The following is a 230,686-nucleotide window of genomic DNA, read 5'->3' as shown; positions in this document are numbered from 1 at the left end:
GTCTGTAAATGTAAATTTTCTGAAGGCTGCAACTCAACAGTAGGAGTTCAGTTGAACAGGATTAAGTTGATTGAATAAACAAACCAATATGGAACAGATTCGCTGAGAAGTAAAGATTTCTGTTCCCATCCGGCTAATTATCCGGCAGTCAAACCAAATCTGCGTGAATCAGCAAACGCCAACCCCGTTATTTGCTGATTCACGCCATGGTTTGTTAATACGGCCACTTCCATTCAAGAATTTCAGGCTTGTCGATCCCGTGTTCAAAAGCGTAGTTGCGGCAGTCGATTTGAGCATTTAAGAATCGCTCTTTGGCATGAGCACCCGCCACTTTGAGCGTGGGCACTCGATCGATGACATCGATCGCAATGCTGTACCGATCAATTTGGTTACAAATTGCCAGTTCCATCGGCGTGTTAATGTTGCCTTTTTCCTTATAGCCCCGCACATGCAGATTGTTATGGTTGGTACGGCGGTATGCCAAGCGATGGATCAACCAGGGATAGCCATGAAAGTTAAAGATGATCGGCTTATCAATCGTAAACAAGCTGTCAAAGTCGCGATCGCTCAGCCCGTGGGAATGCTCGGTATCAGGCTGCAACTTCAGCAAATCAACCACATTGATGAACCGAATTTTCAAACTGGGAAACTCTTGGCGTAGCAACGCGTTCGCCGCCAAAGCTTCTAAGGTTGGAATGTCTCCACAGCCCACCAACACAACATCCGGTTCTTCACCCTGGTCATTGCTTGCCCAATCCCAAATGCCAAGCCCTTTAGTGCAATGCTTTACGGCGGCATCCATATCCATAAATTGTGTATGCAATTGCTTATCACACACAATCACATTGACGTAGTTCGTACTTTGCAAGCAGTGGTCTGCAACCGACAGCAATGAATTGGCATCAGGAGGCATGTAGATCCGCACGACCTCTGGACTTTTATTGACGACCACATCTATAAAACCGGGGTCTTGGTGAGTGAAACCATTATGGTCTTGCCGCCAAACAGTAGACGTGATCAGAATGTTGAGCGAAGAAATCTCTTCACGCCAGTCGATGCGCCTGCAAATTTCCAGCCACTTAGCATGCTGGTTGACCATTGAGTCGATGATGTGGGCAAACGACTCATACGTGGCGAAAAAGCCATGCCGTCCAGTGAGCAAGTAGGCTTCTAGCCAGCCTTCCAGGGTATGCTCACTCAACATTTCCATCACGCGACCATCTGGAGATAGTTCGCCGCCATCCGAATCCTCTGGCAAAAACTCAGCGATCCAAAACTTTTTGCTAACTTCGTAAATTGCGTCCAGTTTATTCGAGCTATTTTCATCGGGACCAAACACACGGAAGCTGGTCATGTTTTTCTGCATGATATCCCGCAGAAAGTTACCCAACGGCTTGGTGTTCATCGCCTCAGTTTGACCGGCCTGCTCTACCTGCACTCCATACTGACGGAAATCAGGCATTTTTAACTCTTTTCTCAGCAAACCGCCATTCGCATAGGGCGTGGAACCCAGACGTTTGGTGCCAGTGGGTGCTAACTCTTTCAGCTCACGCTTGAGTGAGCCACGGTCATCAAACAGTTCCTCTGGCTTGTAGCTCCGCATCCACTGGTCTAAAAGGCTTAAGTGTTCAGCATTGGTTTGCATTCCACCCATGGGTACTTGGTGCGATCGCCAAAACCCTTCAACCTTATGCCCATCCACATCCTTAGGACCTGTCCAACCCTTCGGAGTCCGCATGACGATCATCGGCCACCGGGGGCGGGTTGCCTGACCGCTACTCCGAGCCTCTTGCTGAATGCTATGGATTTCTGCGATGCAATGATCCAACGTTGCTGCCATTGCCTGATGCATCGTGTCGGGGTCAGACCCTTCCACGAAATAAGGCGTGTAGCCATACCCTTCAAACAAAGACTTTAGCTCTTCATGGCTGATGCGAGACAAAATGGTTGGGTTGTTGATTTTGTAGCCATTGAGGTGGAGAACGGGCAGCACTGCACCATCCCGAATGGGGTTAATGAATTTGTTGGCGTGCCAAGAAGTAGCCAGCGGTCCGGTTTCCGACTCACCATCTCCTGGCATCGTCACAACAATCAGGTCTGGATTGTCGAAGGCCGCACCATACGCATGAGAAAGGCTGTAGCCTAATTCGCCGCCCTCATGAATGGAACCTGGAGTTTCAGGAGTGCAATGACTACCAACACCACCCGGAAAAGAAAACTGTTTGAAGAAGCGCTGCATCCCTGCTTCGTCTTCACTGCAATTTGGGAAATAGTGAGAGTAACTACCTTCTAAATAGCAAGGACCTAGAAAACCAGGCGCACCATGCCCCGCACCCACCATAAAGAGCATGTCTTGGTCAAATTTTTTGATGATGCGGTTGAGATGAGTGTAGAGGAAACTGATCCCAGGACTCGAGCCCCAATGCCCTAATAGGCGATGCTTAATATGATCAGCGTCTAGAGATTTTCTTAATAATGGGTTGTCTCGCAGGTAAATCATGCCGACCGCTAAATAGTTAGCAGCACACCAGTAGGCATGGGTTTTGGAAAGCTCGCCCGGGCTGAGTGGCATTCCTTGGACCGTAGATCGTGCCGCTCCAAAAGCGCTGATGGAGGTTTCGATTGGGGTTTTGTGGGGAGTTGCTACCATAATTCTTCTGTGTTGTCTCTCAATAGTTGATTTGAATTACTCAAAATCGCGTCTCAAATACAGCCGAAGTACCTTTTGACGAACAAAGAGAGGGTGGTACGCTGTCGCCAGATTGCTCACAAATCTACCGACCGTCACCAAGTTCTATCAGTGCAACTGATAGTAACAGTCTGCTGATCTAAGGCGATGTAACCTAGGGAACTAGAAAAACGCTCATCCAAATTCTTTAGGATGAAATAACATTTCCGTAGATTCGTAAAGCAATCTTAACAACTTGCAGCCCATCGGAGCGGTGTTCGCAAGTCACCTTGCCCTGCTGAACTTCAATCCGCCGGCAGCACAATACTATTTCGGTGGCAAAATCGCGATCGCCCAAGGGAGCAAACCGTTGCGCTGTGACAAAAATGTTGACCTGCTCACCCACGGAGCTAGCTCCGAGCACCACAGGCGAATCAGGGTCAGAATATCGCAAGCCCCTTGCCAACAGATCGGTGAGAACCGCCTCGGTCAAATCTTGGTCAGCCAAAATAAGCGGCAACGAAGAATCGAACTCACACACCAACCGAGACGAAACCGTTTGCTTTGATCTGAGTAAATGCCGACTGAGCGATGTTAGTAACGTATCAGTTTCTAAAGACTGTAAATGCAGTTCAACTTTGCCTGCCTCTAGTTTTTGCAGCATCATGGCATCGTTGATTAGATCGCACAGCGCATCCACTTCACTTTGAACTGATACAAGAGAGTTTTGCCAATCGGCATCAGTGTGAAGGGTGTCTGAAAGCTGTTGCACATGAACCGATAGGGTATCCAGCGATCGCCCCGCCCGCCGCTCCAAAGATGCAATCACCTGTTTTTGGGCATCAAAGAAGCCCTGCAATTCGGCATTTTCAGACTGTAGCCGCTGCAAGGTGGACGATTCTATTAAAGAAGTTGCGCACTGATGGGACATATAGCCCGAAAGTCCATGGTAAACAGACAGTATTCAGAGGCATGACTCTTATATCACGACTCTTATATTAAGTAATGTAACAAATTTTCAAGCTTTTTCCCAGTGGCCCTTCTGCTCTCAACCTAAATCCCTCTCCCCAGCTTAGAAGAAGGACTTTGAAAGTGCCTTACCTATTCCCTTTCTGCATCTAAATTCGCTTGAGCATTTCGGCGCAGCATGTAGGGTTTAATGCGGCGCAGGGCAGAAGCGGGGAAGCGGCGATCGCACTCTTCATCTGAAATCGTAGCCAGTTCAGTTAGCAGGGGAGCCACATTGGCGGGATAAGGATGAAATTCGGCAACATCGGTCGGTTTGGCGAAGCGCTCATTCCAAGGGCACACGTCCTGGCAAATATCACAGCCAGCGACCCATTCCTGCATATGGGAGGCGATCGCGGATGGCAACCGTTCCGCTCGGTTTTCAATGGTGTGATAGGCGATGCAGCGGTTGGCATCCACCACAGCCGGTTGAGGAATTGCACCTGTTGGGCAGGCATCCATGCAGCGGGTACAGGTACCGCAGTGAGCCGTATGAGGGCGATCGACGGTCAACTTTAAATTGGTCAACACTTCCCCCAAAAAGACCCAAGATCCATATTCCCGTGTGATCAAATTGCCATTTTTAGCAATCCAACCCATCCCTGCCTGTTGCGCCCAGGCTTTCTCTTGCACAGGTCCCGTATCGGCGTAGTAGCGCGCCTGTATCCCTTCCCCTTGAGCTTGCAGCCACAGGGACAATGCCTTGAGCTTTTTGTGCAGCACCCGGTGATAATCTCGCCCCCAGCCATAGCGAGAAATCTTGCCATACTCTTTGCCGGCAGGTCGGGGAATAGGAGCATAGTAGTTGAGCGCCACACAAATCACAGACTGAACTGCTGGCATGATCTGCTGAATATCCTCACGTTTAGGGTTCGTCATCCATTGCATGTCAGCGTGGTAACCCTGCGCTAGCCAAGACTGCAAAGCAGAAACGGCAGGATCCAAAGGATTTTTGACAGCAGCAATGCCCACTTTATGAAAGCCCAATTCCAGCGCTTTCTGCTTAATTTGTACGGTGAAGTCAGTTGTCATAGCTCAGGAACAGGGGACAGGCTGGATTATCGCTTTTTAGATAAATGGGCGATCGCAATAGATCTATCTATGGGTATGTAACTTCAGTTCCATGCCTCTCTACTCTAATGAATACGAGACTATCTTCTACTCATTTTTTAGGGCACCACTGATGGGAACTGCTTTTCCACAAACCTGTTCTGAGGTCGCTACAGAACCTACCCAGATTGCAATCGAGGGCATTGATGAACCGACCATTTTGCAATACTTTGAGAGGCTCAATGCAGGTAATTTTGAGGCGACGAGTCAACTCTTTGCGCTAGAGGGAATGTTACAGCCTCCGTTTGAGGCGATGGTGATTGGGCAAACCGAGATCGCAGCTTATTTACAAAAGGAAGCCAAGGGCTTTATTCTCTTGCCTCAGCAGGGGCAGCAAGTTTTGGAAAGTGAAAACTTGGAAAATGACGACACTGAATTTTTGGTATTGGGCAAGGTACAAACTTCTTTGTTTACAGTGAATGTATCCTGGACGTTTGTTCTTAACCCAAATAAGCAAATTGTTCTGGCAAAAGTGAATCTTTTAGCGTCTCTGCAAGAGCTGATGCACCTGCGTCAATAAACCCCTACATCACTAAACATTCAGCGATCGCGATTTAAGCTTAAGCTAGCATCAGTTGCTTCCTGCATACTTCACTGAATGAAACTAACGACCCGTGGGCATTACAGCGTTAAGGCACTGCTAGATTTGAGTCTCCAGCCGAAGTTTGGGCCTACTTCTGTGAACGCGATCGCTCAACGTCAAGATCTTCCTGCTCCCTATTTAGAAAAGTTGCTGATTGAAATGCGTCGGGCTGGCTTGGTGCGATCGGTGCGTGGCTCGCAGGGTGGCTATCAACTGGCTCGTCCTCCAGCGCAAATTTCACTAGGGCAAATTTTGGAAGCGGTTGGTGAAAGTGTTGATCCCTTACCTCGCCATCATCCCAATGATGCCCATGCTGAAGATTGGGTTACCTTCACCCTTTGGAACCGCCTGCACCACAAGCTTAAAGAAGCGCTTTACAGCATTTCCCTAGAAGATCTTTACTACGATGCGCGCAGTTGGCAGGCGGCTCAAGGACAGGCTTCTAGCTTTGTTGTGTAATCTCTAGTTCTTGGCTTCTTGCCCAATCACCAGACCATTGATAGATGTCGCCTCAGCTTTAGGATAACTACACTTAACAGTGATTTTTAGGCTGCTTTGGGCTTTGCCACTGGCAATATAAGGCACTCCAGCATCAGCGCTTAAATTCACGCCAAACTCTAAAGTGACTTCATCAATATTGGCAACACCACAGTTCTTGAATGCATTCATGCAGTAGTAAGCATAGGTGCGAATCGTGTTTTGCATTAGCTGCATGGATTGTGCCGGATCAATCCGAGGAGGGCTGAAGGTCGGCAATCCTTTTTGTCCGGTGCGTCGTTGTTCTAGCTCTGCCTCAGGAGAAATAGTTGGGCTATTGGTGTTGTCTTGGGCTTCGATGTACAGCATCATGCCATCATCAAGTTGAACGGGAACAAGCTGAGTCACGTCAGTTTCCTTTAGTTTGAATTGTAGATGCGATTTGAGTGTTCCCTGAAGATGAAAAGGGTGATCAGGGGCAAAACCCCTTATGGGTAAGGCATAGTGGCATACCACGCAGAATTAGTATTGATTTTGGCAGCACTCTTGGATTATGGAATCGGCGACCCCTGGGGGTTGTGGCACCCGGTTCAGGGGATGGGTTGGCTGATTTCTCTCTATACGCAACAGGCGTTCAGGATGTTCAAATCACCGATCGCATTACGCCTTACTGGCATTGGGCTGGGGGTGGGATTGGTGCTGGGGATAGGTTTGGCAGGATGGCTAATGGTTACTGTGGCAAAATCAGTTCACCCTGTAGTGGGTTTGGCAACGGAGCTTATTTTACTGGCAAGCTGTTTTGCGGGACGCAGTTTGAGAGATGCGGCGGAAGAAGTAATCCAATCTTTGCAAGCAGGAGATTTAGCGCGATCACGATCGCGCTTAAGTCGGTATGTGGGACGAGATACCGAGAACATATCTGTGCCCGAAGTGCTTCGCGCTGTGTTAGAAACCGTGACCGAAAATGCAACGGATGGGGTGATGGCTCCACTGTTTTATGCGATCGTCGGTGCAATGATTCCAGCGATCGGTAGCGTTCCCCTGGCATTAAGCTACAAAGCCGCCAGCACTCTTGATTCCATGGTGGGCTATCGTGAAACCCCTTATACTCACCTGGGTTGGTTTAGCGCCAAACTGGATGATGTCTTAACTTGGCTTCCGTGCCGTTTGGTGGTGTTGACAATTTCAATCCTATCCGGCAGGCCCCGCCGCATCTGGCAGATTTGTTGGCGCGATGCCCCCAAAGATCTTAGCCCCAATTCTGGCTGGAGTGAGGCCGCCTACGCAGCTGCATTAGGCGTACAAGTCGGTGGAACAAACTGGTATGGCGGTGTTGCCAAACAAAAGCCATTGCTGGGAGATGCAAACGAGGCGATCGCCCTGAACCACATTTTTGCCGCGCTTCGTCTGACCCGCCAGTGTTTTGTGATTTGGTTGGTGATCGCCGTTTCAGCTTTGTGGTTAGGAGCACAGTTGGACTAATCCATGACCCAAACTGCAACAGCAAAGAGGTTTCAAAAACGCCATTAACAAGCAAGTAATGACATGTTGTTGATTACAACACGATAGGTTCAATTTTAGCCAAAGCAATTGCAACTTGAGTCCGAATGGTTGGATTGGGATCTTGACTGAGTTGCATGAGTATCTCCTTTGCCTCGGCAGCTTTCGCGCCATGATACCTAGCGACCGTCTCGCCAAACTCAAACACGATCGCGGCTCGAATAATGTCATCTGGATGATTCAAATGACGCTGAAATGCAGCGATTGCGTTTTCTGAATCCGCATGATCCAATTGAGAAATCTCTGCCAAAACAGACTGATGCTCAGGAGAGTTCGGCTTCATGGTTTCTGCATCCACAGGGACATTCGATTCCCCTAGATTGAGATCGAATAGATCGGTCGAATTGGGTCGTGTCTCTGGGTTTACTACTTCATTAACGGAGAGCGAAACGGCTAGAGGTAGCTCAAGTGCTGCCGGAGGAGTCGGCAGGGTCAGCAGTTCACTGGGAGATTGATTTGACGACGGGTGAAATAATCTGTCCAAATCTGAGTCTAATTGAATAGCAGCAGTAGATGCAGATTGCCCAAGCGATCGCCTTGATGACCTAAAGCGACTATCAGAAGACCGGGTTAAACTGTCTGTCCGTCGTTTCTGACGAACCCTGTAGGCCGCCGCAATTGCTTCAACAACTGCGTAGATCATCAAGCTAAGCCAGATCGCGTTCATAGTTCCTTCCTCTGATAAAGTCTATTTGTCTTAATTTCACACCATTGAACGACCTTCTACATCTGACTTCTTGAAGAGATTTGCAGTCTAGAACCTGGCGTGATCATCTCGGCTATTTCTCTTGTCCTCCTTGAAAGACCGGAGTCACGCATCCATTGCTTAAAGCCAAGATTTGATGACATAAGCGGCGGGCGATCGCGATTCACATTGTTGAAGGCGACTCAGTCCTTTACACTGCAAAAGAGCCAATTTCACGAGTTAGCTTGACCATGATCATGACGGAACACGACTCCACACAAGAATCAGCAACCACCAGAGCAAAAGTTCTGAGTGAAGCGTTGCCATACATTCAGCAGTTTGCCGGAAAAACCATTGTGGTGAAGTATGGCGGCGCAGCAATGAAAGACAGCACCCTTAAGGATCAGGTGATTCGAGATGTGGTGTTTATGTCGTGTGTGGGGCTGCGTCCGGTTTTGGTGCATGGCGGAGGTCCCGAAATCAATATCTGGCTAGACAAATTGGGGATTGAGGCACAGTTCAAAAATGGGCTGCGCGTGACAGATGCCGCCACGATGGATGTAGTGGAGATGGTGTTGGTGGGTCGGGTAAATAAGGAGATTGTGTCGTTGATTAATACGGCAGGAGGTTCAGCGGTGGGACTGTGTGGCAAAGATGCTCACTTGATCACTGCACGCCCAGCAAATGCCGAAGGCATAGGCTTTGTGGGCGAAGTAACCAGTGTAGATACCAGCATTTTAGAAGTGATGGTGACTGCGGGTCATATTCCCGTAGTGTCCAGCGTGGCAGCAGACGAGACGGGACAAGCGTATAACATCAATGCAGATACAGTGGCAGGTGAAATTGCGGCTGCCTTGGGTGCCGAGAAACTGATTTTGCTGACGGATACGGCTGGAATTTTACGGGACTATAAAGACCCGTCTACGCTGATTCCTCGATTGGATATTCAAGAAGCGCGAAATCTGATTGATCAAGGGGTTGTATCGGGTGGAATGATTCCTAAAGTCACCTGCTGCGTGCGATCGCTAGCTCAAGGAGTCCGCGCTGCCCACATTTTGGATGGTCGCCTGCCCCATTCCCTTCTGCTGGAAATCTTCACTGATGCGGGGATTGGCTCCATGATTGCGGCAGCGGGTGTGAAATAACGGGCTAAGCGCGATAGTTTTAGATCTTGAACACCTCCATGCTGCAGTCTACGAATGGAAAATTCCCACCGCATCTCCAATCTTTTGCAATCCTGCTTCATCTAGTTTTTGCAGCAACCCTTCCAGCACTCGTCGCACCATCCAGGGTCCTTCATAAATCCAGCCGGTGTAAACCTGCACCAAGCTGGCTCCGGCGGTGATTTTTTCCCAGGCATCCTCAGCGGTGAAAATGCCACCCACACCGATGATGGGCAGTTGTCCCTGGGTTTCTTTATAAATGAAGCGAATGACCTCCGTTGATCGCTGCTTTACAGGTGCGCCGCTAATGCCCCCTGCTTCTTGCGCCACGGGATTTCCAGTTGAAAGCTTCTGAGTCTTCAAATCGCGCTGAATGGTGGTGTTGGTGGCAATGATGCCTGCTAGCTGGTGTTGCTGGGCAAGCGCAATCACATCCGCGATCGCTTCCCACTCTAAATCCGGCGCAATCTTAACCAGTAACGGCTTGTGCGCTGTATTTTCCTGCTGAAGCGCCTGCAAAATCGGCTCTAGTTGGGCTTTGTCTTGCAGCGATCGCAATCCCGGTGTATTCGGCGAGCTCACATTCACCACAAAGTAATCGCCCAAGTTTTTCAGCAGCCGAAAACTGCCCACATAATCCGCCGCGGCTTCTTCCAGGGGTGTGATTTTGGATTTACCCAGGTTGATGCCGATTGGAGAAAGGGAAAAGTGCGGAGTGCGGAATGTGGAGGGCGGAGTGAAATTTTCTGCGTCCTGTTCCCTGTTTCCTATGCCCTTTAGCTTTAACCGTTTCGCCAACACCGCCGCTCCCTGATTGTTAAATCCCATACGGTTTAGCACTGCCTGATCCAGCGGCAAGCGGAATAGGCGCGGCTTGGGATTACCCATTTGGGCATGAAAGGTGACGGTGCCCAATTCAGCAAAGCCAAAGCCAAAGCGTGACCACAATCCAGCGGCAATGCCATCTTTATCAAATCCGGCGGCTAGCCCCATAGGATTTGCAAACGTTAAGCCCCATAGCTGCTGATGCAACCGCGGCTCGGATAGGCTGAGCGATCGCTCCATTTGATCCAAAAGCCAGGACGATTGGCTTGCTAAACCATCATCCATCCACCCCAACACAGTTAAGCTTTGCTGATGCAGCCATTCCGGATCTGTTTTCAGACCTGAGAAAAGAAAAGGGCGAAGCAGCGTTTGGTATAAATCCATGAACCTCTCAGCAATCATTCACACAGGAGTTTAACAATGATTTCCTCTTATTAGCGTGACATCGCAAAGATATACGGCACTTAGATTAGGATGGTAACAAGAATGTCATCAACGCCTTGGGATAAGGGTACAGTCTTTATTGGTAGCACTTCATTGAACGCTGGCATCCTAAAGATGATTGAGTGATAGTTCAGCTTGAATGCTCTACGAAACCTGGGGAGTTGTCAAAAAACTCCGTATTGGGTGTGTCTTGCTATATTGCGCCCGTTGTCTCATAGGAACTTCTAATTGAAATGGTTCAGCCCAAGGAGCCACAGTCTTACGATAAGCAATTGGTTGCTTTAGGGAGAATTCTGCAAACATTGCGGGAAGAAGAGAATTCTGATGTTTTAATTGATACCGTTCTGAATTATCTTAAAACTGAATTTGACTACAGCCTGGTGTGGGTGGGGCTGTATGATCGCCTGGAGCATCGGCTGTTTGGCAAGGGCGGTATTATACCCGCTGGTGATCAGTCATTCTTAAAGCAGCGATTTAGTCTGCAACCGGGCGATATTTTAGAGCAAGTGGTGATTCAGCAGCGGGCACTGGCAGTGCCCGATTTGCGCGAAGAAGTCCGAAGCGGAGATTGGCGAAAAGCAGCCAAAAAGTCTGGGATTCAGGGTACTGTGATTTTTCCCATCCGCTACCGCGATTTGTGTTATGGCGTGGCGCTACTGGGTTCTACTGAATGGGGCATGTCTCCACGAGCAGATGAAAAGGCGCGTTTGTCTATGCTGCTGGGTGAACTAGCCGCTGCACTATTCAAAATCGAAACGGAGTGGCAACGCCAACAAGCCAAACGTCCTGACGTGCCGCTGTTGCAATTGTTAACCCAAATGCGATCGCTTTCGGGGCTAGGACCGCGTCTCGAAGCGGTTGTGGAAGAAACCCACGCCTTCATCCAGCCTGCCCGAACCAACATTTATTGGTATGAACGCGAACGACGCTACTTTTGGCGCAGATTGGGCAATCGTCAGCGGACTGTGGGGTTTAAGGAAGCCAACCAACTGACCTCTGGCATCACCGTGCAGGAGATTAATGGCTTTTATCAAGCGCTGATGGGCGATCAGATCGTTGCGATTGGCGAGGCGCACAGTTCCCTTAAAGCCGATGCTACAAGCCGTTTGATGCAGCAAATTAAGGCGCGATCGCTGCTTGCCGCACCCATCTTGTATCAAAATGAACTCTTAGGCTTTTTAGCCGTGGAAGGCACCGAACCCCGCATCTGGACGGACGGCGATAAAAGTTTTGTTCGGGGAGCAGCCCAAATGATTGCCCTTACGGCTCCGCTGGATGAAATGGAAAGCGCGATCGCTCAAATTCAGCTAGATCGTGAACTGACCGCTGGAATTGCCCGTTCCATTTATAGCGAAGAGGACTGGAAAAACACCCTAAAACATGCCGCTGATACTTTGTGCAAGCGGCTGAAAGTGGAACGTTTTTTAGTGCTGCTCTATGAAAAAGATCTCAAAGAGTTTGAAGTATCCTATCAAAACCATCCGAGTAATCGCCGCCCCCTCGCGCCGCTGCTAGAAGCCCTTAGCGACACTGATTTGAAAATGGTGCAAAAAAGCACTGAGGCAATCAGCATCGAAAATTTGGACACCGATATAAAGTTGGTGACCTGGCGCGATCGCTTACTCGAAGCTGGCGTGCGATCGCTCGTTTTGTGTAATACCTCTATCGGGCAACCCTTGGAAGGGCTGATTGTGATTGGGCACGAGTCGCCTCGGGGCTGGAATCGAGTTGAGCGAGAGCTGGTGCAAGTCGTCAGTCAACAAATCGGATTTATCCTGCATCAATGGCAACTACAACGCCAAACCGAGCAATTGCAAACCCTGAGCCAGTCGATGCAATGGGGATTGACGGCAATGCAGGAAGTCCATGATCCCAAATTATTAGAGCAATCCGCGCTACAACAAGTGGCAAAAGTGATGCAGGTGCCCTTAGCGCTGCTAATCGGGTGGATTCCGGGTCAAACTGATGCCAAACTGATCAGTTTGCCGCCGCCCAGCGATCGCTTTGCTGCCAATCTTGACACTACTATCCCCATCCACACAGACTTTTTGGTTCAATGGGCGCTAGAGCAGGACGGCGTGTTGTCTCTCAGTGTGGCAGATTTACCAGTCAACAGTCGGCAATGGCTGTATGGTACAGGCATTGGTCAGATCCTGGCGATCGCCCTACGGACTTCACCCGAACATCAACCCACTGGAATTTTGATCGTTGTCGATGAAGCCGAACGGCGTTGGGCAGAGCGCCATCTATCTACCTTTAGCATTTTCGCCAATCAACTCGCCTGGACAAGACGCTACCTCAGTTTGACGAAACAACTCACCACCCAACGGCTAGAATTAGAGCGCCTCAATTGGTATAAACATCGCCGCCTAGAGGATGTGCAGCGCTCGGTGCAGCTTGGGTTAAGACGGTTAGATGAACTGGGTACGCCTAAGGAGCCACTATTTGCCACACGACAGCAACAGATCTTGCGGCAGTTAAAGGATGCGATTGCGCCCGTGAACGAGACCATCGCAGCCGAGCAGTGGCACTTTCAAACCCAAAACGCCAGCATTACCCTGATTACATTACTAAAACGAACCTTAGAGCGGGTTGATGGGTTGATCAAAGAGCGTCAGCTTTGGTCACAGGTTCACGACGAAACCAACATCAACATCGGTGGAGATGTTCTCAAAATCGAACTGATTGTCTATGAGGTGCTGTTAGATGCGTGCCAGCGATCAAGCACTGGCGGTCGCATCGATCTGTGGTGTCGCCAAATTGATGCCCGCTGGTTTGAGCTATCCATCACCGACAGTGGGCCGGTCGAATCCCATTTGTTTACAGAATTAGAAACAGGCCGCACAGACTGGCTAGCCCCCTCCATTTTGGATCATCCGCCCGGTTTACATCTGCTAATTTGCCAAGCCCTGATGAAGCAAGTTGGCGGCGAATTTAACTTTTATAAGCTAGAAGACGGTCGCAATACCAGTCGATTAATCCTCCCGATCGCAGGCACTGCCAACCCAAAATCGAAATCTCGCGGTAAACCTTAAAAGGGGGGAGTTGAGCGCTGGCCAATTAGAAATAGGGAAAGAAAGGGAAGAATGCAGCCGTTACAAACACGCCGACAATTTTTGCAAATAGGCTCACTAACAATTGCCTCTGGGGCGATCGCGATCGGTAGCCATCAATCATTGACTCAGGGAACCGATGAATCCAGTTTGGTGACCCATCAACTACTGGCACTCACTCCCGCCTGTGGCACAGGCGGCCCCACCCCTTCCCGCACCGCCGGACCATTTTACACACCTAACTCGCCCAAACGCAGTTCTCTAATTGAACCTGGCATCAATGGCACCAAGCTCATCCTTACAGGAAAGGTGCTCAATAGAACCTGTCAGCCCATGGCCCGTGCCCTAGTCGATGTTTGGCAAGCCGATCAGGCTGGCAATTACGACAACTCAGGCTATAAACTGCGTGGGCACCAGTTCACCGACTCTCAAGGACGCTATAGGTTGGAAACGATTGTGCCAGGGCTTTATCCCGGTCGCGTGCGCCACATTCATGTGGCTGTCCAGGTCGCCAACCAACCGCTTCTAACCACCCAACTCTTTTTTCCCGGTGAAGCAGGCAATGCATCTGATGGTTTGTTTAACCCAGTGTTACTTTTGCGGATGAACTCCACGCGGACTAAAAATCAAGCAGTTTTCAACTTTGTGTTGGCGTAACGTTGTCTGGCGTAAACAATGGCTTTAAACAAGCGTAATCACCGTCACCTCTGGAGGACACCAAAACCGCCCTGGCCAATAGGTGCCCAGCCCCCGGTTCACATACAGTTGATTCTGCCCCACGCTGTGTAATCCCTGTGCCCATTCCCAATGCTTCATAGTATGGGCGCATTCTTTGAGCAACGGTACATATCGTTTCGCTTTCGGCGGTAGGTTGCGGTAAAACTGTGAAATGTGATGTGCCATGTTGCCGACTCCAGGGACAAATACTTGCCCTCCGTGGGTATGTCCTGAAAGCTGAAGATCGATCCGCCATTTTTGCAAGATCTCGGCAGTATCAGGATTATGAGATAACACAATCCGAGGAGTCTCTGAGTCAAGTTGTTCCAAAACAGGTGCAGGACGGAAGTCGGATGACCAAAAATCTGCCAATCCCACGATCGCCAATTCTTTGCCCACTGGATAGGCGATTTGGTTCCACAACACTTGGATATTCTGGCTCTCAAGTGCGCTGGCAACTTCTTGGCGAGAATGTCGATAACGAATATCGTGATTTCCTAAAACTGCATAGACTCCCGATTGGCTTTTCAAAGCAGTGAGACGCTGTGCAAGGTTGTGAATCGGCGCAGGATCATCGGTGACAAAATCTCCAGTCATCACGACCAGATCAGGCTGAGCTTGATTACTGGCAGAGATCGCCTCGTCTAGCAACCTTGGCGATAATCGAATTCCATCAAAGTGAAAATCTGAAAGTTGCACCAGGCGCAGTCCTTTGAGATGCGCTGGCAAATCGGCGATCGACACCCGCAGATGTTCAACCGTTAAAGCTCCTGTCAACAATTTGTGCATCATCCTCACCCGATTAAGCGACTCTAGCCTAACAGAGGAGAAAGAGGGTCTCTAGTTCAAAAGGCGACACTTAGACAGGAAATTAGGGTCGGGTGTCAGGTGCCAAGTGTTGTGCTAGCAATCACGCCTGACACCTGCCTTTAAGCATTATTGAGAAGCGCCCGCCACGCTGGGAAGTTGCGGTGAGCATTCTGCATTGCGGAATCCATAGTCAAAATCAGCCAAAGCAGTGGTGCTGGGCGCACTGGATGCCGCAAAAATTGGGTAGAGTGTGCCGGTGCCCTTATCTCTTGATGCTAGAACATCGGCTTGATCAACCCAGTAGAGACCGTTATCTTGATAGCGCAATTCGCGGCTAATAGCGGTGCCGTTGGAAAACTCCAGCTTGCCGTTATTTCCAGAGTTAGTGACTACACACACCCGGCTTTTTACTTTAGAAGGATAGACGTAATAAACGCGATCGCCTGTTGTCCACGCACCAATAAACTTTGAGATCGTCGGGTTCGCCTTCGCGATCGTTGCCTGAAAGGCTTGCCGTTGAGTGCGATCAGTAGCAGCAAGTTGTATTCCTTTACCATAGGCACCCGACTTCAAATTACGTTTGAATTGCGTTAATTCTTGATTGTTAGGATAGCCAACAACGGGTGAAGTCGCTGAATTGGGATCAAGGGCCTGTACGGTGTTAGGCGGCAATTTTTCCATAGTTGCAGGTTCTAAATCCAAAAAACGCAGAGACTCTGACACCACCACCGCTTCTTTTGCAGACAAATCCTGACAGTTTGCCAAGTCAGATCCCAATCCATCAATCGTATAATTTGCACCCACAACTCGATAGAATGGACCTCGGCTCATCCACTGCCCAATCAGCAGTGGTGCGGTTGCACCCGGCTTTTGCACTTCGATCGCGCCCTTGCCCATCGCAGGATTTTGCACCTTAAAGCTGCCCGCAGTGCCATCTGGAATGCCGCCAATCCCATCGGTGGCTCCTTCCACGGCAAAGCATTTGGAGCCAGCGCGATAGACCAGCAAATAGCCCCGACCAAAGCGAGGGTTAGAACGTCCCGCTATGGAAGTCAGCTTCATCCCCGAGGGGAGATTAATTGGCATTGCGACCCGCATTCCCAGCGATCGCAATTCCTGAATTTGCGCTTGCGGCACCTGTAGGTAGATTGGTTGTCTACCCTGCGCCATAAGTTGGAGACTGCGGCGCACCGTCATGCTGGAAGACTTCTCAGATCTGGGTGCGGCTGGAGTTGCTTGTATCAACGCGGGAAAAACGCCAATACTCACTGCCGCCACCCATATGCTCAAAAGCTGATGATTCATCTTCGTGCCCTCAATGCTCTAGCGTATAGTGTGAATTTTTTACCTTCACATACTCATCTAAAGTGCTCATTGAAATTATGCAAAGCGGATCAACTAATTGCTCGACCCTAGCTAGATATAGAGCAGATTACACCAATAGCTCAACCAACATCGCCTAGTCAAAACTGACCATATGCCTGAGTTTAAGAAAGCACTACACTAAAGCGATCGCAATTCTGCAACCTTCTCCAGGGTGTAGTAGCGCTCGACAATCTAGCCTAGAGCAGGACGTTAAAGTGCGGCGGCTGTAGCATTGCTAGCATACATTCCACGACCAATACTTTTCCACTTCCCTTTATTTTTACCCGTAGAAAGAACATTGGTCAATGAGATTTTAGCTCGTTGGTAATCTTGATTAGAAAGATCTCCATATAGCTTAGCGATCACATCACTTAATCCAATCGGCTTACTGGATTCCTCTAAAATTTGGGAAACCGCATCTGTAAACGATTGCTCTTGAAACTCTGCTTTGACAAAATGCTTTAAGTCAGGAGATTTTGCTAACAGACTCGCTTTACTAGTAGATTTTTTCGTCGCACCAGTTGATTTTGCTTTCGATCCTCGTGACTTCTGTGCTGTAGATTGAGCCACCGATTTTGGTTTTGAATTGGCTGCTTTCGGGCGATCGCTCTTTGAATCAGTGATTGCTGGCAACTCATCCTCATCCTCTGCATCTTCTACATCGGCGCTTGTCGTGTTGATGTCAAAGAGAGCAGCACTTCCATTGGAGCTAGATAAGGGCATCTCAACCGATGAGTTAGTCAAGCTATCGTCGGAGGATGTGCTGTCAGTGGGCGAAGTGGAAATCAACCCAAGTGTCACTGCCTCAACCAGAATGGCCTCAATACCTTGAAGTTGAGTCGTCTTCTGCTCCGCTTGTGCATTTATCCACTGAAGTTCATGGGTTAAATGCTCTTTCACTTTTTGAAGCGAAGCAATAAAAGCGATCGCCTCTTTTTTATCTAATGTCTGCAAGTAGGAAGTTGGAGAAGTTGTCACTGCTAATTCTTTAAGCCATGAGTTTTCATCGATTTTACGCTTTCCTCGTCAATGCGCGAATCTATTAGTGATTTTGTTACGCTTCTCAACATAAATGGTTGATAAGACGTGCAGCGATATGGATTTATGCTGTATTTCATCCAAAAGTAGACATCATTATGAATTCAAGCAGCATTCTACTATGACAAGAGCATAGCTAGCTCATCCAGTTTGCACCTCATCCTTTTAGGTAGAAGATTAATTGGATAACTCCCTCCGTGGGGGCACGTAGAGTGGGAGTTCCAACCGTACTATCAAAGGAATGCTTTAATTCCAATCCAATCTTTTTTGGGAAGAAGCGACTACCAACAATATCAATAGAGTTTATGCATGTGAATGCACATCTACAGGCTTAAAACTCTGGAAGTGCTTCGTTTCGTACTTTACGAAAAGCAGTCTGTAGCTCAGACATTCAACTGCATCAGTCTGATTCAATCTGACACGACCGATTATATAGGGAGAGGCACATGTTTTTTCACAAGAAGGATGTTATTCATAGCGTCAACATCAAGGAGGCACACCCCCGTTTTGCTCAGCTTTTGCTAGAGCAATTTGGTGGCGCAACTGGGGAGCTTACAGCCGCACTGCAATACTGGGTGCAGTCTTTTCATGTTGAAAATGCTGGCATTAAAGACATGCTTCAAGATATTGCGATCGAAGAATTCGGTCACTTAGAAATGGTGGGCAAAATGATTGAAGGTCACACCAAAAACGTCGATCAAACCGATGCTTATAAAAGCAGTCTGTTTGCTGTTCGCGGCATGGGACCTCACTTTCTCGATAGCCAAGGCAGTGCTTGGACGGCTACCTACATCAATGAAGGGGGCGATGTTGTTCGTGACTTGAGAGCAAATATTGCTGCTGAAGCTGGAGCACGCCAAACCTACGAAGCATTGATCAAGCTAGCTCCTGATGAAGGTACTAAAGAAGCCTTGGTGCATTTGCTGACTCGTGAGATTTCTCACACGAAGATGTTTATGGAAGCTCTCAATTCCTTAGGTAAATTGGACGAGCCATTCTTTGGTAACGTCCAGCCTGACGAAACTGTGGACATCTACTATAATTTGTCTTCTAACGGTGGTAAGGATGAGCGCGGTCCTTGGAACTCAGAACCGAACTTCCGTTATATTGCTGATCCTGTATCACAGCAGTAGTTTTGACTAAATGTCCAAGTTAAACCCTGGGCGATCGCCTTGTATCAGCGATCTCCCAGAGTTTTAATGATTGATTAGTCGTCCATAACACGACAACTAGTGGTGAGCTGAGCATACATTTTCTTAAGCAGCATGACATGAGACTCAAAGCCTTACATGACGCGGGTGACGTAAATATTTCAACAAAAAGCAGTTGTATTGACTCTATCCTATCAATCTCACTACAAAAACTGGCTATTCTCTAAGTTGGCTATTCCAAGTGTCGAAATCTAAATTTGGGATTGCTGGATCACTTTAACTCAATAGCTGTAATGACGTTTAGTATGATAAATTGGTTAGTACTTAATAAGTTGGTAAAAACGTTCAACCTTCTACTAGTCTGTTCTGCGGGTGTAGTTTAGTGGTAAAACCTTAGCCTTCCAAGCTAATGATGGGGATTCGATTCCCCCCACCCGCTTTAAACTTCAAATGTCATTTGTCGCTGTTGACAGATTTTATCTAGAGATACTCCATCTTCTGATTGGATTCACGTTACTGTATATTTCCTCAAGCCTTGTACATCGTGTATAGCGTGAGGCGTTTAATGCGTCAGATACTATGACTGAGTGATTCACTACCGCTAATTGCAGTTCATTTCAGCAGCAATTTGAAGTATGTCAAAATATTCAGTAAGCTGCTGTTCCACGGTTCGTAGACATACGAATTTTATGAATTATCACCCATAGAAGGCTCAAAGATAGTTCGTTGTAGCGCGATCGCCCTAGTCAATAAGTGTCAGCTACAAATCAGTTGAGCCGCGATCGCGTTAGTTTTCTCCACCAAAGTTTCCAGTTCTAAGGTGACCAAACGACCTTGATCGACAACTTTTTTACCATTGATAAAACTGTAATCGACTGAATTTGCTTGACAAAAAATTAGTGCCGCCACTGGATCATGCTGCGCTCCGGCAAACTGAGGGCGATCAAGATTGATCGAGATGAAATCCGCCGCCATGCCAACCGCTAGTGATCCTATATCATCTCGCCCCAATACCTTTGCGCCACCCAAGGTTGCCACTTCCAAAATGTCGCGTGCTGTCATCGCTGCCGCATTCGATTCTCGCACCCGTGCCAGCAAAAACGCCATCCGAGCCTCTTGCAACATATTTCCCCCATCGTTGGAAGCAGAGCCATCCACACCCAAACTTACAGGCACTCCTGCATTCAACATTTGGCGAATTGGGGCAATACCGCTGGCAAGGCGGGTGTTGCTACAGGGGCAATGGCTGATGCCTGTTCCTGTTTTGCCAAACTTTTGAATCGAGTTATCATCCAACTTGACGCAATGAGCATGCCACACGTCATCTCCTAGCCAACCGACCGACTCGGCATAGTCGCCGGGAATCATGCCAAAGGTTGCCACGCTGTAGTCGATATCGGATTGATTTTCTGCCAGGTGAGTGTGGAGCCGCACACCGGGATAGGAACGCGCTAATGTAGCCGACTCGCGCATTAAATCTGGAGTGACAGAAAAAGGAGAGCAGGGAGCTAGTGCCATGCGCAGCATAGAATAGCGGGAGTTATCGTGATAGTGCTCAATTAACCGTTGAGAATCTTTGAGGATATCGACTTCATTCTCCACCACAGAATCGGGAGGCAGTCCTCCTTTGCTTTCTCCCACGCTCATGCTGCCGCGAGTGGGATGAAACCGTAGACCGATCGCTTGAATCGCCCGAATTTCATCATCCAGGGTACAGCCGTTGGGGTAGATATAGAGATGATCGCTAGCCGTGGTGCAGCCCGATAACATCAGTTCTGCTGCTGCCATTTGGGCGCTGATATAAATGGCTTCTGGCGTCAAGTTTGCCCAGATAGGATAGAGACTTTGCAACCAGTGAAACAACGTGCAGTCTTGGGCAGCAGGAATCACACGGGTGAGCGTTTGATAAAAATGATGATGGGTGTTGACTAATCCTGGCAACACGATATGTCGCCCTTGCAAATCCAACACATCGTCTGCGGTTGAAGGAAGTTCTTGCGTAGTGCCAACTTGGGCGATCGCGTTGTCTTGCACAAACAAAGCACCATTGCGAATCTCGCGTCGCTGAGCATCCAGAGTTACCAAGGTGTGGATGTTTTTGACCAACAGAGTAGACATAATTCATGCAAATCAAATCAAGCTATCTTACTCTTCAGATAGTTGATCGATGGAATCAAACACTACTAACTACTAAAATTGGGAGTTTTTGGGCGTACAACTTGGTGTTAGATTACCGCGATCGCGCAATAGCACTGAGGGCAGACTTAAGGTGGCTAAAATGATTACCACTCCAGCTAGCAGCCAAACTAGAAATCGGTTGGGTTGATAATTTCCCCGCTCAATCTGCCAAAAAACTTGGTTATACCGCCAGACCGCTAGGGCAATCACTCCAATGCCTATCACCACCAAGCTCACTCCCAACGCTTCGGGGTTAAAGAAAGGGTAGGCAAGGGCTTGTTGAGCCATTGTTGTCTGAAGCTGATTCAAAAATAGATTAAACCGGGCGATCGCAAATCCAAACCCAATTAATGCCAGCGATGTTCTGAGCCACGCCAGAAACGTGCGCTCATTTGCCTGATGCTCTCGCTGTCGATCCACCTTAGATCCCTTAGTCATCAGCAGTCCTTACTTTATTAGAAGAGAATTGTGAAGAAAACCAATGGCATTCGCTTCTAAGCTACTTAATTTTACAGATTCAGCCCCTGCCCAAGCTGTAGGCATTCGGTATCGTTTCAGTCAGTGACGTAGAATTGAAGCCTGATAAGGTGATAGAAAAGATCGGCATGGTGCTTGGAGGAATGGCGTGAACAATCTGAAGGCGATTGTGATTGGGGCAGGCATGGGCGGCTTAGGATCAGCGATCGCCCTACAGCAAGCAGGCTATGAGGTCGAAGTGTATGACCGAGTCAGTGAATTGCGCCCGGTTGGAGCCGGAATTTCCCTCTGGTCGAATGGAGTAAAAGTATTGAACCGCTTGGGCTTGGGCAAAGAAGTCGCCCAGATTGGCGGACAGATGGATGTGATGCAATATCGTCGCCATACGGGTGAACTAATTAGCAACATTGACCTAGCACCGTTAGTGGCAGAAGTAGGGCAGCGTCCTTATCCAGTGGCCCGTGCCGATTTGCAAGCCCTGTTGATAAACGCTTATTCGGGCGAGATCAAACTAGGACATACGTTTATTGGGCTAGAGCAAGATGACCACAGCGTTACCGCCCTATTTGAAAACGGTCATACCGCAACAGGTGGCGTGTTAGTCGCCGCCGATGGAGTGCGTTCTGTTGCCCGAAAATATGTGTTGGGTGAAGCGGTAGATCCTCAATATGGCGGCTATGTTAACTGGAATGGCTTGGTGCCCATGAGTGACGATTTGGCACCCAAAACGACATGGGCAATTTATGTAGGTGAATTTAAACGCGCTTCGCTGATGCCAGTAGCCGGCGATCGCTTCTATTTTTTCTTTGATATGCCAATGCCCAAAGAAGCAGCATTGGAAGCAGGTGACATTCGCACTGATTTGACCCAGTTTTTTGCTGGCTGGGCAGATCCAGTACAAACGCTGATTCAACGGATCGACCCAGCTAAGACCAACCGAGTACTCATTCACGATGTTGGACCGTTAAATAGTCTGGTGCGCGGTCGAGTGGCGCTGCTGGGGGATTCCGCCCATGCAACCTGCCCCGATTTAGGACAGGGTGGCTGTCAGGCGCTGGAAGACGGCTTTGTGCTGACCCATTACCTGACTACAACCACTATCAGCGTCGCGGATGCCCTTCAGCGCTATGAAGCAGAACGCAAAGAACGCACGGGAGCAATTGTCACTAAGGCACGTAGTCGGGCGGAACAAATCCACGGGAAAGACCCGATCGCCACTCAACAATGGTATGACCAACTGCAACACGAAAAACCTTCAGATGTAACCGATGCGATCGCCAAAATTATTCTACGTGGACCAATGAAATAGAATGGCTGGAAAACTCACCACTCACGTTTTAGATACTGCCCAAGGAAAACCTGCTGCAAACATGGCGATCGAGCTTTGGTCAATCGACTCTGCATCCGATCAAAAAATGCTGTTAAAAGCGATCGCCACCAACAGCGATGGACGCACAGACTCTCCTTTATTAATAGATGAGGAATTCAAAATAGGAGTCTATGAACTCATTTTTATAGTTGGCAACTACTTCGCAAACCAACCCGTTGAAACAACTCTGCCGCCATTCTTAAATCGCGTACTAATTCAATTTGGCATTGCCAATGTGGATGCTCACTACCATGTGCCGCTCCTGGTTTCACCTTGGGCATACAGCACCTATCGAGGCAGTTAAGTAAGTGACTATTTACACTGGCGGATGTCAATGTGAACGAATTCGATATCAGCTTTTGGCTGAGCCACTCACACTTTACGTTTGTCACTGCACCGAATGTCAGAAGCAGTCATCTAGCGCGTTTGGCATGTCTATGACAATACCGCGTGAAGCGCTAATTATTACCCAAGGACAGCCTCAAGAGTGGCGACGAAAAGGAGACAGCGATCGCGAAGTGGTTTGCTTCTTTTGTGGTAACTGTGGCACTCGATTGTTTCATCAACCAGAGCGTAATCCTCAGATCACTAACTTGAAACCTGGAACATTAGATGACACAAGCTGGCTGCAACCCGTTGGGCATACTTGGACTCGCAGCGCCCAGCCCTGGTTCACCATTCCCAAAGGCACCTTACAGGAAGAGGGACAGCCCGCAGACTTCACTGAATTTTTCCAACGGTTCACTCCAAAAATCGAATAACCTGAACGGTTGACTGCGGCAAATTTTGATACTGTGCCGCTTTGGTTTCAATTTTATGCAGTTGGTTTAACGCTAGGCTACAAGGCATTCCATATTTTGCCTGCACCCGATCGCTGGCGATTTTCAGCGCTGTTTGCGATCGCTGCACAAAATCCTCCAGCGTGTATTCCGTATTGGGCACAAAGTACTCTTTGACAATCAGCGAGGGCGAATAGCAAATATCTTGAGATCCATCAGACCATTGAATTTGAAAGCGGATTTCTGGCATAGGAGTGGAGATTAAGGATTAGCGTTCGCGTAGCAGCTCCGCAGAAGTTATAAAAACAAGCGATCGCGTAGGATTTGCATAGTTCAAAACACCCTACCGTAGCTATAGCCACCGAGCAAAGTCCAGGGTAAATTGATCGAGCGAAATCAAGCGAATGCGGGAATCATTTGCAGCTTGTTCGCGCTCGCGAGAGGTGTTGTAGCCCCAATTTGCCAAGAAAAGTTGAACAGTGTCGAGTTCCGGCTTTTTGGCAATACTTTGCAGTGTTTTAAAGCGATCTTCAACGAACCAAAAGGTAGCATCGTTACCAAACACCTGCATCAATTCAAGCAGAATTTCACTTTTAGGGCGTTTGACTTCTTTGCCAAACAGTTGCAGATCGGTTAAATCGATTCCTTGTTGCTCTAGGAGCTGTTGAATAAAGCGTCCTTCTTTAGTGCTGATAATGGCAACCTGGGTATCACTGTCTAGCGTTGCTTTCAGGCGATCGCACACACCCGGATAAAACCGATGTTCTGCTAGCCAGCTATTCACATCAGACGCAATCCATTGATCCCGCGTGCCATCCACTTCCGCGATCAGCATTGCCGGATCTAACTGTTCGGTGATGACAAGTCGCTGAGCGATCGCAACCCAGTCGTGTAGTACTGCCGCTTCTGACACCCCTTGAAGCAATGCATGAAGCAGCAACGGCATTTCCCACCCTGTTTCTACGACAGGGCGCAACCGATAAAAAGACGCAGCTAACCCATCTGGCGGTACCAAACTTGTAGGCTGCCAGAGGTTGCAATAGGCTTGCCATGCCGTTTTAAAGTACTCCCTTAACCCGTCGCACAATACACCATCAAAATCAAGCGCTAAAACGGTTGGTGTCGCAATCATCAGTCCATGCTTATTTCAGGAATCCTGTCGCCTCACGATAGCGCAATAATCCTCTGACAGATGAGTATTCTCAGACACATGTTGCCAATTGTTGGGCGATCGCCCACAAATCATCACCGTTCACCCGCTGGATAGCTCCGCTATTACTCTGTTACTGGAACTGTAACAACTCTCCTATTTGGCTTTTGGTCGAGGCATACTGGCAGCAACCTGATACAGATCAATCGATGCAGATAGCCCAATCGCCGATGTTTCGTGATGCTCGACTTTATCAAATTCTGTTTTTGTCCCTATTTTTACTGTTGGGCATTGGCACTCGCGATTGGACCTTGCACCCGGAAATAGTAGCAACCGCGATCGCAACCTGTTTGATGACTCAATGGGCTTGGTCGATTTTCTCCGCTCCGCCAACATCTTCCCCCGCTCCACCCCTCCACTTCTCTCTCCCGTCTGCCTTAATCACCGCGTTGGGACTCAGCATGTTGCTACGAACCGAACACATCGGCACCATGATTCTGGCTGCTGTGATTGCCATCTCTAGTAAGTTTTTGCTGAAGGTGAATGGAAAACATGTGTTTAACCCTACTAATATCGGCATTGTGGCAGCAGTGCTGCTGACCCACGATGCCTGGATTTCACCGGGTCAATGGGGCGAATCAAGCTGGTATGCCCTGCTATTTTTGGGAACAGGCGGGGTAGTTGTGCAGCGGGTGGGACGTTGGGACACCACCGGAGCATTTTTGGGAAGCTATGCCTTGCTCGAACTGGGGCGCAATCTCTGGCTAGGCTGGACGGGAGATGTATTGCTGCACCGCCTCACCAGCGGTTCCTTGCTCGTGTTTTCCCTGTTTATGATCACTGATCCGCGCACGATACCCAATGCTCGTGTGGCTCGGCTAGTTTGGGCAAGCGCGATCGCCCTGCTTGCCTTCATTCTTCGCAACGTCTATTTCCTGCCCACCGCCGTTTTCTGGTCACTCTTTGCCCTCGCCCCGCTCAGCGCTGTGTTGGATCTCATTTGGGCATCTCCACGGTTTTCCTGGCAGGCAGAGGAACCAGAGAACTTAGAAGATGCGAGGGCAATAGAGAAAGAAGGGGAACTAAAGAATGCAGAAACGACGAAAAATTATCTCCTAACCCCTAATTTCTAACTCAAACTATTTCTTACCAAAACGCTGCTTGAACAGAATCTTCCTTGCGGAATGCTACGCGAACAAAACTCCCTTTAACCTTTTCACCATTCGCCTTTCTTATGAAACTCCTCCGAACTCTCCTCTTGTCTTGCTTATTCACTATTTCTAGTCTGTTTCTTGCCACCAAGGCCTGGGCGTTTTGCGGGTTTTATGTGGCAAAGGCAGATGCCAAGCTCTATAACCAGGCATCCCAGGTGGCGATCGCCCGCAGCGGCAACAAAACCGTGCTGACGATGGCCAATGATTATCAGGGTGAGGTTAAAGATTTTGCGATCGTCGTGCCTGTGCCCGTAGTGCTGAAAAAAGAGCAGGTAGAAGTGGGCAAACCTAGCGTTATGGCACATTTGGATGCCTTCAGTGCGCCACGACTGGTCGAGTACTTCGACCCCGATCCCTGTCAGCCTGAGCCTATGTATGAGCAGATGCCCCCCACAGCAGCGGTTCCCTCTAGTCAAATGGCACAAAAAACGCGGGGAAATGCTGCCGATCTAGGAGTGACAATTGAAGAAAAATTTACCGTAGGCGAATACGACATTTTGATTCTTAGCGCTAAGGAATCAGGCGGATTGGAAACCTGGCTAACCCAAAACGGCTACCGCATTCCCAAGGGTGCCAAAGAATTACTCAAGCCGTATATTCGCCAAAAGCTGAAGTTTTTTGTGGCAAAGGTGAACTTAAACGAGTTTGAAAAAGCAGGATACCAAAATCTGCGCCCAATCAAAATGGCGTTTGAGTCGCCTCGGTTTATGCTGCCGCTGCGGTTGGGTATGGTGAACGCCCAGCAAGCTCAAGATTTGCTTGTTTATATTCTGTCGCCTAAAGGTCAGGCAGAAGTCACCAATTACCGCACGGTCAAGGTGCCTTCCAACACTGAAATTCCGACGTTTGTCAAAAGCGAGTTCAGCGATTTCTACAAATCCATGTTCCAAACGTCCTACGATCGCGAAGGTCGCAATGTTGCCTTTTTGGAATACGCCTGGGATATGTCAAATTGTGATCCTTGCTCAGCAGAACCGTTGTCTCGCGAGCAATTGCGCGATGTCGGAGCCTTCTGGATAGATGACCCACAAACAGAACCCAGCCGACCTGGCTTTTTTGCGCCTCGTCGCCCTTCTCCCTTCCCCTCATCGAATGTATTCATCACCCGTCTGCATGTGCGTTACACCCGCGACAAGTTTCCTGAAGATTTGATGTTTCAAGCTACCGACAACCGTGAACAGTTTCAGGGACGATACGTGTTGCGTCATGCCTTTTTAGGCAAAGCTGAATGCGCCGCTGGTCGGGAATATGGGCGATCGCTGCCCCGCCGCTTTGACCAAGAAGCCCAAACCCTCGCCCGACTCACGGGCTGGGATATTCAAAAAATTCGTCAAAAGTTACCCAAGGTTCAGGCTCAAGCTCCATCATCTTGGTTTGAGTGGTTTTTGATAAAGCTAGGGATGAAAGGGTAAAGACGTTGGTGGACAGAGTGCTTGGTGCTATTGGCAGTATCTTGTTGGAGCGGCATCAGCGTTTACTGAAGACTCTGAGCGACTATCTCGTTAGATAAATAGATGCAAGCGATCGCGCTTTGCGAAAGAATAAGAACGCTTGGCTAGAGGAATTTGCTAGAACTAGGAGCTAAAGTAATTAGTCCATCATCCACTGTCTCTTTACTCCTCTTGCTGCGCCATTTCCCCTCTGGCTCACTTATCCTAGAAAGATAGGCATTAAGGTAACCGTATGCAGTCAGGTTGGCGGATTGGATCATTGTTTGGCATTCCCTTCTACATTGATCTGTCCTGGTTCGTTATTTTGTTTTTGATTGCGCTGCCCACTGCATCCAATTGGCAGTTAAGGTATCCGGAGTGGAGCGTTTCCACGGTTTACCTGTCAGCGTTCGCGATGGCACTCTTATTTTTTGGCTCGGTGCTGCTGCATGAACTGGGTCACAGTTTAGTGGCGTTATCGCAAGGAATTAAGGTCACTTCAATCAAGCTGTTTTTGTTTGGTGGGGTTGCCTCAATCGAGCGAGAATCAAAAACTCCTGGCAAAGCCTTTCAGGTGGCGATCGCGGGTCCTGCGGTTAGCTTAGTCCTAGCGCTCTTATTAGCACTTTTTGCAAATGTTTCTCCTGGTGTCAATACTCCAATCAACGTAATTGCCCAATATTTGGCAACAACAAATCTGATCTTGGCACTTTTTAACCTGCTGCCTGGTTTACCGCTCGATGGTGGACAAGTAGTGAAAGCAGCCGTTTGGAAAGCGACGGGAAGCCGATTTAAGGGGGTGCGCTGGGCGGCAAGAGCTGGCTCTGTTTTAGGCTGGAGCGCGATCGCCTTAGGTGGTTTTTCGCTGCTATCAGGTGCTAGCAATGGCTTATGGTTTATGCTACTTGGCTGGTTCGGCATTCAAAATGCAGGCGGCTATGATCGCATGACGGAAATGCAGGAAACATTGCTTTCCCTTAAAGCTAGCGATGCCATGACTCGTGAGTTTCGGGTGGTTGATGCCAACATGACTCTGCGTGAGTTCGCCGATAAGTACCTGCTATTGGCTGCTCAGCCCGAAGTGTACTTCGCGTCTTCCGATGGGCGCTATCGGGGATTAGTTGCATCGGATGATCTGCAATCGGTAGAACGCAGCCGTTGGGAAAGAGAGACCCTGGCTCCAATCATTCACCCACTGGACACGATTGCCACTGTTGAGGAAGCTACGCCTTTAGCAACAGTGATTCAACAGTTGGAAACAGATGCTTCGCGGCGGATGACGGTTTTGTCTCCAGCGGGCGCGGTTTCTGGAGTCATTGATCGCGGTGATATTGTCCGAGCTTTGACACAGAAGCTAAAAATGCCGATTACCGATAGCCTGATCAAGCAAATTAAAGAAGATGGCACCTATCCACCTGGCTTTCAAATTGCAGCCCTAGCCCAGTCAGCGATAGAAGCAGCGGAAAAATAGAGAGGGTTTCAGGGTTGCGAGTTCGGGATTGGAAGCTCGGACAGGACGTTCCATTCTGCTTCGGAAAGGGGTTGATGGTGAAAATCAACATCAAAACAAGCCTTGGCAGATTCCGTCAGGGCAGAAATGATTTGCTCCACAGATATTTTTTTTAGCAAGGAGTCAGGGAAGATTGGCTCGATAGGGTCTGACTGGAAAACTTGCTGAAATAGGGTGACATCAGGGTTTAATCGAATAGAGCCATGCTGTAAGATGATACCGCCGCGTCGCAGTTGGGCGCTGCCAATCAGTTTGAAGCCATTGGGCATCGTTAAATCGGCTGCGGTTGCAGTACCAAAGCAGTTGGAATTGTGAATATAACCGCGTCCTGCTGTGCCATATTGCAACTCCACACCAAGCGATCGCCACCCCTGAATCAAAAACTCACAAATCTGCCGATAGCTTTCCATGCGATTGCCACTCAATCCAGACGTGATTACGGCATAGGTTAAATCACCCTGATGAAGTACTGCCCGTCCTCCAGTGGGGCGTTGCACAATATCCAGCGATCGCCCCTGCCACGTCAGATTATTCCAATGATCGGGATAGTTCCGCTGATGATAACCCAGGGAAATTGCCGCAGGTTCCCAGGTATAAAACCGCAAGGTTGGTGGATGATGCCCCTGAATGTGCCGTTCAAACAGCCAAGCATCCAATGTCATATGAACCACGCCTGATGCTTGAAAAGGTGGAATTAACCGCCAAAGGGGCATAAAGTTTTAGCGTTTAAGGCTCGAACTCTGAACGATTACTGATTGCCTAAATTCCAAACTCTGCAACTAGGGGTTCGTCAATTTCATCGGCGATCGTGGCAACAATGGTAATGGCACGGGATAGTTCGCTGGGAGAAAGATCCGCGATCGACCGATTAGTGACCACCACAACCTCATTATTCACAATGCCAAATCGTGCTTCCAAGGTGTCAGACCAATTTTTCTCTAGAAGATGACGCATTAACTTTGGCTCATCCTTGGCAGGTAGTTTTAGCACTCCTGCCCACACCGTTAGCGTGTCTTCTTCCAATAACCCCGTAAGTTGGACAAAGACCTCCACGGTGCCGTATTTGAATTTCCAAACGTGCTCTTCTTCACTACGGTTGACCATCGCTGTTTGATCACTATCCAGACTATCAATTACCGTCTCAATCACTTCTACCAAGTTGCTGGAGGCATTGGTCTCAACTTGGCTTGTTGACTCATCATTGGGAATTGTTTGAACCATAGGGATTTCTGGGAGATTAAGTGAAATGTCTGGAAGCTTGAGTCTTTAGCTTACGATCTTTTCTTCCGCTAAAGACTCAATGGGTCTACATTATTGTCGATCGCCTAGGTCGCCAGCAGGTCTTCTACTTCCTCAAAATTTTAGCGTTTAACTCAAACTGCTTCAGGAGGTTTATGTAATAGCAGCCTCAGCAATTTTGTTAGCCTGTTGCTCGGTTGCGATCGGTTTATGAGCGATCAAATACTTACTCATAAAGTGAACTTCCTCAGTCACAGTAGTAAAGCCAGCATCTTGTAGACGGCTAACCAAATCATCACTAGCGTAATGACGATAGTAAGGCTCGTGAAACATAGCAGCAAAGCTATCCATAACTGGAGCCATTTCTGGCGAATCACTCAGTTGAATTGAGTCGCAAATGACAAACACTCCGCCCGGTTTTGTCACCCGAAAGCACTCATTAATTACTTGCTGGCGCACGGCTGGTGGTAGCTCATGAAACAAAAACACGCAGGTTGTCCCATGAAAATAGTTATCGAGATAGGGTAACTCTTCAGCATTTGCCTGGATCAGTTGAGGCAATTCGCCAGACTGTTGAGAAAGGTGTTGATTTGCTTTTCTCAGGTAAGCAGAAGAAAGATCAACGCCGTGCAAAGACGCTTTAGGCAACATGCTGCGAATGAATTTCAAGGTACGCCCCGTGCCCGATGCCACATCCAACACTCGCACCTGTCGGGGATCGAGGTTGCTAAAAGTCTGTAGACCTTGCTTCAGCGGTGCTAGCACACGGCGACGCATCGCATCGGCTGCGCCATTAAACAAAATATCTACCTGTACGTCGTACAGATTTGCAGACCACTCACTCAAGTAGCCATCGGTTTGGTGATGAAAGTTCTGCGTGTAATAGCTAGGGTAAATGCTGGTATCAACATCTTGAGAAAATTCTTGATAGCGCTTCTGGTTTGCCCGCTCCCAAGTAGCAGGCATGTCGAACCACAATAAGGGATAGTGGCGAAAAAAATCTTGCCAATCATTTTCCAACAACAAACTTGCTGGGTAGATTCCTTTTTCGGCATCTTGCCAGTCCGTTTCGTTAATCTTGGTCAACCGCTTTTGAATTTTCAACAAAAGCTCTACAGGAATAGGAGAGGCACGCTGTTCTGGAGGGTGTGCAACAAGATTGAGGAACTGGGTGCTTAAAGCTTTATGGGCAAGACCAAAGTAGCTTTTTCCTTGGTGAAAGGCTTGGTATGCCAGCTTTGTTAAGGGTTCAGACATAGCTGCAAAGAGAACTGAGAAGTACTGTAAATAAGTGTAACGAATTCTCTTTAAACAGGTATCGCTCTTTAGATGAATGCCAAAAATGGCTGTTGAGTCTCAAGGATCAGTACGGAATCTAGAAGTGTGCGATAAAAACCAAGCAGCAGGAGCGATCGCTCCTGCTGCTTGGCAAACCATTGAGGATGATTTAGCAATCGTAGTAAAGCATAAACTCATAGGGATGAGGACGAATGCTCATGGGAATCACTTCGCGATCGAGTTTATAGCTAATCCAGTTTTCAATGAAGTCTTCAGTAAACACGCCACCAGCAAGCAAGAACTCGTGATCTCGCTCCAAATTCTTCAGCGCATCCATCAAAGAAGCTGGAGTGGACGGAATTTTTGACAGTTCTTCAGGGCTAAGCTCATAGATATCGACATCCAAGGGGCTGCCCGGATCAATTTGGTTCTTAATCCCATCCAAGCCCGCACAAACCATTGCCGCAAATGCCAAGTAAGGATTGCAAGAGGCATCAGGACAGCGGAATTCTAACCGTTTTGCCTTAGGACTATCGCCTGTTAAGGGAATCCGAATGGAGGCAGAGCGATTGCCCTGAGAATATGCCAGGTTTACTGGAGCTTCAAAACCGGGCACTAAGCGCTTGTAGGAGTTAGTAGTTGGGTTGGTAAACGCCAGGATTGAAGGCGCATGTTTGAGCAAGCCGCCAATGTACCACAGGGCAGTTTGGCTCAGTTGAGCATAGCCATCGCCGAAGAAAGTGGGTTGCCCATCTTTCCAAATCGATTGGTGGCAGTGCATCCCCGTGCCGTTATCGCCAAATACCGGTTTTGGCATAAAGGTGACTGATTTGCCATACTTCTTGCCCACATTCTTGATGCAATATTTGTAGGTCATCAGAAAATCGGCTGCCTGCACCAACGGCGCAAACCGAAAGCCCAATTCACACTGACCCGCTGTTGCCACTTCATGGTGGTGCTTTTCGATCGGCACCCCACAATCCTTCATGGTCAGCAACATTTCGGTTCGCATGTCTTGCAGCGTGTCTGTGGGAGAGACTGGGAAATAGCCTTCCTTGTTGCGAACCTTATAGCCCAAGTTGCCGCCTGGTTCTTTCCGCCCAGAGTTCCAAGCTGCCTCAACGCTATCAACCTTGTAGTAACCCTCATTTTGTGTTTGATCGAACTGAACGTTATCAAACACAAAGAATTCGGCTTCAGGCCCGAAGTAGACTGTATCGCCTAATCCGGCTGCCTTGACTGCCTCAACGGCTTTGTTTGCAATGGAGCGAGGGTCACGGCTGTAGGGTTGCCCGGTTCTCGGCTCCACAATGCTGCAAATCATACTCAAGGTTGGCTCTTCCATAAACGGATCGATCCAAGCCGTGTTTGGATCAGGCACCATCGCCATATCTGAGTCGTTGATGGCTTTCCAGCCCCGGATGCTCGATCCGTCAAAGGCAACACCAGCTGTAAAGCTATCTGCATCGATCATGTCTTGGTACAGCGTTAAGTGCTGCCAAATTCCTGGTGTATCAATAAACTTCAGATCAATCATCTGAATGTTGTCACGCTTGATCCATTCCAGGATTTCCTGCGGGGTTGTCATGAAATACTCCTTAATTCGTGCGGGCTGTTTCCAAATGCTGGGAAACAGAAAAAGCAGTCAGAATTCCAGCGGCGTAGTTAATGTTACGAAGGGCTGGTCTAATGAGGCTACAGCATCACGATGCTTGAATGATCCTAAAGAGTGACCTGCTCGAATTTTGTATCAAAAACTACAAAGTGAATTCGTTAAAACAGGCGTGAGCCTTGATTGAGAAAGGAGTAATTTTAGAGAGCATAAATAGCTGCGATCGCGCCCTTTCTCAATATCTCTTTACACGCCAAAACAGGCTAGATATAGGGGTTGTAGGGTTGCCAGGTCATGATAAACTGGCTGTACTGAGTTGAGTCGATCGCGATCTGTAGAGCGCTCACGAACACTCGGTTAGAGATAACCAAAAGCATTTATTTTTGAACTATTGATAATTCCTGGGGGAACGGTTCAATGCGCGACGCAGTTACAAGCCTCATTAAAAACTATGACAATACCGGTCGATACTTAGACCGGGATGCCATGGATCGGTTGAAGTCCTATTTTGATACGGGAATGCTGCGCGTAAAAGCCGCCGCCGTGATTAACGCGAATGCAGCGGAAATCGTTAAACAGGCAGGATTACGCTTGTTTGAAGAATTGCCCGAGTTGATTCGTCCCGGTGGTAATGCTTACACCACTCGTCGGTATGCGGCTTGTCTCAGAGATATGGATTATTACCTGCGCTATGCCAGCTATGCATTGGTGGCAGGTGATACTGATGTATTAGACGAGCGGGTGCTAGAAGGTTTGCGGGAAACCTATAATTCCTTGGCGGTGCCTATTGGCTCTACCGTCTACGGCATCCAAATAATGAAGGAAATTGTGAAAGAGCAAGTGGCAATGGCTGGAATTCCGGTTGGTAGCCTACTAGATCAACCCTTTGATTACATGACTCGCGAATTGAGCGAGACAAACATCTAGTCCGGAAATTTTCTAAAGTGGGGTATGGGTGTAGAGCGGTTTATCCCGCGATCGCCCATGCCCTATTCATGTTTAAGATAAATAACCTGAACGATGCCCCATTCTTATCACATCATCGTTGAAAACAATCCCGCCATCATCTACGGTACACGGGGCGGTGCCCCTCATAAGCTTTTACCCAACCTAAAGAAATTTTTGGATACCTTTTGGAAAGAGCGAGATACCTTTGGTGAGTATATTGACACGCCAGAATGTCTGGTTGCCCAAATCACCATCCGCTTTGGTTATGCCACTTGCGAAGATGACTTTTCTAACATTCGCGTCGGCATTCACTACAAGGCCACAGCAGACTATCTATATCAGGTTGGGCTGGATCGTACCGTGACTGTATGGGTTGCGAGCGAGGCCTACCACGATCGCCCAGAATTGGGTTTGGCAGGGTGCATCCTGTGGTCAGACACACAGTGTCAGCTATCGGAACCAATTGATCAGTCTAGGTAAACGCGGTTTGGCTTCAAATTCAAGACTTCTAGTAAGATCGCTAGCCAACTTTACCCTTGCGATCAAAATCTCAGGCGACGAGCGGTCAACAGTCGGTAGCCAACGGTAAGAGCCGTAAACGCTACTACAAAATTCCATAAGCTCGTGGGCCTGAGGGACACACCGCTGCTGAGAAACACCGACACAATTCCCATGACGAGAAAAATCCAGCCAAAACTTTTGGTCTGCCTTGGAAAAACCACTAAACAGATGATCCCAATCATCAAAGACAAAATCGAGCCGACGGCTGGAAGACTTCCCCAGAAAAAAGGTGAGAAGTAGGTCGAAAAAATCACGTTTTGACCCAAAAAGTAGGTGCCTGCCAGTAGAAATAGAATGCCAAATAGCTTTTGCATGGTGATTGATAATCTGGGTTGTGGTTAGTGTTCCCAGATCTGACTAGCCCCTACTGATTGGATGAAATCTCAGTTAAATTTTTAGGGGTTGTTTGGTAGAGATAAGGCTAACTGGTAAATTTGGCGACGGGGTAGGGCGGTTTGCTGAGCAAGTTGACGGCTGGCTTCGGAGCGAGAATGCCCCTGGCTGAGTAATGCTTGTAGTTCGATTTTGAGGGCATCATCTGAAAGTATTAACGGGTTGAGTTCCGCGCCTGCAAGCACGAGGGTAAATTCGCCTATCGGGTCACGATCGCGGTAGTGGTCAATGGCTTCAGCAATCGTGCCACGCCAAAACTCTTCGTGCAGCTTAGTGAGTTCTCGTGCCAAAACGATCGCGCGATCGTCGCCCAACATCAGCAAATCTTGCAGGGTTTGCCGTAACCGATGGGGCGCTTCATAAAAAACCAGGGTGCGCGACTCAGATTTGAGCCGTTCTAAATGGGTGCGACGGTCTTTGGGCTTGGCGGGAAGAAAGCCTTCAAACACAAAGCGATCGCTGGGTAATCCCGAAGCGATTAAGGCTGCCACGACTGCACTGCACCCCGGAATTGGCACGACAGTTAGCCCTACTTCTACACAGGCTTTGACCAACTCATAGCCCGGATCGGAAATTCCCGGCATTCCGGCATCGCTGACCAAGGCGATCGCCTGCCCTTGTTGCAGCCGCTCTACCAGTTCCACGGTGCGAGTGATGAGGTTGTGCTCGTGATAGCTGACTTGGGGTGTGGTGATTTGGAAGTGGTGCAGCAATTTCCCTGTGTGGCGCGTGTCTTCGGCGGCGATCGCATCCACGCCTTGCAAAATTCGTACTGCCCGAAAGGTCATGTCTTCCAGATTGCCGATCGGCGTTCCAACGATGTATAGCGTTCTTGGCTGACAGCCTTTCTCAGTTGAAGTCACAATTTCATCAAAATCATTCAGGTTTCATAGTCCAAGACTTATATCTAGCGTAAAGCTAAAAATCCTCATCTGATGGGAATACTTCTTTAATTAGTATCAGAATTCGCAGTAAGTCTAGTTCTCTCTCATGCACGGATTGTTTATTGGCTTAACCACGCTCGATCTGATTTATTTGGCTGAGAATCCACCTGTCAGGAATCAGAAATTGGTTGCCTCTGATTACACTGCTGCGGCTGGCGGTCCGGCGACGAATGCGGCGGTGGCGTTTGGCGCTTTGGGTGGACAGGCGAGTCTGTTGAGTGTGGTGGGCTGTCATCCAATGACGCAGTTAATTGGGGCAGATTTGCAGCAGTGTGGTGTGTCACTGCGGGATCTCGATCCGGCGTGGGCTGAGTTGCCGCCTATGTCTTCTATTATCGTGACTGAGGCAACGGGCGATCGCGCCGTCATTTCAATCAACGCCGCCAAACTTCAGGCAACACCTGCTCAACTTCCAGCCGATATTTTGCAAGGTGTGGATGTTGTGCTGCTGGATGGACATCAAATGGCGGTAGGGTTCGCGATCGCTGAACAAGCTAAGGCGCTCAATATTCCCGTTGTACTAGACGGAGGCAGTTGGAAACCGGGTTTAGAGGCGGTGCTGCCATTCGTAAATTATGCCATTTGTTCCGCCAATTTTCATCCGCCTAACTGCGACACTCAAGCGGACATAGTGGCATATCTGACCCACTTGAGCATTGCCCAGATTGCCATCACTCACGGAGAGCAACCGATTTGGTATACCAATTCTCGTAGGGATAGTTTCACGAATCGCGCTCAGACAGGCTACCTTCCTGTCCCCAAAATTAAGCCGGTCGATACCCTCGGTGCTGGGGATATTTTTCATGGTGCGTTTTGCCATTTCATCTTACAAACCAACTTTGTAGAAGCCTTAGCCAGATCAGCAGAGATAGCAGCGCGATCATGCTTGCATTTTGGCACTCGCCAGTGGCTGAAGGAAGAATAAGAGACAAGTGGCGAAATACGAGACAAGGTGAATGATTTCACCAGACATTTCTGCACCTCCTCGTCTCGCACTCGCACCTTCGACCTCGTGATGATAGGGTAATTGCAGCAAACACGGAGCAGGCGCGATGATAGACGGGAATTTGCAGGAGCTGCTGGCGATCGCCCGTGCCGTTGGCTGGGGTGCAGGGGATGTGTTGCTGGCAACTCAACAATCAGACCTTAAGGTTCAGGATTTGGCGGATGGTCCCGTCACCATTGCAGATGGTGCTGCGAATGACTACATCTTGAGCAATCTCCACGCCAGTTTGGGCACTGAGGATTTTGGGTATCTAACAGAGGAGACTTATAAGCTTCAGCCTGCGAGCGATCGCTTGGAAAAAGCTTTTGTTTGGATCATTGACCCGCTAGATGGCACTAAGGAATACATTCAAAAAACGGGAGAATTCGCGGTTCACATTGCGCTGGTGCACGATCATCGCCCGGTGCTGGCTGTGGTTGCTTGCCCCGCAGCAGGTCGGCTCTACTTTGCAGCTTTCGGCAGCGGCACGTTTGTAGAACACAAAGATGGCACGATCGCCCCGGTGCGAGTTTCTCAACGTAGCCAATTCGACCAGTTGATTGTGGTGACAAGCCGCAGCCACCGCAGCGATCGCTTTAACCAATTGATGCAACAGTTTCCTTGCCAAACGCAGAAATCTGTGGGCAGTTTGGGCGGCAAAATCGCCGCGATTGTTGACCAGCAGGCCGATGTGTATCTTTCCCTCTCTGGTTCTTCTGCCCCCAAAGATTGGGATCTTGCTGCTCCAGAACTGATTTTGACTGAAGCAGGCGGTAAATTTACCCACTTTGACGGCACGCCCCTACTCTATAACCGTGAAGATGTAACTCAGTGGGGCGGCTTGCTTGCCAGCAACGGAAACCGTCATGACACTCTTTGCGCTGAAGCAACTCGCATTTTGACTGCGATCAATGGGGCGTGAGTAGCAGCGAGGAAACCATTGCCAACCAACTGACTGCGTAAACATCTCAGTTTGAAAGGTTTGTCGCCGGATACCTGAGAAAAGATTAGAATTTGTAGCACAGTAGAACCAGTGCGCTGGGAGCATTTCGAGCATAATGCGGCATTACTTTATTTATCCATCCGTAGGGTTAAATGCAAATGACCCTGACTGAATGGGTTGCGCAGATCAAAAGTGTGGCAGACATGATTGTGTATGTTTGGCTAGGCGCGATCGCGATCACCTGCCTGTTTGGCAAAAAAATACATCAGTGGGGCTTTAGCCTGCACACATTGCCTAGTTTGTGGAGTCCACCGATAGAGAAATCTATCAACCAGCCTTATCGCTACCTGATCGAAAATGCTGAATCCTTTCTTGTTTTAGGCGGTCTGCTTTTGCTGCGGGGAACTCGTGATTGGGTCATCGTCACCCTGGGCGCACTTTTGATCGATTGCTTCAATGGTTTACTTTTTTCCAAAAGCGCAAAATATTTCGGGGCAAATAGTATTCTGTTCAGCTATTTAGGATTTTTGCTGCTGCGTGGCTACTTTGAAGGCGGCATCATTGCAATTTTGATGACTATTCTAGTGGGCTTTATCTGTAGCAAAATGCTTTGGGGCATGGTGCCTCTAGCAAATTCTCCCGGATGGAGGGGGCATCTCCTCAGCTTTTTGGGCGGCGCACTAATGGCATGGGGTTTGGATGCGATCGCACCCTTCTTGCCCGTTAGCCAGGTTTGGTAAAAATTCTAATTGCAATACCTGATCGCAGGGCAACCTTTTTTATAGGTTTTTAGCGTCATAGCAGTCAGACTGTTATCACAGCACCCCATTCAAATACAACAGAACTGCTGTAATACTCTCAAATGACTTTGACCAGAAACTAACTATCATTTTGATGGTTTGATTCTCCCCTCGGTTCTGCGGACGATGGCTATAAGTGCGGTGGCCTTGAAGCGCTTTAGCATATGTTTTGATATGCAAAATTGTTTTGTGGTTATTTTTGTCAGGAACGAACACCGAAATTACCTTGAAACTGAATAAATTCCACGATCGCGGATAGTCCAGCCAATGTTTTAAGGTTCGTAAAAACAAACGGCTTTTCACCGCGCATTTTCTTAGTATCTTGCTCCATCACATCCAAATCTGCTCCAACGTAGGGCGCTAAGTCGATTTTGTTAATTACTAACAAGTCAGATTTAGTAATGCCGGGTCCGCCTTTGCGCGGAATTTTGTCACCCCCTGCTACATCAATCACATAGAGAGTTAGGTCTACTAGCTCTGGGCTAAAGGTCGCGGCTAAGTTGTCGCCCCCACTCTCCACAAAGACGAGATCTAAGTCTAGAAAGCGTTGTTCCAGATCTTCGATCGCGGCAAGGTTCATAGATGCATCTTCTCGAATTGCCGTGTGCGGACAGCCTCCTGTTTCCACGCCTAAAATGCGATCGCGGCTCAACGCTTGACTTCGTACTAAGTATTGGGCATCTTCTTGGGTATAAATATCATTGGTCACCACTGCAAGATTATAGCGATCGCGTAGTGCCTTACACAGCGCATCCACTAACGCTGTTTTGCCTGATCCTACTGGACCTGCAACGCCAACCCGAAAGGCACTCATATATTTTTAACCAATTAAATTGCAAAAGAATTCTAGTGCTAATCAGTGAATAAAGCAGTAACAATCCGGAAGTGAGCGTGGGAATACCAAACTTCGCTTCATTTTTCACACATTTTTAAAGAGTTTTGCTCAATCTGGTCTTAGCTCTTAAAACTAATAAACCCTTGGAGCTTCTATTAGGACACTTTTATGAACCAGTTCTGGACAGTAGCATTAATCAGCACCGTGTTCACGTCGCTGTTTCAAGTAGCAGCTAATGCGGCAACGTTCTCTTTTTCTAATCCTCTTAGCGGTTCACAGCAGGTACCGCCAAACGCGAGTCCGGCTACGGGTTTCGCAACATCTATTCTGAATGGCGAACCAACTAGTTGGACTTTTAACTACGATCTGTCATTCTCTGGTCTTTCAGGACCTCTGGCATTAGCCCATATTCACTTGGCTCCGGCTGGTCAGGCAGGTCCCGTTGTGCATGACTTGGATGCTCCACCACTGGGCAGCACCAGTGGGAAGATTGTTGGGGACTGGACATCTACTGAGGTTGTAGCTGCTGGCATTGATCCGGTTGCTGTGTTCAACCGCTTTTTGGATGGACAATATTATTTCAACGTTCATTCAAATACGCCTGGAACAAACTTTCGAGCGGCAGGGGAAATCCGGGGACAGATTGAAGATCCAGTCGATGCCTCTGCTGTGCCTGAACCATCCACAATGTTAGGGCTTTTAGCCACTGGCGCAGTCGGATCGATGTTGAAAAGAAGACGGGAAAAACAACAGAAACTAACTAGTGATACCACACGCTTGTCGGCATAAGCCCTAGCAACAGATCCATCACAAGCTGTTAAAGAGCCTGATTGCCCCTGCTAAATAGCAGGGGTCATCTTTATGTGGGCTGTGAACCTGTCTAGCTGCGATCGCAGCATTGCAAAGCCTTTTTGATTACAGATTTAGAGCGTGTATAGACAAAGCAAGGTACTGCAAGCCAATACTACTCAATCATGACCAAAATTATCCAACGGTTTTTTCTGATCTCAATCGTCTTGGCTGTGTTTTTTATCGGAGCAATTGGGGTGGCAATCGCTCAAGCCACGCCTCAACTATCCTCCGTCACCACAACTCCAAGGGTAGGCAGGATGAATCAAAATCAGATGACTCCTTCAGAAATCTCTGCCAACCCGATCGCGGCTCAAGCTCAAAGTGCAAGTTCCTCAAAAATCAACATTAATCCAGAGACAGGGGTTCCCAATGGAGCCATTCTGCTCACAGTTTTTCTGAAGCACGACCAATCTAAAACTCTTGACCAAATTTTGTCAGAACTAAAGCAGTCTGATTATTTGAAAGCGTTCCCACCTGAGGGCGTGGATGTCGTCTCATGGTATGTCGTCATGGGAATTGGGCAGGTTGTGACTTTGGCAGTGCCGCCAGAGCAATTACGGGCAGTAAATGTGGCATTAGAGCGAACAGCATGGAGCGCGTTTCGGACTGAAATTTATGCCACCTACGATTTTGCCCAAATCGCCAAAAAGTCTCGACAGGCGCTAGCAGGTGGCGATCGGTAGCAGGAGGGTAACGACCGTGCCGTGCCCCAACTGGCTTTGAATGTGCATCTTGCCGCCTTGAAGTTGACAAACATGCTGGGCGATCGCCAGCCCCAACCCCATCCCACCTCTAGGGCGGGCGTTGTCACTCCGGTAGAATCGCTCCGTCAAGCGTTGCAGTGCGCTGGCTTCAATGCCTTTTCCCTGATCTTGGATTTGCAGCGGCACATACTGCTGCTCCTCCGTTTCCACAGTTGGCAGCACTTTGAGGCAAACGACTTCGCTTTCTGGCGCATACTTAATCGCGTTGTCGAGTAAATTCAACACAACCTGCCCGGTTAATTCTGGGTCAACCCATACGGTGGTCTGAGGCGAAGTTGCACAGAGTTCCAGCTTCAACCCGGCTTGGGTTGCGGAAGGTTGCATCCGAAACAGGCATTCTTGGGCAATCGCCACCGCTGAAACAGCTTGGGGGTGAATCTGAAGCTGTCCCGCATCTGCTTTTGCCAGCAGCAATAATTGCCCTACGAGACGAGTCAGGTAATCTATTTCACCGCAGGCACGTTGTAAGTAAAGTTGCGCTTTCTCTCCAGTCACGACCCCATCAAGAATTGCCTCTAGCTCAACTCGCAGCACTGCTAGGGGAGTCCGTAAATCATGGGAGACATTGGCAACCAGCTCTCGCCGCGCCGTTTCCTGTGCTTGCAGGGCAGACAAAGTTTCCATTAATTTGGCTGCCATCTGATCTAGCAGATGACTCAGTTGCGCTAATTCATCTTGTCCTTTAAGGGCAGACCGAGCCTGATAATCGCCAGCTTCCAGCCGTTGAGCTTGGCGTTGTAGCGCTCGCAGCGGTTGAGTCAAGGTGCGAGATAAAACTAGACCTGTGGCGGCGGCGACGGTCGCCGCCGCGATCGCCGTGCCCATCACCAATCCCTGTACCTCCTCAGCAAACCGTTTAGGACGACGCAACGGCATGGTGAGATACACGGCACCCACAATCTGATCAGAATGACGGAGCGGCACGGTGCTGTAAAGCCACCAGCTATTCTTAGGATCAGTGGCAATCCATAAGCGTCCAGCTTGCGGTTCTCCTGCCAGGGTTTTGAGAATAAAATTTTTGGGAAGTTCAATGGCATGACCGCGATTCACCCCCTGACTGGTTAACCGAGTCGTGGCTGCCGTGTTAAAAATCGTCACCTGCGATCGCGCCTGTTGGCTCATCAGGTCTGTCAGTTGGCGAATTGTGGCTGCGCTGTCCCAATGGGCAGGAACCTGGGTTGCCAACGCATCAGCTTGTCGTCGCAACGTCACCTCAGCTTCTTTGACAAAAAACTGCTCCAAAGCTTTACCTAAGATGAATGAGAACCCAACCAAGCTGCCTAAGGTAACAAGCAACAGCGTTAGCGTCAGTCGGCTGGAGACACTTCTTAGTCTCATCCTTCAGTTCCTCGAAAACGATAGCCCACGCCCCACACAGTTTGAATGTACTCTGGGCAAGAGGCATCTAACTCAAGCTTTTCTCGCAGTTTGCGAACATACACGTCAACGACGCGGGTGTCACCTGCAAAGTCAAGTCCCCAAACATGTTCTAGCAGTTGTTCGCGAGTGTAAGCCCGTCCTGGACGATCAACGAGTTGGGCTAGCAGATCAAATTCTTTGCCGCGCAAGTCCAGCAATTCACCATTGAGATAGGCATGACGTTGGTTCGGATCGATCGCAACTCCCTGAGTCTGGCGCACGTCTCGGTAGCCCGGACTGTATGCCCGTCGGATGAGGGCTTTGACCCGCGCGATCAACTCTTTGGCACTGAAGGGTTTGGTCAAGTAATCATCTGCCCCAATTATTAACCCCTGCACGCGATCGCTCTCCTCTGCCCGCGCTGTCAATATTAAAATGGGTACAAAATACCCCAGTGTCCGGACTTCTTGACAGACTTGAAAGCCGCTAATGTCCGGCAATACCAGATCGAGCACCACTAGATCAGGACGAAAGCATTGCACCTGAGCGACACCCTCTGCCCCGTTGCTAGCGGTTAAACACGCCAGACCTTCTCGCTCAATATAAAGCTGCACCGTCTCACGCAGGCTGAGATCGTCTTCGACCACTAAAATAGTTTTCACAGTAGTCATTGATTGTGATCATAAAGGGGTTGAGTCGATGCAGACAGGCACAATCAGAAAACGTTCGGGGACAGCATAAAAGGGCAAACACAATGGCTCCTCAAACTTCTCTTACTTAAGGGTTGAATAGGGTGTTCCTTTGCCACGAGTGCCATGAATCGCCGGAAAGCCTTCTGGATCAGGGTCTGCTCCCTTTTTCAGGGCTGGCAATCGGGTCTGCATCGCTGTGATTTCCACCTGTTGGGATGCAATCATTTCCTCGGCAAGCTGACGCACTAATGGATCGATCCCATAAAGTAGAACTAACCGTGCCATTTCTACTGCTCCTGTGTGATGGGGAATCATCATTGCCAGGAAATCAACATCGGGATTTCCTGACATGTCAGGTTGATGCATATCCGTCATCATTCGTGTCATGCTGGCTTTCATTGCTTTGGCAAACGGTGTGGACGTTTCATTCGATCGCTCGGTCATTTGAGGTGTGTGCCTTGAATGAGAGGGTTCTGACTGTTCTGCCAACACACTTGAAGGACATCTCAGCACCAAGAGAACTGTGATGACTATCAGTAGAATGATTTGCTGGATCATGGCTGACCTCTTGATCGTAAGACTCGCATTAGGCAGTTTGGCTAGGTGTATTAGGGCGGACATAAACTAAGTTGATACTTTTCTTGTTACGCAATTTGCCAGATGGTAGTTCTAAGTTGCCGAGGGGAATTTGGGCGATGAACTCCGGCTTGAATGGATTAGAAACGTCAAATGCCGTGCAAACAGTTTGTCCGGCAGAGGGTGTTCCTGGAAGTTCATCTTGTTCGTGGGCGATGTAAAGCCGAGTATTTTCTGGGTTCGTCCATAGACCATGTGCCTCTCGCCCATAACTGAAAAAGCTACCAATGACTCGACGCTGACCAGGAGGAACAGAGCGATCGATCACTGCAATTTGACTTGCCGCAATGTTTCCAGGTCCACCATCGTCAATGCGAGCAAAGCTGGCGTAAGCGACTTTGCCACGCGCATTTTTAACAAACTCGATATGGTTGGGGCGGGTGCGATCGCCTAACAGAATGTGATCCAGAAGTTGATAGGCATCGCGAGTGCTGCGGACGGAGAGTCCATCTGCCAATTTATGGGAAAACCAAATTTCTTTACCATCAGGCGTTGTTTTTTGGAATGGCGTGAAGCCAAATGGATCTTGAGCTTTGATGTCTAACTGGGTTTTGAGCTTGGGTTGGCTAAAACCGTTGAGATCGGGGTTGACATCAAACACATGAATGAGTGCAGCCTTCTGCGAAGTGACGAACGCAGTCAGCCCATCTCTAGAAAACCACACTTGGGCACATCCATTGACGTTGTTGACGTATTGCCGCACAGCACCAACGGTCATTCCTTGTGTGAGTGTATTGAGGGCAGATTGAACCCCAAGGATAGCAATCCGATTTTCTCCCCGAATCGCGACCCACAGTTCTTTACCATTGCGCGTAAAGGTTGGCTCGTGCGGTTCGCGTCCAATTAAAATGCCACTAGAAACCTGTTCTGGGTTCACATTCTGTGCTTGCCCTGCTTGTGGATTGGATACTCCGCCGATTACCCGTCTTTTCTCGATGTCAATCAAATAAACATTACTAGTGCCGCGACCTGTCACCGCTAGCAAGCGCGAGTCGGGCGATGGTGCTGAGCCGTGAATATGAATAGCACCGTGGTAGAGCGGTTTTACCACCATACTGGCATGGGTCGGCATAACACCGCCAGTGACAAATCGGAACGGGGGGCGTGGATCTTCATCGAAACTGGTCAGGTTAATCGTGGTCTCAACTCGATTATTGAGTGGATCAATCACTGACAGGGTGTTGGAATCTTCATTGCAGATGACAACACAATCTTTGAGGTTAGATTTATTTTTCTCTAAAGTTTGGGCATGACCGCTGGATTGGGTAACCGTGAGAGCAGTGGCTGCAGTGGCTGCTGTAAGAAATTCTCGGCGTGATAGGCTCATCTCGAATTCCTGTGAAACTTTTCATTGCGATGATGATTGAAATTGTAAACAGGCTGGACGCTAAAACAGATAGATGTGAATTCTAGTCTTCACAGACTGCTGAAAGATGAGTGATTGGGCGATCGCAGAACCTGTTGCCACTCCAAGTACCACCCTTCCCACCGCTAAACTCATCAACAGACCAAAAGGGATAACTCATATATCAATCTAGATGTCCATTGAAGCTCCATAAACGAGCATCTCTTCAACATCCATCACAGATATTAAAAATCTATGAATCTGCCAAGTCAAAAACAAAAACTTCATCAGATCAGCTTTTCAATCACCTAAGAATTCTAGTTTCTGATTCATAAATTTTTAATGACTTTCGACAAAGGTAAGAGGCAATCCCTTCTAGAAGGTAAGCTTCATGATGACGACAACTACAGAGAAACCAAAACGTCAAAACTCAGCTTTTAAACATTTAATGCTTCTGCACTGGGTTATGGCAGCTTTCGTTTTATCGCTTTATATTACGGGTGTTTTTGTTGCTCGGCCCCTCCAAGCTCATTTCCTGGTGCAGCTAATTCCTTTCCTGCACCAATCCTTTGGGATACTGTTTCTGATGCTGCTCATTGCCAGAATCTTTCTCCTACTGAGGGTTGTTAGCAGCAAGTATTTGCGGCGTTTGCCCAAAATTACTCCTGCCTGGCTGCAAACCACTATTCTGCACAGCAGCTTATATTTCTTTATGTTGGTGGCTCCGGTAAGTGGTTTCCTACTCCGCAACTTTGTTGGTGTAAACACTACTTTTTTTGGCATTCACATACCACCCGTCTTTGCTCTCAATCAGAACTGGATTGAGTTAACTAGAAGCTCACACTTCTGGTCATCTTACATTTTTCTGGCATTTATCCTGCTCCATGTTCTGACTCACTGGAGACTTATTTGGAAGCATGCAAAAAAGGTTTTTTCTAGTTTTCAAAGGCTTCTTCAAGGATTGCCTTTCATCCATCTTTAAACTATTTTGCTCAAGCTTGTTTTCGTTCTCGAAGCTATCTCAGTTCATATTTGATTTTGAGCCACAACAGAAACTACATGGTTCACTAACCCAATGCGGTTAATGTTTCTTAATTTTCTTGCTGCTGTTAAACCCGATATCCGATGACGGACGTTGCGGTTACCCTATGCCTTGAGTTGGGCAAAGCCCTGGAAAAATTTAGACAGTTGCCCCTAGGTGCCTGATATGATGTGCCTGCGCTTATTCCACTTGGCAATACATCTGTCTGACGCGCCATGCAACCGCTAATTTCGGAGGTGGCGATAGACAAGGATAATCTTCTGAAATCTCTTGAAAGAAGCTGACCGCTCATTCTTTTTATTCTTCAACGTTTCAGCAAAAAAGCATCCCTCTTCAAGAAGAGCTTGAAACAGTGTCGGGTTTAAGCGAAATAGCTCAAAATGATAGATAGATATAAAAATTAGACTAAGCTTCGCTATTTTCATTAATGACACCAAGCTCCCCCAAAAAACCATCGCTTTCCACTCTTCCACTTGCGTCTTCTTTGCCTCCACTAACCAATCGGTTACAAGCCTCCCCTGAAACAGTTGTACTATTATTAGCGTTATTAATTGGAAGTGGTACTGGAATTGCTGTAGTCAGTTTTCACTATTTAATTGGGCAGATTCACTCTCTAATGTTGGAAGACTTCATGGGAGCAGTGTCTGGCTGGGGGACATGGACTTTGGCGTTAGTTCCTGTTTTAGGTGGATTGGTGGTTGGGTTGCTGCGTTGGCAATGGCAAGATTTTGGTCCGACACTGTCTTCCTTGATTTCATCTCCTCAAAGCGCTGCAAATGCTTCTGCGGCAAAGGGCATTATTAAGGCGATCGCTGCTTCGGTGTCCTTAGGAACGGGAGCTTCTCTGGGACCAGAAGGTCCTAGTGTGGAAATTGGTAGCAATGTGGGAGTTTTCCTCGGAAAAGTTTTACAAGTTTCTCAAGAGCGTCAGCGCCTACTACTCGGTGCAGGAGCCGCCGCTGGATTGGCCGCTGGATTCAATGCCCCAATCGCAGGAGTCTTTTTTGCACTAGAAGTCGTGCTTGGCACAACCTTTGCCACCTCAGCCGTGAGTGTAGTGCTACTTTCCGCTGTGGTTGCTGCCTTAATCTCGCAGATTGGTTTAGGAGGGCAACCCGCTTTTACATTACCCAGCTATGAAGTTCGCAGTCCTCTAGAACTTCCACTTTATTTGGGATTAGGGCTACTCGCCAGTCTGGTTTCCATCGCCTATACCCAAGCAATCCAGCTTTGCCAGCGGTTTTTCCAGGGAAAGATTAATGGGTTCGGCAGTATGGAGCAGATTCCGGTTGGGTTGCGTCCGGTGATTGGGGGTGTCTGCATTGGTGCTGTGTCTCTGATCTTTCCCCAAGTTTTGGGCATTGGCTATGAAACGATTGAAGCCATGCTGCGGGATGTTCAGTTTTCCTTACCGTTGCTGATGTCCCTGCTAATTGCCAAGTTAGTGATGACAGCGCTCAGCTTGGGCAGTGGGTTTGTCGGTGGATTGTTTGCGCCTGCAATGTTTTTGGGGGCTTCTTTAGGAGCCGCCTATGGTAAAACTCTAGCGTTGTTTCCCCTGATTATTTCAGCAAATATTGCGGCTCCTCCTGCCTATGCAATGGTGGGCATGGCAGCCGTTTTAGCGGCGAGTGTGCGGGCACCCCTGACTGCAATTTTGTTGTTGTTTGAACTGACTCGCGACTATCGGATCATTTTGCCGTTGATGGCAGCCGTGGGCTTGAGCGTTTGGTTAGTTGAATGGCTTAAACCGATTACCAGCAGGCTGCCAACGATTCAACCAGCAGAATTAGAAAAAGAGTCAGACCAACGGCTAGAAATCATGCAGCATTTGCAGGTGGGGCAAGCGATGCATCAAGATTATTTTCTGCTTTCTAGCGGGTTATCAATTTTGGATGGGGGATTAGCCCTAGTGCAACACCAAACGCACTGTGCGCTGATTGTGGATGAGCAGGAGCAATTAGTTGGAATTGTGACGCTTCAAGATATTAATCGGGCGATCGCTCAGTGGGAACCGGGAAACACAGAGAATCATCAGCAAGAATTCTTTTCTCTTCGGGTTGAGACGCTATGGACTATCTGTACGAAAGAAATTTTGTGCGCTTATGAAGATGAACCGATCGCAGACGCTCAATCGCGAATGGCAACACGGGGATTGAGGCAGTTGCCAGTGGTGAATCGAGACGCTCCGCGCCAAATCGTTGGCTTGCTGGAACAGGATAAGATTCGCTTAGCTTACAGTCTTGCGATTACCCAAAATACATTGAACCCTCACCTGACAAAAGCGGTATCACCAGCAGATGCTCAGATTGCTGCCCCATCTGAAGCCATTCCTTTAACTGCTTTAAAGCAGTCGGCTTAATTTTATTAGCTTTAGCGATTTCGGCTAGTCCAGATGCCAGTGAACATCATTGACATGCCGCCTACAAAAATCGCGATCGCAAGTCCCGCAGGAAGAACTATTGTCCAATCAACTGATTCCATAATAATGATGACCTACTCAATAACTATTTAGCCTAAGGTCAAAAAAACTTTTCTGCCTAAACTTTCCTCAAAGCTAACGCAAACTCTCTGCTAACCCAAAAAAAGCAGATTGATAGCGTTGGAATATACCCGCAAAAATTCCAACTTGATTCGTTGCTTCAGTTAGTGCCTTTAATCCAGGGTTATTTCATTCTAGACAGTAGGTGAGCATAGGGTCCAGAGTATGGAAGTCCATTCTCCCCCCTTTGATCGTGATGAGTACGCTTGCAATCGTAGAAGTATTTTCTCACCTACCCGACCCCCGCCGAGGCGCGGGCAGCCGTCATCAGTATGCCGTCTGTTTAGCCTTGTTTACCTTAGCGATCAGTGCAGGCTGTGGCGGATTTATCGCGATGGGAGATTGGTTAGAGGAATACCGTGAATCCCTGATTCTCCTGTTTGGGTCACCGAAACATGGACTACCATCCTATAGTACGATCCGTCGGGTGCTATTAACGCTGGACTATCAATCCTACGGAGCTTGTATCTCAGAGTTCTTCACAATAGAACCGAAAGCGGGAGAAACGATCGCTCTTGATGGTAAGGTCTTACGGGGTTCTTACCAGATTGAGACGAACGCGAGTACGACAGAATCTCATCCTGCGATTCAATTAGTCACGGCATACGTCGTGGAACGAGGACTGATCCTACCTCCCCAGCCCGTGGATTGCAAAAGTAATGAAATTAAAGCGATTCCGCCGATCTTAGAGCAACTGGCAAAACGCGGAGTGGTGTTTGCTTTCGACGCTTTGAACACTCAAAAAAAATATCTGCGCAAATCATCGACTCTGAAAACGACTATCTCGGCGCATTGAAAGGAAACCACGGCAATTTTTACGCTGCAATTACGGCACAATTTCAGTCCGAATCCCATATTAATTGCGTTGAAACGGGGCATGGTCGAGTCGAACGCCGAAGCGTCAGCTTGTGGAAGACCTGGGATGGGTTGCCCGGAGCAGAAGAATGGTCAGGATTACGAAGCATTATTCGAGTCAAGAGCTATCGGCACATCCTCAAGGGGCAATATATCTTGATTAAAAAGCCTGAAATCCGTTATTACATCAGTTCGTTAGACGAAACAGTCGAACAGTTTGGGCGACGGATACGGGATTACTGGCACGTTGAGAATAAAGTCCATCATGTGCGAGATGTGACTCAAGGCGAAGATGGTTCTAGAATCCGAGTCAGCGCACTACCTGTCCTATTTGCCACTGCCCGGAATCTAGCCCTCAACCTCTATCGGGATGCCGGAGAAACTAATATGGCACAGGCAAGGCGGAAAGCAGGTTATGGGCTGAAGTTGTTGAAGAAGCTATTTAGAATGAAATAACCCTGGCCTTTAATCTTCTGGCTCAGATTGGTCAATTTGTTTCAATTGGATGTGTTTGCGCCCCAATGAAATTTCAAATTCATCTCCTGGGTTGAGCTCCATTTGTTTGGTGTAAGCGGCACCAATTAACAGGTTTCCGTTAGACTGCACGCTAATTCGATAGCTAGCACTTCTGCCACCCCGACCGTTTGAACCCATCTTTCCATCTAGCTCAATCCCTTCCGCATCAATTAAAGCATTGAGGAATTTCATCATGTTGACGCGTTCTACACCATTTTTTGTGATGGTGTAATACCCGCATTCTCTCGCTTTTTCTTCTTTGGTAAAGGTTTCTAGCTCCCTAACCTTTTTGAGTAGGGGTTCACCCGTTAGAGGCTCAATTTTCTTCTTCTTAATCATTAAAATACTGCAAAATAGTCTTAATTATTAGGCAAATGTGACAGCAACAGTCGCTCAAAACGTTTGCTTTTAATTTAATTGCATTGGCTCCGAGTAACTTGCGTCATCATACTATATTGATACCATGTTTTTTGCTTATGGAAACCGTACTGATTTTTCAGATCTATAGTCTAGAAATACAATTCATTTGTTGAAATAGACTCTCACTGCTGAAGCGAAAACAACTTAAAAGATATTTCAGCAATGTCTGGTACTCAAAACTATTAAAGTCATACTACAGGATGAATTTAGCAGATTGGCGAAAGGCTAGGAATCGTAGAGGTGTACCCTATTGAGAACACCTATAAAGTATTAAAGATTGATACAGAGATTTCCCTCCTGCTAGTTTTATTGGTGAATCATTCGGTTTAACAATGATCTCCTTTTTCTCTAAAGTTAAGATGAAAGGTGTTTGTAAGGGATAGATGAAGTATCTGAGCAAAAAATCTTTTTCTCAATCCTTGTAAAGCGTTTGGTTCTATTTTCTAAATAATTTATGTTGCCTCTTACTGCTTTCAACTCCTTTCGTCAATTGTTGAAACCAAAGCGGCTAGCAATTTTTGAAGCGGTTCTAATTGGTTTAGTTGCAGCATCGGCGGCAGTGTTGCTGAAGCAAGGCGTTCACTGGTTTGGAAGCTGGCGAGTGCGGGAATCTTTGCTGCTCCCGGCTTGGTTGCTATTGCCAATGGTTGGGTTATTAGGTGGCATGTTATCTGGCTTGTTGATCGAGCGCTTAGCCCCAGAAGCCGCTGGAAGTGGCATTCCTCAAGTTAAAGCAGCCCTTGCTTATGTGCCCATCGCTTTAAATTTGCGGGTGGCGATCGTGAAACTGCTCAGCACTCTGTTGGCGCTAAGCTCTGGCTTGGTACTGGGTCGGCAGGGTCCAACGGTACAAATTGGGGCGGCATTGGCAGCACAATTAAGCCGATGGGCACCACGATCGCCCGATCATCAACGTCAACTTATTGCGGCGGGAGCAGCAGCGGGTTTGGCGGCGGGCTTTGATGCGCCAATTGCGGGTGTGCTGTTTGTCATCGAAGAGTTGTTGCATGATGTTTCCAGCCTGACTTTGGGAACGGCAATTTTGGCTTCATTTACCGGGGGCGTAGTCTCTAGAGTTTTGTCAGGACCTAGCCTTAACCTGGTGAGTCAGTCCGCCCTAAATCAAACCAGTTTTTCGCCTCAAGAAATTCCATTTTTTCTGTTGCTGGGCGTGCTAACTGGAGTCTTCGCAGCCGCATTTAATCGCAGCATTTTGGAAAGCTTGAAATTTAGCCGCCGCTACCTACGGTTTAGTTTGCCCTGGAAGATTGGATTGGCAGGACTGATCTCTGGTTGCGCGATCGCGCTATTGCCGCCTGCTTTTCGCGATACTACAACGCTGCAAGGTTTTTTAACCATGGGCACCGCGGATTGGCGCATTACTGCCAGCGCTTTTGTCGTGCAGTTTGTTTTATCGGTGTTGGCGTGCAGTGCCGAAACCCCCGGAGGATTGTTTATTCCCAGTTTGGTGCTAGGGGCAGCTTTGGGGCAGTTAGTCGGCTTAGGTGCCGGAACAGTGTTAGGAGGTGAACCCATCATTTATGCCTTGACAGGCATGGGAGGTTTTTTTGGAGCAGTTGCAAAGGTGCCTATCACGGCGATCGTGATTGTGTTTGAAACCACCTTGAACTACAACCTGATCTTGCCGCTGATGATTTGCTCAGTCACCGCTTACTTAGTCGCTGAATGGCTGGCTCCGGGTTCCCTCTATACCCATTTATTAGAGCTAAAAGGAATTCATTTGGCTTCAGATGCCATCAGTGATGGACTTTGGGCAACCTTAACGGCGGCGGCGGTCATGCAAAAAAAAGTAGAAACGCTGCCTAGCCAAATGACGCTAGTAGAAGTAGTTGAAGCATTCGCCAAATCTCACCATCGTGGGTTTCCGGTAGTGACTCAAGGACGACTGGTGGGCATTGTGACGCAAACAGATCTCGATAAAATCACTCAGCTAACCTTACCGGACCAGGCGGTTCTCAAAGACATTATGACCCCGCAGCCCATTACGGTAAACCCGGAGGATGCTCTCAGCCAGGTTCTCTATCTCCTGTCAACCTACAAGCTTTCTCGGTTGCCCGTGGTTTCTCATCGGAAACTCGTGGGCATCATTACCCGGAGTGACATTTTGCAGGTGGAGTCGGAAAAATTACGCGGTGGCTCGGAACGAGTGGGTCCTCAGCCAGAGCCGTCTTATGTGGTGTATCAAACCCAAGCGCCCGCTTTAGGGGAAGGACGTTTGCTGGTGCCGCTGAGCAATCCTCAAACGATGAATGGACTCATGAAGCTGGCATTGGTGATTGCCCGCGATCGCAACTATGAAATTGAGTGCTTGCAAGTGATCGCCGTGCCGCGTCATAGTTCTCCATCGGAAGCAGCCGTGAATACAACCCTAAGCCGTCGCATTCTAAAACGGGCCACTCACCAAGGAAATGCCTGGGGTATTCCAGTGCATACTCAGATTCGAGCCGCTCACAGCACCGCTGAAGCCGTTCTAGAAACCGTCAAGGAGCGTCATATTGATCTGTTGCTGATGGGCTGGAAAGGGAGTACCTCAACGCCGGGACGCATTTTTGGCGACACCGTTGATACTGCAATTCGTCAAGCAGGCTGCGATGTAGTGCTAGTAAAAATGGGAGACGCGTTAATTGGCTCTCAGTTACACTTGAATGAATCTTTGCAATCCCCTGAATCAGAAGAAGCATCGGTTCAGATGTTACTGCGATTAACGCGGCTAAAACGATGGCTAGTTCCCATTGGGGGTGGACCTAACGCAGAATATGCCGTAACTCTGCTACCCGCTTTAGTCTCATTGAGCCACGAGCCAGAAATTCGGCTATGCCATGTTTCTTCTCCCAACGACCAGAGCTACGATATCAGTCCGCTTGAAAAAAGCGCATCCTTCCTCCAGCAGCAAGTTCAGGCATCGGTAGCGATTACATCCGTTTGCGCTGATTCAGTGGCAGAAGCGGTGGTAGACATGGCGCAAAATAATCAGTGCGATGTGATTGTTTTAGGAGCTAGTCGAGAAGGGTTATTACAACAAGCCATTCAGGGCAATATTCCAGAAACGATCGCCCGAAATTGTGATTGCACTGTGATCTTAGTTAGGAAGGCAACTGCGTAAACTGATGACGAGACGCAAAATCTAGCGATCGCCCCATCTGCTTCCACTCTTCAAAACTGAGTCCTTCTGCTTCATAAACCTCTCGCAACACTTGACGTAGCGACTGACAGGCAAAAAACTGATTGATCACCTGAACTGCTGTAGTCAAGGCAATTCGATGATTGTGATACACCGTCGGATTAACCAATTTTTCTCCCAGAGGAGAGCGACAGCACAACCGTAAGCCACTCTCGGTCGCAGTTACCTCAATCATCCATCCTCGATAAAATTCTACTAATCCATTCACGATATGCACTGTGTAATTGGGGTAAACTGCGCTAGTTGAAGAGCGCTAACCCCTCTTTTGATTCTTGGAACGGGATTCTTTGTAGCGCCTCACTCCAACTATAAAAAATAATTCTCAATTCCTCCTTACGCTTTAACGCAAACCTTTGCGCCATTTGTCTGATTCTGTTTCAATCACAAGGTCGTGAATAGGGTAGCCGCATTGACCAGTGTTAGCAGTACGCCTGTTTGTTCTTGACCACTGGTCGCTAGATCGCTGTGACACAGATAAATCCGTTCTTCCGTCCGCGATTGCAAATCGAGCAGAATGCGGCGCAGGCGTTGCTCATTGGCATCCATTGCATGAGCGGCAGTCCACAAGCCACCTGACCAATTTTGCAAAAATAACGGAGACGCAAATAAAGCATCTACACCGCTAAGCCAGCGAGGGGAGGCAGCATCAAACCAGAATTGCCAGCGATGAACGCGGCGGCTAGAGCGGTACTGAAATACCGTAGCTAAAGTAACGGCATTACTTGCGGCTCCTATGGGGCGCACTGGATAGGGATTAGCCGTGACTGTGCTGTTGCGTAAAAGCTGAATGAATTGGCTGATAGTGACGGTCGGTGGGGCAGTTTGGCGAGTCGCTCCCTGATCTACCGCGGCATTGCTACGGCGCACCCTGTCAGCTACTTCCCAATAATGCTGTGCCGTTTCTATTAGTTGACGAAGGGCAGACAATTGATCGAATGCGAGAGAACTGCCGCCTAAGAGAAAATGCTGGATGGCGCGATCAAGCAATGAAACGACATTCGGAATCAGGCGTTGTTCTAACTGAGATTGCTGAGTTTCGATCCACTGAATCACGGCCTGATAAGCCTCTGAGGTTTGATAGCCTAACCGATCCCACCGCGGAAAGGTAGTAGCTGGCAATAACCGAGGGCGCTCCGGATGAGGAGCAAAGCAATAATCGGCAAGTAAGCCAGCGCGCACGGGGTCAATGGCGAGAGTAGGGTAGGTAGGATTTGAAGACGTAGCTGAGCGACTGTCAAGGATCTGTCCTCGATTGCCTAGAACAACGAGCATTTCAGCGATCGCATCCCGATCTACTAAGCGACCCAAACCGGGATAGACGAGAGTTAGCAATGTCAACAACGCGCGCACGATGGCAAAGCTGATCAGGGGGCGCTGATCGTTGAGCGATTCAACCGGAATTTGATGTTTGGTCAAAATGTCGATCAGGGCATACCGGGCGATCGCATCCAAACCGGGGCTAATCACCGCAATGTTTCTTGGTTCCACTTGACCTGATTGCACAGCGGCAATAATCGTCTCGGCGGTTTGACGCAACAATTCAGACCGCGAAACGGTTTGAATTGCCTGAATTGACTCCGGCAGTGCCAAGAACCTTAACGGATTGATGGCAAACTCTACCAACGTTTCGCCGAGATCATCGGATAAGCTGGGGGTCGGGCGATCGCTCAATTCCACAATTTCGCACTGATTGGCAAGTGCTGCTAAATAGGTAGGATCGGCTCCTAAACCTAAGCGCACTGCTCCATCTGGATTAAACGTAAATGCCGCAGAGGCTCCAGCGTTGAGCAGGTGTTCAAACAGGTGTCTTGCAATTGCCGGATACTCATCCACATCATCCGCCAAAATTAGCGAATACCGTTGAATCAAGTGCGATCGATAGGTGGCATGTTCCAATAAATACTGCCAATACAGCCCTGCCGTAATCCCGTAAGTTAGCAGACCTCGTTCCAGACACCACTGCTGCCATTGCTGCAACATCATTCCAACAGTTTCAAACGGAATTGGCAGTTCGCCATCTTGTTTTGCCAATCCTTGTTGCAATCGAAGCGGAATGTCCTCAACGGGAATGCCAGCCAGCCCTGCAAGTTGCAGCAGATCCAAAATTTTTCTAACTAATCGCGCCTCATTTATGGCTGCTTGCGATCCAATCACTCGATCAATTTCCGGTTGCCAAAGTCGAGCGGCAAGCTCTTGCTCATTTTCAGGATTGAGCCGTAGGGGAAACTGCGCCTTTAAGTCAAGCTGTTGAATCAGCAAAGGCCAAAACAGCGTCACTTCGTCTTGAAAAAACCCAAGCGGGGTTGTGGAATTAAAAGAATATTGACTTTGAGTTGCGGCAACCAGGCGATCGACCAAATCAATTCGATTATCGCCAATTGCTGCAAAGACCAAAATTCCCGGCAGTCCGGTAGACGGCAACAAGTCAGATGCTGGCTCCAATGTATGCGGAGCCGCTAGCGTGTAGGAAGCAGGCACAGCCGCATTAGGTTGAGCAACTGCAACCCATTGGTAAAACTGGCGGATTAAGTGGCTCGTTTTCCCGCTTCGTGTTGCTCCCGTAATCCAGATTCGTTCCTGCTTAACCAATTGCCTTCAAATGATTTTGTTAGAATCTCTCTTACCTTAACTTTAATGGCTGGTCTAAAAATAATATCTAAACGGTGAACCTGTTCCCATCATGAGATCATCTTTTCTAACATCGATCAGTCAGTACTTACAAGGTGCTAACCAATGGCTTTTAAAAACACCAGAAAGAGCACTTGAGCAGGCATATGAAGCCACTCTAATGATCAAGGCAATTGAAGATCAGCATTTTGATGGTGAAAAAATTTCTAAAAAATCTACTAAGCATAGTGAAAATGTGCTTATTTATTTTCAATCTGAACTGAATAAATATTTGAAGTTTGCGGAGGTTCGCTTAACAGAATTTAGAGCTAGCCGAGTCATTGTAGATTCTACAAATTCCACGCTTTATAATCGCCGCAGTTCATACATTGAAACTCAAGAGCAAGCAGCGACCGTATTAGAAAAACTAGCGTTTATTGATCAGATTCTTGATCGCTACAAACCTTCATCAACCAATTTGGTTCCGCTTGCTCAAGGGAACAACACCAATCTATCGGTTCGCAGTGGAAATGTTATTGATCAAAACACTGGCAATCTCGTATATAATCGCGCGACTGATGAAGACGACGATGGCAGCATTCTAGATAAAACAGGTGTGCTACCTCGCTCAATTTTAGGCACATTAAATCGAATTAAGCGAGATTTAGACCCAAACTCTGAGGAACAGGTTGTTCAAACTTTTCGTTTTTCTAAGGCAAAGACTCTTATATCAATTCGGCTAATTTTACTGTTGATCATTGTGCCGCTGCTCACTCAACAAATTTCTAAAGCTTTCATTGTTGGTCCGCTGGTGGATAGAGTTTGGCAAACAGAAAAAGCGGGCATTTTTCTCAATAGCGATTTGGAATCGGAAGCAATGAGAGAATTTAACAGCTTTAGAGAACGATTAGAGTTCAATCGCTTTCTAGGCACTGCTCAAACTGAAAGGCTTCAAGAGAACACTAATACTGACACGCTTTTGAAAGAAAAAGCTGAAGAAATTGCAGAGGTTTATTCCAAGCTGAGTGCTCGCGCGGTCAAGAATGTGTTTTCAGATTTGCTCTCTGCTGTTGCCTTTGCGATCGTGCTGGCCACCAGTCGTAGAGGGCTAGAAACGCTTAAATCTTTTATCGATGAAACAGTATATGGATTAAGCGATAGTGCCAAAGCCTTTATCATTATCTTGTTTACTGACATGTTTGTTGGCTTTCACTCTCCCCATGGCTGGGAAGTTCTGTTAGAAGGACTCGCTAAGCATTTTGGATTGCCTCCCAATCAGGATTTTAACTTTCTATTTATCGCCACATTCCCCGTTATTTTAGACACTGTTTTCAAATATTGGATTTTCCGCTATCTCAATCGCATTTCTCCTTCTGCCGTGGCTACTTATAAAAACATGAATGAGTAGTAATAAATCTCAGCCAATAAGGCAGCGATCGCGCTAAGTACCTGCACACCGCCCACGCCCATTGCAACCACAGAAACCCCTTCAAAGGGTATTAGGGAGCAATAGCGATCGGTTCCGGTAGACCAAATCAGCACGTTGCATGGCTAGGCTCGGTTCCACTTAGAGCATCTGCGATCGCAAATGTCGCGGCATAAAAAATTATCACAGCCAATTTACAAAGGTTGGCTGTTTCAGTTGAGAGGTTATCCGCAGCGATTGAGCACCTGATTATTGCAGCAAGACAATATGACGACCACTATCCAGTTTCAGCCAGCTTTCATCCTTAAGTTTACCAAGTAGACGAGTTACGGTGACTCGCGTAGTGCCAATCGCGCTGGCCAAATGCTGATGGGTTAATCGCACACTTAAGCGGGTTCCTTCAGAACAAGGAGAACCAATTTCCATCTGCAACAGTAGCAAAAGCTGACGCAGCCTATCTTCAACTCGACGGCACCCCGCCATTGCTAGCATGGCTTCTGCCTGACGCAGTCGGCGATTGAGATGCAAGAAAATTTCGTTCGTTAAGTCAGGTGACTGCTGCACCTCAGCCATTGTCATGCACATCAAATCTACATCTGACATGGCGATCGCCTGATAGGGATAAATGAGTGATAAGGGTAAACCAAACGGCATCGACGAACATGCTAGCCCAAGCAAGGCTTCATCTCCATTTGGATAAAGCGTACTCAACTGAACCACACCGCGACAGACAACCCAAATATCTTGAGGATTCATTGGAATCGTTTGTCCGGCACAAAATGCTTGCAAGTGCCTCCCTTGATAAACTTCTTCCAAAAATTGACGCAAATCACGCTGAGGAGCTTTGGAAGTAGAGAGTTGAAGCATATACAACATCCTATTCTTGTAGCGATGTCGCCTAGATTACAACTCTTAGATCAAGAGAAGTTAATTGGCAGGTTGGCTTTTGGTTAAGTTTTGCTTATGTAGATTTAACTATGGATGCGACCATCGGGCAGGATTGCTCCAGTTAAAACGGCTCCAGTCAGTTTAACCATCACGCGATCGCCCGCAGTCACCTTAGCGCCCCTCAAATCTGCGCCAGTTAAATCTGCTCCACTCAGATCTGCCCCAATGAGATTGGCATCTTTCAGATTTGCCTGTCTCAAGTTTGCTTGCAATAAATTTGCCCGAAATAAATTCGCTTGCTGCAAATTTGCTCCACTTAAATTAATGCCGTGCAGAAACGCATCACTTAAATTGGCATTGCTCAAATTGGCATTGCTTAAATTCCGCTGAGATAAATCTCGTTCTGTGAGATCGGCTCCACTAAAATTGGTGCCGCTCATATCCGGATGCGGCGATCGCCAAACCGGAGCTTCATACACAGGAGTGCGGGGTGGTTTGGGCTTGGGTGGATCAGGAGGTTTAGTTGCAGAGGTCGATGAAGTCGATGTTGAAGACACCTGAGAGGAAGCTGCTTGATAATACGCCTGATAGCGAGTGGGGTCAGACTGATTAAAAGTTGAAGACGAACGAGGTTGTGGCTCTGGCGGCTTTGAGCTTTGGGTAGATTGAGAATTTGCAGTTTGCTCAGAGGATGCGGTGTAACGGGGTGTCTCTTTGGCGTGAGAGGCAGACTCTTGATAGTGCTGATGAGGGCGAGGATAGGGCTGATAATAATGCCGTCGCGACTGAGAACGAGGCTCTGATTGTGAACGAGTGCCTTTGGTTGGTTGATGGGCTGTTGCGTTAGAACTCGCCTGTGAGTTTGCACGATCGCGTAGGCGATCGCGCGCATGGTTGAGTTCCTTCATTTTTTCCTCAGCCTTTTCGACCAAGCGAGGATTACCGGTTGGAACGCGATCAGGATGCCAAATTAAAACCAGATCTTTATATGCCCGGTTCACTTCTTCTAGAGAAGCACCCGACTTCAGCCCTAAAATCCCGTAGCACCGCTCCAAATCGCTTATTGACATCAAAATACCATCATTTCCTAAATGGGGTTTTGGATATAAGGAATAGACCTGCTACTGAATCAAGCTAGATCGAATCTCAATTCTATCTCTAAGGTTCAGCATCCTAAATCGAATATGACGTTAATTCATTCTACAGGCTTAAAGAAAACAGGGGCAGGCTTGAAGAAAACAGGGGCGAGAGGAGATTTAAGTTTCACATTTCAATCCCAGCTTTCGCCCCCCATGCCTTTTTCCTAGGCTGCTGTTCGCGCTAACAGCACCGGGCAATTGGCATATACCCGCACATAGTCTGAGAGGGAGGTGCCCAACAGGCGATCTAGGTCGGGCAAGCCTTTCGCGATCGAAGGGCGGCGATCGGGTGAGCCTAACATTAACAAGTCGGTGTGGGTATCTTCCGCAATGCTGCAAATCAGTTCGCCAGGTCTACCTACCGCCGAGATGCATTGATACGCAACGCCCATTTTTTTGGCTTCCGCGATCGCCGAAGCGAGTACAGCGTCTTTTTCCGCTTCAGCGCCCGTTTTCTGCTCTGTCTTTGCACTCATGTTGGCATCCACATGCACCAACGTCAGCTGACTACCTTTTATATCGCGCAGCAAAAACAGCGCCAGCTTCAAGCAACTCTTGGATGCTTCAGATTTGTCTACCGCCACCATGACGCGCTTGATTTTCTTGACATAAATATCATCCTTGACTAGCAACATCGGGCGAGACGATAGCTGAAACACATACTGACTGACCGAGTTTTCTAAAATAGACATGATGCGCTTGAGTCCGCGAGATCCCATGATGATCAGATCTGCGTCAATTTCTTCTGCCACTTTGCACACCACATCTTTCGGGTCGCCCTGACGCAGCATGGCATTGACATGATTGGGGTCAAGCTTTAGCGTTTGGATTGCATTTGCTAAAACCTTACCGCCTTCTTCCCACCGTTCGGTCATTGCTTCTGTCGTGGTTTGAGCAGGAACAACATGCAGAACAGTCACTCTCGCTCGCTGAATTGAAGGGATATCCATCAGAGCTTTCAACATTTCTTCAGAATGCCCAGTGCCGGAATTTGCTAGTAGAATTTTTTCTATCATTATTTTGCCTTGCGTCTCAAAACTTTAAGTGTGCTGGAGGTGATTTATATCGCTACAGAAGATAGGTATTCGTTGGTAATCAGATCCGTTGGCAACAAAATCTATTTCTATTAATAGCTTTATCCCTAGCCGCTCTCAATCAACTGTATTTTGAATCCACAATTTTTCACAAATCTGTACTAACCTACATAGCTGCAAGACTCGGTAATTGCTTAAATAGCATTAAAACCAAATTAGCGATTCTAATGATTACCAATCCATCAGATGCTCGTCGGCTTCCACCCACAGGGGAGCTTCAAAGCGATTTGCAAGCGACTACTCCAAACTGGTTTGACTATCCAGTCATCGCTCACCCTCACCATACAGACTATGGTGGGAATGTCTGGCATGGCGCTTATATTTCCTGGATGGAGGAAGCCCGAATTGAATGCCTGCGATCGATTGGGGTTGAATTTGCTGATTTAGTCGCGTTGGGCTGCGATTTGCCAGTTGTGGAGCTTGCCTTGCGCTATCATCAGCCTGTTCGAATGGGTATGGCGGCGATTGTTAAAACTCGCATGGTAGAAATGTCTGGGGTGCGGATTAATTGGGATTATCAGATTGAATCGACCGATGGGCAAACGTTGTTTGTGTCGGCCAGTGTCACCTTGGTCGCGGTTGATCGCGAAAAAGGCAAGATTTTGCGCCAATTGCCACCCATCGTCAAAAGCGCCCTGGTTAGGCTGTCAGAAAGCTAAGGTGATTCTCCAATCGGCCTGATTTTGGTTAGTCAAGGCTGTAAAAATAGACAGAATTTCTGTTCAATTGGATACAGTGAAAGAATGCTAGAAAGTCATGATAAAAACTTTCTTTAGAAACTTATGCCGTTCAACATCAACTTCCTGGAGACGCTTAACTATCACGATCGCACTCAGTTTCGCTAAAAAACAGCATGTTTAATGCCACTGAACTATTAATCGAAGACTTTGTTAAAAAGCTAAAGGAAGGCTACCGCCGCACTTATGGCGGATTAAAGTCAGACTATGAAGACATCATCGGCTGGGTTGGCTCCATGGCGATGGAAAATATCGCCAATAGTGATGCGCTTTACCACAATGTTGAGCATTCTATTCTCGTCGCCTTGGTTGGGCAAGAAATTCTGCGCGGCAAACACATTCGTGAAGGCGGCGTGTCTTGTGACGATTGGCTGCATTTTGCGATCGCACTGGTTTGTCATGATATTGGTTACGTCAAAGGCGTTTGCCGACAGGATCGAAATGGTTTTTATGCAACCGGCAAAGATGGCGGCATAATTCCCCTTTCCATCGGTTCCTCCGATGCAGCCTTAACGCCTTACCACGTGGATCGGGCAAAGCTCTTTATTGATGAACGCTTTGGCGGGCATAAACTGATTGATGCTGAAGTGATTAAGCACAATATTGAACTGACGCGCTTCCCCGTGCCTAACGCAGAGGATCACCAAGAAACCACGAACTTTCCGGGTTTGATTCGGGCATCTGATTTGATTGGGCAACTCAGCGACCCCCGCTACCTCAGAAAAATTGGGGCCTTGTTTTATGAGTTTGAGGAAACTGGGGTGAACAAAGCGTTGGGCTATCGCCATCCTGGAGATTTGCGCCGAAACTATCCCAAATTTTACTGGCATGGAGTGTACCCCTATATTCAAGATGCGTTACAGTACCTCTCTTTGACTCAGCAGGGTAAGCAGATCGTTGCCAATCTTTACTCCAATGTGTTTGTTGTAGAGCATGAGGATTTGGAACACTTGTAAATCTGGCTCCGTTGGAAATTTAGTCAGTATGCTAACCTAGTGTGCTACTTTGAATGGACAAAATCTGGGCTTCTCTTCTATGAACTGGTGGCGACGGCTAAAAACCAATACCCTGGCACGACTGGGGGCATTGGTGCTGATCACTTTTTATCTTGCGGTCATTGCTGCTGAATTTGTCGCGCCTTACAATCCCTACGCTTCTCAGCTCGATGGGGCTTTGTTGCCACCCACTCAAATTTATTGGAATGAGCCAGGCTTGATGGGTCCTCATGTTTATCCAACCATTCAAGGACCGATAGATTTGCAAACGGGCGATCGCAAGCTGCTTGTCGATCGCAGCAAACCCTCTCCTATTCGCTTCTTTGTTCAAGGAGAACCCTACCGCCTATTTCAAATTAAGCTTCCCCTGCCAACCCAATTTTCCCTCACCAATCCCAAGTTTGATGAAGTGGAAGTGTTTCCAGGCATTCCCGGCACTCTGCATTTGTTTGGCACTGAAGGCGGCAAGTGGAATCTGCTGGGAACCGATGAGCAAGCTCGTGACCAATTCAGCCGATTAGTATATGGAGGACGGATCAGCCTCAGCATTGGGCTGGTTGGAATTGCAATTTCTTTTCCGTTAGGAATGCTAGTGGGCGGCATTTCTGGATACTTTGGCGGTTGGACAGATGTCATTTTGATGCGCCTAGTAGAAGTGCTGATGACGATTCCCAGCATCTATTTATTGATTGCACTAGCCGCCGTGTTGCCTACGGGTCTCAGCAGCGCTCAGCGATTTCTGCTGATTATTTTGATTACTTCCTTCATCCGCTGGGCAGGATTAGCGCGGGTGATTCGCGGGGAGGTGCTGTCGCTTAAAGAGCGAGAATTTGTCCAGGCGGCACGGGCAATGGGAGGGCGATCGCTCTACATCATTCTGCGTCACATTTTGCCCCAAACTGCCACCTACATCATCATTGCGGCGACCCTTTCCATTCCAGATTTCATTGTTGCAGAATCGGTACTTAGCCTGATCGGTTTAGGCATTCAGCAGCCAGATCCATCCTGGGGAAATATGCTTTCACTTGCCACGAATGCGTCTGTCTTAGTATTACAACCCTGGCTCATTTGGTCTCCTGCCCTACTGATTATCTTGACCGTACTGGCATTTAATCTGCTGGGTGATGGATTACGTGATGCCCTAGATCCGCGCAGTCTGGAACGCTAAGCAATGCCCAATGAAGGTGAAACCTGCCTTCTCGATTGAGAAGGCAGGTTGAAAATCAAAAGCCCTTCTCATACACGAGAAGGGCTTTTATGTGTTTTATTCTCCCAAAATGGAAAACTTAGCGTTTTGCTAATCGTTTTTCTTTCGACAATTTCCGTAACCGAATCGATTCTGGAGTAATTTCCAACAGTTCATCAGGACCAATGTACTCCAAAGCACGCTCCAGACTCATATCCATCGGGGCTTGTAGTTGCACCAGTTCTTCTCCACCCGATGCCCGGTGGTTGGTCAACTGTTTTGTCTTACAGATATTGATTTCCAGGTCTTGAGAACGATTATTCTCACCCACAATCATGCCTTTATATACCTTAACTCCAGGCGCAATAAAGAATGTTCCCCGATCTTCCGCGTTTTTCATGGCGTAGAACGTGGCAACCCCCTCGTCAAACGAAATCAAGACTCCATTACGACGAGACTCAATATCTGCACCCAAGGGGCGATAGTCCAAAAAGCTGTGGTTCATGATGCCATCACCACGAGTAAGCCGCATAAACTCTCCCCGGAAACCAATCAGTCCACGGGCAGGCACTACAAACTCTAGTTGGGTGCGTCCGTTGCCCCCAACTTGCATATCTTGCATTTCAGCTTTGCGTTGCCCCAAACGTTCGATGCAGCTTCCTGATGCACTATCGGGCACGTCAAGCACTAAGGTTTCAAACGGTTCGCAAGGGCGACCGCCGACTTCCCGAAAAATAACCTGTGGCTGAGAAACCTGGAACTCATAGCCTTCTCGGCGCATGGTTTCAATCAAAATACCAAGGTGAAGTTCACCCCGGCCAGAAACCAAGAGTTTGTCAGGAGAATCCGTTTCCTCAACTCGTAGAGCAACGTTAGTTTCAAGTTCGCGCATCAGGCGATCGCGCACTTGTCGGGATGTGACAAACTGACCCTCTTGACCTGCAAAGGGTGAGTCATTCACAGAGAACGACATTTGTAGCGTTGGTTCATCTACCTTGATCAGCGGCAAAGCTTGGGGTTCATTTGGGCAGGTAACAGTTTCACCAATGTTGGCATCGGCAAACCCAGCGATCGCCACAATATTGCCAGCAGACGCTTCTTCAATGTCAATCCGCTTTAAGCCATCAAATCCCATCAGCTTGCTGATTTTTGATTTGACGATCGCGCCTGTTTCAGTAACCAGCGCTGCCTGTTGCCCCATCCGAATGACACCATTGTGAATCTTGCCAATGATAATTCGACCCACATATTCGGAGTAGTCAATGGTCGTAACCTGAAGCTGAAGCGGAGCAGAAGGATCACCCACTGGAGGGGGAACATGCCGCAGGAATGCCTCAAATAGAGGCTTCATGTCAACGGGTTCATCTTCTAAATGATCGATCGCAAAACCCGATATTCCCGATGCAAACAAGTATGGGAATTCGCACTGGGCATCATCCGCACCCAATTCTAAAAATAGATCTAGTACCTTATCCACAGCTCCATGAGGATCAGCCTGGGGACGATCAATCTTATTGATTAGCACAATCGGGCGCAAACCCTTCTCCAACGCTTTCTTCAGCACAAAACGGGTTTGAGGCATTGGACCTTCGTTGGCATCCACAATCAGGATGCAACCATCCACCATGCCCAGCACCCGCTCTACTTCACCGCCAAAATCCGCGTGTCCAGGAGTATCAACAATGTTGACCAGAGTATCTTTGTAGCGAACCGCCGTATTTTTCGACAAGATGGTAATGCCGCGCTCACGCTCCAAATCATTGGAATCCATAACGCAAATTGGCACCTCCTCTCCTTCTCGGAATGTGCCCGACTGTCTCAGCAAGGCATCAACAAGGGTAGTTTTGCCATGGTCAACGTGAGCAATGATGGCAACATTACGAATTGGCAGAGTCATAAAACCGTTCCGCTAAAAAAGAAATTCTGTGGGTGAGTGGCTTCTTAAGAAATTTTCTAATAAATCCAGAGCAAATCCTGGTAAAGAAGCCTTAATAAGTCTATCTCAATTATTTGTCACCGTGGCGCAATCGACGGAATTTGCTAGCATCTGGCGAGAGGCAACAGCACCTCAAAAGTTGTACCGTCGGTTGAGTTGGATGCAAGATTAAGATGTCCACCGTGTTTCTCTACGATAATTTGACGGCTGATTGCTAAGCCGAGTCCTGTTCCTTTGCCAATGGGCTTGGTTGTAAAAAAGGTTTCAAAAATGCGAGATTGCAGTTCAGCCGGAATGCCAGGACCGTTGTCATGAATGGCGATCGCAACCCATTGTGTTGTGGAACTACCTGAAATTTCTCGCTTTAAAAGGCTTGTTGAGATTTCAATGCAAGGCTTCCAGTTAGATTCAGATGACGAATCAATCTGTTCAGATAAAGCATCTACAGCATTTCCAATTAAGTTTGTAAAAACCTGACTGAGTTGTCCTGCATAGCAATTAATTAAGGGCAAATCTCCATAGTTTTTGACGACCTCAACAAAATTTCTAATACGGCTACCTAAAATTAGTAAGGTGTTATCTAAACACTCATGAATATCTCCTGGGCGCTGAACAGCTTCATCCACATGAGAAAAGTTTCTTAGGGCAGAAATAATTTTTTTAAGACGCTCTGAACCCATTTTAATACTGGAAACAATTTGAGGAAGGTCTTGAATCAGAAAATCAAACTCAAGCTCCTCTTTTAATTCTGCAATTTCGGGAATCAACTGCGGATACTTTTTTTCATAAGCTGAAAGAATCTGCAAAATGTCATTGATATAATTTTGCAAATATCCAATGTTTCCCCATATAAAGTTCACAGGATTTAGCAGTTCATGGGCAATTCCTGCCACCATCTCTCCCAAACTTGCCATCTTTTCAGTTTGAATCAACTTAGCTTCAGTTTGCTCATTTAATAACTTGATAGTTAGTTCATGAACTTGAGAATGTGCCAATAAAAGATGATGAACCTCTAATAGAAAATATGACTCAGCAGCAGCTTGAACCACAATGGGTTCATATAGTAGCTCAGGTGATCTTAGCAATGCCTGGTGAATCGCCTCAGCAATTTGCATATGTCCGGGTAGAACTAGCACATCATGTTGAGCAGATTCATATAACATTTTGATTGAGCGTTTCAAAAATAATTCAGGACCGTAAGGTCGGCTCATCAACTCTAAAAAACGCCGCCGAGAAAGCATCCCGAAAAACGCACCACTATTTATCAAAATCACACCGGGAAGAATCGATTTTTCCTTGAAAGTCGTTGAAATATCAATTCCCAGCTGCTCGATTTCAACTGAACAATCATGGAGATGAAGATCTTTAATTTGGGACTGCATATCCAAACTAGTTTCAATCGAATGATCCGAGCTTTTTTGAATTTCAAGGACGTTCATGACAAGATAAAAACCGCTAATTATAAGGTTGATAATTTAATAACAGCCCGGTGCAACACGATGTCTATTGTTCAAATACTTTTGCAAATTGATAATCCTTTCTTAACCACAGAATAATCAATCTAATTGGTTAGTTTGCTCGATCACCTAATTATTAAACGTAACATCTCTACGCAAGTCAAAACAACGGTATAGTTTAATTCCAACAAAATTTGTTAATAAAAGCAAAATAGGGTGCATCTATCAAGATAAACAATGAAGATTGCATGAGTAACCGAGCAATTAACAGCTTTGAATGTTGGGTTCGTTTGGTGATGAGGATTGGCCTTTAATTTTTGCAAAGACCGAACGATTTACGGGAAGTAAAGCATTTAGCCTTCGCTTATGGGAGAAGTGACAATATCTGCAAGACCTTCTCCTTCAGAGGAAAGGCTTTTGGACGTAGATAAATTGGCTGCATATCGCGTTTTCTCGATAAACGCGATGGTTTAGTATGAATCCTGAATTTCATTAAAGATTTGGGCACTTTATCGGAGTGGATGCAGAATTTGCTATTGTGGTTAACTGAAGGGTAATGCTGGTGTAGCTCAGTTGGTAGAGCAGCGGTTTTGTAAACCGCCGGTCGCAAGTTCGAGTCTTGTCACCAGCTTTTTGAAAGTACTGCTATTTCTAATATCACTGCGATAAGATCAGCGGCTGAGTGTTCACTTTGTCTGGTCAAAGTCCTTTTTAATGTTTTTGTTTCTTTCTAAGCTATTACCGCTGTTTTTGTATCCTCTGGGTCTGGCTTGCCTACTGCTGTTGCTAGCGTTAGGGCTGATGTTTTGGCGACGATCGCGTTTAGCGATGATTCCCGTTGGGTTAGCGCTGGTTATTTTATTAGTGAGCAGTAATGGTTGGGTGAGTATCGTATTGCTCAAATCTCTAGAATTTCAACACCTACCCAAAGGCGAGTTACCCCAAGCAGACGCGATCGTGGTGTTGGGTGGAGCCACTAAACCAGCTTTTTCTCCCCGTCCGTGGGTGGAGGTGAGTGAAGAGGGCGATCGCGTGTTGTATGGTGCCAAACTCTACCGTGAAGGCAAAGCGCCTCGTCTTATTCTCAGTGGCGGGCGGGTAGACTGGCAGGGCAACAACGACGCTCCGGAGTCGGCAGATATGGTGGAGCTAATGAAAACAATGGGAGTTCCCGACTCAGCAATGATTCAGGAGCCGACTTCACGCACGACTCGTGAAAATGCAGTGAATGTGAAGAAAATTATGGGCGAAAACGGCATCCGCCGCATATTGCTCGTTACTTCAGCAATTCATATGCCGCGATCTCTCCGCATTTTTCAAAAACTGGGAATTGATGCGATTCCTGCACCGACTGATTTTTTAGTTAGCGATAGCGATTTAGAAGCTTTGCAAGCCAGTCCTCAATCGTTGGCGCTGAGCTTACTTCCTGAATCTGAGCAGCTCCGCAACATTACCCGTGCCCTCAAAGAATATGTTGGCATGTTGATCTACTGGTTGCGCGGCTGGATCTAGCTCAGCCATTCATTTGTAGCTCCTGGAGGAAGAATTATGAAGTTTTTCAAACTACTTAATGAGCAGTCGCTCATTTAAATGTAAACAAACATGAACAAAAATGTCTGTTTTTTTATCAAATTGTGTCAGTTAAGTCCCCAAACCCGCACGAGGTAAGCTTTTCTGATACAAAGATTCATGTGCAACGTAAAACGTAAGGTCTAATTTTTAGCTGTCATTGATTCTCGTTTTTTTGCTTAATGTCCCGCTTTTCATTTCGTCGGCTGGCAGATGCAAAATCGAAGACCCTTAGATGCTCAGCATTGACCTTTAGTAACGACTGCTTGCAATCGCATGATTTAAGGAGCCTAACCGCATGTTCACTCACGTCAAGCCCATCATTAGACATGTCGAACCCGAAACCTTAGGCGGACGCAGTCTGGTGAAGGTGGTTTATGTCGTGCTAGAGCCTCAATATCAAAGCGCTCTTTCTGCTGCTGTTCGATCAATTAACCAGAATCATCCCAGTATTGCCGTCGAAATTAGCGGTTATCTGATCGAAGAACTTCGTGATCAGACTAATTTTGAGGACTTCAAGAGGGATGTTTCTCAAGCCAATATTTTTATCGCTTCGTTGATTTTTCTAGAAGATTTGGCAGATAAGGTAGTGGAAGCGGTGGAACCTCACCGCGATCGCCTAGATGTATCGGTGGTCTTCCCCTCTATGCCCCAGGTCATGCGCCTCAACAAAATGGGCAGCTTCTCATTGGCGCAAATTGGACAGTCCAAGAGCGCGATCGCCAGTTTCATGAAAAAGCGCAAAGAGAAATCTGGCGCAGGCTTTCAAGATGCCATGCTGAAGCTGCTCCGCACCTTGCCCCAAGTATTGAAATATCTGCCAATGGATAAAGCGCAGGATGCCCGCAACTTTATGCTGAGCTTTCAATATTGGCTGGGTGGTTCTCAAGAAAACCTGGAGAACTTCCTGTTGATGCTGGCAGATAAGTATGTATTCAAGGGAGAAGTGGGCATAAACGGTAGCGCCGCTCCTATTTTTCAATACCAGGACCCGGTAACATACCCTGATCTTGGCATCTGGCATCCCCTCGCGCCCACCATGTATGAGGACGTGAAGGAGTATCTCAACTGGTTTTCCTCCCGCCGCGACTTGCCAGAGGAAATGCGCGATCCGCTCGTGCCAACGGTTGGGCTAGTTTTACAACGGACTCATTTGGTCACAGGCGACGATGCTCATTACGTGTCGATGGTGTCTGAACTGGAGGCAATGGGCGCACGGGTAATCCCTGTGTTTGCTGGCGGGCTAGACTTTTCTAAGCCTGTGGAAGCTTTTTTCTATGATTCAATTCACAAAACTACGCCGCTCGTGGATGTGGTGGTGTCCCTTACAGGCTTTGCCTTAGTGGGTGGTCCGGCACGGCAAGATCATCCCAAGGCGATCGAAGCGTTGACTCGACTGAATCGTCCCTATATGGTGGCGCTGCCGTTGGTCTTTCAAACGACGGAAGAATGGCAAGATAGCGAACTAGGGCTACACCCAATTCAGGTTGCGTTGCAGATTGCCTTGCCAGAACTGGATGGCGCTATTGAGCCAATTATTCTGTCTGGACGGGATGGCAATACTGGTAAAGCGATCGCCCTGCAAGATCGAGTGGAAGCGATCGCCCAACGCGCCATGAAATGGGCAAATCTGCGCCGCAAGCCTAAGCTGCATAAGCGCGTTGCTATTACTGTCTTCAGCTTTCCTCCAGATAAAGGAAATGTGGGCACAGCCGCTTATTTAGACGTGTTCGGCTCTATTTATAAAGTACTGGAATCGTTACACAACAACGGTTATGACGTACAGGAACTACCCGACTCGGCAGAAAAGCTGATGTTGGAGGTATTGCACAATGCTCAGGCTCAGTTCAACAGCCCCGAACTCAACATCGCCTATAAAATGTCGGTGCCAGAATATGAAGCTCTGACCCCCTATCACGAACGGTTGATTCCTTCTTGGGGTCCTGCTCCTGGCAACCTGAACACCGACGGACAAAACTTGCTGATCTACGGCAAATCCTTTGGCAATGTCTTTATTGGCGTACAGCCTACGTTTGGCTATGAAGGCGATCCCATGCGCCTGCTGTTCTCCCGTTCCGCCAGCCCTCATCATGGCTTTGCTGCCTATTACACCTATCTGGAGAAAATCTGGAAAGCCGATGCGGTGCTGCATTTTGGCACCCACGGTTCACTGGAGTTCATGCCCGGAAAACAGATCGGCATGTCCGATGAGTGCTTCCCTGATAGCCTGATTGGCACCATCCCCAACCTTTACTATTACGCGGCAAATAATCCATCAGAAGCTACGATCGCCAAGCGTCGTAGTTATGCCGAAACCATCAGCTATCTGACTCCTCCCGCTGAAAATGCTGGCTTATACAAAGGGCTAAAGGAACTGAGCGACCTGATTGCCTCTTACCAAACCCTAAAAGACACGGGGCGGGGTGAATCGATCACCAACACCATCATGGATCAGTGCCGAGTGGTGAACTTGGATAAGGATGTTGCACTACCCGATAAAGACGCGCGAGATTTAACCAGTGAAGAGCGCGATATGGTTGTTGGCAAGGTTTACATCAAGCTGATGGAGATTGAATCACGCTTATTGCCCTGCGGTCTCCATGTAATTGGCAAACCCCCAACAGCGGAAGAAGCGATCGCCACTTTGGTTAACATTGCTAGCCTTGATCGCGAAGAAGACAACATCCTCAGCCTCCAGCGGATTATCGCCATTAGCATCGGGCGAGAAATGGAGGAGATTTATGCTAATAGCGATCGCGGAGTTCTCAACGATGTAGAACTGCTGAACGCCATCAACATGGCGGTTCGTGCCGCTGTCGCTGCCATGGTTCACGCCCAAATTGACGAAGAAGGGCGTGTCTCCAAACTCTCGATGTTTAGCAATCTCTTTAACAACAAAAAAGCACCCTGGATTGAAGCGCTTCATCAAGCCGGCTACACTGCCGTTGATTCCGAACCGCTCAAGCCGCTGTTTGAGTATCTCCAATTCTGCCTCAAGCAAGTGGTTGCCGATAATGAACTGGGCGCTCTGCTAGTCGGATTAGATGGACAGTACATCATTCCCGGTCCTGGCGGTGATCCAATCCGCAATCCTGATGTACTACCCACGGGCAAAAACATCCATGCTCTTGATCCCCAATCAATTCCCACTGCTGCTGCGGTTAAATCGGCAAAAGTGGTGGTTGATCGCCTGCTCGATCGCCAGCGGCAAGAAAACGACGGTAACTATCCCGAAACGATCGCCTGTGTTCTTTGGGGCACCGACAACATCAAAACTTACGGCGAATCTCTTGCCCAAATCCTCTGGATGGTCGGAGTCAAGCCCATGCCCGACTCTCTCGGACGAATCAATAAACTAGAATTATTGTCCTTAGAAGAATTGGGTCGCCCCCGGATCGATGTCGTCGTCAACTGCTCCGGTGTCTTCCGTGACTTATTCATCAACCAAATGGCACTCCTCGATCGCGCTGTCAAAATGGCAGCCGAAGCCGATGAACCACTTGAAATGAACTTCGTCCGTAAACACGCTATGAAGCAAGCAGAAGAGATGGGCATCAACCTGCGCCAAGCAGCAACCCGTGTTTTCTCCAATGCTTCCGGTTCCTACTCCAGCAACATCAACTTGGCAGTGGAAAACGGCACCTGGGAAAATGAACAAGAACTCCAAAACATGTACCTAGCGCGGAAAGGATTTGCTTTCTCATCCGATAATCCCGGCATGATGGATCAAAGCGAAGACCTGTTCAAAGCAGCCCTTAAAACTGCGGATGTCACCTTCCAAAACCTGGACTCGTCGGAAATTTCCCTCACCGATGTTTCCCATTACTACGATTCGGACCCCACCAAAATCGTTGCGGGTCTGCGGGATGACGGCAAAAAGCCCACTGCTTACATGGCAGACACTACTACTGCCAATGCCCAAATCCGCACCCTATCGGAAACCGTGCGCTTGGATTCTCGCACCAAACTGCTAAATCCTAAGTGGTATGAAGGGATGCTTTCCCACGGCTATGAAGGCGTGAGAGAACTCTCAAAACGCTTGGTCAATACGATGGGCTGGTCTGCAACCGCCGATGCTGTGGATAATTGGGTCTACGAAGACACGAACACTACATTCTTTAAAGACGAAGAAATGAGCAAGCGGTTAATGGATCTCAACCCCAACTCGTTTCGCAAAATGGTGACGACCTTATTAGAAGCCAATGGGCGCGGCTACTGGGAAACCAGCGAGGAAAACCTCGATAAACTCCGCGAACTTTATCAACAAGTCGAAGATCGGATTGAAGGAATTGAGTAGTCTCTAAAATCTGTGGGGTGGGCACATGCTCACCCAATTCTGCTTGGTTTAAGTTTCTAACGCGCATTGCGGAAATCGTCCATGCTGATTAGCTTCAACAATGGCATTACGGCACTCAAGTAAACTAGCGCCTGTCCTCAGTGCTAGCTCTTTAAGATTAATTACAGGATAGGCAGATGGCGGCGCGCTTAAATAGAGCTCATAAGCAACATCCAGCACTTTGGAGTTAAGCATCAACGGTCTAACGGTGGCTTCCAAAAGATTGAGCATGGGGGTTCGCACATAACCTACCTCATTATTTTTGATCTCATCCAGTGGAATGGCTTCCATCTTAGGTCGGAGTTTATCGGCAATTACAAGGTGCGGCTCTAACAAACGGTATACGCAATTGGATAGAGCAGTCAGCCCATAAATGCCGATGTTTCGCATTACTATGATTCTGACCCCACCAAAATCGTTGCGGGTCTGCGGGATGATGGCAAAAAGCCCACTGCTTACATGGCAGACACTACCACTGCCAATGCCCAAATCCGCACCCTATCGGAAACCGTGCGCTTAGACTCGCGGACAAAATTACTCAATCCTAAGTGGTACGAAGGGATGCTTTCCCACGGCTATGAAGGCGTGAGAGAACTCTCAAAGCGCTTGGTCAATACGATGGGCTGGTCTGCAACCGCCGATGCTGTGGATAATTGGGTCTACGAAGACATCAACACTACATTCTTTAAATATGAACAAAGGTGCAGAAGCCAATTAAAAGGCGGTTTGAGAATAGAGTTAACATTGGCACTTATACGGAGCCTGTTTGGGCATCCCAATGGCACAATAACAGCAGCAAGTTTTCCAAAGGCAAAAGATTCTTTGTAGAAGACTGTTTTACAGATCTCTGCCGCAATCTCTAGAAGCTGTAGTTTTGCAGTGCAAACGGAGATTGACTTGTGTTTTATTTCACGTTCAGTTGTTGGCTGGTTCGCATGATTTATGGTAGCCCTTGAGCCTACTATTCAAAAGCCGCCACGGTGGCAGCGTACTCGGTATTCACCGCTAGTGCGCCAAATCGATGTTGCCGTATCGTCGGCACAGCTCGTGTTTTATCTATGGTGGGATCGAGCTGTTTCTAGAAAATCCAATCGCTATCGCAACCGTCGTGCCCAATGGTTGGTTGGTACGCTGTTAGATTTGGGACCTACTTTTATTAAGCTTGGACAGGCATTATCTACTCGTGCTGATCTGCTGCCACCAGAGTATGTAGAAGCGCTAACCCGGCTACAAGATAAGGTGCCAGAGTTTAGCGCTGATGACGCGATCGCCACTATAGAGGCAGAGTTAGGCGCTTCTATTTATTCTCTTTATCGGCAGTTTGACTCGATTCCAATTGCGGCTGCTAGTTTAGGGCAGGTACACAAAGCCCGATTGCATACTGGCGAAGAGGTGGTTGTCAAAGTCCAGCGTCCAGGGTTAGAGCGACTATTTAACTTAGATCTTAAAGTGTTACGGCGACTGGTGCGGTTTTGCGATCGTGCCTTACCGTGGAGTCGGCAGTACCAGTTAGAAGGTATCTACCAAGAATTTGCTGAAATTTTATATAAAGAAATCGATTACATCCAAGAGGCAATCAACGCTGATCGCTTCCGGTTCAACTTTCGGCATCATCCCCGCATTCGGGTGCCCAAGATTTATCCTAAATATACAACCCGCAAAGTTTTGACGATGGACTATGTGCCGGGAATCAAAATTAGCGATCGCCAAAGCTTGGAAGCCTGCGGAATTAATTTAAAAGAAATTAATCAATTAGGTATTTGCAGCTACCTGAAGCAATTGTTACAAGATGGCTTCTTTCAGGCAGATCCCCATCCTGGCAATATGGCAGTCAGCCAAGATGGATGCTTAATTTTTTATGATTTCGGCATGATGGCAGAAGTTCAGCCGATTAATAAAGATCAGATGGTCAAAACGTTCTTTGCCGTACTGCGAAAAGATACCGACCAGGTAATCGATACGTTAATAGATATGGGACTAATCGAGCCTGTTGCCGATATGGTTCCCATTCGTCGAGTGACGCAGTTTTTGTTAGAGCAATTTACCGAAAAGCCCGTAGAGCTGCAAGCCTTTACTCAAATGCGGACTGAACTCTACGCATTGTATGAACAGCAGCCTTTCCGCCTACCGCCTAAAATGACCTTTATTTTGAAGGCGCTCACCACTTTGGATGGTGTTGCTCGTACCCTTGACCCCGAATATAGCTTAATGATGGCGGCGAAGCCATTTGTGAAAAGCCTTGCGACCAGCAAGCAGGGAAACAGCGGCGTTGGTGAGCTAGTCCGCCAAGCCCAAAAATTCGTTATGTTCAAATTGCGTCAACCTAATTCCGCTGATCTGTTGCGGCAACAGGTGAAAGAACAACGAGAACAAGAGGAATTTCAGCGGCAAGTGCGCGTTCTAGAAAGCGATCGCGCCACGAAACGTCTGAATCTTTCGATCCATTGTCTTATCTATACTTGCATCACCGGATTTGCCCTACTATCGGCAACGATGCTGCTGGTAAATGGTTATATTAATTGGGCGATCGCAGCATTGGCGTTAGCTAGTGTTGGAGGAGTGATTTTACTCCGCGCCCTCGTTAATTTAATGGCTCAAGACCAAGTTGACCGAGTGATTGGAAGATAAATTAAAGCTCCACAACTTTGAAGCTAAGCTGCAAATTGGAACTCTTTCAGTTGACCTGTTTACCCCGATCCTTGTACCCAACTTCTGTTTATGTTCAAAGTTGTCACGCCTGGTTTTTCCCAAGAGTTTGAGCGATGGACAGAGGCACTCAATGCCGCTAAATCGCTCATGCCAAACTGCAAGTGGTCGGAAACCGTCAAAATCCATCTCTGCGATGAACTAGTCTGGATGTATAGCCGGGAATACAAATATCCTCAATACATTGGCGCTGGCAACTACAACTTGCTAGCCAAACTATTTATTCAAGAAACGTTGGAAGATACCGCCAAAATGACAAATAGTGACCAATCAAATGACGAAGAAAACCTGCTCCCTGATTAATTCAGTAAAGGGTTTCATTAAATAGGAATCTATTCCGATTCGGCTTCTTTCTTATCGACAATCACCACAAAGGTCGCTTCAGGGGACTGCTGTTTGAAGAACAAAAGGTGTCCATCTGCATCAGAGCGGCTGCGATAGCGAGCAACAATCACCAATTGCTTGTTGGGCATTAGTTGAGCGATCGCCCAGCGATTGAGACGCTGTTTGTAAGATTTTGCATCAAGGTCAGGCGCAAGGCTGTTGATCTCGGCGTTGGATGTCATAAAGTTGCGTCTTTTGTAAAGAATATAGGCGTTAGCGAGTCTGTTGACGGAAGTATGCGATCGCCACACATTCACAATTCAGCAAAGAAAAGCTAAATTAGCTAGCTGTCAAGATTTATCCGTTAAGTCTCAACACTTGAATCAAGTAGGACTTTATCAGCAAGGAAAACAAACGAATAAGAAGGGTTTTTCTGACGAGAAGAAAGGGATTTCCATACCGGCCTTATCCCTATCAAAGCACTGTTCACTGCTTTTTCATTGTAAAGTTTTTGTAAGCAGCCTCCATCAATTAAGGTTAAATTCTGTTAGTGCTGGGAGAAAATTTCGGTTTTCGTGCATGGAACGACTCAATTTGATCAGTGCAAACCGCTTTAATGGGCTGAGCGCAAACCATTGAGTTAGTGTCAGTTTTGCTCCAACTTCGTTTGCTTTCTCTTGAACACTGACAGGGATTTGATCTGCATTCAACCAGGGCGGATCTACATCAATTGGCAACTCAGAGGCGGTAGTACCCGTTCGCTGTTCTACCAGCCGCTGTAAAAATTCTCGATAGTTCTGAATTTCCGCTTCAGTTTCACAGGGCAAGGCAACCATTTGAGCGCGATCGCTGGGCTCAAACTGATTCCAATGCTGCAACTTTAGCTTGACCCCACAGGCATCAAGCTTGAATCGAACCTGCATCGGAATGCAGCGCAAGGATTCAACAAAGTCAGATTCAAAGGCAAAAAATTGGCTCATTATTGCATCCCCTTTAGTCATCTTGATATTGGCGTTTAAGTTTGACCTGGTTGTCTCTCCTGTGGGTGAAGATCGTGTTGAATGATCTCTCTGACCTGTTTTGCCGTTGCAGGAGCCAAAAGTACGCCATTTCGGTAGTGCCCACTGGCAAGGATGACGTTGCTATAGCCCGTTAGCAGTTCGACGATAGGAGCGGAACGACCTTCAGGACGGGGGCGCAAACCCGACCACTGTTGAATAATCTGCGCGTTTTTTAGAGCGGGAACCAGAGCGATCGCCTGGTTCATCATCGCCTCTAACCTATCTGCATTGGGCTGTACTGTAAAATGTTGGGTCTCTACACCACCAAACTCCACCGTTGCGCCAATCCAGTATTCACCGTTGCCTAATGGCACCAAGTTCAGATCGTTTCCGGTGATCACCGGCTGTCGATCAGGCAATCCCAAAGGGTGCTCTAAGGCAACCTGCAAGGCTTGACCAAGCACAGGACGAATATCTACAGGCTGTTGCAGGCTAGCAGTGAGGCCAGCTGAGCCTAAACCAGCGGCAACAATCAGCCAGTCTAGATCGATAGAGTCGGTGGCCGTGTGCAGGCGGGAGAGTTTTTCACTGTTTGCTGGAATAACAGGAGATTCAAACTCCACAAGCGTGTTGAAATGAAAAGTGACTCTGTTTTGTTCGGCGGCGGCAACCAGCGCTAAGGTGAGATCGGTTGGATTAACCTGGCGATCGCCAGGGGAGTAAACAGCACTCATCACCTGCTCTAAATTGAGATGGGGATAGTTTGCTGCAAGATAAGCGCGATCGCAGATTTCTAACTGCAATCCTTGAGAGCGGCGAATTTCTGCCAGCGATCGCCAGCGTTCTAGATCTTCTCCAGCAAAACAAAGCCGCAAAATTCCCTGACGATTGTAAGGGATCTTGCGGTTTGTCATCGCTTCTAGCTGAGGAATCCACTGGTCGTAGGTTTCAACGCCCAGCAGTCGTCTTTGAAAATTGCTACCCTTTGGCTTTTGGCTGATGGCTGCCATTAAGACCCCAAGCGCAGCACCCGTAGAAGCTTGGGCAGGCGCTTGGCGATCAAACACCCTAATTTCCAAGAGAGGGATTTGGCTCAGTTCGTAGGCGATCGCGGCACCTACAATTCCACATCCAATAATGACAACTTTCACATCAAGCTAGCTACTCAGCCTCTGGCTCAGATTCAGCGCCCTGTGGGGTTAATTCCAGCACTGTATCTTCTGGCTCAACATCCGATTCTGTAGGCGCTAGCAACTCCTTCAAAAAGCTGGTTTTAGGCTCTTCAGCAATTGGCTCAGGCGGTTTTGGCTTAAGACGAGCCGCTTCGGGCACCATTGCCAAAAAAGAATCAAAGTCTTTTACGGCTGCACCATATTCACGCTGGGCAACAGCGACTTTGGAGGTTTGCGCGGCTAAATCAAGCGCAGTTAAGTCATTAAACACTTCCTTTGCAAGTTTACGGGCACCGGGTTGAGCATCGGGCAATAGGACGCGCGAAACATTCTGCATTTTGACCCGCAGCTCACCCAAAGGACCGTGAATAAAGTTTCGGGTAAACGTCCAATCTTGCTGTTGCACGAGCGCACCTAACTCAGGCAAGCGATCGCGCATTGCCTGCAACTCCGTCGCGTATCCCTGAATTTGCTCTAACTGCTCAGGCGCATAAGTCAGAGGCTTTTTAACTTTGGCAGCCTCAACCTGACCCACTGCAATCACCAACACCATTAACAAAGCCAGAGCGGCTGACATAATCGAGCGAATCTTCACCATGACTTGTTAACCCAACCTCGCCGAATGAAATACATGCCTACTTCTATTTATAGAATCGAGCAAGCCATATAAATGATAAGTGACCGCCCAGAGACTCTACGTCAAGAAGTGTATATCAAAACCGCTTCTCCTGGCCTAGCTCCCTTCCGCTAGACTTATGTTAGACTCCACGGGTCTTTGGGTTATTGCTGAGGTTAGATATGGTGAAGGTCATTGGTCGTAGGTTGTTGGGTAATCAATCGGTCTATGACATTGGGGTCGAACAAAACCATAATTTTGTGCTGGCAAACGGATTGGTGGCATCCAATTGCTTTAATAAATCCCACTCCACAGCCTATGGCTATGTCACCTATCAAACCGCTTACCTGAAGGCAAATTACCCAGTTGAGTATATGGCGGCGCTGTTGACGGCAAACAGTGGCGATCAAGATAAGGCACAGAAGTATATCGCGACGTGTTTTGCCATGGGCATCCAAGTGCAGCCGCCAGATGTCAACCGCTCTGGAGTTGATTTTACGCCGACTGGTGATGCCATTTTGTTTGGTTTAGGAGGCGTACGCAATGTGGGTTTGGGGGCGATAGAAAGCTTGTTAGCTTCGCGAGAAGCAGAGGGACCATTTAAATCGTTGCCAGATTTGTGCGATCGCGTGGACTCTCGTGCCGTTAACCGGAGAGCGTTAGAAGCGCTAATTCATTGCGGTGCCCTAGATCAACTCGATCCTGACCAAAACCGCAACCAGCTTGTCCATGACTTGGAACTGATTTTGGATTGGGCGCAGGCACGATCTCGCGATCGCGCCAGTGGACAAGGCAACCTGTTTGATATGCTGGGCAGCACACAAGCCACCGTGAATGCATTTGAATCAGCTCCCAAAGCAAGCCCTGTCTCAGACTTTGCTCAACAAGAACGGTTGCGGTTGGAAAAGGAGATTATCGGCTTCTACATTTCAGATCATCCGCTTAAGCCACTGCAAGCTTCTGCCCGGATGCTGGCACCCATTAACCTGAGCGATTTGCAAGACTACGCTGAAGGTTCCTCGGTGAGCGCGATCGTCATGTTAACTAGCCTTAAACCTGTGACTACTAAAAAGGGCGATCGCATGGCGATTCTCACGATTGAAGACCTGACCGGGAACGCCGAGTCTGTTGTTTTTCCCAAATCTTATGAGCGCATTAGCGAGAAGCTGATTGTGGATGCACGGCTGATGGTGTGGGGCAAAATCGATCGGCGGGATGATCAGGCACAATTTATCGTAGAAGATGTGGAACCCATTGAATCGGTACGCATGGTGATGGTCGAGTTAGAGCCTAAAGTTGCCAGTGATATTGAACAACAGCATCGCCTCCGCACTGTGTTGTTGCAGCATCGAGGTGAGGACGATCGCGCGAAGGTTCCTGTTGTGGCGATCGTCAGTGCCCAAGATAAACGCCATTTTGTCCGATTTGGTCCTCAGTTTCGCGTCCATGATCATCAAGCCGCCGTCAACGCTCTACTCAAAGCGGGGTTTCAAGCTCACGTTTCCTCTCTTACGACTCCTGCTTAAACATGGCTTGGGGAGCATCGATGGGCTGTCTGCTTTACCGATTTCTGGTCAGTTTATCCAGTTGCTTTCCTCTACTTAATTCCTCTGTCAAGGTAATATTTACTATCGAAAACAATAAATTTGAAAGATTACGTGGATTTTCTTTCTTTAGGATTGGCTACACCAAACCGTAAGATAGGGGAGGCGTGACTGAACTGCACCATTGTGAAAGCACTTTCTCTTCTTGGCTCTACAGGTTCCATCGGCACTCAAACTCTGGATATTGCGGCGCAGTATCCTGACCAATTTCGGATTGTAGGATTAGCGGCAGGGCGCAATGTGGACCTGTTAGCACAGCAGGTGCGGCAGTTTCGCCCGCTGATTGTTGCCGTATCCGATGCAGATAGGTTGCCTGACCTTAAAGCCGCGATCGCCGATCTTTCACCGCAGCCTATCTTGCTGGCAGGGCAGGAAGGGGTGATTGAAGTAGCGCGGTGTGCGGAAGCGGATGTAGTGGTGACAGGCATTGTTGGCTGTGCTGGATTGCTACCGACGATCGCCGCCATCAAAGCTGGAAAAGATATTGCTCTTGCCAATAAAGAAACCTTGATTGCAGGCGCTCCAGTGGTGCTGCCCTTGGTTAAGCAACATGGGGTGAAACTGCTGCCTGCCGACTCTGAGCATTCTGCGATTTTTCAATGTCTGCAAGGAGTTCCCGCAGGTGGTTTGCGTCGGATTTTGTTGACGGCATCCGGCGGTTCTTTTCGCGACTTGCCTGTGGAAAAGCTAGCACAGGTGACCGTTGCTGATGCGCTTAAACATCCCAATTGGACAATGGGGCGCAAAATCACCATTGACTCTGCAACACTTATGAACAAAGGGCTGGAAGTGATCGAAGCCCACTATCTCTTTGGCGTGGACTATGACCATATCGCGATTGTCATTCATCCCCAAAGCATTATTCACTCGCTGATTGAACTGGAAGACACCTCCGTGCTGGCACAACTAGGCTGGGCAGACATGCGGTTGCCACTGCTGTATGCCCTTTCCTATCCCGATCGCATTGCCACAAACTGGGAACCGCTCGACCTTGTGAAACTTGGTAATCTAACTTTCCGCGAACCCGATCACGAAAAATATCCCTGTATGCAACTTGCCTATGCCGCAGGGCGGGCGGGGGGCTGCATGCCAGCCGTATTAAACGCCGCCAATGAACAAGCCGTCGCTCTATTTCTAGAAGAAAAAATCCGCTTTTTAGATATTCCCCGATTGATTGAGCAAACTTGCGATCGCTATCAAACTCAAAATCGCTCCGATCCAGCCTTAGAAGACATCCTTGCTGCCGATGATTGGGCACGGCAAGATACTCTGACTGCTAGTCAGCCCCTAATTGCCGCTCATTGAGGCTAGGTGAAACATTTGCGCTGACCTTGGAATATTCACAAAGATCGGCTTCACCTAGCCCTCTCCCAATAAAACAGGAAATTATAACTATCCAAATCAACTTCCCAAAACTAGCTGAATAGAGATGGCATAGGGGTTGGGAGGGATGGCAAATTAGTTGCACACGTGAGGTACTTAAGCTTGAACTAGCACGGGTGCTTGATTGTGAAGCAATAGCCGAGATTCCTGTGGTTCAACACAATACACTTCGCAGGAATTGTTAGGACTTTCAATCAGCTTGACCTTATATAGCTGTGCGCCAATTTGCCTGATGGGGTCCTGTAGCAAATCGCGGATATGAATGGCGATATTTTCTGCGGTTGGTACCACGTTTGCAAAGTAGGCAACATCCTTGTTTAAAAAAGTGTGGTCAAAAGGTTCTACGACGCAAGTGTTGATCGCCGCTTGAAAATCAACCAAATCAGCAATCATGCCAGTGCGTGGATCGATGTCTCCTTTAATCGTCACTTCTAAATGGTAATTGTGTCCATGTCCGTTTGGACGAGCGCACTTACCATAGATTTCAGAGTTCTCTTCAAAACTAAGATCAGGACGAGCAAGGCGGTGAGCAGCGCTGAAATGAGTGCTAAGAGTCAGATAGGCTTGCATATCGTCTCCATAATAATCTGCCCAAAGTTCGGGATGTTCAAATAGCTGAATGCGGACGAGCGGAAGATGAGGGGCAAGCCGTTGCCAAATAACCCGCGCTATATTTTCGGTCGTTGGCAGCGTTTGCTGAAACTCTTCCCAAGCATCATTCAAATAAGAAAAATCGAGTTGGCTGGTAATCTCACGTTTGATGATGTGTTTTACGTCTGAGAGATTTAGCACCATGCCATATTCATCTAAGTCGCCCAGCATGGAGACGAACAAAACGTAGTTGTGACCATGACCAGGAAAACCTGTGCAAGCACCGAAGCGGCTCAGGTTCTCTGCCTCGCTAACCTCTGGCAACCAATAGCGATGGCTGGCAGAAAATTGGGCGCGACGATTAATAGTACATTTCATAAATTCCGTGCCGGAGTAGCCTGGGAAACCTTGAACCGAGATGCAAAATTTTGTAAAGCATCCTATTTTCAGGATAACTAACATTCGCGGCGATCGCCGGACATTCTTAGTATTAGAATATGATGAACAAGTGTTAAGAGACTTTTCCATTAAATTTTTTTGAATGCTTTTCTCAATGCTCCTCCCAGCGTTACCCATGGCTCAATCTGAACTGATTACAGGAATGCAATATCATCGTCGCTTCTCTCAGAAATGGCTGGTTTATCTATTCAGTAGTTTAGTGGCGCTCTCGATATGGCTAAGCCCTGTTGGGCTGTTTGCCAGTTCTTCCGTTGCATATGCATTTGATAATCCTGACTTATTGCCAAAAACTGATACTGCTGTGATTGATCTGGCAAAGTTCTTGAGCAGTGACCAGGAAGCAGCTTTGGCAGAAGATCTAGCGCAATTTCAACAAACGACCGGATGGAAACTGAAAGTTTTGACCCAGTTTGATCGCACCCCTGGAACAGCCGTGAAAGGATATTGGGGGCTAGACGATCATAGCGTCTTGCTGGTTGCCGATCCGAGAGGTGGAAACATCTTGAACTTTAGCGTTGGTGACGATTTTTATCCACTAATGCCACGCGTCTTTTGGATCGAGCTGCAAACTCGCTTTGGTAACCAGTTCTACGTTCGGGAGAATGGTGAAGATCAGGCAATTCTAGGGGCGATCGGTTCGATCAAAACTTGCCTTTTACAAGGCGGCTGTCAGGTCGTTCCAGGTTTACCTCAAGAGCAGTGGATTCTAACACTCATTACCTCAATCCTGGGCGGAGTCATTTGTGGTTTTGCAGCGCACCCCCGCAAGGAAGGGCAAGTTTTTTCTTGGCAATGGGCACTGATTTTTTCGCCGCTTTGGGGTATTTTGTTTATTGCTTTTGGCATTGGTCCAGTAGTGACTCGCACATCCGATTGGTTGCCCCTATTCCGAAATGTGGCGGGCTTTTTGATCGGAGCGCTGGTCGCCTATTTAACCCCAATGTTGAATCGTTCTTCCCCATCTGAAACATAATCGCCTATCCTATTCCTAGTCTCTTTGGCATTTTGCCAACTGACGAATTAGTCTGAAGGCAAAGACATGGAATGGCATGTGACGGACGCGCAAAGCTTAGCACTGATTGATCGTGAAATTGGAGGACATACGTTTTCTCCGGCGGAGTATGAAATTGTTCGGCGAGTCATTTACGCTACGGCAGATTTTGATTACCAATCGCTGATTCGATTTTCAGATGCAGCACTACAGTCTGGGGCCGCAGCACTGGCGGCTCGAACCACCATTGTGGTTGATGTGCCGATGGTGCAGGTAGCGATCGCGTCTACTATTCAACACACCTTTGCTAATCCTGTTTATTGCAGCATGGATGCCTTAACGCGTCCACAAAAGGAGAAAACTCGCGCTGCGTGGGGCATTGAAACCTTGGCACGTCGGTATCCTGAGGGTGTATTTGTCATAGGTCAATCTCAGACCGCGCTGACCGCGATCGCAGAACTCATTGAAACTGAAGACATTCGACCCGCGCTTGTGATTGGCACTCCGGCTGGTTTTGTGGGGGCAGATGTGGCGAAAGAACGACTAGCAGACTCTCTCGTGCCATACATCACCATCAATGGGCGGAAGGGCAGTTCAGTGGTAGCGGCGGCTATTGTGAATGGCTTAGTCGATTTAGCATGGCAAGCTTATGGACAGGAACAGCTAGGCGCTAGCTAATGGATTACTATCAATCATCGCGGGTAGGGCGACGCGGCGATCGCCGTTTTCGAGGCGACGATGCTGGCTGATAATCTGAATCTGTATCTTCTAAGCCGCGCCTTCGGGTATCTGGTGCCTCATCTGGCTGGCTTCGTGTCATTGCTCCGCCCTTAGAACCAGTGCCTTTTGGAGTTCGCTTACGGCGCGTAGGCTGAGCTTCTACTGGATCTACCGCCTCTACCGTCTCAGGATATTGAGTACTGAGCCTACGGCTGACATCAATAAAAGCATCGTGTTGCAAATAGGGATAGTCACTTACCCAAAGATTATGATCAGGGATGTAAATATCGGTCGTTTGGGCAATGCGTCCCAAATCCCCCCGATTCGACAGCACCAGCATTTCTGCAACATCGCCAAGGTCTATCGCTCGGTGATAGCGCTTGAGCGGAACACGCAATTGAGCTGTAAAGCCTGTTTCATCTCCCACTTCTAAATTCAAACAGCGCTCTCGATTCTCAACAATCACTAATTCGCCGCGATTATTGACGTTTTCTTCTGTGCCAATCAGTTCTTCTGTTAGAAATATATCTGTTACTCTGCCTTGCCAAAAGCCAGCATAGCCATATCGGCGATATTCCAAATTGCGTAAGCTTGCCCACAAAATCGGTCCCCAAATCCAGTACAGCCCAATAGTTAAGCCAACGAATAATAAAATACCGTTGCTTTCCTGTAGAATCAGCACCCGAATCAGCACAATCGCGAAAATGCCAACTACTGAGATTAGAACCCGTCGCAACACATCGCGTAGTTTGCCCCAAAAGTGAGCGTATTGCCCCCCTGTGGCGATCATTGGAATTAGGCTTTCAAAAGTTTTGCGGGTTAGGGGAACTAACATAGAACGGGTCAAACTACTCGAATCACTGCTACGAGCCTAACACTTGTCGGTTCATCTGTAAGAGATGGAATTTAGTGCGGACAAATTTCAACGGATTGAGAGAACGTGTTTATAACATCTTCCTGCAAATTTTAGGACGATAGGTATGCAGAGGGGTGTTTAGAGTAAATTTACGCAAAATTCATACCTTGCTGCCGAGCGCATTTGGGTAAAACATTAGAGACTATGCGGATGGAGTTAGGACAAATATGCCGCAAAATTAGGATACATCTGAGAGGAACGTGATTCGGAAAAGCTAAACAACTAGGGGGCAACTATGTTGGCTTAGTTTTTTCAGTTAGAAGAGCGTACTGACAGGTAGACAGCCTGACCCTGGGGGCTTTTAAGGGTCAGGCGATTTTTTTGCAATATTTTGCTACTCTCTTGCGAAGGGCCTTTTTGGCGCGTCCTATACGGACCAAGCAATAGCTCAGAGAATTTTTTCTAAGCCATAGACTAACGATTTCAACTGCATCACTTTGCGGATGGCAAGCAGAACACCCGGCATGTAACAAGCGCGATCGCTCGTATCATGCCGCAACGTATAAATTTGACCCAGTGCCCCAAAAATCACCTCTTGATGGGCAATGAGTCCAGGTAAACGCACGCTGTGAATCCGAATACCGTCTTCTGTGAGGCTACCCCGTGCTCCGGGTAGTTTTTCCGTTTCTTCTACGCTGGGTGGATTGAAGGGCTTGCCTATTTCTCCTAATAGTTCAGCTGTTTGGAGCGCAGTTCCACTTGGAGCATCCGCTTTTTGGTTATGGTGTAGCTCAATAATTTCCACATGGTCAAAATGCTGAGAGGCTTGGATCGCCGCCTGTTGCAGCAAGACCATACCAATGGAGAAATTAGGAATCAGCAGACAGCCCATGCTTGCCTTATCAGCAAATTCAGTTAGGTTGGCAATTTGAACGGGGCTGAGTCCGGTGGTGCCCACAACTGGACGAACTCCATAGGCGATCGCAATCCGAATATTTTCATACACCGAGTCGGGATGGGTAAAATCGACCATCACAGCGGGCTGCTTTTCTTGAGAGACAAATGCCAGCATGGGCTGAAAGTCATTGGTAATTGGAACTTCCAACGTGCCACAGCCTGCAAGTTCCCCAGCATCTTGCCCAAGATATTCAAGACTGCGATCAACAGCTCCCATCAAAGTCAAATCTGTCGATTGAGCGATCGCTTTCACAACCTCACGACCCATTTTGCCCGCTGCACCATTAACCAACACTGGGATCGGGTCTGCCATAGCTAACTTACCTAGAAATTGATGACCTTGGTATTCTAAAGCTGGCGAGAGGGTAGGAGCTAGAGGGTTTTGAATTTTGAGATCAGGTCTCCGTACTCCGCATTCTTTCTATGCAAGCGGTAGCAATATCTCGAATTCGGTGCCGATAAAATGAGTTGGAGCTTCCGTTGGAGAGTGATTTATGTGTGAATTATCTGGGGGGAACTGTAAGTTATCCAGGTGGGAATTGCTTGAGTTATGGGTGCAGGGACCGCCCAACGTTGCACCTCGCGATCGCACCCACAATTTACCGCCGTGCTTGGCTGTGACAATTTGGTAGCTCACGGCAAGGCTGGTTTCTTTTTCTGCCCGCTTTTTGATAGAGAACGATTCTAAAATTTCTTGTTGCGCTTCAGACGACAAGCCCGGTCCATTATCGGCGATGCAGATTAACACCCATCGGGCAGGAGGGCGATCGCCCATCGCTAAGGAGCAAACCTGCGTTGTAATTTCAATAGTGGGTTTGGTCGAAGCAGCAGGGTTTTGGGACGTATGGCGCGAGGGAAACTCTTGATCTAGTTCCTGGCTCACTGCTTGGTTCAATAAGGTATCTAAACAGCGGCTTAAAATATTCATGAAAACTTGCTGCAAATGTCCAGGAAAACACAGGACGGGCGGAAGTTGTCCATACTGACGAATGACTTGAATTTCACTGGTTAAGCGGCTTTTGAGCAGCAATAAAATACCGTCGATCGCCTCGTGTAAATCAACAGGCTTGGGATAGACTTCATCAATATGGCAAAAATTTTGCAGGCTGGATGCGAGTTTAGAGAGGCGCTCTGCTCCCGTTTTAACGCTTGCGATCGCTTTCGGTAAATCTTGGCGTAAATAATCAATGTCTAGATCTGTTTTGAGTCGATCAATGTCTGTCGGGAGCCCAGGTAAATGCTGTTCGTAAGCGTCTAGCAGGGTTAGTAGATCATTGCTATAGCTGGCAATATGGCTGAGATTACCCCAAATAAAGCTAACGGGGTCCAAAATTTCGTGGGCTACCCCATCCACAAGCCGCCCTAAACTTGCCATTTTGTTGTTTTGAATCATTTGCGCCTGAATGCGCTCGTACCGCACTTGAGTTTCAATGCCGCGAATTTGCCAGTGGGCGATATTTAGTTCGTGGATATCTAATAAATAATATGTCTGATCATCTTGAACAATAATCGGTTCAGCCAATAATTCAGGCGATCGCCGCAAAGCCTGTTGAGCCGCTACCAAAATCGGCGTAGTTCCCGACAGTAACAACAGATCACATCGAGCATAGCTATGAAGCACTTGAAGCGGCTCTGTCAAAAAAATATCGAGTCCATGGGGTCGAATCAAATATTCTAATAATCGCTGACGCGACACCATTCCGGCATAGTTGCCTTGATTCACCAAAATAGCTCCCGGTAGGAACGGATGCTGCTCAAAAACTTGGGCAAGTTGCCATCCTGGACACCCTATCTCAATTTCAAATCGATGCAAAGGCAAGTCTTGTAAGGTTGACTCTAGATGCAGAGCTTGAGAATTCCCTTCGGATAGGGTTGGAATCAGCGATTGACAGGATTGACGTGACACAGGCAGATGTCCTGAATATAAAATCGCTTAAAGCAGGTAGTTTGATCAGACTGCCCAAATTGTTCAGTTCTTTAACGAACTCTTTCTAATTAGAGAAAATTACCTCAAAATGACTGTTTCGCACCCTAAACCCCAATGGGCACGAGTTCTTGCAGAGCTGCAACCAACTCTGTGGTTACGGTATAGCGTTCGTCTGGCGCAGGATTAGTGAGTTTCCGCAAAATTGGAATCAGTTCAGTATTAATTCCTGGTACATACTCTGGATAAAATCGATAGCCTTGCTCGCGCTGGGTATAGAAGGCATTGGGAGGTTTTCCAGTAAGCAAATAAACTAAGGTTGGGGCAAGAGCATACAAATCGGATGTGGCAAAGGCTTGTCCTTGCTGTTGTTCTGGAGCAGAATATCCAGCAAAGTCTGGCTGAATTGCCATCTTCAAGCTTCTACAGGGATAAAGACCGACCAAGGCAATTTCTGAATTGGCTGACGCGCGGCGCAGAAAATTTTCGGGGCGAATATCCTGATGAATCAGTGCAGGAGTTTGCTGATGTAAATACTCTAAAGCATGACAAGCCTGGAGCACCCACGAGATCGCCTGCTGCAAAGAAACTGGACCCGTTGTGGCAATTACTTCCTGTAATGACTGCCCATATAACGGTTGCATCACCAGATAAGGTTGCCCCCCCGCAACAAAAACATCAATAAAACGGGGCAACATTGGATGATTAACCTTAAGAAGTTGCTCCGCTTCTTGTTCAAACAACTCTAAGGCTTCCGTATGGCTAGCCCATTCAGGGTTTAATGTCCGAAGCATTAACGCTTGTCCGTCATGCCAGACTAACTGGGTAAGGCCTAAACGATCATGCTCCAAAACCTTCACAATGTGATAGGAACCAATCGTGCCCAAGGTATTCAGCGGTTTGCCACAATCGAGACAAAATAGGCGCTTCGTGCCGACATAGCGCTGGCAGCAATCCGAAAGAATTAGTTTGCTGCCAGAGTTAGATATCTTATGGCTTGCCTCATCAACATCTACTATTGTTTGGACGTGAACGCTGCGCTGCTCGGAAATTTGAGTCGTGGATTTGCCACTATCAGTTTGAGGCTGGCTGGTAGTTGAGGTTAGCTCAGGGCTAGGAGTAGCAGCTTGCAGACTAGAAGCAGCAGTTTGGTTAAATCGCACACGCTGACCAACTGTTTTCTCACCTAATTCAGAGTGAACCGTATCAACGCCTTTTACGCCAAGATGGACTTGTACATTGGGACCCGATCTTGCCAGTCGAATAATTACGCCATCTTCAACGGAAACTTTAGTAATGCGCCGTCCTTCAAGGTAAGTGCCATTTGCACCTAAGTTGACAATTTCCCACCCCGTCTCCATTTGACGGATTTCGACATGATGACGAGAAACGACGGCGCTATATAAGATGACATGGTTATCGGTAGAGCGCCCAATCCGAACAATAGGTTCGTGTTCAAAGGTCCAGCTTTGAACGGGAATGGACTGCATGGGATGCAACAAAGTCAGAGTAATCACGCTGGCAGGTAGAGCCGAAAATGTACTGCAAACTGCGCTTCTAATACCAAAGAACTAATCTTATCCTACGGTGCTTTGGCAACCGCAAAAAGAAGGACTTTGATCAAAGACTACAGGGCGAACCAAGATAAATTTCAAACAGTATATGGACTTCTAGATTTAACTTAACGATTTTCAGCAGTCTTGCAAGCAGATTCAAAACAGTCTCCGTCATCTAACGTAACTCAAATTTGCGAGGAATCTACGAAAGTTGGAAGAGAAATGTCACTTTATCTCCTTTGCCCAGCCCAATGCGATCGCCGGGTCGCAATCGATGCCGATTACCCATTGCTAAAGGTAAATTGTTGATGTAAGTCCCATTAGAGCTACCCACATCTTCAATGTAATAACTATCTCCTTCCAAACGAATATCTGCATGAATGCGCGAAACGACCTCAGAATTGGGAAAGCCAGACACGTCGACATCGGGCGGAATGCGATCGTTGGGCTTGCCAATATGAATAACTGCAAGTCCCTGGGGTAGCTCAGCAGTTGTATTCGTTTGAACGTGCAGGAGCTTTGCCGTCTGTTTTTGCAGTTGGGTACTCGTTTCACTTGGCACTGCAATAGGATTATCATCAGCCGGAGCAGCCTGCTCAACTGAGTTAAATGGCTCAATTGATCTCAATGGCTCAACTGATGAAACTGCAGCAGGCGGTGGTGTAGCTGAGAGATCGGGCCGAGGTTCAATCTTCTCCGCTAGAACGCTGGGCACAAATATTAATGGTTGTTGTGCTGGCGGATCAGGAAAACTGAGCTCCGGAACACTCGCTGGAGTCTCAGCGATCGCTGGCGCAACGTCAGGCAAAGATACGTTGTCTGCTTCAACAGGCGTTGAAGTGAATCCAGCGGCACGTAGATTAAACCCACACTGACCACAAAAGCTCGCATCTGACTGGATGTTTGCACCACAATTTGGGCAGGCAGAGGTCGCCGGTAGTGGTGTATAGCAGGCTTCGCACTGCACTGCACCATCAGGATTGGGATGATTGCAATTTGGACAAACAATCATAGAAATTTCCTAGTTCTCAGCACCATCATATTCGCGATCGCCGTGATTGGGTACATAGACAGAAGCAAGGGCAGTTTTGAGTTTTGACCGCTAGTCAACCGCTACTTATCACTGGTCAAGCTCTGCTCCAGCGGCTTGATCGAGCAACCACCAGAGTTCTCCTTGGGGCTGAATTAACCGAGCAGGATAGAGAGTGTCGTCGTCGGGGGCGAAGATATGGTCTAAGGCAGGGCGTTTGCTGGCTCCGGCAACGAGGAAGAGAGCAGTGTAAGCATGGTTAATCAGGGTAGCGGTGAAGGTGATGCGGGGTTGTCCGTCTTTGTTGCCGACGGTGATTAGGCGATCGCGCACCTGTAAGGCATCGGTATGGGGAAACAGGGATGCGGTGTGTCCATCATCGCCAATGCCTAAAAGGATGATATCAAAAGCTGGAAATGTTCCGGCTGAAAGTTTGAAAAAGGCTTGCAGTTCTGCTTCATGTTGAGCGGCAGCATCGGCTGGATCGGTAGCGCCCGTAGGAATGGGGTGAATGTTGGCGGGTGGCAGCGGCACTTTATCTAGCCATGCGCGCCGTGCCATGCCTTCGTTGCTGTCGGGATGGTCGGCGGGAACATACCGTTCATCGCCCCAAAACACATGAATTTTTTCCCAGGGTAAATCCTGCTCTGCCAGCTTTTCATATAAGGGTTTGGGGGTGCCGCCGCCTGCAAGGGCAATGGTGGCGATTCCCCGCTGGGCGATCGCGGCTTGCATTTTTGTTAGAACGACTTCCAGCGATCGCTCAATCAACGCACTTTTATCTGGCAAAACTTCCACAATCTTCTGCATCGTTTCCACTTCCATCACAATGTCCCCAAATCATAAGGGTTAAGAGTTAAGCAGGGATAATTGAGTCGAAAAGGTTTAAGGTTTTTGTAAGTGAGGCGGTGGTGGTGCCGGATCATTTGGATTGTTTTTTGTATTGCTTATGGGCGCTTAGCCGCCCACAGTGACTGTGTAAGACAAACTGAATGGCTGAAAGTTAGCCCCTGGTTTTGCCGTCCCAGTCAATTTCAATTCATACATTCCCGCTTTTGGAAACGTGATAGTTGCTGCTGGAACGCCTTTATACCGTTCCACGTCTAGCTTGTTCAATTTTGGTTTCATTAGCGGAGGGGTCTTTGCCTTATGAGGAACAGAATAAACGGCTAGTTGGCAATTGCACTGAGCCAGCGGGATCACTCGTCCACCGCGACGGGTCAAAGCAAACCAGGCAATCGAAGGTTTCCCTACAGTGGGATTGTGGCTTGGTTCAATGTGGAAGGTTGCTGCGACATCGCCCACTGCTGAAGTTTCTACCTTGTGCGCCAAAACAGGCGCAACTTGCAGCAGAGGAGAGAGCAATATCCCAAGAACCCTACTTCGATTTAAGAACAGGCGCATAAAATCGCTCCAATGATAACAGTGACCAAATCCAGCGTTGGCGAACTAGCAGAACGAATAGAGTCATGCTTGCCAGCAACAGCGCTGATGTAACCTGATTTTTAGATATCTCCAAGGTTCCGAAGTAATGAGACCCAATCCAAAGGGTATGACCCACCCCTAAAATCAGCGCTGGAATGTTGAGGAGATGAATCCATCGCCAGTAGCGTCCTAATGCCCTCGCTAGGCGATCGCAGCTTGTGATGGCAGCAGGAGTCATCAAAGCCAGCGCGATCATCCCTGCCCACAATGCAGCTTGTTGTTCTGGCAGCATGAACGCGATCGCATCTAAGTTCCAGTTCAGATTATGCTGAATCACATGTAGGCTATGGGCGACAGCAAGCGCAAACGCGCCCACACCCAAAGCCCGACGATATCTGAGCGGGGTAGCCCAGAGCCGACTAATCGGACGGGCAACCAGTGCCACCATTAAAAGACTCAAGGCTCCATGACTGGTATAGTCTTCCATCTCCCCAGTGCGGAGCAGGATGAGTAGTCCGATCGAGATCGTCACCCAACCGCCCATGCGAAACAGTTGACTACGACGATCTGCACTCAGCAAGGACGCTGATACGCCGATTCCTAACATCGAGGGCAGCGTTCCAAGTCCAAACGCCAGCATCGTGATCATTCCATTCCATAAGCTGCCAGTTTCGGCTGCCTTAATTTGGGCAGTGTATAGAAAACCGCAGGGAATGAGTCCCCACGTTAGCCCTAACAACAGCGGAGCCCACCAACCGGAGTGAAGAGAATTCATCATTCCAGCGCTGAGGGTTTGATGTAATTTCCCTTGAAAGGGGTGCAGCAGGGGAATTTTAGGTAGTAGGTTGGGTTGAACCTGAACCAATCCCATCCAAATCAGCAAAATGCCTGTGAAAATTGCGAGTCCGCGCCGCAAGTCGCTTTCAATTCCGGCAAGTTGTCCGCCTGCAATCAGCACTGACCCCAAGGCTCCAATTCCCGCTCCGATCGCCGCATAGCTAAGGATTCGACCCACGTTGAGGAGTCCATGGAAGTAGAGCGATTGTTGCCAGGTTGGAGCAGAAGAATCTTTTTGCGATAACGAGAATGCGATCGTCAAGGGACCGCACATGCCAACACAGTGACCGAAACTGCCGAGAAATCCCAAAAGCACTATCAACAGCAGATCCACTTCATCTCCTACTTTAGAACTTGACTGCTTTAACCATCAGAAAAAGCTTCAAGAGCATTTCAACATAGGTGGGATGAAGAGAGTTGTCAAAAGACAGTCGGTCAAACTAGCAATCCTCACTTTAATTCCCCTGTCCTGATGAAAGACATCTGAAGACTGTCAATCGCTAGATATTAATGAAAAGAATGAGAGTTCCAGCAAGGGCAATCTGACAAAACTAGTTTGATACACCTTACCCGTTTAACAGGGCTTCTACAAATTCGTAGCTGGAGAAGGGTCGCAGATCTTCGATACCTTCGCCAGCACCGATGAAGCGAATGGGTAAGCCGAGTTGCTGGACGATCGCCAGGGCAATGCCGCCTTTGGCGGTGCCGTCTAGTTTTGTCAACACTACACCGCTCAGCTTTGCTGCTTCTGAAAATACTTCTGCCTGACGCAGACCGTTTTGTCCGAGGGTGGCATCTAGCACGAGCAGAGATTCTACAGTTGCATCGGGGGCTTTTTTGTCAATAATCCGGCGCACCTTGCTGAGTTCATCCATCAGATTCTTTTTGTTTTGCAGCCGTCCAGCCGTGTCGATTAGGAGTAAATCGCTGCCTCGTGATTGGGCGGCGGTGATGGCATCGAAGACGACTGCTGCCGGATCGGTGTTTTTGCCAGGATTGGCGATTACCTCTACACCGCTGCGAGCCCCCCAGACTTTGACTTGCTCAACGGCAGCGGCACGAAAAGTATCAGCGGCACCAATTAAGCACTTGTAGCCCGATTTTTGGGCAATATGTGCCAGTTTGCCGATGGTTGTGGTTTTGCCAGCCCCGTTCACCCCCGTCATCAGCCAGATGTTGAGGGTGTCTGGCTTGGGTGCAAAGGCGGCGCTAACGGTGTTACCTAAAGGGCGATCGAGCATGTCGCGCAGAATTTCTTTCAGGTAAGTAATGGCAGCATCAGGCGGTAGTACTTCTGCTTTTAAGCGCTGTTGCAGCGCAGCAATAATGGCATCGGTGGCTGCTACTCCTACATCGGCTTGCAGTAATGCTGACTCGATTTCAATGACAGCATCCTGAGTCAGGGGACCTTGCCCCACGATCGCCCGTAGTTGGTTAATCAGCCCTCGTCGGGTTTTGTCTAGCCCTTGGCGCAGTTTATTCAGCCAGGTGATTTCTTCAATCGAAATGTCATCGGGACTGCGACCTTGAGAGGCGAGGATTTCGGCTGACCAGATGAAGCCTTCGTCGAGTGTGAGGTCGGTTGAGGGCGTAAGGGTAGAGGAGATAGGGGAGGGAGTAGAGGGAATGGGGAGCGTAGGGGGGACAGACTCACTGGGAATTGCAGTTTCCCGAAGCTTTTCGAGTCGGGCTTGGCGATCGGCTTCGGCGGCTGCCCAAAAAGGTAGGGAGGGAGCGGGATCTGGTGCCGTTTCTACCAGAGTTGGAGCACTGACGGGAGCGGCTACTTCGCCAACAGGTTCTAACTCAGTAATTAGTGTAGATTCGACGGGTTCAGACTCAGCGATCGGTGAAGATTCAACAGGCTCATCGGCTAGTTGCGGAGGGAGATCGCTGTCCGGTTGAACTATTTCAGGTGAATCTTCCTTAATATCAGCAGGCTCAGCGATCGCGGGAGCCGTTTCCGCTTGAGCCGCTTCTTGCTGACGTTTGCGAATATTTTCGTAGGCGATTTTTGCCCACTTCAATTGATCTTCAGCAGGGGCAACGGTTTCAGGCTCAGACTCGGACTGAGAGGGTTGTTCCGCCGGAGCAGCGGGTTTGGGTTCCTGATTGTCGTGGCGGCGGCGAAACCAATCAAACGTCATTGCCCTTCCTTTAAACTGATTGCAACCGAAAATATGAATCGAACTCTGGCTGTTTTGTTCTAACTATTTTGTGGAGACTTGCTGTCTACTCGGACGCGATCGACGACGCGCCGCAGAACACCATTAATAAATCGATGCCCATCTTCACTGCTGTAGCGTTTTGCTAGTTCTACAGCTTCATTAATGGCAATTCGCTGAGGAACTGCCAAGTACAGAATTTCAGCAACGGCAATCTTGAGGATATCGCGATCAATGGTTGCCAGCCTGCCCAATTGCCAATCTACTAGAGCATCGGTCAGCAGTTGATCAATTTCCTGGCGATTTGATTTAATCGTTTGGATGATTTCTAATGCATAAGTGCGAACATCATGCTGATTAGCAAGCTGCACCATTTCGGGAAGCTCGATCGCAGCGCCTAGGCGGTTAATTGCAGTTTGAGTCAGCGTTATGGCTTCAGTCACCATGGCGTGGGCGCTAGCAACATCTGTCGCACGGGTTTCACTATTTAGCAGGCGTGTATTGCTTTGCTGCAACTCTGCTGAAGCGGTTTCTAAAGCATCTTGTACTTCAGATGTTAAGGTGCGCACGGCTGCCACCACCACATTTTGCAAAGGCTGTGCCTCTAAATTTTCTTGACTAGCAGGCAACTGACTAATACTCAGCAGGGCTAGTTCCCGCGCAATTCTACGAGCTTGCATGATGGCATACCAAAAAAAAGACTGGCTTCAGTTGTGAATACCAGCCCAGTCATCTTAACAAGGTTTAGCAGATGTTTGATCGGGTTAATCATCCTCAAGGGCGATCGCTTGCCGATTCGGTTCCATCAAGGAATTCACAAGACGACTGCTAGAGGGGGGCAATGAATTAGGCGCTGCCATTTCTGGACTAACAATTCCACCAGAAATAATCACCTTGAACGCATCTTCAATCGGTAGAGATAGATTAATTACGTCGGATTCGGGCACGATCGCATACCAGCCCGTGGCGGGGTTTGGAGTCGTAGGAATAAAAACACTCAACATCGACCGGGGAAAATGAGATTGCACTTCGCCGCTGATTACACCTGTGACAAAGCCCAATGCCCAAATGCCAGGGCGGGGATACTCCACCAACACCACCCGACGAAATCGATTGCCAGAATCTTTCAAAATAGTTTCGAGCAATTGCTTAAGCGTTTTGTAAACTGCTCCCGCCAAAGGAATTGCCTGCAACATCCGCTCTCCCATGTCGAGCAGCCAACGTCCGGCGATGTTGCGTGCCATCAAGCCAATCAACAAAATGGAGGACAAGGGCACGGCAAACCCTAGCAGCAGATTTAAGACACTAACTAGTGAGGGATTCAGTCCATCAAATGGATTAATCTGGCTGGGAATGCGCGTTAGAAACCCAATCACCCAGCTTGCGATCGCGAAGGTCAACCAAATCGTAGTTGCCAGAGGAATGATGACCAGCAAACCGGCAATCAGATCGTTCTTCAAATCCTGTTTTAAGCGTTGAAGGGTAGGGAGCCGACTCTCTTTCATGAATGCAAGAACCCGGTGTGTAATCGTTTGTTTTGCTTAGGAAGTCAGAGGGAACGAAGTACGGATTATGAAATAGTCAGTGTTTCCGCCAACAGCTGCTAGCGTTCCAGCACTTAGCTTAATGTTTAAAGCGCAGAGCCTTAAATTGAATGCTACTTAACTTTACAGTTTAAGACTTGTAAATGAAACAAGTAAACAAATGTTTCGCGATCTCAGTTTTCAGAATAGCAACACCAAACGCCGCACAAGTGAATCCATTGCCACTCATCCAGCTATTTTAGTGGACTGGTAATAATGTTGAGTCGAGCGCGCTTTGATACGGGTCGCTTTCACAGTTTGAGCGATCGCCTCATTTTCCAGACTTAACTTAATTCACCACTTCAAAACTATCGACTTCCAGCACTGGACCAATCATGGCGATCGTCAGTACATCCTCACGGATTTGACCTGATACTTTGACCTTTAATCCAGCTTTTTGCAAGTCAGCCGGCGCTTTGTGCAATTCGTAAGTTTCCTTACTGCTGACCAATGCCCAAGTGCCCATACCAAAGCCTTTACGCTCAATCGTTCCTTCAACTTGAATACTCATGCGATCCGTCCTTCTGGTTTAATAACAAGCCGTGCCAACGCGAAACAAAGAACAGCATTCACTCCCAAGAACAATCGCGCCGGAATGCCACCTCCTATCCACATCAGCGAAGGTGCAGTCACCGCTGCGATCGCCAGAAACACCGCCATGCCAATCGCGCTACCAATCGCAAACCCCTTCCAGGTGCGGTGCCCCAAAAGCAGCAACACTAAACCCAGCGGAATTAAAATACTGGCAAAGAATGGATTAAGTACGCCATTGGCTTGAACCGCGCTACCCAATTCTGACAGCGAACTACCCATCAGGCGAAACGGCCACTGGGGCGCATCGAACAGATAGACACCGCGTAAAAAGAAGATACCTGTGCTACCCATGACCAAGCCGGACGACAGCGACCATGTCCAAACAAAGGGAAAGTAGATTTTGAGCATCCACGCTAGCAGATAGGAACCCAGCACCATCGCCAGTTTAGGACCTAAAGCAATTACGCCGCCATCGATCCAGAAGCGAGGATTGAGGTAGCCATTATCTCGTAGCCAGCGGAAGAAATCTTGGAAGGAAATCTTGCCTTGAGCTGCCAGCTTGACGGCTGCCGCTGCATCCAGCTTGCCTGCGCCAAAGTGGTTCATGTTGTCGTCTTGAACGGACAACGCCGACTGTTTTAGAACTTCTTCGATTTCATCGGGATTGGTTACGCCAGCGGCTTTAATCAACGCCACAACGCCCGACACATGGGGAGCCGCCATGCTCGTTCCCTGGAAGGCTTCAAATACGGATTCTCCAGTTTGTGGATTGAGCGTGTTTTGCAAAATGCCGCCCGTTTTATCTTCGCCATTGATCAAACCACCTGGAGCCGAAACATCAATCCCAGCACCATAGTTGGAATATGGGGTTTTGCTACCTGCCGAATCTAAGGCGGAAACGCCAATGACATGAGGGTAACGGGCGGGATATTCGGCGGCATTGCGTCCGGCATTACCAGCGGCAGCGACAATCACCACCCCTTTGCTATGGGCATAGTCGATCGCCTCTTTCATCAACTGGCTTTCACCGCCACCACCCAAGCTCATATTGATCACATCGGCTTTTTGATCCGCTGCAAAGCGAATTGCCTCCGCAATATCGGCAACTGTGCCGCCGCCCTCTGCACTTAAAACCTTAAGCGGCATCAGATTGGCTTCATAGGCAATGCCAGCAACACCAAACTTGTTGTTGGTCGCCTGGGCGATGGTGCCTGCGACATGAGTACCATGCCCGTTGTCGTCCCTGACATTGGTGCGATCGTTAACGAAGTCATAGCCGCCAACAAAATTGGTGTCTAATAAATCGGGTACTTGACTCACACCCGTATCAATCACGGCAACTGTAATGCCCTTGCCTTTGGTCTGATCCCAAGCAGGCTCTACATTGATGCTGCGTAGGTTCCACTGTTTGCCATACTCTGGGTCATTGGGCACCGCATAGGTACGGTAAATATAGTCTGGCTCAATAAATTCTGTATATTTGCGAAGATCTGAGTTTCTGAGCGTATCGAGTAGTTTTTTGTCTCCGGGCATGGTGAAGATATGGTCTGCCAAAGAAAACTCGCTGTTGTATCGAGGAGAAGCGCTGTAGGTTTTGGCGATCGCATCAATTTGGCTCTCAATTTGCGCCGCTCCTACGTCTTCCCGAAAGTCCAAGATAATGGATTCATAGTTCCCCTCAACGGCTAAACCTGGAAAGGTGGTTAGCGCCCAACCTAATCCCACTAGAAACAAAACTACCAGCAGCAACTTCTTCATGCCATCCGCCCAGTCAAGACTGGTTACTACCTTAGCTCACCTCTATCAAAAGTGGCAGAGCAAAACAAAAGTGGCAGAGCAAAAGTAGCAGATCGTTACAGCAGGAGCGAAGGGCGAGGAGCATTTTATGAGACTGTAGAAATCAGAGAATCAACCATTTGGCTGTTAATACAGCAGTTCATTCATAAAGTATCTTTAAATCTCTGGCATTCTGCACTCCCCACTCTACTGCGTCCCTATCTCCTACTCCCTATCCCCTAACTCCTTTATGGAACGTGGTCTTTTTTGGTTATCGTTATTAGCAGTGTTTTTTGGGCTGGCTTGGGCTGGTCGAAAGGAATATCAGAAGGTAGAGGCGTATCGGCTGTGGGCAGAGCAGTTTGAACGGGCAAAGTATGACCTTTATGCGGTGATTGGGCAGCAGGGCGATGAATTAACCTGGGGCACGCCAACGTCTCAAGGCATTGTGGACACGAAAACGTTTTCCCTAAAGCAGGTACAGTCGATTCAACTGTTGGTAGATGGGAAAACCGCCGATTGGGAAAATCCGCCGCCAAAAGGACGCGCTGAATTAGAGTTTTCTTATATCAACAGTGCAGATTTTATCCGTATTCCCTTTACTGAGCCGCCTCTTGCAGCTCAGTGGGGTCAGTTTTTGCAGAAAAGACTGGAAAGTTATTGACCCGATAAGCGACAGATGGCGACAAATTTTGGTTGCTGTTCGCTTGCTCTGATTTTTCTATAAGAGTGTTTTTCCTCATCTCCATCTCGACGATTTGTTTCTCGGCGATCGCAAGATTACGTCTAAAAACAGCGAGTTGTTCTACCAGAAGTGGCTGGGCAAAATTTGCTTGAAGATCTTCTAATAAAACAATGGTTTGCCGTAGATTCATGGCGTAGCGCGCTGCACTGTCGATCTCCACATCAATGTTTTTTATTAAAGTTTCTGTAGATTCTTGAGGAGTAAACATCTCGATTTTCAGGTTCGCCACAACTAATCCCAATGGTGCTCAGTGTTTGAGGCGAATAGCAACTGACATTTTATTAATTTGCAGAAAAAATATACAGCAATACTTTCAGATGAAGTTTAAGTAAGCAGATTGGAGCTTTCTAGACATCTTCCTAAAGGATTACATCTGTCAATTGCCAACGGCTTGCCCAACGTTTTGTGAGGGTACGTGACATCGTGGCTCATTGCCGCTACATTGGGGCGAATTCGCCTATCTCTATGCTATGAGCCGTCGGTCATCGAGTTCCGTGCCAAATCGTCCGCCTAATCGCCCAAAGGTTGGAGCGAGCCGTCGCCAATCTACACTGCCAGTACGCCCCTTGGTGCGATCGCCTGTTCCATCAAGTTCGCTACCAACACAACAGCGATCGCTTGTGCCAAAAAGAAGTTCGCGGCGATTCAGGTTGGGCGGTAAAGGAGCGCGGATAATAGGTGCGATCGCTCTCATGATGCTGCTTTCCAGTGGTATTGCGGGTAGCGGCTGGTTAGCGCTGCAACTGATTGTGAACCCGCAATCGTTGGGCTGGGTGAGCCGATGGGTTCCTGGATGGTTGCCATCAAAAGGGACGGAACAACCCTCCAAATCAATCCATGCAATTCGAGCAGAACTCCGTACCCAGGGAAAAACCGTTGGAGAACTGCTGGAACTGGGTAAGAATGTCAGTGCGAATGACAGAACGACTGTATTCGATCTGCTGCTGCCTGTGTTGGAGCAGCGCCCTAATTGTCAGACTGATTGCGACCAAATTGTAGAATTGCGGCTTTATCAGACAGTAGCGGAGACGGGAAGCGCAACCAATGAACCGCTATATTCTTTGGTTGATCAGATCGCGATTGCAGGACCCGAAGAATCCTTTGCGATCGCGCCCTTGGTGAATGCCAAATCAGATAATCAAGGTTCCAGTCGAGCGTTGCCTTTGACCAGCGTGACGCGATATGAATTGTCATCCTCCCAAGGGGTTTGGCTCAATCTCAGCGGTAAACGAGATCGGGGTAATGAAACCCTTGCTTATGGGCAAATCATTCACTACAACCCCGGCCGTTTTCACCTCAGCAAAAAGTTGCAGTGGACAAGTCCCACGGGGGAGGAGCCAATCTGGAAACAGGTCACTGGTGGCAGTACCCCAGAACTGATCATCAATCACACCATCGGCATGGAGCCACAGTTTGAGATTTATCAAATCAAGCCACTCAACTTTTTACCTAGCCCTATTCAGCTAGAATCGATCTCGCTCGCTGAGTCAGCCTTACCCCAGTCCACTTATCGCTCTGCACTACTGCTGGCACGAGCAGGGCTGTGGTCAACCAGTCTCAAATGGCTGGAATCGCTTAAAGGAAAATTGCCCACCAAAGATTGGTCTAGCGTGGCGCAAGCCCAGTTCGATCTGGTTCGCTGGCACGCTCAGGTTACTCAAGTTCAGGCAGAGAGTTCTTGGGCAAGCCCCAGTCAGCAGGTGTTGGCAAATTTGATCGATGGGCGCTGGGAGCGAGCGTTGCAGGTGTTTCAATCGTCTGTTATTGCCAGTCATGAAACGGCAGAGGTGCTAAAAGCAGATGTAGGCAGATTAGAAAATCGGATCAAAGCCTTTGAACAAACCGGATCGAACAAACTTGAGGTGAACGCATGGGGTGCGTTATTGGTAGCAGCGCAAAAAGGACAACCTGCCGCGATCGCCTGGTTAAAAAAGCTGCCAAAAATAACCACTGCTGAAGTTGCTCAAATCACCGCTTTAACAAAACGCCTTGATCCTGCGTTTACAGATAATCTGCTCGACAGCAATGCCAGTCGAATTATCGGCACCGTTCAACCCCTCGCCCAGTTCAACCCATCAGATTGGTCACTTCCCCCAAACAAGGAGCCACTGCAAGCCGATCAGCAAACCTGGTATCAAATGACTGTCACTGCCTTTCACACGGGCGATCGCTGGCAGTCGAATGCATTTTCAAACTTGCCAACTGGAGCAACCGCGCTATGGAATCGGTTAGGGTTGGATGCCGCTCCGACGGTGCAAATTGTGGAATGGCAATCCCAAGGTGAAGCCCAAACTCTGTTGGCAACCATTAAAGCAGTCCGATTACAAGGAGATCGCTTGCAACTACTCGTCTCTGGCAACACTGCATTAGTTGCAGGGAACACGCCTTCTCATACGCTCGCCATCACAGAATCAGCCCTACAGTGGCTCAGCCCCGATGTAGTTTCCTTGGGCGACTGGATGCAGCAGCAACCAAAATGGACGGCAAAAGCAATTTCGGCATTGACACAAGAATTGCAGCAGACGATCGCCATCTCAGCCTGGAACGATATAGAACCACTTGCAAGCAATTGGACTATCCAGCTTGCCAATCTGACGGGCGGTACTCAACCCGATGTCATCTTGACGCTCCAACCCGATGACTTAAACACACTCAGTTTATCCCCAGGGCGATCGCCCAAATCGGGATGGACCCAGCCCAAAACCTTGATCTTCTCTAGCTCTGGCAAACTGCTGTATAGCGAACTTTCTGTAGAAAAAGGACAGCATTATCGAGCGATCGCGGATTTAGGCAACTCCTTACCAACTCTGATCGTTGATTCCCCAAAACAGTACAAACTGTTGCACTGGTCAACTAAACATCAACAATTTGAATAAGCACGGGGCAATGGGTAGGAGAGGCTTTCACTCGCCCTATCTCCTGTGGAGATACGCGATCGCCATTTCTACTTATCGGATGCCAAAGAGGTTTCCTAGCCGCACTTTTAGAGAAACGTAAGCTGGCAGTTGGTAATGTTCCACTAAAAGCCATGCCACCATCAAAAAGTGAATGGAAAACGAAAGCGCTATCCAAACTGCGGGAAACCAATACCACCCACTGCCTTCAAGGGGTGGAAATGTGTGAGAAGACAACCAAACGAGAGTCGGCGGCAAGATGCTAATCACAGCGCCCACGAACCAGACAGTGATCGTCAAATCTACATCTGCCTTGTTCATCGCTTGCCATTTGGTGCCTATCCAGCGCCAAGTGGCAGGTTGAGAGCTATCTTCAACTCGAACAGTTTGTTCGGATAGATTTGCCGTAAAAATGTGGCGACAAAAGTGACAAGAGTAGGCATCCATCAGCACGATCGCTTCAAGATCTTCATGGCGACAAACCGGACAAATGTAGCTGCCGTTCATTTCTAAGATACGGCGTTCGGCATTCATACTTAGAGGCGCTTTCAAGTCTTTAGAGGGGCTATCAGATTGCATTGTGATGATGCCTCGTGGGTGTCGTTGCAGTAAATTCACTCAACGCTGTGCTGCACACCCCTACAACCTACCCTAAGGACTTACGGATCTCAACTCCATTCTGCTGTAACACCACCACCGGATCAGCACTGCCTGCCGATACAATTTTCTTCACTAGCACCCTACCATTCTCTAAATACTCTCCCACAGCCACATAGCGACTAGAGCCAGCACTAGGCTCTTTGACTATCACAGTCCATTTTCCACCCACTTGCACAACACCGTTTACCGCGATCGCATCAGCAACCGAAGTTGGTGAAGGAGGTGCAACCGGAATTCTAATAGGTGGCAAATTTCCTGGTGGCAATGGTGCAAGATTAGGCAAATTGGGATAAGAACCTACAGCGATCGGAGGCAAGGAGAGAGATGGTACACTTGCCTTTGAGGGCACTGCCTGCGTTGGCAACTTGCTTACGCTACGAGGCAAAGGCGACACTGCCACCCTAGATGGAATGGAACGGGAAGAGATGACAATGGGCAGGTCTGAACCAGGCACAACTGCAAAAGGGTCCCGGCGACCCGTCACAATGCTAGGAATTCGAGTTGCTGCATTGGTGGGCTGCAACAATCCCGGCACAGGGCGCGCGATCGGTTTGGCTGACGAGTTGGTCAGCGGCGTTGAAAAATTTTGTGCTGTTGGTGGCGTTTGAATCGCTCCAGATTGAGCTTGTTTTTCGCCCGACTCACCAGAGCACCCGATTGATAAAGTGACAATACCCAGAATGCCAAGCCACAATTGCCGTTTCATCGCTGGCAACCCCCCTTCGTTCAGTTCAAACTAGACCAAGGATAGCCGCGTTTCTTGATTGTGGCGCACTAATGTTTTGAGTAAGGAGTTGGGAGTGTGGAGTTAGGGGACAGAAGAAACTCAGAATTCGGAACTCAAAGCCTCGCACTCCAAGCTGATTACTTCTCACCCCACACCCCGCATTCAGTCTATCGATGATAGTTTCGGAAGGAGATATACCCGTCCTTCTCATCGTAAATGTGGCAGTGGTCAGTAATTTCTTTCATCAACTGCCAAGAGAAACGGCTTTCATGCAGATAGCCACCCCAGTTTTGCTTGAGGCTCTCGTGTGCCATTCGCAAGTTGTAGGAGGGAATGGCCGTAGACAAATGGTGCGGAATATGGACGTTAATGTGATGACAGAGAAACTCAATCCAGGCGGGATATTCACAATGAACGGTGCCAGCCAATTGAGCTTGGACGGCGTTCCATTCAGTTGGCTCTTGGAAAGCAATATCTGGAGTCGTGTGGTGAACTAAAGTGAAGGTACTCATCCAAAAATGGTAGACCAACCAGGGAAGTAACCAGAATTTGACGAAGCCCCAAAGTCCTGTTGTTGCGATTAACAAAGGAAAGGCGATCGCAGCAAACCCGATCACAACCAGCATAGAAAAGGTCGCTTTTTGGCGATCCTTGGGTTCAAATTGGGAGCGATCGAAGTGTAAGCCAGCCCAGTGAACAATAGACGCTAGCCACCACATCCGACCCCGCATGACCTGATAGCCTCGCAGCCAGATAGAAGGATAGTTGTCGTAATCTTCGGGTCGGGCAGGTTGCCACGCATTGTCCACGTCCATTTTGTTGGTATGGGCATGGTGTTTGTTGTGCAAAATACGCCAGCAGTGGAAGGGATAAATCAACGGCAAGAACATAATGTGCCCAAGCAAATCGTTGAGCCATTGGCGCTTAGCAAAGGAGCGATGTCCGCAATCGTGACCCAGCACAAAAAAGCCAGTCAGCGCAGTTCCAGTAAAAATCCAGGCGATCGGTAGGAGAAACCAGGGTGCGATCGCAATGCTGGCATAGCCCAAAGCCACCATACCAACGTTGATGAAAACAGACATCCAGGCTTTTTGCCTATTTTTTTGAAAACAAGCCTTGGGTAAGGTCTTCAAAATATCTTTCAAGCGCAAATCAGGTTGAGCTTGAACAGTCTCCGGGGAAATTTGGCTAATGGGTGAAGCAATCATAGATAGATACTTTCTCCTCACGAGTGAAACCTGGACAAAGAAGAGATGAAATGGGGCTTGCAATACAAAGAACAGCGCATTAACAGAACCCAAAAAAGCGTGATGTTCCCATTTGGACAAAAAAAACTAGCTACGAAATCATAGCCAGCAGCAGTACATGGATCGACTTTGAGGTGCGTCAATAAAACGAGCAATGGACATCTTAAAACCGCGATCGCCCACACTCATAAACACACCCTTGAGAAAGAATAGCCAACACAAGGTTTTGCTTAAAAAAGCGCAACAAAACTTTAATAGGTATAGCACAATCCAGGGGATCGCAATTCAATCGGCAAATTTAGGGGTCAGGGTAAATGTCGGGGATCAAGAGACGATGCCACATATCGGACGATATAAGAAAGTTAAAACCAAAGCTTGAAATCTGCCCTTCATCACTCTTCGTTTGGCTTTCCTACTTTTTCTCCGATCGCCAGCCGTGTTCCATTGGCAAAATCTGCACCTGACTGGGGGCGCTTGCCAGAAAGCTGGATTTCTTTTAGTAGAATCTGTCCGTTACCAGTTTGGACAATCGCGCCCAACCCTTTCGCGATCGCCGCAATGGTTCCGGGTTCACTGTTAGCGTTGAGCGCATCAAAATGCCCTTTCAATCCGATTTGAACATCAGAGGGCAATTCATTCAAGTAGGCAGGATCTAGGGGGATCGTGGCCATCACCTTCAGCGTTTCGCCCCGAAAGATCGTACTGCAACTTGGAAAAAAACCGCGCACCTGGTTATGGAGGGCGATCGCAGATTTTGACCAGTCCAGTTCATAGTCTTCCTTTTTGATCAGTGGTGCATAAGTCGCTTGGGCATGATCTTGAGGGATGGGCTGGGCAGTACCCTGGTTGAGTTGCAACAGGGTTTCAACCAGCAGATCGGCAGACATGAGCGATAGTTGGGCGGCGAGATCCTGTGCATTTGTTAAGGGAGCGATCGCAATTCGACCCATAGTTAGCATCGCACCCGTATCCATTCCAGCATCCATCAGCATAGTAGTAATGCCTGTTTCTGCTTCTCCGTGGTAAATGCTCCATTGAATCGGCGCAGCCCCGCGATATTTTGGCAAAATCGAGCCATGGGCATTGACACAGCCCAAGCGCGGCATATCCAGAATGGCTTGAGACAAAATTTGTCCGTAGGCAACTACCACAAACACATCCGCTTCTGCCAACCGCAGCTTTTCTAGCGTTTCAAGCTCCTTCTTGACGCTGCGAGGCTGCCAAACTGGCAAGATAGCCTGTACCAATGTTTTTACAGGCGACGGTATTAGCTGATTTCCACGCCCTCGCCGTTTATCCGGCTGCGTCACCACAGCAACCACATTAAAATCGGGATGCGCCAACAAGCGTTCCAAACTGGGTACTGCAAATTCTGGCGTTCCGAAGAAAACGATTTTCATGAGGTTAGCAATGTCAAATAAAATAGTTGAATAAGGGGAAAAAGAAATCTAGCAGTGAATTCCAAAAAAAAGAGTTCGACTTACGCCGAACCCCTTGCTACTCTCTCATACTCGTAAAAAATCTTTGACCGTTACAGATCGCCACCCTGTGCAGCTAACAAGAAGATAACGATTGGTCCAGAAATCATAATTGCAGCGATCATCGCTAATTGAACGATCGCTTCCCAATTAACGCCGCCTAAAATGTCAGTAACAAAACCCATGATTCCTCCCAAGCTGAGCCACTACCGACTCATCAAGCTATCGTATAAGTTGCTGTAACAGTTATTTATCTTATTCTGGCGACTGGGGCATCCCTCAGAAAGTTAATAAAACTATAAAAAGGCGGACCATGGCGACTTGGCAATGTGTAAAACAATGTGGTGCTTGCTGCAACCTCGATCCAGGCGATCGCCCAGAACTGGAGGATTACTTAACAACTGAGGAATTGAGTTTGTACTTAAGCCTGGTGGGAGAAGATGGCTGGTGCATCAATTTTGATCAAGAAAATCGGGAATGCCGTGTTTATAGCGATCGCCCCCGCTTTTGCCGGGTAGAAACAGCCGTGTTCCAGGAGTTATATGGAATCGAGCCTGAAGAATTGAATGATTTTGCGATCGACTGCTGTCGCCAGCAAATTGAGGGCGTGTATGGCGATCGCAGCCTGGAAATGCTGCGCTTTGATCGAGCTATCGGACTTTAATCGGCTTGCTTCAGGTTTCAGCAGCAAAAGCTTCGGGGCCAACGCCCCAGTTTACCCAGCAGATGGCTTCACGGGCAGAGGTTATGCCGGGCGGCCTATGAATTTCTGCGTTGGATTCAGTTAGTAGCCATTTTGCTTTCCACGGGTTTAATAAGGATGCAATATTAACAAGGCAAATAAATCCCAAAAACGCACACTTTCAGATTGGGATGATTGCCTCACCCGTTGCACTTTTGGAGAGAGTTCACCATACTGGATAGTGAAAAGAAAATGAAAGCAATTCTGATTGAATCCTGTGCAAAGTAATCTGCCAATTTCAAACGTGCCAGCGCCAGAGGTGAAAGTGCTAGAACTTAAGCTAGACCCGCAGGATGTAGCGCTATCTGAGATTGGAATTGTTGTGAAAGCAGAGCAGTTAAGCGCGATCGCCCCTTCAGCCGCAAGCTCCTCAGAAAAGCCTCCCGTATCTTCCTGGAAAGTTTTCACCTCCACGTTCGTCACTATCTTTCTGGCAGAACTGGGTGATAAAACCCAAATGTCTACTCTGCTAATGAGTGCTGAGTTTCACAAGCCCTGGGTGATATTCGCAGGAGCCGGAACTGCGCTCGTTGCAACAACGCTGATTGGGGTTTGGGTAGGTCAATGGCTCTCTACTCGTCTTTCGCCTCGCACATTGGATGTTGCGGCCGGTATTCTGCTGGCACTGATCTCAGCATGGTTGGTGTGGGATGTGGTGCAACTGTAAGAAGGGATGATTATGGACTGGCATCTTTTAGGATTGACGTTTATTACGGTGTTTATCTCGGAACTGGGCGATAAAAGCCAACTGGCAGCGATCGCGCTCAGCAGTGGTTCTAAATCTCCCCGTCCGGTATTTTTTGGTGCGGCGGCGGCACTGCTGCTAGCAAGTTTTTTGGGCGTAATCATTGGGGAAGGCACGTCCCACTTTTTGCCTGCTCGATTGGTGAAAATTATAGCGGCAGCAGGATTTGCAATTTTGGCCGTGCGGATGCTGATCCCTGCCAGGATAGTTCAGGATGAGGCTTCTCCCGAAGATAACTCTACTCCTACTCCTCTTAAATCCTAGTCTCTAGCCCGACCCTCTGCGATCGCTACTAATTTTCAAGGCTGACCATAAAGCTCCTAGAGACTTTGGTCGTTAGTCCTCAACAGATCTTTCACATTATAAGGATATCCAAAATAGGCTTTAAAGTCCGACCAACTCTGACTGAAAGGAACTTTGATATCCTTGCAGAGATAGATTGGAATATTACTCTTAATCCCAATTACTTGGGCATGAGTCACAGTATCGACTTGTTCAACCTGGTTAAACAGTTGCTTGAGGTAACCGCGATCGCCCCCCACGCTGATGACCTGTTCACCCGAATAATTCTGATACCCCCAAAAATAAAAGGCGTGGGCACCACTGATTCCTTTGGGTAGACCATAGCGAGGGCCATACAAATAGATCGCTCCTGCATCAGTGTATTTCCAAGAAAGGATCGCAGTTTGAGCTTGTTGGTTGGTGGGTAACTGACGGTAAACCTTGCTGACATGGGCTACAGTATCTTCCCACCCCAACATCGCTCTAAATTGCCAGGGTGCTTGAGTGGCTAACGCTGCATCAGCGCGTTCGGGCAGAAAGTAATCCTTTGAATAGAAACTTGAGAAGCGGAGTAAGGTCTCCATCGGCAGCACCGGGAGCGTCATGGGAATCAGTACTGCTACTGCACTCACCAATAACGCTCCTGAAATCGCTACTTTGAATAACCGCTGACCGCTGACCCACTGTTCAACCACGATCGCTCCCCCGGCAAACAGCATGGGGTAGAGCGGTCCTACGTAATAGGACTTGCCTTGCAATAGTAGAAATAGCCCATAGGTAATGACAAAGATCCACCCAAACAGGCGATAGGGTTTGCCATCTTTAGCCTTTAAATAAAAGAAAAGCCCAGCCACCCAGATCGGTGCAGCTAACGGATGCATCATTAGGGTGGATTGCACCAATAAGGCAATGATCGACTCAAGAAATGGCTTTTTGCTATAGAGATTAGCTGCTTGTTGTTGTTCTAGAAAAGGCAAGCCATGCTGAGCCTGCCAGATCAGCGTCGGCATTACTAGGAGGATGGCGAACATTCCCCCCAACCAGATCCATTTTTTTGGGACCACTTGGCGCTGCGTCAGCACTAGTCCCACCATCACACTAAATGCAAAGAATACCGTGGAAAACTTATTAAGCAGTCCAATGCCGATCACCACGCCAATGAGTAGCCATAATTTGGGTCTGTGATATTTCAGTGACAACAGAATCAAATAGGCACATAGAGTCCAGATCAATGCCTCAAAGGTATTCACGGTCAGAATGGTATGGATCACCAAAAAGTAAGGTGATATCACTACTAATAGCGCCGCTAGGTATTGGGCAAATCGCCCCCCGCCCAACTCACGAGCCATCAACCCGGTTAGAATGACCAGTAAAGCTCCGGCGATCGCTGGAAAGAACCGAATTGAAAACAAAGAATCGCCCGTCAGCGATCGGCTAAGGTGTGCCACGACCGCAACCAAAGGGGGAAACTCCGTATAACCCCAATCTAGATGCTCACCAGCAGCCATGTAATACAGCTCGTCGCCGTCGTAGCCGTATTGACCATTGGTCAGAAAATGCAGCATTAATTTAACGAACGCCAAAAACCAGAGGATGTTGTACTGTATTGGCTTTTGCATAGGTTAAATCTTAGGCTGAGTGATGGTAGCGGAAAATTTTAGGGCGTTGGTCAGGCATTAAATCGAGTTGTCCTTTGTGTTGCTAACCAACCACCTATGAGAAGTTCTAAATTTCTACAGGCTGACGAGGAGTGGCGGTTTGAGAGGCTTGCTGGGTGCGGCGATCGCCCAGATAGGCAAAAAACTCTTTACCTTCTCGCAAACGACGAACTAGCATTTGGCGATCACTCAGCATTTCTCGCACAATTGGAAAAATCGCTTTGGGGCGGAAGTAGAAACGCCGATACATTTGCTCGACGGATTCTTCTATTTGCTCACTAGACAAAGTGGGATAGTGCAATGTGGAGGTTTGGATACCCGAGTTGGCAACTAGAGCATGGTCAGCAAACCAGCCGTTTGCTTTCGCCTCTTGATAGAGTTGGGTGCCGGGATAGGGCGCAGCGATCGAAACCTGAATGGTATGAGGACTAATTTCGCAGGCAAAACGAATGGTTTCTTCAACAGTTTCGCGAGTTTCGATTGGCAGCCCAATGATGAAGGTGCCATGCACGGTGATTCCCAGATCATGGCAATGTTTCATAAATTGCCGCGCTGCTTCTAGCCGAACGCCTTTATTAATGTTGTTAAGAATTTCTTGGTTGCCCGACTCGAAACCGACCAACAATAGGCGCAAGCCGTTATCTCGCAGTTGCTTGAGAGTGTCGTAGTCCAGGTTGGCGCGGGCATTACAACTCCAAGTGATGTTTAGCCGCTTCATGTGTTCGCTGATAGCGATCGCCCGTGGCTTGTCGATGGTGAAGGTGTCGTCATCAAACATATATTCCTGGACTCGATCGCCAAATAGCGCTTTTGCCTCTTCCATCTCGCGCCCCACCACATCTGGGCTTTTGGTGCGATATTGATGTCCACCAATAGTTTGAGGCCACAGGCAAAAACTACACTTTGCCGGACAACCCCGCCCCGTGTAGAACGAGACATAGGGGTGGCGCAAATAGCCAATGAAATACTTGGTGATGTCCAAATCACGGGCATAGACGGGCAACACACTTGGCATCGCATCCCAATCGTGAATCAATTCTCGATCTTCGGTGTGGTGCAGAGTGCCGTACTTGTCGCGGTAACTCAATCCTCGAATTTGATCCCAGGGGATGCCTGCTGCGAGATCTTTACAGGTGTAGTCAAACTCGTGACGACAGACGAAATCAATCACCGGGTGTTCGCGCAGGGTTGGCTCTGGCAGCACTGCCACGTGGGCACCAATTAAGCCGATTTGGGTTTCAGGGTTTTGCGCTTTAATTGCTTCTGCACATTTGACGTCGTTGGCAAGGGATGGCGTACTGGTGTGCATAATCACCAGTTCGTAGTCTTTGGCGATCGCCAATACATCGGCGATCGTCTGTCCATGGGGCGGCGCATCCACCAGTTTGCTCCCCGGCACCATTGCCGCAGGCTGTGCAAGCCAAGTGGGATACCAAAAAGAGGTAATCTCTCGCTTTGCTTGGTATCGCGCTCCCGCACCCCCATCAAAGCCATCAAAAGATGGAGGTCCCAAAAATAATGTTTTTTTCATCAATAACTCCTCACAATAGTGATGCCAAAACCAGACAAGAATTTTCTCTGTCCCCTATTCCCGCTCTTCCTTATCACTCTGAAACGCTGACTTCCGGACGATTCGCGGGTTGTTTTTGAGGGAGCAAACTGAGAACACGGAGGGCGATCACAGATAGTTTAGGCAGCAAGTTGGGTGGCAGTAGGCGATCGTCAAAGCTGCTCATGCGCTTCTCGTTTTCTTGCAAACAAACCGAGAACACTCGTGCCAGCGTTAAATGATCGGCAAATGTACCTGACCCAGTTGCCGTAAAACCGGCTTCTGTGCCATCACCCGCACTGCCAGACGCCTTGGCTAGATGCAATAGCGCACGACCATAGTGAACCACAGCATGGACACCTCGTAACGGTGCAAACCCCCTGCCCTGATGCACTTGCAGATAGCTGACCCAATTCACAAAAAAGACGATGTGACGAGCTTCCTCATAACAAAATCGGATCAAAAATGGTGAACAGCGCTTCGGGAAAGTAGTGAGTCTGCCGCGCCGAGTCCACCATGCCAAAAGCGAAGTAGGAATCTAAACATTTTTTCTCATTACAAAACTATGCAACTGAGTGTATCGCTCTAGCCAGCAATTGTCTTCACCTGCTCAGTCAGATTCGGAGTCAGTGCAACCAGTTTGCCGCTGCGAGTTAACCGAAACTGACGATCGCGCCATTCCACCGTGTTACCAATAAAGCTATAGCCCCACAGCATAAAACTGATCACATCCCGCAGGGGCACCAGCCAAAATAGCTTTTGGGCAACCGGGTCACCTAAGCATCGAATACCCACAAACCAAGCCATTGCTAGACGCATTGTCCAAGTAATGCCTAAAACACTCCAACCTAAGGCTGAGCCACCTGTGGCTAGCAAAAATAATAGACTGGTTACCGTTCCATGGGTGAAGATCAAACCTGCATACCCCCACGGACGCGAAGCGCGAATTCCGACTAGCCAACGGGTCTGGCGATGAATGGATTCTGCGATCGTGCTGAGTGGCATCACATGTTCAATCAAATATTCAGAAAGCACGACTTTGTAGCCTGCCTGAGTTGGCAAAAAGCCTAGCTGAAAATCATCTGCTAAATAGTCGGCGATCGCGGCAAAACCACCAATTTCTTCCAGCACCGATCGCCGAATGACAATCGTTTGCCCCATGGCGAATTTGATCCCTTCCAGCGCTGTACTCACCAATACTCCGGGCAAAAACTCTGTTGGTGTACTCAGCGCTTCCAAGGTTGTGACCCATCCTTGCGTAATAGACCGATATAAACACGTCACCACACCCACAGCCGGATCGCTCAGCGGTTGAATCACGCGGCGCAAGTAATTTGACTGCACATGCACATCGCTATCGGCTAAGAGCAAGAGATCATATCTAGCTTTAGTCACGGCATGAGAGAGATTGCTGACTTTGCGATTCGCTCCCAATGTATGAAGACTTGTCGTAACTTGAATATCTAAATTAGGAAAGTCTTTAATGAGCTGCCTCACAACGTCCATGCTGGGATCTTGAGGATCTTGCACACCAAAAATAATTTGATAATCTGGATAGTCTTGCTGGCAGAAAGACGCTAAGTTACCGTAGGTTTTGCTGTCAACACCGCAAATTGGGCGCAAGATGCTAACGGGGGGATGAAAATCCTGATCATAAGCAGGTGAATGAGCAAAAAATCTGCTGGCGGCGTAAATGGCATACCCGTAATAGGCGATCGCGGATACGCTCAACAAAAACAGCGAACCTAAGACAACGTATCTAAAAACTTCCTGACTTGTTGCACCTACCATCAATAGAATCAAACGTTGTGAATGGGTCATCTTGCGCCTTAAAGTCTTTTTTACAGCAATAAAGAAGAGAGCGAATTATCAAGAACTGTTTACTCTTGACTTTATTTATTTTGATGCTGAAAAATAAAGAGATCATTGCACGTTTTCTCACAATGCTGGAATTCTTCTAAAGATGGATCTATAACTTTAAGTTATCATCGCGTGACTTGAAATCCATTTTTGCAGAATTGGGTTGACCACCTCTGGCGATTCATCCTGAGGGCAATGACCCACGCCCTCTAAAGCAATGAACTGCTCAACACAGGCATACTTAGCAAATTCTTGCCCTAGGGCGATCGGTTCCCACGGGTCAGCACTTCCCCACAAAATCAGAGCCGGACAGGGCAAAACTTCGAGTAAATCTTCAGGCAACGGTCCTTGAGAGTAGCCCGTAAATGCAAGAAACACGTCTGCTGCACCGGATTCTTTTGCCGGAGCCATAAGGATTTCAATCAGTTCGTCGGTCACAGCCTCTGGGTGAGCATAAGCCTGTGACAGAATCTTGCGGACGGTTTTAGGTTGAGCAACTTGCCGGAAAAATGCCCGTCCGATCGCTCGATTCTTTAACACTTTTTGCAAAATCGGTGTGCCGATGCGCTTAAACCAGGGCTGCGTAGCACGGCGGCGATCGTGCAACAATCGCAAAGAGCAATTTAGCAATGCAACGGCACGTACCAGATCGGAATGATCAACTGCCGCCTGCATTGCCGCAATACAACCAATCGAATTGCCAATTAGAAAAGCAGGTTCGCCCACCACTTCACGGCAAAAATCGGCAATCTGCTCTCCCCAAGTTTCAAAGGTATATTCCACCTGTTCGCCAAATTGGAACACTCCAGGAGTCGGTTTATCAGATCCACCAAAGCCAATTAAATCGAGAGCAAACACCCGTCCTGTAGTTGCCAACTCTGGAATATTTTTGCGCCAGTGCCCCAGGGAAGCGCCGAAGCCGTGAATCAGAACAATCGCGGGACCACTTTTGCCTTGGGTTTGGTAGCGGATAGAGAACCCTTTCCAATGCCATAAATCATATTGAGCAGTGGCAGGTTCCGCAGATGAGGCAGTTAGAGACGTATCAATATTCTTCATTCAGTTCTTATAACAGTTGAAACCTAACTACTGCACCATTTTGCAAGTGCGTTCTTCTCTTCTGAACGTTAAGTAGCTATCAATATTTCTTTAAAGTGGTAAACTCTCCTCACCCAGATTGTAACAATCTTGTAAAAAAAGATGTAGCCTAGTTGGCTTTTTTTTCTGGCTTTTGATGGTTCTTTAGATTTATGTCTACGGATAGTTTTTAGATCGGCTTCAATCATTAGATTATCTAATACAAGGAAGTAGGACAAATTCGTGCTTTGTAGGGCTTTTTGAGGGAGTAACAGCACGTTGGTGAGATTATTCCAATATCGGTTCCTCTGGATCAAGGTACACAGCGAGTAAGTTTTGTCTCTATTCAAATCAAAATCGATCAACCGTTTGAAGGGATGAGGTAGAAGCATGGTGAGTCTCAATATCAAGCCAAGTGTCTCAGTTTCCGCTCCAAAAGCAGCTAGACCTGTTGACTATCCTCGTCCACCGATTCCTGGCCGTCAGGCAATTGCATTGATTTCTGATCACGGCGACCCAGCAGCGGATATTGGCAAAGAAGCAGCAGGTGGGCAGAACGTTTACGTCCGCCAAGTTGGAGAAGCATTGGCAAAGCTTGGCTGGCAGGTCGACATGTTTACCCGCAAAGTTAGGGCAGACGACCCAACAATCGTGCAACATTCGCCCCATTGCCGCACTATTCGGCTCGTTGCAGGTCCTCAAGATTTCATTTCCCGTGATGAACTTTTTAGATACATGCCGGAGTTTGTGAGTGCGTTTCAAGCATTTCAAGCGAAAGAAGGCACTAATTATCCTTTGATTCACACAAATTACTGGATGTCTGCCTGGGTTGGATTGCAGCTTAAGCAACAAACCAATATTCAACTGGTGCATACTTACCATTCACTGGGTGCGGTGAAATATCAAGCCGTTCCAATGCGTCCTGAGATCGCAAATACGCGCTTGAGCATTGAACAAGAGATATTAGAAAATGCGAGCTGCATTGTGGCAACCAGTCCCCAAGAAGAAGAAACCTTGCGATCACTTGTATCCCAAGCAGGTTGTGTAGAGGTAATCCCCTGTGGCACTGACATTGAAAACTTTCACTTCATTCCTAAAGCGGAAGCTCGTAACCAGCTTGGATTAGGGCAAGATGAGGCGATCGTGCTTTACGTCGGGCGTTTTGATCCTCGCAAAGGGATCGATACCTTAGTAAAAGCCTGTGCAAGACTAAAAGAAGGGATAAACTGCCGAGTATTAGGCGTTGATGGTTCTTGCCTCGTTCCTACTCCTTATGCATTAAACCCAACCAAGCTAAAGTTGGTTATTGTCGGAGGTAGTGACCCTGATCAAAGCGATGGACAGGAGCGGCTGCGGATTGAAGCGAAAGTGCGGGACCTAGGATTGGCAGACCAGACGCAATTTGTCGGTCGTGTTGGACATGATTTACTGCCGCTCTACTATACGGCTGCGGATGTGTGCGTGATTCCTAGCCACTATGAACCTTTTGGACTGGTGGCGATAGAAGCAATGGCGTGCGGCACTCCGGTGGTTGCTTCAAATGTGGGCGGTTTAAAATTTACCGTTGTTCCAGAAGAAACGGGTTTGCTGGTGCCACCTAAAGATGTCGATGCATTTGCCAACGCGATCGATCGCGTCTTGAGCCAGGAGATTTGGGCGAAAAAACTACGGCGGCAGGCATCTATTCGAGTGCAGCAAAACTTTAGCTGGTCAGGAGTCGCAGCTCATCTCAGCAATTTATATCGCCATCTCTTGGCTCAGTCGATTTCTCATAAAGGGCTATGGCAACCAACAAGTCAGCGCCTTGCGGCTCCGATGGTTCCGATGACAAAAGCCTCCTAGGACATGATTGTGCGGAAGAGTTATTCTTTCAGAAAGATACTGGATTTCACATTTCTAGTCTTTCCATAATGCAATGCCGCCTAACAGCCCAGCAACATTGGGCACTACTTTGATTAAGGGTGGCAGTTCAATGGTAATAAATTTAGTGTTTCCGCCTCCTAGGTAAAGAGTGTCGAAGTTAAATAAATGCTGTAGGTTCGCGATCGCTTTTTGAAGGCGCTCATTCCATTGCTTTTTACCTGATTGTTCTAGCGCGGCTCGCCCCAATTGTTGCTCGTAGGTTTCTCCTTTACGAAACGGATGGTGTCCTAATTCCAAGTTAGGCACTAGCAAACCATTGATGAACAGCGCAGACCCAAATCCTGTTCCTAAAGTCACTACGAGTTCTACGCCAATCCCTGCGATCGCGCCCAAACCTTGCATATCTGCATCATTAATCACACGAGTCGGTTTCCCGAGGGTCTCAACAAGTGCAGCGGCAAGATCAAAATTAATCCATTCAGGTGTGAGATTTGCGGCGGTTTCAGTAATGCCATTCCGCACTACGCCCGGAAAACCCACTGAAACGCGATCGAATTCTTTGGTTGCTGCCAACTCTTTCACCATGTTAATGACTGCGCTAGGGGATGGACTTTGGGGCGTATCTCTGCGATCTCGCTCGGTTAGCGCCATACCCTTTTCATCCAGTACCATCACTTTGATGCCACTTCCACCAATATCCACTGAGAGTGTTTGCTTACCCATTCGGTTCAGTCGATTTTCAAGAGTTTATGTAGTTCATGTTTCATCATGCTGTTTTTTCAACAGCACTATCACAAACCATCCCATGTATATTGAGAGACCCCCTGAGGTCTTTGTAAATTCTTTAGAGAGTGTTTCTAATCAACCCACCCCAGATCTTGATCAGACAAGTGACCAGGAGAATCACCTGCTGGGAATACTGGATGTGCCAAAGACTTTTGCTGCCGCTGAAAGAGATCTTTTTGACTTAACGTAGATGTCAAAGTGCTCTTTTTTGCTTCTGCCAGAACGATAGGCGATGGTTCCGGCAGGGAGATTTTTTGGGGAGGAGCCAGGGTCGGAGCCTGTTTCGCAGTCAGATCCTGTTTCAATTGAGAATTGACCTCTACTAATTGCAAAATGGTTTGTTTTGCTTCGCTCAGTTCAATTTCTAGAGGCTGACTGCGCTTTTCAGCTTTTTCTAAGGCTATTTGTAGCTTTTTAGAGGCTGTTACATGATTTTCAAGCTCGGCTTTGAGATCTGTAACTTGTTGGTTTAAATCAACTGTTTGCTTAGTTGCTGTTTCTAGTTCGGTCTTTAAACTGGCGATTTCTAAAGCGATCGCGGAGGTTGCCTCTTCTGGAGTGGCTATATCTGTCGTATCCGTGGAATCTGTAGAAGACTGAGGACTTGCAGAAGCCCGTGAGCCGGTGGCTGTGCTTCTGCGTTTTGCGGCAGGCTTGGATTGAGCGGTGCTGGCGGAGTCAGCTACCGGATCAGTTAAGGCTAGATCGGTTAAGGCTGCGTCTGACTCTGTTTCAACAGGCTTTTGCGCTTCTTCACGTAACATATCTGACAGTCGTTTTCTAACCATTAATTCCTCCAGTCGCGCTGAATTTCATCGGCTACACGGCGATAATCGGCTTCGGCTTCTTTGGCGTTTTTTCCCCGCCATTGCATGATCGCTACTCCATCCAAGGCTGCCCGCTCATGGGCTTTATAAGCTCGAATAAAGGCGTTACAGGCAGGAATCCCCAACTCCATAAGAGTATTTTGCGCTTCTAGTGCCTCTCCTAAGCAGCGGGGATCGACCTTGGTAAGCAAAACGCGATGAGCAACGCCCGCTGGAGTAACAGTTGTCCTCACGGTTTCAATTAACGCTGCTAGATCCATAGGCGCTGGTGGAGTAGGCAACACCACATAATCGGCAGCCGGAACGACGGCAAGCAAAGCATCTGAGCCTAAAGCGGGGGGAGTATCCACTACAATCACCTGATATTGGTGTAGCGATCGCAAATTTGCCAGTAGCGTTGGATCGGTTTCCTTGGTGATATCAAACTTGGAAGGCTTACTGCTGCGCTCAACCCACCAGGTCGCGGATCCCTGGGGATCGGCATCCACTAACAGGGTTGAGTAGGTTTCCGCCAAGGTGGCTGCTAAATTCACAGCCGTGGTGGTTTTGCCCACTCCACCTTTGCCGTTGAGTACCACTAATACCCGATTCCGTTGTTCTGACTTGTCCCCTGGGTTAGCAGGGTCGGATGTAATCTGAGAAGACACTTGCACTGACACGATCGCTCGCAATATCGCTGACCTAACGGGAAGACTATAGCGCGTTCTGCTCGATAAACTTGCCTGCCCCTACAAATATTTGTTTCGAGTATGGGTTTAGCCTTCGGAGCATCCCTCTTAGTTTAATCATAGGGTCGTTGCCCGAACGCTACCCCCCGTAATCCAATATTCGATTTTATATAATCTGCGCTCCTTAACCAGTTAAGAAACCAGTGCCTTCCTGGGTGGGGTTTCTGACTCTGATTGAGCGGGCAGAGCTAGATCTAGCTCATCGGCTGCGGCACCCACTATGTCACGATATAGATCGATGTATTGAACCGCCGATTGATCCCAGCTAAAGTTTTGCATCATGCCCCGCTGCTGTAATTCGCGCCACTCTTTCTTGTATTGGAAACCTTCCCAGGCTCTGACCAGACAGGTGTATAGGTCTAACGGCTCGTAGCGATCAAAACAGTAGCCTGTGCCAACGTGATTCATCGGCTCATGATGCTGCACAGTATCCACTAACCCACCCGTTCGGCGCACCACAGGAACGCAGCCATAGCGCATTGCCAGCATTTGGCTAATTCCGCAGGGTTCAAAGCGGGAGGGCATGAGGAAGGTATCGCAACCTGCATAAATCCGACGCGCCAAAATGTCGTTATGCAAAAGATAAACTGACATCCGACCCGGATACCGGGAGGCTAGTTGCCACATCTGCGTTTCGTAATAGCGATCGCCCGTTCCCAGTAAAATCATTTGGGCATCGCTATACGCCATAAAGCGATCCAAAATTTGGATGACCAAATCCAAACCTTTTTGTTCGACCAACCGGGTGATCATGCCCATCAAAAACACGCCAGAATTTATCTCTAATCCGACTTCTTCTTGCAGGGCAACTTTATTGGCGACGCGATCGTCTAAGGTTTCTGGAGTAAAGGTATGAGTCAGGCTCTTATCAGTCGCCGGATTGTAAGATCCCACATCAATCCCATTGACAATGCCAGACAGTTTACCGCTGACGTAAGACATGAGGCCCTCTAGCTGTTCCCCGTAGGCAGGCGTTTGAATTTGCTTAGCGTAGGTCGGAGAAACCGTAGTCACGCGATCGGCAAACTGCACGGCGGCAGCCATCGTGTTGTGTCCTTGCATATACCAGGGACACCAAGTTATTTGCTCCAAATACCAGCGCCAAGGACCCTGGTATGCCAGATTGTGGACGGTAAACACGGTAGAGATGTCAGGGGTTTCATGCATCCAAACCGGGATCATACCCGTGTGCCAATCGTTGCAGTGAAGGATTTGGGGTCGCCAAGTGTAGTTCCAGGCGAACTCAGCCGCCCCATTGGCAAACAACATAAACCGCCAGGCTTCATCCTCACCGCCATAGATGCGCCGAGGTGCGAAAGCAGGATGCCCAAACAAATACATTGGCACATCCGAATTAGGCATTTTGGTTTCAAAAATTTGGAAATCTTGAAACATGGCTTTGCCTTCCCAAATTGGCTCTTTGGGAACTTTTAGCTTTTCGGCGATAGACCCGTAATAAGGCATAAAAATCCGCACATCATGCCCCATTTTTCTCAAAACTTTGGGCAATGCACCAACGACATCCCCCATACCACCCACTTTGGCAAGTGGAGCAGCTTCGGCAGCAACAAACAGGATTCTCATGCTGGTTTCTATCCCCTAAACGGTCTACCCTTGCCTAATTGACGACCCAATCAGAATTTTCTGAAGTTCGCACTGTGATCATAAACCAGTGGGGGACGCTCCTGACTGGAAATGTAAACCATGCTGCGTATGATTTTCTAGCCGCGATCGAGGGTCGAAATAATCTCATCCAAAATCGCTTGGGCACCTTGCTGACGCAACTGTTGCGCAAGTTGAATGCCGATCTGGTCTGCATCGATCGCCGCGCCCGTGACCGTATCTTGCACCAACCGTTGACCATCTAGGCTGGCAACAATGCCCGTCAAGGTAAGCGAATCACCATCTAGAATAGTATTCACGCCAATGGGAACCTGGCATCCGCCTTCGAGTTCGCGCAAAAATGACCGTTCTGCATAACAGCGATAAGCAGTAGGCAAATGCTCCAATGCTTTCAGCACCGTCAGCACGTCCTCATCTCCAACGCGGCACTCAATCCCTAAGGCACCTTGACCTACGGCATGAAGTGAGATGTCTGCGGGAATTGCCTGATGAATGCGATCGCCCATGCCCAAACGCTTTAATCCAGCCACCGCCAGAATTAGCCCATCATATTCACCCGCATCTAGCTTTGCTAGGCGCGTATTCAAGTTCCCCCGCACATCCTTAAAAGCGAGGTGCGGAAAATGATGGCGCAATTGTGCCAACCGTCGTAATGAGGATGTGCCAATTACCGCTCCTTCTGGCAATGTGTCAAGCTGAAGCCCTTGGTGCTTTGCGTGAACCACGAGGGCATCGGCAGGATTTTCTCGCTCGGTGACACAGCCCAGCATCAACCCATCGGGCAGGTTAGTTGGCAAATCTTTGAGGGAATGAACTGCAAAATCAATATCACCAGTGATCATGCCAACTTCTAATTCCTTGGTGAAAAGCCCCTTATCACCAATTTTCGCCAGCGCCACATCCAAGATTTTGTCACCTTGAGTACTCATCGTATGAACTTCAAAGGTGATATCAGGAAACGCGGCTTGCAAGCAATCTTTCACCCAATAAGTTTGCACTAATGCAAGTTGGCTTTTACGCGAACCAATGCGAATAGTGCGGGTAAAGCTGGAAACCATGGGTGCTGCGGCTGTAGACATAGCGCAAATTTAAGTGTTCTTTAATAAAGTGACATTTTTCCACCTTACCGCAGTGTGCATACCAATTGATGGGCTTTTCAACAGGGTTAGACATTACAGATAGTTAAGCGATATAAAAGTCCTAGCGATCGCAAATCACATTTCTCTATCTTATGTCTGCACAAATTAAGCCTATACGAAAGGGCGATCGCTGCTTTCGATATCTACTGCGATCGCCCTCTTTCCCTTTTAAGCGCTAACAGCAGCCAATTCCACCGCTTTAGTCGGTTGCTTTGACAGATTGAGATAAAGCTGACTGAGCTGATTAGCAACCCCATCCCAGCTAAACTTCTCCTCTACATGAAGACGCGCTTGTTGCCCTAATTGGAATTGCCATTCGGGATTGGTAAGAATGCGATCAATTGCTGCTGCAAATGCCTCATCATCTTTAGGCGGAGCCAACAGCCCAGTTTCCTCCGATCGCACTGTAAACTGCAATCCACCCACATCACTTGCCACAACTGGGATGCGGCAAGCCATTGCCTCAATCGCTACTAAACCAAATGGCTCATAGTGACTAGGTACCACACTCACATCTGCTGCACCGTAGTAGATTGGCAAGATAGAGGGACTGAGGCGACCTGGAAATTCTGTAAATTCAGCGAGTCCTAATTCAGCAACAATGCTTTCAATGCGTTCCCGCTCCCGTCCATCACTCTCACCAGGACGGCTGCCACCCCCAATAATTAACCGCAGTTTGCCACTGTCGCGCAGACTGGAGCGACCCATGGCTCGAACTAGAGTCTCAATCCCTTTACGAGGATCAAACCGCCCGACATACAGCACTACTTTTTCATCGGCAGCAATGCCTAAAGTCTTTCGTGCATCCTGGCGTGAAATGGAACCAAAGTGGCTGATGTCAGTTCCGCAGGGAATAATGTCAATCATGCCCTTGCTAGACACGAGCGATCGCATGTGTTCTTTTTCTTGAGGACTGGTTGCCACAACTCTCTCGGCTGTTTCCAGAAGTGTTTTTTCCACGTCTAATCGCGTGGTTGCAATAATAGGAACCGTCGGCACCGATTGATATTTGACCGCACCCAGCGAATGATAAGTATGAACCTGTGGAACACCCAAAACCTTCTTCAGTTGCATTCCGACCCAAGAAGACAGCCAATAGTTCGTGTGCAGAACGCGATATTGCAATCCAGACTGATGCTGAAATTTCAGAAAACCCTGCACAAATGTTGGTAAATATTCAAACAATTCATCGCGTGGAATAAAGGTTTGAGGACCCGCTGTAATGCGAATAGTTCGACACCGCTCATTATGTTGAACAATAGGAGCCTGGTTAGGGTCGGAGCTTCGCGTAAACATATCAACTTGCCAACCTTGCCGCGATAAAGCCTCTCCAACCTGACGTACATACACATTTTGTCCGCCTGCTTCTTCCTTGCCGATCTCAGCCGAAGGGTCTCCGTGAACTGAAATTAGAGCAATGCACTTTTGGTTTTGGAAAAACATAGTTCTACTAATTAGAGCAACACTGAATGGATTTGAAAGTACCCGTATTTTCTACAAAAGGTAGTGATTCTTCTCACACTTACCAACATTTTCTGGAGTATGTAGAAATTCAACCCTGCCTTGTCTACCGTTGATACAACCTAGTTGTATACATAATGTATTCGACTATAAAGCTCTACCTTTAGACCGCTCATCATCCTGGAGAAATAAACTGAGAAATATCAAAGCCATATCAAAAGCGGCTTGTTAGAAAAATAAAAATACCCGTATTCTATGCAAGAGAATAAATTCAAACCGACTTACTAGGGCGAGAATTGTAGACAAAAGAATAGCCATGAGATGAAAAGAGAATGGAGCAAAATACTCCGAATCTCAAACAACTGAATTAAATAATTAAAAGAGAGCCGCATTTAACTGATTCAAATCAATGTCAAGTGGTTAGATTTCTTCAGGCTAAATCAGCATTACTAGAAGAGATGTATAAACAACATCTTCAACAAATGGTAGATTGGGTGAGGCTCTAAGAGAAGTTAAACTACGATGCCAAAACTTTAACACAACTTATCAAAAAGACAGGATGTTTCAAACTGAGCAGCTGCTACTTCCTATCAGACAGATGTATCTTTTGGTTCTTCAATTAAGAAAATCAAGAATTTTCAACCAAGAGGAAAAGCCTTTCAGGACAAGGCGATCGCCCATTCTATTTCCATTTTCTTGCACGGGTTTTCCCGGAGAAAAATTTTAGCGACGTAAATAAAACAACGTCCCCATAAAATTAAATCATAAGAAAAATATATTGATTTTCTCTGCCTGACCAGTTTCTACTTATACTCAAACTGCATCAAATTTGATCAGCAAAAGTAATCAAATTTGATGCAGTTAAACGAACAAACGAGCTAAACAGTTAACCAATCACCGCTCTGGGTCGAATAACCTCATCGAACATATCGACATCTGTTGCGGTCGTTTGTGCTAGTTAATACAGGCGACTCAAAACGTAGTCTGCCAGCTTTACTAAGACTTGGCGAGAGGCAGAAGGGGGCAATTCTTCTAAGCAGGCGATCGCACTTTTGGAGTGTTGTTTAGCAAGCGCGCGCGATCGCTCAATGCCTTGACTGCTTCTCACAAAGGCGATCGCCTGCTCCAGGTCTCCTGGTTGAGCAAACTCCCGTTCAATCAACACCTCCAAAGACGGCTTTTCCTCTAACGCATACAGCACTGGAGCCGTTAAATTACCATCCTTTAGGTCTGAGCCAGCTGGTTTACCTAACTCTTCGGTAGAACCAGTGAAATCTAGAATGTCGTCCACAATTTGAAAAGCTAACCCAATGTGCCGACCATAGCCATACAGCGCTTCGGTCAAACTAGGGGAAACATCACTCAGTACTGCTGCTGCCTTTGAACTGTTGGCAAGTAAGCTAGCTGTTTTGTAATAGCTTTTCTCTAAGTAAGCTTCGATCGAAAGATTTGTAGAAAAGCGATTTAAGCCCTGCTGAATTTCGCCTTCTGCCAAATCCATAATCACTTGAGAGAGCAGCTTTACAACTTCCAAGTTGTCTAGATTTGCCAGATACCAGGAAGATTGAGCAAACAAGAAGTCTCCAGCCAGCACCGCAATCCGGTTGCCAAAACTGCTGTGGACGGTGGGCACTCCACGACGCAGATCTGATTCGTCAACCACATCATCATGAACCAAACTGGCGGTATGAATCATTTCAGTAATTTCCGCCAGCCGTCGATGGCGGGGAGTTAGCTCGTGTCCTGGTATGGTTGCTTTTGACACTAATAGAACGATCGCAGGTCTAACGCGCTTTCCCCTTGCTCCAAAGAGGTGTTCTGCGGCAGCATATAAAATTGGGTGGCGGGCACCAATTAGGTTCTTTAGATTTTCCGTGAGTAAATCAAGGTCATCTTCAACGGGAGAAAAAAGAGAAGTAGCTGGAGTCATGAACGTGCGACTCTGAGGATTAAGTTACGAAACTTTAAGTATTCTGTCCTCATTTTACTCACAACAGACTCTTATTTACGCAGTCCCCTTCCGAAAGATTCAAAACTGATCACCTATGACTGAGTAATCAGGCATCACCCAGTAGTAAAGGGTAGCGATTTCATCAGCCTCGATTGGGATTTGAATCACTTGATCTGGAGTCCAGTTGCCCATGTCAAAATCGTGGGACACAATGCGAGTGCCCGGCTTAAGCTGCTGGAATAGTTGGGGTTTGAGTTTGAGGTTGAGATGGGTCAGTAGATAAAGAATAACAATGGTTGCGGGGCTAAAGTCACTTTCATATAGGTTTTGGTGATGAAAGGTAACACGATCGCTCACTCCAGCGGCGATCGCGTTGGCAGTTGCCGCCTGAATGCGATTGGGGTCTACATCAATGCCGACTCCGTGTGCCCCAAACCGCTGAGCCGCCGTGATTAAAATGCGTCCGTCTCCGCAGCCCAAATCATACACCACATCTTGGGAAGTCACTTGGAGTAGCTCCAGCATTCCCTCTATCACTGCTGGCGGTGTTGGAATGAACCCAATATCTGGTTTGTGTTGCGTCATGCGGACCTAGAAAAAAGCCGAAATATTTTCCGCAGCACAGTTGATTTCATCCGGACTATTTCAAAAAAACTAGATAAATGAAACAACCTTTGCACTGAGTTAAACGCTGCTATGAAGCCTGAGTCGATTTCCCCCATTTTCTCAGCAACCGCGATCGCGTTGGGAGTCACCGCTGTTTTTAGCCAACCCAGCCAAGCCGCCGATTATGAGGCCAATTATGATTATGGCTCCTCCTGGTCTTACAGCTACGACGACACGTCCTATAGCGATCGCCGTCTGCAACTTCCCGACCTCGATCGCGCCTATCGCAGCAATGCCCCCACCTATCACTACGCTTACTATTCGATTGCCCAACCAAAATATCTCCTGTAGAGTGCGAGGTGCTGAGTGCGAGGTGCTGAGAAAGTATATCAACTCGAAATATTCTTTGCGAAAACGCTACGCAAACAAAACTTAAAACTCCCCATTCTCAAATCAAAACTTTTAACTCGGCACTCCGAAAATTTTAACTCCGCACTCCAAACTGTAACCCCTGACGCCTAATGATGAGGAATGCCACCGAAAGCAGAACTCCAAACCCATCTGACGGTCGATGAGCTAAAAACCCGCTACCGCCAAGCAGATGACATTTCGGAAGTACGTCGATGGCAACTGTTGCACTTAGTTGCTCAAGATTGGACCATAAAACAGGCGGCCCAAGCCGTGGATCTCAACTATGACTATGCCAAGGAAATCATTCGGCGATATAACCACGCCGGACCTGATGCGATAAAAAATCGCCAGCAACAACGCCACTCTTCCGCGCGATCGCTATTGACCGATGACCAACAGCAAGAACTTCAGAAACTTTTGCGGGAGCCTGCTCCGGATGGTGGCGACTGGTCGGGACCCAAGGTTGCTCAGTGGATTGCCGAAAAAACCGGGCGATCGCATGTATGGCCCCAGCGCGGTTGGGATTACCTCAAGCGATTAAGCAAGGAGTGAAAGAAAAAAGAAAAGGAAGAGAGCCGATTAGCAGACTGTCTAAATTAAGCTTGACTGTGACACAAGAACCAGTAGTGTAGACGGTATATTTTTAGCAAACCTGTCTTCCAAGCCCCAGGAAATGACTAATTCACCCAATCCAGGAAATGACCCTACACCGTCATCTCCACCACCGTCTCACTTTCGTCGCTTTCGCCGCTTTGCTCTGCCTGTTGGAATTGGGCTTGCAGCAGGTCTGGGCGGTGCCGCTTGGTGGGGCTGGCGGTTTCTACATGAAGAACTTTCTTTCATAGTTGCCAAAAATTTGAGCGAAACTTTAAATCGCCCGGTGAAGGTGGGCGAGTTGGAGGGAATTAACCTCAACGGCCTCCAATTTGGTGCTTCCGCAGTTCCGGCAACAGCGACTGACCGCGACAGTGCCGAAATGCAGTCGATCGACGTTAAGTTCAACCTGTGGCAATCGCTGTGGAGCCGCAAGCTAGAACTGGATGTGACGTTGGAGCAGCCCAAGGTTTTTTTGGATCAGGAAAAGGAAGGTTGGGTCACTACTAGACTGGCAGAAGAGCAAGAAGAGGGCTTGATTGCACTAGGCACTATTCGATTGCAGGATGCAAATATCGAGTTATTGCCATTGAAGCCGGTCCGGAACAAGCGCGTTCCTGTCTTTCTGGAGGGGGTAAACGGCAAGGCAGTTATCTTAGATAAAAACAAGCGGTTTGTGTATGAGCTAGCTGGGCGATCGCAAACGGGCGGCAACGTGGCGATCGCGGGTGAAACCGTGTTGCCCTCCCAAAATACCAAGCTCAACATCCGTGCCAAGAATTTTGCGGTGGCAGAAGTTGATCGCTTAATTGGGCTACCGTTCAATTTATATACAGGTCGCGGGGGGGGAAACTTCACCGTCGAGCTTCGCTCCAACACCACTAAAACGCCCATTAACGGGGTAGCCGAGTTTGAAGCAGTCACCATGGCAGTTCCGGGTGTTCCCCGTCCTTTTACCAATGCCAAGGGCAGATTACAGTTTCGCGGCACCCAAATTCGTTTGGATGGGGTCGAAGGGCGTTACGGCAAGGCAACTGGAATTGCCAGTGGAACGCTGGATTTGGACAAAGGTTTTGACGTAGCGGTGAAAGTACCACCCACGAGCCTATCCAATTTGCTGCAAACTCTAAACGTGACTGCGCCCGTACCTGTGGTTGGGCAAATCGAAACCAATTTGAAGCTCACAGGCGCAATTAAAAAGCCCGTTTTAACTGGTATTGCTCGAAGCACTGCCCCTGGAAAGGTCGATCGCCTCGATTTAAGCCGCTATGCTGCTGCCTTTAAGTTAGATACTGCCGCTCAAGAGTTAGTGATCCAAGATGTGCAGGCAACTCCCACTGCTGGCGGACAAGTCACTGGGTCTGGACGAATTAATCTCGCCACAAAAGATGCGGCTGGCAAATCGAATCCAACCGTGGCGATCGCACTACAGGTGTTGAATGTACCCGGAGATGCGATCGCTCAAGTTTATGGGGATGGTAAACCTCTACCTATTGCGATCGGGCGTGTGAATGCTCAGGTTCAAGTCTCCGGTCCCGCCAATCAAACAAAAACTGTGGCGCGTTTTCAAGCGCCTAATGGCACCTATCCAGGTTCGGGAGAAGTTGTCATTGCCAATAGCATCATCACCCTGCAAAACGCACTGTTTAAAGTAGCAGGCGGCACAGTCGCTCCCCAGGGCGTAGTTACTGAGGGTCGCTGGCGCGGAACGGCAACCCTATTCGGCATCCGGTTGGCGCAGTTTTCTCCTGATTTGCGAGGTCTGCTCAGCGGTAAATTTAATGCCTCTGGCACCTTGACATCGTTTAAGCCTTCAGACATTCGCGTTCAGGGAACTGCCCTCTTGTCAGAAGGACTATCCTTGATTCAAAAGCCGCTGACTGCTCAAGTGCAGTGGAATGGTCAGCAAGTTGTGGTGCAGCAAGCAACAGCAACTGGATTTAGCGCCAATGGGGTGATTTCAGCGCGAGTAGAAGGTACGCCTGCCATTACAGGACTGGATCTGAATGTGCGCTTGAGCGATTACAACCTGAAAGATGCAGCAGTTCCCGTTCCCGCAGCAGTTCAATATGCTGGGCGAACAGACTTCATAGGACGCATCACTGGCACACCTGCGGCTCCAGTCGTCAACGGCACGGCGGCACTGAAGCAGTTTGCGCTGAATGGCGTTGCCTTTGAACCCTATTTGCAAGGTCCTGTGCGGGTGGCACAAGGAGTGGCGCTGGATTTGCGGGGCAATCGCGATCGCATTGCCCTTGCCCTTGATGCCCGCTATCGTCCGATTGGCTTTGATATTCAGCGAGATCAAGCGATCGCGCGCGGTCGCACCCAAGGCGGACTGTTGCTCACTGAATTGCGTAACGTTCCCCTGACCTTGATTCAAGTGCCCGGCGTCCTGCCAGGGTTTTCTCCGAGCGGCACCCTCACTGGCGACATTGCCATTAACTTAAATCAACAAACTGCCAACGGAACCGTGGCGATCGCCCAACCAGGGCTAGGCAACTATCGTGCCGATCAATTTACTGGACGGCTTAACTATGCCAACAGCATCGCAACGTTGACAGAAGGGCAACTACGCCGAGGCAACACTGTGTTTCAAATTGGCGCGACAATTAAACCCTTCGCTGCCGATCCTCAAGCCCAGGCTCAGATCGCTATCAAGCAGGGCAATATTCAGGATGTCTTAACGGCGCTTCAGCTTTTCGAGTTGAAAGATTTTCAGCGGGGGATACAGTCTCCTGTCTATGGCACTGCGGCTGATCTGCAAACAGTTCCCTTTGATGCAACCCTGATTCCTGTTCAAACTCAGCTCCGGCGGTTGGCAGAACTACAAACCCTAGAAGCTCAGAACAAAACTCAAGCAGCCGCGTCTCCCCTGCCTGAACTACGAGACTTAAAGGGAATATTTACTGGAACAATCGATGTGGCGGCTTCGCTAAAGACAGGAGTGAATGCCAAGTTCAATATCCAGGGCGAACAGTTTCAGTGGGGACGATTCAACGCTGATAAAATCGTGGCGATCGGTAGCTTTGACAATGGAGCCCTGACGCTGCTGCCATTCCGATTGCAATCAGGCGATGCTTCCATCGCTTTCTCTGGGCGAGTGCTAGGCGATGAGCAATCTGGACAGCTACGAGTCGAGAATCTGCCCCTGGATCTTCTGACTGGGTTTGTTGACCTCCCTGTGGCAACGGAAGGATTGCTAAATGGCTCCGCGACCCTTTCCGGCAAGTTTACCAATCCCCAAGCGGTGGGTTCTTTTAGCCTTGCCAACGGTGTGTTGAATGGAACTCCCGTTCAAGCAGCGCGGGGCAATTTTACCTATAACGATGCGCGGCTCGACTTTGCTGCCACTATGGCAGTCGTTGAGAAAGAACCTTTAACCGCGATCGGCAGCTTACCGTTTCAATTGCCATTTGCCACCGTCGCTCCAACGAGCAATCAAGTCAGCCTCGATTTAGACGTGAAAGACGAAGGATTAGCGCTGCTGAATGTGCTGACGAATCAAGTCAGTTGGGTCAGCGGTAAGGGCGAAGTTAAAGTGCGAGTGCGCGGCACGCTGGATAACCCGATCGCCACAGGCATCGTTAGAGTGACTGATGCCACTCTGCAAGCGCGTGCCCTACCCGCTCCGCTAACCAATGTGTCAGGAGTTGCCCGGTTCGATAGTGATCGCATCCGGGTTGAAAAAATCTCCGGCATCTTTAGCGAAGGCAGTGTGACCGCCCAAGGAGTGATTCCTTTATCGAGGCCAATCACTTCTTCAGATCCGGATTGGAGCACTCCTTTAACCGTGGCGCTGAAGCAAATTGACCTCAATCTCAAAGGGATTTATCAGGGTGGTGTAGATGGTGAGGTGATTGTGGGGAGAACGGCACTGAACCCCACGCTTGGCGGTACCGTTTTGCTTAGCGATGGTAGAGTATCGCTGTCTGACCCGGCAACGCTAACAGCTTCAACGGGCACGGATGCAACGGCTGGGACTGAGACTGGGATAGAATTTGCTGGCTTACGGTTAACGCTGGGCGATCGCGTTGCGATTGTCCAGCCGCCCCTGCTCAATTTCATCGCCAAGGGAGACCTGACAGTGAATGGCAATTTCAATGAAATCCGCCCTGAAGGCGTGATCCGTCTCACCGCAGGGCAACTCTACTTGTTCACAACCCAATTTGCCCTCGAACGTGGCTTTGCCCAGACAGCAACATTTTCTCCAGCCCGCCAACTTGACCCCGAACTGAATATCCGGTTAGTGGCACTGGTGGCTCAAGTCAATAACCGCCGTCAGCCATTGGTATTGGCTCCCTCCGAAATTTTAGATGTACCCGCTCCTGCCTCCAGTTTTGGGTCGTTGCAAACCATCCGCGTCCGTGCAGAGGTGAATGGACCCGCTAGCCAACTGTCCGACATTCTAGAACTCACCAGCAGCCCACCCCGCAGCGAGGAGGAAATTGTGTCGCTCATTGGTGGTGGCTTTATCGATACTTTTGGACGGGGTGATACGCTCTTAGGGATTGCCAACCTGGCAGGGTCTACTCCCCTATTCACGAATGTTCAAACAGCGATCGGTAATGCGCTTGGACTCAGCGAGTTTCGCTTATTTCCCACCAGCACCACCGATGTATCACGCAGTTCGGGCAGAACTAGTACCTTAGGGCTGGGGGCAGAAGCATCGCTTGACATTACTCCTACCATTTCAGTCAGTCTTCTAAAAGTGATAACCAATGATCAAGCGCCCCAGTTTGGGTTGCGCTATCGGATTAATGATCGCCTCTTGTTCCGTAGCTCCACCGACTTTTCAGGGGACACCCGCGCCCAAATCGAGTACGAGGCGAGATTTTAAACAAGTGCAGAGTGCGGAGTGTAGGTATTTAGAAACCTCAAACCTTCTTGCCTTTGCCTCACATTTCTTCCGTCGCAATGGTTAGTTGCAGCGTTCCTAATCCTAGGTCATTGGTCGTCATGGCGCTTGCTTCAAACAGTGCCAGCATATCCTTGAATTGCGGGTTACCCCGTGCGGCACCCGTCAATCCTTTGGCAATAATCAGCCCACAGACCCCTTTTGTTTTTTTGCAGCGCTGATCCCATTTTTTTCGAGCGGCAGCGTGCGTTGGATCGGTCTCACCAAACTCACCAAACAGGTGCAAATCGCCATTACCAGTTTGCAGCAAGCCAATGTCGTAGCGATCGCCCTCCAACGGATTTTCGCCTGGATTAAAACAGATGCCCTGCAAACCACCCGCAGCTTGCAACTCTTCAATCAAGGTTTTTGCTTTAGGGCGGGATGTTTGAATCATGATGACTGGTAAGCCTTCCCCACCCTGAGTGACCTCTTCTTTGGGTTGATAGTATGCCCCACCAATTCGCAGCATTTCCAACACTTCCCAGGGCACCATACCCAAACTCAAAAAGGACTTTTCAGGAACTAGATCATCTCGCAGAGCCGGAAAGGGCAATTCAGATTCCCCGTCTCCTTCTTCCATATCTAGTAGTTCGTTTGCCAAATCGGGCAGTGTCGTTACCTTGACTGAAATTTGGGTTGTTTTGTCCTCGCCGGTTTCATCAGGAAGCGAAATTTTGTAGCGACTGCTGATTGGCGGGAATGCATCATTTTTAAATTTTTGGCGATGCTGCCCAAGAAATCGATGTAGAGCTTCTAAGCCGACCAGCAGTGTTGCAGCTTCGTCGTTGTATAAGAACGATCGCAACCCTTCTAAGGGATGCAAGTTGCCAAACACTGGCTCAACCTCATCGGGCGACCGCTGCCGAAAATCCAGCGGAATGTCCTCTAAATCATCCTCGGCTGTTTCATAGGTGATAAATAGGCAATCTTGCCCTAAGAAGGCTGCTTGCATTTCTTCGATCGAGCTTTGATCGATTGCCCGTCGTCGGAACTGCCTGAGTGAATCGAGTGAGCGATAAAACAAAGCGCCAAATTCCATGCCCAACATGCCCATGATGGAAACATAGAGAGTTCCTATGTCCCATTGATTCAATTCAATTGCAAGAATTTGATGGTCGGCAAGCACTTCCCAAGGAGCATCATGCCAAACTTCATCGACTTTAGTCGTCAGGGCTGCTTCATATTCGGGTGGCAATTGGGGCTGCCGATTACTGACTGTTTCTTGGAACCCACGAAAAATTTCATCGATCAGCGGGAGTTCAGGCATGTAATCGAGGGTGATATCGAGATCCTGCAACACACCCCGCAAAAAAAACTGAAGTTCGCGATCGCGAACCACAATCTTTTTGGGTCGGGCAGGCGTTCCCGGATTATGGGGATGCTCCATCGCTCGAATCAGAGTTCGCACTACCGCTTCGGAACCCGTATCTGGCGTAACAATATCCATTGCCCTGACCATTCCTTGAGATCCGTCCACCCAGAGAATGCAGTCTCCATCAGTGGAAGGAGCGCTACCGGGTTCCATCCAATCTGAGTTTTGAGATCCAGCTAACTGGCGGCGATCGCCCTCCCATACGCTACTAGGGTTTTGCTTAAGCTGCTGTAGACGACGACGGGTGGAACGATTGAGTACATTCATAGACATTCATAAAGCGGTAAAGGCGAAGCTACCCAAATCCTTAACAAGGCAGTCCTTAAGATCATGCTTGATGTATCGGGTAGATCTTCATCTTACTGCTTAGAGTTTTTGCGGCTACGTGGGATTTTGCCAACATTAATAAATGCTGGCTAGAAAGCATCGGCTTTCGCTACCTGATCTATCCTTGGTAGTATGGAAGACGATACGAAAAAATACTTGCAACCTACTTTTGGTAATTGCAGAGGAGTCTAAATTCAATGACCCAAGCTACACAATCTCAGCAACGCGGAATATTGATGAGTGACTCTGCCCTCAGCCATGTGTTGGCGCTGCGTGAGAAGCAAGGAAAGGACCTTTGCTTGCGAGTTGGCGTGAGAGGGGGTGGATGCTCTGGAATGTCTTACATGATGGATTTTGAAGATCCTGCGAACATTCAACCAACGGATGAAGTGTATGACTATGATGGCTTCCAGGTCGTGTGCGATCCAAAAAGCTTGCTGTACTTATATGGGATGCAGCTAGATTACAGCGATGCCATGATTGGGGGCGGATTTCAGTTCACTAATCCCAATGCAAACCAAACTTGTGGCTGTGGTAAGTCGTTTTCGGCTTAAAGTAGGTTGCTGGCTGATCGCCATTTCCGATCGCGTATTTTTATGACTCTTGCATCTTTTCACCTATGACTCAGACTGTTGAAACTCTCTTTGATGAAGGACTGGAGCGGTATAAAGCAGGGGAAGACCCCGAATTACTGATTCCAGTCTTCAAAGAAGTCTGCGATCGCGCTCCTAAAACAAGTTCTGCTTGGACTTGTTTATCTTGGCTGTATTTGTTGACCGAAAAGCCTGGCAAAGCCTACGATACGGCGCAAAAGGCAGTCAAACTAAACCCTCAAGATCCTCAAGCGCGGGTTAATCTATCGTTGGCAATGTTGGAAGCTGGCAAGAAAGGAGTCCGTGAACATATTGAACTGACGCAGCAAATCATCATGGTTGCGGCTGAATTGCGAGAAGAAGTAGAACATAATATCCAGGATGGCTTAGTTCGCAAACCTGGCTGGAAAAGCTTGGAGCGGGTCAAAGCCTGGTTGTTTGACTAAGGTTTGACTGTCATCGCTTGGCATAGTCAATGATGCATCTGCATAATTCAGCATTAGATTTTTAGATTCTTGTGAATGCCCTATGGTGTTAACTGCTCAAATTACCGCGATCGCTCAGTGGGTCGGATATTTCACAATTTTTTGTGCTGTCTTAATGGTTCTCGGTTTGCTGTTCAAGTGGGGCATCCGCTTTCGTTTAGTAGGCATTACCAGTTTTATGGCAGTCCTAACGGGCGGCATCTATGCTTTGAGTTTAGGATTTTATGTCCGCCCCTCCATTCCCAATGCAGCGCAATTTTCTCGCGTGTTTGATAATGGTGGTCCTGATGTGGTCATTGCCGTATCGCCTGACTTAACCCGAACCGAGCTAGAAGCCACTTTGCGGCAGGCTGCCGGTGATCTGTACTCTTCGGGACGGCTGGCTCAAGGGGCTGATAAAATGACGATCCGGATGCGAACAATTCTGCATCCAGAACCAGGAGTGTCGGTTCCGCTCTATTTGGGTGAAGTGCGGCGATCGCTTGCCTCCCGCTATGATGACCAAATGGAAATTTCTCTTGATCCCGCTAAGCTTGCCCAATTGCCCAAAGCGGCGGCTTCGTAGGTAAATATTTTTCCATCGTTTTTTCTTAAAAACTTTACTTGCCATGTCTAACAATTCCGTCATTCTGCCTACCTTGTGCGTTGCGCCTGCTCAAGTCATTCGTGGACAGGGAGTGCTGACGACGGCAGTGAGTGCGATCGCCCAACTGGGGCAGCGTCCGTTACTGGTGGGGGGGGATCGCACAATAGCGACGGTTTATACCTTGCTCCATCCTGGCTTCCAAGACCATAGCCTGGATGCGGCTCAAGCAAGCTACTACCCCGATTGCAGCGAGACAACGCTAGCCAGCTTGCGGCAGACAGCGCAGAGCCACCAGGCAGATGTAATTATTGGCCTTGGCGGCGGTAAAGCGCTCGATACTTCTAAACTTTTGGCGCATCAGTGCGGTTTGCCTGTCGTCACGGTGCCGACTTCGGCAGCAACCTGTGCGTCTTGGACGGCGCTTTCCAATGTTTATTCTGAAGACGGCGCATTTTTATATGATGTGCCCTTATCTCAGTGCCCTCAGCTACTCGTGTTGGATTATGACCTGATTGCGACGGCCCCTCAACGGACGCTAGTAGCCGGTATTGGAGATGCGATCGCCAAGTGGTATGAAGCTTCTGTCAGCAGCGGGCAGTCCCAACGAACGCTCCTGATCGGTGCCGTGCAGCAAGCAAGAGTGTTGCGCGATATTCTATTGCAAAAATCCGTTGCTGCATTGCAAAATCCTGGTAGCGAGGACTGGCAGGATGTTGTTGACGCTTCAGTGCTGCTGGCAGGAGTGATCGGCGGGTTGGGGGGTGCTCAATGTCGCACTGTTGCCGCTCATGCAGTCCACAATGGCTTAACTCACCTAATAGCCAGCCACGGCACCCTTCACGGCGAGAAGGTGGCATATGGAATTTTGGTGCAATTACGGCTAGAAGAATTGGTGCAGGGTAGCCAACTAGCGGCAACGGCACGGCAACAACTGCTTAAGTTTTATGCAGAAATTGGCTTGCCCCAAAGTCTGACGGATTTAGGTATGGCAACCATTTCGATCGCCGATTTACAGCAAGCAGCCACGATCGCCTGTGCAGAATCCTCTGATATTCATCGGTTGCCGTTTGAGGTAGAGCCAGCTCAGTTGATGGCAGCCATGGTGTCTACAACGGCAGCCTGTCGAGCAGCAGGAAAATATGAGGACATCCCCGCTCCTAACGGCGGCAAGAGGGATACCGCTCTTTTCTCTTTGCCTCCCTCTAAGTTTTGTATTGATGAGGTATCGGAATGAATTTGGATTGGCTGACTCCAGCAGATCGGCTGAAAACGCTGCCTCCCTACGTGTTTGCGCGGTTGGATGAATTAAAGGTGAACGCTCGTCGGCAAGGGTTAGATTTGATTGACCTGGGTATGGGCAATCCGGATGGTGCCACCCCTCAGCCAGTGGTGGATGCCGCGATCGCTGCCATTCAAGATCCCGCCAACCATGGCTATCCACCGTTTGAAGGCACTGCCAGCTTTCGCCGCACCATTACCAATTGGTATCAGCGGCGCTATGGAGTCAAGCTTGATCCCGAAGCCGAAGCCTTGCCGCTGCTGGGTTCTAAGGAAGGCTTGACTCATCTGGCGCTGGCGTATGTCAATCCGGGCGATTTGGTGCTGGTGCCCAGTCCAGCTTATCCCGCTCACTTTCGGGGTCCACTGATCGCCGGAGCCGAGATTTATGATGTGATGCTCAAGCCTGATAATGGCTGGGTGATTGACTTTGCCACCATTCCTGAGGCGATCGCTCAACGAGCAAAAATCCTTTACTTTAACTATCCCAGTAACCCCACTGCTGCGACCGCACCGCGCGAGTTTTTTGAAGAAGCCGTTGCCTTTGCCCGTCATTATGAAATTCTGCTGGTGCATGACTTGTGCTACGCGGAACTAGCGTTTGATGGCTATCAGCCCACTAGCCTTTTAGAAATTCCTGGGGCAATGGATATTGGTGTAGAGTTTCATACGCTATCCAAAACCTACAATATGGCAGGATGGCGAGTTGGCTTTGTGGTAGGTAATCGTCAGGTTGTGCAGGGTTTGCGAACTCTAAAAACCAACCTCGACTACGGCATTTTTCGGGCGCTGCAAACGGCTGCGGAAACAGCACTGCAACTGCCAGATGTGTACCTGCATGAGGTACAAGCCCGTTACCGAACTCGCCGCGATTTCTTGATTCAAGGCTTAGGAGAACTAGGCTGGACAGTGCCTAAACCACAAGCCACGATGTACTTGTGGGTATCTTGCCCCCCTGGCATTGGGTCTACGGATTTTGCCTTCTCAGTGCTAGAGCAAACGGGCGTGGTGGTGACACCGGGGAATGCTTTTGGCAAGGGTGGCGAAGGCTATGTACGAATTAGCTTGATTGCTGACTGCGATCGCTTGGGAGAAGCCTTGAGTCGCTTCAAGCAGGCTGGAATCACCTATCACGCGGGGGATGCATTGGTGTCAGGGTTAAGGAGTAAAGGATAAGGAAGAGGGAAGGGTTTGGACAGGTTTGTTCTATGGGGATGGATGAGCAGTTAGAAAGCATTTACGCCAGCGATCGTGCAGGTTGGCGAGGATGGTTGGAGCAAAACCATCGGCTCTCTTCTGGTATTTGGCTGATCTACTACAAAGTAAAAAGCGGCAAGCTCAGCGTTCTATATTCCGCAGCGGTTAAGGAAGCCCTTTGTTTTGGTTGGATTGACAGCAAAGTAAAATCCATCGATGAAGAACGCTATCGGCAAATCTTCACGCCCCGTAAACCCAAAAGCGTCTGGTCAAAGTTAAACAAACAGTACATTGAAGAACTAATTGATCAAGGGTTGATGACTGACGCAGGCTTAGCAAAGATTGCGGCTGCAAAGCAGGATGGTTCTTGGACACTATTGGATGACATAGAAGCCCTAATCATGCCAGTCGATCTCATCACTGCCCTGAGTGCTGACCTATTAGCTCAGCAAAACTTTGAGAAATTCAGTAATTCCTCTAAAAAAAACATTTTTTATTGGATTGAGAGCGCTAAACGTATCGAAACCAGACTCAGCAGAATTGAGCAAACAGTAATTGCAGCGTCGCAAAACAAAAGTCCCTTAGTCCGCTAATTACGGTTACATTTCAGCCTTTGAGGGAAGACACTTTACGTGTTTACGACCGTGCATCAAATTCTTGAGCCCACACCAGAATAATTCGACTGGTTTTCGACCAAACGCACAAGTAAATCTTAAAATTATTTACTTGAAATGCAGGGGCATTCCATAAATCACCCCTGCATAAAGCGCATATTTGAGCCGACTTTGCAGAATTTTTAGTGAAGCCTTTAGTGCTTACACTTTATCCTTATTTCGCTGCGCTAGTAGGCATTCCTGTTGTTGGTGAACTGGCACTGGCAGTGGACTTTATAGGGATTCGTCCTGCCTGGTATGCAAGCCGACCTGCTTCCGCTGCAAGACTCATCGCCCGTGCCATGGCTGGAGAATTTTGAGCTTGAGCGATCGCGGTGTTGATCAACAGCGCATCAGCCCCCATTTCCATCGCTTGAGCAGCTTCACTAGGCACTCCAATGCCTGCATCTACCACCACCGGCACCTTTGCAGTTTCAATGATGATTTGAATATTGGCAGCATTATTTAGCCCTTGCCCGGAGCCAATTGGAGAGCCAAGAGGCATGACGGTCACACAGCCTGCTTCTTCTAATCGTTTTGCTAACAGTGGATCAGCGTTAATGTATGGCAGCACGGCAAATCCTTCTTTGACCAATTGCTCTGCGGCTTCCAAGGTGCCAATGGGGTCAGGCAATAAATATTTACCATCAGGAATCACTTCCAGCTTGACAAAGTTATTATCTTCTTGACCTAGCAGTTTTGCCATTTCACGACCCAAACGCGCCACACGAATGGCATCTTCAGCAGTTTGACAGCCTGCGGTATTGGGCAACATCCAGATTTTGCTCCAGTCTAAAGCGTCTGCCAGTCCTTCATGTCCCGGAGCATTGGTTTGAACTCGACGGACAGCAACCGTCACAATTTGACAACCGCTCGCCGCAACGCTTTGCCGCATCTCATCAAAATTGCGATATTTGCCTGTTCCCGTCATCAGACGTGAGTGAAAAGTGCGTCCAGCAATGATTAAGGGATCGTGGAGCGATCGCTCAGTGGGTTTATCTAGTGTATACATTGTGCAGTTAGGGAATAGGGTTCAACAGGGGCAAATAGAAGTATTCAAGGGACTTTCTATTTTAAAGCGTCAATAGCGGCTTTAGAATTGAGTTTATGAGTAATCTAATCACGCTCCAAGTGAATGGTGAACAGCGAGACTGCCCTGAAAACACATTTTTACCAATGTTCTTAGAACAGTTGGGCTTAAAACCACGACTGATCGCTGTGGAATACAATGGCGAAATTTTACATCGTCAGTTTTGGGAAACCACAGAGATGAAACCCGGCGATCGCCTAGAAATTGTCACCATTGTTGGCGGTGGTTAGGCGGAGGTCATTGAGCTTTGCTGGTAGGGCGTGTCATCGATTGAGCCAGATGACTGAAACGGCTAAATAAATCGCCCCATGAGGTTAATCGCTCTTTTGTCGTACGGTGCGGCAATGGCTCGATACTGCTTGAGCTTGACAAAGAAATTCTCAATCAGGTGCCGGGCTTCTTATAGCTCCTGGTCATAGTCGCGTTGCTGCTTGCGGTTGCGCTTAGGCGAGATCGCCACCGTTTTGCCTTGGGCTTCGGGGTTTTGAATCACTCGCTCAGTTGCATCGTAGGCTTTGTCAGCCAGAGCAGTCGGTGCGACCAAATCGGGCAACAACTGGTTGCACCATCGAGGTCACACGATTTGCCCAGAGTGAGATGAAAGCTCAGCGGATCGCCGATGGCATCCGTCGTAGCCTGAATCTTGGTACTCAATCCGCCTTTGCTGCGACCCCTGGGTTCATAGGTCGCGCCACGGGATACCTGCACGACAGCTATACAGCATCGCCTCGATAAACAGACGATTGTCTGCCGTCACTCCCACGCTGCCTTCTCGTCCCGATAACAGGTCTTAGACCCGCTCCCCCTTCATCGGGCAACGCATATTGTCGAGTTGTCATTCTGTTTCACAGCCTTCCTACAGCTTCTACATTCTCCACCGTAGCCAACTCCACTCTTCACATTATCCTTTTCTTAACACAAATTTATTCGGCTCTTTAACTAGCAGCCTTCAAAGTTTTATAGGATAACTTCTGGGGGAAATAAGCATCGGCTGGTACTTTGGGGTTCTAACTAAAGGTACAATCTAGCTAGCAAAGGCAGAGATTTCATTTGGCTTTAGATGAGTGCCGCTGCTTCAAAAGCTAGGCATTCCTTCAAGCATGTATGTCTAAACCACACCTATGTGCTTTCCAGATGCGCGTGAAAATCGATCTAAGTTTTACCATCTAGGGCTTACTTAGATTAACTGGTTCACGCTCTACCTTTCGTCTGGTATTAGATACATCTTGTGCGGAGAGAACCTCTGGTATCGTTTTGTAACGGAGTTTTATGGTCATCACGTGTGAACAGAGCTTGGTTCAGCAGGTACTCTACAATGATCAACTGCAAGCGATCATTATTCTGGCTAAGTTTAGAGAACCAGGAATTCATTTTTTTACCCCGAATACTCTGTCCCAGCAGTTAGCTTATATGCAGCATCCGGCTGGAAAAGTAATTCAGCCTCACGTTCACAATCCTGTTCCCCGACAGGTCGATTACACCCAAGAAGTACTGCTGATTAAGCGTGGCAAGCTACGGGTAGATTTTTACACAAACGATCAAGAGTATCTCGAAAGCCGTATTCTGGACGAGGGGGATGTCATCCTTTTGATCCAAGGAGGCCACGGCTTTGAGGTTTTGGAAGAGGTTGAGATGATTGAGGTGAAGCAAGGCCCCTACGTGGGCGACCAAGATAAAACGCGCTTCGACCCCTTACCCGCCCAGAAATGCGCTAATTCTATTGCATTGGGTGGAAAATGTTTTGGTGATGATGTGGGAGCAATCCCAAGATAGTCCAGAAAGCGTGTTTGTTACGATCGCCCTGCTTCACCGGAGAACGCTTTGGATTTTGTCCCTGTCAATGAGCCGTTATTGGATGGTCAGGAAAAGCAGTACCTCATGGAGTGTATTGACTCAGGCTGGATTTCGTCCGAGGGTCCCTTTGTTCAACGCTTTGAAACGGAGTTTGCTGCCCGGGTTGGGCGGCGGCATGGGATAGCAGTCAGTAATGGCTCAATGGCTCTTGATGCAACGATCGCTGCATTAAAAATTGGCTCGGGCGATGAGGTCATTCTACCCACCTTCACAATTATTTCGTGTGCAGCGGCGGTCGTCAGGGCAGGGGCTAAACCAGTTCTAGTTGATGCCGATGCGCGTACCTGGAACATGACCGTTGAGGCGATCGCCGCTAAAATTACTCCCCAAACCAAAGCCATCCTGATCGTCCACATCTATGGATTGCCCGTAGATGTATACCCAATTTTGCAGTTGGCTGAGCAGCATGGGTTAGCAGTGATTGAAGATGCTGCCGAGATGCATGGTCAAACCTATAAAGGCAAACCGTGCGGCAGTTTTGGCGATCTCAGCACCTTCAGCTTTTACCCCAACAAACACATCACCACAGGCGAAGGAGGCATGATCGTCACCGATGACGATCACCTAGCAGAACGCTGTCGTTCCTTGCGAAATCTTTGCTTCCAGGCAAAGCAGCGCTTTGTCCACGAAGAACTGGGCTGGAATTTACGTATGACTAATCTGCAAGCAGGGTTAGGATTGGCGCAACTTGAACGGCTAGATGAGTTTGTAGCCCGTAAGCGCCGTATGGGGCAACGATACACAGAATTGCTGTCCGACATTCCCAAGCTAGAGCTACCTCTGGCGGCGATTAGCGAAGCCGATAATATTTACTGGGTCTATGGCATAGTCCTTAGAGATTCAGTCCCGTTTAATGCTGCTGAGGCGATGCAGCAGTTAGCGAAGCAGAAGATTGGAACACGCCCCTTTTTCTGGTGTATGCACGAACAGCCTGTCTTTCAGAGGATGGGACTGTTTCAGGGGGAAGCTTATCCGGTGGCAGAACGTCTCGCCCGTCGAGGCTTTTACCTGCCAAGCGGTATGGCGTTGACCAATGAACAAATTGAACACGTTGCTCTTGCTGTGAGGAGTATGCTGGCGTGACAAGCCTTTTAGATCGATCGCAGCTTTTCTTAAGGTCAATCCTGGGATACCTGCGGTTTCCCACTCAAAGCGGATATGCTCGTTACCGAGGCATTTTTAGAACCCCTGAACAGGCGATCGCCGCCGCCCCCAAAAATCGCAAGATTGGCTACAACCATGAGGAACTAGCTCAGGAATACCACGAGCAGGCTGCTGAGGGGATCGGATTTTATGACTATCCCATGCTGTTCTGGATGCAAAAGCTGTTGCGAGAAGGCACTGTTCTATTTGATTTCGGCGGTAATATTGGTACTCACTTCTATACCTACGAGAAATATCTGACCTATCCCAGCGGGTTGCAATGGATTGTGTGCGAGTTGCCCACCATTGTTGCTGCAGGAGAAGATTTTGCTCAACAGAAAAAGAGATCGCAGCTGCGATTCACTGACCAGTTTGAGAAAGCAGATGGAGCTGCTATCTTCATGGCATCTGGTTCAGTGCAGTATGTGGGTTCCCTCGCAACTGACCTAGCAAAGTTGCAGCGTAAACCAGCCCATATCCTGCTAAACCGATTTCCTCTGTGCGAAGGGAACCCGTTTGTTACCCTGCAAAACGGCGGCTTGGTATTTTACCCGGTCTACGTTTTCGCAAAGCGGGATTTTGTGAATTCGATCCTCGCCCTTGGCTACGAGCTAGTTGATCAGTGGAAGGATCCTGGCGAACCCTGTGCAGTTCCCTTCCATCCAGAATTCAAATCCCTAATGTTTCACGGTTTATATTTCAAGGCGATCGATTCATGAATGTCTTTGGTCATTACGCTCGCTACTACGACTTGCTTTATCAAGATAAAGATTATTTGGGTGAAGTTGCTTTTGTATGTGATTTACTCCAGCGCCATATCCTAAATGCCACATCGATTCTAGAACTGGGTTGCGGTACGGGGCTACACGCCAAGTTGCTCGTTGAAAAAGGATATACCGTCTGCGGCATTGATCAGAGCCAAAGCATGTTAGAAAAGGCTCAGGCGCGGGTGTTAGAATTACCGACAGAACAGACTGGTCGATTGCATTTTCATCAGGGTGATGTCCGCTCTTTTCGGACTGATCAACGCTTTGATGTGGTGATCTCACTGTTTCATGTGATGAGCTACCAAACGACCAATCAAGATCTGGAGGCGGCTTTTGCCACAGCCAGACATCATCTGAAGCATGGGGGGATCTTCCTGTTTGACTGCTGGTATGGGCCAGCCGTGTTAAGCAACCGCCCCACAGTCAGAGTGAAACGCTTAGAAGATGACCTGATCTCAGTCACACGCATTGCCGAGCCTCTGATGTATCCCAATGAAAATCGAGTAAATGTAAACTATCAGATTTTGATTCAGGATCGACAGATGGGCACTCTTGAGGTGTTAAAAGAAACCCACCAGATGCGATATTTATTTAAGCCAGAAGTAGAGTGGCTTTTTGCCCAGAATGGTTTTATCTGTGAAGCTTTGGGTGAATGGATGACCCATGACGAACCAGGGTGGCAAACTTGGGGGACTTACTTTGTCGGTCGATGCTGAAAGGGGATCCTATTGAACTACCATCTGGTTCTCAGTAATCCGATTGATCTGGAAGAGGTCGATCGCAACGCCCAGCTAGGCAAGTGCCCTCGTCACGTAATGTGGAGCCTAAGCAAACGGTTGAACGCCAAAGTGCATGTGCTTAGCCAGGAACCGATCCGGACTAGAGACTATGCGCGGGCAAAGATTTTGGGTCAGCCCCAAAATTGGGCACTGGCACGTAGCCTCTCATCGCAGCTTAACGGGGACGATGTTGTTTTTTGCAGCGGTGAGGATGTTGGAATTCCAGTAGCCACTATTTGCGGTGCTTTACCCAATCCTCCCAAAATTGCTGTTTTCATCCACACAGGTCACCGCCCCAGGAGTAAGGTGGCATTGAAGTTGTTCAATGCCAGTAAACGCATCAGCCTCTTTGTTACAAACTGCCGCCCCCAGGTTGAGTTTCTATATCACTATCTACGGCTCTCCCAGGAACGCGTCTTTATGATGCCGGAGCAAACGGATACCCACTTTTTCTCGCCGGGAACCGCCATGTTTGGTAAACAGCGCCCAATCATCGCCAGCGTCGGTCTAGAAAAGCGTGATTACCGAACATTGGCAGCCGCAACCCACGACATGAATGTGGAGGTGTGTATCAGCGCCTTCTCTAGAGACGTGAAACCTTTGTCCAAATCGTTGCCCGCTGTGATGCCCGCCAATATGTCGCGCCGTTATTATGAGTGGACGGAACTGGTGCAGCTTTACCGCAATGCTGCGATCGTTGTCGTTCCCCTGTTTGAAAGCCGCGATACTGCTGGGGTGACTAGCCTATTAGAGTCCATGGCCTGTCGCCGTCCAGTTGTGGTTACGCGTATTTCAGGGCTAGCTGATTATTTGGAGACTCCAGGCACGTTAACCACTGTGGCACCAGAAGATGAACTAGGCCTACGACAGGCGATCGCGCGGTTGCTCGACAATCCTAGAGACGCAGAAACTCAAGCCCAATCTGGCTATGAACTTGTCACCCATCACCACAACAGCGAAGACTACATAGAAAAGTTGGCTGCTCGACTGGAATTGCTGTAGCACCAACGCTCTTTGAAGGTGCACATCATCAGAACGCCTCCCCTTTGCCCAGCTATTCAGTTAACCCGCTTCAGTCATCTAGGTCAATTAATGACATGCCGTAGCTATGGTTTTGAAAAGTTAGCGCGAATTGGCAGTAAAGCAGCAGTTCCAGCGGTAGAGAATTCTGCGATCGCATCCATTGCTACACTCAGCAATCGCACAGGCTGAAAATCGTCTTTGATCAAGTTCCAAAGTCGTTGCACTTCATCAGTATGAAGGCGATCGTCTTCAGTGAGAGCAATGACTAACTGCTGCCGTAAAAACTTCCCTTCCTCTGAAAGCAGAAATTGGATGCCCATTTGAGCCGAAGGTAGTAAATCAAAATTGCCATTGGTGCGAGCGATCGCAATCAAATTTTCCAGCCGCGACCACTGAAACTTCCCATCCTTGAATAACATCTCTAACAAGCGGCGACGCAGTTGAGGTGATTCTCCCGTTAACAGGCGCTTTGCCACATACGGATAGGCAACTTCCACAATTTTGAAGTTGGGATTAATCGTCAATGCCAATCCTTCTTGGGTCACCAAGGAGCGAATAATCAAAGCAAACTTGGCAGGCACCCGAAACGGATAGTCATACATCAGTTCCGAAAAACTATCGGTAATCGTTCTAAAGTTAAAATCCTGTACGCTTTCACCAAACGCTTGAGAAAAAACAGCCTCTAAAGCAGGCAAAATGGGTTGGATATCAATATCTGGAGTTAAAAACCCTAGACTCACGAAATCTTTTGTTAAGTCTTCATAGTCTTTGTTTATCAAATGAACCAAAGCATCCACCAATGTTTCCTTAGTGGGTGCATCTAGCTGATCCATCATGCCAAAATCGATGTATGCCATCCGCGCTTCTATCGGCTCACTGGATTCATTGCCATCTATGGCACATTGGGGAGCCATGGCAAATAGATTTCCAGGATGAGGGTCAGCATGAAAAAAGCCATGCTCCAAAAGCTGCTGTAGACCGCTAGTCACGCCAATTTCAATTAGATCATCACTTGCCAAGCCTGCTTCTCGGATGCGATCGGTATCCGTCAGCTTGTACCCATGAATCCATTCCAAAGTCAGCACTCGGCGACTGCTATAGCGCCAGTAAATTGCGGGGACTTTGACTTTTGGATCATTACGGAAATTGGTAGCAAATTTCTCTGCATTCCGCCCTTCATTTAGATAATCCACTTCTTCAAATAACTTAATGCCAAATTCATCGACAATTAGCGTCAAGTCATGACCTAAATTCAATGGTAGCCAAGGCGCGATCCAACCAGCGACCCACCGCATCAGGTATAAATCTAAAGTCAACGTGGGCAACAAGTTAGGGCGCTGCACTTTTACGGCAACTTCTTCGCCACTGTAGAGACGTGCTTGATAAACCTGCCCTAAACTTGCGGCTGCAATAGGCTGAGGAGAAATTTGACTGTAAGCATCCTTGATCGATCGCCCTAACTCTTGCTCAATGATGCGAAAAGCTAACTCCGTAGAGAATGGCGGCAGTTGGTCTTGAAGCTTGGTAAGCTCAGTAAGAAAATGCTTGCGAATCAAGTCAGGGCGGGTAGAAAGTGCCTGACCCACTTTGATAAAGGTTGGACCTAAGCGGATTAAAGTGCGACGCAACTGCTCAGCGCGCTTAAGTCGGTTAACCTCTGTTCGATTTTGCCATGAGTCTATTTTCAGACCAAGGAAAAAACTTAAAAATGAAACTGCGACGTTTAGAGTGCGCCAGAGCGTTAGCCAGGGGCGAAACCTATAGTATTGGGCGATCGCGATCGCATCGTAGCGTTTCAATAAGGCAAGGGGATTTTGACCCACCGTTTCATCAACCTCGTAAGTTAAAACAGAACCAATAAAAAGGTTCGAGGAGCAACTCAACATTCCGCGGTTGTGAGGTAACGATGCAGAATCGCTCAACCAAGCCTTTGAAATAAACTGAAAAAACCATCATTGAATGATGCAGACGGTTATTTCATTTCATTAACTATAGTATAGAAAACTACAAACACTATTGGCACTTAGTTAAGGGTTGCAAGCCTGATCCAGAACTTAAAAGTATTTCCAATGTTTGCAAAAATAGCTTTTAACGGAAACAGCAGCCAAGGAACAAATTGAACCGCAAGACCTTGTATTGGGATATTTATCCACAAGCCCCTAACTACAATTGCTATCGCACTACTCCTTTCATAAAGTGCTGATGTCTGCCAGAGAATAGTGATTGCGACCCTAAGTTATGCTAACCTGTCACGGGGTTACATAGGATCTTGCGACATCTGAATGCTGGCTAGCTCCATGCATTTTCAGTAAGCTAAAGGGTCTTTTCCCAAGCGTCCACTTCACAAGCTTAAGGAAACGTTTTATGGCTGTCGTAGATTCTAAAGGTCGGCTATTTGGCAAGGTTAGTATTTTGGATCTGGGAGCTGCTCTGGTCATTTTACTAGTTTTGTTCGGTATCTTTGTATTTCCAGGCGCATCAGGCTCAGTAGCCCAAGTGAACATCCCCACCAAACCCGTTGAAATTGAGGTGGTGGTGCGCGTTGCCGGACAGAACACCAAAGAATTATTCAAGCCAGGTCAAAAAACGAGCATTATCATTCGTAATCAGCCCTACGGCGAGATCACGGTGAAAGAGGTAGAGGAATTGCAAGATAATGTATTTGTTCCTCAGCCCGACGGCAAGGTGCAAGTAATACCCGATCCTAGACCGGAATCGAAGCTGAGCCGGAACCTGTTGCTTACTCTTCAAGGCAATGCCCAGATTACTAAAAACGGCCCTGTTTTAGGCAACAATAAGATTAAGATTGGTGCCCCGATTGAGTTAGAGGGGTTTAACTATAATTTTACAAACTTGAATGTGCGGGATATTCGGATTCAAGGTTAGTCGAACGAGTGCTTAACCTGGGTGTACTAGTTTAACTATGAACTTAGCGTTGCGAGGAAACGCCGAATTAGGGCGATCGCGATCGCAGGTAATTCTAGTTGAGGCGTTAGTCCGCAATCTTCTAGCAGTTGAAAATGCTTAATTGCTTCTGGGTTCAAAGATGCAAGACGTTGTCCAATTTCTGCTTCAGTGAATTGAGATTCTTTTCCCCACACAATTGCAGTTGGAACCTTAAGTTGCGGCATATAAAGCGCTAAATCAAAGCTAAGATCTCCCCGCACAAACGAAAGAGCAGCATAGTCTGCATTGGGTTGCTGGGCAGAAGCAAGATAGGCTTCTACAATTTCAGGGTAAACGCGCGCAGGACGGGCAAATTGTCGAGTCTCTAAGAAATTGCGGATGCCGCCAGAGGTTGCAATTCCAGCACTGTAGAGCAGGCGATCGATAATAGGAGTTTTAACTAGTTGAATAAAAAAGCTGCGAGTGTAGTCTTTGCCGAAATCTGACAGTCCGGTAGGAGTGGTCAAGATCAAAGATTTAAATAAATCGGGACGGGCGATCGCGGCTCGAATCGTCAAAGCAGCGGTCAACGAAGATGCCACAACGGGCACAGGCTCTGTGCAAGTTTGCTCTAAAAACTCGATGATGGTAGAAATATAATCTTCCGATTGATAATTGCGCTCTGGATGCTCCGATCTGCCCCAGCCAATTAAATCGGGAGCCAATATGTCGTAATCCAGCGCAAACGCTGGATAAACTTTTGACCATTCGTAAGCCGAAGATCCGCCGCCAAACCCATGCAAAAAGACTAAGGTCTGCGACTTTTTTTCTTGAACTGCGTCTGGGAAAACAGCATCAGCCGTGTAATAAGCCATTCTGCCAAGCTGAGTTGAAACAGAACGCTGACAAAATCCTGGTGGAATGATCATAAATGCACTCCTTAACGCCAAAGGCGGTTTTCTAAATCACGGATTTGGCGCTCAAGGCGATCAATTCGACCGCGTAATTCATCCATTTCTGACTGCCGAGGAACGCCAATATCTTGCAAAACATTCCGAAGTTGACGCTGCATTTGAGTTTCAAGGTTACCTTGCTCACTCTTGAGCGTTTGCAACAAGTCGTCCATGACTTCTTTTGCCTGGTCAGGGTTCAGTTTGCCATCTTTAACGAGGTCATCGCTGACTTCGCGTATTTTGTCTGCTACTAGAGAGGTTGTGCCTACCCCCAACATAAGAATCTGAGTCAGCCAGTTGTTATTGTCCATTCTGCTTACCTGAAATCGGATGATGGAAAGGAGCGCGATCGCAAGCCTACATTGCACTACTGGTTCAAGGTAAGCTAAGCAATACTGGCTTTTTCCGTGATACTTCCTTATTCTGTCAGATCCCCAATCATTCTGAAAAAAGTCAGCAGTACGGCTCACCACACTCATCGGTTAGAGCGACTTCTATCTTTGAAATATTCCCCCTCGTCTTGCCCTAACATAAACTGCATAAAACAAGAAGAGATTGGCATATGGTGATTGAGTGGTTGAGGGTGCAAGTTGCAGAAGACCTACGAGAAGTATTTGTTCAAAAAGATGAAGAAATTTGGACGGCTGCTTTAGCAAAGCATTCTGGTTTTTTAGGAAAAGAGGTGTGGATTAGTCCTCAAAATCCTCAAGAAGTCATTTTAGTGATTCATTGGAAAACTCGCGAAGCGTGGAAGTCAATTCCACAAGATTACTTAGATGCTACCGAGAAGCGGTTTAGTCAAGAATTTGATGCGAACACTTATAAAATTATTGAAGTGACAGAATACAGTGTTCGCAAATTTATTCAGCCTCGCAGTAAGTAAAGGGTTTCTCCTTTCAAGAGATTACTAGTTACAAAAAGTAGGCTGATACTCGGCAAACTGTAGGTTTAGCGTTACAGGCGATCGCTTTTTTATTCAGACCCTATAGCTTTGCTGAAATGAATAAGATGGTGAAAATGCTGAATCTTATTCATAAAGGTACTTGGATTTTCTGGGGACTTACTCAGTGCAACTAGTCGCGAAAAGCTATGTTTGGCGAATTGCACTGGTATAATCGTAAAAGTTTGAAGGGGAGTAGCTGCTGGTTTTCCCAGCCCATCTGAATCAACATACTGGCGACAAGCCTGGTTCAGGTGACAAATAGGATAATTTGCAATATTTTTTAGCGATCGCGTATTGCTGTTGGAAGAATCTTTCGCATTCAGCGGTTAGCTAACCTTAAATTGTCAATTCGTAACGCCTTTTTGCAAGCGAGACCTTCACTGAGTTCACTGTTGAGTGAGCTTGGTGGAGTCATTTGTCTCTAATCAAGCTCACGCTGCACTTGCACGTTTGATTAGGAAATTGATAAATGTTGGCTGCTTTCACATCTGGCTTTTTGTTGGTTGGAATATCTGAACTAGGTGATAAGACCTTTTTCATTGCAATGTTGCTAGCAATGCGTCATTCTCGCCGCCTAGTTTTTCTAGGCGTAGTAGTGGCTCTGGCAATCATGACCATTTTGTCAATCTTAATGGGACAAGCTATTTCCCTATTGCCCAAATACCCCATCCATCTGGCGGAAGTCACCTTATTTATTGGCTTTGGACTAAAACTTTTGTACGATTCGTGGCAAATGCCCTCTAAAGCAACCTGTGACGAAGTTGCTGAAGCTGAAGCAGCAATTCAAGATTCTGATCTTGAAGCAAAAGCCGGCACAGCCTGGGGGATTATTTGGGAGGCGTTCATCCTTACGTTTTTGGCAGAGTGGGGCGATCGCACTCAGTTTGCCACGATCGCTTTAGCCGCGACTTATAATCCTTGGGGCGTAACAATGGGTGCAATCGCAGGACACACGTTATGTGCAGCGATCGCTGTGGTTGGTGGGCGACTCGTTGCCGGACGCATCTCTGAACGGACGAGTACCGCCTTGGGGGGCAGTCTATTTATCGTTTTTGGCATCGCTGCTGCTGTGGAAGGTGTACCGACAGGAATTACTTAGACGAAGGCACTGGAGCAACAGTCGGTTTCACCTCTGGAACAGGGGGAATTCCAGTAGCTGGGGTCACACCATTCGGTGCGGCAGGAGTGCCTGCTGCTTGCTGATTGATTTGATCCTTGTATTTTGCGGGTGCAAGCTCAGCCGCTTTGGTAAACAGAGGTTTTGCTTCGTCTACTTTGCCCTGCTCTTTTAACACTGCAGCTTTGCCGTAGATTGGGCGAAAGTCTTGCTTACTGGTTTTAGCGGCTTCGTCGTAGATTGAGATTGCTTCGTCATACCGCTTGCCACTGGCGTATACGCCGCCCAGCAGCACTTGGACTGAAGTGACATCTACAGCACCGGGCTGCACTTGATTGGCTTGAGTTGCAGTCTTAAGGGTATCTTGCAATAAACTAACTGCCGCTTCCGGGCGATTTTGCTCAACTAATAACCCAACCAGCCCTTGCAATGCCATGATTTCTCCAGGCTTGGATGTCAAAATAGTGCGGTAGGTTTGTGCGGCTCCTTCACGATCGCCTGCCTGTTGTTTGGCCTGTGCCAACAACACTGCATAGTAAGTCTCATTTGGGTTTAGCTTCGCCAATTTTTCTAAAGGCGCGATCGCCCCTTTAACATCGCCCAATGCCAGCCGCGATTCTAGTAACCCTCTCAAAGCCGTGGGGTTTTCTGGCTCTCGCTGCAACACGGCCTCGTAGCCCTTCGCTTGTAACTCCAACTCTTCTTTCTTCACCTCTGGGCTTGCCGAAGCGCCTGGTGTGGGTGAACTCGCGACCGGGGCGGCTTGATTACTAGGAAACAATCCGCTCAACAGGGGGGCGATCGAGATCCCCAAAAAAGCTAGCAGTGCCAGCCCCATCACAATACTAACGAGCCAGCGATTGCTCCGTTCAGTCACAGCATTAACCCTCGAACTCCAACGCCAATCATTATGAACGAGAAATGAAATTTAGCAAGCATAATGTTGTGATCCTTCAGGTTCCGGCACCAATTTCTATCGGAACTTGGAGTGCAGCGAAGTGAATGGGGTTGTAGAGAGTATCGCGCTGTTGATGCGGTCTGCCAAGGTCGGCGATCGCAGTTTGCAACTCCTCTACTTCCAAACAAGTGCCGCCTTGGGCACCCGCCATCGTTGTAATGTGTTCTTCCATCAAGGTGCCGCCCAAGTCGTTGCAGCCCCACTGTAAAGCGTCAACGGCTCCAGCCAAGCCCAGTTTGACCCAACTGGGCTGATGGTTGACAATCCACTGTCCAAAAAAGAGGCGTGCCACAGCAGTTAAATGCAAAGTATCAGCTAATACTGGCTGATCGCGTCCAACCCGACGACGTAGGGGCTTGGGGGCCGATTGTCCAACAAAGGGCAGCAAAATAAATTCTGTGATGTGGGCAGGATAGTCGTTTTGCAGAGCAGTTTGTTGCAGCGATCGCACTTGTTCAAAATGCCGAATTTGCTGGGCTGGGGTTTCAATATGTCCAGATAGCATGGTGCTGGTGGTGGGCATTCCTAAGCGGTGAGCGGTGCCAACAATCTTTAGCCACGTTGCACTATCCGTCTTTTCGGGGCAGAGAATTCGCCGCACGTCATCATCTAAAACTTCCGCCGCTGTTCCAGGCATAGAGCCAACTCCAGCCTCTTGCAAAGCACTGATCACGTTGGCATAGTTCAGTCCATCTTCTCGTGCAATAAATTGAATTTCTTGCGGTGAAAACGCATGGAGATGTAGATTAGGAAACTGGGCTTTGATAGCAGAAATCAGCTTGGTGTAATAAGCTAGGGAACTACCTTGCACCTTAGCTTTCAAGTTCAAGCCGCCCTGCATACAGATCTCCGTGGCTCCCCGTTCTACCCCATCCGCTACTTTTGCCAGAATTTGCTCTATATCTAGCCAAAAAGCGCCCTCTTCCCCTTCATCGCGCCGAAACGCGCAAAAGCTACAGTGTTGTTCGCAGATATTTGTAAAGTTGAGGTTGCGGTTGATTACATAGGTAACCGTTTCCCCTGTCAGCTTGTGGCGGAGTTGATCGGCGGCATCTCGAATTTGTAGGAGTTCAACAGGCGATCGCGCATTCAGCAACGCAATCCCGTCTTCGACCAATAAATCCTGTCCTAGAAGGGCGCGTTCAAGAATGGACTCGATCGTTTTAGTCATCACAAGGGTTTCAGCCAGCAATATCAATCTAGACTAACGCAGCTTATGCATCTGGGAGATGAAGCATTCCCAAAAGCTGATCGGCATGATCTAAATTGCCCACGATGCGGCGAGTCGGCTGAGGCCACGCTCTGACAAGGGTTGGAGTTGCTGTCACATGGTCAATTTCTGCCTGCTCTGGATGCTGAATCACGTCAATGATTTTCAGGGTATAAGGCTGATTCAGCGATCGCTCTAGCAAGGCATAAATTTTCTGCAATGTCCGCTCTGTTGCCATACTGTGCCCCGATACAAATAGTCTCAGCACGTAGCCTTGGGGATTAGGCAGTTCTTGCCGAGTCGTATCTCCTAGCTTAAACAAAGGAACAGTTGGAGTATAGGGAACTGTTCGCTCGTATTGCACCACCAGATCGTGACAGTCCCAAAGTTGAGGAAAGCGATCGCGGTGGGTTGTCAACACCATCGGATCACAGATTTCTGGTCGCAGCGGAGCAACCTGCCAAGTGAGGTCATGAAAACCAAACACGGCGTTGAGCAATGATTGATAACGGAAAACCAATGGTGAAACTTCTGCGATTTGTCGCAACTCCTGGGTGTGCGGATCAAAAAACTGATCAACTGTTGCCCCATAACACGGCACTAAAAAATGAGGAGGTTCTGACAACCCCAAAAGATTTTGCAGCATTCCACAAAGATGCACATGCCAACGCACTTGCTTTTGCGGATCAATACAGTAGATCAGATCCCCGCCGGGGGTAAACAACGCAATGCCTTTGAATACCTCCAGCGATCGCTCCGAATCCATACCCAAAGGCTTATTCAAATCGAAAACTATATCCGCCCCCGAAGCATTTGAGCCATCTCGTTCGGTTTTTGCGACATTTCCAGCGCTGTTTCTTCTGTGATTCTCCCCGTTTCATAAAGCTTGTAGAGAGACTGGTTCATATTACACATGCCATCAAAGGTGCAGCGCGGAATTAATTGCTCAACTTCGTCGAGGTCGCCCTTGCGGATATAGTCTCTAATCGCATCAGTATTAATCAAAATGTCATGAAAGGCAGCACGTTTACCATCTGTTGTGCGGCATAGCCCTTGGGCAATCACCGCAACCATGGATTCTGCGATCGAAACTCGAATTGGCTCCTGTTGATCGGGTTCAAAAAGCTGAAGAATCCGTTCAATGGTTTTCACAGCGCTGTTGGTGTGCAATGTGCCCATGACCAAGTGTCCCGTTTGAGCAGCTTTAAGGGCAGTGTTGACGGTTTCGCGATCGCGCATTTCCCCAACTAGGATCACATCTGGATCTTCCCGCAGCGCGGCTTTCAGGGCACTATCAAACTTGTGCGTGTGAATGCCCACTTCGCGATGTTTAATCAAGGCTTTTTTGCTACGATGCACAAATTCAATTGGGTCTTCAATTGTAATAATGTGCTTGGGCATCTCTTTGTTCATATAATCCACCATTGCCGCCATCGTAGTGGATTTACCTGAACCTGTAGGTCCGGTAATCAAGATTAAGCCTTTGTGATAATGGCAAATATCCTTGAAAATGGGTGGCAAGTTTAGTTGCTCGACCGTCAGAATTTTCATTGGAATTAGCCGCATCACCATGGCAGGACCATGCAGCGAACCAAAAATATTAATCCGAACCCGTGCAAAGTCGTATTGAGTAGCACCGTCAAACTCTAGCATTTCTTCAAACCGACGAATTTCTGCATCGGTGAGGATTTCTTGAAGCCAGCTATAGAAGGTGTCGCGATCAGTTTCGGGCCATTCTGTGTGATCCATTTCTCCCCGATTTCGGTAGCGGGGCACTTCGCCAACCCCAACATGAACGTCGGAATATCCTTTATCAAAAGCGGTACGAACCAGTTCAGAAAGGGTTGGCGAACCATTGGTAGGAGCACGACGGGGAGTCGATGCAGGCGCAGTAGGTGATGAAGTAGGACGATGTCCTGCAGGAGGGGGCGCTTGGGGTGGAGAAGACGAAATGGCTGTGGCCGCTCCACTAAGATGACTAGGAGGAGCTTGGGACGATACCATCGTTGCGCCAGCCACTGCGGGAGAAATCATGGTTGGAGGGTTCATTTGCTGAGTAGCAGCAACCGTTGCTCCATTGTTGGCAGCTCTTGGAGGTGGAGGAGCAGGAGGAATCCGTGAAGGAGGGGGAGCACTAGGTTGGCGCTGGGGTTCAGTCATAAAATTAACTCTCTCAACAGCTTTGGTAGTAGAAGCCTAAAGCGGCTTATTGTAAAATTGGCGCGATGCTTTTGTTGAATTGCTGCTCATAATTATTGCTGTCTGCAATGTAACAGCCCTCATTATTTTATTCAGGACTTTCAGATACTTTACGCAGAAGACACACTAAAAATTCGGAGCTGTGTACATCAACGTTTAGAACAGGTTGAAGTCTGGCATCTCATTTCTAAAAATGACCAATTGACTATAGGTTGCCCATGGAACAGCGATCGCTACCAATAAGATTACCGAATTGCCGATAAACACGCTTTCAGAAATCAAGTCTAAGCAGGCGAAAACCATGACAAAAGCTTACAACGGTAGCCGACAATAGGGAAGATGGGCGTGCACTTGTCATTCAATTGAGGAAGGAAGGCAATGAGTGAATCTGACCAGTGGTTTATTGTGAAACAAGATAACGGGCAATGCGCGATCGTTCCAAATGGCATTGCCGACCCCTCTGAAGATGTTTTAGCCGGGGCTGAGTCAGGGGCAGGAGGGAAACAGTGGGGACCCTTCGCCTCTCAAGCAGAAGCGATCGCGCGGCGAGTCGGGCTGATTCGGGCGGGCAAATGCCAACCTGCTTAGGTGAGGAATTAAAATCCAATCAGCCCAAAATTGGTTGGGGGTTTTGCATACTCTGCAGAACGCAAGCCAAGGGTAGTGATCTCTGCAATTTACCCAAGATTACGTTCCGAATGCTCAACCTTTACACCTTTAAGGTTTCGTTTCTGCCCGGGGAGATTGAAGCCGAAACACCTGAATCTTCTCTCCCAAAACTCCAACGGCTTTGGCGACCTGAGGATCTTCTAGCGTTCCAACCTTATCTCGATTGGTGCTTAGCTCTTTTTTCTGGTTCTCAGTTAACTGAACCTCCACATCTGGAACAATACCTTGCTTGTTAATATCGCGTCCACTTGGAGTGTAGTACTTGGCGATTGTTACAGCTAATCCAGAATCTTTACCCACTTGGCGTACAGACTGGACTAATCCTTTGCCAAAAGTCTTTGTGCCGATCAACACTGCACGACGATTGTCTTGCAACGCCCCAGAAAGAATTTCGCTAGCACTAGCCGAGCCACCATCGACCAACACCACCAAAGGCTTGTTCGTCAGCGATCGCCCATTTGCCTGCTCCTTATCCTGCTCTCCAGTGCGGCTTTTTGTAGAAACGATCGCGCCTTTTGACATCCACATACGGGCAATATCAACGCTGGTATATAGCAGTCCGCCCGGATTGCCACGCAGATCTAAGACATAGCCCGAAACTTGCTGCTTTTCTAGCTTTTCGATTGCCTTTTGCATATCCATTGGTGCATTCGCACTAAATTGCACTAATCGGATGTAACCCACCTTGCCTTGGGGGGATGGCAACTCACTCGATTTCACCGCATGAATTTCAATCCGTGCTCGTTTGATTGCATAATCTATTTGCTGGGTACCGCGCAAAATTGTAAGCTTCACCGATGTTCCGGCTGCTCCGCGAATTAGCGTCACCGCTTTATTCACGTCCATGCCTTCGGTACTCTTTCCATCAATTTTGAGGATAATATCCTTCGACAGAATACCCGCCGTAAAGGCAGGAGAATCTTCAATTGGAGAAATCACCGTTAATTTCTTCGTTTTTTCATCTGCGGCGAGTTGAATACCGACTCCGGTTAATTCACCAGAGGTATCAATCTTCATATTTCTAAACTCTTGAGGATCCATGAAACGAGTGTAAGGATCCCCTATTTTTTTCACCATTTCGCGAATGGCTTTATAAGCGTCTTCGTTATTAGTGTAGGAACGTTTTAGATAGTCGTTTCGCACTTTTTTCCAGTCCACCTGGTTAAAAGTACCGTCTACATAAGTACGATCAATAATTTGCCAAACTTCATCAACCAGTTCCTTGGGACTTTGGTTAAAGAAAGATTGCAATGACAACATAGACATTGGCTGAAGAGCAGCATCCTTATCTGCATCGGCAACTTGTTGCCCAGAGTCGTCGCTCTGCAACAAGGCTTGTCCTTTGAAGAAGTGCAAGCCAGTGCCGGCAATAGCGGCAGCAGAAACGGTCACTGCGACGGCACCAAGGACAAGCCCACGTTTTGTAATTGCCATGTTGATAAGCCTAGAGTTGACTATGAAAATTACGCCCAATCTAGCACAGGCCAACAGCCTTGGTCAGAGCTTAATTACTATGGATCAACCCAGCGCCCATCCGCTTTAATAAGATTGATCAACTCCTCAACTCCGTTTGCTTCTGGCACACGCTTAATTTCTTCGCGCCCTCGGTAAAGTGAGATATAGCCTGCTTGCTTACCAACGTAGCCGTAATCTGCGTCCGCCATTTCTCCGGGACCGTTGACAATACATCCCATGACGGCAATATCTAACCCCGTCAAATGGTTTGTTGCATCTCGCACTTTATGAAGGACTTCTTCAAGATTAAATAGTGTGCGTCCACAGGAGGGACAGGCGACGTATTCCACCATAGTTTTCCGCAACCCTAATGCCTGCAAAATGCTATAGCATACTGGGATTTCTTTTTCTGGGGCTTCGGTTAAAGAAACTCGAATGGTGTCGCCTAGCCCTTCGGCTAATAGGGTTGCAATTCCCGCAGTAGATTTGATTCGCCCGTATTCTCCATCTCCCGCTTCAGTCACCCCTAAATGTAGGGGATATTCCATTCCCTGCTCATCCATTCGCTGAGCCATGAGGCGGTAAGCTGCCAGCATAACGGGCACACGAGAAGCTTTCATAGAAATGACAATGTTGTGAAAATCTAATGATTCACAAATCCGAATAAACTCTAGGGCAGACTCTACCATGCCTTCTGGAGTATCGCCGTAGGTGAAAAGCATTCGTTCTGCTAAGGAGCCGTGATTCACTCCAATTCGCATGGCTTTGCCTTGATCCCTCAAGAAAACGACCAACGGTTCTAGGGTTTCTCGAATTTTATCTCCAATGTCGCCAAACTCGGAGTCAGTATATTCGGTGCGTTCTGCTTTGGGTTTCTCAAAGACATATAACCCAGGATTAATCCGGACTTTATCGACGTGCTTAGCAACCTCTAGGGCGATTTTCATGCCGTTGTGGTGAACATCGGCAACTAGAGGGACGGGGCGATAAGTGGCAATCAGTTTCTGTTTGATCTCTGCGAGGGCGATCGCATGTGCCATGCTGGGAACCGTCACCCTCACAATTTCGCAGCCAATTTCATGTAAACGACGAATGCCAGCAACCGACCCTTCAATATCTAGGGTGTCTTCATTAATCATGGATTGAACCACCACCAGATTGTTACCACCAATACTGATGTCACCCACCTTAACAGGGCGAGTTTTGCGACGGTGAATAGTACCATCAGTGGCATAGCGGGAAGAAACAGTAGAAGTGAGAGGGTTAGATAAGGTTTGCATAGGGCTGTTGCTTGCTCTCTACGGCAGAAAAGGGGGACAATTTTTTCAGTCTCTGCTTCCCACATTGCCATACATAGGGAGTTTTGCGGCAGCATGATGGTTAAATTTTGGTCAAAATTGGCAACCTGAGCTTGAACGCCTCGTTGCCGCCAGAAAAATTTGGATTTGAATGTAAAGAGCAGAACTGAAGAAAAATCAGCCGAGATCGGTAGGCTGATGCCGTTCAACAATTGACGCATCTGAAAAGTAGCAGAATAAAGAGTTAAAAAATGCCAATTGTGTTTTGTCTGCGGTAGTGCAGAAACTATCCTAGGCAGGATTTTCAGTTATTTCTCTTCATATCAAGTAGTCCCGTATTATTCAGATTGTTATTATTTTAGACGTATCTTAAAACATAGATAGGTCACGTCGTTTCTTCAATTTAAGGCTGTATCGGCATAGATACGGCGGATTGCAGTGTTAAGAGGGACAGTAACAGCAGTGTGCAAACCAGTTGTGCAAATGTTGAGGATCTATCAAATCCATCGCTGTGGCAATGAGGGTATCTACCCTTTTCGAGGTTGTCGGCGAGAACTGTCTTAGGAAAGCCTTTAACTGTGACCACCAATGCTCAATCGGATTAAATTCGGGAGAGTAAGGAGACAGATACAGAACCTTCGCTCCAACCGCCTCAATTAAAGGTGCAATGGCTTTTACCTTGTGAGCAGGCAGGTTATCCATGACCACGACAGCCCCTTTCCACAGTTGAGGCACAAGACACTTTGAGACGTACACCTCAAAGACAACCGCGTCCATCGACTGATCTATCGTCATCACAGCCAGCACCTTTGAGACGGTAATCGCGCCCATGACACTCACCTTCTTGCCCCGATAAAAAGGTTTGAAGTCATACGCTCGTTCCCCAGGTGCAGCACGGGCATGGGTTCGCATGAGTCCCAGTAGAACACCCATCTCATCGAGAAACACTAAATCTTTGAGTTCTATACTCGTCACCTGTGCCCAGTACTCCTGTCTCAGGAGTTGGACTCGTTCGCTGGTGGCTTGGCTGGAGCGGAGCGTTTTTTTTTGCGCGGTAAATTGAGTCTCTGAAAGGTTCGGCACATAGTACTTTGGCTAACCCATAGCCCAGTCTCATCAAAGAGTAGCTCACAATATTCCGCTAAGGTCGCATCGCGCTGGTTCTCGAAGATCGCCACTAACTGGTCTTTGTGCTCCATCACAGGACTCACCGAACCACCCTGCTTATGGGGAACGACGTGACCTTCTGTGCGCTTCTGAATCATCCATCTCTCGACGCAACTCTTGCTGACAGCAAAGCGGGCAGCAACTTTTCGGATCGAGCTATCACCCTTCTCCATAGCACTTACAATCTTCTCTCGAAAGTCTATGGAATACGGCTTCATTTTTGACCCAACGTTGTAATCCTTCATTGTCCTCTATCTGACTGCAATCCGCTGTAGAATGCCATCTAAAAATGGTTTGTACAGTCTTCTTACTGTATCGACGTATTTTTTAAGTCGCAATGATTGAATTATGAAATTTGTTAAACCTGGTCGCAATCTGATGAATTATTTGAACTATCCTCAGAAATTTGCGCTAATCAGTAGCCTCTTTATATTGCCTGTTGTTCTATTAACCTATTTATTATTTTCTGAGCTTCAAAGTAGAGTTGATTTTGCTCAAAAAGAACTGTATGGAAATCAATACCTCCGACCGCTACGCCACTTGCTCGAAGAAACACTGAAGGCTAAAGTTGCCAGCGATCGCAGCGATAAATCAACCAAAACAACCGAATTCAAGTCACAAATGGATTTAGCTTTAAACAAGCTGAATCAGCTCGATCAAAAATTCGGAAGTGACTTTAAGACAACTGACTTATTAAGAAGCTATCAAAAAGTAAATGAACAGTTTGATACACTGCAAGTCAGCCCAAACTCAAAATCTGCCAGCAATAACTATCAGCAATCGCTGCGAAAACTTCAAGATTTATGGGTTCAAGTGGGTGATCAATCTAATCTGATTCTTGATCCTGACTTAGATACCTACTACTTAATGGATACGACGCTTTTAAAGCTGCCAGAAATTCAAATCAATTTGGCAGAAATTCAAAGTATTAGCCAGAAAGAACCCATGCAAGGAGCGATTAATCCATCAGATCAGGTGCAATTAATTGCCCTCATGAGCAAGTTAAAACAACTAAATGCCAATTTGAGCAGAAAAATGGCTACTGCATTTAACAATAATCCGACGGGGAACCTGCATCCCAAATTGCTTACGCCCTTGCAACAGCTTAATCGAACGATTGAACGATTGACGAATCAGATGGATACTCTGAGCCTTAATCCGCGATCGCTACAAACCATAACTTACGCCGAAATGGCAGAAGAGAGCTTGCAGCACAGCTTTAGTTTATGGGATGCAACCATTCAAGAACTGGATTTTCTCTTGCAAAAACGGATTAATGGTTTTGTTAACAAGCAGCAGTGGATCACAGCATTTATTCTGATTATTTTAGCGATCGCAGCTTATTTATTTATCTGCTTTTATCACGGCATGATGCAGGTCGTTTCTAGCTTAAAAACTGCATCTCAACGGATGGTAGATGGCAACTTAAAAGATGCAGTGACTTTAGAAAGTCGAGATGAACTGGCAGATGTCGTGCGATCGTTTAACACAGTCGCAGATGTGTTGCGAGAAGCGGAAGCAAAATATCGCAGCATCTTTGAAAACTCAGTCGAGGGAATTTTTCAAACAAGTGCTGATGGCGCTTATTTAATTGCAAACCCAATGTTGGCAAAAATTTATGGCTATGACACACCCGAAGAGTTAATCGCTAGCATGACAAATGTGGGTGAGCAGCTTTATGTTGATCGCGATCGCCGTACTGAGTTTGCTCAACTCATTAAACAGCAGGGCAAAATATCGGGATTTGAATCTCAGATTTATCGCAAAGATGGCAACATCATTTGGATTTCCGAAACTGCTCGTGCGATTTATGATGCTCAACAGAACATTGCAGGCTACGAAGGAACCGTAGAAGACATTACTCGCCGCAAACAGGCAGAAGTAGAAGTGATGCAGTTAACCCAGCAGCTTCAAGATGAGAACTTGCGAATGACTACTGAACTGAATGTGACTCGCCGCCTGCAAAAAATGCTAATGCCCACCGACGCAGAATTGGATGCTGTTGTTGGTTTAGAAATTGCTGGGTTTATGGAGCCTGCGGCAGAAGTCGGCGGAGACTATTATGATGTGATTCAACATGAGGGCAAAGTAAGCATCAGCATTGGCGATGTCACAGGGCATGGACTAGAAAGCGGTGTGGTGATGATCATGGCGCAAATGGCGGTGCGAACTCTATTGGTCAATGGAGAGACCAGTTCGGCAAAATTTCTCAATTCCGTCAATCGGGCACTGTACGACAACACTCAACGGATGCGATCGCGCAAAAATATGTCGCTTGCCCTGTTGGAATACAAAGCAGGAGATTTATACCTGACTGGGCAGCATGAAGAATTAATTATTGTGCGACAGGATGGGCAAATAGAACACATTGATACCCTTGACCTAGGTTTTCCCCTAGCTCTAGAGGCAGATATTAGCTGCTTTATTGCCGAAGTTAAAGTTCATCTTTACTCAGGTGACATTGCAGTACTCTACACCGATGGCATCTCTGAGGCCGTGGATACTCACAACAATCAGTATGGTTTAGAAAAGATGTATGAAGTACTTAAGCAAAATCGCGATCGCTCGGTTCAAGAGATTCGGCAAGCGGTAATCGCTGACTTGATGCAGCATATCGGCAAGCAGAAAGTGTTTGATGATATTACACTACTTGTCATGAAGCAAAAGTAAACTGTCCTAAGATATAGATCTTAGACGTGAGATATAGACTTTAGACGTACAGTTGACAAAGGTAAATTGTTGCATAACATCAGTGCGGGGTTATAGACGTTATTTTTTAGAAAATTTAGGGGCTTTTTTCCATGTCCAAGTTGGGCATTTTCGTTTATTTCCATATTTTAAGTTGATGGTAGTCAACCTGAGCCTACATTCTTCAACTGAGTTCGGCCGCATGTCTGAATCTTGTCAATTCTCAGAAAGTGAAGCCTTGCACCTTATGGAGCAAATTCAACGTCTCCGCGAAGATGTTGAGCGATTAAAGCGCGAGCGTGAAGATCTCTCTATTGCTCTCTCAACCACAGCAGAGCATGGAGATTGTATTGAAGCCCAACTACAAGAAGCAAACCAGAGGCTTCAGGTAGAAGTTGAAGTGCGGCGACGCACAGAAATAACCTTGCAAGCATTGATGGAAGCCATTTCTAAACGAAAAGCTGATTTAGAAATTGTGGTGCAAACCATCATGGAACATGGCGACATTATGGATACTCAATGGTCGCTGAAACTATCGGAGATGAACAAAATTGCCAGCATTGATGGGCTGACCCAAATTCCCAACCGTCGCCGTTTTGATGAACATTTAGAGCATCAATGGAAGCAAATGACGCGGGAGCGATCGCCTATTTGCCTCATCCTGTTTGACATAGATCACTTCAAGCAATTTAACGATACCTATGGGCATTTAGCCGGAGACGATTGCCTAAAACAAGTCGCCCAAGTGCTAAATGGATGCGCCCATCGCCCAAGTGACTTGATTGCCCGCTATGGCGGCGAAGAATTTGCCGCTATCTTGCCGCAAACGACTATCGAAGGAGCAATGGAAGTCGCCGGACGGGTGCAAGCTGAGATCTCGGATTTAAAAATCCTTCATGAAAAATCTTCTGTTAGCAAGTACCTGACTCTGAGCATCGGTATTGCCAGCAGTATTCCAACTCTGGAACAATCTTTTAGTAAGCTGCTAGACGAAGCAGACCAATATCTTTATCTGGCAAAACAACAAGGGCGCGATCGCATCATTTTCAGTTCAAAAACAACGCTAAGACAATGAGTATTTCCTCTTAGCAATTAGGGCACTCTATTAGGTCAGCAATTCTCTGCTAAGATTCTCAGGCTTTGCCTTTCCGAGACACTCTACTCCGCCGAACTCGCTCAAGGTAGTCATGACTCAAGCCAGTGTTGTTCAAACCTTTGGAGACTTCATCCAGCAGGTTCCATCCTCTCAGGAATATCTCACCCTCAACTTCTCCCCCACTGCCGCTGCTCGTAAACAGCGGTGGCGTAACTATGGGCTATCCGCCGATTTTTTAGGAGATTACTTTGCAGCATTCTTCCCAGGTGACACGCTGCCAGACAGCAAAATTAATCAGCGAGATTCTGTAAAAGCTGCTGTAAGCTATGTCGCAAATGAGCTTCTGGAGAATGCCGTAAAGTACAATGATGATTCAACAGGTCTACCTGTCAGCATTTCACTGCATTTGTATGAGCGTCAAATTATTTTTCACGTGATTAACTTTGCCGATTCTGCGAGCGCAGAGAAGTATCAAGCCTTCGTCCAAGTCTTATTGACTTCCGATTTGGATGAGTTTTACATGACCCAGCTAGAGAGAACAGCCACGGGTGAAGGCGGTTCTAGCATGGGAGTTTTAACCATGATGAATGATTACTCTGCTCAATTTGGATGGCAATTTCAAACGCTTGAATCAATGCCGAATGTGGTTAAAGTTGATGTGATGGCTTATTTGAATGTGTAAACAATTGTCAAAAGTAGCAAGTTGTTTTGGACGAAATGGGGAGTTGTAACGGTGCACATCAAGACGGACGATTACACGATTCGGTATGAGCCAGAATCTGCTACCGTTTTTTTCCAGGGTTTGCTACGGCTAGACGGCATGGAAGCCTATCAACCCGTCATGGATATTTTATTAAACGCAATTGAAGCCTCTCCCAACTTCACGATTAACTTGCGTGAACTGGAATTTTTAAACAGCTCCGGAATTAGTATGTTGTCGATGTTTGTAGTAAAAGCACGCGATAAAGGTACTGTGAATTTAGCTTTTCAAGGATCAGAGAAAACTCTTTGGCAAACTAAATCACTTAAAAACTTGCAGCGGCTGATGCCGAGCCTAAAACTTGAATTTCAATAGGATGCGATGGCAGAAGCAAGTCCAGCTAAGAGCCAACAAAGCTTTTCCTTGACAGAGGTTGAGCATCTCCGTCAAGAAATTGCCCGACTTCAGCGCACTAACGGCGACCTGGAAATTGCTGTGCAAACTATTACAGAACACGGTGATACCGTAGAAGCTGAGCTTCGTCAGGCGAATCAGCAGCTTCAAATAGAAATCGCCGAGCGCAGACTGGCGCAATCCACGTTGCAAAGTATTTTAGAAACCGTTGCTAGAGACAAAGCTGACCTAGAACTAATACTCAAGGCAACCGCTGAACATGGTGACATGGTGGAGTATCAGCTTTACACCCAGGCGGTGAAAACCATGCGCCAAAGCGAAGAGCTGTTTCGAGCGATTTCGGAATCCACTCCGATTTTGATGATCCTGACCCAAACGTTGGATGGGGCGATCGTGTATGCCAACTCTATTTCTAGTCGGCGGTTTGGCATTGATCCACAAGCCTTGACGGGGCATCAGTTAAAAGAGTTTTTTGCTGATCCAAACGATGCTGCAATCCTTTGGACGCTATTTGAAGAACAGGGCAGCGTTTGCAATTATGAAATGAAAATTCGGACGATCGCAGAGGGCACAATTTGGGTCTCTGCATCAGTGCATCCGATGACACTAGCCGGACAACAAACATTGCTAACGACGTTATATGACATCAACGAAGCGAAGCGCGACAGAGTTGTCCGCAAACTAGCCGAGAAGGCGCTACGTCGATCTCAAGCCCAACTCCGGCAGCAAGCAAAAGAATTGGAACAGCGGGTGGAACGACGCACCACCGCTCTAGTCGCCGCAGAAGAGAAATATCGCAAGATTTTTGAAGATGCCGCAGAAGGGATCTTTCAAACGACTTTGACTGGGCAATATCTCAACGTCAATCCTGCCCTTGCCAAAATGTATGGTTACGACTCGCCGTCAGACTTAGTCGTCAGCATTATCGACATTGGCGCACAGGTCTATGTGCAGCCCCGCCGCCGAGAAGAAATAATTGCCTTCGTGCGTCAGCTTGAATCGGTGACTGTGTTTGAGTCTGAGGTGTATCGCAAAGATGGCAGCATTATCTGGATTTCTGAAAATATGCACACCGTTCGAGATGATGCTGGTACGCTGCTTCACTACGAGGGCAGTGTGCGCGACATTACCGATCGCAAGTCTACCGAGGAAGAACTGCGCCGACAGCGGTTAAAGTCTGAGCGACTCTTGCTCAACGTGTTGCCTCAAGCGATCGCCGAACGCCTCAAACGAGGACAAAAAATCATTGCTGACAGCTTTACTGAAGCAACCGTATTATTCGCCGATTTAGTGGGCTTTACCGAACTCTCAACCAGCATTTCACCTAATGAACTGGTGGAGTTACTTAACAGCGTTTTTTCCAAGTTCGATCAACTGGCAGATCATCATCAGTTAGAAAAGATTAAAACCATTGGCGATGCTTACATGGTGGTGGCTGGGCTACCCATTCCCAGAGCCGATCATGTAAGGGCGATCGCGGACATTGCGCTCGACATGCAGCATGAAATTACCAAAATTAGGGTTCAAGATGGTCGTCCCCTCAGCCTCCGGATTGGCATTCATACTGGACCTGTTATTGCGGGCGTGATTGGTATTCGGCGGTTTACCTATGACCTTTGGGGCGATACCGTCAATGTTGCTAGCCGCATGGAATCTCAGGGCGAACCGGAGCGGATTCAAGTAACCGACGCCGTTTACAATCGTTTGAAGAATGGATACAACTTTGAGCGACGGGGATCAGTCGCAATTAAAGGTAAGGGCGACATGACGACCTACTGGCTACTGAGCAAGAAGGGCTAATGTCTGAAGGTCACTTCTGTGGGCTTGAGGCATTCGGTCCAGCCGTGACAATCACCAGGCGATCAGGCTGTAAAATCTCCTCAATCAAAGCATTCACTTGAGCAGGTGTAATGGCGTTAATAGTGGCGGTGTAAGTGCGAATTGCGCTGAGCGGCAAGCCATAAACAGCATTTGAGAGAATAGTGGATGCCAGATTATTGGGTGAAGCCAACTCCACAGAATAGGAGCTAGTCAGCGATCGCTTGGCGTTAGCGACTTCTTCGGCGGTCACTCCCTCTTTACGGATTTGTTGAAGCAGACTAATAGTGCTGGCGATCGCCCGATCTGCATCTTCGGGCGCAGTTTGCATAGAAATCAAGAACGGTCCAGGGGTTTGCCCTGCCTGAAAACCGCTGTAGATGCCATAGGTCAAGCCCTGGCGATCGCGAATTTCAGTACCCAGCCGACTGGAAAGCGTATCACCGCCCAAAATCTGGTTGAACACCAACGCGCTGTAGTAGCGGGGATCTCTGCGATCGATCGCGTTATAGCCCATGTAGGTGATCGACTGGGTTTTCCCTGGCAGCGTAGGCATGAGCCGCACCGTTTTGTCGGGCAGAGGCACCACTGGAAAAGTAACTTGAGAAAGGTTGCCAGCCTCTGCCCAACTGCCAAATTCGCGCGTCAGCAAGGCACGCACCGCTACGAGATCAAAGTCGCCCACAATGGTTAACACAGTGGCCTCAGGGCGGTAATACTGCTGATGAAAACGAACTATATCCTCTCGCGTAATCGCCTGCAAACTGGCTGCGGTCGGAAAAGTGTGAAATGGATGATTCGCAGGATAAATTGCTTGTTGAAAAGCACGTCGTGCCAATCGGGACGGGGTATCTAATTCTAGTTTGAGTCCGCTGAGGGCGCGTTGACGACTGAGTTCCAGTTCATTTTTGGGGAAACTGGCATTTCTCAGTACATCTGCCGTAATTTGTACCAGAGTGGGCAAATCAGTGGATAAAGCCTCTCCGCTAATGGAAACTCCTTCTCGGCTGGCACCAAAGTCTAAACTGGCACCGCGATTTTCTAGGGTTTTGGCGATCGCCAAGGCATCTTTTGTTTGGGTGCCGTTCATCAAGTTGTTGGCGGTCAAGGTCGCCAAGCCAGCAGTGGCAGCCTGATCTCGAACGGTGCCAGCGGCAACATGCCCGCTTAAAGAAACAGTTGGGGTGCTACGATCTCGTACCAGCAGAACTTGTACCCCATTTTTGAGGATCAGCTTTTCGGGGAGCGCTTGCGTTGGCTGCTGAGTGGTGGTTCTGGTGGGCGGCAGGTATTTCGCCAATTCGGCAGGGTCTACAGGCGCACCGGGGCTAAATTTCTCAGAGGTTTGAGAGGAATTATCAGGGCTAGCGCCTGGTTTACCATCGGCAGTAGTGGGTTCAAAAAATCCTACAGTGCGGTTTGCAGTCGCTAGATAGGTTTTAGCAACTCGCTGCACGTCAGCAGGGGTAACCGTGGCGATCGCGGCTAGCAGCTTATCTGTAAAGCGGTAGTCGCCCGTGGAAATTTGATTATCACCTAACAAATTTGCTTGGCTGGCAATATCCCGATTTCGCAATATCAACGAGGCTTTCAACTGTGCCTTCGCCCGCGTCAATTCCTCTTGAGTCACCCCTTGATCCCGCAAATCAGCAAGTACCTGCTGCAATGCCCGATCGATCTCCTGTAAATCCTTGCCCGGAGCCGCCGTAGCTGACAATTCATACCAGCCGCCGGAAATTAAATTAGCCGCTCCACCGCCCGCATCGCTTGCCAATCCGGTTTCTACCAAGGCCTGGTGAATCCGGGAACTGCGCCCTCCAGTGAGAATGTAATCCATCACTTGAATAGCAGCTACATCAGGATGCAGCGTGTTCGGCAAGGGATAGACAGCATTTAGCAGCGGCGCACTTCCTGGTTCTTTCAAGATAATCGGTGCTGATGCTGGAGACTGTAATGCCGCTTTATCAGGTTTTGCAGACAGGGGATCTTTGGGCAGAGGCGCGATCGCTTTAGAGATCTTGCCAAAACTCTCTTGCACTTGTTTCAGCAAGGCATCGGTTTGGAAGTCGCCCACCACAACTAACGTGGCATTATCAGGACGATAGAAATTGTTGTAGTAGTAGCGCACCTGATCAACGGTGAATTTCTCCACATCGGCTTTCGTGCCACCAACGGGTAAGCCATAGGGACTAGTGGGAAACGCTGATCGCATCACAGCCCGACCCAGGCGATAGCTCGGACTGTTTTCATTGCCTTGCAGTTCCGAAATTACCACGCGCTTTTCGCTAGCAAGCTCTTTTTCACTGATGATAGAATTCTTCATGCGATCGGCTTCTAAAACCAGCAGCGCCTCCAATTTGTCTTGTTCAACGGTGCCATAGTAAGCCGTCATGTCGTAGCTGGTAAAAGCATTCGAGTCGCTGCCTAAGGCGCTAAAAAAACGACCAAATTGAATTGGACGCGACTGAGTGCCCTTAAACAGCAGGTGTTCTAGCTGGTGAGCAATACCATTCACCCCAGGGGCTTCGTTGCGTGATCCCACTCGATACCAAACCTGCACAGAAACAACTGGTGAGGTGTGAACTTCCTTTGTCAGCACCGTTAAGCCATTGTCTAAAACAGTTTTGCGAACTCCAGCAGTCAGCGATAAATCGGTTGCCGCTTTTGAAGGGGGCTGGGTTAAACCAGTCTGAGAGCTAGCAGGTGATTGGGCGATTTGAGGCTGGGTTGGAGCAACCGTTGTAACGATTTGGGAGGAAGCAGACGATCCAGCGAAGAGGGCGATCGCCAAACATCCGATAAACAAAAAGCTGAGGAAGCGGTGACGGCGCATAGGAGTTGATAGCGTTCCAATAGAAGGGCGGGGTGGTTAGGATGATAGGGCAAACTAGGGACGCACGGCTCAATTAAAAACTCTATTTAATGTGCGACTTTCTTGAAATACTTACCAACTGCATCACGATTCTATGCCGCTGGAGCGTGCTCCAATAAACAATAAGGGCGGCTGTAGCTGAGCGGCATTTCTAGAGCATATTCTTCTAAAAGGTCTGCATTGCTCATGATTTGTTCCGTTTGACCATCGTAAACAATTTGCCCGTGATTTAGCACGATTGTGCGATCGCACAGTTCCAAGGCTAAATCTAGATCATGGGTGGCGATCAGTTGGGTCAACGGCAAACTATCGAGCAGGTGAATCAATTGCCGCCGGGAGCGAGGGTCTAGCTGAGCAGAGGGTTCATCAAGGATCAAAATTTGAGGTTGCATTGCCAGCACGCCCGCGATTGCCACCCGTTTCTTTTCCCCCCCGGATAGGTTGTTCGCACTGCGCCCACTGTACTTGTCAGGGTCTAGCCCTACGGATTGCATGGCAGCAACAGCACGATCCGCCAGACAACCACCTCGCAAGCCCTGATTCATCGGTCCAAAGGTGATGTCTTCCCAGACGGTCGGCATGAAGAGTTGATCATCTGGATTTTGAAAAACCAAACCGACAAAATTGCGGATTTTGGTGAGGGTGTGAGGCGCGATCGCCAGTTCCCCCACCACCACTGTCCCCTGTTGCGGAATAATCAATCCGTTGAAATGCTGAAGCAAGGTAGACTTACCGGAACCGTTGGCTCCCACCAAAGCAACGCGCTCCGTTGCATGAATCGATAAATCAATCTGGTACAGCGCTTCCGTGCCATCGGGGTAAGCATAGCTCAGGTTTTCAATCGTAATCGGATTGTGATGCATGGTTTAGGGATATCGAGATCGCTAGCGACCTTGGATATAGAACAGTTGCCCCGCGATCGCAAAAGCTGCCACTAGGGTAATTGCGACTCCATCTCGCCAATTGCCTTTCGGTATTTCTGTCAGAGGAACCAGCCCAGTATAGCCCCGTGCCAACATCGCCTGATGCACTCGTTCTCCACGATCATAGGTGCGAATAAACAATGACCCAAACATATTGCCGATGACTTGGCGCTGGGCTTTGCGGCTGTTCATTAAATTTCGCGACAGTGCCGCCCGTCGCATGGATTGAAACTCATCGGCTAGCACCGCGATGTAGCGATACATTGATGCCATGATTGCCACCAACAGCGGTGGCACTCGCAGGGTCACGATCGCATGTAGCAGCGCTGGAATGGGCGTAGTCAAAATCAAAATATTGATCATCGTTAAGGAAAGTAACATTTTGAGCGCCACACTGCCAAGCGTAGTCAGCCCAACCGTGGTGATTTGGAGCCAGCCCCACTGCCACATCACCTCGCCGCCGCGCTGAAACAGCGTTCCCAGCAGCACGACCACAATAAAGCTAAACTCTACTCCCACCCGCTTTGCCAATGAACTAAACGTCACCCGGCTGAGAATCGCCAATCTGACAATGCCAAGACCGTATAGTGCCCAGGTTTTCCAATGCCCATTTGGGGTCAGCGCGATCGCAAACATCATCAGCACGGTGCAAAGCACTCGTGTAGACGGAATCAAATCGTGCCAAGGCGATCGCCGTTCGCTATCAACATCTAACCGAAATGCACCAATATGCAGCAGCATAGGTTGTTCTCTTGCTGCCTACTCTTGGGAGATGTTGTCATCTTCCGGTGGAACGCCTGAGTTCCGCACAACAACTTTGCCAATTCCCCAGGCTAAACCAAACGCAGCCAATGTGCCAATGATCCCTGCGAAGGGAGTTGCTACTGCTTCAGGCATGCCCCGAACCGCATATTCTTCAAATACTTGATAAAACGGTAGCTGTTTTGCTGGGGGTTCTTCCGCTGCTTTCTCGTCAAACTTGTAATCCTGAGCGACCCGATCCAACCCATCTGGATTTTGACTGGCAAACGGTGATAGGAAGGTGGCGATCGCTAAGGCGATTCCCAGACCAATCAACGCAAAGGTCACATTTCTATTTCGAGATGAATTAGACACTCTATCAATCCTCTTTCAATTTAGTTTGGATTTTTGACCAGCCAGCTCAGCAAACCTGAGTCATCGAATTGACACTTCAACTCAAAACTTAAAACTAGATTTTCACCTTCAAAAGCGGGATGCTGTTTGACGAGGAGCGATCACAGTTCGGGGCGCTTTATAAATCAAATCGGGGCGAGTTCGGTAAATAAATCCAAGAGCAACGACCGTGATCACTGCTTCACCGATCCCAATCAGCATGTGCCAAAACGTCATAGCGGGCAGCGCTACACTCAACGGCACCGTTTCAGACAACGCCAGTGCGAAGGCACAGACCACCGATGCAATGACCACACTTGCCCAACCAGCAACAGCAGCACCCGTTCCAATCCCCCGCCAGCTGTTCCAGCCTAGCGTCTTACGAATGGCTGCATATAAACAGTAACCACCGAAGGTGCCAATCAATCCCATCAGAAAGATATTGAACCCCAATACCGTGATGCCGCCATCTTGGAATAAAAAGGACTGCACGATAAACACCACTGCCATGACCAAAGAGCCAGCCCAAGGACCGAGCAACGTTCCAGCCAGTGTGCCGCCTAGCAAATGTCCAGAGGTGCCACCGGGAATTGGAAAGTTAATCATCTGTGCCGCAAAAATAAATGCCGCACAAACCCCCATTAACGGCACAGTGCGCTCTTGATATTCAGATTGAGCGCGCTTCAAGCAAACCGCAATTAGGGCGATCGCCACCACCCAACCCATCAGTGTGATTGGCAGACTCAAAAAACCATCAGGAACATGCAGCGCTAGAGGCAACATCCTACTTCCCAACTGCAAAGAATTAATACCTACAGATAAAATTTCAGTCATAATCTAACCCTTTATTACCCAAAATCAATGAATTAGATTTACGTGGTGTAGGAGTTAAATACCTGACTTCTTCAAATAATTCAATCCTCCATCGGGGCATCTTTGCCATATTTGGGTTGAATTTGAGGACATTCCTTAAAAAAAACACCATTACAATCAAAATGCGTGCGGTACAGAAGCCAAATCAAACATCAAACTGTTCTATTTAAGGTGCTGCAATAAAGAGATAGGAAAGAATTATTCAACAACTGCAACATGCCTCCCAGAGTGTAGAAAGCCGCTATATCCATCAGAATTCACTTCTTGCTTCGAGTAAAAATTGCATCCAGTAAAAATGGGGAGAACTGTTTACTATGCCGAAATTACATGCAAACCATGTTCATCTAACAGATCGTCTCCAGAATAGTATCAAAAGCTACAATTTTTGCGGTGTTTAAAGTAAAGGCAATGTGTGGTATAAGCGCACCTGATGTTTCCTAGGGTAGGTTCTGTAGAACTTATACCGTTATCAACGGTTTGCTTTCAAGCTGTAATTTGTTATCTCAAGCATTAAGGCTTTTCAGGATGATTATAGCGGTTTTCTGTCGGATGAGGTACGGGCAGAATAATAGAGAGCAAGGGTTTGAGCCTTTAGTTTGTACCTCACAGGAGCCGGAAACGCTATAAGTATGCAGAGGTAACTAGAGAGAAGCCAGTCCTGACACCCCCCTCATCTATTGTTGAGGTTTCTGTGGCAGACAGATCTCAGTTTCCTCTTTTCATGCAGACGACTGCGGCACTTTTCGGTTTTTTACTGTTGATTTTTTGCTTTTCTTGGATTTCCACACCCACACTCAACTCACAAACTCCTTCTGCCCAAACTTTGGTAGTTCCCCAAAACACCAATTGAAGAGTTTAAAGAGAGCTTCAAATTCCACTTTGACAAAAGCCCCAAATCTTCTTGATTTAGGGCTTTTGATTTGAAAAGTTACTAATTTCCTTTACCTCAAATTCCAGGGTTATTTCATTCTAAATAGCTTCTTCAACAACTTCAGCCCATAACCTGCTTTCCGCCTTGCCTGTGCCATATTAGTTTCTCCGGCATCCCGATAGAGGTTGAGGGCTAGATTCCGGGCAGTGGCAAATAGGACAGGTAGTGCGCTGACTCGGATTCTAGAACCATCTTCGCCTTGAGTCACATCTCGCACATGATGGACTTTATTCTCAACGTGCCAGTAATCCCGTATCCGTCGCCCAAACTGTTCGACTGTTTCGTCTAACGAACTGATGTAATAACGGATTTCAGGCTTTTTAATCAAGATATATTGCCCCTTGAGGATGTGCCGATAGCTCTTGACTCGAATAATGCTTCGTAATCCTGACCATTCTTCTGCTCCGGGCAACCCATCCCAGGTCTTCCACAAGCTGACGCTTCGGCGTTCGACTCGACCATGCCCCGTTTCAACGCAATTAATATGGGATTCGGACTGAAATTGTGCCGTAATTGCAGCGTAAAAATTGCCGTGGTTTCCTTTCAATGCGCCGAGATAGTCGTTTTCAGAGTCGATGATTTGCGCAGATATTTTTTTTGAGTGTTCAAAGCGTCGAAAGCAAACACCACTCCGCGTTTTGCCAGTTGCTCTAAGATCGGCGGAATCGCTTTAATTTCATTACTTTTGCAATCCACGGGCTGGGGAGGTAGGATCAGTCCTCGTTCCACGACGTATGCCGTGACTAATTGAATCGCAGGATGAGATTCTGTCGTACTCGCGTTCGTCTCAATCTGGTAAGAACCCCGTAAGACCTTACCATCAAGAGCGATCGTTTCTCCCGCTTTCGGTTCTATTGTGAAGAACTCTGAGATACAAGCTCCGTAGGATTGATAGTCCAGCGTTAATAGCACCCGACGGATCGTACTATAGGATGGTAGTCCATGTTTCGGTGACCCAAACAGGAGAATCAGGGATTCACGGTATTCCTCTAACCAATCTCCCATCGCGATAAATCCGCCACAGCCTGCACTGATCGCTAAGGTAAACAAGGCTAAACAGACGGCATACTGATGACGGCTGCCCGCGCCTCGGCGGGGGTCGGGTAGGTGAGAAAATACTTCTACGATTGCAAGCGTACTCATCACGATCAAAGGGGGGAGAATGGACTTCCATACTCTGGACCCTATGCTCACCTACTGTCTAGAATGAAATAACCCTGCCTCAAATTCGCTACGTTGTGATTACTTTTTAGTTCTCCCCATTACCACCGATTTGAAAAAGTAGCTCTGCTAGGTAGGAGCAAGCTTTCGATCTGGGAAACCAAAATATCGAGATCAACTGGTTTCAGCAAGTAGGTTTCAAAACTTGCGTCTAAAACTTGAGCAAATTTATCGGTAATCCATGCGGTAATAGCAATCGCGGGAATGCGGTTTCCAGAACTTTTTTCCATCTCACTCAATTTGGTCGGTAGGGTATCAATATTTTCACCGCAAAATCTCATTTCGCAAATCAAAATTTCGGGAAGAAACCAATCAACCAATTCTAGGGCTTCTGCTATTGATACTGCTGTTACAGCATTAGCGCCATACTCCTCAAGCAAAGTGGCGTAGAGACGTAAACTATCGCGATCGTTATCTATAATCAACAGTTGTATATCTTTGAGTAGCCTATTTTTGTGGCTCGAACAATTAAGGAAATCCACATGAAATCCTCTGGTAGAACTTGTAAATTGCAACGAGAAAGCAAGAAATCTGCATATCTCAAAGAAATTCATTAATCGAGTGGATCAACAAATCATGAGTTAAAACTATGAGAATCGATAGGATGAGACACTTCAACTTGTTTCACAATTTTGACAGGCTCATGTCTAAGTTCATGATTGATTTGATTGATTAAAACACTTAATTTAATAAAGATATTTTGTATTCTTTTTATTCAACGGTTTAGCTATGTTTTAGCTCAACTCAATCCTTCAAAAGGTACAGAGAATATTGAGCTGCTTTGACTAGAGTACAGACTATCGATGTTAAAGCAGAGGAAATTATTTTTCATCACCACTTTATAGGATAATTTATGACCAAAACCTTGTTAGATGCTCCTAAGTTTTGCACAGCCCAAGTAGTATGGTTCATCGGTGGAGAAGGGGTTGTTCTCAGCTCTCAACCGAAAGCTGGAGCATGGATATATCTAATCGAAATGGCATTAGGTCCAGAACCAACCTTTGGTAGAAAGGGATATGAAACGATGGTGGTGTTGAATGAAGTGGATTTATATGAGCCAGGACAGCAAATGTGGGTTAATTAAAAAGTAGTGTTCCAGCTTTTGTAAGTCGGTTGAATTGATAAATCTTCTGCTTTAAACAACCTTAAATTTTAGGAAGATGATGACTCAGCCAGTCGGCGTTTTCGCGCAGGATATGCAAAATACTGGCACGAATAACCATCTCCATTCATAGCCGCTCCTGTAAAGGGGAAGAGGGGTCAACTTTGGGTTTGCCAAAGGGTTCTTGTATCCCCGCAGCAACGTAGCGGTTGGGGACATTGCTAAGAATGTGAGCAACCAGCTTTTGGTGCAGTTCAGGCATCGCAAAAGCGGTTTGATATGGATGTTCAGGATATTCCTCTAATACATACCCAATTTCTTGCAGGACCACTGGCAATGTTAAATTGATCAATCCGTGCGACATGTTTACCTTTATTAGACTATTGATGTAAAACCTTAGATGACTAAAGAAATTTGCTTTTGCAGCGATCGGTGTTTGATTTATAAAACGGGCATGTCTTCATGGCAATGATTACAGCGCCAGTAAAGCCCGCCCAAGCGCATGTGTCGAAGCAAAACAGTGGAGCAGCATAGGCAAGTCTGCCGGGTGTTCATGGAGTGCGCGATCGCTGTTGTAGAGATAATATCTTGACTGCGATTTTGTTTGAGGTGCCTTGACAACATTGGAGTACTGGATGAAGCGAGCATTCTAACTAAAACCTAAATTAATCTGCTGGGGCACGAACCTTTTCTAAAGGTTTTCAGAGCTAGCTTTGAAGGGTATTTTGAAAGTTTTTACCACTTGAAAGAATCAAATTAGGATATGAATTGCTTTCCTCAAAGTGAAATGTATAATTTCATCACTCAATTGAGCTGTTTCGCTTCTCTTACTACCCCCTCAAACTAGCACTTTGCCGCTTCTTAAACATCTTCCAGGGGAGACGTTCTAGAAACAATAACGGACAGATGTTTGAACAGGGTTATTTCATTCTAAATAGCTTCTTCAACAACTTCAGCCCATAACCTGCTTTCCGCCTTGCCTGTGCCATATTAGTTTCTCCGGCATCCCGATAGAGGTTGAGGGCTAGATTCCGGGCAGTGGCAAATAGGACAGGTAGTGCGCTGACTCGGATTCTAGAACCATCTTCGCCTTGAGTCACATCTCGCACATGATGGACTTTATTCTCAACGTGCCAGTAATCCCGTATCCGTCGCCCAAACTGTTCGACTGTTTCGTCTAACGAACTGATGTAATAACGGATTTCAGGCTTTTTAATCAAGATATATTGCCCCTTGAGGATGTGCCGATAGCTCTTGACTCGAATAATGCTTCGTAATCCTGACCATTCTTCTGCTCCGGGCAACCCATCCCAGGTCTTCCACAAGCTGACGCTTCGGCGTTCGACTCGACCATGCCCCGTTTCAACGCAATTAATATGGGATTCGGACTGAAATTGTGCCGTAATTGCAGCGTAAAAATTGCCGTGGTTTCCTTTCAATGCGCCGAGATAGTCGTTTTCAGAGTCGATGATTTGCGCAGATATTTTTTTTGAGTGTTCAAAGCGTCGAAAGCAAACACCACTCCGCGTTTTGCCAGTTGCTCTAAGATCGGCGGAATCGCTTTAATTTCATTACTTTTGCAATCCACGGGCTGGGGAGGTAGGATCAGTCCTCGTTCCACGACGTATGCCGTGACTAATTGAATCGCAGGATGAGATTCTGTCGTACTCGCGTTCGTCTCAATCTGGTAAGAACCCCGTAAGACCTTACCATCAAGAGCGATCGTTTCTCCCGCTTTCGGTTCTATTGTGAAGAACTCTGAGATACAAGCTCCGTAGGATTGATAGTCCAGCGTTAATAGCACCCGACGGATCGTACTATAGGATGGTAGTCCATGTTTCGGTGACCCAAACAGGAGAATCAGGGATTCACGGTATTCCTCTAACCAATCTCCCATCGCGATAAATCCGCCACAGCCTGCACTGATCGCTAAGGTAAACAAGGCTAAACAGACGGCATACTGATGACGGCTGCCCGCGCCTCGGCGGGGGTCGGGTAGGTGAGAAAATACTTCTACGATTGCAAGCGTACTCATCACGATCAAAGGGGGGAGAATGGACTTCCATACTCTGGACCCTATGCTCACCTACTGTCTAGAATGAAATAACCCTGGATGTTTGAATTCGGGTTTGATATGTTTGAGTTCTGTAAGTTAAGCGAAAAAGTTGGATTCCATAACAGAAATTTGGCTCACCATTGAAGACTGTTTGAAAACGCCCGGACTATTCAAATGGTGAGCCTAATTCAAATTAGGGCGACTTCGATCAAGCTTCTAAAGTTTGCGGCAACATCTCGTACTTTTGCGATTTTTAATGTCAGCGATCGCCCCTCGCAAGCTGAATAAACAAGAAAAACCCAACACTGTCTATGAATGTTGGGTTTCAAGTATTCAATTCAACCGATAAAAGTCGCGATCGCGGATGCCAACTATGGATTCGTGTAGAAATCGTTGCTGACTGTCAGGCGGAGGTCAGCCGATGGGTCAATCACGATCAGGTTTGGGGGAGTTTGCGTTTGGTTGGTGGGCTGTCCGCCAGTGACACCTACCAAGATGGTACCCAGATTAACTCTTTGACCCAGGATAGTTGCCAAGATAGCGTTTGTTGCGGCAGAAGTGGCAACATCTCTCAGCGTGCCGGGAGGAGTGTTTTGGTTTACGGGTTGTCCGCTGACCACCTGCGATCGCGCACTAAAAGGATACGACTGATTGCCAATCATCACTCGTTGAGCGATGAACTGCGTGCCCAAAATTTGCCCATTGCTGCTAACCGGGATCAGTTGCCCCATAATGTCGCTGTCTTTGGGAATAACAACTTGTCCCTGAGCATTTTTAAGGTCATCGACCACTCGTAGAGCCAGGTTATTGATAGTCTCACCGGGAGTCACCACAATTTTTTGCGAGCCGAGATAGCGAATGTTAACCGACGTACCTTGCGGTACTAGATAACGTGGATTCAATGCGTTGGGGTTGTTCGGATTTGGGTTGCTGCCCGTGTTTGGCAGAGGTGTCGTGCCGTTGAGTCGGGCAATGTAGTTGTTTGCCCCTTCACTGGTCGCGATCGGTGCAAGTTTGCCTTGATTCACCAACGTTTGATAGATATAGGCAGCAACATCTGCACGAGTCGCCGTTTCATTGGGGTTGAGAAAACTGACATTCGGGTAGTTGACCACTACATTTCGCTCTGCTGCTGCTGCAACACCCGCTTTTCCATAGGCAGGAATTTCGCCACCGTCTCTAAACGTAGCCAAAGTCGTATCGGCGGCGCGAGTGGGCGTGAAATTCAAACCGCTGGAAAGGGCGACCAATACCTGTACCTTGGGAATTTGCTGCTCTGGTTTGAAAGCGCCATCGGGATAGCCGCTCATGAAACCCGTTTCATATGCTTTGCCGATCGCCGTTGCGGCCCAATACGAACTGGGAACGTCGCCAAAGCCACGCGAGACGCGCACTGAACTGTTACTGAACGCATTTTTGACGATCGACGCAAACTGAGCGCGAGTCACTGGAGCATCGGGCTTGAACGTACCATCGGGAAAGCCTGCAATAATTTGTCTTTCAGCCAGCGTTTCAATGAAGGGTCGCGCCCAGTGAGAGCGCGTATCTGCAAAGTTGACGGCAAAAGCTGGAGCCGAAACCACGAGCGGTGCAATAGCAGTTGAGGTCACACCCAATGCCAGCAATACTGCATTTGTTGAAGACCAAAGATGAATGTTAGACATAAAAACCCCGTAAATTGAGCAGTACCAATGAATTACACGTTATTGAGCAACAGCAAGTAATCCTTGCTCTTTTGAGCGCTGTCTACAGGCTCAAGTAAAAATTGGTGATGCAATCGTGGCTTGCGTGCAACCTAATGACTCGGTTCCGATGGCAAAGCGACTGATCCATTGGTAATGCTGACCGCAGAACTGTAGCTTTGTTCCCAGGAATTCGATTTCTATAGATTGCCCCGTTCTAAAGTTCCCTAGAGACAGCAAAGCGCGACAACTGGGCTAGTGCTTTTTTGGGAAAGAACAGCGAAAGGGTGCGATCGCTCCTCTGCTTGATTATCAAAAGCGCGATCGCCCAAACGCCAGTGATGAAACCGCGATCGCGCTTTTGCGTTTCAACCGATGTGGAGCGATCGCTTACTTTCAAGCAAAGTGTATTGCTAATACACATCATCATGATCGCCAAGATTCAGTAGTAAAATTGCGTCTTCTTCGCTTTCTTCTGGGTTAGCCACAAATTCAAAGAGGATGCGATAGCTATAGTCGATTGAGCAAGCCCAGATGCCAGCAAACTCACCTGAAAGTTTATGAGTTTTCAACGTGGCATGGAAGGGATCTACGGCAAGTTGTTCCAGCGTGTCCTCAATCATGGGGCGCAGTTGAGGATTTTGACGCACCATACGCTTAAAGGCACGTAAGGATTTTGGACTCCAGGCAATTTGTCTCAAGCATCTAGCTCCGCTAGAAAGTCTTTCACCGAGCCGTATTTAATACTACCCTTTGCAACGTCCTGGCGAATTTCTTGAATTTCTTCCAAAAGTTGTTGACTCTGTTGCCGCCGTAGCCGCTTTGCCAAAATCTCCAGCAACAATTGGCGCTCTTCTAGCGATAACGCTTCTGCAACATCGATCGCCTGCTGAAGTCGAGAGGTGCGTAAGGCATCTGTCATAGCTTTAGACAAATTGAGTGAAGGCAGTCACTTTAATCATAATGTCTGCTGTTAACGATCGCAGTTTCTACGCGTAGATGATTCACTAGCCTGCATTATTCATGAGTAGTGACAAAAACAGATCGACTCAGGCAGGCAAAGAGTGCAACCAAGAACTGGGGAGTGAAGAGTGAACAAAACGCCGTAAATACGATTGCAAACAGCAAAAACAGCCCTAAAAACCACTGACAGACACACTAATCCTATCTGAGTCTAAAATCTAGCCCAAAATCAGCGCCTGTGAGGAGACTAATCGTTGAGTAATCTGACGGAGTTCATAAGCAAATGGACAATAAGCGGCCAACTCTACTAACACCCGTCGGGCTGAAACTCTGACTCTAGCAGCCCCTTTGATCAGCATGGCTTGCAACCGTGGGACTTGGGCGGTGGCAAATTGAGTGCCTGCGGCAGCATGGCGAATCGTCAGCAGCAGGATGTAAGCGGCTTGAGCGAGCAGCAGACGAAACTGGTTGGCGATGAAGGTGTGGCAACTGAGGCGGTCGGCTTGAATGCCGAGCTTCAACTCTTTGATCCGATGTTCACTGTCGGCTCCCCGCTGCACATAGAAGTCGTCGTACACCTGATGTGCGGGTTCTTCCAAGTTAGTGAGCACAAAGCGCGGGTTCGCTCCTTTGGGCAACCATTCAGCCTTCATCACCAACCGTCGAGGTTCATCCCAACTGGCAGCGGCATAGTAGACATCATCAAACAACCGCGCCTTCTCGCCAGTCTTGAGATATTGCAACCGCGCCCGTTCTAGGAGGTCAGCAATTTTGCGCTCAGTCACCGCATTGCGAGCAAAGCCAACCGCATAGCCGACCTTGGAGCGTTCACACACCCGCAAGATTTCGACCAAAGCAAAGCCTGCATCGGCTCTCAAGATGATACGAACATCTGGAAACGCCCGCTTTAAGCGCCAGAACAGCCAGCGCAAAATGCCGGCCACCCCTTTGCCGGAGTGACTATTGCCTGCCCTCAACTGCAATACTACCGGGTAGCCGCTCTTCGCTTCGTTGATTAAGACCGGAAAGTACATGTGCTGCCCATAGTAGCCGTGAAAACAACTCAACTGCTGATGCCCGTGCGTCGGGTCATCCCACCCATCGATGTCCAACACGATTTCTTCGGGCGCCTGCCGATATTGCTTGATAAAGCCATCCACCATCCGACTTCGCATCCGCGAAACTTCTCCCTTGCTGATATGGTTCTCTAGGCGAGTCATGGTGGGTTGACTCGCTAGGTGCGCTTGATGGGCTAGCGGCAATCGGTCACAGGCAAGTTTATAAATAGGGTCATGGCGCAGTTGGTTGCTATCGTTGGCATCTTCGTACCCGCCGACAAGTTGATATACTCGTTGACTCACTAACTGCTGTAGGCTATGCGTAATTTTGTTGGGGTCGCGCCACTCCTCGATGCAGTCGGCAATTCCTTGGCAAACCTGCCTCTGTTGTTCGGCTTGTCGAGCCAGCAAAATCCCCGCATCCGAACTTAGTTCCAGGTCGGAAAAACGAACCACTAGAGACCGATGGGAATAAAAATCGGTAGTGCACTAAAGGATTGTGGGGTAGGTAACGACATCCTGCCAGGTCCAAGGCTGCTCAGCCAGTTTTGCTCGTTGAGCCGCAGTTGTTTTGAATCGACTATGCCGCCAAATCCAATTGAAATAGCTGACTACTAAGCGTGTTGTCACTTTCGTTTGCTCCCACCGTTTGCCGAACTTGTTTTGCCTGCGGTGCCATCGAGCAGTTTGTTGTCGGACGATGCCGTTGGTTCGCTCTAAGCGCTGCGTTTTGTCTTTGCCAACATAGTGCAGAATTTCAGGCGGAAGGACTCGTTCATAGCCTCCCCAGTCATCACTGTTCCACTGTTTGCAAGCCGTTTTTCCCTGTGTACTAATTACCAATTCCTCAATAAGTTCGTCTGTATGCTTGCCCACTCGTGCCGCTAAAATCAGTCCACTGGAGTCCGCTAAACTCAGACCTATCCAGCAGTCTCCCACTTCTAATTCATTGGAAAGACATTGCTTCTGTTTTTTTGCACGAAAGACCACATCTCATCCGCACTCCCCTCTGCGGTTGCCACTTGCTTGACCTGGTCGTTATGAATTAGCTGAGCCTTGGCACTCGATGCCCGAACAATACTGACCACGGTGTTGTATGCCAAGCCTGTAATTCGGCTAATCCCTCGTAAGCTGCTGCCCTCACTATGAGCTTGTAGCACCTGCTGAACTTGTTCCGGACTCACTCGTCGCCAGTAGTACAGCGTGTCAAAGCTCTCACAGAAGGTTTGCTGGCAGTGAGGGCAGAAATAGCGTTGGTGTCCATTGGGCAGCTTGCCATGCTTATGACACTTAGGATGACCACAAAGTCGGCATTCCATAGCTTCTTGAGGGGAAAGAATTGATCCTACTTTACCAAGCCCACAATCCTTTAACGCACAATCTAAAAATCGTAGGGCAGGTCTGAATTACACTCTGTCATGGCAGAATAAGAGCACTAAAAATTCTAGAGAGCTTGATTCTATTCGGTTTCAAGCTCTTTTTCTTATCCTTCTTTTACCTCTTCGTGAATAATCCAGGCTAGAAACGCGATCGCCCGATGACTGAGAATAAAAAAGATCGCGCCCACCCGAATGCGTCACTGACATCAATGCATCTTCGCGGTCGTATCAACGCCATCGCTGACCAATCGACCGTCTTCCATGTACACAATGCGATCAGCAACATCTAGAATTCGATTATCGTGAGTGACGATTAAGATGGTGCAATTTTGTTCTTTTGCTAAAGTTTGCATCATTTCTACGACATCTCGACCTGATTTCTTATCGAGTGCAGCAGTAGGTTCATCAGCAAGCACAATCTTGGGACGACTAACCAATGCACGGGCAATCGCAACTCGTTGTTTTTGTCCACCTGATAGATTTTCTGGGTAGTAGTTTAAGCGATCACCCAAACCAACTTGCTCCAAAATCTCAGTCGCTTTTTTATCTAAATCTTGGGTTGGAATTTCGTTATGTAACTCTAGCGACATTCGCACATTTTGCTTTGCCGTGAGAAAGGTCATCAGATTGTGCGCCTGAAAAATATAGCCAATGTTGCGGCGAATCTTCAGCAGTTTTTGCTTACTCGCTCCTACAATTTCTTGATCCAAAATCTTGAGACTACCTTCCTGTGCTGATCGCAGTCCGCCCATTAACGTGAGCAGCGTCGTTTTACCGGAACCAGAGGGTCCCGTCATGATCACAATTTCGCCCGGTGCGATCTCTAAATTCACAGTAAATAAAACCTGTTTACGCAGATTAGTTTCACCAAAGTAATGATTCAGGTTGCTAACCGAGATAACAGGTTGAGATCCAGTCAGAGAGGCATTAGGCGCGGAAACTGAAGAAAGTGCTTGCATGATGAATCACAAAGAGCTAAGGACGGCTAATTCAAAAAAACTAAAAAATATCGGCAGGATCGGCTGACTGAAGCTTTCGCATGGCGATCACTCCAGAGCCCACGCACATGACGACGGTGAGAATAAATACGTTGGTGGCACGTTCAACGGTCATAGCGATCGGCAGCATAGTGGCACTCTGAGCGAGAACATACAGCCCTGTGGAAAGAACTGCCCCAGGAAAAAAGCCCAAAACTGCCAGCAGTAGCGCTTCCTGAATTAGCACGCTAACAAAGTAGAAGTCGCCGTAGCCCATTGCCTTTAACGTTGCGTATTCTGGCAGATGATCGGACACGTCAGAATAGAGAATTTGGTACACAATCACCACACCGACGATGAAGCCCACAATGGTTCCGAGTCCGAAAATGAAGCCGATCGGGGTTGCATTTGCCCAATAGTCTTTTTCGCGTGTGGCAAACTCTGGGAGTGTCATGACCAAAACATCATTGGGCAGACTGGCTTTGAGGACTGCCTGCACTTGTTTGATATCCGCTGTCGGTTTTAGTTTGATCAAGCCCACATCAATATCTTCGGGCTGTCGATCGGGGAAAATTCGTAAAAATGTAGAGTCGCTAGTAATCACATTGCCATCGGCTGAAAAGGATGCTCCTAGGGTAAACACGCCCGTTACGCGAACAAGATTGTCATTTATCTCAGTTTGCAGAGGCGAAGTTGTTTTAAGCAGGGTGGCAATATCGCCAAATTCGGGTCGTCCAGCTTGGTCAAACAACACTTGATTGAGCTGTTGAAGGTCACTTAAATGTTGATTGACCTCTGGCAGCTTGAACGCTTTGGAAGCTGGATCGGTGCCAAATACTAGGATCGGCCGGGATGTGCGTGTGGTCGGGTTGCGCCATTGCGCGATCGCAATATACAGCCAACTGATGGAGTCCACATCTTCTACCGCTGCCGCTTGCAGCAATCGCTCTCGTGAAAAAGCTTTGGTAGAAAACAACGTTTCAAACTGAGGATTGACAAGGAATAAGTCTGATTGCAGGGTTTGATAGGGCACCGCGGCAGAATCAAACAAGGCATCTTTGAAGCCTAACTGCACAAACATGAGGATGTCGGCAAAAGCAATTCCGGCGATCGCCACTAGAAGCCGCGTTTTTTCACGAGTGACCTGAAACCAGGCAAGCGGCGTTTTGCGAAAGAGTTTAGGCAGCATAAGTGTGGTGAAGTGATGAAAAATTCAATGCATTGATTACGTTGTGTGGCAGAGCGCTGACACATTGCCACTCATGATTAGCGAGATATTGCGCGTGATTTTTTCGATTTCCCAATTCCACCACTGAAGCGCTAGCAGTTGGGCAATCTCCGCGTCAGTAAAGCGTTGCTTAATAGGCTGGGCCGGATTGCCACCCGCGATCGCGTAAGCAGGAATATCTTTGACAACCACCGATCGCGCTGCAATCACAGCACCATCCCCAATGGTCACTCCCGGCATAATTAGGGAATCGTAGCCCAGCCAAACATCGTTGCCGATGATCGTATCGCCGCGACCTGGCAGACTCATAAGCGTTTCCAGCTCACCTTCCCAGCCTTGCCCAAAAATAGGAAACGGATAAGTAGAGATGCCGTCTAGCTTATGGTTGGCACCGCCCATGATGAACTGAACGCGGGTCGCGATCGCGCAAAACTTACCAATAATCAGGCGATCGTCCCCATAGTTATAAAGTACGTTGCGTTCAAATCCTTCTGGATCAACCGGATCGTCATAGTAGGAATAATCTCCAACGATGATGTTGGGCGACTTAATAAACGGTTTGATGAAGCAAACTCGACGCTGATCCGCCATTGGATAAGGACGATTAGGATCAGGTCCAAAGTGAATTGCCATGGCTTTCTTTTAACCTTCAGTAGAAAGAGTTTGACTCAACCCTTGTTCAAGTTTGCGTTGACGCATCAGCAGAAATAACGGAAAACCCAAAGATTTGACATTTTGAGCCGTGAGCCTTCCCAACAAAGAAATATCCAAAAAACAATGGATGAAATCAGTAAATCCATTGCGAAAAAAGCAGAAATATAGCTCGCAAATAATTGCTCAAAAAACAACTTTAAATTCAAACCATGCTCAATAAGAAATGGAATAAATTGGGAATAAGGTAAGGCAAAACCTAAGACACAAAGCAACATATAGATGTTTTGCAGCATGAGATAATCTCCACGGGTAATTTGGCAACTGCCTTTGCACTGATGGGAACAGTCATAAGATCTTTGCTAAAGAAACGATGTCAGATTGCGATCGCGGTTTGAACTTGCAAATTTGTCAATCCGGCGACGCGCTTGCTGCTGGCTGGATCGAGCCGAATCTTGACTTCTACCACGCGGCGATCGAGGTTTTCGCCCGGTTCAGCGCTAAACACATTTTGGCGGCTCACCTGTAGCCCAATTTCGGAGACTGTGCCTTTGACTGCGCCAGAAAACCCTTGTCCTGTAATCGTTGCAGATTGTCCTAAACGAATTTTGTCGATATCAGTTTGATAAATCTCTGCGACTGCCACCATGTCGTCGGTTTGGGCAAGATCGGCAATGCCATCACTGCTCAATTTTTCACCGGGTCTCGTATGAATTTTGAGGATTTGCCCCGCGATGGGTGCGCGGATATAAGCTTGCTGGAGTTCTGCCTCAGCTTTCTTTGCTGCCGCGATCGCCATCGCCACCTCGGTTTGTGCCGTTTGCACATCCACTGGTCGCACTTCCGCAATTTTATCCAGCGTTGCCCTAGCTTCTTGAATTTGCGCCCTTAGTGAATCTGCCTTCAGGTTTTGGTTAGACTGCGCCTCTCTCAATTGCGCTTGAGCCGTCTCAAGCACCAACCTTTTTTGATCAAAATTAGAGGATGAAATCGCTCCATCTGTTGCAAGAGATTGGTAGCGATCGTATTCTACCTGGGCATTTTTCAGTTCTGACTGGCGGCGCGAAATCGTTGCCTGCTGGGTAGCCAGTTCCCCTTGGATTTCTGCCTGAAGCCGCAAAATTTGCTGCTTTTGTGCGGCAATCTCACCAGTTTTGGCTCCAGCTTGCACCTGCGCTAACTGAGCCTGAGCATTGCGGATTTTTTCCTGTGCTTCTTGCAGCGCCGACTGCAAGCGATCGCGGGAATCGAGTACTGCAATCACCTGCCCGGTTTGTATACGTTCACCCTGCTTCACCAATAGTTCTACAACGCGATCGCCATCTAACGCTTGAGGCGCAGACAGTTTAAGCACTTCTGTGCGGGGCTCCAATCGTCCTAGTGCTGTCACTTTAGTCGGCTTGGGAATCGTTGGAGCAGGCTGGGCTGAAGGAGCCGTTCGACCCAATTGAGACACCCCATAGGAAACAGTAGTACCCGCAAGCGCCGTTGCTGCGAGCGCCAGACCCACAATCCAGCGGTTGGATGGCTTTGAAAACAGTTGCAAGCTCATTGTGAACCTCATACATCCGAGAGAACTGGATTGATCGTTTATACCGAACATTCGATATAACAAATGTTTAGTCATTTGTTCTTTACATCGCAGCGCCGGCTATTTATATCGAACGATTGTTATATTTATGATTTTGATTGTACACCAGATTTAGCTCCTAAGCGAGTCGTCCGATCGGGTGACTCTATCTTTAGAGTCACAGCATTTCAGTTTCCAAAAAAGATGGCTCGTGCTTTTCCAAGTAAGCCGTTAACATTTTGAGCAACAGTTGCAACTGGGTAGAAAAGTTGGCAGCATTACAACCATAGATTTGGCTAACACAAATACCATCAACAACCGTGAAAACAAACTCAGCAACCTGCGGATCTTTAATTCCTAAAATCTCAGAAATTTTGGGTTGAATACGTTCACAAACTCGTTCTAGAACGTTGGGTTGATTGCTGTCCCGACGAATTTGTTGATAGTAATCTGTGAAGATCAGGAGTTGCTTAAGGAAATAGTCCTGTTTGCGCTCTACAAATTCAAAGCCTCGTTTTAAGCGATCGCTTCCCGTCTTAGCCTTGGCCACCTCACTTGAAACTTGCAGCATATCTTGTTGGATCATCTCCTCAACCAACTGCTCGAAAATAGCTTCCTTACTGGGAAAGTAATGGTACAAAGTTCCGGTAGAAACGCCTAACCCTGAAGCAATCTGCCGCATCGTAATTGTGGAGTACCCTTTTTCAGCGAATAAATCGAAGCATTGGTCTAAAAGCTCTCTGCGGTACTGATCGTGGTCAACAATTTTTGGCATAGTCACTTCATTATATAACAAGCGTTCGATATTGTTTATTCAGGCCTGAGAAACAGTCATCAGCAAACAGAATTGAGTCTTAGGAATTTCTTAAACTTTGCAGGCATACCGTATTATTTGCAGAGTGTTTCAATTGATTTACGGTTCGTTACAACGCTGTTATGTCTTCAACTATTGCCCTGATCGCTCACGACTCCAAAAAAGACGATATCGTCAGCTTCGCCACAACCTACGCTCCTGTGTTGGCGCGTCATCGTCTGATTGCCACTGGCACGACAGGGCAGCGTATTCAAGATGCCACAGGGTTGTCGCTTGATCGCAAGCTGTCAGGACCTCTGGGTGGTGACACCCAAATTGCCGCAGAAATCTGCGCTGGAGATGTAATGGCAGTTATTTTTTTGGTCGATCCGCTCTATGCTCAGCCCCACGAGCCTGACATTCAAGCATTGCTGCGAGTTTGTAATGTTCACAATGTGCCCCTCGCAACCAATCTCAGCACGGCTGAGGCAATTATCAGCCGTTTGGCAAAAACGTTGGTTGCCCATCTGATCTACAATCCCGTTTCAGGACAGGGAACGGGTGAACAAGATTTAGATTTGATTCGGCAACTGCTGCGCCCCCACATGAGTTTGCATGTTCACATTACGACGTCGGAAGTGAATCCAAAAGAGTTGGTTGATGAGGCGATCGCTGCCAATGCAGATATAGTGATCGCATCTGGGGGCGATGGCACCGTTTCAGCTGTTGCCGGGGCATTAATTGGCACAGGCATTTCTTTGGGTGTGATTCCCCGTGGTACCGCCAACGCGTTTGCTTCTGCCTTGGGCCTTCCTCGTGTCTTACCCATTCGTGCGGCTTGTCAGGTGATCCTAGCAGGGCATACCCGCACCATTGATGCCGCCCGCTGTAATGGGTCACCAATGATATTGCTGGCAGGCGTAGGCTATGAAGCAGAAACCGTAGATTTAGCCAGTCGCGAATTAAAAAATCAGTGGGGAGCCATGGCCTATTTAATGGCAGGCTGGCAGATGTTAGGTGTTCAAGAACCCTTTGATGCAGAAATTGAAGCGGAGGGAGAAACCCATCACATCCAAGCCTCTGCAATTACTGTTGCAAACGCGGCTCCTCCGACCTCTGTCTTGGCACAAGGAGCCGGACAGGTGATTTATGATGATGGATTGCTAGACATCACCATCGCCACCAGCGAGACAAAGATGCAAGCGGTAACCACCATGTTGAAAATGTTGGGGTCTGCACTGGTGGGCGCAGATGCTCAACAGCAAAATGTTCTGCATGGGCGCGCTAAAAAAATTACAATCACTACTACTCCGCCGCAAAAAGTGGTTGTGGATGGGGAAGTAATTGGCATGACACCGATTGATTTGGAGTGCATTCCCAATGGATTAAGCGTGTTGGCACCCAGCCCTGGCTGATTTTTGGGTTAGTAGTAAGAAAGCGATCGCCTTCCCTTTATTCTGTCCCTTTACCCTGCGAACTCCATTTCTTGTTCGATAGCACATGATTGAGCAGCGTTTTTGAAGATTTAAGTGGGGGTGGTTTCTGGAGCCGCCATTCCAGACTACTAGTTGCTAAGCTAGCCCTAACCGATCAGGTTTATGGTGTGTGACTTAGCTTATGAGTCTTTTTGCAAGTGATGGAATTTTTTGGAGTGTAGTGAATCCCATGGGTCGTGTGATCGTTCCTCTAATGGGTTCTTTGATAGCTACTTCAGTCAGCGCTCAAATCATTCCAGATGCAACGCTTCCTATTAACTCCCAAGTGGCACCCGGCTGTACTGTTTGCACCATCAATGGCGGCACCGTGCGAGGCGTAAATTTATTTCATAGCTTTCGCGAGTTTTCCATTCCCACTGGTGGCACTGCTTGGTTCAATAACTCAGTGCCAATTCAAAATATTTTGACGCGGGTCACAGGCAATTCCATCTCAAATATTGATGGGTTGATTCGCACAAATGGCACTGCTAATTTATTCTTGCTCAATCCGAATGGCATCGTGTTTGGGCAGAATGCACGGCTACAAATTGGCGGCTCCTTTGTTGCCAGCACTGCAAACAGCTTCAAGTTTCCCGATGGCAGTGAGTTTAGTGCCACCAATCCCCAAGCACCGCCCCTACTCGCGATCAACGTGCCGATAGGATTGCAATCGGGGGCTGTTTCATCCGGTACGATTACCAATCGTGGCAACCTCACCGCCGGACAAGACCTGATCCTGGAAGCGACCCAGTTAGATTTACAAGGTCAGCTCGTTGCAGGCAGAGATTTGACTTTGAAAGCCCAAGATACGGTACAAATTCGGGATACGGCAACGGTTCCTTTTTTGGCGCAGTCTGGCAGAGATTTGACCATTCAGGGCGATCGCGCGATCGACATTTTAGCCTTGAATCATGCAGGTCAAGTTCCCTTGCAAAGTGGTAGCAATCTTAGCTTGCTCAGTGACGGCATCATTTCGGGAGATGCCCGGTTTGCGTCGGGAGGCAGTTTTCAGGTCAGAAGTGTGTCGGGTGGAGCGGCTCAGTTCCGCAGCTTGTATGACCCCATTATCAGTTCGGCAGGGGATGTAGAGATTGTTGGTAGTTACAATGGCGCGGCGCTTTTGGTTGAATCCTTGGGCAGCGTCCGGTTCAATGGCTCAGTCAATATCACCAGCAATGATGCGACGTTCAGTCCCCTCGATCCAGACCCCGATTTAGCACGGTTGGGAAGCTCGAATGCATTCATTGTCAGAGCCGGTCGTTCTAGCTTGCTGTACGCTCCAAGCGGATTGCCAACAACAGTAAATGGGGCGACGTTTCAACCCGGAGCGATAGGGACAGGAATCACGGTCACAGGAGACATCAACACGAATGGTGGTCCTGTGATTTTAGACACCACAACTGGCAACATTCGGGTTAACTCAATTTTGCCGTTTTCGTTTCCCGGCACAGCTGGCTCAGTAGAGCTATCCACGGGAAATGGAAACATTGATGTCGCAGGCGCGATCTTATCGTTTGGCTTGTCCAACGGCAGTGGCGGTTTGGTGAGCTTAACTACGGGCAATGGCAACGTGACCATTGCAGGTGAACTTTTAACGTTTGCTTTAGATAATGGTGGAAGTGGTGGAAGCGGTGGTGATGTTCGGATCACGACCCAAAATGGCAATATTCTGCTTGCGAATGAACTCAACACCTTTTCATTGAAAAACGGCAGCGGCGGTAATGTCACGCTGTTGAGTGCTAACGGCTCAATCACAACGAACAAAATTAATGCATTTTCGATTAGTGGCGGCAACGCGGGAGCGGTTCAAATAACAGCGGGCGATCGCAGTGATTCTCCTAGTTTGGGTAACATCAGCACTGATCTCATCAATGGGTTTGCGGTGGGCGGATCAGGTGGCAAAATTACATTAGCAACCAATAATGGCGATGTGCAACCCGGTGAATTGCTGACAAACTCTTATGGAGGTGGCAATGCAGCCGATGTGACGATTTCTACCACCAATGGCAATATTCGGCTGGCTCCAGAAAGTGATATTCAAGCGATCGCGAGTTCTGGAGCGGGTGGGAACATTAGTCTTTCTACCACCAATGGCACCATTTCTACGGGCACACTCTTCTCCTACTCGGATGGCATCGGTGCGGGAGGTCGGGTTTCAGTGGCGACAACTAAGGGTGATGTGACGGTGAGATCAATCATCACATACTCCAGCGGCGCTGAGTCGGGGGGTGCAATCACTCTAGCTAACACGGATGGCAACATTGCAACTGACTTTCTCGTGTCTCGCTCCCAAACTGGGAGAGCCGGAGACATCACGCTGACTTCAACCCAAGGGAACCTTAGTACCACTGGGAACGGATATTTTGCCTTTTCTGCTGAGGGGCAGGGGGGTGACATTCGTCTGAATGCAGGGGGAAACATTGACACTGGTAGCCTCAACAGCAGTGGAAAACTAGGCTCCGGTAATATTACGGCGATCGCGGGGGGCGATTTTTTAATGCGGATTCGGGAGGTGGACGCCAGCGTGAGTCAAGACCTCGCTAGCCCAGTGATTTCCAGCGATACCTTTGGCATGGGACGCGGAGGTGATATTTACATTCAGGGGCAATCTGTATTGGGGCGTGATGGCGCTCAAATTTCTGCTTCCACTCATAGCACTGGGTCGGGTGGCAACGTCAGCGTTCGAGCATTCGATCGCGTCGAGCTAGTTGGAACGACACCCTTGGGCGCTCGCCCAAGTTTTTATGGGCCGGGAGGTATTGTAGGGGTGCCAACGGGCGAGTATTTTGGCGGCTATCTCCCGACTGGTAATGCAAAAGATATCACCAGCCTGACGCTACCGAGTGCTTCCTTCCCTACCGGAATTTTCACTCAAACCACCACGGCATCTTCTGGAAATGCCGGATCAATTACAGTGGAAACTCCCCGCCTACTTGTGCAAAATGGTGCCGCGATCGCCGCAACAACTTTTGGACAGGGCAATGGCGGCAATATTCGCTTGAATGCCGATGCGATTACTCTAAGCAATGGTTCTGTTTTGGGGGGGGTGGCAGCAGGTTCCGCAGGCGGCAGTGGCGTAATTGATATTCAAACCCAGACTTTGTCGGTCACTGCGGCTGGCTTGATTCAAACCCAAACCTTGGGGCGTGGCAGTGCCGGAGCAATTCAAATCAACGCCACTGATAAAGTGACCTTGGCGGATGCAGGCAGCGCTATTCGATCGGGCAGCGGCGATCGCCAAAATATGGGTAGCCAGATCGGCGAAGGAGGCAGCCTACAAATTAAGGCTCCCACGGTGGAAATTCGCGATCGCGCCGTCCTTAGCGCCGAAACCTACACCGCCTCAAGAGGCGGCAGCATTTTTGTGAATGTCGATCAGTTTAATGCAGACACAGGCGCACAATTACGAACCACCACCTTCAATAGCGGACAAGCAGGAAATATTTTTGTCACTGCTGCCAATCAGTTCACTTTGACAAATCCAGAAACGGGACTATTTGCAAATACAGTGGCAGGCTCGACAGGCAGCGGTGGCAGTATTTTCGTCAATACTGAAACTGCGTTGATTCGACAAGATGCTGGCATTGCAGTCGATAGCTTGGGCACAGGGCAAGGCGGCAACATCCAAATCAAAGCAAACCGAGTTACACTAACCGACCGCGGCTTTCTCACCGCCGAAACTGCCAGTGCCCAAGGCGGTAACATTAACCTGGATATTCAAGATATGTTACTGTTACGCCGAAATAGCTTAATCTCAGCCACCGCAGGCACAGCCCAAGGGGGGGGGGATGGTGGCAACGTTGACATTAAGGCGCTGTTTATTGTTGGGATTTTAGGCGAAAACAGTGATATTCGTGCTAATGCATTTACAGGAAATGGCGGCAAAGTCAACATCACCGCTCAAGGTATTTTTGGACTCAAATTTCAATCGAAACTCACTCCTTTCAGCGATATTACCGCCAGTTCTCAGTTTGGTACTAGCGGCACCGTCACCCTCAACCTGCCCAACATCGATCCTAATCGTGGCTTAGTTGCACTACCTCTCAATCTAGTCGATCCATCTAACCAAATTAATCAAGGATGTTCTGCGATCGCACAGGCGCGTCAAAAGAGTCGATTTGTTGCACTCGGTCGAGGAGGATTGCCCACCAACCCAGAGCATAACTTTGAGGGAAGTCAGGTGTTAGTCAACCTGATAGAACCAAGAGAAATAAATGGGCAGCGAGCGGTCAATGGTAAGCAGGCTATGAATGCTGACCCTCGTCACGCATCACCCGCCTCTTCAATCGTTGAAGCTCAAGGTGTGGCGATCGCTCCTATCGGCGTTATTTCGCTGATTACGCAAGCGCAAACAGCGGTGCCTCATTCCAATTGGCAAACCTCAGTAGAGTGCTTAGGAAACCCAGATAAATTGGAAAGTAGTCAGTGAACCAATTTAATGGCGTGATGAGGCTAGAGTAAGCTTGGCAATTTGCCATGAATACGGTCCTATATCACTGAGTCATTTGCTATTACCGCAGCCATCACGAAGGGCACTATTGTTTACAGTGGTCATTTAAGTTGGGCGCATCCCGTACTTCAACTTAAGCTCTACTTTCCTTGACAAATTTAGAACTTGGAATCTTTTTCTGACTCTATGCATGTTGCAAAGCTATTCATTAAAGTTCAGTCTTCGTGCTGCCGAATGGTAGAGCGTCAGCGTCTTGATTTGGTGCAAGAGTTGGGTATTCAAGCAGACAAAAATGCTCGTATTGGCAGTCCCCGGCAAGTGTTGATGGTTGATATGTCAACACTTGAAACCTTTGACTTACAGCCCGGTGTGTTGCAGGAAAATATTTTGCTGGAGGGCGTATTAGAACCGTTTAGGTCGGGTCAGGTTGTCCAAATTGGAGAAGCGCTAATTCGCCCGACTTTTCTGTGTGAGCCTTGTGATTACATAGAAACGCTGCAAAAAGGCTTGGCAAAACGCATTTTGGGTCGGCGGGGCTGGTTAGGAATGGTAGTGAAAGGTGGCGCGATCGCGGTTGGCGATCCCGTTTTGCCCACCTCAATGCAATTACCCGTTCTTTCAGACGATACTAGGATTCGGTTTCATGAATTTGTAGCGAGGATTCCTTCTGGCAAAGTGGCGACTACAGCAGATTTGGTACTGGCGCTTGGTGTTGCCAAAGCTTACTATCGATCGTTTCCCAGTCTAATCAAAAAGACAGCCGCTAGTTTGCCCGTTCATCGACTGGTGGCGATCGACGGCAGCTTGCTGACTCGGCATATCCCGCAGCAGGCAGACTTGCTAGCGAAGGAAGGAGTACAGGTTATATCGAACCAAATCTCAGACCGCGATCGCTGGCATCCTCAATACTTTCATCCACTCAATGAAAAAGCTGGGCAGCATCTTTGAGGGGTATCAGTACTTGTATCGCACTACGAAAATGCTGCGTCAACAAAATAGTCCCTGCGGGAATGCGCGAACAAAACTTAAAACTTTATTACCTGTTTTAGCGGATAGAAACAAAGCCCGCTTTTTCAAGCAATGTTTGTCCTTGATTAGACAAAACAAAATCGGTATAGGCTTCCCCTGCCTGTTGCTCTTTCTGATTATTTTGTTTAATCACCACAAATAGATTGCGTGTGATGGGATACTGCCCCCCTCTAATCGCGGCTTCATTCAGCTGATTACGTTTTGCTGGACATTGGGAGGGAGGGATAAGAGAACCTTGGTAAGGAGACACTAATTCATTAGAAGTTCGCCCGATCGCGATCGGCTTTACCGTACATTGATCTACTATTTCAGGTGCAGAGGCGAAGTAGATGCCACCAAAAGTTTGAGCAAGTTTGCGCACCGCGCCAGTAGTCGTAGAAACCGTTTGCACTTTTGACCCAAAGCCTCGCCCTTTCATAATTTGTTCTGCAAACAATTCAATGGTTCCTCCTGCACTCACGGGGCGCGTGATGGGTTGAATCGGCACATTCGGTCCACCCACCTGACTCCAATTAGTGAGTTTACCTGTATAAATATCGCCAAGCTGCTGCACGGTCAGCCCTGAAACATTTAAGCTGGGATTGACTGCCACCGCCAAAGCATCGATCGCCACCGGAATTTGCTTCAGCTTTATGCCTCGTTGCTGGGCTTGCTGATATTCCTGCTCGGTCACGGGACGAGAAGATTGAGCAAAGGCTAATTCATCGCGCATCAGCATCCGAATGCCTGTCGCAGAACCGGGTGCCTCGCCTGTGGGATTCACATACCGCAAGCGAAACTCAGGACGAGCCGCTTGAATGGCAGCATCTACATCTCGCCGAATCGGTGCCCAAGAAGTACTGCCGCCATAGGTAAAAAGCCCACTAGGAACATTTTGCACTTGGGCAAAATCTTGAACGCTAGATGAATTAGAGTTGTTTGACGAGTTAGTTGGCGATGTTGAACTGGAGCCTTGCGAAAAAAGAGTGCCCACATTCAGTCCAGATTTTTGAGTCAACCACCAAAAGCCACCGCCAACTAAGCCAGCCGTAACTAGGAACGAGAATACGAGCACAGGAACATCATTTTTCTGAGTCATATGGGAGAGTGCGGAGTGCAGAGAAGTATGACTACTTATTTTCTAGCGTGAATTCCTTAGAAAAATTTGGAAATTAATAGGGAAAGAATTTTGTAGATCAATCGGAACAGGGTGGTGAGGGCGATCGCTAACAGTCCTGCCATTACTGCTAATGCGATCGTCGTTAGAAAAGGACTGCCAGCTAAAGAGGAGATCGCCAAACGCTTTAACCAAGACAGCACAAAGACACCGCCGACACTCATCACTGCAATAATCACCAAATCTACCCGTTCAATGATGCGGCGTGACTGGGCAAAAAGCAAACCCATCAGCAACAGTAGCCAAAAAACACCGCTGATCAAGGTTGTACCCAATACGCTAACGATCGCGATCGCTAAAAGCCCTGCCTCAAATCCAATAAATCCCGCATTTGTCAGCAGTTCCAAGCTGGCAAAGGGGGCGATAGCGGGACGAGACTGAACGGGCTGAATCGGCTGAAGCTGAATCGGCTGATTTGGAGCAGACTGATTTGGAAGGGAAACCGCTGGAAACGTTGTAGGCGGCGATGAAGCTCCAACAGGAGTATGTGGAGCCGTTTGTTTAAGCGGGGTAGATGGTAACGTAAGCGATCCAGACGATCTGTCCAATGCAGTTAACACTTCAGCCGCAGATTGGTAGCGCTGACTGGGCACTGAGTGCAACATCCGCTCCAACACATTGGCTAAGCGATCGCTGACAGAGCAGTGTAATCGCCATTGCCAGGTGTTGCTATAAGTATCCAGCAATTCGCTGGGTTGCTTGTTTGTCAGCAACATGATGCAAGTCACTGCCAAAGCATACAAATCGCTGGATGGATACACTTCCCCGCCTGCCATCTGTTCCGGTGGCGCAAACCCTTCAGAATAAATTCCAGTTGACTTGACCCCTGCTTTGGCTACCTGCCGCACCGCACCAAAATCTAGCAGATAAATATGCCCATTGCGATGCCGCATGATGTTAGACGGTTTAATATCTCGATGGATGGAGCCGCTTTCATGAACAAATTGCAGCACTTTCAGAATTTCTTGCAGCACTTTCAGCAGGTTATCTTCAGGAAATGCGCCAGTTTGTGCGATTTCTTGCTCCATCGTCTGCCCGTCAATATACTCCTGCACCAGATAAAAAAATTGCTCATCCTTGCTGCCTTGCGAACTAGGCACCGCCAATTCAAAAAATGCAAACAAATCAGGGATTTGCGGATGGGTATTGCCCAAATATTCCAGAGCCTCGGCTTCTCGCTCGAACAAATCTTGGGCAATTTGCAGTTGCTTGGCGCTCAAGGTGTTAGAAGGCTGAAATTGCTTAACCACACAGCGGCGTAGACCGGGAGTATAGCGATCGCGCGATAAAAAAGCCGCTCCAAACCCCCCTTGCCCCAACAGCTTTTGCGGCAAATAGCGCCCCACTAAGATCAACGGCATACCGCAATTGGTGCAAAATTTTTGCTGAACAGTTTTCAGCGTTGCAGGCTCATCCAGATCGGTAAAAAAATTCTCAGGTCGCTGGCAACCTGGACGGGTGCAATAAAGATCCATAGAAATTACACATCAATGTCAGATGCTACCCGTGCGACATGCTCCAAACTAGGCGCGATCACTGGAATTGGCTCCGTATGGGCGATCGTGGCGATCGTATAGCGCTGAATTTCCGCAGTATAAGAGGCAAACTTCGGCAAAATTTCTTTACAAAATGCTTCTGCCGCCTTAGAACGGTAGCGATTGGGATTAATAATCACCGATAACATTCTTTTTACAATTACGTCATTTATCTTTGCCCGATGCAGCACACCCATTTGCAGTTCTTTCTCGATCGCTGAGATCGATACAAATGCCGCGCCTAACCCTGACTGTACCGCGTTCTTAATTGCTTCAATTGAATTAAGCTCCATTTCGATCCGCAAACGGCGCGTTTCAATGCCACAGCGGGTTAACACCTGATCAATCACCTTACGAATGGTGGATTGGGAATCTAGAGCTATGAACTGAAGCTTATATAAATCATCTTTTTGGATAATCTCTTCTCTCGCTAAGGCATGCCCAATTGGCAAAATAAGTGCGAGTTCATCTTCCGCATAGGGAACAATTTCTAGAGAGTCTTGAAGTTCAGGAGAAATTTCACCCCCAATGATCGCTAGATCAATCTGTCCATTTGCAACGCTCCAGGAGGTTCGACGGGTTGAATGCACATGAAGCTGCACTGCAACATCGGGATACTTTTGCCGAAACATGCCAATCATTCTCGGTAGCAAGTAGGTTCCGGTGGTTTGGCTGGCTCCCACAATCAAGGTTCCACCTTGGAGGTTTTGCAGATCCTCAATTGCTCGACAGGTTTCTTGACACAATGTGAGGATCTTTTCCCCATAGCTCAGCAGCAGATGTCCGGCTTCGGTTAGCTGAGCGCGTCTGCCGCCTCGATCAAACAAGGGTACATCAAGCTGGCGCTCTAGGTTTTGCACTTGCAAACTAACGGCTGGCTGAGAGACGTATAGACTATCCGCAGCGCGCTTAAAGCTTCCCTCGGCAGCGATCGCTTTGAGAATACGAAGTTGATCCAAGGTAAAAGGAAGGTCAGACATATAGCTAAACCTGAAGATGGAAAGGAGCCGAAGAATTGACCTATCAGATAGAGCCAAATTATGACGATTCGTATCAAATCATTCTGAGGCTTCTAAAACCAAAACCGTAGCATAGATAAACTATGAAATAATCTGTTGAATCGCTAAGCCTTGAATTAGGTGCATGATTGTATCAAATCGTAAAAAGAATTTATGACACAGGAAGTTATACAGGACTTTCTGAATTTACCAGGAATTGCGGGTCTTGCTCTTATAGATAAGCGCTCCCGCCCCTATTTTTGTGGAATTGATCAAGCTCTAAACTACCAACAAAAAGAAACCTTAGCCCAAGGTATTTTGCAAGTTATTGATACCATTCCTGACGGGTTTGAATCGTTTAAATTTCAATTTGCTAACTATCAAGTTCATATTCACAAGCTTGATCCAGGCATGATTTTACTGGTTTTGACTAAAAGTGGCTTAGTCTATTCCGAATACAAACAAACAATCAAAACATTAACAATCACCTTGCGTGAAAATATGGCAGGTGCGATCGCCACTTTTCGCATGTTGGCTGGCACCACAACACTGCCAGGATTAAACCATTCCAAAGCCAGCTCCATCCAAAAGCGCACTCCAGCCAAAACATCCTCCCCTTCATCTCTATCTTCCAGTGTCAGCACTGAAGTGGAGACAGCACCTACAGAGAGCGATCGCCCTGGGTTTGTTCAGCCCGCTGCTCCTCCTGCCGATGTTCCTATCAAAGACCTTTTAATCGCTCTAAATACCTTCAGTCAGGTAACAACGCAGTATTTGGGTATTCATGTCGTGGTTAACTATTGGAAATCGACCCGCCCCAGCCATGAATGGTTAAAACAATTTCAAATTGAGCGATCGGGGCAATTTAGCCTGGTCAATGCAACCACCGAATCTTTACAACATTCAGTTAGCCCTCAAGAACTTCTCTGGATTCAAGAGTGGGTTGCTAGCTTTATCACTCGCTGCTCACAAGTGATCCGCGATTTTTCATCTCTGATTAATCAAAAAGTTTTAACAAATGAACAAAAAGCCTTACTTTTGGGCTGACTGGAGATAGAAGTTGGGGGTTGGGAGTCAGGGACAGGAACAAGATGCTCAAAACTCAACACTCAAAACTTCTTTATTTGCCCCTCCACTCTTACTTCCATGGCTAAAATTGTTCGACTTGAACCCATTTCTCAAGACTCCTCTGTTGAAACTAACGGCAATCTATTATCGATTCTGATTAACAAAGATCTGGATGTATTGAAGGAGTGTGGTGGGCGCGGTCTGTGTGCCACCTGCCATGTCTATGTGAAAAGTGGCATGGAAGGACTGTCTTCTGTGAATCGGCGAGAGCAGCGCACGCTAGAAGTGATTACTACATGCAAACCAAATTCTCGGTTGGCGTGTCAGGCGCGAGTTTTGAACAATGGCGTGGTGGTGGAACTACCGCCAGGGATGTATATCAATTCAATTAAGGATATTGAAGCGCTGATTGGTCGTCGGGCTGAACAGGATTTGCTCCACCCGATTACGGGTCAAGTTCTGGTAGAGGCAGGTAAACTGATTACTCGCTCAATGATGAAGCAAATTGAAGATAAAACAAGTTTTAACATGGGGGAATATTTGACAAACAGTAAAGATGTGTAAAAGCTGTCCTCTCTAAACCCTCCTTCAGAGGCAAGGGAATTTGAAAATCCTTGATAAGCGTCTTTGCATTGGCGAGGGGGTTGGGGATATAGCTGGCTTTCCGTAGGGGGCGATTCGTTGCACAGCAAGTATGGTAGCGAGCCATTAAGAGCCATTAATATAAGGACGGATGGAAGAGGTTGCTAAATGCTGAGCCAACTGCAAAAACTAAGCTATGAAACGGATGGTCGTTATGCAACGGATGAAGAATTGGAGTTTGTAAGCGAGTTTGGGCAGTTGTTTTACTTAAGAGTCCAGACTTATCAGCGGTTGCAAGCGATGGAATCGATTATTGTGCAGCAGGTGTTGACCAAGATACAGTTATTTGAGCCGTCCTTATTTCACAGCAACAATGAGGCTCTGACCGCGAAGTGGAAGCGGGATACGCTTCGAGTGTTGCGATATTCAGCGATCGCGATGCTGCTGAATGATCCTGATTCATTGCGCGATCGCCTGCTGTTTTGGTTTCGGACGATTATGAAGGCGTTTGATGCTCAGCGAAGCTGTAATGTGACCTATGCAATCATGCAGGATGTCGTGAAACACCATTTAACTGCACCTCAGGCAAGTTTGTTTTGCCCAATTCTAGAAATGAATCGTCAGGTTTTAGGTGCAGTTTAGAGCGATACGGGCTTTGCCCAGATAAATCAACGCCGTGATTGGTTAAATCCTAAGGCATGATTAAGAAAGATTGATCCTAATTACACGCCGTCCTTTTTCAAAAAACGTCCATGGCTACTTTCCTAAGCGGTACTCAAATTCGGCAAACATTCCTGAACTTTTTTGCAGATCGTCAGCATCGGGTGCTTCCAAGTGCCTCGCTGATCCCAGAAGACCCCACGGTGCTGCTGACGATCGCGGGTATGTTGCCATTTAAGCCAATCTTTTTGGGACAGCGAGCCGCAGAATTTCCCCGTGCTACCACGTCTCAAAAATGTATTCGCACCAACGACATTGAAAATGTGGGGCGCACCGCACGGCATCACACATTTTTTGAGATGTTGGGCAATTTCAGTTTTGGAGATTATTTCAAATCTCAGGCGATCGCGTGGGCATGGGAACTTTCAACTCAGGTATTTGAGCTGCCGCCGGAACGAGTCGTGGTTAGCGTTTTTGAAGAAGATGACGAAGCCTTTGCTATCTGGCGCGACGAAATTGGCATTCCCGCCCACCGCATCCAGCGCATGGGCGCAGCCGACAACTTTTGGGTATCCGGTCCCACGGGTCCTTGCGGTCCTTGCTCCGAGTTGTACTACGACTTCAAGCCTGAACTAGGAGACGACGCGATCGATCTAGAAGACGACAGCCGCTTCATTGAGTTCTACAACTTGGTGTTTATGCAATACAACCGGGATGTAGAAGGTACGCTAACTCCGCTCAAAAGCAAAAATATTGATACCGGCTTGGGACTGGAACGGATGGCGCAAATTTTGCAAAAGGTGCCCAATAATTATGAAACTGACCTGATTTTTCCGATTGTGAAAACGGCAGCGGAAATTGCTGGAATTGACTATCACACTGCTGATGATGCGACGAAGGTAGCGCTGAAGGTAATTGGGGATCACATTCGCGCTGTGGTTCATATGCTGGCCGATGGGATTACGGCTTCCAATGAGGGGCGGGGCTACGTGCTGCGTCGTCTGATTCGGCGAGTGATTCGTTATGGGCGCTTGATTGGCATTGATCGAGAGTTTACGCCGTTGGTGGCAGAGACCGCGATCGCCCTTGCCGAAAGTGATTACTCCATGCTTCGTGATATGGATCGGACGATTAAATTGGCCCTGCAACGAGAAGAAATTCAGTTCCTCAAAACTCTAGAGTTGGGCGAGCGAGAATTGGCAACCGTGATGGAACAGGTCGGTGCAGGTGGGCAAATTCCTGGGTTGAACGCCTTTACTTTGTATGATACCTATGGCTTCCCACTGGAATTAACCCAAGAAATTGCTGCTGAAAAAGGACTCACCGTCGATTCAGACGGCTTTGAAGCGGAAATGGAAAAACAGCGATCGCGATCACGCAATGCGGTAGAAACCATTGATCTGACGGCTCAAGGGGCATTAAATCAACTGGTGGGACACATCCCAGAAACCGAGTTCTTGGGCTACAGCTTGCCTGCGGTAGAAGCGGAGGTAGAAGCGCTGTTAGTTGCGGGGCGGGTCGTTTCTGTGGCTGAAGCGGGCAGTGAAGTGCACGTGATTCTCAATCAAACCCCCTTTTATGCCGAGTCGGGTGGGCAACTGGGCGATCGCGGCTATCTCTCCAGTGAAACGGCACTAGTGCGAATTATGGATGTCAAAAAAGATGCGGGATTTTTTGTTCACTATGGACGAATTGAGCGGGGAACCTTGCATGTCGCCGATGGCGTAAACGCCCAGATTGACCTCGCTTGTCGCCGTCGGGTGCAGGCACATCACACCGCCACTCACCTGTTACAGTCTGCCTTAAGAAAAATTGTGGATGAGTCGATTTCTCAGGCGGGTTCCCTAGTGGGGTTTGACTCGCTCAGGTTTGATTTTCGCAGTCCGCGTGCCTTAACGGCTGAAGACGTGCAGCAAGTCGAAGAACAGGTCAACACCTGGATTGCAGAAGCCCATGTTGCCCATACGGAAACTCTGCCGATCGCAGAAGCTAAAGCACGAGGCGCGATCGCCATGTTTGGCGAAAAGTATGGCAATGAGGTGCGGGTGCTGGATGTGCATGGTGTATCGATGGAGCTTTGCGGTGGCACCCATGTCAGCAACACGGCAGAAATTGGGTTGTTCAAAATCACCTCCGAATCAGGAACTTCAGCAGGGATTCGCAGAATTGAAGCCGTAGCTGGACCTGCCGTGCTGGAATACCTGAACCTGCGCGATGAAATTGTGAAAGACTTGAGCGATCGCTTTAAGGTAAAACCGGAAGAAATTCGCGATCGCATCACAGCCCTGCAAACCGAGTTAAAAACTACCCAAAAGCAGCTAGACACCGCTAAATCTCAGGTTGCCCTGGCAAAAGCCGACAGCCTATTGGCAAAAGCTGAATCGGTAGGCAAGTTCAAAATTTTGGTTGCCGAATTAGCTGGAGTTGATCCTGAATCCCTCAAAACTGCTGCCGAACAACTCCAACAAAAACTTCCTGGAGGCGCAGTGTTTCTCGGTTCTGCCCCCGAACCCGGAAAGGTTAGCCTAGTTGCTGCCTTTAGTCCTGAAGTGGTGCAAACAGGCTTGCAGGCCGGTAAGTTTGTCGGGGCGATCGCCAAAATTTGTGGTGGCGGTGGCGGTGGCAGACCCAACCTCGCCCAAGCAGGCGGACGCGACGACAGCAAACTGGCTGAAGCTCTTGAAGCAGCGAGAGAGCAGCTAAAAAGCAACTTAGGCTAGAAGTTGAGAGTTTGCAAGTTCGGTGTTCGGCATCTTCAGACGTTTTCGTTCATAATCTGCACTCTTTACTCCGCACCTCGCACTCTGTAAATTGCTAAACAAATCTAAGTTTTTCCACTAATTGGTTCTAATTTTGCTGAAGGAGAGTACCTTAGTAACGGACTAATAGAATCTTAAAAATTTTATTTTGCCCCGAACGGGTAATACTGAGTCCTGAGTCGCTAGTTACACTATGACAAAACCAAGGGTGGCGGACGTAGGAGCCTTTGAGGAGCCAATGGAGAATCGACCAGAGATTAATGGTGAAAACGCGCGAACGGTTGAAAGCATCCTGCAAACGGTGACTCAGGATCTTAAGTATTTGCATCAAGGGTTGGTTACTCAACTGTCTCAAGAAGTGACGCAGCTTCAGGCAGAAAAAGCTCGGTTAACTTCTGAAGTTGGCAAGCTGCAAACCACTCAGTTATCTTTGCAAACTCGACAACAAGAATCGTTATCTCAACAACAGATTGCTCAACAGCAACTGTGGGCGAAGCAACTGGCATTGGTATTAGCGAACCATTTGCAAAGTGTGATGGTGCAGCAAATTAATCAACTTGCTAGTACAAATCAATTGGGGGGTATCACGACCCTGTCCAGTGACGGAAGCGATTCGAGCGACCATGCCCATCGACTGCTGGCCTCCTTGGATGCGACCTTTAGCGCCACATTTGACACATTGCAGCAAGAATTGGCAAGCTACGAAAGCGCACTCTCGCAGCAGCTTAGCCGCATGCACAGCATGGAGCAGCAAGGAGAAGCTGTTTTAGAAACGTTGGTGAGTCGGATTAGAGATCAACTGAGATCGGAGTCACGGCAACGATCGCTAGAGTCATCCTTGCCTCAAGAAAATAGTCCATTACCGCCATCGACTTATGGCGGAGGGCATGATATCGGCATCAACCCGGCGATCGCCCCGGCTCAACCGACCCAACTATATCCACCCGAACTACCCATAGCCCCCTCACGGTTTCCCAAAGCGGAGCCCTCACGGGAATCGCTCCAAGGTTACCCCCCTCAACCACAGCAGGGGCAATCTGCTGCACCGATCTCACCTGCTCCATTAGCGGCTCCAGGTTTTTCCATCCCCCAGCAGGCACCTGTAAAAAAGGAGCCATCGACTTTTTGGACTGGGTTATGTTTAGTGTTGCTTTCAACGGTAGCGCTGTCGATTCACAATGTGGTGGTGCGCATCATCGGTAATGGTGTCGCTAATCCAATCACGAAAGTCTTTGAGCTTACCCCTGCCAGATTGCTAAATAGATTTGATGTGGGCGGTTTTCTTCAGCTCAATTTAGGCAATTCACTATTGATTTTGTGGCTGCGAATGCTGGTGGTGCTGCCGCTGATGGTGGGTGTGGCAATGGTGCTCTATCCGCCTGTATGGCGAGATTTGAAGCGATTTTTTGCGCTGCAAGATCGCAAGCCAATCTGGAATGTGGTTGGCAGCGGTGTTTTTCTATTTCTATCCCAAGTGCTGATTTATATTGCGATCGGGCAAATTGGGGCAGGACCTGCCGTTACGATTTTGTTTATGTATCCCATTTTTACAGTGCCGCTGGCATGGGTGCTGTTTGGCGATCGCCCCACTCCTTTACGCTGGGTGGTGATGGGAACGATTTTGGCAGGAATAATTTTAACGGCACTCCCCAAGATTTTTGAATCTAGCAAAGGGTTTTCACCGGAAGGCATCATGATTGCGGTCTTCTCTGGGGTTGCCTTTGCCCTATATCTCATCCTGATGCAGCTTGGCTTTAAAAAACTGCATCCCGTTCCTGTTAGTCTGATTCAATTCTTCACTATCTTTGTCTTATCTGCCGTTATTTTGATTTTGCTGGGTCCCAATCTGGGTGTGTTGGTAGAGCCAGACAAGCGCACGGGCTTCGTTCTTAGTGGTATCGTGTTGGGCTGTTTGACCCTAGTGGGGTATTTATCTAATAATTTTGGCGTGCGTTACATGGGAGCAGGTTTAGCCTCCATCGTTGCCTCTATCGGACCAGTCATGACTGCGTTACTTGCCTGGGTGCTTATTCAAAACCAGTTAGGAGTAGTGCAGTGGTTTGGCATCTTTTTGGTCACTGCGGGAGTAGGTGCGCTTAGCTTTGAGCGCATGAAGCTGCAAAAGAAGAAATAGTACGGAAGTACAGTGTGCGGAGTACAAGGTAGGGGATGGTCAGAAATTTGACGTCTTTCTATTCTCCGAACCCCGAACGTAGACTCCGAATTCAGATAGCTAATCCCAGCGACGTTTGACTTGTCGGAACTCTAAGTAGATTAGAGCTGCGACCACAAGCAGCATTAATATTGGAACAGCGATCGCCGAATAGAAACGGTTGAACTCGCTGCTTCTGCTGTAGAGACAGCGATGTTGCCTACGGAAACAGAAGTTAACGTTAGACGCGTGAAGCTTACGACTGCCCCGGTGCCGCCGCGATCGCGCCACCGCCGATGATGCTAAGCTCCAGCGTAATAATTATTCTTCTCCGCGCCCCTCACTTGTTCGGTTGAGCGCTTATTCAACGTCCTCACCGAAGTTTGCACTTCAACCAAAAGATAGATTATTGGATGGGTCTAAAAGTAGATAATTATAGTTAGCAACCATTGCTTTGCTGTTGGACTTATTCAATCATGCTGTTGAGGGACGGGTTGAGTGATGTTCTAGACCTGTTGTTACGCAATTGTAGAACTTTGTCAAAGACACAAAATTTTGCAACTCTACTGCTCAGCCATGGAGATGATCGCCGATGACGGATGCAAAGGACGGGATGCAATTGCGACCCCAAGTGGAAACAACTGTCGGCAGCATGCCGCCGCCTGAAACAGCCCGATGTCTTGCTGGCGGTGGCGAAATGGGAGCCTTGATGCGCTCATTTGATTGGTCATCCACTTCATTAGGGTCGCCAGAGCAATGGCAACAGAGCTTAAAAACTGCTGTGCGAATCATGTTGACTTCGCGTCAGCCAATGTTTGTCTGGTGGGGAAAGGATCTGATTAATCTTTACAATGACGCTTACAGAGATATTGTTAGAGGCAAACATCCAAACGCTTTAGGGCAGCCTGCATCATCCGTGTGGCATGAGATTTGGGAGCAAGTTGGGCCGCGAGCAGAATCCGCAATTCTCAAAAATGAAGGCACGTATGACGAAGCCTTGTTGTTGATCATGGAGCGAAACGGCTACCCGGAGGAAACCTATTACACCTTTTCTTACAGCCCTATTCCCGATGATCAAGGTGGCACGGGTGGAATTATCTGCGCCAACACAGGCGATACCAAACGGATTGTTGGTGAGCGCCAATTAGCACTATTGCGAGAATTAGCTGCCAAAACGGCTGACGCACGCACCTTTGATGAAGCTTGTACTAGCAGCGTCCAATGTTTACAAACCAATCTGTATGACTTTCCCTTTGCAATGATTTATTTGCTCGATTCCGAGCAGCAGCAGATTGTTTTGGCTGGAACCAGTGGAATCGATCGCGGTCATACTGCTGCACCTGAAACGGTTGATCTCCATACTGATTCGGCTTGGTCGCTGGCAGAAGTTCTCAAAACGCATAAGGTAGTCTTGATCTCTGAGTTGACATCAATCTATGACTCTTTACCAACTGGCGTTTGGGATCGTTCTCCACATCAAGCGGTGGTTGTGCCCATTGCGCCGTATGGGGGAACCGGAAAGGCTGGAATATTGGTGCTTGGATTAAATCCATTTCGCCTCTTCAATGAAGAATATCAAGGATTTATCGATCTGGTTGCGGCTCAAATTACCTCTAGCATTGCCAATGCCACAGCCTATGAAGAAGAACGTCGCCGCGCCGAAGCTTTGGCAGAACTCGATCACGCCAAAACTACCTTTTTTAGCAACGTTTCCCATGAGTTCCGCACGCCCCTGACGCTGATGCTGGGTCCATTGGAGGATATGCTTGCCACGACTGCCCACAAACTAGATTCACAGGAACAAGAGCAGTTAAAAATGGTGCAGCGGAATGGATTGCGCCTGCAAAAACTGGTGAATACCTTACTCGATTTTTCTCGGTTGGAAGCGGGGCGATCGCAGGTAGTTTATGTTCCTACCGACTTAGCAACATTGACAAGCGAGTTGGCAAGTGTTTTTCGGTCTGCGATCGAACAGGCAGGCATGACTCTCCAAGTCAACTGTCCGCCTTTGCCAGAAGCGGTTTATGTTGATCGCGATATGTGGGAAAAGATTGTTTTAAATCTGCTCTCCAATGCTTTTAAGTTCACGTTTACGGGCGAAATTGAGGTTCAGCTAGAATGGCGCACGGAGCATGTTGCTTTACTCGTGCGTGATACAGGAACAGGCATTCCAGCCGCAGAACTGCCCCATCTATTTGAGCGGTTTCATCGCGTTGAAGGAACGAGAGGACGCAGCTATGAAGGCTCTGGCATTGGGCTATCCCTGGTGCAGGATCTAGTCAAACTGCATGGTGGAACGATCTCCGTCAACAGCGTGGTAGGCAGCGGCACCTGCTTTACCGTCCGCATTCCAACAGGCACCGCTCATCTACCCCCAGAGAGCCTTGGCACCACTCAGTTATTCTCAACAGCCCTGGGTGCTATACCCTATGTTGAAGAAGCGCTGCGCTGGTTACCCGAAGCGAATACCAGTTCAGGAGTTCAGGATGGGGAGTCGAGCGGAAGGACGGAAGAAACTACTACGGAGTTGGGAGTTCGGGGTACGGAGTTCAACTCTTCAACGTCACACGCCGTACCTCGTACTCTCCACTCTGCACTCTCCACCCCCCACATTCTGCTAGCCGACGACAACGCCGATATGCGGAGCTACGTAAAAGGGCTGCTGACAACCCAGTATGAAGTGACCACTGTTGCGGATGGCTCTGAGGCTTTGGCGATCGCCCGTGCCCAAACGCCAGATTTAATTCTCAGCGATGTGATGATGCCCACCCTCAACGGGCTGGAGCTGGTGCAACACCTCCGCGCCGATCCGCTGACCAGAGGAGTGCCCGTGATTTTGCTGTCAGCACGGGCTGGCGAAGAAGCGCGAGTGGAAGGGCTAGCAGTGGGAGCCGATGATTATTTAGTAAAACCATTTTCGGCACGGGAATTGCTAGCACGAGTGGAAGCCACCTTGAAACTGGCGCAAATTCGGCAGTCAGCCGCGAACCAGGAACACGACCTACGCCTGATTAGTGAAGCTGCCAAGCAAGAAGCTGACGCAGCCTATGAGCGCATTAGCCAGATTTTGGAAAGTATGACCGATGCGTTTGTGGCGCTCGATTGCGATTGGCGCGTGATCTATCAAAATGCTGAAAGTGAGCGAATCAACGGTAGACCCAAATCAGAAACTCTTGGCAAAACCCACTGGGAAGCATGGTCAGCATCCATCGGCACCAACGTAGAGCGCCAATATCGACGGGCAATGGCAGAACAAGTTCCAGTCCATTTTGAGCATCACTATTTTGATCCTCCAAACTTTGATACCTGGCTAGAAATTCATGCCTATCCATCGGCTCAAGGCTTAGGAGTTTTCTATCGAGACATCACCGATAGAAAACGCGTTGAAGCAGAACGTCAGCAGTCAGAGAAAGCCCTTAAACAGAGTGAGGAGAAGTTTCGCCAGCTTGCCAATGCCATGCCACAAATTGTCTGGACAACCAATGCAGTAGGCGAATTGGATTATGTAAGCGATCAGTGGGCTGACTATACCGGACTGACATTGGAACAAACTCGCGGTCTGTCCCAGGAAAACCTATTTATGCACCCGGATGATGTGCAAACAAGCCTTGAGCAATGGCAGGCTGCTCTCGCCACCGAAACCCCTTATCAAGCTGAATTTCGTTTAAGACGAGCCTCTGATGGCGTATATCACTGGTATTTAGGGCGGGCGATGCCGATTAGAAACGAGGAAGGGCAGGTCATTCGCTGGTATGGCACCTCTACAGATATTAATGTCCAAAAATTGATCGAACTTGAGCTTCAACAGGCAAACGATCGCTTTGAACTCGCTGCAAAGGCTGTCAGGGGGCTGATTTATGACGTGGACATTCAAACCAATTTTGTCGCTCGAACGGAAGGCTTAATCCGTGTTTTAGGCTATTCGTTGGCAGAAGCGGAGCCAACCCTCGATTGGTGGGATCGGCAAATTCATGTTGATGATTTGCAGCGCTCAAGAGCAGAGGGGCAAGCACAGATGGATCAGAGCGATCGCTATCGTGTTGAATATCGCATTCGTCATCAACAGGGTCACTATGTCCATGTGCAAGATCAAGGACTCTTAATACGAAATGCCGCAGGAGTGCCCATGCGAATTGTAGGCAGCACGATTGATATCAGCGAAGTGAAGCGTGATGAAGTCATTCGTAAAGAGATTGAAGAAGCCCTACGTCACAGTGAACGACGCTATCGTTCGTTGATTGAAGCGACCTCTCAAATCATTTGGGATACGAGCGCTGAAGGTGAATTTGTGAGCGAGCAACCCGGCTGGAGCGCCTTCACTGGGCAAACCTTTGACGAATTGAAGGGTTGGGGCTGGCTCAATGCGATCCATCCAGAGGATCGAGCCAATACGGCGCAAGTTTGGACGCGGGCAGTGACCCACCAAATTGTTTACGAAGTCGAGCATCGGTTACAGCGGCATAATGGAGTCTATCGTAATATGCGCGTGAAAGCGGTGCCTGTATTTGAAGAAGATGGCACCCTGCGTGAGTGGATTGGGGTGCATGTTGATATCACGAAAGCAAAGCGCGACGAAGTCAATCGTAATCAAGCAGAAACGGCACTACGACAAAGCGAAGAACGCTATCGATATCTAGTAGAGTCGATTCCGCAACTCGTATGGACAGCAAATACAGACGGCGTGCTGCTGGATGTGAATCAGCGGTGGCTGGATTTCACTGGGTTAAGCCTGGCGCAAGTACAAACGGAAGGCTGGCAGGTAATTATCCATCCTGAGGATATTGCACAGCTCAGTGAATGCTGGCAGTCAGCCCAACAAAGCGGCGATCGCTATCAAGCGGAAGGTCGAATGCGACGGGCGGATGGTGAATATCGTTGGCATTTGCACCAAGCCGTTGCAGGCAAAGATGAACTGGGGCAAGTAGTCAAATGGTTTGGCACCGCAACCGATATCGAAGATCAAAAGCAACTAGACCACGAGCGCGATCAAATTTTGCAGCAAGAGCATCATGCTCGTGCCCAAGCCGAACACGCTAATCGCATGAAAGATGAGTTTTTGGCAGTTTTATCCCATGAGCTACGCACTCCACTGAACCCCATTCTGGGTTGGGCAAAACTCCTGAGAACGGGTAAAGTTTCTGCTGACAAATACGAAGCGGCATTTGAAACGATTGAGCGCAACGCCAAACTGCAAACTCAATTAATTGAGGATCTACTCGATATTTCTCGTATTCTTCAAGGTAAGTTGGCACTGTCAATTTACCCGGTCGATTTAACCTTTATGATTACCGCCGCCAGAGAGACGGTTCGTCTTGCTGCTGATGCAAAACGGATCACCATTCATACAGTTTTTGAGCCGAACGTTGGCACCGTTGCAGGTGATACGACTCGTCTTCAGCAGGTTGTTTGGAATTTGCTCTCTAACGCGATTAAGTTCACACCCGAAGGGGGACGAATAGACATTCGTTTGAAACAGGTAAAAGGGGAAAAAATCAGGAGTCACGAGTCAAGAAATAGGGGTGAAACTAGTCGCTCACCGCTCACCTCTTATGCCCAAATCACCATTCGAGACACTGGAAAAGGAATTTCTTCTGACTTTCTTCCCCATGTGTTCGACTATTTTCGACAGGCAGACGGAGCAACCACTCGTCAGTTCGGCGGATTAGGCTTAGGATTGGCGATCGTTCGACAAGTGGTCGATTTGCATGGCGGAAAAGTTTTTGCAGAGAGTCCTGGTGAAGGGCAAGGAGCAACCTTCACAGTGCAGCTTCCCTTGCTCCATCAAACCGCCCCAGCGGATGAAGATAATGGTCCTTCTATACTGACATTCAAATCGCGATCGCTGACCGGATTAAAAATATTAGTTGTTGATGATGATGCCGATTCACTAGATTTCGCAGCATTTATCTTACAGCAGGACGGTGGCGACGTGATTACAGTAGCCTCTGCACTGGAAGCAATTGAAGTTTTAAAGCAGTCCCACATCGATGTCCTTGTGAGCGATGTCGGAATGCCAGAAATGGATGGCTACATGTTAATTCGCTATCTTAAAACTCAAGGGCCACAAGAAAGTCAAATCCCAGCGATCGCCTTAACTGCCTATGCTGGAGAATCAGATCATCAACAAATTATTGAAGCAGGGTTTAAGGCTCATGTGACCAAGCCGGTTGAGCCAGAACAACTCATCACTGCGATCGTGAATTCATTGACCCGTTAATCTATAGCCAAAAGACCTCAAAACTGGCTTACCTAAAATAAACAAGCGTCCACATTTGAATAAAGGTAAACGCTTGTTCAACTGACTAAAACTAAGAAGAGCAATCAATGCTAGTTAATAGCGTCTTTTACAGTATCTTTAGCTTTCTCAACGCCTTCACGGGCTTCGCCTTCAGCCTTTTTTGCTTTACCTTCGGCTTCCGCTTCCTTATCTCCTGCAAGGTTTCCTGCGCCTTCTTGGACAGTGCCTTCAACTTTCTTGGCTGCTGCTTTTGCTTTATCTTCTAAAGACATTGTATTTCTCCAGTAGTGTTTTTTTATGCTGACCGTCAGTTGACCAAATATTTAACTGGCTTAATTACACTGTAGCGATGCATCTATAAACCCTCCTCTATCGGCGGAAAGAGTTTGCTAGCAGAGCAGAAAGTTCAAGGAATAGAGCCGTTAACACTTAACAACAAAATATCGTTCGTTTCCTTGCCAAAGGCTCAAAACGAACGATATCAATACTCAAAGAACTAACTCACGCAATCGCGTCTAGGAATGAATTGTGTTTGTGCGAGGGTGACGAGCACCAGCAGAAGCTCCTAGCAAAGAAGCCACCAAACCAAGTAGAGAGCCTAGAGCGAATGACCAACCAACCTTTGCTGCATTGCCGGCAAGTTCACGGGTTTGTTGAGCCGTCACGTTTGCAGCATCTGGATTTGGAACATTCACGCCGCCTTGCTGGGCTTGGTTGATGATCGATCCTGCGTTAGAAGCGACTACACCAAAAGCGCCCGAAACACCCATAGAAAGCAGCAAAGCGCTAATCGCCAGGGTCGTTGCCCATAAGATAGCCCCGTTTAGCAAAGCTGTACTTTTGTTCATCGCTCCACATGCACGAGTGGTAACCCATCCTCCAACGAACAAAGAGATGAATAGACTAATAATTGACCAAATACCAACGGCAGAGCCAACCTCATCAGCATTAGAGCGAGGTGCACCTGAACCCGAAATTCCCGATAGTCCAATCGCTGCACCTAAAGCACTTAACACAAGTTGAGTACTGAGCGCAATCACCAAACCAGCAAAAATAGGACCCCAACGAACACGATCGTGATACTCCGCAACAGGGGCCGCAATCGGACGTTCAGCAACATAATCCACGGGGCGATCCATGGGTCGATCAGTATATGACATAGCCTTTAAAACTCCTACGAAACAATACAAACATATTTATGGAGAACCTATTAAAGAAACGCTGAAACGTAGCCAGCGGGAACTTTATAGGCGCTTTAAAAAATCTCCTTAAGACGTTTATATGTGAAAACCTGTAAAACTTTCTCTATCGCAGGAGTGAACTCTTTTGATTGGGCTGTTGTCTCAGTTGTTGATCCAACAATCGATATTAAGTTCACGTTTGGCAAGAGGCTTCACTAAGCAATCCAGGGCGCGATCGGGGGGATTAGTTCGGCTTTGCTTTTGCCATCTCGACTCAGGTCATCAGATTCAGAGCGGCTGCATCGCCTTAATTTCAACCTTACTTACTTGCTCTAAAAAGGCATAAAGCCGACATTCTAGGCACTTGAGAAAATGTTGGATGACACTCAAATTCTACGTGCACCCCTTCCTGATGCGGATAAATCCGCAATCTCTTGTTGCCTGTGTGCAAACAATGAATATTATCAGCTAGTAGAATTCAGAGCGGAGCTATTTTGCATTTGATGATAGTTCCAAAGTTTACCGCGTTGGGCTAGCAGCTCCTGATAGGTTCCCTGCTCAATGATTTGTCCTTGCTCTAAAACAACGACTTTATCAGCCCGCCTAATGGTAGACAGGCGATGGGCGATCGCGATTACTGTTCGTCCGACCGATAGTTGCTCAATGGATGCTTGAATTAACCGCTCTGATACTGAATCCAGGGCACTGGTTGCCTCATCCAAAATCAAAATTTCTGGGTTTCGCAACAAAGCACGAGCGATCGCGATTCGTTGACGTTGACCACCGGATAATCGAACCCCGCGATCACCCAATACCGTATCCAATCCTTGTGGCAGCTCTTCAATAAACTCCGTTGCGTTTGCAAGTTTGGCGGCTTTCATGACCTCAACATCGTCCACATCAATGCCATAAGCAATATTGTTTCGTACCGATGTGTTGAAGATAAATGTCTCTTGGCTCACCATGGCAATCCGTTGTCGCACCGATGTGATATCAAACTCACGCAAACTTACTCCATCCAGTTGAATATCGCCTTGAGTCGTGTCATAAAACCGGGGAATCAGATCTGCCAAAGTTGATTTACCTGCGCCCGACGAACCGACCAGCGCTATGGTTTGCCCTTTGGAAATAGTGAGCGTAATGTTGTGCAGTACGGACGATTCATCCCCATAGCCAAAGTCTACCGAGACAAACTCGATCGCCCGCTGCAAGTTTGTAAACTGTCGATGACCATTTTGTAGATAGGGCTTGTTGTCGCGCCGCAGCAACTCTTCGATCGCGTGCAGCGATCCTTGCATACTGCCCATAGAAGCAAGGCTTCCATTGATTTCTTGGATTGCTGGAACCAAACGAAACAGCAGAAAAATGAACGTCAAAAGAGCGCCAACCTGTAAAGCTCCGCTACTGACAAACACACTCATGCCCACCACAATCATGCCAATTAAAATCGTGCTGGCAGCCGCTTCTGCTAAGGGTCGCACAATAGACATCTGCATAGTGGCTTGAGTATTCGTTTCAGCGATTTCATCACTAACCCGATAAAACCGTTGTCGCTCAAACTCTTGGGTGGCAAAGGCTTGCACCGTACGAATGCCGTTGATGAACTCAGAGGCGATCGCGGTAAACTCTCCCCGCGCTTGCGACACTGGAAAACTCAGTTCCCGCACCTGTCGATTTAATGTTGATAAACCCACTGCCATTAAGCTAAACAACAGCACCGATGCCAGCGTCAGTTGCCAGGAGATGCTGATGGCGATCACTGCATAAACTAATAGCACCAGACCCTTTGTCAACAGAAAGCTAAATGAACCAAGAAACTGCTGAAGTTGCCCGACTTCCGAGGTGAGCGTGTTGACTAAGTTGCCCACCTGCGTTTGTCCAAAAAAACTCAGGCTCAATGACTGTAGTTGCTCAAAAATTTGGCGGTAAAGGCGATCTACAAGGCGAATCCTTGCCAGACTCGTATAAACCGCTGTTAGGTAGTTAAATATTGCCCGAATCCATGTCGATAGCAGGATGAGTGCCGACACGCGAAATAGTTGATCTAATTTTGAGCCATTGGCTCCCAAAACCCAGACATCTATCCACTCAACTCCAGAACGAACGGGTTCAGCATCTGCGTTGACCAAGGTTTGCAAAAAGGCAAGCAAAAAACCAATGCCAAATCCTTCAAAGATGGCCGCTAGCATCGGAAATAACAGAGATAACACCGCAATTTTTGGGAAAAATCGAATTTCACGCAAAATTAATTGGTTATCTTTCCAAAAACTACTTGCCTTGAGCAAACGATGTATCACTGTTGGCAACTTTAACCTCATAAATTTTTCCAGTTTGCTAATTTAAGGTGCATGTTCTGCTCTTTTGATTTCTTGCGCCTACTTATGCCTATTCACCGTTTATAAGCTATAAGTTTTAAAGATCTTTCTTACCCTCCCATTGATAAGTAGAGTGCTCTGGGCAGTGGGAACAACAGATTGTTTAAGTCACTTAATAAGCACCAAACCCAGACAATACTTTAGGTATGGTCATTAGTAAGAACTTAAAGTCCTGCCGGATCGACCAGCCTTGCAGATAGGTGAGATCGGAGTGATTGACGGTGTTGAGATCGACCACATGCGATCGCCCCTGCACCTGCCATGAACCTGTGATTCCAGGCAGTGCATTTAACCGCAATCGTAGGTTTGGGCTAATTCGCACGGCATCATATAATGCCCACGGACGCGGACCCACTAAACTCATCTCTCCTCGCAATACATTGAATAACTGTGGCAGTTCATCTAGGCTATACTTTCGCATCCAATAGCCTAGCGGTGTTACCCGTGGGTCATGTTTCAGCTTGTGCAACCCTGCTTGATTACCCATCACTTGATGATGTCGATTCTCTGCACCCACGACCATTGTCCGAAATTTAATGATTTTGAACAGTTTTCCTCGTTCTCCAACGCGCCACTGCTCAAAGAAAATTGGTCCAGGAGAGGAGACGAACATCAACGCGGCTAAACACACCATTATCGGACTGAGTAGCAGTAGTAGAATCGCCGCTGAAATCCAGTCGATTCCTCGCTTAAGCTGCCAATTCCAGGGACGGCTCTTTTGAGGCAAATTGGGAGTTGAGCATAACCGTAGGTAAGCGGGTTTCTTTGCCTGATGGCAGGCATTTGCCCAAGATTTTAAGCGTGCTTCACCCATTGCCAGGTCTAGCTTAACTAGGGCTACGGGCGATCGCTGTAAACAATTGGTCAACCAGTTCTGATCCTGTAGCGAAGGTAAAAGGGTTGTTTCATCACTACAATGAACGACTAACTTTCGCTGTCTCCATCTCAAGGTGCAAGCAGCCGCACACGCTTCAATAGGCTGAATTGCATACTTTGCCTTTAGGGATTGTGGAAGGTGAAGCATAAGTACGGGGACTAAAAGTCGTAAACTACATGGAACATATGCGCAGCATTAGTCTGAAGCAGACTCAACTAGCGCTGGTAGTGCCTATCGTTGCGAGTTTGATGTGATGCGCCATTCGCCACCACTCCAATCACATTTAATTGATTCAACATCTGAGTCGTTTGAGTAAGCTCTAAACGTGTTACTCGCTCGATGCGCCCCACAATGATTACGCCATTACAGCAAGCTCCTATCAGCATAGAATCCACCATGCCCAGTACAGGAGGGGCATCCAGCAGAACCAGGTCATAATTCTGTTCAAAGGTTGCCATCACCTGCCGCATCCGCTGTGAGCTTAAAAGCTTAGCGGGATCGGTTGGGGTTGGTCCGGCAGTCACCACTGAAATATTGCTCCTCAGGTTGGAATCTTGAGTATCCACTTGTTGAGGAATTGGGCGATCGCTGGTTAGCAGATTAGAAAGACCACGATCGTTGGGCAAGTTCAGCAGCTTATGTAAGCTAGGACGGCGTAAATCTGCATCAATCAGCAACACTCGTTGATGTAATCGCGCCGCGCTAATTGCCAATCCTAGAATGATTGTAGACTTTCCTTCTCCAGCCAAAGCAGATGTGATAACCAGCGACTTGAAAGGCTGTTCTCTACCCAATAGTTGAATGTTTTGATAAAGCAAATCTAACGATTCTCGAAAGGGTTGCCATTGAATCACGCGATCAATTCCTGGCGAGAGCGATCGCGACTTGCTAAACGGCAAACTCAGCAATGGCATATCATCCGTTGCTTCAATCGTTAGCTCTGGAACCATACCTAAGAGGGGTACTGGAACTTGTTTTTTCAAATCATCTGAACTGTGAACCGCATCATCTGCCGATTCACGAGCAAATGCTGCTGCACCGCCCAACATTAACCCAGCAACTGCACCCAGCATCAGATTTCGCATTAAGCTTGGACCTGTTTTTGCACCCAGTTGCGGATCTTCTACAACCTGCCAATCAAACCCGCCTCGAGCAATTTCCAAACCAATATCTTGCTGCGCCTTAAGCAACTGTTTTAAGGTTTCTTGAGACAACTCCACCTCTGGTTGCAAACGTCCATACTCCGCTAGTAGCTGTGGGAAACGCACCAATTCTGCTCGCAGCTGTTGCTGAATTGTGGCTAAGCTACGTTCTCGTGCTTGTGCCGCCTGAAGATTGACTTGAGACTCTACAAGCTGACCGACTAAGGTTTGATCCAAATTACCAAATTGCCCTTGTGACAAGAGTTGCTCAGGATTACCATTGCTAATCGCAGAACTTGTTCCTAACACTCTCCGAATTTCAGTTTGCAATAGCGATAACTGTCGTTGTCGTTGATTTTTTAATTGCTGCACAAATGGAGTTTGATCTTTGAAGCGAAGCCGCTGCTGCTCTAACAACAGCTCTGTTTTTTGAATCTCGTTCAGTAAGTTTTGATAGCGGATAGATTGACTTAATCGAGACAGAGCGATCGCATCTTGTGAAGACAACGCCAACTGTTGTTGTAAACTTGTATACCGACTTCGCAACTCTCGAAGCTGAACCTGATTCGTTTGTTGTTCCTGTTGAACTCGTAAAAGCCCTTCAGTTTGCACTTTTGCCTGTAAGTCTGGGTCGATCAGTTCTTGATTTTGACGAAACTGCTTTAATGCAGACTCCGCCTGTTGCATTTTGTTTTTTACTTGCGGTAGTTGCTCGTTGACAAAAGCAAGTCCTTTCGTAAGACGTAACTTCTGCTGTTCTAAGTTGTAATCAAGATAAACTTTCTTTAACGCTTCTAATGCTTTTTGAGTTTCAACTGGATCATTGCCATTGTGAACAATTTGAAAAATCTTAGTTGCAACATTTTCTTTGCCAGTTCTTTGCGTAATTTGAGTAATATCGATAGTCCCCTTAAAACCTGCAACACTGTTCGGATCATCAGGATTGATGTCAGGATAGTCTGACCGCAACAAAACCATTGCTCGGCGTAGCAGCTCCGAACTCTGCATCACATTAATTTGGGTCGCTGTATCAACTTGAACATTGGCATCAGAAAATTCATTTTCTAAACCACTATCTCGATCGAGATTGGGTTTTCCCTGGTAGTTCGATTCGATCAGTAGCTGCATACTACTCACGTAGGTTGGAGCTTGGCGAATAGTTTGCAAGGCGGCAACCCCAATCGCAGCAACCAGCATTCCTAAAACCCAAAATCGGCGACGCAGCAGAATGGCAAATATCTGCCCATAACCCGCTTCAGATTGAATCTCTGGATTAAAACTGGTCTGAGTTGCCTGCATGAATATCACCAAATACGTTATTACGGATGCAATTTAAGCTGCCTGATATGACTGCTCTAAAACGCGATCAACTTTGCCAAAAAAGGCAGCTTCCGAAAATTGGCTGACCGCATGATCTCGAATATGCTGATAGTCCCAGGAAATGTCGCGAGCCTCCAGTAACGCCGATTGCAACGCTTCGGGTGTTTGCCGTTTGAAGAATGTGCCTGTTTCACCTGGAATTTGCGTATCCAACACCCCACCAGCGCCATACGCAATTACAGGCGTGCCACTAGCATTCGCTTCCACCGGAACCAAGCCGTAGTCTTCCAACGCAGCGACGACAACAGATTGAGCCGATGACATTAACTGGGTCCGCTCCAAGTCGGTCACCTGTCCCAAGAATTTTATGTTGCCCATTGCTTGTGCTTGCAGCCGTTCGCGTTCAGGACCCTCTCCAGTGATGACCAAATTCCAGCCCAACCAGTTGAAGGCTTCAATAATGACATCCAATCGCTTGTAGCTGATCATGCGCGCAGAAGCGAGATAGAAATTCTCTTTTTGGGATGAGAAGGTGAAGCGATCTACATCGATTGGATAATTGATCACGATCGCATCTTTGCCATAAATGTCTCGAATACGCTTCGCCACAGTGCTGGAGTTCGCAATATACAGGTCAGGCTCCTGGGCATATTTCAGGTCGTATTGCCGCATTACCTGGAATATTTTCTCGATAAACGGGTAGAGGTTTTGATAACCGCTAAATTCTCGCAAATAGGTTTGTGTATCCCACAAAAAGCGGGTGACGTTATGGCAAAAGCAAATATGCATCGCATCAGCACGCTTCCGCACCGCTTTTGCGAAACTGGTGCTGCTGCTAATGATCAGGTCATAGTCTTGCAAATCGAGGGCACGAAACGCGGGGTAATAGAAAGGAGCCATCAGCCGGAAGTTTTTTGCGGCTCCTGGAATGCTTTGCAGCATGGTTGTGTGAACCAGGCGATCGCCCAAATCGATTGTGCGCTGAGGATCATATAGCGAGGTGTAGATATCTGCATCAGGAAAGCGTTTACAGAGCAGTTCAAAAACGCGCTCTGCGCCTCCTTTTTGAGTTAAATAGTCGTGAACCAATGCAATTTTCATCACTACTAACCAGCTTATTTTTCAGATAGTATCTGTGAGCGTTATAAAGCAATTTTGCTTTTGATACTCTCCGCATATCTTGTTGCTTAAATATGGAAATAGCGGCAACAAAATAAGGACTGGTAGTTGACCTGATTATCTTTATAATGAACTACTTGAAGAAGGTAAAACATGATTTGTTCCACCCTTCATAAAGCCTTGATTTCCTCGATGAAAAGGTATTACTGATTGACTGGCTAATATAAATTTTACAAACTTTCAATAATAAAATATCTATCTTGTGGCTATTTTTCAACTGTCTATCTTTCTGCTTTTTTCTAAAAACCACCAAAAATTCTAAGAACACCTAATATTCCTGAGAATGGTCCTATAAAGGTGCTTGTAGAGTCAAGAAAAGTCGCAAATCCTGTTTTTTTGACAATGATAATGTCATTATTTCGCAAAGCTGGATTATCATTTTCACCGACTCCTCTTGTCAAATCAATTGAAATATCTCGCTTGCTAACGCTGCCGTTTGGATTGACTCGAATAAGACTAACATTACTTTTTTTTGCCTTCTGATTAAATCCTCCGGCTGTTAGAATTGCTTGGTTTAATGGAGTATTTGGTTGAATAGAAACTGCACCTGGTCTTTCAACTTCTCCTACAACATTGACGCTAATTCTTTCAGGTGAAAAGCTAGCAGTGGCGAGTTCAGAAATTTCGCGATCACTCACCGAAGTGGCTTCAGGAATTTCTACCGTATCTCCATCTTGTAATGGCAAATCTTGCAGAGCATCTCCCGCTTTTAATAATTTCCACAGATCTAATTTCACCAGTTGAGGAGCGCCAGATCGAGTGAATCGTTTCACCTGAATATTGCGGATATCTGCTAGTTGCGTGATGCCACCTGCCACTTGAATCGCACGAGTCACGCTGGGCACTTGCAGCAAGTTAGGATTAACCAGTTGCGCTCCTTGGGCAACATTGCCTTCCAGCAAGGTGTAAGGTCCGGGGCGATTAACCTGTCCCACTATCGTAATTTTGAGGGGACGACTGTTCTGAGTCGCAAAATTAGCGGATGCCAGTTGTCGTGCTTCGTCCAAATTAACGGTTGCCGTTGCCGGAATCAGAATGCTGTCCCCATCTTGCAGGCGCAAATCTTGCCGCAAATCTCCAGCCTGCAATAGTTGCCAGAGATCCACCGTTACCACTTGATCTCCGCCGCTACCAACTGGGCGCAACCGACGCACTTGCACCTGCCTCAGATCGGCGACCTGGGTAACGCCTTCAGCAAGCTGCACCAAGCGAGTCATGGTGGGTAGGTTTCCGTCTGGCTGAGAGGCAGCAGCAGTCACTGTATAAGAGCCGGGACGATTTATTTCTCCCGCGATCGCAACCCGAATCGGACGTGCCGCCACCAAGTTCACTGTGATCACCGGAATTTGCAAAACAGGAGAATAGCGAGCTGCAATTGCGCCAGATGCTTGTTTGAGCGTTCTATTTTGCACACCTACAGCACCAACGAGTGGCATATTCAGGGTGCCGTTGGGCAACACTGTATATTCACCCGTGATTTCTGGAACGCTAAACACATCGATCTTGACGCGATCGCCCGCTCCTAACAAATAACCATCGCCCTCCGGTAACGTTAGAGAATTTATTGAACTGGGTTGTATTTTTGCCGGAGCCTGAGCGATCGCGGGTTCCATTACCAGGCTAGGCAGTAACGTCCATGCGGCTATCCATACCAACGGCAACGATGCAAACCGTTTATCAAGGTATTTGAACCACGACCCATAAAGTGAAAAAAAACGAGTGGTAGAAAGAGACATAGGTAGAGACAGCGGGAGAACAAGGGCGATCGCAATCAGTTACAAAAAATAGCAGAGTAATAAATCAGCGTTTAACAGCTTCTCCGTATAGGGTGTTTTGAGAGAATCAAAAAGAATATTAACTCCCTAATTTCACGGAGAAAGACGCGCTCCCCTATTTGTTCGTCCGTAATGCCCGCTTCTCCGGAGAGTTTTGTATCAGCTTCTTAAAGTTCCCATTAAGTTTCTGATAACAAAGCAAAGAAACGCAAAGTTCTGATGAAGATCCTGATTGCTAGTTAAACCCGCGAATAGCTAAGAAAGTAGCTTTGCCTTATTGGTGTTCTTTGTTGGTTGAATCCATCTAAGCCTATCTATCTACTCTTATCGCGTTTGTTCCAGGAGTTTTCAGTGTATGACCAGATCATGGGACTATCCGGGACGAAAGCATCAAGCGGTCATACCAGCCACTGCAAATGGTCAAATCGCACCAGGCAAGATGCTGAAACCGATGAAATCTAAAAACGATGAACAGGTGCCCGCTTTAGGTCGCCCAGAAAAGCCACCCATTCCTTATGATGTTCATACAAATGGTCCCCTCACCTATTTTCAGTTTTATTTAGATGAGGTAGTGCAATCTGCTAATGCAGCTGAGTCGGCTGAAAAACAGCAATCAATTTCCACAACGGTATTGCTGGGGGCGGGGCTTGTGGCGGCAACCGTGGTGTCCGGGCTGTTGATTGGAGATGCCCTAAACAAACCGACTGCTCCGCCAGATACAAAAACACCGCCACTTAAGCCTAAGCAACGGGCAAAGGTTTCGGTACTTCGCCCAGTTTCAGCAGCACCCGAAAAACTAGAAGCCCAGCGATCTCAACCCCAAGCAATTCCACAATCTGTTTCGGCTCCCCGTGTTTCCCCCCGCCAAAATTCAGTTAATCAGACGACCCCACAAAGCTTTGCGCCCATGCTGCCTAGTGTGACGCTTGCCACCGTTCCAGAAACGTTAACGGTGAGCCGCAGTCTGCCAGCTAAACGCACCGTGACAAGTGCTCCCCCCCCGGCTGGCATGAAGCCGTTGACACGTCCTGCCTACCAAGATTTGCCCAACCTTCAACGTCCTCCCTTGCCCCCCATAACTGCGAGCAATGCTTTGCCTGTCTCGGCGATTCGTGAAACGATCCCTACGGGAATCGCAGTTCCAGAGAGCATTAACTCTGAGCCATCTGGCGCAACATCCACGCTAGGCAACCCGTCTCAACCTTCATCAACTGTAGCCAATCCCGTGTCCTTGCCCCGTGAGCAACCTAACGCTGAGTTTTCCCCAATAACTCCTCCACGGGTAGAGAACGAGCTAGCTGCACCCAAACCATCCGTACCTGAACCTGCGACTCCAGCAGCCGAGCCGTCTCAGTTAAATTCGACCCCTAGTGCGATCGAATCGAATAACGCGATCGAATCGGAGGTGCCCAATAGCGCTACCAAAAGCGCAGCGTTGACTGACCGTTGGTCTGCAATCGCTTCTTCATCCTCAAATTCTTCCACTCAGCCTGTCGGGTCGCCTGGTCGCCTGCAAGATTTTGTCGCTTTAGCACAACGGGCACCTGTGGCTAAACCGATGACGCTCATGCCTCTAACTCAACAAGCTGCTGAAGAAGCAGGACAGTACAGGCAGCTTGAAAAGTTCGCAATTCGTCAGGTCGCTTTTCAGGATTATCAAAAGGAGTGGTCAGCAAGCAGCAAAAGCTCTGACAGTGCTGGCTATCCTGCTTATGGATTCATTGACTACCAGCGTCAGGTAATTGTTGTTTTAACCGAGCAGCCACAGGCAAACCCAGTTCAGTCGCAAAAAGTTACTCTGCCAAATTCATAAGGAATTTTGACTTGGTTTCCATACCTAATCCTACGACTTAGGCGGGGCTAGCCAGAGCGCTAAATTTCGTAGGTAGGCTTTCAAGTCGGGAAGAGCCTGGGGTTCAGTTTGCATGGTGTCTCCAGGTGGCTCATCGACAAAGCTGGGACAGTCTAAGCGGGCATCCCAGTTGTAGTCACAAAAGTGATGAAAGGTCGATTCGGCTACGGCGCGCCCCAGCAGGTTGCCTTGGGCAGCTTGTTCCCGCTCAAACGCGATCGCCAGATTGAATGTGCGCCCCGTAATCAGGCTGGTTCCAGTAGCGATCGCCCTTGCATAAGGATTATTGACAGGTGCACCAACGGCACCTTCATGGGGATGCGCTGGTAAAAATTGAATTATGCCCGTTGTGGCAGCGGGATTTTTTAGCAAGTCGTGAGTGGGTTCCACAATAGTGATGTGCTGGCAGTCTCCATTTCTCCCAGAGTGATAGTTGGGGTAGGAAATGTGAGTCGTGTAGGGATCATCAATACAGTGGCGCAACGGATCAGGATCGGGATTTTTGGTATGGAAATAATGAGCATCGCCCACCCCTGCCAAAGCGCAAGCCGAGCAGCCTAAATCCATATGGTCGCGGGTAACTACCATGCCACCGCCCCGTCGCCGAAAATCTGAGATACCTTCGCAGTCTTTTTCACTGATGCCATCCCCAACATCCACAGCAAACAGCCACAGTTCATCAAAGTCTGAAGTATCCAGTGTACTCAACACCGGATCATCGCCGTTCTCGTTGGCTTCGCGATCGCGTGAGGTGACTTCACACAGGGGATTTCCTGCCTCATCTTGCAGTGACGATAAATAATTATGCAGCAGCGAGAACCGGGCAATGCTCCAGTCATCGGCTGTTGTAGGAATCGTAGTTTGCAGCAAAATCCGAAGGGGAGACATAGGAGAAAGGAAAAAGGGATAGGCGACAGAGTTCGATACTCAAACCCGTTTGTTTCTTACTAACTTAGTAAAAAACCCCAAGACATAAATGCCCAGGGGTTGAAGTTAACTACTCACTCAAAAACTATGCTTCATAGGGAGCGACACCACTGAATTTCAGCTTAGCTGGATCAGGGTTGCTGCCGATGTTGCGATCGACTTTACCGTGATAAGCACGACCCGGATTAACCTTCTCAGGGAAAACGCCATCGGCAGGGTGCAAGTATTGCACTTCTCCATTGGGGAAAATGCGATAGACTTTGTAATCCATGATTTTCATCTTCCGCAATTGCTGACCGCCTAATGCTAGACATTGCTCTTTACGAGCTAAGTACAAAAGGTTTTCACCTTGTCGCATAACAGCAGCGCCACCAGTCGGCATTTCAAAAACCTGTTCGGTAGGGCTAGTCCAGGTAATTGCGTATTTTTCTTCAATTAGGGCTTTTGTCAGCAGTCCACCAGTGCTACCACCAAAAATGGGAGGCTGTCCAGTAAGAGTTTCTACCATTGGATGTTTCTCTCAATGTTTTAGGGAATCCTATCACTGAGCTTGACCCCTTCTGTGGTCTTTTCGGGGAACTGTAACAGTTCTTTAGCTATCAGCCATTAACCTTTTGTTTACGATAGTTATCAGATACTTGATGCGCTGAAGGTATCGCATTGTTTGATGCTACCCGATTGAACGCCGCGCTTAAACCAGCGCACTCGTTGGGCGGAACTGCCATGGGTAAATGAATCGGGCACCACATAACCCCTTGCCTGAGACTGCAAGCGATCGTCTCCAATCTGGCTAGCCGCATTTAAGGCTTCCTCAATATCGCCGGGTTCCAAAATTTGCTTCGTTTTATTTGTCCGGTTTGCCCACACGCCAGCAAGACAGTCTGCCTGAAGCTCGGTTCTCACAGAAAGCTGATTGGCTTCGGTTTTGCTCACTTGCTGCTGTAGTTGGTTTACTTTGGGTAAAATACCAAGCTGATTTTGCACATGATGCCCCACTTCATGGGCAATCACATAGGCTTGAGCAAAATCACCCGGTGATTGATGCCGATTCTTCATATCGCGAAAAAAGCTGGTGTCGAGATACACTTTGCGATCGCTAGGGCAATAGAACGGACCTGTAGACGACTGCGCGACACCACAAGCAGACCGTACCGCGCCCGAAAATATCACCAATTTCGGTTCCTGATAGGTTTTACCTAACGTGCGAAACTGCTCATTCCACACATCTTCGGTTTGGGCAAGCACTGCAGCGACAAACTTAGTTTCTTCCGTTGGAGCGGGAGCGTTGCTTCCTTGGGGAGCGTTAGAGGCGGGTGGATTGTCGGAAGCCTGATCCAAAACGATGCTTGGATCGCCGCCCAGCAACGTTACAACAATGGCAAGCAAAATCGTTCCAATACCGCCACCCGCAACGGCTGTGCCGACTCCACGTCCGCGCTGATCTTCCACATTGTTACTTTGCCGACCCATTTGCCACTTCATCGTCACTCTCCCTGAGATAAAACAACCAATTGTGATCAACTTTAGCGATCTCAGTTAATCACTTCATCACCACAAGGTAAGAGTTGGCTAGAGAAAATTCTTGTTCACTTAGACCTGACTACCATCCAACTTGCCTAGTTATGTTTGACACTCCCGCTCGTGTATATCAGAGCTATGATGCTCGGGCTGGTATTAGTATTGGGAGAAGAATCGGTGTCTAACGTGATTGTTCAGCTTTTGATCATTGGTCTGGTCGCTGGAATTGCAGGTGGCATGTTTGGCATTGGTGGCGGCGCGATTATGGTTCCGGCGATGGTGTTGCTGTTGGGTATGGATCAAAAGTTCGCAACGGGCACTTCGGTGGCAGCGCAAATTTTGCCGATTGGGTTGTTTGCCGCGATCGTGTATCAGCGCAATGGCAATTTAAACCCCTGGCACGCTTTATATATTGCGATCGGGTTGTTAATTGGCAACTTGTTTGGGGCATTGTTCGCCAATCAACCCTATGTCAGCAGCGAGATGATGAAAAAGCTATACGGCGTTTTTCTGTTTGTGATTGGCGGACGCTACCTATTTTTTAGATGAGTCGTCCCCAACGATTTGGGTCTGATATTCTCGTTCGCTCATCAAGTCTTGGGTGGTTTCTACGCGATCAAGGAAAACAATGCCATCCAAATGATCAAGTTCGTGTTGAAAAATCCGGGCGACGAAATCCGTGAGGGTTCGCTGATAAAGGTTGCCATCTCGTCCGGTATATTCCACCTGAATAGTGGTATAGCGCGGCACCAAGCCCCGAATTCCTGGAACACTAAGGCAACCCTCCCAGCTTTTGTCGGTCTCTGGTGAGTGAGCAATGATGCGTGGGTTAATCATTGCTGTGGGTGACATTTCCGGTGCATTGGGATAGCGGGGATTGGGGCGAGATGCCACGATGAATAATCGTATCGACTCGCCCACTTGGGGAGCAGCAATTCCTACACCATTGGATTGCTCCACCGTTAGCAGCAACTGGTCAATCAGCGTTTGAATCTGCGTATCGGGTAAGGAGAGCAGCGGCGAATCACTTGTTAGAGGAATCACCTGTGCTACCCGTCGCAATGTTGGATTTCCCAGCTCAATCACTGCCAACGGTTTAGTATTTTCCATCTTTTGACTCTTCACTCCTCGTTCACCCTTTTTCATGGTGCGTTTCGCTACGCTCACACAGCCTCAGCGATCGCTGTCCCTATTCTGTTTTTTACTCTCCTGCTTGTGCAGTTTGAGTGGGGAATGTGCCTAAACGCACCGCTAGATTCAGCAATTGCCCACTGCGCTTCACTCCCACCTGAAGGGTTCCTCCGACTGCGTTTTTATCTATCGCTTGTTGCACTTGATCAGAAGTCGCGATCGCGTCACCATTGATTTTCTGGATTATATCTCCCAGCTTCAGCCCACCTTGAGCCGCAGGTGAGTTCCGCAGGATGCCGACAACCACAACACCGCGATCGTCCGTGATTCTCAGGTTCGCTTCGGGGTCACTGTTGATCTGTTGTCGCAGGGCAGGAGTCAGAGTTACCATGCGAATTCCCAAGTAGGCGTGATCAACTCTACCTTTAGCAATCAGTTGGTCGGCAATTTTTTGCGCTGTGTTAATGGGAATGGCAAAGCCTAAGCCTTGAGCACCACCAATGATTGCGGTATTCACCCCAATAACCTCACCGCGCTGGTTTAGCAGTGGGCCGCCGGAGTTGCCAGGATTAATCGCTGCGTCGGTTTGAATAAAGTTGACGCGTTTATCAGGAACCCGTACCTCCGAACTGCTGCGTCCAGTAGCGCTGATGATACCAACAGTAACGGTATTATCTAAGCCGAGCGGATTGCCGATCGCGATCGCCCACTCTCCTGGTTTCAGCCGCTCCGAATCTCCCATAACCACCGTTGGCAGATTGGTCGCTTCCACCTTTACCACTGCCACATCGGTCAAAGAGTCTGCGCCTAACACACGCCCTCTCAATTCCCGTCCATCCTTCATCGTCACCGTTACCGTATCGGCACCACTCACGACATGGGCGTTGGTCACAATTAGTCCATTAGAACGAATAATGAAACCCGATCCCTGCCCCCGCTCTACTCGACTTGAGGGACCCAAAGGAATTTGCGACCCAAAAAATTGGCGGAAAGCCGGATCATTAAAGATTGCAGGTACACGCCTCCTCACTGTTCGAGATGAGTCGATCCGCACAACTGCCGATCCAACGCGATCCACTGCGTTGACCACGAAGTTAGAATCATTGCCTGAAAGAATGCCACTACTGCGGCTCGGTACTTGAGCAATTTCCATTGGTTTCGCTATCGGGAGCGTTGCTGCTGGCGTTGCTACAGATTGCTGTGCTGCGGCACTGGAGGAAACCCAGCGATCGCCCATCAATGTCACCCCTACCCCAAATAGCGGCAACGTCAAATAAATAGCAGACTTTTTCCATGACAATCTTTGAGATTCAGGTCGGTTGGCTGAAGTGTTCATCGTAGTCCTGTTTCGCATGAGATTTATATCGATTAATTCAAACTGTAACCAAGGAGGATGACGTTTGGATAACGTTTTCGTTACAGAAAAGTGATACAGCGGCATCCGTTACTTAGACGCAGAACGGCTCTTTTTGCTCCTCACACAGTCTTAATATAGGTTCCCCTATCTGTCATTTTAAGTTCATCTCTGAAACACGACATCGACATATCGCTTTGCGACTATAGGACAACAGGTGAATGAACTGCGGTAGACATCAACCACCATTTCAAGATCAAGAAATTGGTTGTGTTGGCTAGGTGAAACCTTTTCAGGAAGGGTGCCTTGGGTTTGATGTCTGCCTTTTTATTTGGGCGTTACTGACTAGAGATATAAATCTTAGAGATAATAAGTCAAATCTGCTCCCAACCTAGCCTTTTCTGGCTGGAAGAAGGAATTTCAAAAGGTCTGAAAGCCTTGCTCCCTGAGGAAAAAGACTTGGGATGAGGACAAATCAGCTGCACCTTGCCTTCTATTTTTAAACAAAGCGGTGAGTGAATTCACAGGTCAAATCGATGCGCCCTTTACGCAGCATGGCAGGATCGAGACGCTCAGTCGTGTTGCAGGTCATGAGAATCACGAGTTTTTGATCCGATTGCATTCCCATTTCGTCGATGACGCTGCGGTAAAGGGTGCCATCCAGCAGGCTAAGAATATGTTCAGTTTTGTTGCTGTATTGCGCAACTTCCATAGAACGATCTTGGGCGAGGTTGTCGGCTTCATTGATGATCAGGCAGATACGCTCTAGATAGGGAGGTGGGGCAAAATTTTGGACGGCATCGTGATCCAAAATAAAGGTGACATAGCCAAGGGAAACCAAAATTTCTTTGGCGATCGCCTGAGTCCAAACGGTTTTACCAGTCCCTGGTTCACCGCTCACCAGCACCGCCAGTTGATCTTGATCCAAAATTGCTTGCTGCACAATATCGGTAAAGGCTTGAATTTCTTGGGGAAAGCTGCGAATGGAGAACTGGGATTGAATCTGTCCCACGCGGCTCTGATACCCGCTCAGCATAACTGCCAACCCATGGGTTACTTTGCGAACCAAGGGGCTAAGATCGCGGGCTAGCAGAGTCAAGCGGCGTTCTTTACCCACATTGTCAATTTGCAGCCACACTTCTGGGTCTTCCCAGTAGCCATAGGCGGTATTGATGACATCAAGCCGTTCCCAGTTGACAAATTGCTCAATCGGAAAGTAAAAAAAGCGATCAAGATAGTGCTGAGTAATGAGGGTGGGTCGTCCTAAAAACTTGAGGATCTTAAGAATGATGATTTCTCGCAGTCGGCTGAAAACGTGATCAATCGCGATCGCATCCCGGCTGATCATCGGCTTGATCGGCGTTTCCACACTCAGCACATCAGTAAAACGGTGATCGGGATAAGGCGGATCGGGGGTGATATAGTTCCAAAAATCATCCACATGATATCGCGCCTCAGTGGAGAATAAATTCATCATATTTGCCCACCAGGCAAACTCATTGCGCCCTGCAATGTTCGCCAAGTTGCTGTTGAGGCTAAACCACTTGTGAGCCAATTCAGGCGTATCTCGTAACACCAAATCTGCCAAGAATTTAGGATCGATCTGTCGGTAATAAGGTCGCCACCCCGCGCTCAAAAGTCCCTGCGCCTGCGGCTGCCTGGAGTTATAAGGATCAAATTGATCGAAATAGGTCATAGGAATGGGGGTGAAGCATGGGAAAATGCAGCGGCAGAAGCGATCGCCAGAACACAAACATTCACCCATGATAACGAGTGAATCTGTAAACCGCTCGGCGCTATACTACATTTGTAGCATAGCAAGAATATCTGTATTGGTAAGCTGAATGAGTCAGCGATCGCAGTGAAAATAACACCATCTTGGGGAGCGTTGCTCAAATGGTAGAAAAAGCTAAGCTTGCACTGGATGAAATATTATAAAAAGCTAATCACTTGAATAATGCGATCGCGAAAAACGTTCAAGAAATGATTACTACTTCTGTTCAAATGTGGATAGCAGACCATCCGAGTGTGGCTTGGGTGGTGACTCATCCCCTGTGGGCGATCGCAGTGATTTTACTGACACTTTTATCTTCTTGGGGGTTATTAGGAGCTATTGCCCGATTCATTCAGCAAGCATGGCTATTCATCTTACAAGCACCCTC

Annotated in this window: 198 protein-coding genes, 2 tRNA genes and 5 pseudogenes; 81 read left to right on the top strand and 124 right to left on the bottom strand. The window is 48.0% G+C overall.

Features of this window, described 5'->3' with window-relative positions; genetic code table 11:
- Positions 1–214 precede the first annotated feature (214 nt).
- From JOY44_RS06525 to queG, 3 genes are all read right to left on the bottom strand, one after another.
- The gene (locus JOY44_RS06525; protein WP_171572853.1) at positions 215–2,650 is read right to left on the bottom strand and encodes a phosphoketolase; all 2,436 of its coding nucleotides are present in this window, start codon (positions 2,648–2,650) and stop codon (positions 215–217) included.
- Positions 2,651–2,876: 226 nt separating this feature from the next.
- Positions 2,877–3,599, bottom strand: a complete 723-nt coding sequence (locus JOY44_RS06520) for a HAMP domain-containing histidine kinase (RefSeq protein WP_171572852.1) — start codon at positions 3,597–3,599, stop codon at positions 2,877–2,879.
- A 170-nt stretch (positions 3,600–3,769) separates the two neighbouring features.
- Positions 3,770–4,708, bottom strand: a complete 939-nt coding sequence (queG, locus tag JOY44_RS06515; RefSeq protein WP_171572851.1) for a tRNA epoxyqueuosine(34) reductase QueG — start codon at positions 4,706–4,708, stop codon at positions 3,770–3,772.
- Positions 4,709–4,859: 151 nt separating this feature from the next.
- On the opposite strand from queG, the gene JOY44_RS06510 reads away from it, so the two are divergent.
- Positions 4,860–5,306: a ketosteroid isomerase family protein gene (locus tag JOY44_RS06510; protein WP_171572850.1), complete on the top strand. Its 447-nt coding sequence runs from the start codon at positions 4,860–4,862 to the stop codon at positions 5,304–5,306.
- Between the two features lie 78 nt (positions 5,307–5,384).
- Positions 5,385–5,828 (top strand): Rrf2 family transcriptional regulator, encoded by a 444-nt coding sequence (locus JOY44_RS06505; protein ID WP_171572849.1) that lies wholly within the window; start codon positions 5,385–5,387, stop codon positions 5,826–5,828.
- 3 nt (positions 5,829–5,831) lie between these two features.
- On the opposite strand, the gene JOY44_RS06500 is transcribed toward JOY44_RS06505, so the two are convergent.
- A complete protein-coding gene (locus JOY44_RS06500) occupies positions 5,832–6,254 on the bottom strand; it encodes a CU044_2847 family protein (protein ID WP_171572848.1) in 423 nt (140 codons plus the stop codon).
- Between the two features lie 96 nt (positions 6,255–6,350).
- Between JOY44_RS06500 and cbiB the strand changes: the two genes are divergently transcribed.
- Positions 6,351–7,328, top strand: a complete 978-nt coding sequence (cbiB, locus tag JOY44_RS06495) for an adenosylcobinamide-phosphate synthase CbiB (RefSeq protein ID WP_171572847.1) — start codon at positions 6,351–6,353, stop codon at positions 7,326–7,328.
- A 73-nt stretch (positions 7,329–7,401) separates the two neighbouring features.
- On the opposite strand, the gene JOY44_RS06490 is transcribed toward cbiB, so the two are convergent.
- Entirely contained in the window at positions 7,402–8,073 is a 672-nt protein-coding gene (locus JOY44_RS06490) for a HEAT repeat domain-containing protein (RefSeq protein WP_171572846.1), read from the bottom strand.
- Between the two features lie 275 nt (positions 8,074–8,348).
- Between JOY44_RS06490 and argB the strand changes: the two genes are divergently transcribed.
- The gene (argB, locus tag JOY44_RS06485; protein WP_197985016.1) at positions 8,349–9,236 is read left to right on the top strand and encodes an acetylglutamate kinase; all 888 of its coding nucleotides are present in this window, start codon (positions 8,349–8,351) and stop codon (positions 9,234–9,236) included.
- Positions 9,237–9,284: 48 nt separating this feature from the next.
- Here the strand turns inward: argB and JOY44_RS06480 are convergent, their stop codons facing one another.
- Positions 9,285–10,463 carry a quinone-dependent dihydroorotate dehydrogenase gene (locus JOY44_RS06480; RefSeq protein ID WP_171572844.1) on the bottom strand — a complete coding sequence of 393 codons (1,179 nt, stop codon included), beginning with the start codon at positions 10,461–10,463 and terminating at the stop codon, positions 9,285–9,287.
- A gap of 293 nt (positions 10,464–10,756) precedes the next feature.
- Here JOY44_RS06480 and JOY44_RS06475 point away from each other — a divergent pair, with 293 nt between their 5' ends.
- Complete coding sequence (locus JOY44_RS06475) at positions 10,757–13,558, top strand: GAF domain-containing protein (RefSeq protein ID WP_171572843.1); 2,802 nt, start codon at positions 10,757–10,759, stop codon at positions 13,556–13,558.
- Positions 13,559–13,609: 51 nt separating this feature from the next.
- Entirely contained in the window at positions 13,610–14,233 is a 624-nt protein-coding gene (locus JOY44_RS06470; RefSeq protein WP_171572842.1) for an intradiol ring-cleavage dioxygenase, read from the top strand.
- A 24-nt stretch (positions 14,234–14,257) separates the two neighbouring features.
- Here JOY44_RS06470 and JOY44_RS06465 read toward each other — a convergent pair whose 3' ends face one another.
- The 3 genes from JOY44_RS06465 to JOY44_RS06455 all read right to left on the bottom strand — a co-directional run bounded on the left by JOY44_RS06465 (position 14,258) and on the right by JOY44_RS06455 (position 17,446).
- Entirely contained in the window at positions 14,258–15,085 is an 828-nt protein-coding gene (locus JOY44_RS06465) for a metallophosphoesterase (RefSeq protein ID WP_197985015.1), read from the bottom strand.
- Positions 15,086–15,229: 144 nt separating this feature from the next.
- Positions 15,230–16,408 (bottom strand): hypothetical protein, encoded by a 1,179-nt coding sequence (locus JOY44_RS06460; protein WP_171572841.1) that lies wholly within the window; start codon positions 16,406–16,408, stop codon positions 15,230–15,232.
- A 270-nt stretch (positions 16,409–16,678) separates the two neighbouring features.
- Entirely contained in the window at positions 16,679–17,446 is a 768-nt protein-coding gene (locus JOY44_RS06455) for a hypothetical protein (protein ID WP_171572840.1), read from the bottom strand.
- A 506-nt stretch (positions 17,447–17,952) separates the two neighbouring features.
- Between JOY44_RS06455 and JOY44_RS06450 the strand changes: the two genes are divergently transcribed.
- A complete protein-coding gene (locus JOY44_RS06450; RefSeq protein ID WP_171572839.1) occupies positions 17,953–18,639 on the top strand; it encodes a manganese catalase family protein in 687 nt (228 codons plus the stop codon).
- Positions 18,640–19,025: 386 nt separating this feature from the next.
- Positions 19,026–19,096, top strand: a tRNA-Gly gene (locus tag JOY44_RS06445).
- Positions 19,097–19,413: 317 nt separating this feature from the next.
- Here the strand turns inward: JOY44_RS06445 and JOY44_RS06440 are convergent.
- Positions 19,414–20,775 (bottom strand): 8-oxoguanine deaminase, encoded by a 1,362-nt coding sequence (locus JOY44_RS06440; RefSeq protein WP_171572838.1) that lies wholly within the window; start codon positions 20,773–20,775, stop codon positions 19,414–19,416.
- A 72-nt stretch (positions 20,776–20,847) separates the two neighbouring features.
- Positions 20,848–21,273: a YidH family protein gene (locus JOY44_RS06435; RefSeq protein ID WP_171572837.1), complete on the bottom strand. Its 426-nt coding sequence runs from the start codon at positions 21,271–21,273 to the stop codon at positions 20,848–20,850.
- A gap of 187 nt (positions 21,274–21,460) precedes the next feature.
- Here JOY44_RS06435 and hpxO point away from each other — a divergent pair, with 187 nt between their 5' ends.
- Genes hpxO through JOY44_RS06420 form a run of 3 tightly spaced genes read left to right on the top strand, consistent with a single transcriptional unit; the run spans position 21,461 to position 23,442 of the window.
- Positions 21,461–22,621: an FAD-dependent urate hydroxylase HpxO gene (hpxO, locus tag JOY44_RS06430; protein ID WP_171572836.1), complete on the top strand. Its 1,161-nt coding sequence runs from the start codon at positions 21,461–21,463 to the stop codon at positions 22,619–22,621.
- A 1-nt stretch (position 22,622) separates the two neighbouring features.
- Positions 22,623–22,985 (top strand): hydroxyisourate hydrolase, encoded by a 363-nt coding sequence (uraH, locus tag JOY44_RS06425; protein ID WP_171572835.1) that lies wholly within the window; start codon positions 22,623–22,625, stop codon positions 22,983–22,985.
- A gap of 4 nt (positions 22,986–22,989) precedes the next feature.
- Positions 22,990–23,442, top strand: coding sequence for a GFA family protein (locus tag JOY44_RS06420; RefSeq protein ID WP_171572834.1), 453 nt, complete (start codon positions 22,990–22,992; stop codon positions 23,440–23,442).
- Here the strand turns inward: JOY44_RS06420 and JOY44_RS06415 are convergent.
- Positions 23,423–23,710, bottom strand: a complete 288-nt coding sequence (locus tag JOY44_RS06415; protein ID WP_171572833.1) for an MSMEG_0570 family nitrogen starvation response protein — start codon at positions 23,708–23,710, stop codon at positions 23,423–23,425. The two genes, JOY44_RS06420 and JOY44_RS06415, sit on opposite strands and share 20 nt — an antisense overlap.
- A 102-nt stretch (positions 23,711–23,812) precedes the next feature.
- Positions 23,813–24,592 carry an HAD family hydrolase gene (locus tag JOY44_RS06410; RefSeq protein ID WP_171572832.1) on the bottom strand — a complete coding sequence of 260 codons (780 nt, stop codon included), beginning with the start codon at positions 24,590–24,592 and terminating at the stop codon, positions 23,813–23,815.
- A gap of 185 nt (positions 24,593–24,777) precedes the next feature.
- On the opposite strand from JOY44_RS06410, the gene JOY44_RS06405 reads away from it, so the two are divergent.
- The 3 genes from JOY44_RS06405 to JOY44_RS06395 all read left to right on the top strand — a co-directional run bounded on the left by JOY44_RS06405 (position 24,778) and on the right by JOY44_RS06395 (position 28,725).
- Complete coding sequence (locus tag JOY44_RS06405) at positions 24,778–25,743, top strand: RnfABCDGE type electron transport complex subunit D (protein WP_197985014.1); 966 nt, start codon at positions 24,778–24,780, stop codon at positions 25,741–25,743.
- Positions 25,744–25,844: 101 nt separating this feature from the next.
- Positions 25,845–27,236, top strand: coding sequence for a DUF2330 domain-containing protein (locus JOY44_RS06400; protein WP_171572831.1), 1,392 nt, complete (start codon positions 25,845–25,847; stop codon positions 27,234–27,236).
- Positions 27,237–27,507: 271 nt separating this feature from the next.
- Entirely contained in the window at positions 27,508–28,725 is a 1,218-nt protein-coding gene (locus tag JOY44_RS06395; RefSeq protein ID WP_171572830.1) for a site-2 protease family protein, read from the top strand.
- Between the two features lie 8 nt (positions 28,726–28,733).
- On the opposite strand, the gene JOY44_RS06390 is transcribed toward JOY44_RS06395, so the two are convergent.
- The 5 genes from JOY44_RS06390 to glnA all read right to left on the bottom strand — a co-directional run bounded on the left by JOY44_RS06390 (position 28,734) and on the right by glnA (position 32,869).
- On the bottom strand, positions 28,734–29,477 hold the full coding sequence (locus JOY44_RS06390) for a biotin/lipoate A/B protein ligase family protein (protein ID WP_171572829.1): 744 nt from the start codon (positions 29,475–29,477) through the stop codon (positions 28,734–28,736).
- A 46-nt stretch (positions 29,478–29,523) separates the two neighbouring features.
- On the bottom strand, positions 29,524–29,985 hold the full coding sequence (locus JOY44_RS06385) for a YbjN domain-containing protein (protein WP_171572828.1): 462 nt from the start codon (positions 29,983–29,985) through the stop codon (positions 29,524–29,526).
- Between the two features lie 171 nt (positions 29,986–30,156).
- A complete protein-coding gene (locus JOY44_RS06380) occupies positions 30,157–31,260 on the bottom strand; it encodes a class I SAM-dependent methyltransferase (RefSeq protein WP_171572827.1) in 1,104 nt (367 codons plus the stop codon).
- 68 nt (positions 31,261–31,328) lie between these two features.
- Positions 31,329–31,457, bottom strand: coding sequence for a hypothetical protein (locus tag JOY44_RS32320; protein WP_281063280.1), 129 nt, complete (start codon positions 31,455–31,457; stop codon positions 31,329–31,331).
- Positions 31,451–32,869 (bottom strand): type I glutamate--ammonia ligase, encoded by a 1,419-nt coding sequence (gene glnA, locus JOY44_RS06375; RefSeq protein ID WP_171572826.1) that lies wholly within the window; start codon positions 32,867–32,869, stop codon positions 31,451–31,453. Before glnA ends, JOY44_RS32320 begins: the two co-directional genes overlap by 7 nt.
- Positions 32,870–33,310: 441 nt before the next feature.
- Here glnA and apcB point away from each other — a divergent pair, with 441 nt between their 5' ends.
- Positions 33,311–33,820, top strand: coding sequence for an allophycocyanin subunit beta (gene apcB, locus JOY44_RS06370; protein ID WP_171572825.1), 510 nt, complete (start codon positions 33,311–33,313; stop codon positions 33,818–33,820).
- A gap of 93 nt (positions 33,821–33,913) precedes the next feature.
- Positions 33,914–34,321, top strand: coding sequence for a histidine kinase (locus JOY44_RS06365; protein WP_171572824.1), 408 nt, complete (start codon positions 33,914–33,916; stop codon positions 34,319–34,321).
- Positions 34,322–34,383: 62 nt separating this feature from the next.
- On the opposite strand, the gene JOY44_RS06360 is transcribed toward JOY44_RS06365, so the two are convergent.
- Both JOY44_RS06360 and rsmI read right to left on the bottom strand, forming a co-directional pair.
- Positions 34,384–34,716 (bottom strand): hypothetical protein, encoded by a 333-nt coding sequence (locus tag JOY44_RS06360; RefSeq protein WP_171572823.1) that lies wholly within the window; start codon positions 34,714–34,716, stop codon positions 34,384–34,386.
- An 81-nt stretch (positions 34,717–34,797) separates the two neighbouring features.
- Positions 34,798–35,658: a 16S rRNA (cytidine(1402)-2'-O)-methyltransferase gene (gene rsmI / locus JOY44_RS06355; RefSeq protein ID WP_281063279.1), complete on the bottom strand. Its 861-nt coding sequence runs from the start codon at positions 35,656–35,658 to the stop codon at positions 34,798–34,800.
- Between the two features lie 127 nt (positions 35,659–35,785).
- Between rsmI and JOY44_RS06350 the strand changes: the two genes are divergently transcribed.
- The 3 genes from JOY44_RS06350 (at position 35,786) to JOY44_RS06340 (ending at position 38,407) form a co-directional block, all read left to right on the top strand.
- A complete protein-coding gene (locus JOY44_RS06350) occupies positions 35,786–36,664 on the top strand; it encodes a sugar kinase (protein ID WP_171572822.1) in 879 nt (292 codons plus the stop codon).
- Between the two features lie 127 nt (positions 36,665–36,791).
- A complete protein-coding gene (locus JOY44_RS06345) occupies positions 36,792–37,646 on the top strand; it encodes a 3'(2'),5'-bisphosphate nucleotidase CysQ (RefSeq protein ID WP_171572821.1) in 855 nt (284 codons plus the stop codon).
- A 179-nt stretch (positions 37,647–37,825) separates the two neighbouring features.
- Positions 37,826–38,407: a hypothetical protein gene (locus JOY44_RS06340; RefSeq protein WP_171572820.1), complete on the top strand. Its 582-nt coding sequence runs from the start codon at positions 37,826–37,828 to the stop codon at positions 38,405–38,407.
- Positions 38,408–38,669: 262 nt separating this feature from the next.
- On the opposite strand, the gene ureG is transcribed toward JOY44_RS06340, so the two are convergent.
- Positions 38,670–39,281: an urease accessory protein UreG gene (gene ureG, locus JOY44_RS06335; protein ID WP_171572819.1), complete on the bottom strand. Its 612-nt coding sequence runs from the start codon at positions 39,279–39,281 to the stop codon at positions 38,670–38,672.
- Between the two features lie 189 nt (positions 39,282–39,470).
- Here ureG and JOY44_RS06330 point away from each other — a divergent pair, with 189 nt between their 5' ends.
- A complete protein-coding gene (locus JOY44_RS06330; RefSeq protein WP_171572818.1) occupies positions 39,471–40,091 on the top strand; it encodes a PEP-CTERM sorting domain-containing protein in 621 nt (206 codons plus the stop codon).
- A 185-nt stretch (positions 40,092–40,276) separates the two neighbouring features.
- Complete coding sequence (locus JOY44_RS06325) at positions 40,277–40,837, top strand: hypothetical protein (RefSeq protein ID WP_171572817.1); 561 nt, start codon at positions 40,277–40,279, stop codon at positions 40,835–40,837.
- Here the strand turns inward: JOY44_RS06325 and JOY44_RS06320 are convergent.
- The 4 genes from JOY44_RS06320 to JOY44_RS06305 form a co-directional block, all read right to left on the bottom strand.
- On the bottom strand, positions 40,817–42,256 hold the full coding sequence (locus JOY44_RS06320; RefSeq protein WP_171572816.1) for a sensor histidine kinase: 1,440 nt from the start codon (positions 42,254–42,256) through the stop codon (positions 40,817–40,819). The genes JOY44_RS06325 and JOY44_RS06320 overlap by 21 nt on opposite strands.
- Positions 42,253–42,948: a response regulator transcription factor gene (locus JOY44_RS06315; protein ID WP_171572815.1), complete on the bottom strand. Its 696-nt coding sequence runs from the start codon at positions 42,946–42,948 to the stop codon at positions 42,253–42,255. The genes JOY44_RS06320 and JOY44_RS06315 overlap by 4 nt, the downstream gene beginning before the upstream one ends.
- A 102-nt stretch (positions 42,949–43,050) precedes the next feature.
- Positions 43,051–43,527 carry a DUF305 domain-containing protein gene (locus tag JOY44_RS06310; RefSeq protein WP_171572814.1) on the bottom strand — a complete coding sequence of 159 codons (477 nt, stop codon included), beginning with the start codon at positions 43,525–43,527 and terminating at the stop codon, positions 43,051–43,053.
- 28 nt (positions 43,528–43,555) lie between these two features.
- Positions 43,556–44,932: a YncE family protein gene (locus tag JOY44_RS06305; RefSeq protein ID WP_171572813.1), complete on the bottom strand. Its 1,377-nt coding sequence runs from the start codon at positions 44,930–44,932 to the stop codon at positions 43,556–43,558.
- A 409-nt stretch (positions 44,933–45,341) separates the two neighbouring features.
- On the opposite strand from JOY44_RS06305, the gene JOY44_RS32785 reads away from it, so the two are divergent.
- The 3 genes and pseudogenes from JOY44_RS32785 (at position 45,342) to JOY44_RS32780 (ending at position 49,845) form a co-directional block, all read left to right on the top strand.
- Positions 45,342–45,932, top strand: coding sequence for a cytochrome b/b6 domain-containing protein (locus JOY44_RS32785; protein WP_171572812.1), 591 nt, complete (start codon positions 45,342–45,344; stop codon positions 45,930–45,932).
- Between the two features lie 487 nt (positions 45,933–46,419).
- Positions 46,420–48,354, top strand: a complete 1,935-nt coding sequence (locus JOY44_RS06295; protein WP_171572811.1) for a chloride channel protein — start codon at positions 46,420–46,422, stop codon at positions 48,352–48,354.
- Positions 48,355–48,730: 376 nt separating this feature from the next.
- Positions 48,731–49,845, top strand: a pseudogene (locus JOY44_RS32780) (ISAs1 family transposase).
- A 9-nt stretch (positions 49,846–49,854) separates the two neighbouring features.
- On the opposite strand, the gene JOY44_RS06280 reads toward JOY44_RS32780, so the two are convergent.
- On the bottom strand, positions 49,855–50,244 hold the full coding sequence (locus tag JOY44_RS06280) for an AbrB family transcriptional regulator (protein ID WP_171572810.1): 390 nt from the start codon (positions 50,242–50,244) through the stop codon (positions 49,855–49,857).
- A 535-nt stretch (positions 50,245–50,779) separates the two neighbouring features.
- On the opposite strand from JOY44_RS06280, the gene JOY44_RS06275 reads away from it, so the two are divergent.
- Positions 50,780–53,449: a chloride channel protein gene (locus JOY44_RS06275; protein WP_171572809.1), complete on the top strand. Its 2,670-nt coding sequence runs from the start codon at positions 50,780–50,782 to the stop codon at positions 53,447–53,449.
- Here the strand turns inward: JOY44_RS06275 and JOY44_RS06270 are convergent.
- Together JOY44_RS06270 and JOY44_RS06265 are read right to left on the bottom strand one after the other, a co-directional pair.
- Positions 53,430–53,744, bottom strand: coding sequence for a hypothetical protein (locus tag JOY44_RS06270; RefSeq protein ID WP_203031942.1), 315 nt, complete (start codon positions 53,742–53,744; stop codon positions 53,430–53,432). The two genes, JOY44_RS06275 and JOY44_RS06270, sit on opposite strands and share 20 nt — an antisense overlap.
- 164 nt (positions 53,745–53,908) lie before the next feature.
- Positions 53,909–56,116, bottom strand: a complete 2,208-nt coding sequence (locus tag JOY44_RS06265; RefSeq protein ID WP_171572807.1) for a recombinase family protein — start codon at positions 56,114–56,116, stop codon at positions 53,909–53,911.
- A gap of 91 nt (positions 56,117–56,207) precedes the next feature.
- Here JOY44_RS06265 and JOY44_RS06260 point away from each other — a divergent pair, with 91 nt between their 5' ends.
- Complete coding sequence (locus JOY44_RS06260; protein ID WP_171572806.1) at positions 56,208–57,542, top strand: proton extrusion protein PcxA; 1,335 nt, start codon at positions 56,208–56,210, stop codon at positions 57,540–57,542.
- Here JOY44_RS06260 and JOY44_RS06255 read toward each other — a convergent pair.
- The 4 genes from JOY44_RS06255 to JOY44_RS06240 all read right to left on the bottom strand — a co-directional run bounded on the left by JOY44_RS06255 (position 57,521) and on the right by JOY44_RS06240 (position 60,603).
- Positions 57,521–57,676, bottom strand: a complete 156-nt coding sequence (locus JOY44_RS06255) for a hypothetical protein (RefSeq protein ID WP_171572804.1) — start codon at positions 57,674–57,676, stop codon at positions 57,521–57,523. The genes JOY44_RS06260 and JOY44_RS06255 overlap by 22 nt on opposite strands.
- A 133-nt stretch (positions 57,677–57,809) precedes the next feature.
- Entirely contained in the window at positions 57,810–58,427 is a 618-nt protein-coding gene (locus tag JOY44_RS06250) for a Crp/Fnr family transcriptional regulator (RefSeq protein ID WP_171572803.1), read from the bottom strand.
- Positions 58,428–58,531: 104 nt separating this feature from the next.
- Complete coding sequence (locus JOY44_RS06245; RefSeq protein ID WP_171572802.1) at positions 58,532–59,518, bottom strand: pentapeptide repeat-containing protein; 987 nt, start codon at positions 59,516–59,518, stop codon at positions 58,532–58,534.
- A 233-nt stretch (positions 59,519–59,751) separates the two neighbouring features.
- Positions 59,752–60,603 carry a universal stress protein gene (locus JOY44_RS06240; RefSeq protein WP_171572800.1) on the bottom strand — a complete coding sequence of 284 codons (852 nt, stop codon included), beginning with the start codon at positions 60,601–60,603 and terminating at the stop codon, positions 59,752–59,754.
- A gap of 245 nt (positions 60,604–60,848) precedes the next feature.
- Here JOY44_RS06240 and JOY44_RS06235 point away from each other — a divergent pair, with 245 nt between their 5' ends.
- The 3 genes from JOY44_RS06235 to JOY44_RS06225 all read left to right on the top strand — a co-directional run bounded on the left by JOY44_RS06235 (position 60,849) and on the right by JOY44_RS06225 (position 63,581).
- The gene (locus JOY44_RS06235; protein ID WP_171572798.1) at positions 60,849–61,340 is read left to right on the top strand and encodes an acyl-CoA thioesterase; all 492 of its coding nucleotides are present in this window, start codon (positions 60,849–60,851) and stop codon (positions 61,338–61,340) included.
- A gap of 194 nt (positions 61,341–61,534) precedes the next feature.
- On the top strand, positions 61,535–62,374 hold the full coding sequence (locus JOY44_RS06230) for an Npun_R2479 family HD domain-containing metalloprotein (RefSeq protein WP_171572797.1): 840 nt from the start codon (positions 61,535–61,537) through the stop codon (positions 62,372–62,374).
- Positions 62,375–62,423: 49 nt separating this feature from the next.
- Complete coding sequence (locus tag JOY44_RS06225) at positions 62,424–63,581, top strand: ABC transporter permease (protein ID WP_197985011.1); 1,158 nt, start codon at positions 62,424–62,426, stop codon at positions 63,579–63,581.
- Positions 63,582–63,699: 118 nt separating this feature from the next.
- On the opposite strand, the gene typA is transcribed toward JOY44_RS06225, so the two are convergent.
- Positions 63,700–65,496, bottom strand: a complete 1,797-nt coding sequence (gene typA, locus JOY44_RS06220; RefSeq protein WP_171572796.1) for a translational GTPase TypA — start codon at positions 65,494–65,496, stop codon at positions 63,700–63,702.
- A gap of 143 nt (positions 65,497–65,639) precedes the next feature.
- On the bottom strand, positions 65,640–66,974 hold the full coding sequence (locus tag JOY44_RS06215; protein WP_171572795.1) for a sensor histidine kinase: 1,335 nt from the start codon (positions 66,972–66,974) through the stop codon (positions 65,640–65,642).
- 576 nt (positions 66,975–67,550) lie between these two features.
- Here JOY44_RS06215 and JOY44_RS06210 point away from each other — a divergent pair.
- The 3 genes from JOY44_RS06210 to JOY44_RS06200 all read left to right on the top strand — a co-directional run bounded on the left by JOY44_RS06210 (position 67,551) and on the right by JOY44_RS06200 (position 72,858).
- Positions 67,551–67,623 (top strand) — tRNA-Thr (locus JOY44_RS06210).
- 83 nt (positions 67,624–67,706) lie between these two features.
- On the top strand, positions 67,707–68,504 hold the full coding sequence (locus JOY44_RS06205) for a YdcF family protein (RefSeq protein WP_171572794.1): 798 nt from the start codon (positions 67,707–67,709) through the stop codon (positions 68,502–68,504).
- Between the two features lie 355 nt (positions 68,505–68,859).
- Complete coding sequence (locus JOY44_RS06200; RefSeq protein WP_171572793.1) at positions 68,860–72,858, top strand: magnesium chelatase subunit H; 3,999 nt, start codon at positions 68,860–68,862, stop codon at positions 72,856–72,858.
- 48 nt (positions 72,859–72,906) lie between these two features.
- Here the strand turns inward: JOY44_RS06200 and JOY44_RS31300 are convergent, their stop codons facing one another.
- On the bottom strand, positions 72,907–73,287 hold the full coding sequence (locus JOY44_RS31300) for a hypothetical protein (protein ID WP_197985010.1): 381 nt from the start codon (positions 73,285–73,287) through the stop codon (positions 72,907–72,909).
- Here JOY44_RS31300 and JOY44_RS06190 point away from each other — a divergent pair.
- The 3 genes from JOY44_RS06190 (at position 73,267) to JOY44_RS06180 (ending at position 75,906) form a co-directional block, all read left to right on the top strand.
- A complete protein-coding gene (locus JOY44_RS06190) occupies positions 73,267–73,725 on the top strand; it encodes a cobaltochelatase subunit CobN (protein ID WP_197985166.1) in 459 nt (152 codons plus the stop codon). The two genes, JOY44_RS31300 and JOY44_RS06190, sit on opposite strands and share 21 nt — an antisense overlap.
- Before the next feature lie 114 nt (positions 73,726–73,839).
- Positions 73,840–75,525 carry an ABC1 kinase family protein gene (locus JOY44_RS06185; protein WP_171572792.1) on the top strand — a complete coding sequence of 562 codons (1,686 nt, stop codon included), beginning with the start codon at positions 73,840–73,842 and terminating at the stop codon, positions 75,523–75,525.
- A 90-nt stretch (positions 75,526–75,615) separates the two neighbouring features.
- The gene (locus JOY44_RS06180) at positions 75,616–75,906 is read left to right on the top strand and encodes a hypothetical protein (RefSeq protein ID WP_171572791.1); all 291 of its coding nucleotides are present in this window, start codon (positions 75,616–75,618) and stop codon (positions 75,904–75,906) included.
- A 29-nt stretch (positions 75,907–75,935) separates the two neighbouring features.
- Here JOY44_RS06180 and JOY44_RS06175 read toward each other — a convergent pair whose 3' ends face one another.
- The 4 genes from JOY44_RS06175 to psbQ all read right to left on the bottom strand — a co-directional run bounded on the left by JOY44_RS06175 (position 75,936) and on the right by psbQ (position 78,698).
- Complete coding sequence (locus JOY44_RS06175; RefSeq protein WP_171572790.1) at positions 75,936–76,169, bottom strand: hypothetical protein; 234 nt, start codon at positions 76,167–76,169, stop codon at positions 75,936–75,938.
- Positions 76,170–76,454: 285 nt separating this feature from the next.
- Entirely contained in the window at positions 76,455–76,907 is a 453-nt protein-coding gene (locus tag JOY44_RS06170) for a nitrate reductase associated protein (RefSeq protein ID WP_171572789.1), read from the bottom strand.
- 35 nt (positions 76,908–76,942) lie between these two features.
- Positions 76,943–78,079 (bottom strand): NAD(P)/FAD-dependent oxidoreductase, encoded by a 1,137-nt coding sequence (locus tag JOY44_RS06165; protein WP_171572788.1) that lies wholly within the window; start codon positions 78,077–78,079, stop codon positions 76,943–76,945.
- 10 nt (positions 78,080–78,089) lie between these two features.
- Complete coding sequence (gene psbQ / locus JOY44_RS06160; protein WP_171572786.1) at positions 78,090–78,698, bottom strand: photosystem II protein PsbQ; 609 nt, start codon at positions 78,696–78,698, stop codon at positions 78,090–78,092.
- A gap of 200 nt (positions 78,699–78,898) precedes the next feature.
- Between psbQ and JOY44_RS06155 the strand changes: the two genes are divergently transcribed.
- Together JOY44_RS06155 and dxr are read left to right on the top strand one after the other, a co-directional pair.
- Positions 78,899–80,242 carry an OB-fold nucleic acid binding domain-containing protein gene (locus JOY44_RS06155; RefSeq protein ID WP_171572785.1) on the top strand — a complete coding sequence of 448 codons (1,344 nt, stop codon included), beginning with the start codon at positions 78,899–78,901 and terminating at the stop codon, positions 80,240–80,242.
- A 204-nt stretch (positions 80,243–80,446) separates the two neighbouring features.
- On the top strand, positions 80,447–81,625 hold the full coding sequence (gene dxr, locus JOY44_RS06150) for a 1-deoxy-D-xylulose-5-phosphate reductoisomerase (protein WP_171572784.1): 1,179 nt from the start codon (positions 80,447–80,449) through the stop codon (positions 81,623–81,625).
- Between the two features lie 174 nt (positions 81,626–81,799).
- Here dxr and JOY44_RS06145 read toward each other — a convergent pair whose 3' ends face one another.
- The gene (locus tag JOY44_RS06145; protein WP_171573735.1) at positions 81,800–82,672 is read right to left on the bottom strand and encodes a 6-carboxytetrahydropterin synthase; all 873 of its coding nucleotides are present in this window, start codon (positions 82,670–82,672) and stop codon (positions 81,800–81,802) included.
- A gap of 196 nt (positions 82,673–82,868) precedes the next feature.
- Between JOY44_RS06145 and JOY44_RS06140 the strand changes: the two genes are divergently transcribed.
- Positions 82,869–83,726, top strand: a complete 858-nt coding sequence (locus JOY44_RS06140) for a TPM domain-containing protein (RefSeq protein WP_197985008.1) — start codon at positions 82,869–82,871, stop codon at positions 83,724–83,726.
- 66 nt (positions 83,727–83,792) lie between these two features.
- Positions 83,793–84,422: a precorrin-8X methylmutase gene (locus JOY44_RS06135; RefSeq protein ID WP_171572783.1), complete on the top strand. Its 630-nt coding sequence runs from the start codon at positions 83,793–83,795 to the stop codon at positions 84,420–84,422.
- 10 nt (positions 84,423–84,432) lie between these two features.
- Here JOY44_RS06135 and JOY44_RS06130 read toward each other — a convergent pair whose 3' ends face one another.
- From JOY44_RS06130 to JOY44_RS06070, 13 genes are all read right to left on the bottom strand, one after another.
- Positions 84,433–85,299, bottom strand: a complete 867-nt coding sequence (locus JOY44_RS06130) for a phosphate ABC transporter permease (protein WP_171572782.1) — start codon at positions 85,297–85,299, stop codon at positions 84,433–84,435.
- Positions 85,300–85,768: 469 nt separating this feature from the next.
- The gene (gene dapB / locus JOY44_RS06125) at positions 85,769–86,590 is read right to left on the bottom strand and encodes a 4-hydroxy-tetrahydrodipicolinate reductase (protein ID WP_171572781.1); all 822 of its coding nucleotides are present in this window, start codon (positions 86,588–86,590) and stop codon (positions 85,769–85,771) included.
- Positions 86,591–86,698: 108 nt separating this feature from the next.
- On the bottom strand, positions 86,699–88,183 hold the full coding sequence (locus JOY44_RS06120) for a sensor histidine kinase (protein WP_171572780.1): 1,485 nt from the start codon (positions 88,181–88,183) through the stop codon (positions 86,699–86,701).
- A 125-nt stretch (positions 88,184–88,308) separates the two neighbouring features.
- Positions 88,309–89,718 (bottom strand): protein kinase domain-containing protein, encoded by a 1,410-nt coding sequence (locus JOY44_RS06115; protein WP_171572779.1) that lies wholly within the window; start codon positions 89,716–89,718, stop codon positions 88,309–88,311.
- A gap of 241 nt (positions 89,719–89,959) precedes the next feature.
- On the bottom strand, positions 89,960–90,769 hold the full coding sequence (locus JOY44_RS06110) for an FHA domain-containing protein (protein ID WP_171572778.1): 810 nt from the start codon (positions 90,767–90,769) through the stop codon (positions 89,960–89,962).
- Between the two features lie 108 nt (positions 90,770–90,877).
- Positions 90,878–91,612, bottom strand: coding sequence for a 6-phosphogluconolactonase (gene pgl, locus JOY44_RS06105; protein WP_197985007.1), 735 nt, complete (start codon positions 91,610–91,612; stop codon positions 90,878–90,880).
- Between the two features lie 132 nt (positions 91,613–91,744).
- Entirely contained in the window at positions 91,745–92,191 is a 447-nt protein-coding gene (locus JOY44_RS06100) for a hypothetical protein (RefSeq protein ID WP_171572777.1), read from the bottom strand.
- On the bottom strand, positions 92,166–93,383 hold the full coding sequence (locus JOY44_RS06095; RefSeq protein WP_197985005.1) for a sulfite exporter TauE/SafE family protein: 1,218 nt from the start codon (positions 93,381–93,383) through the stop codon (positions 92,166–92,168). The genes JOY44_RS06100 and JOY44_RS06095 overlap by 26 nt, the downstream gene beginning before the upstream one ends.
- Positions 93,384–93,615: 232 nt before the next feature.
- Positions 93,616–95,196, bottom strand: a complete 1,581-nt coding sequence (ftsY, locus tag JOY44_RS06090; RefSeq protein ID WP_171572775.1) for a signal recognition particle-docking protein FtsY — start codon at positions 95,194–95,196, stop codon at positions 93,616–93,618.
- 59 nt (positions 95,197–95,255) lie between these two features.
- The gene (gene nusB, locus JOY44_RS06085) at positions 95,256–95,894 is read right to left on the bottom strand and encodes a transcription antitermination factor NusB (protein WP_171572774.1); all 639 of its coding nucleotides are present in this window, start codon (positions 95,892–95,894) and stop codon (positions 95,256–95,258) included.
- An 84-nt stretch (positions 95,895–95,978) separates the two neighbouring features.
- Positions 95,979–96,719 (bottom strand): DUF502 domain-containing protein, encoded by a 741-nt coding sequence (locus tag JOY44_RS06080; protein ID WP_171572773.1) that lies wholly within the window; start codon positions 96,717–96,719, stop codon positions 95,979–95,981.
- 367 nt (positions 96,720–97,086) lie between these two features.
- Positions 97,087–97,308: a hypothetical protein gene (locus JOY44_RS06075; RefSeq protein WP_171572772.1), complete on the bottom strand. Its 222-nt coding sequence runs from the start codon at positions 97,306–97,308 to the stop codon at positions 97,087–97,089.
- The gene (locus JOY44_RS06070) at positions 97,305–99,089 is read right to left on the bottom strand and encodes a S8 family peptidase (RefSeq protein WP_171572771.1); all 1,785 of its coding nucleotides are present in this window, start codon (positions 99,087–99,089) and stop codon (positions 97,305–97,307) included. Before JOY44_RS06070 ends, JOY44_RS06075 begins: the two co-directional genes overlap by 4 nt.
- Before the next feature lie 268 nt (positions 99,090–99,357).
- On the opposite strand from JOY44_RS06070, the gene JOY44_RS06065 reads away from it, so the two are divergent.
- A complete protein-coding gene (locus JOY44_RS06065) occupies positions 99,358–99,771 on the top strand; it encodes a hypothetical protein (RefSeq protein WP_171572770.1) in 414 nt (137 codons plus the stop codon).
- Here JOY44_RS06065 and JOY44_RS06060 read toward each other — a convergent pair.
- Complete coding sequence (locus JOY44_RS06060; protein ID WP_171572769.1) at positions 99,707–100,081, bottom strand: hypothetical protein; 375 nt, start codon at positions 100,079–100,081, stop codon at positions 99,707–99,709. The genes JOY44_RS06065 and JOY44_RS06060 overlap by 65 nt on opposite strands.
- A 234-nt stretch (positions 100,082–100,315) precedes the next feature.
- On the bottom strand, positions 100,316–100,546 hold the full coding sequence (locus tag JOY44_RS06055; protein ID WP_171572768.1) for a hypothetical protein: 231 nt from the start codon (positions 100,544–100,546) through the stop codon (positions 100,316–100,318).
- Between JOY44_RS06055 and JOY44_RS06050 the strand changes: the two genes are divergently transcribed.
- Complete coding sequence (locus JOY44_RS06050; protein ID WP_171572767.1) at positions 100,545–102,728, top strand: hypothetical protein; 2,184 nt, start codon at positions 100,545–100,547, stop codon at positions 102,726–102,728. The two genes, JOY44_RS06055 and JOY44_RS06050, sit on opposite strands and share 2 nt — an antisense overlap.
- Before the next feature lie 72 nt (positions 102,729–102,800).
- Here the strand turns inward: JOY44_RS06050 and JOY44_RS06045 are convergent, their stop codons facing one another.
- The 5 genes from JOY44_RS06045 to psb30 all read right to left on the bottom strand — a co-directional run bounded on the left by JOY44_RS06045 (position 102,801) and on the right by psb30 (position 107,043).
- Positions 102,801–103,325 (bottom strand): hypothetical protein, encoded by a 525-nt coding sequence (locus JOY44_RS06045; RefSeq protein WP_197985004.1) that lies wholly within the window; start codon positions 103,323–103,325, stop codon positions 102,801–102,803.
- Positions 103,326–103,392: 67 nt separating this feature from the next.
- On the bottom strand, positions 103,393–104,112 hold the full coding sequence (locus JOY44_RS06040; protein WP_171572766.1) for a hypothetical protein: 720 nt from the start codon (positions 104,110–104,112) through the stop codon (positions 103,393–103,395).
- A gap of 188 nt (positions 104,113–104,300) precedes the next feature.
- Positions 104,301–105,341, bottom strand: a complete 1,041-nt coding sequence (locus JOY44_RS06035) for a fatty acid desaturase (protein WP_171572765.1) — start codon at positions 105,339–105,341, stop codon at positions 104,301–104,303.
- Between the two features lie 431 nt (positions 105,342–105,772).
- Complete coding sequence (gene fmt / locus JOY44_RS06030) at positions 105,773–106,780, bottom strand: methionyl-tRNA formyltransferase (protein ID WP_171572764.1); 1,008 nt, start codon at positions 106,778–106,780, stop codon at positions 105,773–105,775.
- Positions 106,781–106,911: 131 nt separating this feature from the next.
- Positions 106,912–107,043 (bottom strand): photosystem II reaction center protein Ycf12/Psb30, encoded by a 132-nt coding sequence (gene psb30, locus JOY44_RS06025; RefSeq protein ID WP_171572763.1) that lies wholly within the window; start codon positions 107,041–107,043, stop codon positions 106,912–106,914.
- A gap of 128 nt (positions 107,044–107,171) precedes the next feature.
- Between psb30 and JOY44_RS06020 the strand changes: the two genes are divergently transcribed.
- The 3 genes from JOY44_RS06020 to JOY44_RS06010 all read left to right on the top strand — a co-directional run bounded on the left by JOY44_RS06020 (position 107,172) and on the right by JOY44_RS06010 (position 108,609).
- A complete protein-coding gene (locus JOY44_RS06020) occupies positions 107,172–107,522 on the top strand; it encodes a YkgJ family cysteine cluster protein (protein WP_171572762.1) in 351 nt (116 codons plus the stop codon).
- 295 nt (positions 107,523–107,817) lie between these two features.
- Complete coding sequence (locus tag JOY44_RS06015) at positions 107,818–108,267, top strand: TMEM165/GDT1 family protein (RefSeq protein WP_245404915.1); 450 nt, start codon at positions 107,818–107,820, stop codon at positions 108,265–108,267.
- Positions 108,268–108,279: 12 nt separating this feature from the next.
- Complete coding sequence (locus tag JOY44_RS06010; RefSeq protein WP_171572761.1) at positions 108,280–108,609, top strand: TMEM165/GDT1 family protein; 330 nt, start codon at positions 108,280–108,282, stop codon at positions 108,607–108,609.
- Positions 108,610–108,665: 56 nt separating this feature from the next.
- Here the strand turns inward: JOY44_RS06010 and JOY44_RS06005 are convergent, their stop codons facing one another.
- From JOY44_RS06005 to JOY44_RS05985, 5 genes are all read right to left on the bottom strand, one after another.
- The gene (locus JOY44_RS06005) at positions 108,666–110,246 is read right to left on the bottom strand and encodes a glycosyltransferase family 39 protein (protein WP_171572760.1); all 1,581 of its coding nucleotides are present in this window, start codon (positions 110,244–110,246) and stop codon (positions 108,666–108,668) included.
- Positions 110,247–110,352: 106 nt separating this feature from the next.
- A complete protein-coding gene (hpnJ, locus tag JOY44_RS06000; protein ID WP_171572759.1) occupies positions 110,353–111,816 on the bottom strand; it encodes a hopanoid biosynthesis associated radical SAM protein HpnJ in 1,464 nt (487 codons plus the stop codon).
- Between the two features lie 73 nt (positions 111,817–111,889).
- Entirely contained in the window at positions 111,890–112,357 is a 468-nt protein-coding gene (locus JOY44_RS05995; protein ID WP_171572758.1) for a hypothetical protein, read from the bottom strand.
- A 62-nt stretch (positions 112,358–112,419) separates the two neighbouring features.
- Positions 112,420–113,655: a bacteriohopanetetrol glucosamine biosynthesis glycosyltransferase HpnI gene (hpnI, locus tag JOY44_RS05990; protein ID WP_197985002.1), complete on the bottom strand. Its 1,236-nt coding sequence runs from the start codon at positions 113,653–113,655 to the stop codon at positions 112,420–112,422.
- A gap of 156 nt (positions 113,656–113,811) precedes the next feature.
- Positions 113,812–114,753, bottom strand: coding sequence for an alpha/beta fold hydrolase (locus JOY44_RS05985; protein ID WP_171572757.1), 942 nt, complete (start codon positions 114,751–114,753; stop codon positions 113,812–113,814).
- 408 nt (positions 114,754–115,161) lie between these two features.
- Between JOY44_RS05985 and JOY44_RS05980 the strand changes: the two genes are divergently transcribed.
- Positions 115,162–116,613, top strand: a complete 1,452-nt coding sequence (locus JOY44_RS05980) for a glycosyltransferase family 4 protein (RefSeq protein ID WP_171572756.1) — start codon at positions 115,162–115,164, stop codon at positions 116,611–116,613.
- 54 nt (positions 116,614–116,667) lie between these two features.
- Here the strand turns inward: JOY44_RS05980 and JOY44_RS05975 are convergent, their stop codons facing one another.
- The 8 genes from JOY44_RS05975 to JOY44_RS05940 all read right to left on the bottom strand — a co-directional run bounded on the left by JOY44_RS05975 (position 116,668) and on the right by JOY44_RS05940 (position 125,734).
- The gene (locus tag JOY44_RS05975; RefSeq protein WP_171572755.1) at positions 116,668–117,357 is read right to left on the bottom strand and encodes an ROK family protein; all 690 of its coding nucleotides are present in this window, start codon (positions 117,355–117,357) and stop codon (positions 116,668–116,670) included.
- A 134-nt stretch (positions 117,358–117,491) separates the two neighbouring features.
- Complete coding sequence (locus JOY44_RS05970; protein ID WP_171572754.1) at positions 117,492–118,208, bottom strand: hypothetical protein; 717 nt, start codon at positions 118,206–118,208, stop codon at positions 117,492–117,494.
- The gene (locus JOY44_RS05965) at positions 118,208–118,894 is read right to left on the bottom strand and encodes a ParA family protein (protein WP_322091338.1); all 687 of its coding nucleotides are present in this window, start codon (positions 118,892–118,894) and stop codon (positions 118,208–118,210) included. The genes JOY44_RS05970 and JOY44_RS05965 overlap by 1 nt, the downstream gene beginning before the upstream one ends.
- Positions 118,895–119,107: 213 nt before the next feature.
- The gene (glgA, locus tag JOY44_RS05960; protein ID WP_171572753.1) at positions 119,108–120,559 is read right to left on the bottom strand and encodes a glycogen synthase GlgA; all 1,452 of its coding nucleotides are present in this window, start codon (positions 120,557–120,559) and stop codon (positions 119,108–119,110) included.
- Positions 120,560–120,696: 137 nt separating this feature from the next.
- Positions 120,697–121,677, bottom strand: coding sequence for a hydroxymethylbilane synthase (hemC, locus tag JOY44_RS05955; RefSeq protein WP_171572752.1), 981 nt, complete (start codon positions 121,675–121,677; stop codon positions 120,697–120,699).
- A 228-nt stretch (positions 121,678–121,905) separates the two neighbouring features.
- On the bottom strand, positions 121,906–123,180 hold the full coding sequence (locus JOY44_RS05950; RefSeq protein WP_171572751.1) for a glycosyltransferase family 4 protein: 1,275 nt from the start codon (positions 123,178–123,180) through the stop codon (positions 121,906–121,908).
- 976 nt (positions 123,181–124,156) lie between these two features.
- A complete protein-coding gene (sds, locus tag JOY44_RS05945; protein ID WP_171572750.1) occupies positions 124,157–125,128 on the bottom strand; it encodes a solanesyl diphosphate synthase in 972 nt (323 codons plus the stop codon).
- 99 nt (positions 125,129–125,227) lie between these two features.
- Positions 125,228–125,734, bottom strand: a complete 507-nt coding sequence (locus JOY44_RS05940) for an SAM-dependent methyltransferase (protein ID WP_171572749.1) — start codon at positions 125,732–125,734, stop codon at positions 125,228–125,230.
- A gap of 111 nt (positions 125,735–125,845) precedes the next feature.
- On the opposite strand from JOY44_RS05940, the gene JOY44_RS05935 reads away from it, so the two are divergent.
- The 3 genes from JOY44_RS05935 (at position 125,846) to JOY44_RS05925 (ending at position 131,600) form a co-directional block, all read left to right on the top strand.
- Positions 125,846–126,106 carry a hypothetical protein gene (locus JOY44_RS05935; RefSeq protein ID WP_171572748.1) on the top strand — a complete coding sequence of 87 codons (261 nt, stop codon included), beginning with the start codon at positions 125,846–125,848 and terminating at the stop codon, positions 126,104–126,106.
- A 180-nt stretch (positions 126,107–126,286) separates the two neighbouring features.
- Positions 126,287–126,718: a helix-turn-helix domain-containing protein gene (locus tag JOY44_RS05930; protein ID WP_171572747.1), complete on the top strand. Its 432-nt coding sequence runs from the start codon at positions 126,287–126,289 to the stop codon at positions 126,716–126,718.
- 121 nt (positions 126,719–126,839) lie between these two features.
- The gene (locus JOY44_RS05925) at positions 126,840–131,600 is read left to right on the top strand and encodes a translocation/assembly module TamB (protein ID WP_171572746.1); all 4,761 of its coding nucleotides are present in this window, start codon (positions 126,840–126,842) and stop codon (positions 131,598–131,600) included.
- A gap of 58 nt (positions 131,601–131,658) precedes the next feature.
- Here the strand turns inward: JOY44_RS05925 and JOY44_RS05920 are convergent, their stop codons facing one another.
- Positions 131,659–133,299 (bottom strand): DUF6930 domain-containing protein, encoded by a 1,641-nt coding sequence (locus JOY44_RS05920; protein WP_171572745.1) that lies wholly within the window; start codon positions 133,297–133,299, stop codon positions 131,659–131,661.
- Between the two features lie 257 nt (positions 133,300–133,556).
- Here JOY44_RS05920 and JOY44_RS05915 point away from each other — a divergent pair, with 257 nt between their 5' ends.
- The 6 genes from JOY44_RS05915 (at position 133,557) to JOY44_RS05890 (ending at position 138,091) form a co-directional block, all read left to right on the top strand.
- Positions 133,557–133,913, top strand: coding sequence for a HesB/IscA family protein (locus JOY44_RS05915; protein WP_171572744.1), 357 nt, complete (start codon positions 133,557–133,559; stop codon positions 133,911–133,913).
- A gap of 65 nt (positions 133,914–133,978) precedes the next feature.
- The gene (locus tag JOY44_RS05910) at positions 133,979–134,398 is read left to right on the top strand and encodes a tetratricopeptide repeat protein (RefSeq protein WP_171572743.1); all 420 of its coding nucleotides are present in this window, start codon (positions 133,979–133,981) and stop codon (positions 134,396–134,398) included.
- Positions 134,399–134,480: 82 nt separating this feature from the next.
- The gene (locus JOY44_RS05905) at positions 134,481–135,002 is read left to right on the top strand and encodes a Ycf51 family protein (protein ID WP_171572742.1); all 522 of its coding nucleotides are present in this window, start codon (positions 134,481–134,483) and stop codon (positions 135,000–135,002) included.
- Between the two features lie 43 nt (positions 135,003–135,045).
- The gene (locus JOY44_RS05900) at positions 135,046–136,257 is read left to right on the top strand and encodes an iron-containing alcohol dehydrogenase family protein (protein WP_171572741.1); all 1,212 of its coding nucleotides are present in this window, start codon (positions 135,046–135,048) and stop codon (positions 136,255–136,257) included.
- Positions 136,254–137,477 (top strand): aspartate aminotransferase, encoded by a 1,224-nt coding sequence (locus JOY44_RS05895; protein ID WP_171572740.1) that lies wholly within the window; start codon positions 136,254–136,256, stop codon positions 137,475–137,477. Before JOY44_RS05900 ends, JOY44_RS05895 begins: the two co-directional genes overlap by 4 nt.
- Before the next feature lie 32 nt (positions 137,478–137,509).
- Positions 137,510–138,091 carry a YdeI/OmpD-associated family protein gene (locus JOY44_RS05890; protein ID WP_171572739.1) on the top strand — a complete coding sequence of 194 codons (582 nt, stop codon included), beginning with the start codon at positions 137,510–137,512 and terminating at the stop codon, positions 138,089–138,091.
- Positions 138,092–138,326: 235 nt separating this feature from the next.
- On the opposite strand, the gene JOY44_RS05885 is transcribed toward JOY44_RS05890, so the two are convergent.
- The gene (locus JOY44_RS05885; protein ID WP_171572738.1) at positions 138,327–139,163 is read right to left on the bottom strand and encodes a thiazole synthase; all 837 of its coding nucleotides are present in this window, start codon (positions 139,161–139,163) and stop codon (positions 138,327–138,329) included.
- Between the two features lie 95 nt (positions 139,164–139,258).
- On the opposite strand from JOY44_RS05885, the gene thiS reads away from it, so the two are divergent.
- Complete coding sequence (thiS, locus tag JOY44_RS05880; RefSeq protein WP_171572737.1) at positions 139,259–139,471, top strand: sulfur carrier protein ThiS; 213 nt, start codon at positions 139,259–139,261, stop codon at positions 139,469–139,471.
- A gap of 33 nt (positions 139,472–139,504) precedes the next feature.
- On the opposite strand, the pseudogene JOY44_RS05875 reads toward thiS, so the two are convergent.
- Positions 139,505–140,080 (bottom strand): annotated as a pseudogene (locus JOY44_RS05875) (transposase).
- Positions 140,081–140,510: 430 nt separating this feature from the next.
- Here JOY44_RS05875 and JOY44_RS05870 point away from each other — a divergent pair.
- Genes JOY44_RS05870 through JOY44_RS05850 form a run of 5 tightly spaced genes read left to right on the top strand, consistent with a single transcriptional unit; the run spans position 140,511 to position 144,786 of the window.
- Complete coding sequence (locus JOY44_RS05870) at positions 140,511–141,014, top strand: hypothetical protein (RefSeq protein ID WP_197985000.1); 504 nt, start codon at positions 140,511–140,513, stop codon at positions 141,012–141,014.
- Between the two features lie 48 nt (positions 141,015–141,062).
- Positions 141,063–142,178 (top strand): DegT/DnrJ/EryC1/StrS family aminotransferase, encoded by a 1,116-nt coding sequence (locus JOY44_RS05865; RefSeq protein WP_171572736.1) that lies wholly within the window; start codon positions 141,063–141,065, stop codon positions 142,176–142,178.
- On the top strand, positions 142,175–142,957 hold the full coding sequence (locus JOY44_RS05860) for a methyltransferase, TIGR04325 family (protein ID WP_171572735.1): 783 nt from the start codon (positions 142,175–142,177) through the stop codon (positions 142,955–142,957). The genes JOY44_RS05865 and JOY44_RS05860 overlap by 4 nt, the downstream gene beginning before the upstream one ends.
- Positions 142,954–143,721, top strand: a complete 768-nt coding sequence (locus JOY44_RS05855; protein ID WP_171572734.1) for a class I SAM-dependent DNA methyltransferase — start codon at positions 142,954–142,956, stop codon at positions 143,719–143,721. The genes JOY44_RS05860 and JOY44_RS05855 overlap by 4 nt, the downstream gene beginning before the upstream one ends.
- A 12-nt stretch (positions 143,722–143,733) precedes the next feature.
- Positions 143,734–144,786: a glycosyltransferase family 4 protein gene (locus JOY44_RS05850; RefSeq protein ID WP_171572733.1), complete on the top strand. Its 1,053-nt coding sequence runs from the start codon at positions 143,734–143,736 to the stop codon at positions 144,784–144,786.
- A 104-nt stretch (positions 144,787–144,890) separates the two neighbouring features.
- Here JOY44_RS05850 and JOY44_RS05845 read toward each other — a convergent pair whose 3' ends face one another.
- The gene (locus JOY44_RS05845; RefSeq protein ID WP_242541720.1) at positions 144,891–146,630 is read right to left on the bottom strand and encodes an ABC1 kinase family protein; all 1,740 of its coding nucleotides are present in this window, start codon (positions 146,628–146,630) and stop codon (positions 144,891–144,893) included.
- 541 nt (positions 146,631–147,171) lie between these two features.
- Here JOY44_RS05845 and JOY44_RS05840 point away from each other — a divergent pair.
- Positions 147,172–147,693, top strand: coding sequence for a DUF4330 domain-containing protein (locus tag JOY44_RS05840; RefSeq protein ID WP_171572732.1), 522 nt, complete (start codon positions 147,172–147,174; stop codon positions 147,691–147,693).
- Positions 147,694–147,728: 35 nt separating this feature from the next.
- Here the strand turns inward: JOY44_RS05840 and JOY44_RS05835 are convergent, their stop codons facing one another.
- Together JOY44_RS05835 and JOY44_RS05830 are read right to left on the bottom strand one after the other, a co-directional pair.
- On the bottom strand, positions 147,729–148,622 hold the full coding sequence (locus tag JOY44_RS05835; protein ID WP_171572731.1) for an alpha/beta fold hydrolase: 894 nt from the start codon (positions 148,620–148,622) through the stop codon (positions 147,729–147,731).
- Between the two features lie 11 nt (positions 148,623–148,633).
- A complete protein-coding gene (locus JOY44_RS05830) occupies positions 148,634–148,957 on the bottom strand; it encodes a phasin family protein (protein WP_171573727.1) in 324 nt (107 codons plus the stop codon).
- Positions 148,958–149,208: 251 nt separating this feature from the next.
- On the opposite strand from JOY44_RS05830, the gene JOY44_RS05825 reads away from it, so the two are divergent.
- On the top strand, positions 149,209–149,529 hold the full coding sequence (locus JOY44_RS05825) for a TIGR03792 family protein (RefSeq protein WP_171572730.1): 321 nt from the start codon (positions 149,209–149,211) through the stop codon (positions 149,527–149,529).
- A gap of 529 nt (positions 149,530–150,058) precedes the next feature.
- Positions 150,059–150,688 (top strand): TMEM165/GDT1 family protein, encoded by a 630-nt coding sequence (locus JOY44_RS05820; RefSeq protein ID WP_171572729.1) that lies wholly within the window; start codon positions 150,059–150,061, stop codon positions 150,686–150,688.
- On the opposite strand, the gene JOY44_RS05815 is transcribed toward JOY44_RS05820, so the two are convergent.
- From JOY44_RS05815 to JOY44_RS05800, 4 genes are all read right to left on the bottom strand, one after another.
- Positions 150,681–151,583 (bottom strand): tetratricopeptide repeat protein, encoded by a 903-nt coding sequence (locus tag JOY44_RS05815; protein WP_197984997.1) that lies wholly within the window; start codon positions 151,581–151,583, stop codon positions 150,681–150,683. The genes JOY44_RS05820 and JOY44_RS05815 overlap by 8 nt on opposite strands.
- Before the next feature lie 76 nt (positions 151,584–151,659).
- Positions 151,660–152,835: a 7,8-didemethyl-8-hydroxy-5-deazariboflavin synthase subunit CofH gene (gene cofH / locus JOY44_RS05810; RefSeq protein WP_197984996.1), complete on the bottom strand. Its 1,176-nt coding sequence runs from the start codon at positions 152,833–152,835 to the stop codon at positions 151,660–151,662.
- Positions 152,836–152,878: 43 nt separating this feature from the next.
- Positions 152,879–153,640 (bottom strand): circadian clock KaiB family protein, encoded by a 762-nt coding sequence (locus JOY44_RS05805; RefSeq protein ID WP_171573725.1) that lies wholly within the window; start codon positions 153,638–153,640, stop codon positions 152,879–152,881.
- 26 nt (positions 153,641–153,666) lie between these two features.
- Positions 153,667–155,034: a type IV pilus twitching motility protein PilT gene (locus tag JOY44_RS05800; RefSeq protein WP_171572727.1), complete on the bottom strand. Its 1,368-nt coding sequence runs from the start codon at positions 155,032–155,034 to the stop codon at positions 153,667–153,669.
- A gap of 417 nt (positions 155,035–155,451) precedes the next feature.
- On the opposite strand from JOY44_RS05800, the gene JOY44_RS05795 reads away from it, so the two are divergent.
- On the top strand, positions 155,452–155,661 hold the full coding sequence (locus JOY44_RS05795; RefSeq protein WP_171572725.1) for a hypothetical protein: 210 nt from the start codon (positions 155,452–155,454) through the stop codon (positions 155,659–155,661).
- Between the two features lie 129 nt (positions 155,662–155,790).
- On the opposite strand, the gene ctpC is transcribed toward JOY44_RS05795, so the two are convergent.
- The 4 genes from ctpC to JOY44_RS05775 all read right to left on the bottom strand — a co-directional run bounded on the left by ctpC (position 155,791) and on the right by JOY44_RS05775 (position 159,907).
- Positions 155,791–157,176 (bottom strand): carboxyl-terminal processing protease CtpC, encoded by a 1,386-nt coding sequence (gene ctpC, locus JOY44_RS05790; RefSeq protein ID WP_197984994.1) that lies wholly within the window; start codon positions 157,174–157,176, stop codon positions 155,791–155,793.
- Between the two features lie 77 nt (positions 157,177–157,253).
- Positions 157,254–158,477, bottom strand: a complete 1,224-nt coding sequence (gene ispG, locus JOY44_RS05785) for a (E)-4-hydroxy-3-methylbut-2-enyl-diphosphate synthase (RefSeq protein ID WP_171572724.1) — start codon at positions 158,475–158,477, stop codon at positions 157,254–157,256.
- A gap of 459 nt (positions 158,478–158,936) precedes the next feature.
- Positions 158,937–159,578: an IS630 family transposase gene (locus JOY44_RS05780; RefSeq protein WP_171571819.1), complete on the bottom strand. Its 642-nt coding sequence runs from the start codon at positions 159,576–159,578 to the stop codon at positions 158,937–158,939.
- Positions 159,491–159,907 carry a helix-turn-helix domain-containing protein gene (locus JOY44_RS05775; protein ID WP_171571820.1) on the bottom strand — a complete coding sequence of 139 codons (417 nt, stop codon included), beginning with the start codon at positions 159,905–159,907 and terminating at the stop codon, positions 159,491–159,493. Before JOY44_RS05775 ends, JOY44_RS05780 begins: the two co-directional genes overlap by 88 nt.
- A 103-nt stretch (positions 159,908–160,010) precedes the next feature.
- Between JOY44_RS05775 and JOY44_RS05770 the strand changes: the two genes are divergently transcribed.
- From JOY44_RS05770 to JOY44_RS05750, 5 genes are all read left to right on the top strand, one after another.
- Positions 160,011–162,332, top strand: coding sequence for a SpoIIE family protein phosphatase (locus JOY44_RS05770; protein ID WP_171572723.1), 2,322 nt, complete (start codon positions 160,011–160,013; stop codon positions 162,330–162,332).
- A gap of 220 nt (positions 162,333–162,552) precedes the next feature.
- The gene (locus JOY44_RS05765; protein WP_197984993.1) at positions 162,553–163,425 is read left to right on the top strand and encodes a diguanylate cyclase; all 873 of its coding nucleotides are present in this window, start codon (positions 162,553–162,555) and stop codon (positions 163,423–163,425) included.
- Positions 163,426–163,537: 112 nt separating this feature from the next.
- Positions 163,538–164,128 carry a slr1658 superfamily regulator gene (locus tag JOY44_RS05760; RefSeq protein ID WP_171572721.1) on the top strand — a complete coding sequence of 197 codons (591 nt, stop codon included), beginning with the start codon at positions 163,538–163,540 and terminating at the stop codon, positions 164,126–164,128.
- 51 nt (positions 164,129–164,179) lie between these two features.
- Positions 164,180–164,521, top strand: a complete 342-nt coding sequence (locus tag JOY44_RS05755; RefSeq protein WP_171573723.1) for a slr1659 superfamily regulator — start codon at positions 164,180–164,182, stop codon at positions 164,519–164,521.
- Between the two features lie 6 nt (positions 164,522–164,527).
- Positions 164,528–166,360 carry an adenylate/guanylate cyclase domain-containing protein gene (locus JOY44_RS05750; protein ID WP_197984991.1) on the top strand — a complete coding sequence of 611 codons (1,833 nt, stop codon included), beginning with the start codon at positions 164,528–164,530 and terminating at the stop codon, positions 166,358–166,360.
- Between the two features lie 10 nt (positions 166,361–166,370).
- On the opposite strand, the gene JOY44_RS05745 is transcribed toward JOY44_RS05750, so the two are convergent.
- From JOY44_RS05745 to JOY44_RS05710, 7 genes and pseudogenes are all read right to left on the bottom strand, one after another.
- A complete protein-coding gene (locus JOY44_RS05745; protein ID WP_171572720.1) occupies positions 166,371–169,211 on the bottom strand; it encodes a M16 family metallopeptidase in 2,841 nt (946 codons plus the stop codon).
- Between the two features lie 131 nt (positions 169,212–169,342).
- A complete protein-coding gene (locus JOY44_RS05740) occupies positions 169,343–170,113 on the bottom strand; it encodes an energy-coupling factor ABC transporter ATP-binding protein (RefSeq protein WP_171572719.1) in 771 nt (256 codons plus the stop codon).
- 21 nt (positions 170,114–170,134) lie between these two features.
- Positions 170,135–170,914, bottom strand: coding sequence for a cobalt ECF transporter T component CbiQ (gene cbiQ / locus JOY44_RS05735; protein WP_171572718.1), 780 nt, complete (start codon positions 170,912–170,914; stop codon positions 170,135–170,137).
- Between the two features lie 18 nt (positions 170,915–170,932).
- Complete coding sequence (locus JOY44_RS05730) at positions 170,933–171,289, bottom strand: PDGLE domain-containing protein (protein ID WP_171572717.1); 357 nt, start codon at positions 171,287–171,289, stop codon at positions 170,933–170,935.
- Between the two features lie 108 nt (positions 171,290–171,397).
- Positions 171,398–172,141, bottom strand: coding sequence for an energy-coupling factor ABC transporter permease (locus JOY44_RS05725; protein ID WP_197984990.1), 744 nt, complete (start codon positions 172,139–172,141; stop codon positions 171,398–171,400).
- Positions 172,142–173,139: 998 nt separating this feature from the next.
- Positions 173,140–174,254 (bottom strand): annotated as a pseudogene (locus tag JOY44_RS31295) (ISAs1 family transposase).
- 119 nt (positions 174,255–174,373) lie between these two features.
- A complete protein-coding gene (locus JOY44_RS05710; RefSeq protein WP_203031941.1) occupies positions 174,374–174,886 on the bottom strand; it encodes a response regulator in 513 nt (170 codons plus the stop codon).
- 299 nt (positions 174,887–175,185) lie between these two features.
- On the opposite strand from JOY44_RS05710, the gene JOY44_RS05705 reads away from it, so the two are divergent.
- Complete coding sequence (locus JOY44_RS05705; protein ID WP_171572715.1) at positions 175,186–175,416, top strand: hypothetical protein; 231 nt, start codon at positions 175,186–175,188, stop codon at positions 175,414–175,416.
- A 145-nt stretch (positions 175,417–175,561) separates the two neighbouring features.
- On the opposite strand, the gene JOY44_RS05700 is transcribed toward JOY44_RS05705, so the two are convergent.
- From JOY44_RS05700 to JOY44_RS05630, 14 genes and pseudogenes are all read right to left on the bottom strand, one after another.
- The gene (locus JOY44_RS05700) at positions 175,562–175,798 is read right to left on the bottom strand and encodes a hypothetical protein (protein ID WP_171572714.1); all 237 of its coding nucleotides are present in this window, start codon (positions 175,796–175,798) and stop codon (positions 175,562–175,564) included.
- Between the two features lie 556 nt (positions 175,799–176,354).
- Positions 176,355–177,469, bottom strand: a pseudogene (locus tag JOY44_RS31290) (ISAs1 family transposase).
- 392 nt (positions 177,470–177,861) lie between these two features.
- The gene (locus tag JOY44_RS05685) at positions 177,862–179,154 is read right to left on the bottom strand and encodes an S-layer homology domain-containing protein (protein WP_171572713.1); all 1,293 of its coding nucleotides are present in this window, start codon (positions 179,152–179,154) and stop codon (positions 177,862–177,864) included.
- Between the two features lie 235 nt (positions 179,155–179,389).
- Positions 179,390–179,602: a hypothetical protein gene (locus tag JOY44_RS05680; RefSeq protein ID WP_171572712.1), complete on the bottom strand. Its 213-nt coding sequence runs from the start codon at positions 179,600–179,602 to the stop codon at positions 179,390–179,392.
- The gene (locus JOY44_RS05675) at positions 179,586–179,873 is read right to left on the bottom strand and encodes a type II toxin-antitoxin system YafQ family toxin (RefSeq protein WP_171572711.1); all 288 of its coding nucleotides are present in this window, start codon (positions 179,871–179,873) and stop codon (positions 179,586–179,588) included. Before JOY44_RS05675 ends, JOY44_RS05680 begins: the two co-directional genes overlap by 17 nt.
- A complete protein-coding gene (locus tag JOY44_RS05670; RefSeq protein WP_171572710.1) occupies positions 179,870–180,094 on the bottom strand; it encodes a hypothetical protein in 225 nt (74 codons plus the stop codon). Before JOY44_RS05670 ends, JOY44_RS05675 begins: the two co-directional genes overlap by 4 nt.
- A gap of 259 nt (positions 180,095–180,353) precedes the next feature.
- Positions 180,354–181,673: pseudogene (locus JOY44_RS05665) on the bottom strand (IS1380 family transposase); the annotation flags it as partial.
- A 9-nt stretch (positions 181,674–181,682) separates the two neighbouring features.
- Positions 181,683–182,512 (bottom strand): IS1 family transposase gene (locus JOY44_RS05660; RefSeq protein WP_171572708.1). Its coding sequence is split into 2 segments (ribosomal slippage): positions 181,683–182,168 and positions 182,171–182,512, totalling 828 coding nucleotides; the frame shifts between segments, so codons are not numbered across the junction.
- Positions 182,513–182,778: 266 nt separating this feature from the next.
- Positions 182,779–183,531 (bottom strand): DevA family ABC transporter ATP-binding protein, encoded by a 753-nt coding sequence (locus JOY44_RS05655; RefSeq protein ID WP_171572707.1) that lies wholly within the window; start codon positions 183,529–183,531, stop codon positions 182,779–182,781.
- A gap of 40 nt (positions 183,532–183,571) precedes the next feature.
- Positions 183,572–184,738, bottom strand: coding sequence for an ABC transporter permease DevC (gene devC / locus JOY44_RS05650; RefSeq protein WP_171572706.1), 1,167 nt, complete (start codon positions 184,736–184,738; stop codon positions 183,572–183,574).
- Positions 184,739–184,774: 36 nt separating this feature from the next.
- The gene (locus tag JOY44_RS05645; RefSeq protein WP_171572705.1) at positions 184,775–185,410 is read right to left on the bottom strand and encodes a CatB-related O-acetyltransferase; all 636 of its coding nucleotides are present in this window, start codon (positions 185,408–185,410) and stop codon (positions 184,775–184,777) included.
- A gap of 65 nt (positions 185,411–185,475) precedes the next feature.
- Positions 185,476–185,706 (bottom strand): DUF2834 domain-containing protein, encoded by a 231-nt coding sequence (locus JOY44_RS32775; RefSeq protein ID WP_415881106.1) that lies wholly within the window; start codon positions 185,704–185,706, stop codon positions 185,476–185,478.
- A gap of 98 nt (positions 185,707–185,804) precedes the next feature.
- The gene (locus JOY44_RS05635) at positions 185,805–186,980 is read right to left on the bottom strand and encodes an ABC exporter membrane fusion protein (RefSeq protein ID WP_171572703.1); all 1,176 of its coding nucleotides are present in this window, start codon (positions 186,978–186,980) and stop codon (positions 185,805–185,807) included.
- A 196-nt stretch (positions 186,981–187,176) separates the two neighbouring features.
- Positions 187,177–187,773, bottom strand: coding sequence for a TetR/AcrR family transcriptional regulator (locus tag JOY44_RS05630; protein WP_171572702.1), 597 nt, complete (start codon positions 187,771–187,773; stop codon positions 187,177–187,179).
- A 161-nt stretch (positions 187,774–187,934) separates the two neighbouring features.
- Here JOY44_RS05630 and mgsA point away from each other — a divergent pair, with 161 nt between their 5' ends.
- The 3 genes from mgsA (at position 187,935) to JOY44_RS05615 (ending at position 194,664) form a co-directional block, all read left to right on the top strand.
- Entirely contained in the window at positions 187,935–189,206 is a 1,272-nt protein-coding gene (mgsA, locus tag JOY44_RS05625; RefSeq protein ID WP_171572701.1) for a methylglyoxal synthase, read from the top strand.
- 202 nt (positions 189,207–189,408) lie between these two features.
- Positions 189,409–193,695, top strand: a complete 4,287-nt coding sequence (locus JOY44_RS05620; protein ID WP_171572700.1) for a filamentous hemagglutinin N-terminal domain-containing protein — start codon at positions 189,409–189,411, stop codon at positions 193,693–193,695.
- Positions 193,696–193,950: 255 nt separating this feature from the next.
- The gene (locus tag JOY44_RS05615) at positions 193,951–194,664 is read left to right on the top strand and encodes an MOSC domain-containing protein (protein WP_203031940.1); all 714 of its coding nucleotides are present in this window, start codon (positions 193,951–193,953) and stop codon (positions 194,662–194,664) included.
- Between the two features lie 97 nt (positions 194,665–194,761).
- On the opposite strand, the gene JOY44_RS05610 is transcribed toward JOY44_RS05615, so the two are convergent.
- The 3 genes from JOY44_RS05610 to JOY44_RS05600 are packed head-to-tail and all read right to left on the bottom strand — an operon-like array spanning position 194,762 to position 198,416.
- Positions 194,762–195,823 carry a PstS family phosphate ABC transporter substrate-binding protein gene (locus tag JOY44_RS05610; RefSeq protein WP_171572698.1) on the bottom strand — a complete coding sequence of 354 codons (1,062 nt, stop codon included), beginning with the start codon at positions 195,821–195,823 and terminating at the stop codon, positions 194,762–194,764.
- A 56-nt stretch (positions 195,824–195,879) separates the two neighbouring features.
- Positions 195,880–197,376, bottom strand: coding sequence for a serine/threonine-protein kinase (locus tag JOY44_RS05605; protein WP_171572697.1), 1,497 nt, complete (start codon positions 197,374–197,376; stop codon positions 195,880–195,882).
- Between the two features lie 5 nt (positions 197,377–197,381).
- A complete protein-coding gene (locus JOY44_RS05600; RefSeq protein WP_171572696.1) occupies positions 197,382–198,416 on the bottom strand; it encodes a LysR family transcriptional regulator in 1,035 nt (344 codons plus the stop codon).
- 192 nt (positions 198,417–198,608) lie between these two features.
- Between JOY44_RS05600 and JOY44_RS05595 the strand changes: the two genes are divergently transcribed.
- The 6 genes from JOY44_RS05595 to JOY44_RS05570 all read left to right on the top strand — a co-directional run bounded on the left by JOY44_RS05595 (position 198,609) and on the right by JOY44_RS05570 (position 211,872).
- Positions 198,609–199,481, top strand: a complete 873-nt coding sequence (locus JOY44_RS05595) for a hypothetical protein (RefSeq protein WP_171572695.1) — start codon at positions 198,609–198,611, stop codon at positions 199,479–199,481.
- A gap of 99 nt (positions 199,482–199,580) precedes the next feature.
- Positions 199,581–200,066, top strand: a complete 486-nt coding sequence (locus JOY44_RS05590; RefSeq protein WP_171572694.1) for a 2Fe-2S iron-sulfur cluster-binding protein — start codon at positions 199,581–199,583, stop codon at positions 200,064–200,066.
- 186 nt (positions 200,067–200,252) lie between these two features.
- The gene (locus tag JOY44_RS05585) at positions 200,253–200,726 is read left to right on the top strand and encodes a phycobilisome protein (protein WP_171572693.1); all 474 of its coding nucleotides are present in this window, start codon (positions 200,253–200,255) and stop codon (positions 200,724–200,726) included.
- 110 nt (positions 200,727–200,836) lie between these two features.
- Entirely contained in the window at positions 200,837–203,464 is a 2,628-nt protein-coding gene (gene alaS, locus JOY44_RS05580) for an alanine--tRNA ligase (RefSeq protein WP_171572692.1), read from the top strand.
- 232 nt (positions 203,465–203,696) lie between these two features.
- Positions 203,697–205,637, top strand: a complete 1,941-nt coding sequence (locus tag JOY44_RS05575) for a DMT family transporter (protein ID WP_197984989.1) — start codon at positions 203,697–203,699, stop codon at positions 205,635–205,637.
- 610 nt (positions 205,638–206,247) lie between these two features.
- Positions 206,248–211,872, top strand: a complete 5,625-nt coding sequence (locus JOY44_RS05570; protein ID WP_197984988.1) for a PAS domain S-box protein — start codon at positions 206,248–206,250, stop codon at positions 211,870–211,872.
- 110 nt (positions 211,873–211,982) lie between these two features.
- Here JOY44_RS05570 and JOY44_RS05565 read toward each other — a convergent pair whose 3' ends face one another.
- The 7 genes from JOY44_RS05565 to JOY44_RS05535 form a co-directional block, all read right to left on the bottom strand.
- A complete protein-coding gene (locus tag JOY44_RS05565) occupies positions 211,983–212,165 on the bottom strand; it encodes a CsbD family protein (protein ID WP_171572691.1) in 183 nt (60 codons plus the stop codon).
- 243 nt (positions 212,166–212,408) lie between these two features.
- Positions 212,409–213,053 (bottom strand): hypothetical protein, encoded by a 645-nt coding sequence (locus JOY44_RS05560; protein WP_171572690.1) that lies wholly within the window; start codon positions 213,051–213,053, stop codon positions 212,409–212,411.
- 485 nt (positions 213,054–213,538) lie between these two features.
- Positions 213,539–215,392, bottom strand: a complete 1,854-nt coding sequence (gene hepA / locus JOY44_RS05555; RefSeq protein ID WP_171572689.1) for a heterocyst formation ABC transporter subunit HepA — start codon at positions 215,390–215,392, stop codon at positions 213,539–213,541.
- Positions 215,393–215,561: 169 nt separating this feature from the next.
- Positions 215,562–216,473, bottom strand: coding sequence for a heterocyst development glycosyltransferase HepC (hepC, locus tag JOY44_RS05550; RefSeq protein WP_171572688.1), 912 nt, complete (start codon positions 216,471–216,473; stop codon positions 215,562–215,564).
- 68 nt (positions 216,474–216,541) lie between these two features.
- Complete coding sequence (locus JOY44_RS05545; protein ID WP_171572687.1) at positions 216,542–218,767, bottom strand: GumC family protein; 2,226 nt, start codon at positions 218,765–218,767, stop codon at positions 216,542–216,544.
- 33 nt (positions 218,768–218,800) lie between these two features.
- Complete coding sequence (locus JOY44_RS05540) at positions 218,801–219,889, bottom strand: glycosyltransferase (protein WP_171572686.1); 1,089 nt, start codon at positions 219,887–219,889, stop codon at positions 218,801–218,803.
- A 317-nt stretch (positions 219,890–220,206) separates the two neighbouring features.
- Positions 220,207–221,703, bottom strand: a complete 1,497-nt coding sequence (locus tag JOY44_RS05535; RefSeq protein WP_197984986.1) for a polysaccharide biosynthesis/export family protein — start codon at positions 221,701–221,703, stop codon at positions 220,207–220,209.
- A 394-nt stretch (positions 221,704–222,097) separates the two neighbouring features.
- On the opposite strand from JOY44_RS05535, the gene JOY44_RS05530 reads away from it, so the two are divergent.
- Positions 222,098–223,555, top strand: coding sequence for a hypothetical protein (locus JOY44_RS05530; protein WP_171572685.1), 1,458 nt, complete (start codon positions 222,098–222,100; stop codon positions 223,553–223,555).
- A 30-nt stretch (positions 223,556–223,585) separates the two neighbouring features.
- Here the strand turns inward: JOY44_RS05530 and JOY44_RS05525 are convergent, their stop codons facing one another.
- The 3 genes from JOY44_RS05525 to JOY44_RS05515 all read right to left on the bottom strand — a co-directional run bounded on the left by JOY44_RS05525 (position 223,586) and on the right by JOY44_RS05515 (position 226,003).
- Entirely contained in the window at positions 223,586–224,482 is an 897-nt protein-coding gene (locus JOY44_RS05525) for a hypothetical protein (protein ID WP_171572684.1), read from the bottom strand.
- 124 nt (positions 224,483–224,606) lie between these two features.
- A complete protein-coding gene (locus JOY44_RS05520; protein ID WP_171572683.1) occupies positions 224,607–225,029 on the bottom strand; it encodes a photosystem I reaction center subunit II PsaD in 423 nt (140 codons plus the stop codon).
- A gap of 122 nt (positions 225,030–225,151) precedes the next feature.
- Entirely contained in the window at positions 225,152–226,003 is an 852-nt protein-coding gene (locus JOY44_RS05515; RefSeq protein WP_171572682.1) for a neutral zinc metallopeptidase, read from the bottom strand.
- Positions 226,004–226,216: 213 nt separating this feature from the next.
- Between JOY44_RS05515 and JOY44_RS05510 the strand changes: the two genes are divergently transcribed.
- A complete protein-coding gene (locus tag JOY44_RS05510) occupies positions 226,217–226,588 on the top strand; it encodes a sulfite exporter TauE/SafE family protein (RefSeq protein WP_171573717.1) in 372 nt (123 codons plus the stop codon).
- Here JOY44_RS05510 and def read toward each other — a convergent pair.
- The 3 genes from def to JOY44_RS05495 form a co-directional block, all read right to left on the bottom strand.
- Positions 226,574–227,149 (bottom strand): peptide deformylase, encoded by a 576-nt coding sequence (gene def, locus JOY44_RS05505; RefSeq protein WP_171572681.1) that lies wholly within the window; start codon positions 227,147–227,149, stop codon positions 226,574–226,576. The genes JOY44_RS05510 and def overlap by 15 nt on opposite strands.
- Before the next feature lie 91 nt (positions 227,150–227,240).
- Positions 227,241–228,506 (bottom strand): HhoA/HhoB/HtrA family serine endopeptidase, encoded by a 1,266-nt coding sequence (locus tag JOY44_RS05500; protein WP_207211158.1) that lies wholly within the window; start codon positions 228,504–228,506, stop codon positions 227,241–227,243.
- Positions 228,507–229,023: 517 nt separating this feature from the next.
- A complete protein-coding gene (locus tag JOY44_RS05495) occupies positions 229,024–230,220 on the bottom strand; it encodes an AAA family ATPase (RefSeq protein ID WP_171572679.1) in 1,197 nt (398 codons plus the stop codon).
- Positions 230,221–230,686: the final 466 nt, after the last annotated feature.

Origin of the sequence: Leptolyngbya sp. Cla-17, assembly GCF_016807185.1 — a bacterium.
Lineage (GTDB): Bacteria > Cyanobacteriota > Cyanobacteriia > Leptolyngbyales > Leptolyngbyaceae > ULC077BIN1.
Note: the sequence above shows the minus strand (reverse complement) of the source record. Positions and strands in the feature narration are given on the sequence as shown.

What these genes read in the sequence shown, in the direction of transcription:
- JOY44_RS06525 (WP_171572853.1), bottom strand. Translation starts at nt 2,650, where the DNA reads ATGGTAGCAACTCCCCACAAAACCCCAATCGAAACCTCCATCAGCGCT.
- JOY44_RS06520 (WP_171572852.1), bottom strand. Translation starts at nt 3,599, where the DNA reads ATGTCCCATCAGTGCGCAACTTCTTTAATAGAATCGTCCACCTTGCAG.
- queG (WP_171572851.1), bottom strand. Translation starts at nt 4,708, where the DNA reads ATGACAACTGACTTCACCGTACAAATTAAGCAGAAAGCGCTGGAATTG.
- JOY44_RS06510 (WP_171572850.1), top strand. Translation starts at nt 4,860, where the DNA reads ATGGGAACTGCTTTTCCACAAACCTGTTCTGAGGTCGCTACAGAACCT.
- JOY44_RS06505 (WP_171572849.1), top strand. Translation starts at nt 5,385, where the DNA reads ATGAAACTAACGACCCGTGGGCATTACAGCGTTAAGGCACTGCTAGAT.
- JOY44_RS06490 (WP_171572846.1), bottom strand. Translation starts at nt 8,073, where the DNA reads ATGAACGCGATCTGGCTTAGCTTGATGATCTACGCAGTTGTTGAAGCA.
- argB (WP_197985016.1), top strand. Translation starts at nt 8,349, where the DNA reads ATGACGGAACACGACTCCACACAAGAATCAGCAACCACCAGAGCAAAA.
- JOY44_RS06480 (WP_171572844.1), bottom strand. Translation starts at nt 10,463, where the DNA reads ATGGATTTATACCAAACGCTGCTTCGCCCTTTTCTTTTCTCAGGTCTG.
- JOY44_RS06475 (WP_171572843.1), top strand. Translation starts at nt 10,757, where the DNA reads ATGGTTCAGCCCAAGGAGCCACAGTCTTACGATAAGCAATTGGTTGCT.
- JOY44_RS06470 (WP_171572842.1), top strand. Translation starts at nt 13,610, where the DNA reads ATGCAGCCGTTACAAACACGCCGACAATTTTTGCAAATAGGCTCACTA.
- JOY44_RS06465 (WP_197985015.1), bottom strand. Translation starts at nt 15,085, where the DNA reads ATGATGCACAAATTGTTGACAGGAGCTTTAACGGTTGAACATCTGCGG.
- JOY44_RS06460 (WP_171572841.1), bottom strand. Translation starts at nt 16,408, where the DNA reads ATGAATCATCAGCTTTTGAGCATATGGGTGGCGGCAGTGAGTATTGGC.
- JOY44_RS06450 (WP_171572839.1), top strand. Translation starts at nt 17,953, where the DNA reads ATGTTTTTTCACAAGAAGGATGTTATTCATAGCGTCAACATCAAGGAG.
- JOY44_RS06440 (WP_171572838.1), bottom strand. Translation starts at nt 20,775, where the DNA reads ATGTCTACTCTGTTGGTCAAAAACATCCACACCTTGGTAACTCTGGAT.
- JOY44_RS06435 (WP_171572837.1), bottom strand. Translation starts at nt 21,273, where the DNA reads ATGACTAAGGGATCTAAGGTGGATCGACAGCGAGAGCATCAGGCAAAT.
- uraH (WP_171572835.1), top strand. Translation starts at nt 22,623, where the DNA reads ATGGCTGGAAAACTCACCACTCACGTTTTAGATACTGCCCAAGGAAAA.
- JOY44_RS06415 (WP_171572833.1), bottom strand. Translation starts at nt 23,710, where the DNA reads ATGCCAGAAATCCGCTTTCAAATTCAATGGTCTGATGGATCTCAAGAT.
- JOY44_RS06410 (WP_171572832.1), bottom strand. Translation starts at nt 24,592, where the DNA reads ATGATTGCGACACCAACCGTTTTAGCGCTTGATTTTGATGGTGTATTG.
- JOY44_RS06400 (WP_171572831.1), top strand. Translation starts at nt 25,845, where the DNA reads ATGAAACTCCTCCGAACTCTCCTCTTGTCTTGCTTATTCACTATTTCT.
- JOY44_RS06395 (WP_171572830.1), top strand. Translation starts at nt 27,508, where the DNA reads ATGCAGTCAGGTTGGCGGATTGGATCATTGTTTGGCATTCCCTTCTAC.
- JOY44_RS06390 (WP_171572829.1), bottom strand. Translation starts at nt 29,477, where the DNA reads ATGCCCCTTTGGCGGTTAATTCCACCTTTTCAAGCATCAGGCGTGGTT.
- JOY44_RS06385 (WP_171572828.1), bottom strand. Translation starts at nt 29,985, where the DNA reads ATGGTTCAAACAATTCCCAATGATGAGTCAACAAGCCAAGTTGAGACC.
- JOY44_RS06380 (WP_171572827.1), bottom strand. Translation starts at nt 31,260, where the DNA reads ATGTCTGAACCCTTAACAAAGCTGGCATACCAAGCCTTTCACCAAGGA.
- glnA (WP_171572826.1), bottom strand. Translation starts at nt 32,869, where the DNA reads ATGACAACCCCGCAGGAAATCCTGGAATGGATCAAGCGTGACAACATT.
- apcB (WP_171572825.1), top strand. Translation starts at nt 33,311, where the DNA reads ATGCGCGACGCAGTTACAAGCCTCATTAAAAACTATGACAATACCGGT.
- JOY44_RS06365 (WP_171572824.1), top strand. Translation starts at nt 33,914, where the DNA reads ATGCCCCATTCTTATCACATCATCGTTGAAAACAATCCCGCCATCATC.
- JOY44_RS06360 (WP_171572823.1), bottom strand. Translation starts at nt 34,716, where the DNA reads ATGCAAAAGCTATTTGGCATTCTATTTCTACTGGCAGGCACCTACTTT.
- JOY44_RS06350 (WP_171572822.1), top strand. Translation starts at nt 35,786, where the DNA reads ATGCACGGATTGTTTATTGGCTTAACCACGCTCGATCTGATTTATTTG.
- JOY44_RS06345 (WP_171572821.1), top strand. Translation starts at nt 36,792, where the DNA reads ATGATAGACGGGAATTTGCAGGAGCTGCTGGCGATCGCCCGTGCCGTT.
- JOY44_RS06340 (WP_171572820.1), top strand. Translation starts at nt 37,826, where the DNA reads ATGACCCTGACTGAATGGGTTGCGCAGATCAAAAGTGTGGCAGACATG.
- ureG (WP_171572819.1), bottom strand. Translation starts at nt 39,281, where the DNA reads ATGAGTGCCTTTCGGGTTGGCGTTGCAGGTCCAGTAGGATCAGGCAAA.
- JOY44_RS06330 (WP_171572818.1), top strand. Translation starts at nt 39,471, where the DNA reads ATGAACCAGTTCTGGACAGTAGCATTAATCAGCACCGTGTTCACGTCG.
- JOY44_RS06325 (WP_171572817.1), top strand. Translation starts at nt 40,277, where the DNA reads ATGACCAAAATTATCCAACGGTTTTTTCTGATCTCAATCGTCTTGGCT.
- JOY44_RS06320 (WP_171572816.1), bottom strand. Translation starts at nt 42,256, where the DNA reads ATGAGACTAAGAAGTGTCTCCAGCCGACTGACGCTAACGCTGTTGCTT.
- JOY44_RS06315 (WP_171572815.1), bottom strand. Translation starts at nt 42,948, where the DNA reads ATGACTACTGTGAAAACTATTTTAGTGGTCGAAGACGATCTCAGCCTG.
- JOY44_RS06310 (WP_171572814.1), bottom strand. Translation starts at nt 43,527, where the DNA reads ATGATCCAGCAAATCATTCTACTGATAGTCATCACAGTTCTCTTGGTG.
- JOY44_RS06305 (WP_171572813.1), bottom strand. Translation starts at nt 44,932, where the DNA reads ATGAGCCTATCACGCCGAGAATTTCTTACAGCAGCCACTGCAGCCACT.
- JOY44_RS32785 (WP_171572812.1), top strand. Translation starts at nt 45,342, where the DNA reads ATGATGACGACAACTACAGAGAAACCAAAACGTCAAAACTCAGCTTTT.
- JOY44_RS06295 (WP_171572811.1), top strand. Translation starts at nt 46,420, where the DNA reads ATGACACCAAGCTCCCCCAAAAAACCATCGCTTTCCACTCTTCCACTT.
- JOY44_RS06280 (WP_171572810.1), bottom strand. Translation starts at nt 50,244, where the DNA reads ATGATTAAGAAGAAGAAAATTGAGCCTCTAACGGGTGAACCCCTACTC.
- JOY44_RS06275 (WP_171572809.1), top strand. Translation starts at nt 50,780, where the DNA reads ATGTTGCCTCTTACTGCTTTCAACTCCTTTCGTCAATTGTTGAAACCA.
- JOY44_RS06260 (WP_171572806.1), top strand. Translation starts at nt 56,208, where the DNA reads ATGAGATCATCTTTTCTAACATCGATCAGTCAGTACTTACAAGGTGCT.
- JOY44_RS06250 (WP_171572803.1), bottom strand. Translation starts at nt 58,427, where the DNA reads ATGCTTCAACTCTCTACTTCCAAAGCTCCTCAGCGTGATTTGCGTCAA.
- JOY44_RS06245 (WP_171572802.1), bottom strand. Translation starts at nt 59,518, where the DNA reads ATGTCAATAAGCGATTTGGAGCGGTGCTACGGGATTTTAGGGCTGAAG.
- JOY44_RS06240 (WP_171572800.1), bottom strand. Translation starts at nt 60,603, where the DNA reads ATGATAGAAAAAATTCTACTAGCAAATTCCGGCACTGGGCATTCTGAA.
- JOY44_RS06235 (WP_171572798.1), top strand. Translation starts at nt 60,849, where the DNA reads ATGATTACCAATCCATCAGATGCTCGTCGGCTTCCACCCACAGGGGAG.
- JOY44_RS06230 (WP_171572797.1), top strand. Translation starts at nt 61,535, where the DNA reads ATGTTTAATGCCACTGAACTATTAATCGAAGACTTTGTTAAAAAGCTA.
- typA (WP_171572796.1), bottom strand. Translation starts at nt 65,496, where the DNA reads ATGACTCTGCCAATTCGTAATGTTGCCATCATTGCTCACGTTGACCAT.
- JOY44_RS06215 (WP_171572795.1), bottom strand. Translation starts at nt 66,974, where the DNA reads ATGAACGTCCTTGAAATTCAAAAAAGCTCGGATCATTCGATTGAAACT.
- JOY44_RS06205 (WP_171572794.1), top strand. Translation starts at nt 67,707, where the DNA reads ATGTTTTTGTTTCTTTCTAAGCTATTACCGCTGTTTTTGTATCCTCTG.
- JOY44_RS06200 (WP_171572793.1), top strand. Translation starts at nt 68,860, where the DNA reads ATGTTCACTCACGTCAAGCCCATCATTAGACATGTCGAACCCGAAACC.
- JOY44_RS31300 (WP_197985010.1), bottom strand. Translation starts at nt 73,287, where the DNA reads ATGCGAAACATCGGCATTTATGGGCTGACTGCTCTATCCAATTGCGTA.
- JOY44_RS06185 (WP_171572792.1), top strand. Translation starts at nt 73,840, where the DNA reads ATGGTAGCCCTTGAGCCTACTATTCAAAAGCCGCCACGGTGGCAGCGT.
- JOY44_RS06180 (WP_171572791.1), top strand. Translation starts at nt 75,616, where the DNA reads ATGTTCAAAGTTGTCACGCCTGGTTTTTCCCAAGAGTTTGAGCGATGG.
- JOY44_RS06175 (WP_171572790.1), bottom strand. Translation starts at nt 76,169, where the DNA reads ATGACATCCAACGCCGAGATCAACAGCCTTGCGCCTGACCTTGATGCA.
- JOY44_RS06170 (WP_171572789.1), bottom strand. Translation starts at nt 76,907, where the DNA reads ATGAGCCAATTTTTTGCCTTTGAATCTGACTTTGTTGAATCCTTGCGC.
- psbQ (WP_171572786.1), bottom strand. Translation starts at nt 78,698, where the DNA reads ATGGTGAAGATTCGCTCGATTATGTCAGCCGCTCTGGCTTTGTTAATG.
- JOY44_RS06155 (WP_171572785.1), top strand. Translation starts at nt 78,899, where the DNA reads ATGGTGAAGGTCATTGGTCGTAGGTTGTTGGGTAATCAATCGGTCTAT.
- JOY44_RS06145 (WP_171573735.1), bottom strand. Translation starts at nt 82,672, where the DNA reads ATGAAATGTACTATTAATCGTCGCGCCCAATTTTCTGCCAGCCATCGC.
- JOY44_RS06140 (WP_197985008.1), top strand. Translation starts at nt 82,869, where the DNA reads ATGGCTCAATCTGAACTGATTACAGGAATGCAATATCATCGTCGCTTC.
- JOY44_RS06135 (WP_171572783.1), top strand. Translation starts at nt 83,793, where the DNA reads ATGGAATGGCATGTGACGGACGCGCAAAGCTTAGCACTGATTGATCGT.
- JOY44_RS06130 (WP_171572782.1), bottom strand. Translation starts at nt 85,299, where the DNA reads ATGTTAGTTCCCCTAACCCGCAAAACTTTTGAAAGCCTAATTCCAATG.
- dapB (WP_171572781.1), bottom strand. Translation starts at nt 86,590, where the DNA reads ATGGCAGACCCGATCCCAGTGTTGGTTAATGGTGCAGCGGGCAAAATG.
- JOY44_RS06110 (WP_171572778.1), bottom strand. Translation starts at nt 90,769, where the DNA reads ATGATTGTTTGTCCAAATTGCAATCATCCCAATCCTGATGGTGCAGTG.
- pgl (WP_197985007.1), bottom strand. Translation starts at nt 91,612, where the DNA reads ATGGAAGTGGAAACGATGCAGAAGATTGTGGAAGTTTTGCCAGATAAA.
- JOY44_RS06100 (WP_171572777.1), bottom strand. Translation starts at nt 92,191, where the DNA reads ATGCGCCTGTTCTTAAATCGAAGTAGGGTTCTTGGGATATTGCTCTCT.
- ftsY (WP_171572775.1), bottom strand. Translation starts at nt 95,196, where the DNA reads ATGACGTTTGATTGGTTTCGCCGCCGCCACGACAATCAGGAACCCAAA.
- nusB (WP_171572774.1), bottom strand. Translation starts at nt 95,894, where the DNA reads ATGCAAGCTCGTAGAATTGCGCGGGAACTAGCCCTGCTGAGTATTAGT.
- JOY44_RS06080 (WP_171572773.1), bottom strand. Translation starts at nt 96,719, where the DNA reads ATGAAAGAGAGTCGGCTCCCTACCCTTCAACGCTTAAAACAGGATTTG.
- JOY44_RS06075 (WP_171572772.1), bottom strand. Translation starts at nt 97,308, where the DNA reads ATGAGTATTCAAGTTGAAGGAACGATTGAGCGTAAAGGCTTTGGTATG.
- JOY44_RS06070 (WP_171572771.1), bottom strand. Translation starts at nt 99,089, where the DNA reads ATGAAGAAGTTGCTGCTGGTAGTTTTGTTTCTAGTGGGATTAGGTTGG.
- JOY44_RS06065 (WP_171572770.1), top strand. Translation starts at nt 99,358, where the DNA reads ATGGAACGTGGTCTTTTTTGGTTATCGTTATTAGCAGTGTTTTTTGGG.
- JOY44_RS06050 (WP_171572767.1), top strand. Translation starts at nt 100,545, where the DNA reads ATGATGCTGCTTTCCAGTGGTATTGCGGGTAGCGGCTGGTTAGCGCTG.
- JOY44_RS06055 (WP_171572768.1), bottom strand. Translation starts at nt 100,546, where the DNA reads ATGAGAGCGATCGCACCTATTATCCGCGCTCCTTTACCGCCCAACCTG.
- JOY44_RS06045 (WP_197985004.1), bottom strand. Translation starts at nt 103,325, where the DNA reads ATGCAATCTGATAGCCCCTCTAAAGACTTGAAAGCGCCTCTAAGTATG.
- JOY44_RS06040 (WP_171572766.1), bottom strand. Translation starts at nt 104,112, where the DNA reads ATGAAACGGCAATTGTGGCTTGGCATTCTGGGTATTGTCACTTTATCA.
- JOY44_RS06035 (WP_171572765.1), bottom strand. Translation starts at nt 105,341, where the DNA reads ATGATTGCTTCACCCATTAGCCAAATTTCCCCGGAGACTGTTCAAGCT.
- fmt (WP_171572764.1), bottom strand. Translation starts at nt 106,780, where the DNA reads ATGAAAATCGTTTTCTTCGGAACGCCAGAATTTGCAGTACCCAGTTTG.
- psb30 (WP_171572763.1), bottom strand. Translation starts at nt 107,043, where the DNA reads ATGGGTTTTGTTACTGACATTTTAGGCGGCGTTAATTGGGAAGCGATC.
- JOY44_RS06020 (WP_171572762.1), top strand. Translation starts at nt 107,172, where the DNA reads ATGGCGACTTGGCAATGTGTAAAACAATGTGGTGCTTGCTGCAACCTC.
- JOY44_RS06010 (WP_171572761.1), top strand. Translation starts at nt 108,280, where the DNA reads ATGGACTGGCATCTTTTAGGATTGACGTTTATTACGGTGTTTATCTCG.
- JOY44_RS06005 (WP_171572760.1), bottom strand. Translation starts at nt 110,246, where the DNA reads ATGCAAAAGCCAATACAGTACAACATCCTCTGGTTTTTGGCGTTCGTT.
- hpnJ (WP_171572759.1), bottom strand. Translation starts at nt 111,816, where the DNA reads ATGAAAAAAACATTATTTTTGGGACCTCCATCTTTTGATGGCTTTGAT.
- hpnI (WP_197985002.1), bottom strand. Translation starts at nt 113,655, where the DNA reads ATGACCCATTCACAACGTTTGATTCTATTGATGGTAGGTGCAACAAGT.
- JOY44_RS05985 (WP_171572757.1), bottom strand. Translation starts at nt 114,753, where the DNA reads ATGAAGAATATTGATACGTCTCTAACTGCCTCATCTGCGGAACCTGCC.
- JOY44_RS05980 (WP_171572756.1), top strand. Translation starts at nt 115,162, where the DNA reads ATGGTGAGTCTCAATATCAAGCCAAGTGTCTCAGTTTCCGCTCCAAAA.
- JOY44_RS05975 (WP_171572755.1), bottom strand. Translation starts at nt 117,357, where the DNA reads ATGGGTAAGCAAACACTCTCAGTGGATATTGGTGGAAGTGGCATCAAA.
- JOY44_RS05970 (WP_171572754.1), bottom strand. Translation starts at nt 118,208, where the DNA reads ATGGTTAGAAAACGACTGTCAGATATGTTACGTGAAGAAGCGCAAAAG.
- glgA (WP_171572753.1), bottom strand. Translation starts at nt 120,559, where the DNA reads ATGAGAATCCTGTTTGTTGCTGCCGAAGCTGCTCCACTTGCCAAAGTG.
- hemC (WP_171572752.1), bottom strand. Translation starts at nt 121,677, where the DNA reads ATGTCTACAGCCGCAGCACCCATGGTTTCCAGCTTTACCCGCACTATT.
- JOY44_RS05950 (WP_171572751.1), bottom strand. Translation starts at nt 123,180, where the DNA reads ATGTTTTTCCAAAACCAAAAGTGCATTGCTCTAATTTCAGTTCACGGA.
- sds (WP_171572750.1), bottom strand. Translation starts at nt 125,128, where the DNA reads ATGACTCCAGCTACTTCTCTTTTTTCTCCCGTTGAAGATGACCTTGAT.
- JOY44_RS05940 (WP_171572749.1), bottom strand. Translation starts at nt 125,734, where the DNA reads ATGACGCAACACAAACCAGATATTGGGTTCATTCCAACACCGCCAGCA.
- JOY44_RS05935 (WP_171572748.1), top strand. Translation starts at nt 125,846, where the DNA reads ATGAAGCCTGAGTCGATTTCCCCCATTTTCTCAGCAACCGCGATCGCG.
- JOY44_RS05930 (WP_171572747.1), top strand. Translation starts at nt 126,287, where the DNA reads ATGCCACCGAAAGCAGAACTCCAAACCCATCTGACGGTCGATGAGCTA.
- JOY44_RS05925 (WP_171572746.1), top strand. Translation starts at nt 126,840, where the DNA reads ATGACTAATTCACCCAATCCAGGAAATGACCCTACACCGTCATCTCCA.
- JOY44_RS05920 (WP_171572745.1), bottom strand. Translation starts at nt 133,299, where the DNA reads ATGAATGTACTCAATCGTTCCACCCGTCGTCGTCTACAGCAGCTTAAG.
- JOY44_RS05915 (WP_171572744.1), top strand. Translation starts at nt 133,557, where the DNA reads ATGACCCAAGCTACACAATCTCAGCAACGCGGAATATTGATGAGTGAC.
- JOY44_RS05910 (WP_171572743.1), top strand. Translation starts at nt 133,979, where the DNA reads ATGACTCAGACTGTTGAAACTCTCTTTGATGAAGGACTGGAGCGGTAT.
- JOY44_RS05905 (WP_171572742.1), top strand. Translation starts at nt 134,481, where the DNA reads ATGGTGTTAACTGCTCAAATTACCGCGATCGCTCAGTGGGTCGGATAT.
- JOY44_RS05900 (WP_171572741.1), top strand. Translation starts at nt 135,046, where the DNA reads ATGTCTAACAATTCCGTCATTCTGCCTACCTTGTGCGTTGCGCCTGCT.
- JOY44_RS05895 (WP_171572740.1), top strand. Translation starts at nt 136,254, where the DNA reads ATGAATTTGGATTGGCTGACTCCAGCAGATCGGCTGAAAACGCTGCCT.
- JOY44_RS05890 (WP_171572739.1), top strand. Translation starts at nt 137,510, where the DNA reads ATGGGGATGGATGAGCAGTTAGAAAGCATTTACGCCAGCGATCGTGCA.
- JOY44_RS05885 (WP_171572738.1), bottom strand. Translation starts at nt 139,163, where the DNA reads ATGTATACACTAGATAAACCCACTGAGCGATCGCTCCACGATCCCTTA.
- thiS (WP_171572737.1), top strand. Translation starts at nt 139,259, where the DNA reads ATGAGTAATCTAATCACGCTCCAAGTGAATGGTGAACAGCGAGACTGC.
- JOY44_RS05870 (WP_197985000.1), top strand. Translation starts at nt 140,511, where the DNA reads ATGGTCATCACGTGTGAACAGAGCTTGGTTCAGCAGGTACTCTACAAT.
- JOY44_RS05855 (WP_171572734.1), top strand. Translation starts at nt 142,954, where the DNA reads ATGAATGTCTTTGGTCATTACGCTCGCTACTACGACTTGCTTTATCAA.
- JOY44_RS05840 (WP_171572732.1), top strand. Translation starts at nt 147,172, where the DNA reads ATGGCTGTCGTAGATTCTAAAGGTCGGCTATTTGGCAAGGTTAGTATT.
- JOY44_RS05835 (WP_171572731.1), bottom strand. Translation starts at nt 148,622, where the DNA reads ATGATCATTCCACCAGGATTTTGTCAGCGTTCTGTTTCAACTCAGCTT.
- JOY44_RS05830 (WP_171573727.1), bottom strand. Translation starts at nt 148,957, where the DNA reads ATGGACAATAACAACTGGCTGACTCAGATTCTTATGTTGGGGGTAGGC.
- JOY44_RS05825 (WP_171572730.1), top strand. Translation starts at nt 149,209, where the DNA reads ATGGTGATTGAGTGGTTGAGGGTGCAAGTTGCAGAAGACCTACGAGAA.
- JOY44_RS05820 (WP_171572729.1), top strand. Translation starts at nt 150,059, where the DNA reads ATGTTGGCTGCTTTCACATCTGGCTTTTTGTTGGTTGGAATATCTGAA.
- cofH (WP_197984996.1), bottom strand. Translation starts at nt 152,835, where the DNA reads ATGACTAAAACGATCGAGTCCATTCTTGAACGCGCCCTTCTAGGACAG.
- JOY44_RS05805 (WP_171573725.1), bottom strand. Translation starts at nt 153,640, where the DNA reads ATGGATTCGGAGCGATCGCTGGAGGTATTCAAAGGCATTGCGTTGTTT.
- JOY44_RS05800 (WP_171572727.1), bottom strand. Translation starts at nt 155,034, where the DNA reads ATGACTGAACCCCAGCGCCAACCTAGTGCTCCCCCTCCTTCACGGATT.
- JOY44_RS05795 (WP_171572725.1), top strand. Translation starts at nt 155,452, where the DNA reads ATGAGTGAATCTGACCAGTGGTTTATTGTGAAACAAGATAACGGGCAA.
- ctpC (WP_197984994.1), bottom strand. Translation starts at nt 157,176, where the DNA reads ATGGCAATTACAAAACGTGGGCTTGTCCTTGGTGCCGTCGCAGTGACC.
- ispG (WP_171572724.1), bottom strand. Translation starts at nt 158,477, where the DNA reads ATGCAAACCTTATCTAACCCTCTCACTTCTACTGTTTCTTCCCGCTAT.
- JOY44_RS05775 (WP_171571820.1), bottom strand. Translation starts at nt 159,907, where the DNA reads ATGAAGGATTACAACGTTGGGTCAAAAATGAAGCCGTATTCCATAGAC.
- JOY44_RS05770 (WP_171572723.1), top strand. Translation starts at nt 160,011, where the DNA reads ATGAAATTTGTTAAACCTGGTCGCAATCTGATGAATTATTTGAACTAT.
- JOY44_RS05765 (WP_197984993.1), top strand. Translation starts at nt 162,553, where the DNA reads ATGTCTGAATCTTGTCAATTCTCAGAAAGTGAAGCCTTGCACCTTATG.
- JOY44_RS05760 (WP_171572721.1), top strand. Translation starts at nt 163,538, where the DNA reads ATGACTCAAGCCAGTGTTGTTCAAACCTTTGGAGACTTCATCCAGCAG.
- JOY44_RS05750 (WP_197984991.1), top strand. Translation starts at nt 164,528, where the DNA reads ATGGCAGAAGCAAGTCCAGCTAAGAGCCAACAAAGCTTTTCCTTGACA.
- JOY44_RS05745 (WP_171572720.1), bottom strand. Translation starts at nt 169,211, where the DNA reads ATGCGCCGTCACCGCTTCCTCAGCTTTTTGTTTATCGGATGTTTGGCG.
- JOY44_RS05740 (WP_171572719.1), bottom strand. Translation starts at nt 170,113, where the DNA reads ATGCATCACAATCCGATTACGATTGAAAACCTGAGCTATGCTTACCCC.
- cbiQ (WP_171572718.1), bottom strand. Translation starts at nt 170,914, where the DNA reads ATGCTGCTGCATATTGGTGCATTTCGGTTAGATGTTGATAGCGAACGG.
- JOY44_RS05725 (WP_197984990.1), bottom strand. Translation starts at nt 172,141, where the DNA reads ATGACTGAAATTTTATCTGTAGGTATTAATTCTTTGCAGTTGGGAAGT.
- JOY44_RS05710 (WP_203031941.1), bottom strand. Translation starts at nt 174,886, where the DNA reads ATGAATTTCTTTGAGATATGCAGATTTCTTGCTTTCTCGTTGCAATTT.
- JOY44_RS05705 (WP_171572715.1), top strand. Translation starts at nt 175,186, where the DNA reads ATGACCAAAACCTTGTTAGATGCTCCTAAGTTTTGCACAGCCCAAGTA.
- JOY44_RS05700 (WP_171572714.1), bottom strand. Translation starts at nt 175,798, where the DNA reads ATGTCGCACGGATTGATCAATTTAACATTGCCAGTGGTCCTGCAAGAA.
- JOY44_RS05685 (WP_171572713.1), bottom strand. Translation starts at nt 179,154, where the DNA reads ATGTCTAACATTCATCTTTGGTCTTCAACAAATGCAGTATTGCTGGCA.
- JOY44_RS05680 (WP_171572712.1), bottom strand. Translation starts at nt 179,602, where the DNA reads ATGATGATGTGTATTAGCAATACACTTTGCTTGAAAGTAAGCGATCGC.
- JOY44_RS05670 (WP_171572710.1), bottom strand. Translation starts at nt 180,094, where the DNA reads ATGACAGATGCCTTACGCACCTCTCGACTTCAGCAGGCGATCGATGTT.
- JOY44_RS05655 (WP_171572707.1), bottom strand. Translation starts at nt 183,531, where the DNA reads ATGCAAGCACTTTCTTCAGTTTCCGCGCCTAATGCCTCTCTGACTGGA.
- devC (WP_171572706.1), bottom strand. Translation starts at nt 184,738, where the DNA reads ATGCTGCCTAAACTCTTTCGCAAAACGCCGCTTGCCTGGTTTCAGGTC.
- JOY44_RS05645 (WP_171572705.1), bottom strand. Translation starts at nt 185,410, where the DNA reads ATGGCAATTCACTTTGGACCTGATCCTAATCGTCCTTATCCAATGGCG.
- JOY44_RS32775 (WP_415881106.1), bottom strand. Translation starts at nt 185,706, where the DNA reads ATGTTGCTTTGTGTCTTAGGTTTTGCCTTACCTTATTCCCAATTTATT.
- JOY44_RS05635 (WP_171572703.1), bottom strand. Translation starts at nt 186,980, where the DNA reads ATGAGCTTGCAACTGTTTTCAAAGCCATCCAACCGCTGGATTGTGGGT.
- JOY44_RS05630 (WP_171572702.1), bottom strand. Translation starts at nt 187,773, where the DNA reads ATGCCAAAAATTGTTGACCACGATCAGTACCGCAGAGAGCTTTTAGAC.
- mgsA (WP_171572701.1), top strand. Translation starts at nt 187,935, where the DNA reads ATGTCTTCAACTATTGCCCTGATCGCTCACGACTCCAAAAAAGACGAT.
- JOY44_RS05620 (WP_171572700.1), top strand. Translation starts at nt 189,409, where the DNA reads ATGAGTCTTTTTGCAAGTGATGGAATTTTTTGGAGTGTAGTGAATCCC.
- JOY44_RS05615 (WP_203031940.1), top strand. Translation starts at nt 193,951, where the DNA reads ATGGTAGAGCGTCAGCGTCTTGATTTGGTGCAAGAGTTGGGTATTCAA.
- JOY44_RS05610 (WP_171572698.1), bottom strand. Translation starts at nt 195,823, where the DNA reads ATGACTCAGAAAAATGATGTTCCTGTGCTCGTATTCTCGTTCCTAGTT.
- JOY44_RS05605 (WP_171572697.1), bottom strand. Translation starts at nt 197,376, where the DNA reads ATGGATCTTTATTGCACCCGTCCAGGTTGCCAGCGACCTGAGAATTTT.
- JOY44_RS05600 (WP_171572696.1), bottom strand. Translation starts at nt 198,416, where the DNA reads ATGTCTGACCTTCCTTTTACCTTGGATCAACTTCGTATTCTCAAAGCG.
- JOY44_RS05595 (WP_171572695.1), top strand. Translation starts at nt 198,609, where the DNA reads ATGACACAGGAAGTTATACAGGACTTTCTGAATTTACCAGGAATTGCG.
- JOY44_RS05590 (WP_171572694.1), top strand. Translation starts at nt 199,581, where the DNA reads ATGGCTAAAATTGTTCGACTTGAACCCATTTCTCAAGACTCCTCTGTT.
- JOY44_RS05585 (WP_171572693.1), top strand. Translation starts at nt 200,253, where the DNA reads ATGCTGAGCCAACTGCAAAAACTAAGCTATGAAACGGATGGTCGTTAT.
- alaS (WP_171572692.1), top strand. Translation starts at nt 200,837, where the DNA reads ATGGCTACTTTCCTAAGCGGTACTCAAATTCGGCAAACATTCCTGAAC.
- JOY44_RS05575 (WP_197984989.1), top strand. Translation starts at nt 203,697, where the DNA reads ATGACAAAACCAAGGGTGGCGGACGTAGGAGCCTTTGAGGAGCCAATG.
- JOY44_RS05570 (WP_197984988.1), top strand. Translation starts at nt 206,248, where the DNA reads ATGACGGATGCAAAGGACGGGATGCAATTGCGACCCCAAGTGGAAACA.
- JOY44_RS05565 (WP_171572691.1), bottom strand. Translation starts at nt 212,165, where the DNA reads ATGTCTTTAGAAGATAAAGCAAAAGCAGCAGCCAAGAAAGTTGAAGGC.
- JOY44_RS05560 (WP_171572690.1), bottom strand. Translation starts at nt 213,053, where the DNA reads ATGTCATATACTGATCGACCCATGGATCGCCCCGTGGATTATGTTGCT.
- hepA (WP_171572689.1), bottom strand. Translation starts at nt 215,392, where the DNA reads ATGAGGTTAAAGTTGCCAACAGTGATACATCGTTTGCTCAAGGCAAGT.
- hepC (WP_171572688.1), bottom strand. Translation starts at nt 216,473, where the DNA reads ATGCTTCACCTTCCACAATCCCTAAAGGCAAAGTATGCAATTCAGCCT.
- JOY44_RS05545 (WP_171572687.1), bottom strand. Translation starts at nt 218,767, where the DNA reads ATGCAGGCAACTCAGACCAGTTTTAATCCAGAGATTCAATCTGAAGCG.
- JOY44_RS05540 (WP_171572686.1), bottom strand. Translation starts at nt 219,889, where the DNA reads ATGAAAATTGCATTGGTTCACGACTATTTAACTCAAAAAGGAGGCGCA.
- JOY44_RS05535 (WP_197984986.1), bottom strand. Translation starts at nt 221,703, where the DNA reads ATGTCTCTTTCTACCACTCGTTTTTTTTCACTTTATGGGTCGTGGTTC.
- JOY44_RS05530 (WP_171572685.1), top strand. Translation starts at nt 222,098, where the DNA reads ATGACCAGATCATGGGACTATCCGGGACGAAAGCATCAAGCGGTCATA.
- JOY44_RS05525 (WP_171572684.1), bottom strand. Translation starts at nt 224,482, where the DNA reads ATGTCTCCCCTTCGGATTTTGCTGCAAACTACGATTCCTACAACAGCC.
- JOY44_RS05520 (WP_171572683.1), bottom strand. Translation starts at nt 225,029, where the DNA reads ATGGTAGAAACTCTTACTGGACAGCCTCCCATTTTTGGTGGTAGCACT.
- JOY44_RS05515 (WP_171572682.1), bottom strand. Translation starts at nt 226,003, where the DNA reads ATGAAGTGGCAAATGGGTCGGCAAAGTAACAATGTGGAAGATCAGCGC.
- def (WP_171572681.1), bottom strand. Translation starts at nt 227,149, where the DNA reads ATGGAAAATACTAAACCGTTGGCAGTGATTGAGCTGGGAAATCCAACA.
- JOY44_RS05500 (WP_207211158.1), bottom strand. Translation starts at nt 228,506, where the DNA reads ATGAACACTTCAGCCAACCGACCTGAATCTCAAAGATTGTCATGGAAA.
- JOY44_RS05495 (WP_171572679.1), bottom strand. Translation starts at nt 230,220, where the DNA reads ATGACCTATTTCGATCAATTTGATCCTTATAACTCCAGGCAGCCGCAG.